Raw genomic sequence first — 230,686 nt, 5'->3', positions numbered from 1 at the left:
TTAAATAATTTACGGACTGATAGTGTGAATTTGTTTTTTTGTAATTCGCCTGTAAATGTTCTGAAATCACAATTTTATTAGCAATAACAGCTTTGGCATTTTTAAAAACAAGACTGTTTAACTTTTGAATGATAAACTTCTCATCATTTTGTTGGGTGACCAAATATGTATCATTTATATGTCCAGATTGTAGCGTTTCAATTGACTTCAAAGGAGTTTCTATTCCAAAAGCCTCACAGATGTTATCTAATTTATGCATGGTCTACCAGAGTTTTTTTGGATAGAAATTGTTGTCTATATGTGTTTTAATATTTTCACGTGCTGAAGTTTCATCAGCTAAATAGGTCATGCCAAACCATGAGCTGTCGGTTGCTAATACTTGAATACTATTTGGACTATTTTCAATAAGATGCTTAATAATATATGTGATGTAAAATTCGTCTTTTTCAAAATCAGTTATAGTATGTAAGAATTTCAAAAATAAATCATTTGCAACATTAAAAACTGATTGTTTAAAGCCCCAGAAATTCATTGACACCAAGGTGTTTGGATTTAGCGTTTCAGAAATTATATTAGTTTGAGCTGAAATTTCACCAGCATCATTCCTCATAATAGCCGTAAGTTCTTCAATGTTAATTAAATTTTGGTTTTTATCTACATGACAAATGCCACGAGAAACCGATCCATTATCGGACAACGTGTTTTTTAATGCATAACCAACCAAATAATGATTCAAATTAGTATCCTTAAACAACGCGTCATGCATGAGCTGAAAGGCTTTTCTACCGTAAAAATCATCGGCATTTATTAGGGTGAAGCCAGTGGTAACAGTTTCCTTTAAAGCTAGTAAAGCATGTCCAGTTCCCCAAGGTTTGATACGCGTTCGGGAATCTGATAATTCATTTTTTTGAATGACAAAATCCACTGAAATATGTTTAGGTAATTTGTTGACATAGCGGTCTTTAAAATGATGTATAATTTCATCCCGAACTATAAAAACAATATGGTTATAGCCAACATGCATCGCGTCATAAATGCTAAAATCCATGATTGAGAATGTGCCATAAACGGGTTGTAATTGCTTGAGACTACCAAATCGGGAGCCCATGCCTGCAGCCATAATTGCCAACGTTTTTTTTGCCATAAAACAAATGTAAAAAAAAGCACGTCAATCAAGGACGTGCTTTTTTTTATTGTTGTAATAAGCTATTAAAATTGGTATCTCACACCAAGTCCAATGTCAAAGTCTAAATCGTTATTGTCATAATCACTATTTCCAAAACCTAATTCAGGTCTGAAATCTAAAGATAACAATAATGGGAAGTCAAAACTGTATTCAATACCAACTACACCTGCTAAAAATAAAAAAGCGTCAGAGTCATCCTTTCTATAGTAATCCTTTCCTCTGTAATAATCATTATCAATTTTAAAAGTTCCAAAACCTAAACCAGGTCCTGCGTACCAGTTAAATCCACCTTCAATATTCCAAACCCACTGATATAGTCCAGCCAATTTAAAACCATCATAATACTTACCATCACGCCAACCTAAATCAAATTCTAAACGGTTGTTATCACCAATAGCACGTTGATACGAAATTTCTGCTCCAAAACCATCGCTGTCTCCTAATCTTAAACCAATGGCATTTTTAGAAATTTCTTGTGCAAAACCTGTTGCAATAAAACCTAAACCGACTAAAATAGCCATACATGTATTCTTCATAAATTTTTCTAATTGTTTAATTACTATATCTACGTTTAATATAAAGTATTAGCCCATATTATTTGTAAAAATAACGTTAAAACTGCTATTATATTGAAATTCTTGTTAGCTTTAAAGTGCCGTAAATAACTAACACATTGAAGCAGCATTTATTAGAATTAAAACAAACTTTAAAAGGTGAATTATTTTTTGATGATTTAATGAAATCATTATATGCAACCGATGCATCGGTTTATAGAATGTTGCCGCTTGCTGTGGCGTATCCGAAAGATAATGAAGACCTTAAAACGCTTATTCAGTTTGCTAAAAAACATCAAACATCTTTAATCCCCAGAACTGCTGGAACGTCTTTAGCAGGACAATGTGTGGGAACGGGCATTGTAGTTGATGTGTCCAAACATTTTAATCAGATTTTAAGTTTTAACGAAACTGAAAAAACCATAACGGTTCAACCTGGCGTTGTTCGTGATGTGTTAAATAATTATCTAAAACCTTACGGCTTGTTTTTCGGACCAAATACGTCCACATCAAATCGGTGTATGATTGGTGGCATGGTTGGCAATAATTCATCAGGAACTACGTCCATTCAATATGGTGTTACACGAGATAAGGTTAAAAATCTTCACGTTATTTTAAGTGATGGGAGTGATGCTGTTTTTTCAGAAATTTCAAAGGAAGAATTTCATATAAAAGCACTTCAGCCAACATTGGAAGGACACATTTATAAAACAATTTATCGGGAACTTGCTCCGGAAACTGTTCAAACTGAAATTATAAAAGAATTTCCAAAACCAGAAATTCATCGTAGAAATACAGGTTATGCTATTGATAAATTAATTGAATCTGATGTTTTTTCATTTTCAGATAAGCGCTTCAATATGTGTCAACTGTTATCTGGAAGCGAAGGAACTTTAGCATTCACGACTGAAATAACATTGTATTTAGACGAATTACCACCAAAAGAATCTGCCTTAATATGTTTACATTTTGAGTCTATTGAATCCTGTTTACAATCCGTTGAAACCGTTATGCACCATGATTTGCATACTTGCGAAATGATGGATAAAACCATTCTAGATTTAACCAAACACAATAAAACCCAACAGGAAAACAGACAATTTGTTGAAGGTGATCCAGAAGCTATTTTAATGTGTGAAGTGAGAGCCCATTCAGAGCCTGACTTAAAACAGCAAATCCAAAATCTCCAAGAAGCTATTACTAATTTGCAATTATGTTATGCACAAGTGGTGCTTCAAGGTGATGCTATTAACCAAGCCATGGAATTACGAAAAGCTGGATTGGGACTATTGGGAAACATGATTGGTGATAAAAAATCGGCAGCCTGTATTGAAGACACCGCCGTGGCCATACCTGATTTAGCACATTATATTTCAGATTTTACCAAGCTCATGACCAGCTATAACCAAAAGGCGATTTATTATGCCCATGCTGGGGCAGGTGAGTTGCATTTGCGACCTATTTTAAATTTAAAGCAAAAGGAAGACGTTGTTTTATTCCGAAAAATAACCACAGATGTAGCCAAGCTTGTTAAGTCATATCAAGGCTCCATGAGTGGCGAACATGGTGATGGTATTGTGAGAGCTGAATTTATCCCTCTCATGATTGGTGACAAAAATTATGAAATTTTAAAACGTATTAAATCTGCTTTTGACCCAGAAAATATATTAAATCCTGGTAAAATAGTCGATGCGTTTCCCATGGATGAAAACTTACGCTATCAACCTGAAAGAGTAGAACCTGAAATTGAAACCATTTTAGATTTTTCAGCATCATTAGGAATCTTACGGGAAGCCGAAAAGTGCAATGGATCAGGCGATTGTAGAAAACTACCTGAATTTGGCGGAACCATGTGTCCGAGTTATCGTGCTACCAGGAATGAAAAAGATACCACCCGAGCACGAGCCAATGCTTTACGTGAGTTTTTAACGACTTCCAATAAAGCGAACAGGTTTAATCATGATGAATTAAAGGATGTTTTCGATTTATGTGTGAGTTGTAAAGCATGCGCAAGTGAATGTCCAAGCAGTGTAGATGTGGCGAGTTTAAAAGCGGAATTTGAGTATCAATATCAGAAGGAAAATGGAAGTAGTTTACGGACTAAACTATTCGCGTATAACAATAAATTGAATGCCTATGGAAGTCGTTTTCCGGGTGTTACTAATTTTATGTTTTCAAATGAAGTAACAAGTACTATTATTAAAAAAGCAGTAGGCATAGCACCTAAAAGAAGTCTGCCCTTAATTTCAAGTATTAGTTTAAATAAATATATTCAAAATACTTTAAAAGAAGGAAATGAGCTTCATAAAATAAAAACCATTTATTTCTTTATTGATGAGTTTACTAACCATCTGGATTCCGAAATTGGTCAAGACGCATTGCATCTTTTACACGCTTTAAATTACGATGTGAAGTTTATAAAACACGACGAATCAGGTCGTGCATTTTTATCTAAAGGATTTTTAGAACAAGCAAAAAAAGTCGCTAATAAAAACGTGTCTATTTTTTCTGAAGTTATTTCAGAAACAACACCTTTAATCGGCATTGAGCCATCGGCTATTTTAACTTTTCGCGATGAATATATCAAATTAGTAGATAATAAAGGTGCAGCCAAAAAACTCGCTAAAAATTGCTTTTTAATTGAAGAGTTTCTTCAAAATGAAATCATATTAGGAAACATCAAACCTGGCCAATTTACTACCGATTCTAAAATAATTAAGTTTCATGGACATTGCCATCAAAAGGCTTTAAGTAATCAAAAAACAAGTTTTGATATGTTGAATTTGCCTAAAAACTATCGTGTGACAATCATTCCTAGTGGATGTTGCGGCATGGCAGGAAGTTTTGGTTATGAAACCGAACATTATGAAGTGAGTATGCAAATAGGTGAGCAGACACTTTTTCCGGCTGTTAGAAAAGCTACAGAAAAAACTATTATTTCAGCCAATGGCACCAGTTGCAGACATCAAATCAAAGATGGTACGAATCGCGTGGCATTACATCCAGTTACAATATTGAAACAGGCTTTGCTGTAAGTTGTTTATTTTTAAAGAGTTGATTGTATTTTCTTTATAAAAAAGAAAATAAATTTGGAAGCTAATTAAAAATCCATTTTTGTTTCTGTGATAATACAATTACATTAGCTACAAAAATTGGTTGTATGGCAGGAAATTCCTTCGGAAATTTATTTAAATTAACAACATTTGGCGAGTCGCATGGCATAGCCATCGGTGGAATTATTGATGGTTGTCCTCCTGGATTGGAAGTCGATTTTGACGCCATTCAGCTAGAATTAAACAGGCGAAAACCCGGCCAATCTGAAATTGTCACCCAACGTAAAGAACCCGATACGGTTGAATTTCTATCTGGGATTTTTGAAGGTAAAACAACAGGAACGCCAATTGGTTTCAACATTCAAAACGCAAATCAGAAATCTAAAGATTACTCACATATCAAAGATGTGTACCGCCCAAGTCATGCCGATTATACGTATGATAAAAAATATGGTATACGTGATTATCGTGGTGGTGGAAGGAGTTCAGCGCGTGAAACCGCTTCTCGAGTAGTGGCTGGAGCTTTGGCTAAACAAGTTTTGAAATCGGTTAAAATTCATGCTTATACATCATCTGTAGGAAATATATTTTTAGAAAAACCATATCAGGATTTAGATTTTTCGAAAATTGAATCCAATGTCATTCGTTGTCCAGATGCAGAAACGGCAGAACGTATGATTAATAAAATTAAAGCCATCCGAAAAGAAGGTAATACCATAGGAGGAACCGTGACGTGTGTATTACAAAATGTGCCGATTGGCCTGGGAGAACCTGTTTTTGACAAACTTCATGCCGAACTAGGAAAAGCCATGTTGTCCATAAATGCCGTTAAAGGTTTTGAATATGGTAGTGGATTTTGTGGTGCTAAAATGACAGGTACCGAACATAACGATTTATTTAATGCGGATGGTTCTACAAAAACGAACTTATCTGGTGGCATTCAAGGTGGTATTAGCAATGGCATGGATATTTATTTCCGTGTGGCATTCAAACCAGTAGCAACGGTTATTCAGAAGCAAGAAGCTTTAAATTCAAATGGTGAATTGGTAGATATGCAGGGAAAAGGACGCCATGACCCCTGTGTTGTTCCAAGAGCTGTACCTATTGTTGAAGCTATGGCAGCATTGGTGTTAGCCGATTATTTCTTATTAAATAAAGTATATTAATACAGTAAACTATAACGATTTAGATTAACGATTTATGAAACGAGCATGCTAAAAGCGTTATTACTCAAATCAATGACTAATAGCGAACAGCATGTGACCATAAAAAAATAATATAAAGAAACACATGAAGAAACTCGCATTACATTGGCAAATTATACTCGGAATGGTTTTAGGTGTTGCTTTCGCCTTAATTATGTCCAAATTCGAATTTGGAAGCCAAATAATAACGGATTGGGTAAAACCTTTCGGAACAATTTTTATCAATTTATTGAAACTTATTGCGGTTCCTTTAATATTGGCATCTTTAATAAAAGGTGTTTCTGATTTAAAGGATATTTCCAAGTTATCAAAAATGGGAGGTAGAACCATTGGGATTTATATTGTTACGACGCTAATTGCCGTATCAATAGGTTTAGCTGTGGTGAACATCATTCAACCTGGTAAATCTATTTCTGAAGAAACCCGAACCGAACTCGTAGAAAGTTATAAGTCTGATGCTGAAGGTAAAATTGCGGATGCTCAAAAGCAAAAAAATGCAGGACCTTTGCAAGCTTTGGAGGATTTAGTGCCCAGCAATATTTTTCTAGCTGCTAGTGATAATGGCAATATGCTACAAGTTATTTTCTTTGCTATTCTATTTGGACTCGGATTGATATTAATTCCTGAAGAAAAATCAGCACCTGTAAAACAATTTTTTGATAGTTTTAACGAGGTGATTCTCAAGCTCATTGATTTAATAATGCTCGCAGCGCCTTATGGTGTTTTTGCATTATTAGCAGCTTTAGTTGTAGAGGCGCCGAGTGCCGATTTGTTTAAAGCCCTTGGCTGGTATGCATTTTGCGTGGTTTTAGGTTTAGCGCTTATGATGGCGGTTTATGCCGTTTTAGTTTATGTTATAACCAAAAGAACACCGAAATTTTTCTTTAATGGAATAGCGCCTGCACAATTATTAGGTTTTTCAACCAGTAGTAGTGCAGCTACCTTACCTGTAACGATGGAGCGTGTGGAAGAACACTTGGGTGTTGATGAAGAAGTTACCAGTTTTGTGTTGCCTATTGGCGCAACCATCAACATGGATGGTACTAGTTTATATCAGGCCGTTGCAGCCGTTTTTATTGCACAAGCCTTTGGTATGGATTTAAGTTTTGGTGTGCAATTAGGGATTATTGCAACAGCAACCTTAGCCTCAATTGGTAGTGCTGCTGTACCTGGAGCAGGAATGGTAATGCTTGTAATTGTTTTAGCACAAGCTGGAATTCCAGAGGCAGGATTGGCCCTAATTTTCGCAGTAGATAGACCACTTGATATGTGCCGAACCACAGTAAATATTACTGGTGATGCAGCTGTTTCTATGATAGTTGCTAAATCTGTCGGGAAACTTGGTGATCCAAAAGTTAAAAATTGGGATGATAATTATGCTAAAAAAAATAAGGAAGTAAAATAAATTTACTTCCTTATTTTTAATAATTAATTCAGAGTATCGCTCATGAATGATTGTTTTTTTATGTATCCATGGGAAAATATAGACCCAGAAAATGATACCAGTCTCGCCTTGATTTAAGAATGTGTAAAGGGTGGTCATGGTGTTGCACTATGTTCACCTGTAAATTTAACAATTCGTAATAGCGTTACGAATGCTTTTTGTACAGTTATTAACCGAATGGAAAAAGTGCCTGCTTACTTAAAAGCTTTTTGTGAAAAAGCAGTATTACGTGAAGAAATGCTTCCACTTGCTGGTTTTGACACTCTTTTCTTTCGCGCAAATCTACCTTTAGATACTATTTATGCTTAATTTTTTAGACTCGGTTAAGGATGATGTCTTTATTACATAATGTAGCTGTTTTAGATGGTGGATTACCATGAAACGTTTAAAAAAATTGGCTTATCGTGTTATTGCAGCCGATTCGTAGGCAAAAGGCTACAGTTTTGCTAATACATTTGATTTGCTTCATAACCAATATAAAGTGCAACGCGATATTGCATTCACCATTACATTGCACGTTTTCAGAGGTGGTGGTTTTACTAAAGATCATTTGTATTTGTCTGGATTAAAAAAGGTCTATCAATACACTCAAAATGATGGTGATTGAGATGTGTCATTAACAGGAAAGGTAATAATGGAATATTCAGATGCTATTTACAGATTGTAAAAATTAGGATTAGCTGTTACCTCCAACCATTATACGGATTCCTTTAAAACAAATAAAAACACGAACACAACGATTGATTTTATTCTAAATAGCTTAAAATAAAAACCTTAAAGAATTTTCAGTCTGTTAACTTTTTGCCAACACTTAAAAATGCGTAGACTCTCACATTTTTAAGAATTTGATTCGTTCCTAATTAACAGAAATTAGGCTCAAACTAACTAAATTCTTTAAGGTTTCTTGATACACAACAAGTTATTTGTTATTTCAGACGTATTCTAATGAGAATGCGTGATTGGGACGTTTCAATGCGTAAAACAACGCTTTAGATTAGAATTCCAAAACATTTTGTATCTTTTTAAAAAAACTATTTAGTATGAAAAAATCAGATTTCAAGGGTTTAAAAGCCTTATTTATTAATTGCACTTTGAAAAAGTTTCCTCAAAAAAGCCATACAGAAACACTGATCAATGTTTCTAAAACCATCATGGATAAAGAAGGCGTGAAAACGGAAGTTATTCGTTTTATTGATGAAAATGTTGCTGTTGGTATTTATCCCGATATGACAGAGCATGGGTGGGAAACCGATGTTTGGCCAGAATTATTTAAAAAAGTGATGGATGCTGATATTCTTATTATTGGAACGCCAATTTGGTTGGGAGAAAAATCATCAGAAGCGCAAAAACTCATTGAGCGATTATATGCCATGAGTAGTAAAACCAACGACAAAGGTCAATATATTTTTTACGGAAAGGTTGGTGGTTGCATGATTACAGGTAATGAAGATGGCGTAAAACATTGTGCTATGGGTATTTTATACGCCATGCAACATGTGGGATATTCCATTCCGCCACAAGCAGATTGTGGCTGGATAGGCGAAGTAGGACCAGGTCCAAGTTATGGAGATACAAAATGGAAAGATAAAAAAATAAATCCACCAGTTGGTTTTGATAGCGATTTCACCAATAGAAATACGACATTTATGACCTATAATTTGTTGCATTTAGCCACTATGTTGAAAGCACAAAATGGATATCCTAATTATGGAAACTCTCGCGAAGATTGGGATGATGGAACACGTTGGGATTTTGAAAATCCAGAATATCGCTAGTTACTCTAATTTATTTGTCTAAAATTATTTGACTGTAGAAACCATCTTCAAGATGCTCGGTTCGCAACTGTGGTTCAACTGAAAAGTTGTTCTTAAAATAGTTTAATTGTGGGTTGCTAACAGCTGGTATTGGCGTACTACCTGTTTCCCAGAAAAAACTCGTATTTTTTGGCGTATTAATAGTTGTGTTCCCCATCACTTTAAGGTCATATTCAACTGGAAATTTACTGTTATTATGTGGCATTAGAACATAATCTATTTTAAATATAGAAGTTTGTTGGTGTTGTGTAGTATCTGTTAAAACTTGTTTGTTTATCGGAATAAAAACAGCAATAAAAACCAAAATAGTACTGAAAATAAATATGGTTTTAATAGCATTCTTCTTTAAATTAAAAACACTTAAAATCATCAAACCTGATATCAATATAAATGGTAAAAAGAAGCGGTATTGTGGTGATGTGTTCCATAAAATTATCATTGTAGCAACAAGCATGATATAGAAAACCCAATAGCCTTTTTGGTGAAACCATTTTTTAATGATAAATGGTAAGGCAACTAAAAGAATTACTAGTGCTTTATTAAATATGCCATGAATTCCAGGGGCAAATAGCCAGTGCTTCATGCGCTCTATAAAAGATGTTTCGGCAAAAATTTCAGGTGTCATTTGATAACCATAGGCCAAACCATAATCTTTAAAATAGATTGCAATAGTTTCAGGAAGATGCCAGTCTAATTTAAGGCTATCAAGCCCTAAAAAAGGATGCAATGGATTTCCGGTAATGATTGCATTTTTAATGATTAACAAGCAGCCTGAAATTCCTAGTATCGAAAATATACTGAAGTTTAATAATCGTGTTTGCTTATAAAATTTCGCATAAATAGTAAGCGGGAATAGTATAAATGGTAAAGCTGTGAGTTTAATACACACCATAAATCCTGTTAATAGGATGAGGGATAGAAACACATCTTTTTGGTATTCGCCATACGTAGTAATAAATTGATAAAAAACAATTACCGAAAGCACATAAATGGCCAAATCTGGCGATGGTGCACTAATAAATTGAAAGAGTAGGAGGTTTGCAATAGGTAATAATCCTATAAACAAATATATCTTGTTGAGATTGTCCGATTTATAATAGATGTTTATTTTAAGGATGGCGTAAACATTTGTTATGAGTAAGGCCAATCCGCTTAAATCGTTGAGAGAATCAGTTAAAAAGTTGAAGCTATAAGCACTTTGTAAAATATGCCAACCGGAAGTTTGTCCTAAAAATAAATGTAAATTCACCAACCCTTTTACAAAACCGTAGTCATTGAGCCATGCAATGGTTTGAATATAATACGTTTCATTATCAACTAAAAATGGAGCAGAAGCACATTGTGCTAATATGAGGATTGTAATTACTGCTAATAAACTCTTAAAAAAAACGGATAGGCTTTTAAATTCAAAAACGAAATTCGGTAAAAAGGACTTTATAAATTTACGGATCAGACCGAATAACATGCAGGTTATTAATAGTAAAACAACATGGAAATAAGCATTGACAGGAAATCCAATGGCCCAAAAACCAGTAAAAAGCATGATGCCAAATAAACCATGAAAAATGGTAATGATTGCATTACAAGATGTTATTTTTAAAACTCGATTCAAACTTATACCAAAAACCATACTGGTGAAAATGATGTAAATCCACGAAAGGAGTATTAATAGCATGTTTAAGAGAAACGGTTTAGTACATTATAAACTTATTATAAAAATGGCATTTTGGCAAGTTGTATTTATTAAAATGACAGATACATTTTTAATGACCACTCACAATCCGTCCATCAATCATGGTTAATTTACGGTCTGCCATGTTAGCCAATTCTTCATTATGTGTAACAATAACGAAGGTTTGTCCAAATTCGTCGCGTAATTTAAAAAACAAATTATGTAAGTTTTCAGCCGATTCGCTATCTAAGTTTCCTGATGGTTCATCAGCAAAAATTATTTTTGGATTATTAATTAATGCACGAGCTACTGCTACACGTTGCTGCTCACCGCCAGAAAGCTCATTGGGTTTATGTTGCGCACGATCTTTTAGTCCTAAAAAGTCTAATAATTCGGTTGCGCGTTTTTCGGCAGCTGCTTTATTAGTTTTTTTAATGTAAGCCGGAATGCATACATTTTCAATGGCAGTAAATTCTGGTAATAATTGGTGAAATTGAAAGATGAATCCAATTTCTTCATTTCGAAATTTTGCTAATCCTTTTTCAGATAAACTACTGATATCTGTGTTGTTAATAGCAAAGGTGAAATCTTCTTTTTTTGACGGTTTATCCAGTGTGCCTAAAATTTGGAGAAGCGTTGTTTTTCCTGCACCTGACGCACCAACAATAGAAACTATTTCTCCTGCTTTAATATGTAAATCAACACCTTTTAAAACGTGTAAATCTTCGTAGTATTTATGAATATTTTTTGCTGAAATCATTGCTATATAATGAACAAGCAATGTAATACTTTAAATAACGCTTTACAATTATGAATTTGATTTCTTGTTGAATATTTTCTTCACATTATTGTAATCAATAAAGTATTGAATTTTTAGTGAAAATGAATTTTGAATAGGCTGTTTTAGAAGTCTATCAAAATTGTTTGTAAAGTTAAGTGCTGCTTCTGAATCGTAATTAAATAATTGATTTCTATATAAAGCTGTTAAAAAGCTTCCAGGAGCAAATTGCCATGAATAACTTAGATCTAAATTCCAAGTACTAAAATTAATATTAGGATCATCTAATCCTGTGTCTTCAAAGGAAACGTCTGTTTCCAATAAACGGCCATTCTCTTCTAGTACATAGATGTTATCATCATAAAGAACGGTACTCCAATAATTTCTAAATGTTAGATTTAGTGAATGAAAAGGATTAAAACTATAAGAACCCGCAATACTATTTACCATTGTTTTTTGATCCCGATTTCCGAAAATAATAGCATCCGCTGTACTATCTGCATAACCACGATCGCCATTAATTTTATCATAATCAATAGAATAAATAAGTAATAATTTATCGTTTAATTTTACGCGCGGACTAATGCCAAACCAAATATTGTTGGTTTCTCTGCCATCTTCAAAAAACGTAGCACCTCCAATATTAGCATCAATAGCAAACTTTTTATTGTAATTTGAAGAAATCCAAACATTACCATTTATCCGGTTTTCATATATAAAATAGCGTCCTTCTGCTCGAGGCTCAAAATAATCGTATTGTTTTCCTGGTTGTAAATTTACATTACCACCAAAACCGTGTAGACTTTTTAATTGAGCAGAAAAGGAAACACCCACAGTACTTCCTGTATACGTACTCGGGTTTGATAAACGGTTATAATCTATCCATGTATTAAAATTATACCTGAGGAAATTACTTGTAGGTTCAAAAGTGCGATAAGACGCTTCAACACCAAAATTGCTAAAATTATTTCTAAATTGAAGTCCTAAATCGTTTATATCATAAGTGTCATCAGCAAATTCATGTCCAATCCAATACTGCCAATTCCCAAAAACTTTGGCTAATTCTAACTTATAACTATACCCTGTTTCAGTACCGGACTCCAAATTAACATTACTCATTTTTAATTCGGCTTCCATGTTATAGGTGTTCTTCTTGGTGGTTAAATCAGCTAAAAGCCCAGTAACATTTGCATCTCGAAAATGACCATTTCTAGTAACGTTGGTATTTATTAAACTGACAGATGAGTTTTGATTAAATTGCTGATCTACCACTAAAATATTATAATTAGCAAGTGGTTCCACTAATTCATCACGTCTAGTATAGGTGTCTAAATTGTTGATTTTAGCATATGTTTTTTCAGTAATAGCATTAAAAATTCCAACTCCCAAGCCATTTTTTGTTCTTCCTGATACTTTTAGTGCATTTAAAACCTTTGTTTGACTTGGATAATCTTGAACTTCCTCATTTGGTCCTAATGATACCGAACCTGAAGGCTCATTTCCAACACGACGAGAGAAAAATAAATCGCCTTTGGTAAAAAGATCCACACCTTCCGTGAAAAATTGACGTTGTTCAGAAAATGTTTGTTCAAAAGGGCCTAGATTTAATTCCACGCGATCAAAACCAGCTTGACTGAAATCTGGTATTAATGTGGCATCCAACGTAAAGTTTTCGGTGATACCATATTTTAAATCCATTCCGGCGTTGAACTGTGTCTCTGTGTCACCATCATAGGTGTTAACTATGCCTGATATAAACGGATAGAATGTAAGTCTTGTTGGCGGATCTAAATTGGTTAAACCTTTTAATTGACCATTATAGATCCCAACATTTCCTTTAGTAACATCAATTGGGTTCCATGTGAACTGCGAACGATTTCTTCGATAATGTCTATGGATTTGTAAACCCCAAGTTGGGACTTCTTGATTTGAAAAACGCAAGGTTCTGTAAGGTATTTTCATTTCAACAATCCAGCCATCGTCTACAATTTCTACAGCACTTTCCCAAACGGCATTCCATCCAAAATCCTCGCCAATTCCTGGCGATTCAATAGCATCTGCTTGAACTCCAGAGCTGAAAACAAAAAATTCAGTATTGTTTTGTCCGTCGTTATTTGGGTTTAAAATAAATCCGAAAAAATCAGATTGACCAAAATCATCACGACGGGTTAATTGGCGCATAATATCTTTTGGATTATCATATAAATAAGCACCTACATAAATGGCATCATCGTCATAGGTTATTTTAACAACTGTACGGGTTTCATGTGTTTCTTGGATGCCCATTTCTGGGTCAAACTGAATGAAATCTTTTGCTTCTTCTACATTTTTCCATGATTCATCATCCAGATTACCATCAATTTTTGGTGCTGCGGTTGTTCGCGTTATATTTAAGGTTTTCTTCTCTTGAGCTAACGAGATTACATAGCAAAATGAGAATACTAGAAGAAACAGCCTATTTTTCATGTGGTTTTTTTGGTTGGTTTTAAAGTTTTATAGACTATAAAAAAATAAAGTTGTTACACTTTGGCTGCAAATCTAAAGGGCTTAATTAAAAAAGAATCATAATTAAACGTTAAAAACAAGGTTTTAATTATGACTTATTTATGTTTCTAGTCTTTATTTTACTGCTTTTTTAATAAAACAAATGAATCAGAAGGATTCGTTAAAAGGCTGATATTTTATGTGTACTATTTTTTGGAATACTATTTGCATTTATAAAAATAGAATTAGTAAATAATATATGAGTTTAGAAAAATTAAGTAAATCAAAAAAACTGCTAGTCGGTTTGTTTTTTGATGCCATGGGATATGTGTCTTACATATTTCCGCCTTTTGATTTTGTTTGGGCACCATTATCAGCTTATTTAATGAGTAAAATGTATGCTGGTAGAAAAGGTAAAATTGCAGCGGCTTTCTCTTTTGTTGAAGAAGCCCTGCCTTTTGTTGATATTATTCCATCATTTTCAATTATGTGGTTTTACACCTTTTATTTGTCTAAAGACGAAAAATCAATAGAATTAATAGAAGAAGAAAAAAAAAGAGTGATTAAATAATCACTCTTTTTTTTTAGTTTATAAAGAATAGGTGAGACCTATACTGAAATTTCTGCCCATATTATAAATACCATCTGGTTTCAGACGGGATAGATGATTTATATAGGTTTTATCCGTTAGATTTGTTCCTGAAATGGTAATAGATAAATCATTGTTAAATAATTGAACGTTACCACCAAAGCCAGCACTTAACAAATTATAACCGTCAGTAGTTGTTTCAAAAGTACTTACATTTCCTTGATTGAAAACCGATCTAAGTTTCACAAAAACATATGAATTAGTGATCGGTTTTAAATCGAGTTCCACGCGAATCGTATTACTCAAACTATTAGCAGGAATTAATGGTAAATAACTGCCAGAATCTAGCTTTCCAGTTACCGTTTCAAAACTACTTTCATAATGCAACCAATGTATTGGATGTGGATGAAAATGCATACCTATTTCTCCACCATAAAGCGCGGCATTATCTTGATCATAGTTATAAACTGGCTCATTATTTATAATAGTACCATCGGGAGATAAATAGATATAATCATTGATGTGATTATAAAAACCATTAACAAAAAACTCAATATGTTTGTTTTTAAACTCTAAAGCTAAATCTGTTTGAAAATTTTGTTCAGTATTTAAATCAATATTACCAATTTCATACCTATTGGTTCCGTGGTGAACACCATCTGAAGTTAATTCAGCTAAATTGGGAGCTCTAAAACCTGTTGCTAAATTTAAACGCGCGGTAATATTTTTAGTAAGATTCGTTTTTACACCAAAAGCTCCATTAAAACTATTGAAAGTTTTATTGATGCTGTTATTAATTTGAAGCCAACGGTTGTCATATCGAGCACCTAATTGTAAATCGAATTTTTCAAAATGAATATGTGACATGGCCAAAATGCCAAAATCATTAGTAACGGCATCTGGAATTAATATTTCCTCACCATAATTGGTGTTTATCTGGTTCATACCTTGGATACCAACAATAGTTTCAAATTTACCCATAATAGGTAAATGGTATTTAACATCATAATTGGCTGTTTTTAATTTCATTTGAAGCGCAGGAAATAATGCTTCGTGTTCATCGTGATGTTCCTCTTCATAGTCATCATGTTCATCATGATCATCATGTTCTTCATGCTCTTCATGTTCATCATCATGAATTTCATCTTCATGGTCATGTTCATCTTCAAACTCTTTACGATCATTATAGATGTATCCTAAATTGAATTCTAATTTGGAATTATTAAAAAATACGGTGGAACGCGAACTAAATATATGATTGGTTAATTCCTGATATGGCAATAAAGGGGTTTTATTAGTCGATTGTTCGCCAATTTCTTCTGGAATTCCTATTTTGGAATGATTGATATTATAACGAAAATCTGTTTTAAAATTAGTGGATTGATAGCCAACTCCAGCCTTGAAGTCCTGTTCTTTGAAACGCGTATTTGTAACCCGATAATCAGCGGTATTGTAATCTGCATGTTCTGTAACACTTCCTCTGAATAAAACCTTAAACGCTTCCCCTGATGCTTTATAACCAGCACTTGTACTATAACCTTGAGTATTGGCGAAATAGGTTCCGCCAAAATCTGCATTATTTGAATTTTCTTGCGCGAATTTTTCAGGATTAATATATAAAACACCACCAAGCGCATCACTACCATAGAGTAGGGAAGCAGGGCCTTTAATGACTTCAATACTTTCCACACCAGCATCGCTCAATCCAAGTCCGTGTTCATCACCAAATTGCTGGTTTTCTAAACGCACTCCTTGCGTATAAACTAAAACACGGTTTGAGCTCAAACCTCGAATTACAGGTTTTGTAATGCCTAATCCTGTGCTAACACCTTCAACACCTGCAATGTTGGATATGCCTTCACCGAGCGTTACCGCTCCTGAAGCTTTCAATTCTTTAATCGTTTGGCGTTCCACTTTCATTACATTATCACTTTGAAGCTTATGGAAAGGTGTGGATATAATTACAGCTTCCATTTCAATAGCTGAACTGGATAGTGTTAATGAAATAGTTTCAGTTGTAGGAATTACTAAATTCATAGATTTTGTTCCATATCCTACAAAGGAATAGACTAATGAATATGTTCCCGCTGGTAAATTTTCAAGATTGAAATTACCATCAAAGTCCGTGGTTGTTCCTTTTTCTAATTGTGGAAAATATATATTTACGAATGGTAGACCTTCGTCTGTTTCAGCATCTGTAACGATGCCATTAATGCTGTTTTGACCGATAGCTAATGAGGCCATGGACAAAAACAACAGATTTAAAATTGTTTTCATGTGTTATGTATAAATAGTTAATAATAAAAAAAATTAGATATTAACTAAATACAGGAGGTCCACGAAGTGAAAAATGAAGTTGTTGGTAAGGGCTTAAAAAAAAGTATTGTGAAGTAGAGATCTCATGATTCTCGATGACCTCTAAAACATTGAAGTTTTCAGGAATATGAAAAAAATGATTGGTTAATTTAAATTTGTAAAATTCACATTCTAAATCTAGCGCATGGAAATGAGTTGTTGACTTATCAATACAGGTTTCATGTTTATGGTTTTCAAAAACATGAGCAACTTTTACAGCAGCAGGTAAGAGGATAGCCAATACTAAAAGTACTGTAAATCCTTTAAAAATGATATGTTTCTTTAGTTCTTGCACTAATCTAAAAAGCGTTTTAAACCGAATCGTTTGAGCATTTTCTTTTCAAATTCCCAGAAAAATTTAAACTGTCCGAATAGCCAACCAAATGTAACTAACAGGATTTGATAGAAAATAAGCCCAATAATAATGAATAAAATCCAGTAGAGCAATGGGTTTAAGTTTTCTTTAGTAATTCCCAAGAAAGCAATTATTGGTCGCCCGACTAATAATGATGAGCTTCCAGTTACTGCAAATACAATGAATATGCGAATAATTTCCCATCTGTATGTAACTTCCCAACGATTTTCAAGTTTTGTAAAAAGCCATAATGTTATTTTCAAGAGAAGGACAAACAAGATAATGGAATAGACGAATTGTATCAGTAGAATTTCAGATAAAGGCAAAATATTAGCAAGTCTGAAACAAGAATATAGAAGTCCAATAATTCCTAAAGCAGGAAATAAAAGCTGCCAGTTATGTTGAATTTCCCAAGTTTCTTTGAATTTTTTCATACCTCAAATTTGGCTGCAAAGATACTTTAAAATTGAGGATTATGCGAGGATAATTTCTGTTTATACTTCTCTTGAAAAAAAACAAAATAGTGGTAGAGTAAATAATTAAGTTCAAGGCCATAATCAGTACCCTGTTGATAATTGATGCTCATTCCGTATAAATTGTTGTTATAACGCGAGGATACAACGCGATTATTCCATTCTGTAACATACTGTATGTTTTTTGCCTCTAAAAAAGACTGCGTATAAAAACTTCTAGGTTTAGCACGTCTAGCCATCCAAGAATCAAATCCAGCCTCTATGATAATGACTTCATACTCCAATTCCTCATTAACAAGCTTTATGGTGTCTTGAGTTTCTGTTATTGCCGTTTCTGAAACATTACCAACTGTTTCAGGCGTTTTACAACTAGCAAATAAACAGAGTGTTATAAGGATGCTACATAGCGATTTCATAAATCTTCTTTTCTTAAAAATACAAAATTTAAAGAACTTACAGGCGGTTCAATTGCATTTTAAAAAAAAAGTCAGACCGTTATGGCCTGACTTCTTATTGAATAATATGTTTGATTTTTTATTTTCCAAAAAGGCCACCTAGCAGTCCGCCAAGTCCACCTTTCTTTTTACCACTATTTAAAACCATTCCGGCAACATCATCAATAATACTTCCGTCACCATCAGCATCTAAAATAGATTCTAAAAAGCTTTGTTCATTATCTTTAGAGTTTCCGCTTAACAAGCCTCCTAATAAACCTTCAATACCAGAGGAGTTATTTACATTTTGCTCTCTAGTTTGTTTGCCTAAAACACCCATCAGAATTGGTGCAGCTACTTTAAGGATTTGGGCTACAGATCCTGCGTCAATTCCAGCTCTGGCGCCTATAGCATTTTCTACATTGGCTTTTTTACTACCTAAAACGTGATTTAATATTTTATCGCCTTCATTAGTCACAGAATCATCAACACCACCAGAGAAAAGACCACCAAGATTATCTAGAATACTACCATCATGTTTGCTATTATTTAATGCACCTAATAATCCTTCAGCACCTTGAGGCGTAGCAGCATTGCGTTTCATAGCTTGCATAAGTACTGGTAAAGCCATGGTTAAAACATCTTGTGTTTTACTTTCCGATTGTTTGGATTGTCCGGCAACACCACTTATTATGGTTTTACCCATATCACTATTTAATAAATCTAATATTCCTGCCATGCTTTTTATATTTTAAAATGTTAGGGCTTCAAGGTAGTAAAAACTTTAAATATTTATTGTTTTTCTGTCTTTAATATGCTGATAATCTGCGAAGCAAGTTCGGTTCCAATTCTATCTTGTGCTTCATTAGTTGCAGCCCCAATATGAGGTGTTAATGATATTCTTCCATTCATCAAAACTTGAATTGCAGGTGATGGTTCTTCCTCAAAGGTATCTAAACCAGCAAAGGCTACCTTGCCAGACTCTAAAGCCTTGACTAAAGCTACTTCATCTACAACACCACCTCGAGCGGCATTAATAATTCCAACACCATCTTTCATGATGTTAAATTCTTTCTCACTGATAACATATTCTTTTTGAGCGGGAACATGTAGCGAAATAAAATCGGCTTGTTTTAAAATTTCTTCCGTCGGTTTCGTTTTAATTTCTACATTTATAAATTGACCATTATAAAACTGCACTTTTATAGTTGCTTTGCCAACATATTTATCGCTAGCAATGACTTTCATACCAATACCAAGTGCTATTTTAGCAACTTGACGACCAATACGACCAAAACCAATAATACCTAATGTTTTGCCACGAAGTTCCACGCCTTTAGCGTAGTTTTTCTTTAAAGATTTAAACTGGGAATCACCATCCAATGGCATATTCCTGTTGGAGTCATGTAAAAAACGGACGCCTCCAAATAAGTGAGCAAAAACAAGTTCTGCAACCGAGTGCGATGAAGCATCTGGTGTGTTAATGACATGGATATTTTTACTACGTGCATATTCCACATCAATATTATCCATTCCAACACCACCACGACCAATAATTTTTAATGATGGACAGCTATCTATTAAATCCTGGCGTACCGTTGTAGCACTACGAACTAATAACACAGCTATGTTATTTTGGTTGATATAATTTGCTAATTGTTCTTGGGCAACTGTTGTTGTTAACACTTCATAACCCGCTTCCTCTAATGCTTCTATACCAGTTTGTGAAACACCATCGTTTGCTAATACTTTCATTTAAAAACTTGATTTTTGCTCCCAAAAACAAGAGAGCTTTTAATTAAATACAATTTGTTATTTTATTTGACTGTTACGCCTTACGTTCCAGCTCGCTCATAATATCCACTAAAACACCAACACTATCTAATGGCATGGCATTGTACATAGATGCGCGATATCCACCAACACTTCTGTGACCATTAAGACCGTTAATACCTTCTTCGTCCAACATGGTTTCAAAAGTTTCTTTTAAATCTTCGTTGGTTAAATTGAAAGTTGCATTCATTTTTGAACGATCTTCCTTCATGGCATAACCTTTAAACAATGGGTTTAAGTCGATTTCACTATAAATTAATTGTGCTTTTTTGTTGTTTTCTTTTTCAATAGCTGGAATACCACCTAAATTTTTAAGCCATTCCATAGTTAACATGGATGTGTAGACGGCAAAAACGGGAGGTGTGTTAAACATGCTACTTTTACCAATGTGAACTTTATAATCCATAATAGATGGAATTTTACGAGATACTTTTCCTAATATATCTTCACGAACCACTACTAATGTCGTTCCAGCAGGACCCATATTTTTTTGAGCACCAGCATAAATTAAATCGAATTTGGTAAAATCTAATTTGCGTGAAAAAATATCACTACTCATATCACAAACCATCGGAATATCACAATCTGGAAAGGATTTCATTTGCGTTCCAAAAATGGTGTTGTTGGATGTGCAATGGAAATAATCATAATCTGTTGGAATATCGTAACCTTTTGGAATAAAGTTGAAGTTGGCATCCTTGGATGAAGCAACTTCATAAACATCATCATAAATACGTGCTTCTTGAATAGCTTTATCCGCCCAAGTTCCTGTATTTAAATAGCCTGCACGTTTTTCAAGTAGATTTAAAGCTACCATTAAAAACTGTGTACTAGCGCCTCCTTGAAGAAACAAAGCTTTGTAACCTTTACCTTCTAAACCGAGTAATTCCAAAGCCAAAGCACGTGCTTTTTCCATAACATCCACAAAGGGTTTACTTCTGTGGGAAATTTCGATTAATGATAAACCATTATCAAAATCTAAAATAGCTTCTGATGCTTTTAGCATCACTTCTTTCGGTAATATGCAAGGTCCTGCACTAAAATTATGTCTTTTCATGGAAAAATATAGTTTGTTATCTCCGTTTACTACCTTCAGTGTTTCCAAAGGAAGTCGGAAATTAATATAATCTGTGATTGCTACAAAGGTGCTAAATTCTCATAAAAAAGCAGGCAATAAATCAATAACTTATCAACTAATTTTTAACAAAAATGAAATAGTATCTACGTTGTCTGCATAATCCCAAAGTTGCGGATTTTGCGTTTGCCCGAAGGGAATTTCTGAATCCAATAAACCGTTAGCAACCACACATTGAATTTTATCAGAATCGGCTTGTAGCTTGTCTTTTAAGGTTTGTGAGTCTGTATAATACTCATAGAAAACCGTAGCAATAGGCGATGCGTAACTGCTATCTTCCTTAATCATTAAGAAGCCATTTTCTAACATATCAAATTCGCTCATTAAATAAACAGCCTTATTATAATCGTAGTTATTAGCGTATTTATTTTGGTGAATTATAGGGTGCCATTTGTACATAGCCTTAAAGAATTTTTGAAAATCGTAATCTTTAGGAACTAATAATTTGGATACATTTCTGCAACCCAAACCATAATATCTAAAAATATCTTCGGAAAGCGCTTCTAGTTGGTCTTCCGTTTCTTCACCTGAAAGAACAGCTAAAGAATTTCTGTTTTTACGAATAATAGACGGTTTTCCTTTAAAATAATATTCAAAATAACGCGCTGTGTTGTTGCTTCCCGTGGCGATTACTGCTTCAAATGCATCGAGTTTATCTGTAGTAAACGTAATTTTCCCTTTAAATTCAGGCGCTACAGTTTCTAAATATTTTGCTAAAAAAGGTAAGAGGTGTTTGTCATTGCTGGACTGTTTTACAACCACATGATGTCCAGATATTAAAACCGATAGAAAATCGTGAAAACCGACTAGCGGAATATTTCCAGCCATGATAATGGCTACCTTTTTAGGATTAATACCCTTAAAGTTATAGTTATTAAGCCATTGTTTAATATTGCTTTCAGTCAGTAATTTAGACCAGCCATCAAAAGAAAAAATAAGATTCTCTTTTGTAAACCACGCATTGTGTTCTTGAGCAATTTTTATTTGGTGTTTAAAACCATCAAAAAACAAATCGTTATGTAAAATAGCGTTGTTTTCTTCAAAGGGATCTGCCGAAAATTGTTCAAGAAATTTCCCTAATTCAACAAACGCGTTAATTCTTTGTCGTAAATCCATGTATGATTTGGTTATGAATGGTTTTGGCTTTATTTTTGCAACTGCAAATTTACATAAAGCAAGTGAGCAACAAAAGGTTTTAATTCTGATAATGGTGATTAATTATTTGAAATTCAAAAGAAACCTTTATTAGAAATTATATCGAAAGATTAATAAATATAGAAAACAATGGCAATTATAATAACAGACGAATGTATTAATTGTGGTGCCTGCGAGCCAGAATGTCCAAACACGGCTATTTATGAAGGTGCTGACGATTGGCGCTATAAAGATGGTACCAGTTTAAACGGAAAAGTGGTTTTGCCAAATGGTAAAGAAGTAGATGCTGATGAAGCCCAAGAGCCAATTAGTGATGAAATTTACTACATAGTTCCTGATAAATGTACAGAATGCGTTGGTTTTCATGAAGAACCGCAATGTGCTGCTGTTTGTCCTGTAGACTGTTGTGTGCCTGATGATTCGCATGTGGAAACGAATGAGGAATTAGATGGTAAACAACGTTTTATGCACCCGGATTCTTAATAATTATTTTAATATTATTTTATATGAAACCTCAAGTTTATGCTTGAGGTTTTTTGTTTTATTGATTTTTTATGATGTAATTATTCATAATTATTAAGGTCTTTAACAATTTCCAAAAAGGGTATTCAAACTATTCAAGTAATTAGTTACCTTTGCGCCTTCGTGCCGAAAAGGCATGGCTAAAAATTAAGTACAACCTTAAAAAGAGATTTCTGCATGAGCAGGAATGTAGTTTATGAAAGCAGGCATCGTAGGATTACCAAACGTAGGAAAATCAACCTTATTTAATTGTTTATCAAACGCTAAAGCGCAAAGTGCCAACTTTCCGTTTTGTACCATAGAACCCAATATTGGGATTGTAAACGTTCCAGATCCAAGATTGGAAAAACTAGAGGAATTAGTAAATCCCGTACGTGTGCAACCAGCAACCGTGGAGATTGTGGATATTGCAGGCTTGGTAAAAGGCGCGAGTAAAGGTGAAGGTCTAGGAAATCAATTCCTTGCTAATATTCGTGAAACAGATGCCATTCTTCACGTATTGCGTTGTTTTGATAACGATAATATCATTCATGTGGATGGAAATATCAATCCCATTCGTGATAAGGAAACCATTGATATGGAATTGCAGTTAAAAGACTTGGAAACAGCCGATAAAAAGTTGGAAAAAGTTAAGCGTGCTGCTAAAACTGGTAACAAAGAAGCGCAGAAAGAAGAAGCTGTTTTATTGAAAATTAAAGCAGGTTTGGAAGCAGGTATTTCTGTTAGAGCTTTAGAATTTTCAGTTGAAGATGATATCGAATTCGTAAAACCAAGTCAATTTATTACGGATAAACCCGTTATGTATGTGTGTAATGTGGACGAAGATTCGGCAAATACAGGAAACGCGTATGTTGATAAAGTTCGCGAAGCTGTAAAAGATGAAAACGCTGAAGTTTTAGTTTTAGCAGTGGGTACAGAAGCTGATATTAATGAATTAGACGATTACGAAGAGCGTCAGATGTTTTTGGCTGATATTGGTTTGGAAGAGCCAGGTTCCGCTAAATTAATTCGTTCGGCATATAAATTATTAAACCTACAAACCTATTTCACAGCAGGTGTTAAAGAGGTGCGTGCGTGGACAATAGACGTTGGTGCATCCGCTCCTCAAGCAGCAGGAGTGATTCATACCGATTTTGAAAAAGGCTTTATTCGTGCCGAAGTTATTGCTTATGCGGATTATGTGCAATTTGGTAGCGAAGCAAAAGTAAAAGAAGCTGGGAAAATGCGTGTGGAAGGAAAAAATTATATCGTTAAAGATGGCGATGTGATGCACTTTCTGTTTAACGTTTAATTTTTGGTTCTTTTACGTTAAAGGTTAACTATTCAGTAAATTTTTCAGAGTTTTGCATTTATCTTACCTTTCTCGAATGTTAAACCAACTAAAAAAAATAAGCTACTTGCAGGTCTTTAATGTGGCCTGCTGTTTTCTAATTATTTCCACGGTACTTTTTCGAGATTTACCTTTCTTTTGGGATGCTATTAGTAAATCCGCACGTGCAAACTGGATTTATGAAAATGGTTTGAAGCAATTCATTGTTCCAACCGATTTTAATTCGGGGCATCCACCTTTATGGGTTTCATTGTTGGCAATTTCTTGGACAGTTTTAGGGAAGTCTATACTCAGCGCCAGAATATTATTACTTATAGTCAATATAGGCGTGTTTTGGCAAATTAGTAGGTTATGCAAAAACAACTTTATAAAAGGTGTTTCTGCAGTCGCTATGCTTTTGGTTTGTTTAGAGCCCACGTTAATGGCGCAAACCACAAGTTTGAATAATGATATGTTGTTGCTGTTTTTTACACTTTTTTCTTTAAATAGCTTAATAAACCAAAAACCATTTCTATTTACCCTAGCCTTAATTGGGTTGTTGTTTACTAATTTACGTGGTATTTATTTGTTTACAGCTATTCTAATTATTCATGCTCTTTATCTTCGTTACCGACTTATTTCTAACAATAAAACATTGTTTATTGCCTATTTTATCTCGGCAATTAGCTTTGGTATATTCTGTATTTTGCAGTATAAAGAGCTGGGTTGGTTTTTAATTACTCAAAACACCAATTACAATCAGCATCGCCAATCTACAGGGATTAAAAGTGTCTTAATTAATAGTATTGTATATGCTAAAAGTTATTTGGAATACGGCCGTTTTATTGTTTTTATAGTTCTCATTCCGCTATTATTAAAATACGTTAAAGAGAAATCGCTTAAAAACACGCGTATTGACAGAATTGGAATTGCGTTCCTTGTTATAGCTGGTGTGCTGTTTCTTGGCATGGTGCCTTTTTCAAATCCAATTGGCGATAGATATTTTATGATATGTTATATTCTGGCCATAATTTTGTTGATTAATTTAATCGTTTTGCTTCATTTAAAATATAAAAATTTAATTCTGTCCACTGTGGTAATTTGCTTTTTATCTGGACATTTTTGGGTTTATCCAGCCACTATTTCACAATCCTGGGATAGCACTTTAGCTTATTTGCGCTATTTTCCTTTAGAAGAAAAAATGGAGAATTACATTAAAGATTCGGGGCTGGTAAATAGCAGTATCGGAACCCGTATCCGATTAAATGAACGGGATTTCTCAACTTTAAAGGGGGTGCCAGAAATACGGAAATATGCCCATTTTGACATCCAATCCAACAGGTATATACTCCTGTCTAATATTGAGAATTACACCAAAGATGATGAGCTATTAGAGGTTCAGAATAATTGGGAATTACTAAAGACTTTTAGCGATTGTGGTGTATTTATTTCACTTTATAAAAGATCTAAATACTAAACCAAAAAGCTCTTAACAGTATTTTAAATTTATTGTTAATTACTTTACAAATTAGGGGTTTCATTTTTTCGCGCGAAACCTTATATTAGCAACATATCCAAAATTACCTCATTTATGTCTCAAGAAACCAAATATACCGAAGATAATATCCGTTCGCTGGACTGGAAAGAGCATATTCGTATGCGTCCTGGAATGTATATTGGTAAATTGGGTGATGGGTCTTCAGCAGATGATGGTATTTACATTCTGATTAAAGAGGTTTTAGATAACTCCATTGACGAGTATGTTATGGGAGCCGGAAAAACCATTGAAATTTCTATTCATGGCAATAAGGTAACGGTTCGCGATTATGGCCGTGGTATTCCACTAGGTAAAGTGGTTGATGTCGTGTCTAAAATGAATACAGGTGGAAAATACGACAGTAAAGCCTTTAAAAAATCTGTAGGATTAAACGGTGTTGGTACCAAAGCGGTTAATGCACTTTCTAGCTTTTTTAGAGTAGAATCTACTCGAGATAACAAATCAGCTTCAGCCGAATTTGAACAAGGAAACTTGATCAATCAAGATTTACTTGATGATACATCTCGCCGAAAAGGAACTAAAGTATCTTTTGTTCCAGATGAAGCCATTTTCAAAAATTACAAGTATCGTAATGAGTACATTATTAAAATGCTCAAAAATTATGTGTATTTGAATATTGGTTTAACCATCGTTTTTAATGGCGAAAAATATTTTAGTGAAAATGGATTAAAGGATTTGCTTATGGAAAATTCCAATGCAAACGATTTACTTTATCCAATAATTCACTTAAAAGGGAATGATATTGAAGTCGCATTAACACACAGTAAAACACAGTACAGCGAAGAATACTATTCCTTCGTTAACGGACAAAATACCACGCAAGGAGGAACACACTTATCGGCTTTTCGTGAAGCATTAGTTAAAACCTTTCGTGAATTTTACAATAAGAATTTTGATGCGTCTGATGTTCGGAAATCAGTGGTTTCTGCTATCTCCATCAAAGTAATGGAGCCCATTTTTGAGAGTCAAACCAAAACCAAATTAGGATCTACGGATATGGGTGGCGATTTGCCAACCGTGAGAACCTATATCAACGATTTCGTAAAAACCAATTTAGATAACTTTCTGCATAAAAACCCTGAAACAGCTGATAAGATTCAGCGTAAAATTCTTCAGGCCGAGCGTGAGCGTAAGGAATTATCCGGAATCCGAAAGTTAGCAAAAGATCGTGCTAAAAAAGCGAGTCTTCACAATAAAAAACTCCGTGATTGCCGTGTGCACTTTGGCGACATTAAAAATGAGCGAAATTTAGAATCCACTTTGTTTATTACAGAGGGAGATTCAGCTTCGGGAAGTATCACCAAGTCGCGTGATGTAAACACACAAGCCGTTTTTAGCTTAAAAGGTAAGCCGCTAAACTGTTATGGATTAACAAAGAAAATTGTTTACGAGAATGAAGAATTCAATTTGCTCCAAGCTGCTTTAAATATTGAAGAGTCTCTGGAAGATTTGCGTTATAATAACGTGGTAATTGCTACCGATGCTGACGTGGATGGGATGCATATTCGGTTGTTATTAATTACATTCTTCCTTCAGTTTTTCCCAGAATTAATAAAAGATGGGCATTTATATATTTTGCAAACACCTTTATTCCGAGTTCGTAATAAGAAAAAAACCATTTATTGTTATACCGAAGAGGAACGTAGAGATGCACTGGAAGAATTGAAGCCTAAACCAGAAATTACCCGATTTAAAGGTCTTGGTGAAATTTCACCAGACGAATTTCAGCATTTTATTGGCGATAATATTCGTTTGGATCCTGTTATGTTAGATGATAACATGTCTATTGAAGATTTGTTAAGTTTCTATATGGGGAAAAACACGCCAGACCGTCAGGAATTCATTATTAATAATCTTAAAGTGGAACTCGACATCGTGGAGGAAATTAAATGAGAACGAGTAATGAAAAAGTAAAAAACGTAATTATTTCGGTATATTTTATACTGATAGTTCTTGCTGTGCTTTGGTTAACTATATTTAGAGCTTTCAGTGAAATTGATAATAACCCAATAGTGGCATTTTTTGTAATTTCACTAATTTTCATAGCTTTATTTTTAACCGTACATTTTATATCTAAATATTTTGAATATGATAGTGATGGTTTAAAAGTCACCGTTACTAACAAAGGTTTGTTGCTGTCTGATTATTTAAATTATCGCGAGCATACCGTAGAGTTTGATAAGCCCAGACTATCAGGATTTAAAATTAATAATTATATCATTTACAAAGAATTGGTTTTGTTTATCGACAGTAAAAATGGTCAACATGTTAAAAAAGAACGTTTTAATATTACGTTAGTGGCCAAAAAGAAGCGAAAATACATGAAGCAGTCATTAAGGAAAATGGTGAAACAAAATAGAAAAGAGCAGAGTTAATGAGCGACGACATCAACGATAACCTACCTGAACCAGAAGAAACTAAAGAAACTATTACCAGAATTACTGGTATGTATAAAGATTGGTTTTTAGATTATGCATCCTACGTGATTCTAGAACGAGCTGTTCCAGCAATTGAGGATGGTTTTAAGCCAGTTCAAAGACGAATCATGCATTCCATGAAGGATTTAGATGATGGTCGTTATAATAAAGTAGCCAACATTGTGGGTCATACCATGCAGTATCATCCACACGGTGATGCTAGTATTGCTGATGCTATGGTGCAAATTGGTCAGAAAGATTTACTGATTGATACACAAGGAAACTGGGGAAATATTCTAACAGGTGATAGTGCTGCTGCATCTCGATATATTGAAGCGCGTATTTCTAAATTTGGATTGGACGTTGTTTTCAACCCTAAAATTACCGAATGGCAAGCTAGTTATGATGGTCGTCGGAAAGAACCTGTAAATCTTCCAGTAATGTTCCCGCTTTTATTAGCACAAGGAGGTGAAGGGATTGCAGTAGGTTTATCTACAAAAATATTACCGCATAACTTTATCGAATTAATTGATGCCTCTGTTAAACATTTAAACGGTAAACGTTTTACTATTTATCCAGATTTTCCAACTGCTGGAATTGCTGATGTTTCTGACTATAAAGATGGACTTCGAGGTGGAAAAGTACGTGTACGTGCCAGAATTTCTCAATACGATAAGAATACGTTGGTAATTACAGAAATCCCGTTTGGAACAAATACATCGTCATTAATCGATTCTATTTTGAAGGCCAATGATAAAGGTAAAATCAAAATCAAAAAAATTGAAGATAACACAGCTGCTAATGTAGAGATTCTAGTCCATTTGCCAGGTGGTATTTCACCAGATAAAACTATTGATGCTTTATATGCATTTACCAATTGTGAGTCGTCCATTTCACCTTTAGGATGTGTAATTGAAGATAATAAACCCTTGTTTGTAGGTGTTTCTGAAATGTTGCGTCGTTCAACTGATAATACTGTTCAGCTTTTAAAAAGTGAATTAGAAATTCGCCTAGGTGAATTTGAAGAACAGTGGCATTTTGCATCATTAGAGCGCATTTTTATTGAAAATCGTATCTATCGTGATATTGAAGAAGAAGAAACATGGGAAGGTGTTATACAAGCCATTGATAAAGGATTACAACCTCATATAAAACATTTAAAACGAGCAATCACAGAAGAAGATATTGTACGTTTAACGGAAATTCGAATTAAGCGTATTTCTAAATTTGATATTGATAAAGCCCAACAAAAAATTGATGCTTTAGAAGATCAGATAGCAGAAGTGAAGCATCATTTAGCAAATTTAATTGTCTATGCTATTGCCTACTTTGAGCGTCTTAAAAAGGAGTATGGTGCGGGCAAAGAACGTAAAACGGAAATTCGTGCCTTTGAAGATGTTGATGCTACAAAAGTCGTTATCAGAAACACGAAACTATACGTAAATAGGGAAGAAGGCTTTATTGGAACGTCTCTTAAAAAAGACGAGTATGTTGGCGATTGCAGTGACATTGATGACATTATTGTTTTTACTAATGAAGGTAAAATGATGGTGACCAAAGTGGATACGAAAACCTTTATTGGTAAGGACATTATTCATGTAGCTGTTTTTAAGAAAAAAGACAAGCGTACTATTTACAATATGATGTATCGCGATGGTAAAACAGGGCCTACTTATGTGAAACGTTTTGCGGTAACTAGCATGACGCGTGATAAGGAATACGATATGACCAATGGTTCAAAAAACTCGAAACTATGGTATTTTTCAGCGAATCCAAATGGTGAAGCCGAAGTGGTAACCGTTTCTTTACGACAAGTAGGAAGTATTAAAAAGCTGAAATGGGATGTTGATTTTGCTGATATTATTATAAAAGGTCGCAGTTCCAAAGGGAATATGGTGACAAAGCACGCCATTAAAAAAGTGGAACTCAAAGAAAAAGGTGTTTCTACTTTAAAACCACGAAAAATCTGGTTTGATGATACGGTTAGACGCTTAAACGTGGATGGTCGTGGTGATTTAGTTGGTGAATTTAGAGGTGAAGACCGGATTTTAATAATCAGACAATCTGGATTTATAAAAACCATTGTTCCCGAAGTAACAACTCGTTTTGATGATGATATGATTGTCATGGAAAAATGGCTTCCTAAAAAACCAATATCAGCTATTTATTTTGATGGTGAGAAAGAACGCTATTATGTAAAGCGCTTTTTAGTTGAAAATGAAAGTCGCGAGGAATTATTTATTTCTGAACATGAAAATTCACAATTAGAGATTGTTTCAACGGATTGGAAACCCATGGTAGAAGTGGAATTTACCAAAGAACGTGGTAAAGATCGTAAAGATAACTTGGAAGTGAATTTGGATGAATTTATTTCTGTTAAAGGAATATCCGCTTTAGGAAATCAATTAACCAAAGATAAGGTGAAGCAAATTGATTTATTAGAATCGTTGCCTTATGAAGCTCCAGAGGATATTCCAGCTGAAGAATTAGATGTTATTGATGAAACGGAAGTAAAATCAGAAAATTCAGATAAAGAATCAAAGCCAGATATAGCTGAAGAAACTAATGACTCCAAAAATGATGACGATGATACGGATTCAAATTTAGGAAACATGGATGATAAAGGCCAAGCGACGCTATTTTAGGATAATTAGTTTCTAAAATAAGAAGCTGCAGCAATAAGAAAAGCTAAAACACCTCCAATTATACATGTATAGTAAAGTATGGGGGTGTTTTCTTTAAAGAATATTGACGTTAAAATTAAACCTGTTGATATAAGGTATAAAACTTTTGGACTTACTTTTTTCATATCGTTATATTTTACTATCAAATGGTTTTAAACAGCAATTCAATTTCATTAGTTTAAATTGTCTTTGTTCTTTCGCTTTTTAGCAATTCTAAAGTTTAAAAACTCGACAAAGATAGAGAAGGCTATAGCAAAATACAGATAGCCTTTTGGAATTGCTCCAACCGTATTTCCAAATAATTCAGTGTGCGATAAATGCGCAGCTTCTGTAATTAACATAAACCCTATTAGGATTAAAAACGCCAGGCCAAGTAATTGAACACTTGGATGTGTATCAATAAACTTACGGATAGGATTAGCAAAGCCTATCATAATTCCAATGGATATAACTACAGCTATAATCATTAAAACTAAATTGTAATTATGGTTTTCGTGCAAACCGTTAGTCATACCAACTGCAGTTAGAATGGAATCGATAGAGAAAATAAAATCTATGATCATTATCTGAATAATAGCTTGGCTTAAAGACGTGATTTTTTTGCCTTTTACGTTTGCTTCATCATGGCCCGGATCTTCTACCTTTTCACGAATTTCAGAGGTGCTTTTATATATTAAAAATAAACCACCAACGAACAGAATTATAGCTTGCCAGCTTATACCTACATGCAGCCAATCCGTATCTATTATATAAAAAGGTTTTGAAAGGCCTATTAAAAAACTCACAAAAAATAAGAGAATAATCCGTTGAACCATAGCTAATAATAAACCAATGTTTGTGGCTTTTGCACGCTGATCTTCTGGAAGCTTATTAGCTGCAATGGATATAAAAACAATATTATCTATTCCTAGAATAATTTCTAGAAACGTTAAGGTTAGTAATGCCATGATAGCATCTGAAGTAAGTAGGAAATCTAACATATTAATCTATGCGTTTTGCGGTTCCTTTTTGTTTTGTTTTTTCACCAACATACGAGTATTCAAAGTTGTAGGTTGAATCCGTAGTCGTTAATATTTTTAAATGAATATCCTTGCGCTCTTGCATGTTTTTAGGGTTTATAGTTCTAAAAACAACTTCACAATCGTTAATCCAACGAACCGTTGTAGAGTCTACGTGACCTTTATAAGTTTCCACTTGCAAATCTTTAGTCCTCGTGAATACCGAGTGATAAGTGGAGTCATTGATAGTTATACTACTCGTATATGTCCCAGTTTGATAATCTGCACATTGTCTTTCCACTTGATAACAGCTCATAAAGAGCACTAAAAAAAGACATAAAAGGAGTTTCATAGTTTATATTTTAAACAAAATTAAGAAACATTATGGTATTGCCATAGGTCTTAAGAATGATTTATTTCAAAATAGACAAATACTTCTCTTAATTATTGAAATTTTGAAATGTGCCGTCCTTATAGAAAATAACAATCCGATCTATTTCTTTACTACTATTTGAAGGAAGGGTCTTGAGGTCTTCTAAAATTTGGTTAGCTGTTTTTTCTGAATTTTTATTTGAAACTAAACTTGGCGATGGAGTTGGAGTCTCCATTATTTTTGTTTCCGATTTTGGAAATGTGCCTTTACCATTTAATAACCAATACAATTCTACATCGGGAAAAGCTTCTAAAACTTTCATAACAAAATCTAGACTTGGCTTATTTCGGCCAGATAAAATATGAGAAATACTTGAACGCTGCACACCTATTTTTTCAGCAAAAGAGGAGGCTGTTTCGTCATGAAATTTGATGACTTTTTCTAGGCGTTTTGAAAATTCGGGGCTGTTTATCATTGTAAACCGTTACTAAAGTGAATTGCTTTTACAAATGTAAATATTATTAGTAATAATCACACTATAATTCTAGTAATATTAACTTTTATGGTGATTTAAAACTTTAAATAAAGTCATGTAATTAACTGAAATATAGCAAAATATGCTAACTATTTTAAATAGCAAAATTTAAGTATTAATGATAGCTTGTTTTAGGTGCATATTTGTATACATTTCTAAACAATCCTGACGGCTTTCTTGTTTACAAATGTAAATTAGTATTTGTTTACCTTTGTAACATATCAAATTTACATATGTATCATAGCGCTTTAGAAATGACATTAAATCCTTTTCAAGAACTTCAATTATCGGGTCGGTATATTACCAATTCCATGATTGAGCCCTTATTGAAAAAGCTACCTAAAAATGCTGCAGTTTCAGTTGAAGGATTGTCAGTTGAAAAACGATCTATCTATTCTATTAAATTAGGAACTGGAAAAAAACGTATTATGCTTTGGTCGCAAATGCACGGAAATGAATCCACAACTACCAAAGCGATTTTTGATATTTTAAATACGATCAAAGCAAAAAATTCTATTTTAGACGCCTGCACCATATTGATTATTCCTATTCTAAATCCTGATGGCGCAGAAGCCTATACGCGATTAAATGCTAATGATGTGGATTTAAATCGTGATGCGCAGAATTTATCCCAACCGGAAAGTAGGCTTTTACGTGATTGTTTTAATAGTTTTAAACCAGACTTCTGTTTCAATTTACATGGTCAACGAACTATTTTTAGTGTGGATAATACATCAAGATCAGCTACTGTGTCATTCCTATCTCCAGCTGAAGATGCGGAACGTACAATTACTAAAACTCGTAAAATTGCCATGGAGCTAATTGCGGTAATGCATGCTAATTTGCAAAAATACATTCCAAATCAGGTCGCATTGTATGATGATGGATTTAATCATAACTGTGTTGGTGATACCTTTCAAAGTTTAGGTGTGCCAACGGTTTTGTTTGAAGCCGGTCATTATTCCAACGATTATAATCGGGAGATAACACGCTCTTTCATTTATCACTCCTTGATGGTTGCTTTAAATACTATTTCTAAACGCCAACTAACAGGAGAAGGCTATCAGGATTACTTAAAAATTCCTCAAAATAGAAAATATTTTTTAGATATTATTATTAGAAATGTTTTGCATGAAGATAAACGTGTAGATATTGGTATTCAGTATCAAGAATTATTAATAAATAACACGATACAGTTTGTTCCTAAAATTGAGAAAATTGAGACGTTAGAGGGCTTTTTTGGTCATAGAGAGTTGGACGCTAAAGGTGTTAAAGTTTTAGATTTCAATCATTCACCGTTGCAAGTTGGAAACGAAATTGATAGCGTGTTGATAAATAATGAAAATTATTCATTATTAGTGCCTAAAACTTGAAATTTGGTAGATATAATTTAAAATTATTGTCTTATTTTTGTTTTTTATTTAAAGAAATTAAAAAATGGCAAAATTTAAATTAGACGATATAGATCATCAAATCCTTGAAATGTTAATTGATAACACACGTGTTCCTTTCACAGATATAGCAAAAAAATTAGTTATTTCTGCAGGAACAGTACATGTTCGTGTTAAGAAAATGGAAGAAGCTGGAATTATTAAGGGTTCTTCACTTACCTTGGATTATAAAAAATTAGGTTATGCATTTATTGCATATGTTGGTGTCTTTCTTCAAAAAACGTCACAAACCAAATTTGTTTTAGAACGTATAAATGAAATTCCTTATGTAACGGTTGCTCATATTACTACAGGTAAGTTTAATGTTTTTTGTAAAATACGTGCTAAAAACACCGAACATGCCAAAGAGGTTATTTTTATGATTGACGATATTGAAGGGGTTTACAGAACAGAAACGATGATATCACTTGAAGAAAGCTTAAACGATAAAAAACGCTTAATGCATTCTATTTTTAATAATATGTAGGCTTCTTGTAGAAAATTAAAAACTCATAGCGCTTCTTAATAGAAGCGCTTTTTTTTCAGTACTTTTAAATAAAAATTTATGTTTGTAAAAGAAATACCAGATACAGAATACGCATCATTTTATGCCAATTATATTAAAAAAGGAGGTGAATTAAGTTTGTTAGTTGGCTTAGAGCATGGCATGGCAGCTACCAAAGCGTTTTTCGAATCTATTCCGGAGAATAAGCTTGAATATCGTTATGCTGAAGGTAAATGGACTGTTAAGGAAATTTTACAACACCTAATAGATACCGAACATGTTTTTGTGTACCGCGCTTTGCGTTTTGCGCGCCAAGATAAAACACCTTTACCAGGATTTGAACAAGATGATTATGTGCTGGCAAGCGTGGCAAATAGAAGAACACGAACTCAACTACTAAACGATTATTTAGATTTGCGCGAATCAACTATTGCGCTGTTTAGTAGTTTTTCAAAAAAAATGTTAGAGCAAATAGGCGTTGCTAGCAATGCTGAAATGTCTGTTAGAGCTATAGGATTTGTGCTAATCGGTCATGAAAAGCATCATATAGAGATTATTAAAGAGCGTTATTTATAGCTGGTTAGGCTTTATAATATTCAAAAGCCTTAACGATAACATCGTTACTAACTAAACAATTAATTTTTGTTTTTCCCATATCCTCAAGGAGCACAAAATTAATGTTGCCATGTTCGTTTTTCTTGTCGTATTTAAGAAGTTCTATGATGGCGTCATAGTCGGAGGGAAGCACCGTAACTTCTCCAAAAATAGTTTTGATTACCGTTTTAATTTCATCATTCTCTACTTTAGATAAACCTGTTAATTCCGTAGAAATATAATTGGCTAATATCATACCTATTGCAACGGCTTCACCATGTAAAAGCGCTTCTTTTTCTGGATGACTTAAAAAGTAAGATTCGATGGCATGACCTAGCGTATGTCCATAATTTAAGGTTTTACGTAAGTTTTCTTCTAAAGGATCTTGGGTAACTATGCTATTTTTAATGATGACGGATTCGTAAATTAAATCGTCATAATTTAAGGTTTCCGTTGTTGTAAATTTATTCCAATAATCGCGACTATAAATTAAACCGTGCTTTAACATTTCTGCTAAACCTGAACGCATTTGATTTTCTGGTAAGGTTTCTAAAAAGCTGGTATCAATCAACACCATCTCACCAGAATTAATAACGCCAATTTGATTTTTTAAATGTCCTAAATCCACACCAGTTTTGCCACCAACAGAGGCGTCTACCATGGCTAATAAAGATGTTGGCACGTTTATGTAGTTAATGCCACGCTTAAACGTAGAAGCTACAAAGCCGCCTAAATCGGTAACAACACCACCACCTAAATTAATAATAAGACTTTTACGGTCGGCGCCTAATTCTGAAAGAACATTCCAAACGCCAACACAAGTTTCAATAGTTTTGTGTTCTTCACCAGATTCAATCTCTATAATTTCTATAGTACATGTCGTTTCTACCTGTTGTAAAAACTTGGTTAAACACAAATTGTGGGTGTTTTCATCAACTAAAATGAAAATCAGCGAATAATTAGTTTGCTTTAAGTGGGTGTTTAAAGCTGTGTAACTATTTGAATTAAAGTGAATTGGGTATGTTTCGGTTTGTATAGATTTCATAAGAACTAATGGGAATAATAAAAGGTAAAATAAGGTGTTTTTTTTATAAAAAAGTAGCTGAATGATAATTATCTTTGTATAATTTTCAACAGATATGGAGTACTTAAAAATATTTGACAATACTGAAATTGCTTTTCAATTAAAGAGTAATAGAGAGTTAAATCGCGCTCATTTTTTATTCAATATGATATCAAATGAGACATTGGTAAAGATTGGCACAACACTTACGCATTTTGCTTTAAAAGCACATCTGCCTGTTGAGGGTATTATTCGTGCTACGGTTTTTGACCATTTTTGTGGCGGTGTCAATGAGGAAAATTGCTTACCAGTAATTGATGATATGTTTACCAATGGCGTAAGTTCGGTTTTAGATTATTCAGTAGAAGGGAAGGAAACGGAAGCACATTTTGATGGAGCCATGGAAAAAACCTTAAAAATTATTCGTTTTTCTGACGATAGAAAAGCCATGCCTATTGCTGTATTTAAACCTTCTGGTTTTGGAAGATTTGCACTGTATCAAAAGAAAAGTGAAGGAAAAACTCTAACAGAAACAGAGCAAGAGGAATGGAATCGAGTCGTTGCGCGCTATGATGCTGTTTGCAAGTTGGGGAAAGAAAAGGATGTTGAAATTTTAATTGATGCCGAAGAAAGCTGGATCCAAGATGCAGTAGATCATTTGGTAACCGATATGATGCGCAAGTATAATAAAGATGTCACCATTGTTTATAATACCTTACAAATGTATCGTCATGACCGCATGGATTTTTTAAAATCCCAACATGAACTCGCCAAAAAAGAAGGGTTTTATTTAGGTTATAAAATTGTTCGTGGTGCTTATATGGAAAAAGAGCATGAACGTGCTTTAGAGCATGATTATCCGACACCTATTTGTGAAAGTAAATTAGCAACCGATGAAAATTTTAATGATTCTGCACAATATATTTTAGATAACATATCTGACATTTCTATTTTTGTTGGAACGCACAACGAATTGAGTAGCTATATGGTTATGCAATTAATGCATAATAAAGGGATTGCTATAGATGATAATCGTGTGTGGTTTGGCCAACTGTTTGGTATGAGTGATAACATCAGCTTTAATTTAGCCAATAACGGCTATAACGTAGCTAAATATGTTCCTTTTGGGCCCGTTAAAGATGTAATGCCGTATTTAATTAGACGTGCAGAAGAAAACACATCAGTTGCTGGGCAAACAGGACGCGAACTCATGTTAATTAAAAAAGAGAAAGAAAGACGCAAAGCTGCTAAATAATACTATTTAGAACGTTGCCACCATTTCTTTTTATTCGGGTTTTTACCATATCCGTAACCATAGCCATTTGATTTTTTATGATCAACACTATTTAATAGAATTGTCATATTTGGTAAGCGTTTTTCTTGGTACATGGTATCTGCAATTTGCAAACGTCTCTTATCAAGATAATTAGCGCGAACTACATAAATAAATAAATCAGCGTGGTGACTTATTAATAGGGTATCCGTAACCAAACCAACAGCAGCCGTGTCTACTACAATATAATCATATTGATTATCTACTGTATCAAATAATTCTTGCATCCGATTACTCATCAATAATTCTGCTGGATTAGGTGGTATAACACCGGAAGGAATGACATCTAAAAATTCATTGTCTTTCATGGACGTGGTTACATCTGAAAGCGTTAAACTCGGATCGCTAATATAATTAGTTAACCCTATATCATTTTTAACATTCAGGTAATTCGTTGCTTTTGGCACGCGTATATCTGTTTCAATAAGGAGCACTTTTTTATTAGAATAAGAGAGTGATAAAGCCAAATTTATGGACGTATGCGATTTCCCTTCCTTACTAGTTGTAGAGGTAACAAATATAACTTTGGAATGCTTGTCAATCCCTTTAAGCATAAACTCAATATTGGTACGCACCATTCTAAACGCTTCCGCTTTAGGTGAATAATCAATTTGTTTAATTAATTGAGTACGCTTGCTAGATTTAGGAATATCCCCAATAAACGGTATGTCTATGGTTTTCTTAATATCTTGAACCGAATGTACTTTATTATCTATAAGTGTTAGCAGGTAAATAAGGCCAATTGGAAAACTAATTCCTAAAATTAAAGCTGCCAAAATAATAATAGCAGATTTTGGTGCTACGGGTCTTCCTGAAGCATACGCTTTGTCAACAATTTTTGCATTAGGTGAAGAAACGCCATGTGTAATAGCCGATTCCTCACGTTTTTGTAGCAGATATAAGTAGAGTGATTCCTTAATATCCTGTTGGCGCTTAATATCCTTAAATTGACGTTCCTTTTGAGGAGCTGAATAAATTTGTGAATTAATTCGGGAGTTTTCCGAGACTAAACTATTATAAGTAATTTGACTTGTAGATTTTTTACTGCTTAAGCTTTGCGAAAGATCTGCTTTTAATTGATTAATTTGATTCGTTAAATTAACAACGGTCGGATTTATTTCACTTGAATTTTTTAAAATGCGATCGCGTTCTTGAACCAAGCTATTGTGGCGTTTAGCAACCTGACCAATATTTCCATCTTCAATACCAATGTTAAGTGGCATTAAATCGCTTGGGTTTTGATTGTTAGCTAAATGATTTTTCATATAATCAATTAGCTGAATCTCTCTACCAGTTTCCGTGATTTTAGCTTCGTTTTCCTTTTCGGTTTGAAGAAAAATATTAGACTGCGTCGCTAAATTAGTTAGTTTGTTTTCTTGTTGAATATCTTCAGCTGTTAAGTCTACTATACCAAGTTCACGTGACACACCTTCTAAACGCTCATTTATAAAGCTTGAAGTTGCTTCAACAACCATTTGTTTGTCGTTGATAACGTCTTCATTGTATTTTTCAATAAGCTTATTTAAAAATAAGACCCCTTTTTCGCGGACATTATCGTTAATAGTCAGTTTTATAACGCTAGACAACTCGTTGGTTTGAATTTGAAGTCTAGACTTATAATCACTAGTAACATTATTTACAGGTTGAATTCTGATGGTAATATCAGCACCAATTTTTGTGGCATATTGCCCAATATTAGGTGTAATGATTATATCGCCAAATCCGGTTTCTACATTTTTTCCAAAATCATATAAAACACCTTCTATATCATCATATTGTGTAGTGCTTCCTTTTAATATTTTTTCGTCTTGTGGAACACCTTTAAAAATAAAATCTTTTGATGAATTGATTCGGATATTAAACGTGGTGTCAACCACATGTAAAAGCGAGTCGGTTGTACTAAAATTAATGTTTAATGGTGGATTTGTATAGACTTCATGTGCTTGAATGCGACCTTCTACAAAGAATTGAATATTAAATTTTAAATCTTTTATAACACTTTCAATAAGGTTACGTGATTTAAGAATTTCAATTTCATCCAACACATTATTTTGGTCATTACTAAAGAGGCCGTAATTTTGAAGGCTTGATATTTCAGGTAATTTACCTTGAGATTTATCGTCCTTAATTTTAATGGTAGCTTTAGCTTGATACTCATTACTAGCATAGCGTAAATACACAAATGCTAATGTTAAGGCAGCAATAACGCATAGAAGAATAAACTTCCATCGGTTTAAATAAGGCTCAATTAAATCTCTAAAATGCGCATTCTGTTTCATGAAAGAATTCGTGTAAATAATTTTATTTGACTAAAAATATGGCTAAAATTGTTGCTAAAGTTCCAATAGCTGAAATGATTACGCCATTATTTTGATTATAAGAAGCGGAACGGATTCTAGCAGAATTAGGCTCAATTACCAAAACATCATTTTGTTCTAAATAATAATTTGGAGATGTAATTGTGCTAATTTTTGTTAAATCGAATTTCGTGAAAACCTTTTTGCCATCACTTTCACGAATTAAGAATACATTTTCGCGTTTTCCGTATATGGTTAAATCTCCAGCTAAACCTAATGCTTCAATTAATGAAATACGTTCATCTTCAACCGTAAAAGTTCCAGGATTTCTAACTTCACCTAAAACGGTTATAGTAAAATTTATTAATCTTATATTGATAATGGGATCTCTTACGTATGCAGAAATTTTGTTTTTTAGAAAGCTTGTTGCATCCTCTCGTGATAGACCGCCAAGCTTAATAGTTCCTAAAACGGGATATTCAATATTACCATTTTTATCAATTAAATAGGTAGGCATTTTAAGATCTGCATTGGCATTTACGGATGAAACACTGTAAGAAACAGCTGGTAAATTAAAAGGCGCAACTGCATCAGCATCACCACCAATACTTATAAAAATTAAATCGTTTGGTTTATAGACGATATCAGAATTCATGGGAATATCATTGTATTCGCTCACAGGTTCGTCTTGAAAATAAATAATTTCCTTGCTTGTAACACAGGACGAAACTACAGCCAATAGGAGTAGAAGACTGGTTTTTTTAATAATGCTTTTAAGGTTGATCATAGTTGGTTGGTTTAGTTTAAAACATCATAAGTTGAATTATTCGGATTGTACTCTGCTACAATATCTTTGATTTTTGATACAATTTCAATATTTTGAGAATTAGAACCTAATAAACAGAGTTCTTTTATAAGGTTTTGAGTAATTTCTATGCTAACCGGTTTACATTTAGCAATCATAATTTTCTCATTGTAGGTTGGTTTGGTGTTTTCGCCTTCAATTAATAATTCTTCAAAGATCTTTTCACCAGGTCTTAATCCTGTTATTTTAATATCTATATCAGACGGATATTTTAAGCCAGATAAAGCAATCATATTCATGGCTAAATCATAAATTTTAATGGGTTTACCCATATCAAAAACAAAAATTTCGTGACCCAATCCCATAGCTGCAGCTTCCAAAACTAATAGGCTTGCTTCTGGAATGGTCATAAAATATCTAATAATATCTTTATGTGTTACTGTTAAAGGTCCCCCAGCTTCAATTTGTTTTTTAAATAAAGGAATTACAGAACCATTGGAGCCTAAAACATTCCCAAAACGCGTGATAATAAATTTGGTTGTTGATTGTGTGTTTTGCTGACAACAAATAATCATTTCCGCAATACGTTTCGTGGCTCCCATAACATTTGTTGGGTTTACCGCTTTATCTGTTGAAATTAAAATGAATTTTTTAGCACCATATTTTTTTGATAAATACACCACGTTTTTAGTTCCACGAACATTTACGCTAACCGCTTCATACGGGTTTTGTTCCATTAAAGGTACGTGTTTGTATGCGGCTGCATGAAAAACTATTTCGGGTTTGTGTAAATTAAAAATAGTATCTAATCGAACGTTGTTTCTAATATCAGCAATAATTGGCATAACATTATTAATGCCATTACGAATTAATTCCTGTTGCAAATCATACAAAGGTGATTCTGCATTGTCAACAAGTATCAGGCTTTTAAAGTTGAAAGCGGATAATTTTCTTACCAATTCGCTACCAATAGATCCTGCGGCTCCTGTCACTAAAATGACGCGATTACTATACTCATCATTTAGGATGGGGTTGTCAATATTAATCGGCTCTCTTCCTAATAAATCTTCAATATTAATATCCTTAATCTGCCCAATGCTTAAATCACCATCAATCCACGTTTGGACAGCTGGAACAATTTTTACGTTTAAGTTTAAAGCAAATAACTTACTGGTTATTTGAAGGAGTCGGTTAGAATTAATATTCTGAATCGATATAATTACCGAATCTATTTGGTGTTTTTCAATAAACTCTTTTGTAATGTTATTTGGATGGTAAACATTCAATAGGTTTATTTTCTTACCAACTTTTCGTTCATTATCATCAATAAATCCGAAAACATCAATATCGCTTTTTGCATCATTAGCAATGGCGTTGTAGGTGATAATTCCTGAATCTCCAGCGCCATAAATTAATACAATACTTTTGGGATTGTCTTCATTTTCAGCAATTAAACTTCTGTAAATGGATTTTATAAAGAACTTGGCGCCAATAAGAAAAAACATATTGAGCAACAAGTGAATGTATATGATAGAACCAGGAATATCAAAAATATTATTGTAGTTGTATTTCCGACTCATAAATGTGGATATTATGAGTATGGTTGCTAAAATATTGACGCCAATTATAATGTTAACAACATCTTTAAAGCCCGTGAAACGAACAACACCTTTATGAGAACTTACTAATAAAAAACTAATTATACCAGCAAACACTACAAATGGGATTTGCTTAAGAAACATGGAAAAATCGAAATCAATTTGAAAATTAAATCGAATTAAATAGGCAATAAAGAATGTAAAAGCAATAATAGTTGAGTCAAATAGGAGTACCAACCATTTGGACGCATAGCGATTAGATAATTTTCGTAATAAATTATAAATTTTATCCAAAATAGTTTTTAATTACTTGATTAACACGGTCTAATTCAACAGGGGTTAAGCTGGAACCGCTTGGTAAACATAATCCACGCTCAAACAAATTATCTGACACACCATTTAAATAACTCGGGTGATTTTTAAATATGTCTTGTTGGTGCATCGGTTTCCAGGATGGTCTTGATTCAATATTTTCTTCTAAAAGCGCATTTAAAACACCATCTCTAATTGCTTTTGTTTTAAATAAAACCGCTGTTAACCAACGATTTGAGAAATAATGTTCAGGCTCTTCTAAAAATTCTATATCTGTAATATGCTGTAATGTATTTTTGTAATATTCAAAATGGGATCGTCTGGCTTGAATTCTATTTTCTAAAACCTGCATTTGTCCGCGACCAATACCCGCTAATATATTAGACATTCGGTAATTATAGCCAACTTCTGAATGTGAATAATTAATGCCAGAATCCTTTGCTTGGGTAGCCAAAAATATAGCGCGTTTTTTAGATTCAGGATTTCTAGAAACCAAAGCACCACCTCCAGATGTTGTTATTATTTTATTTCCATTAAAGGATAAAATAGACAAATCACCAAACGTTCCACAAGGCTGGTTGTTATAACGGCTACCTAAAGCTTCAGCACTGTCTTCAATTACAGGAATCTGATGCTTTTTAGCAATTGCGTGTATGTGTGTTACGTTGTATGGCATTCCATATAAATTTATGGCAATAATGGCTTTAGGTTTCTTTCCTTTCGTTATTCTATCCAGTATTGCTTTTTCTAATAACTCGGGACACATGTTCCAAGTTTTAGTTTCACTATCAATAAAAACAGGTGTTGCACCCACATAAATCACAGGATTTACAGATGCTACAAAAGTTTTTGTTTGACAAAGCACTTCATCTCCAACTGAAACATTCAACAGTTTTAAAGCTAAATGTATAGCCGCTGTTCCAGAGGTTAGAGCCGCAATGTGCGACTGTTCTCCAAGATAGGCTTCTAGATCACCTTCAAAACCATCAACATTCGGTCCTAATGGTGCTATCCAATTGGTTTTAAAAGCCTGATTAATATAATTTTCTTCATCACCACTCATGTGTGGTGCTGATAACCATATTTTAGATTTCACTCCTGAAACATTTTTTGTCATCGTAAATATCTATGTTTAAATAGTTTCCATCAAATAAATACGATAAATAACTAATTTTCACGTTTTTTGATTTTAATTGAAACCTTACTGTTGTTTTAATCTTGCTTTTTAAACCCTTTGTCGTAATAGCGTTGCTGTTGACTTCAAAAATGATTACAAGTTCAAGTGTTCTTTATTCATTTCTTTTGATGATAAAATGGATTTATAAGCAAACTGGTTTAACATGGTAAATATTGTAATAAATACCGAAATCAACCTATAAAAAATGCCGTTTATATCGTTTTTTTTCAAATACATCTAAAAAATGAGTTTATACTGATGTTTATTCATTTAAAAAACTAATTTTAAACTTGATAACGAAACTTTTATCATGATTAATAATCCATTTTCTTCGCAAACTTTTAAAGATGTTTGGCTGAAACATTTTAATGCAAATAAACCTGAAATAACAACTGATGTTATAAAACCCGTTTCGTTTTATAAACATGCTGTTGTGCCTTGTTATATAAACGTAGGTAATAAACTGACTAATGGTTTAACGTATCAATGCAATTCAAAAGCAACTGATTATAAAAATCAGGTGTTTTTAGTTCGAGATATTCCTTCATATCAAGAAATTATAGCTCCAGAAGTATCCGCTGCTTTAAAGCTCAAAAAGGTTTTCCAGTATGAAGGTTATATCACGCGAGTAGGTAATTATGAGTCGTTGGACGCGTATTTAAATACCATATACAAATCTAATACACGATCCAAATTGCGTAGAAATGTGACGCGTTTAGAAGCTAATTTCACAGTAGATTATACCATGTATCATGGTGCAATTTCTAAAACAGATTTCGACCTTGTTTTTGATAGTTTTTATAAACTTTTTGAAAAGCGTTATTCAAATAAAGGTGAGCCTTGTGGCGAGTTGGAACCAACTTTATGGGCTTTCTATACCGAGTTAGCATTTAAAATGGTTAACGAAGGAGCCGCATCGCTGTTTGTTATTTATGGTGATGGCAAACCTATTGGTATCACATTTAGTTATCATTTTGATTCTATTTTAGTGGAAGCATTAACTGTTTTTGATATTGATTTCTATCGTTATAATATTGGTCATACAACCATTATGAAAATGCTAGAATGGAGTTTTGACAATGGCATTGAGATTTTTGATTATACGCAGGGTGATTTCGACTATAAGAAGCGTTGGAGTGACGATCGTTACCAGACTTCTTATCATATTTTATACGATTCTAAATCTTTAAAAAGCAGATTAACGGCTAGCCTTTTAGAGAAATACTTCAATTTTAAACGCGAGTTTAGAGACCGCAAGTATAGTGCTAAAGTTCACAATTTGAAGCATCAATTATTTGGCGGTAATAAAAACAAAGCGGTTATGTTGGATGCTTATAAAGTAGAGTTTTTAAATGATGCGTTTACCATGGAACCTAGTACGATTCAAATTGATTTGGACGCAGAATTATACGTGTCCCAACGAAAAGCACTTTACGATTATTTATATATGAATCCAGAACCAGCAAAGGATTTAACGGTTTATCAATATGAAAACGATTCTCTTTTAGTAAAAGCGAAAAACGGCTTCTTAAAAATTGTTAGAGATGAAGCATAATCCGTTTACCTCCAATACATATCAGGAAACTTGGTTGAAGTATTTTGCAAAACAAAAAGAAGGCAAACAGTTTCAATTTATTAAAAATCTGTCTTTTATAAGGCATAAATTTCTCCCTTATTATATAAATGCTGGTAGAAATATGACTAATGGCGTTACTTATAAAGTTGATACTTCTGCATCAGATTATAAAAACAAATCAGTGGTTATTTATGATGTCCCAGATTATTGTGATGTGTCTAATACAATAGAAAACGCCAATTTAAAAATTCATAAAGTCCGACAATACAAAGGGTTTCTGGCAGATTTATCAAAAGTAACGTCGTTTGAAGCGTATTTGCAAAACACCTTAAATGCCAAATCCAGAAATAAGTTTAGGAGTACCTTAAAAAAGTTTGAGAGCTGCTTTGATGTATCCTACAACTATTATTATGGTGATATAGCTCCAGACGAGTATAAAACCATGATGGCTAATTTTAAAAACTTGGTTGAAACGCGCTATGGTGATTTAAAAATTAATACCAGTTTAATTAGTGAATGGCCATTTTATGAAGAATTAGTGTATAAGATGCTTCATGAAAAAAAGGCTATGATTATCAGCATTGATGTTGCTGGCAAACCTATTTCTATGTCGCTAGCATTTTTAGGAGAAAACTCGCTTGTTGGCGCTGTTAAGGCATTTAATACTAATTATTATAAGTTTAATGTAGGTCATATTGAGATTAGCAAGTTTATTGGTTGGTGCATTGAAAACAACAAAGAGATTCTAGATTTTTCAAAAGGAGAATATGAATACAAAACAAAATGGACAAACACTAACTACCTGTATAATTGCCATGTATTGTATGATGACTCAAGTGTTACTTCAAAGGTAACTGGACTTTTATTAGTCAAGTATTTTGAATTAAAGCAATATTTGCGCGATAAAAATTTCAACTTATTTGTTGCTAAAACGCGTTTTGCGCTTAAGAATTTAGGCGCTTCAAAAGAACAGAAATTACCGTTCAAAATTCAACCAATAACGGAAGATATTGATTTTAATGCCTATCAATTAGTTGACTTAAATGAGGAAGCTGAGCGTTTTCCATTTTTAAACAGACTTGTATTTGATGGATTATATCAAAAACCAGAATGTTTTTCAGGTATTAAAATCTATAGGTCAGTTAAAATAATAGAAGGTAAGCCGAATTATGTAGTAATCGGAACTAAAAATAAATATCTTATTGAGATTCTTTAGAAAGGTATATTTCTGCTAATTGAGCCATAGAAACACTTTGGAAACCATGATTTTTTTGTAAATCTCTAAAGAGTTTAAAGATGTCTTCTAAATTTTTGAAATTGGCATCCATATTCTTGCCAAAATTATGAGGATGCCACCAAAGATGGTAGATTTCGTTATTTTCTGCAGCCTTTTTTAATCCTTTTTTAATTCTAGAAATACGTAGCGGCTCTAGTAATTTGAAACTGTTGCTGTATGGTCTAAAAAACTTGCTTGATGGGATGTTAATTATACCATGACAGTTTTTTAGCTCATTAATAGAGTAGGTGTTATAGCCGGAAACATTGCAGTAAGCATCAGTGAGCCTGAATGCCTTATGAGTTGCGTTATCTAGTTTTTTGGTGTCATGTGTATCAAACATCCAGTGTTCTTCAATACCACGATAGCAAATAATACCATGCTTAGCACATGTTTTTAAATAGGCTTCATTAATCTGATTCCTAGGAAATACAATACTTTTTATGCTAATATTTTTTTGTTTTGCAATTTTGACTGCAGCTATAATATCTGCTTCAAATTGTTCAGGAGTTTGTCCGTCTTCATTGGCATAATAATGGCTAAAGGTGTGGCTAGCAATTTCATGATTACCGTTATTTTTTATAAATTCAATTAAAGATTCAGCATAATGAAATGGATCATCTGTTTCATTTTCACCAATATTTTCTATTAAGTTGTAAGGATTAAATCGGGAATTTAAATAGGTTGGTTTTTCAGAAGGCAAGGCGCCTAATAATTCCTGTTTATTTTTAGCAAATAAGAAACCAACAGTCGCAAAAGTTAATGTAATATTGTATTGATCAGCTAATGCCACTAGTCGCGGTATCACTTCCCTAACATTTTTCAGGTTAGTTTGATAGTCTGATGTTGTCTTCACGTCAAATAAGCCCCAAAAGAGCTCAAAATCCAAAGAAATTAATAAATAGCCGTTCTGTGTTTTCATTAACCCAAAATAGTTTGAATGGTTTTAATAATAATCTTAAAATCTACTAATAAGCTTGCGCTATTAATATACTTCTTATTCAGTGCTATTTTTTGAGGTAAAATGGTATTTATATAAAAACTTTCCATGTTTTCAGCAGTTTTTAATAATTCTGCTTCATCACGAAAAAGAATAGAGGCATAGTCCGTAATTCCTGGTTTTACAGATAATATTTCCATATCATCAACCGAATAGTAATTAACATAATGTCTTACTTCGGGTCTAGGTCCAACAAAACTCATGCTTCCTAAAAATACATTTATTAATTGGGGGAGTTCATCAAGCTTATATTTTCTTAAAAAAAAACCGGTTTTTGTAACCCTTGGATCTCTATCTCCAACTGTTAACAAGCCTTTTTTGTCCGAGCCGATAAACATGGTTCTAAATTTAAAAATTTTAAAATCTGAATTCCCTTTTCCTACACGTGTTTGTTTGTAAAAAACGGGGCCTTTAGACTCTAACTTTAAAATTAGTGCTATTACCAAAAGTAAAGGTAATGATAATATTATACCTAATAAAGAAAAAACGATATCAAAAAGACGCTTTAGCATAGGCATGATTCTACGGCGTTTTCAACCGTGTTTACAATATATTTAAGCTCTTCTTCAGTCAGTTGCGGATAAATTGGCAACGAGATTTCCGATTTAAAATTGGTGTATGCTATTGGATAATCTGCAATATCATAACCCATATTTTTAAACAAAGTTAACAATGGTAATGGCTGAAAATGAACGTTAACAGCTACACCTTCTTTTGAAATGGCCTCAATAATTGTATCACGTTGTTCTTCGGTTGCATCTTTTATTCTTAAAGCATACAGGTGACAAGATGAAAGTTTATCTTCATTTTTATAAGGAGGAATGATAGCCCAAGGCTTGGTTTTAAAATGTTCCTGGTAATACGTATATATCGTTTCGCGCTTTTCTAAAATATGCGAAAAATATTCTGGAAGCTGAGCAACACCAATGGCAGCAAGGATATCAGGCATATTTATCTTCATGCCTGGATAAATAATATCGTATTTCCAGCCACCTGCTTTAGATTTTGTAAAAGCATCTTTAGTTTGTCCGTTTAAAGAAAAACATCTTAAATAATTATATTCCTCTTGATTGCTAAATGGTTCGGGAAGGTTTAAGCAAACGGCTCCACCTTCGGCTGTAGTAATGTTTTTTACGGCATGAAATGAAAATACGGTTATATCTGATGTTAATCCAACAAACCTATTTTTGTATTTAGCACCAATAGCATGAGCAGCATCTGCAATGGTTACAATTCTATTTAATTGCTGTTGCTTTTCTGAATTAGCCTTGAAAATATGTTTCTTATTTTCAACAAGCTCCTGAATTTCATCATAATCGCAAGGCCATCCAGCAATATCAACTGGCATGATTGCTTTTGTTTTTTCGGTTATTGCTTTTTCAATAGCTGAGATAGAAATATTAAAGTCTTCATTGACATCTACCATTACAGGTGTAGCGCCAACGTGAATTACAGCTAGAGCAGTGGCAGCATATGTATAAGCCGGAATAATAACTTCGTCACCAGCACCAATGCCATACCATTTTAAAGCTAGCATTAATCCAGAAGTTGCCGAGTTAACACATAACGTATTTGGAACGCCAATATGCTCGCAAACAAGATCTTCTAGCTTTTTAACTTTAGGTCCAGTGGTAATCCAGCCAGATTCTAATGCGTCCGTAACTTCGTCAATTACGGCTTGGTTTATGTAAGGTGGTGAAAATGGAATTTTCATATTTTAATGTTGATTAATAGCGTCCTCAAATATAGTTATATATTGTTTAGATACGTTTTCAAGACTAAACGTTTCAACTCTTTTTAAGGCGCTTTCAGCTAATTTATTTGCTAAATTTTTATTTGCTGCTAAATCTATAATGGCATCAACTAGAGCTTCGGTATTTTTTGAAGGCACTAAAATAGCTTCTTGATTATTTTTGGCAAATTCGCGAACTCCTGTTACATCTGTTGAAATAATAGGTAGTCCTACGGCTGCAGCTTCCAGAAGAACTCTGGCAAAACCTTCACGAAACGTTGGTAATATCATAGCGTCTGCGCTTAATAATAATTCACTAACATCTTTTCGTTCGCCTAAAAATTCCACATAAGATTTATATTGTTTTAATATTTCTGAATTTAGTCGCTTGGAATTCTCTTCTAACGGTCCCACAATTATAAACTTAAAGTCATAGCCTCTTTCGTGGCATATTTTAGCAGCTTCTAATAAGAATGTGATGCCTTTTTCATAAACTAAACGCGCCACAAATATAAATGTGAATGTCTTGTTCTTACGCTCTGCTAAAGAGTTGTATTGTTTTAGTTCGATGCCACTACTGTATATTAACCCGAAATTATGTGGATTAATAAGATTGTATTTTAGAAATAAATTTTTGTCATCATCATTTTGAAAAATCGTTTTATATACTCGGTTTTTGACTTTTCTATGCAATGTTTTGTAAACGAATTGTAAAATTAAATTCCGAAAGGATTTCGACATAAAAATAGTGCCTAAACCGGTAATTGTTCGGGTGATAGGTGTGTTCGTCTTAAGTAATGCTAGTGGTACTAAAAAGGCAGGTTTCGTGTCAAACGTATGAATTACGTCAAATCTGTTTTCGGTAAAAAATGACCGATACCATTTTATGGTTTTATTATCTGATGTTATGGAAAGGCTTCTATTTAATGGGTAATCAAAATAGGTTATGTTTTCAGGGAACGTCAAGTTGCTTGTCCCAATAATAGTCACCTCAAAACCGGCAGCAATTAAATACTGCGAAAGATTGATGCGTTTGTGCACATCTTCACCACCAACTAAACATATTTTTTTTGACATTAATTTTAAACTATAATTAGCTAATCGTTTCTTGATTTATAAATGTGAGTTGTAAAGTGAAAAATACCACTTTTGAAATGTGTAAAATGTCCAAACTTTATAGCTATTGTCTTCCTTGCCAGAAATATGATTCATGACTAGTGGTTTGATGTAGTTGCTGTTAAACAACCCTTGTTTATCTATTAGTTTAGAGTCAGTGTAACTTTCTAATTCCTTTTTTAAGCCAGCACGAAGCCAGTCTCCAACAGGAACGGCAAAGCCTTTTTTAGATTTATCTAGAAATCCATCAGGAAACTCATGCTTAAAAGCTTCTTTTAAAATATGCTTTTTGCTCCAACCTTTAAGTAAGTAATTTTCTGGTAAACTATTAGAAAAATCCCAAAGGGCTTTGTTTAAAAATGGCGCACGGCATTCTAGTGAATTCATCATGCTGGTTCTATCTACTTTAACTAGCATGTCGCCTTCAAGGCTTATTAAACGGTCAACTTCTCGATAATCATGAAGCGATTTCGGTTTGTTAATATGTTCTTTATAATATGCAAACGGATTTGCTAACGTATGTTCAGGATTTAGTAATTGTTGGGTATCATTTTCAAAACCTAATGAAATAATATTCCAATAGTTTTCACCTGTATAATCAATAGCTTGGACCAGTTTTTTTAGTTTAAAACGTTTTCCGCGATTATCATCTTTAGTTGAAAGTAGACTCGTTAGCAATGGTTTTGTACTATTATGAAGAAACTCGGGAACCATATTGGTATAACGGTTGTTTAAATTTCCCATGTAATATTTATTGTAACCACCAAAAACCTCATCACCACCATCTCCGGTTAAGGCAACTTTTACATAATCGCTTGTTTTTTTGGATACTAAATAGGTTGGTAGTGCGGATGAATCTGCAAACGGTTCATCAAAATTCAATAAAATAGCATCAATATGTGCTTTAATATCGTTTTCAGAAATTATAAACTCGTGATGATTACTGTTGATTTGCTTGGCTACCAGTTTAGATTTATCGGTTTCATCAAATGATGTTTTATCAAAACCAATAGAAAAGGTGTCTATTTTGTTGTTAGATAATTGTGATAATCCCAGACTAACAATAGAAGAATCCACACCACCAGATAGAAACGTGCCAATTGGAACATCACTAACTGTGCGACTTTCAATACTGGTTATCATAAGGTCGTGCAACTTTAATTTAGCATCATCAAAAGACAGGTTGCTTCTATCTCTCTCAATTTTATTGATTGCGGAAATAGTATGTGTGTGATTTTCTAAATCATATGTGATATAATGATTGGCTTCTAATTTCTGAATACCATCATAAATAGAAAAAGGAGCAGGAATGTATGTGAGTTTAAAAAATAAATTTAATCCTGTTTTTGAAATTTCAGGTTTATTGGGAAGCACCTTAATAATAGATTTAAGTTCAGATGCATAATAAAAACCACTTTCTGTTTGTGTGTAATACAATGGTTTTTCGCCAAAGAAATCACGCGCAACAATGAGCTTTTTTTTGTTCTTGTCATGAATACTAAATGCAAACATACCATCTAGTTTTTCAAAAGATTTTTCGCCTTCCGTTTCATACAGTTTTAGAATAACTTCTGTATCACTTTGTGTTTTAAAAGTCAAGCCTTTTGTTTCTAAATCTGCACGTAGTTTTCGGTAATTATATATTTCACCATTAAAAACAATAGTTATACTATTATCTTCATTTGAAATAGGTTGCTTGCCTGTATTTAAATCTATAATTGAAAGTCTGCGCATAGCCATTGCTACAGAATATGTGTCACTGCTATTGTGATAAAAACCGGAATCATCAGGACCACGATGTATGATGGCATGATTCATTTTTTTAAGCGTGCTTAAGGCGTCTTCCGAAGCTGTAAATGTTGGTTTTATAAATCCGTTTATTCCACACATAGATTAAATACTATCAATTAAGTTTTTAACATGAATTCCAATATTCTTGATATCATAAGTTTTAGCGCGTTCGAAACTTAAATCGCTATACTTTTGACGTGCTTCTGGGTTTTTTTGTAAATATTTAATGGCTTGAGAAAGCCCCACAGCATCATCAACATTTACTAATATGCCATATTTAGCTTTAGCGAATGATCCTTTTAAAATAGAAATATCTTCATTGTTATTAAGTAATTCCAAAGGACCAGACATGCAGTTGGTGCAAATTACTGGCAAACCTACAGACATGGCTTCCAAAACCACATTAGGGAATCCTTCGGTTAAGGAGCATAATACAAAACAGTGTCCTTTTACAATGTATGATTTAACATCATCTACGTTTCCATTAAAATGAACGCGTCCAGCAAGATTCAATTTTATTGATAATTCATCTAATTGTTGGTGTAAATAGCCATCACCATAAATTTCCATATAAAAATTACTGGATAACATACTTATAGCTTCAATAATGCTTTTTTGGTTTTTCACAGGAATCATGCGTCCAACTGTGACTACTTTAAATATATCTTCAAAATCAGAGTAGGTAGCTAATTCAGGCTTAACTGTTTTAGTTAGTATGGGATTATAAATAACGGACCTGTCTATTTTTAGTCTGTAATTTGTTTTTAAATCCGCATTGATATAAATGGAATTTGAAAATAGTTTGTCGTTTTTGTTATAAAAGTAGGGGATTAATAGTTTGGTTAAAAATGCAGTTAACTTATCATCTTTGTACATGATGGATGGAAAACAACGCTCGCTAATTATAGTTTTTAGTTTAGGGTTAAACATTTTCGCAATGCTGGTCATAATATTTTGACGAACTAAAAAGGAAACGACCACATCAATTTTCTCTTCTTTTAAAACCTTTTGATATGTAAATATGAATTTGATGTTGTCTTTAATTCGACCAAATATGGAAGTTTTAAAAGTTTCATCAGGTTTTGATAAAATCACCAGTTTCGTATCTTCTGGTATGGGTAGTTTAATTTCATTATATAACAAAATTAACGTGACATCGTAATATTTAGGAAGCTCATATAATAATAAGCTAACAACTTTTTCGGCACCACCATAACCTATGGCAGAAATAAATAATGCTATTTTTCTTTTTTCAGACATGCTGATTCTTAGGGGATAATTTTAAAAACAAGTTTGTGTATTCACTAATAATTTTATTGCTACTAAATTTATTTATCACCACATTACTAACGGTTTCAGGGTTAAAAGGAAATGCTTCATGAATTTGGTTTAAATAGTTTAAATAATCTCCCTTGGTATCGGCTACAAAACCATTTTTACCAGACTCAATAATTTCATCCAATCCACCAGGTGCATTAAAAGCTAAAATAGGAGTACCTACAACGCAGCTTTCTATTAGTACATTAGGAAATCCTTCCACAAAGGATCCTTGTAAGAACACATCGCTTTCAGCTAAATAGGTTTCTACATTTTTTGTGAAGCTAATATACGTTATGTTTTTTGTTAGACCCTTATTATCAAGCATTTCAAAAATACTATCTTTTTCATTACCAGCACCAATTATTGTATAATGAAATGGAAAATTTAATTGTGAAAGCACATTAATAATGCGTTCATGACCTTTCTCCTTGCTTAAACGACCAATCGTGATAAAGTTAATTGGTTTTGACGTATCACGAGCCGTAGCTTTAAGTTTAAATACTTTAGTAATGGGATTGTTAATTAAAACGGTTTTTGATTCGGGTACATTATAATTTGCAATCATATCCTTTTGCATGTCTTTAGATTGACAAATAATGCAGTCTACTAACTTATATGCAAATACAATCATAGCTTTGGGAAAAGCAGACTTGGTGTACGGATTATGTTCATTTAAAACGGTTAATACATTCGCCTCACGAGAAACAAATTTAGTCTTTCTAAAATAAGGAGACATAAAAGCAATCATAGTATTCAAATGCACAATGGAACTAACTACAATATCTGGTTTGTGTTTTCTGAAGTATTGAAACAAACTTCCAAAAGCTTTTAAAACACGCGGTTTGTTTAAGTAAACGATGTTTAAATTTTCTAGTTCGTACACGGTATCTTTTTCATAGCCTGTAATAAGTAAGGTGACTTTAAATTGGTTTTCGTCCAAGTTTTGAGCCACGTACGATAGGATACGTTCGGCGCCGCCAGCAGCTAATGACGGTAGGACAAATATAATATTGGTTTTAGAGTTGTTCATTTATTTAATAGTGTATCCTTTTCCATTTGTTTTAAGCCATTGTTTTAAAACGAGCAATTTCCAAATTAAAGGATAGCGATTCCAGCTTCCATTCATATGTTGTTGAATCATTTTATGGACCTCATCAGCATCAATATTCGGGATTTCTCGCAAACTGGCCATATCTAGTTCTGATAATACATAATCTTTCAGTTCATGTTTAAACCATTCCGCAAATGGCATGGTAAAACCAGCTTTTGGTCTGTCAAATATTTTTTCAGGAACATATTGATACAGCACATCTTTTAAAATACGCTTTTGAATTTTCCCATTGTATTTAAAATCTGTTGGTAATGACTGCGCAAATTCCACAATACTGTGATCCATAAGTGGCGCACGTGCTTCCAGAGAATATGCCATGGTGGCGCGATCTACTTTGGTATTAATATCCCAATTAAGGTAGGTTTTAATATCAAAATCGGTTAGGCGTTCATATAAATTTTTAGTGTTGTGAAATAAGTATTTCTTTTCGGGAACATCGGTATAATCAAAATCGGATTTCAACCAAGACATATTAACACCAGTAACCGATGCAATATATAGCGAATTGATATCGTCATATTGTAATCCTTTACCAATCATTTTTAATTTATAATAAGGCGCTAAACTAGCTGTTTTTGCAACCGTATGCCTTAAAAAATTTGGCAAATTGTATAAGTGATTTACCTGTTTCATCCATTTGTAGCGTTCATAACCTATGAAACTTTCGTCTCCACCATCACCAGATAAAGCAACCGTAACTTTTTTACGTGTATGCTTCGCTAAAAGCATGGATGGGATGGCTGAAGAATCAGCAAATGGTTCATCATAAAAATGTGTAAAATTATCAATGAGATCTAATCCTTCATTATAATTACATTCTATAATATGATGATCTGTTTGTAAGTGATCCGCTACCTGTTGGGCATAAACACTTTCGTCAAAACCTTTCTCGTTAAATTTTACTGAAAAGGTTTTCACTTTACTATCGGTTGTTTTTGTAGCTAAAGCAGCAACGACCGAGGAATCAACACCACCTGAAAGGAAAACACCCACAGGAACATCGGCAAATAAACGTGTGGAAACGGCATTGCTTATCAAGCCATCTAATTCGGTAATAGCATCTTTGTAAGAACCTTGATACGGGTTTTTAACGTCTGTATCAATATCCCAATATTTTCGTTCTTTAAAGTCGTAAGATGTTAAATCTAAAGAAAAACAATGTCCAGCTTGTAGTTTTTTAATTTCATTAAAAATGGAATGCGGATCGGGAACGGCTCCCCAAGCTAAATAGTAACTGATAGCTTTATTAGAAATTGTTAAATTAGAATGATGCATTTGAATGGATGAAAGCTGACTTGCAAATTCAAATTGCTTATCATTCAAGTAATAGTAAAATGGTTTTTTACCCAAACGATCCCGGGCGCCAAAAAGTTTTTGTTTCGTTTCATCATAGATAACAAAGGCAAACATACCACCAAGATAATCTACGCAATCTTCGCCATATTCTAAATACGCTGCACAAATTACTTCCGTATCACTGGTTGTGTTGAATTTATAGCCTTTTGCTTCTAACTGTTTTTTTAGCACTTTAAAATTGTAAACCTCACCATTAAAAACAATATGAATGGTATTGTTATAGGTAAACGGTTGGTTGGAGCGCTCGTCAATATCTATAATAGCCAAGCGGTTATGTCCAAAGATTACTGGTTTGGATACGTCTCCAAAAAATTTAAAATCTAATTTATCGGGACCTCTAAATTTTGCGCGTTCCAACTTGTCTTGAACCTGTTTTTTAGAGTATTCTATAGTTGATCCGTAAATTCCACACATAATTAATTTGCTTTAATTTCAGCCTCTAAAGGCAATTGTTGATTTACTCTATGATATAGCCAAATGGAAACAAAAAGCACATCGTATTTTTCAAAAAAGTTATGAGCTACCATTAAGTATCCAATGATTGCAACGGCTAAATAGGTGTATTCTTGATGCACGCGAAAAAACCGAAGACTTCGTATGGTTATGGCCAAATAAATAATAATAATTAGTAAAAATGCTAAAATACCAGCTTCACCCAACACCATTAGGAAAGTATTGTGAACACCATATTCCACAGCTACTAAACTGGATTCACCTCTCATGGACTTGTAACCAGCACCTGTAACGATATTGTTGGTTATTAGATCCGAGAAAAACGACCAAGTTTCATTTCTGGAACCTTCCGTTATGGTTTGTGTTTGTACATTTTCGCTATCGCCGAATAAACTGTGTAAAGCTGAAAACCGCGCTTTATTTAGTTGAAGGGCTGAAGAAGCTGCAAAAATAATAACCAAAGCAACGGCGCCAACAGCGAAGGTTTGTATATTTTTTTTATTCGCAAAAACGGATATCACATTAATAATTACTAAAAACATAATAAACGACCTAGATAGTGTGAAAATACCACATAATATTAGCACAAATTGCACCGATAATTTAAGCTTGTAATTTGGAATGATATAGGTTAGCGCAAAAGCAAATAAGCAGATAAAACCAGCTTTATTAGGGTTTAGATAAAACCCACCATATCTGCCAAAAATATCCGGAAACACTAATGCGTTTACGGCAATACTTAAAGCGCCAATTACAAGAAAAATAAGCAGTTCTTTATCCGTTGTATCTTTAGTAATTTCATTTACGCACACTATAAATATAAAATAACGAATAGCTTCTTTTATAAACAATTCCGTAACACCTGTATATTGGAGTCCTGAAAATGTAAAAAAGCAAATCCCTAAAACAATAAAGGGCCAAAGTGGTTTAGATTTTTTCGCAATAAAGAAATATATAATTACAGAAATAGTTAATAGCAAATTAGTAATAGAACCCATACCTGCACCAAGATACTCCAAACTAAATGTGGGAACATTTAGGAGTATTAGAATTAGCGCTACGTATTTTAATAGTTTCATGAATTCACCTTACTTTATTAAGATTTTTTTTTGCTTGTTGGTATAATTATAGAAAACAAATATTTTTATAATTTGAATGATGGTCGTACAAAGGGCAATGCCAATTAGACCAATCCAATTCATTAAAATAAAATCTAATATAATATTTAATAGCATGCTACCTAGCGAGACATAAGCCATAAATGCATTTTTGTTAATACTGGTAAGAAATTTCACAAATAAATTACCACAGATAATAAATGGGACACCTATTAAGTATATAATTTGAATTTGGGAAACGATAGCGGTATCATCAGCTGTAAAACTATCTCTTTCAAACAGAAGTGCAATAATTTCAGATGAAAATATGCTTGCAACAACCATGACACTCATAATAACTACGAAAATCCATTTATTTAGCAGATATAGCGTTTTAAAGGATTTTTCAGGGTCATCAATTGTCAACTTTGAAAAGTAAGGTAATAACACATTTCCTAAAGCAATGATAAAAATGGTTGTGAAAAATGCTGGTATTTTCATCCCATAGCTTAAAGCGGTAATTGAGCCGACCACCAGTTGCGCTGCAAAATATAAATCCGTAACAGGAATTAATCCTGTTAAAAATCCTGATGAAACTTTTGCTGGCACTTGTTTAAACATTAAAACAGCATTGGAGCTTTTAAAATCAGGTATGGCAAATTTTAAAATTCGTTTTTGCAAAGCAATAAGTGTCAGAAATACAAGTTGCAACACACTCCCGATTAGCATACCGATAGCTAGAACGGCAGTCCCTAAATCTTCACGATAAAAAACGACACAAACAATCATAGCAAGAGATGTTATAATCGGGTAGAGGGACGAATACGTGAATTCACCATATATATTGAGTAATCCACTAATTAAAGATGTTAATCCCCAAATAAGAATACAGGGTAATAAATAATGGAATTGCAGAATAATTAATTCATAATAACTAGACGTATGTCCAGCGAAAAAGAGTTCTAAAAGGACATCGGTAAACAAATAGGCAATTCCCATAAAGACTAATGAAGTCAATATGGTAACCATAAAACTCGTAGACTGAAAAGCGCCAATATTTTTATTTGTTTTTTCTTCTGCTATATAATTAGGAATAAAGACCGAGTTGAAAGCACTTAAGAAAACCTCATTAATAAATCCAGGAAGTAATAGGGCTATTAAAAAGGTGTCTAGTAATTCCGACAGTCCAAATTCACCGGCTATTATAACTTCCTTGTAAAAACCAAAAAACTTAACCAATACCGTAATGGCTCCAACAATAATAATATTGATAGCAGTCGGGTTGTTTTTTACCTTATAAAATAAGGTTTTGATTAAGGTTGTTATTTTCACAATGACTAGGTGTTTTTTAAGAGTTTTTTAAATGGCCATCCTAAAATAAATAGTGTTTTCAAAAGCGTTGAGTTTATAGCATTTGTATAGGATTTCAAACTGAGGTCTAAAAAAATGGCAGCTCTTAAAAGTGTCAAAATTCGTTTTATAAATAGTGTGGGATACTTCATGAAATAATCCGAATAAAACCAGTTTAAAATACATAAGGAATAGATAGCCATACCAAACGCATCTTTTTTATGATTCTGAATAGAAATGGCATTTTCCGTATCTAGATAGTAAATACGTAAAATATGATTCACATATTTGGTTTTAAATCCTTGATTAGCAAGTAATTCCCAAATAATGCCTTCTGGAATATAACCTTTGGCGAAAATAGCTTCATTAATATGAATACTTTTTAAAACATCTGTTTTTGTAAACCCCCATTTTTCAGTGGCTTCTAAATGTTCGCGTTGAGACATAAACGTATTGCTATAATAGGGTTGCTTTTCAAAAGCTTTACCAACTAAATTTCCGTTTTGATCTTCGCATAAACATGTTACACCACTTATTCTCGGTTTTAAATCGGCTGGAATTTCTTCGTATTCTTTATTTAGTAATTCTAAAGCTTCTGGAACACAAGCATCATCAGAATCGAATGGTAATATAAACTCACCTTGAGCTAAATTGATAGCCTGAAAAAAGCAGGCCATTTTATGTTTGTTTATAGCGTTATTAACATAATTAACTGGAAACGTTGCTGTTTTTAAAAGGGTTTCAATAGTCTCATGCGAGTTATCAGTAGAACCGTCATTAATAATTACCAGTTCAAAATCTTTGAATGTTTGATTTTCTAGTGATTCAAATACACGTTTTAAAGTATTCGCTCTGTTATAAACAGGTGTAAATATGGTAAAGCGATAGGCGTAATTGCCTTTAGGTTGTTCGGAGTAGGATGGCAGTAGTGTTTGTAAATTCATATTAACGTTGTAATGCTTCCGTTATTAAATGTTTCCATTGTTCCGAAATATGTTTTGTTTCAAATTTTGCAGTGCTTGCTTTAGCAGAAGCCCCAAATCGTTCTCCTAATTCAGGTTGAGATATTAATACCTCCAATTTGAGTTTCAGCATGTTTTTATCACCTACAGGAATCAAAAATCCATTTTCGCCATCATCAATAACTTCATTAGGTCCTGAAGGGCAATTAGTGGAAATGCAAGGTAAGCCAAAAGCCATAGCTTCTATTAATGCGTTTGGAAAACCTTCAAAATTAGATGTGAAAGCAAAAATTCGTGCTTTATTATAATAGTCATGGACACAATCCACGCTGCCGATTAATTCTACAGAATCCTCCAAATTTAAGTCATTAATGAGAGCTTGCAATTCAGAACGTAATTCACCTTCGCCTACAATTTGAATTTTCCAATTATCTATTTCCATTTCTGAAAAAGCTTCAATCAGTAAGCGTTGATTTTTAACAGGATCGAGTCTGCCAACGCTTAAAATTATGTTTTCTTTTTTTAAGGATTCATCTCTAAATGCTATTAAGCTGTCTGCCAACGGGTTTTTAATAATGGCCAATTTATCCGGATTTAAAAATTTGGTAAAGTAGGATTTAATACCAGCCGTTTGAACAATCAGTTTTGTGCAATATGGATATGTTTTTTTTCTAATTTTTATCCAAAAGTCGGATAAGGGATCATAATCTGGATGCGTGCGTTCACTAATTAAACATGGGATTCTCGCAAGTTTACTCGCAATTATGGTATAAATATTAGTTGTGGTCATAAAACCTATAGCAACTGAAATCTGTTCCTTTTTTAAAATGCGATATAAACTACCAATCATATAGATGTTGTTGGTAAGTGAATCTATAAAACGCATATTTTTATTGTAAGACTCCTTGCAAGAAATGCGTTTAATACGACTATCCAATTCATAAAATGGCATCACATTATATAAAGTGATTATGGTTACTTGATAATCAGCAACAAAGGAATTTGAAAGCGTGCTTAAAACGCGTTCGGCACCACCTGAGGTTAAACTGGTTATTATAAAGGCTATTTTCGGTTTATTTGTAACCGAAAACTGACCTTCAGAATGAAGATTGGACATATATATTTATTAATAGCGCAATAAAAGTATATATTTTTTTAGTCTTTATGTTGCTGTAAGACATTAATTAGATTAACGACCGATTTTAGATATGAATAACAATACTTGAGTAATGGCGCGTTTATTTTTGTTTGTTGATAACATGTTGATATCTAGTAATAAAGAAAAACATCTAAATCTCTTTAACAAACGTATATTTGTCGTCATTCCATTTCTTGCCAGAACAATCTACCCGAAATTTTATCGACAAAAAGTACAAAAAGTACTACAAAATGCATTTTGAGTAGTGTATTTCTGACAAAAATATTGTATTTCATCGAATATTTAGGAAGAAGTTGTTTTGGTTATAAGTTGAATACATAGTTTTACGCAGATTAATAGCAAATCGCCTCAAATGAAGAAAAAAATTAGAGGGAAATTTCTTTTAAAAGGAATTTCCATAAGCATGTTACTTTTATTTTTTACCCCAAATAAAATGACTGGTCAGTCTTATCCTGACCAAGTACAATTACCAAATGTTAATTACGAAACGTATCAGCAACCCGGAATATCGCTTCCTGGATATTTAGAAACGTTTACGGAATCACTTTCTGGAAGTTCGGTTACAAGAATTTCTGATAGAAATATATTTAATGTTACAGGACAACGATTAAGGCATAACTATAGTCGTGATCAAACTTGGAATAGCGATGAAACATTAATAAAAATGGCGGGCTATCCTGCTGCTATTTTAGATGCAGAAACATACGAGTTTTTGTATTGGAGTGATATTCCTAGTTATGGACGTTGGAGTCACACACAACCAAACATTATGTACGGAACAGATGGTAATACATTTGTTTCTCATAATGTTAATAGTAATCAAAGAACCGTTTTACATCGCTTTTCAAATTATGCCTCTGTAGATTTTGGTTTTGGAGAAGGTAATCAAGATAAATTTGACAGATATGTTGGCCTTATTGGTAAGAACGGAAATAATAGTACGTTAATAGTATATGATATTCAGAATAATGTTGTTACTGGTACTAAAGATATTGGTAGCAATGGAAATGAATTGGATTGGTTTTCTGTATCTCAATTAGGTGGCTTTGCTGTTGCTCAATATAAGGACAACGGAACAGGTGCTACGGCAGGAATTAAATCTTACAATATTAATATGACTAATGAACAGCATATTTATCACAATACGGAGCATGGAGATTTAGGCGTAGATGCTTATGGAAATGAGGTTATTGTTGAATATGGTGGTGAAAGTGAATGGAATTCTAATTTTAGTCTTTACATGGCACGATTGGATGGTCAAGGGGTTACCAAGCTATTTCCATATATTAATGGAAAAGGTATTTGGGGTGGACATATTTCTACTCAAAACGTAGACAGACCAGGTTGGGCATATATTAGTGAACAATGTTGTCCAAATAACCCGGTGGCACCTGCTGAAATTTTTGCTATAAAATTAGATGGTTCAGGAACTATTGAGCGTTATGGAAAACACAATGCAGCACCTTCATCATATTTACACGAAACACAAGTAGTACCAAATAGAAATGGTACAAAAATGATTTTTGCTAGTAACTGGAATGATTCAGCAGTTATGAGTCAAAGTGGTTCCCCATCTTTTGTTTTGGAGTATCCACAAGTTTCACAAGGAATGACTGTTAATGCCGGAAATGATGTTTCTGTTTGTGAAGGTCAATCGACAAACTTAACGGCTTATGGAACGGGAGGAACTAATTTTACTTGGAGTACAGGTGAAACAACTCAAAACATAGAAGTAACCCCAAGTCAAACAACGACTTATACGGTAACATTAACAGATAATTCTGGAAATAGCGTTACAGATGAAGTGGTTGTTACTGTAAAGTCTTTACCGGTTGCTAATGCGGGAGAGGATGTTACTATAAATGAAGGCGAGTCAGTAACCTTAACGGCTACAGGTGGTGATACCTTTTTATGGAATACCTCGGAAACGTCAGCAAGTATTACGGTAAATCCAACCGTAACAACTACCTATACAGTGCAAGTAATAAGGCAGGGTTGCTCATCAGAAGATACGGTTGTCGTATCAGTGACACCAACTCCCATAACAGCCGATGCTGGTGACGATACAACTATTTGCGAAGGCGAAAGTGTCACTTTAACGGCATCGGGAGGATCAGATTATGAGTGGAGCACAGGTGAAACTTCACAAAGCATAACGGTTAATCCAACAACAACTACAAACTATACAGTAACGGTTTCAAATGGTCAGACATCTGCGTCCGATTCAGTTTTGGTAACTGTAAATCCCTTACCAACAGCAAATGCTGGTTCAGACATAACAATTACGGACGGTGAGAGTACAACTCTAACTGCCACAGGAGGAACATTATATGTATGGAGTACAGGCGAAACAACGTCTAGTATTTTAGTGAGTCCTACACAAACAACAACATATTCAGTTCAGGTTACTGAAAACAATTGTTCAAGTGAAGCAATTGTTACTGTTACCGTTGAAGGTACAGGTCCAACTGTTACAGCTGATGCCGGTGAAGATGTTACAATATGCGAAAATGCTTCAACTACATTAACAGCTTCTGGCGGAACTTCCTATGAATGGAGTACTGGCGAAACAACGCAAAGTATTGAGGTTACCCCGTCAACAACTACAACCTACACTGTTTTAGTATCCGATGGTAATTCATCTGATTCTGATACGGTTCTTGTAACCGTAAATCCACTACCTAGTGCAAGTGCAGGGTATGATATAACGATAACAGCGGGTGCAAGCACGACGCTTAATGCATCAGGAGGAACAGAGTTTTTATGGAGTACAGGTGCTACATCACAAAATTTAACCGTTTGGCCTACGGAAACGACAACCTATTCCGTAACGGTAACCGAGAATAATTGTTCTAGCCAAGATAGCGTTACTGTTTTTGTAATGCCAGAAGAACCTGTTGTGGAGGCAAACGCAGGTGACGATGTTACTATTTGTGAAAATGCAACAACTACATTATCCGCATCGGGTGGATCTATATACGAATGGAGTACAGGTGAAACCACACAAAGTATTACTGTTAATCCGGTAACTACAACAACATACACAGTTCATGTTTCCGAAGGAAATGTTACGGATTCAGATACAGTACAAGTTACAGTTAGCCCATTGCCAAATGTTGTAACTAGTGATGACCCAACTATTGAATATGGTCAATATACAACGTTATCAGCTTCTGGTGGAACGGACTATATTTGGAGTACAGGCGAAACCACGCAACAAATTTCTGTTAGTCCAACATATACTTCAATTTACACCGTAACTGTTTCAAACAATGGCTGCGCCAGAACTGAAAATATTCAGGTGAATGTTGTTGATTTAGTAAGTGCTGATGCTGGTGAAGATGTTGAAATTTGTGCGGACGGCGACGATAATACAAGCGCAACATTACGTGCAACTGGTGGATTATATTACCAATGGAGTACAGGCGAAACAACGCAAAGTATTACCGTTAGCCCAGAAGAGTCAACAGAATATGAAGTGATGGTGTCCAACGGATTTAATTATGAAACAGATCGGGTAAATGTTTATGTAAACCCGTGTCTTTCAACCGTGGAGCCTGAAGTGGTGAATACTGAAATGTTGGTGTTTCCTAATCCAGCAACAAGCGAGATAAACGTAAAGGTTTCTGGATTTGATAATGACACTAAAATTAATATCTATGATATGCTAGGTCGTTTAATCCAAACCAATTCCATTGGAACGACATCTCATGGTGCTGTTACCAAGAAAATTAATGTTTCTAATTTGCCTAGAGGTATGGTGTTGGTAACTTTAAATCAAAATGGAAAAGTTCATACTAAAAAAATTGTATTGAACTAAACAGTCCATTTAGATTATATAAAATGGCTGTTTGAAAAGTGATTACTCTTTGTCAAACTGAGCGCAGTCGAGGTTTTAGTGTTTTAAAAACCAGAACATTTCGACTACGCTCAATGTGACATTTAGAATAAAAATTTACTTTTCAGACAGCCATTTTTTTATTTCCATAAAACCTCGATAATAGTAGCAATACTATCGCAGTTTTCAATTTTCAAATCTAAATCAGCTTCTTTTGTTCTACTCTCTAAAAAGTAAATACCACAAGGTTCTTTTCTTGTATCGCTTTTAGAAAACTGTATATCGCCAAATTTAATTACGGATCTTATAGTTGCGCTATCAATAGATCTGGCTTGCAGTTCTTTTTCAGCTTCAGGACTTATATGCAATGTTTTGGAGTTGATATTCTTTAAAACGCGTGCTTCAGGACCGTAATCACAGGACGCTTTTTTACCATTTAAAAAAAAGGCTAGTAACACTAAACCAATTGAGAATCCACCTAGGTAATACCCAATACGTTGAATTAATTTCACAGTTATTATTTTGAATTTAAAAATAAAATCGACTAAAATATCAATAAATTAATATCGCTATGTTTTAAGTCGAACCATTCACCAACGGATTTGCTGGTTAAAATGCCGTGGTAAAAATACAACCCATTTTTCAAACCTTTGTCAAAACGCAAAGAATTTTCTAAACCACCATCTTCGGCAATTTTTAATAGGTAAGGTGTACAAATATTACTAATAGAAATAGAAGCAGAGCGTGAGTAGCGTGCTGGAATATTGGGTACACAATAATGTGTAACGCCATGTTTAATAAAGGTAGGTTGTTTATGTGAAGTGACTTCGCTGGTTTCAAAGCAGCCACCCATATCAATGCTAACATCAATAATTACCGAGCCGTTTTTCATGTTTGCTACCATAGAATCGCTAACAAGAATAGGCGCTCTATTTTTACCACGAACGGCTCCAATAACCACATCGCAACGTTTTAAAGCTTTCGATAAGTTTTTTGGTTGTAGTGTTGAGGTGAAAATAGTACGACCCAAATTAGTTTGTATGCAGCGCAACTTGGTTATGGAATTATCAAAAACTTTCACATTGGCACCAAGTCCAATGGCACTTCTTGCGGCAAACTCACCAACGGTTCCAGCACCTAAAATTACAACTTCAATGGGAGGAACACCACTAATGTTACCAAATAATAGTCCGTTGCCATTATTCACATTGCTTAAGAGCTCGGAAGCAATTAAAACGGAAGCTGTTCCGGCAATTTCACTTAAACTTCGCACGGCAGGATAAGCGCCATCTTCATCGCGAATAAACTCGAAAGCCAAAGCAGTTATGCGTTTACTGGCTAGTGTTTCAAAATATTTTTTGTGCTGGGTTTTGAGTTGTAATGCTGAAATAAGAATGGTTTGTGGATTAATCAGTTTTATTTGATCAAGTGTAGGTGGCTCCACTTTTAAAATCATGGGACATGCATATACCTTGGCAGTATCTTTCGTGATTTCGGCACCAGCTTCACTATAATCCTTGTCACTAAAATTAGCGCCTTTTCCAGCGCCAGATTCCATAAGTATTCGATGGCCATTACTCGTTAAAGCGGAAACAGCATCAGGTGTTAAACACACGCGTTTTTCTTGAAAAGCGGTTTCTTTTGGGATGCCAATAAATAATTCACCTTTTTTCTTGTAAACCTCTAGGGTTTCTTCCTGTGGGAGTAATTGTTGTTTTGTAAAAGGGGATAAGGCTTTGGACATAATTTGACAGCATATTATTGGTACCTCAAATTACGAATTAATTTTTGAAAGAATGATGTGTTTTTTAAAAATACTGCTTAATCTTACCCCAAAGCGAGGTTGGTTTTATCATAAATTCATCTTCTAGTTCTTGTAATGATTTATTTGCGGTATTTAGTTTATCAAACATTTTAGCACGAATAAGGTATATTGACGGCACTACAATAGCCATAACTGGCACTAAATAAATTAGTTGAAGTTCATCTATATAAGATAAATCCTCATTGAATAGACCAAAAACTTGATAAATGTACATCGCAATTGGAACCAATATTGTATGATACCACCAATGACGACAAGTTAAAAACCATATCAATAAAAATATAAGTGGAATTAATTTCCCAGTTAATAGCCACATAACAATATTAGCGTTGCCATAACCAGCGCTTTCATAAGTAAACAGAAATGTTGACCAAACTTTTCCATCTGGAATACTTTCATATAAATAAAACAAATATGGAGACGTTGCTATAAAGGTGGCTATAATACTACCGACTATAATAGTACTCTTGTCAGTTGCTTTTATTTTTGATTTAAGATTTTTAAATTTTGGTTGCATAATCCTCATAAAAGTCGATTAATTTAGTTTCTGAAAACTGCTTTCAGAAGTAAACAAAAAAGTGTTCCAAGTTTTTTTACTTGAAACACTTTCGTATAATAAAAATGAATAGTAAGAAGTTCCAATTAAAGTTGCAACAATACTTCCCACTATAGTAAAAAGATTATCCGTGTTTTGGAATTGTAATATCTTTTTTCTTGACTTTTGTTGTTTGTTGGTCATTTAAATCAATTATGTGGGCTGCTTGAGCTGTAAATAACATTCCACCAAAAATTGCAATTGCTAATAAATACTTTTTTGTTCTCATAATATTAAGGGATTTAATTAATTAATAATCCAAATGTATATGAGTAGTATGTATCAAAATAGCTCGAAATGTTAAAATTATGTTAAAATCAACGTTTTTCTAAATTTCGATTACGGTTTTCCCGTAAAATGCCTCAGTTTGAGAATTATGTCATTTTGTCAGTCTTGTAAAATCACCTTATTTAAGCGTTAATTGTCTTTTTTCAGTTCCGAGATGCTCCAATGAAATGATATGATAATCATCTGATAAAAGCTCTTTAATAATCTCTGGCCATTCTATAAATAACCAATTCGTACTTTCTAAATAATCTTCGATCCCAAAATCATAAGCCTCTTCAATGGAATTTAATCGGTATAAATCAAAATGATAGATATCCGAATTAGTAGCTTGATAAGTGTTGACCAAAGAAAACGTAGGACTGCTAACATCATCTGTGCTTCCTAGCCGTTTTACTAAAGCTTTGATTAAAGTTGTTTTTCCAGTACCCATGGCACCATCAAATAAAACAACCTTGTGTTTTAGAGCTTTTATAACAGCTTGAGCCACACTATCTATACTTTCTAAATTATAATCTACAATCAAAGTATTACTTATTAAAGGGCAATTATAAGAATTAAAAATCACAAAAACTAATAAAAAGTGTATTTCATCGGATTTTTATGTATTTCAAAGATGAATCTATTTGGGGTCCAACACAATAAAGGGTATAATCATTTCCTCTAAAGATACACCGCCATGTTGATAGGTATTTCTGTAATAACTAACATAATGATTGTAATTATTAGGATAGGCAAAAAACAAATCGTTTTTAGCAAAAATAAAGGAGCTGCTCATGGTTAAGGCAGGTAAGTGAATAGACTTTGGATCTTTTGCCACCAATACATCTTTATCTTCATACGTTAAGCTTCTACCAGTTTTGTAACGTAAGTTTAAAGAAGTATCCTTGTCGCCAACCACTTTAGACGGGTTTTTCACATTTATAGTACCGTGATCTGTGGTTAGTATTAATTTAAACCCTAATTGTTGCGCTTGCTGAATAATTTCTAATAACGGTGAATTTTTAAACCAACTCTGCGTTAATGAGCGATATGCTTTATCGTTAGATGCTAATTCTTTTACCACATCCATCTCCGTTTTAGAGTGAGACAGCATATCTACAAAATTGTAAACAACGACGGTTAAGTCATTATCTTTTAAGGTTTTAAAATTATCTACTAATTGTTTGCCGTTTCTTAAATTGGTAATCTTGAAATATTTTGTAGATAAGTTTTGTAATCCTAATCGTTTTAATTGGGCTTCTAAAAACTCTTCTTCATGTAGGTTTTTACCACCTTCATCGGTATCGTTTCGCCATAAATTAGGATGCATTTTTTCCATGTCAGAAGGCATCAATCCTGAAAAAATAGCATTTCTAGCATATTGCGTGGCTGTTGGTAAAATGCTGAAAAAGGCTTCTTCTTTTCGCTTTTTGTAATAATTACTAACCACAGGTTCAAAAGCTTTCCATTGATCGTATCGTAAATTATCAATTACAACCAACAGTGTAGGTTGTTCTTTACTGATTTCAGGAGCTACTTTATCTTTAAATAAATTATGAGACATGGTTGGCGCATCTGTATTAGGCTCAAACCACTTCGGATAATTTTTATCAATAAATTTCCCAAACTGTGTATTGGCTTCAGATTTTTGAGATTCTAAAATTTCAAACATTCCAGAATCTTCAATATCTTCCAATTGCATTTCCCAATAAATTAGTTTTTGGTATAAGGAAACCCATTCTTCATAACTGTTAACCATAGATAAATCCATAGCTATTTTACGAAATTCCTGTTGGTAATTAGAGGTTGTTTTTTCTGAAACTAATCGTGAATGATCTAAATTTTTCTTCAAACTCAGCAGAATCTGATTCGGATTTACAGGTTTTATTAAGTAATCGGCTATTTTATTACCAATAGCTTCCTCCATAATATACTCTTCTTCACTTTTGGTAATCATCACAACAGGAAGTGTGTCGCGTTTTTCTTTAATTTCATTTAAAGTTTCTAAACCGGTTAATCCTGGCATGTTTTCATCTAGAAAAACAATATCAAAATTTTTATCATCTAAAACCTCCAAAGCTTCAGTTCCACTTTTACAGGTAGTAACTTTATAGTTTTTTTGTTCTAAAAAGATAATATGTGGTTTCAATAAATCAATTTCATCGTCAACCCAAAGAATATTTATATGGTTCATGTATATTTGTTTATATATTAATAATATGATAGCAAGCTTGCAGACAAAAAACAAACTCAAGATATTTAACGATCCAATTTACGGATTTATTACCATTCCTAATGCGCTGATTTTCGATTTAATCAATCATAAATATTTTCAACGCCTTCGCCGAATATCCCAAATGGGCTTATCATATTTAGTATATCCAGGTGCGCATCATACGCGCTTTCATCATGCTTTGGGTTGTATGCATTTGATGCAGAAAGCGGTTCAAGTACTTCGTTTTAAAGGGGTTGAAATATATGAAGACGAAGAAAACGCCTTATATATTGCCATACTTTTACATGATATTGGTCATGGTCCTTTTTCCCATGCTATGGAGCATAGTATTGTAAATGGTGTGAGTCATGAGCATATTTCGCTTCAATTTATGGAGGTTTTAAATACCGAATTTAACGGAAGTTTAACGCTTGCCATCCAAATATTTAAGGGCGAATACAACAGACCGTTTATGTGTGCTTTAATTTCGAGCCAATTTGATATGGATCGAGCTGATTATTTAAAGCGTGATAGTTTTTATACAGGTGTTGCCGAAGGTAATATTAATAGTGACCGTTTAATTACCATGCTAAATGTAGTGGATGATGAATTAGTAGTGGAAGAAAAAGGCATTTACAGCATTGAGAAGTTTTTAGTTGCCAGACGCCTTATGTATTGGCAAGTGTATTTGCATAAAACAGGTTTGGTTGCTGAACAGTTATTAATGCGTGTTTTACATCGCGCTAAAGAACTTACGCAGCAAGGTGTTATTTTAGAAGCCAGTAAACCATTGCAGTTTTTTTTACAAAATGATATTCAAATTGCTAATTTTAATAACGAGACATTAGATACCTTTTCTAAATTAGATGATTATGATATTATTATGGCCATGAAAGCTTGGCAATATCATGAGGATTTTGTTTTAAAAAATTTATGCGAAATGATCATTAACAGGCAATTACTGAAAGTGAAGCTAAAAAAGAACCCTGTTCAGCCGGAAAAACTCCAAAAACATATTAATAAATTAATGAAACAATATAAGGTTTCAGAGCATGAAGCAGCCTATTTTGTTTTTACTGGCGCTATTTCTAATCAGGCTTATGAACAAGATAGTCAGCCGATAAACGTCTTATTTCAATCGGGAAAAATTCAAAATATCGTGAAAGCGTCAGACCAATTGAACCTAAAAGCATTGTCAAAACCAGTCACAAAATATTATATATGTTATCCTAAAGATAAAATGTAATACATTTTTTCTATTTTTGCTTTCAATGAATTTTACAGCAGAACAAATAGCAGGTATATTAGAAGGTGAAATTGTTGGCGACTCTACTATTGAAGTTTCCAGGTTATCTAAAATTGAAGAAGGAGCGGCAGGAACCTTAACCTTTCTCTCTAATCCTAAATACACACCTTATATATATACAACTAAAGCATCTATAACCATTGTTAATAAAAGCTTTAGTCCAGAGAAAGAAATACATACTACTTTAATAAAAGTAGATGATGCCTATAAAGCATTTTCAAAATTACTGGAATATTATAATCAGGTTAAGCTCAATAAATCGGGAATAGAACAACCAACATTTATTTCAGAATCCGCTAAATTAGGTACTGATCTTTACATTGGTGCTTTTTCATACGTTGGTAATAATGTGGTAATTGGAAACAATGTTAAAATATTTCCTAATAGTTATATTGGCGATAATGTGGTAATAAAGGATAATACAGTTGTGTTTGCAGGTGTAAAGATTTATTCTGATTGTGTAATTGGTTCGCATTGTTTTATAAATTCGGGCGCTATAATTGGTGCTGATGGCTTTGGATTTTTACCAAATGAAAAAGGCGAATACAGCAAAGTACCACAAATAGGGAATGTTATTTTGGAGGATTTTGTTGATGTTGGCGCAGCGACAACTATAGATCGTGCCACATTAGGTTCTACAATTATAAGAAAAGGTGTGAAACTGGATAATCAAATTCAAATAGCCCATAATGTTGAAATTGGAAAAAATACCGTGATTGCTGCACAAACTGGAATTGCTGGCTCTACCAAAATTGGCGAAAACTGCCAAATAGGAGGACAAGTTGGTATTGCTGGACACCTAACAATTGGTAATAATGTTAAAATTCAAGCACAATCAGGAATTGGAAAAAATATTAAGGATAACGAAGTTTTACAAGGATCGCCTTCATTTAACTTTAACGATTGGAATAAATCGTATGTACATTTTAAAAATTTACCAAAATTATTTAAATCAGTAAACGAGATAGAAAAAAAATTAGATGGGAATAATTAATACGGATATCAAACAGAAAACCATAGCTAGTGATGTTTCGCTTAAAGGCGTTGGTTTACACACAGGTAATAATGTAACCTTAACATTTAAACCTGCTCCTGAAAATTTTGGCTTTGCGTTTAAACGCATTGATTTGGAAGGTAGCCCAATTATTGAAGCTGATGCTGTTTACGTGACTAATACGCAACGTGGCACATGTCTTGAAAAAAATGGCGTCATTATCCAAACCTGCGAACATGTTTTGGCAGCGCTTGTTGGTATGGGTATTGATAATGCTATTTTGGAGCTTGATGCAGCCGAACCACCAATTATGGATGGTTCCTCTAAATTTTTTGTTGAAGCTATTGAAAAAGCTGGTATAGTTGAACAAGAAGCCTTTCGGGAAGCTTATGAAGTAACCGATGTAATTTCTTATACAGACGAAGAAACCGGAAGTGAAATTCTAGTTATGCCTGCTAAAGAGTACCAAGTGACTACTATGGTAGATTTTGGGACTAAAGTTTTAGGAACGCAGAATGCGTCCATTAAAAACATGTCTGAATTTAAAGCTGAAATATCAGATTCTAGAACTTTCAGCTTTCTACATGAAATTGAAACACTTTTAGAACACGGACTTATTAAAGGTGGCGATTTAAATAATGCCATTGTTTACGTGGATAAAGAATTGTCTCCTGAAACCATGGAGAAATTGAAAATTGCTTTCAATAAAGATTCCATATCCGTAAAACCTAATGGTATTCTGGATAATTTAACTTTGCATCATCCTAATGAAGCTGCAAGACATAAATTATTAGATGTTATTGGCGATTTAGCGTTAGTAAAAACACATATAAAAGGTAAGATTATTGCTAATAAACCTGGTCATTTTGTCAATACACAATTTGCAAAAAAAATGTGTAAGATTATAAAAAATGAGCGTCGTAATAATGTGCCAAATGTGGATTTAAATAAAGAGCCATTAATGGATGTGAATCAAATAATGAATATGTTGCCACACAGACAACCATTTTTATTAATTGATAAAATATTCGAATTAACAGATTCTGGCGTTATTGGTATGAAAAACGTAACCATGAACGAACCATTTTTTGCAGGACATTTCCCTGGAGCACCGGTTATGCCAGGTGTTCTCATTGTTGAAGCTATGGCACAAACAGGTGGCATTTTAGTGTTAAGTACGGTTCCTGACCCAGAAAATTATTTGACATTCTTTATGAAAATAGATAATGTGAAATTCAAACAAAAAGTGGTGCCAGGTGACACATTGATATTTAAATGCGATTTAATTTCACCTATACGTCGTGGTATTTGCCACATGCAAGGTTATGCTTATGCCAATGGAAAACTATGTGCAGAAGCCGAATTAATGGCGCAAATTTCAAAAGTTAAATAATAGTATAACATGCAGTTTTTTAAATAGAACTTGCTACATAATTTCACCAATTAATTAATTCTAGTATAAAATGAATCAACCACTAGCATACGTACATCCAGGAGCTAAAATAGCTAAAAATGTCGTTATTGATCCCTTTACAACTATTCATAATAATGTTATTATTGGTGAAGGTACTTGGATAGGAAGTAACGTAACCATTATGGAAGGCGCTCGTATTGGTAAGAATTGTAATATTTTTCCAGGAGCCGTTATTTCAGCAACACCTCAAGATTTAAAATATAAAGATGAAGATACCACAGTAGAAATAGGTGATAACGTGACTATTCGAGAGTGTGTTACTATAAACCGTGGAACAACGGATAGAATGAAAACCGTTATTGGTGATAATTGCCTAATTATGGCATATTGCCACATTGCTCATGACTGCATTGTTGGTAAAAACTGTATCTTTTCAAATAATAGTACACTCGCAGGTCATATTAATGTTGGCGATTATGTCGTTTTAGCAGGTATGACAGCTGTTCATCAATTTTGTTCCATTGGAAACCATGCATTTGTAACAGGTGGTTCTTTAGTAAGGAAAGATGTACCACCATTTGTAAAAGCAGCACGTGAGCCTTTATCCTATGTTGGAATTAATTCCGTAGGTTTAAGACGTCGTGGTTTTACAACAGAAAAAATTACAGAAATTCAAGATATTTACAGAATACTATATCAAAAAAATTATAATAATACCCAAGCAGCTGAAATAATTGAAGCTGAAATGGAAGCAACCCATGAGCGTGATGAAATTTTGCAATTCATAAAAGATTCGCAACGTGGTATTATGAAGGGTTACTTCAAATCTAATTAAAAACAAACAAGTAAAATGGCAACAACATCAGATATTCGCAACGGATTATGTATTCGTTATAATCATGATATTTATAAAATAATCGAATTTTTACACGTAAAACCTGGAAAAGGTCCTGCGTTTGTAAGGACTAAAATGAAGAGTGTAACATCGGGAAAAGTATTAGATAATACCTTTTCTGCTGGACACAAAATTGAAGATGTTCGTGTTGAAACACATAAATTTCAGTTTTTATATCAAGATGGCGAGTTTTACCATTTTATGAATCAAGAAGATTATACGCAAATTCGTTTATTAGAAGCCGCTTTAGATAGAGCGGATTTAATGAAAGAAGGTGAAGTTGTTACCGTATTAATAAATACGGAAGATAATTTGCCTTTGTCTGTTGAAATGCCAGCTAGTGTTGTTTTAGAAGTGACACATACCGAACCAGGTGTAAAAGGAAATACGGCAACCAACGCTACCAAGCCTGCAACGGTGGAGACAGGAGCAGAGGTTAATGTACCACTTTTTATAAATGAAGGTGATAAAATTAAAATTGAAACAGATAAAGGAACTTACAAAGAACGCGTAAAAGAATAAAAATTAGTAAACAGTTATTTTGAAACACTGATTACTGAACACTGATTACTAAAAAATGAAGTTTCCAAAATTACATACTTTAAAAGAAATTGCCGCATTAATTGATGTTGAATATATTGGTGACGCTAATTTTCCAATTCTTGGTATGAATGAAATTCATGTCGTAGAATCAGGAGATATTGTTTTTGTAGATCATCCAAAATATTACGATAAAGCACTAGAATCCGCTGCAACTATTGTTCTAATTAACAAAGAAGTTGCTTGTCCAGAAGGTAAAGCACTTCTAATTAGTGATGATCCATTCCGCGATTTCAACAAGCTTACCAAACATTTTAAACCGTTTCAACCTGCAACATCTGCTATTACAGATTCGGCTAAAATTGGAAAAAACACCATCATTCAACCCAATTGCTTTATTGGAAATAATGTCGTTATTGGCGACAATTGTGTTATACATTCCAATGTTACTATTTATGATGATACCATCATTGGAAATAATGTTACTATTCATGCTGGAACTATTTTAGGAGCCAGTGCATTTTACTATAAAAAGCGTCCTGAAGGATTTGATCCGTTAATTTCTGGTGGCCGAGTGGTTATTAAAGATAACGTAGATATTGGTGCACTTTGTACTATAGATAAAGGTGTGACAGGAGATACGACCATTGGAGAAGGCTCTAAATTGGATAATCAAATTCAAATAGGTCATGATACCATTGTTGGGAAAAAATGCTTAATTGCGTCACAAACTGGTATTGCTGGTTGTGTGATTATTGAAGATGAAGTTACCATTTGGGGACAAGTAGGTTGTGCAAGTGGAATAACCATTGGAGAAAAAGCAGTTGTTCATGCGCAATCAGGAATTAGTAAATCTTTGCCAGGACATATAACATATTGGGGAACACCAGCTCAAGAAGCACGAGCAGTTATGAAAGAAATGGCTAATATTAAGCAGTTACCAAAGATAATTGAGCAATTAAAAAATAAATAAATGACTTCAAAAGCGCTTATTAAATCGTACTACGAATCAGATTTAGCAAATGATGAAACGTTAATAGATAAATTTTATCATAAAGATTGCATCATTCACTGGAATAGTAGCAGAGGTTATACTGAAATGGATTTCCGCGGTATTACTGTTTTTTTTAAAGGTGTCAGAGAATCGTATAATAATTTAAGATTTGAAATAACGCACTTATTGGAAGAAGATAATGTGGTAACATCCCGACATACATTATATGCAAATACAATTGAGTCGCAAGGCGAAGAAATACCAATTGCACATTATATCTGTATTCATCACATAAAAGACAGTCAAATTCATCGTTCTTTTGAGATCAGCCAACCTGCTGATGCCGATAGTTTAGATTCAGAAGCATATTCCAAAATAAATATATAAAAATTCTTTACAAATAGGTGGTAAAACATTACTTTTGTCACGTTTTAAAAACATAAAAAATTAAACTTAAATGAGCGTTTTAGTTAATAAAGATTCAAAGATAATAGTTCAAGGATTTACAGGTAGTGAAGGAACATTTCACGCTGGCCAAATGATTGAATACGGAACCAATGTTGTTGGTGGTGTTACACCAGGAAAAGGTGGACAATCCCATTTAGATAGACCTGTTTTTAACACAGTTCAAGAAGCTGTAGAAAAAGTTGGAGCTGATACCTCTATTATTTTTGTGCCACCCGCTTTTGCTGCTGATGCCATTATGGAAGCTGCTAATGCTGGAATAAAAGTGATTATTACCATTACGGAAGGAATTCCTGTAGCTGATATGATTAAAGCGGCTCATTATATAAAAGATAAAAATTGCCGATTAATTGGCCCTAACTGTCCAGGTGTTATTACACCGGGTGAAGCGAAAGTAGGTATTATGCCAGGTTTTGTTTTCAAAAAGGGAACGATAGGTATTGTTTCTAAATCAGGAACTTTAACCTATGAAGCTGCAGACCAAGTGGTAAAACAAGGTTTAGGTATTACAACAGCAATTGGTATTGGTGGTGATCCAATTATTGGAACAACAACCAAAGAAGCTATTGAGTTGCTAATTAACGATCCAGAAACTGAAGCGGTTGTTATGATTGGTGAAATTGGAGGTCAATTAGAAGCGGATGCTGCACATTGGTACAAGGCAAGTGGAAGTAAAAAACCAGTTATCGGGTTTATTGCTGGCGAAACTGCACCTGCAGGACGTACTATGGGTCATGCTGGAGCCATTGTTGGTGGTAGTGATGATACAGCACAAGCTAAAAAGAAAATTATGAGAGAATGTGGTATTCACGTAGTAGATTCTCCAGCAGAAATCGGAAAAAAAGTAAAAGAAGTCATGGGTTAATCTAACCCAATAAAACTGTTAAAAACCTTACAAAATCTTGTAAGGTTTTTTTATTTCATGCAACTTGTATTTATTATATTTGACAAACAACTAATCACATCCGCGAATTATGAAATTATTAGAAGGAAAAACAGCCATAATAACAGGAGCAAGTAGAGGTATTGGTCGTGGTATTGCCGAAGTTTTCGCAAAACATGGTGCAAATGTCGCATTTACTTATAGCTCGTCAGTTGAAGCTGCAAACGAACTTGAAAATGAACTGAATGCCCTTGGTGTTAAAGCAAAAGGTTATAAAAGTAATGCAGCTAGTTTTGCCGAAGCGCAACAATTAGCAGAAGATGTTGTCAATGAGTTTGGTAGTATTGATATTTTAGTTAATAATGCTGGAATAACCAAGGATAATCTACTCATGCGATTAAGTGAAGATGATTTTGATAAAGTTATTGAAGTCAATTTAAAATCCGTTTTTAATATGACTAAAGCGGTTCAGCGTACCATGCTGAAACAGCGTAAAGGATCTATTATTAATATGAGTTCTGTTGTTGGTGTTAAAGGCAATGCAGGCCAAACAAACTATGCCGCTTCTAAAGCAGGAATGATTGGTTTTTCAAAATCAGTAGCTTTGGAACTCGGTTCTAGAAATATTAGAAGCAACGTAATTGCACCTGGATTTATTGAAACTGAAATGACGGCTAAATTAGATGAAGAAACGGTAAAAGGATGGCGTAGTACTATTCCATTAAAACGTGGCGGAACACCTGAAGATATTGCCAATGCCTGTGTGTTTTTTGCTAGTGATATGTCTGCCTACATTACAGGACAAACACTAAATGTGGATGGTGGCATGCTAACATAATCCATGACAAATTTAACCATAATATACATTATCCTATCTGGAATTATAGCGCTATTATTAGCGCTTTTTCAGTATGTGTATAAGTCAAAACGGACGCGAGCCAATAGCATTCTGGCTGGTCTGCGTTTTATAACTATTTTTTCAATATTAGTATTAATAGTTAATCCGAAGTTAGATTCGGAAACCTTTTATAATGAAAAGCCAAATTTGGTTATTGCTACAGATAATTCTAATTCTATTGAGTTTTTGAATCAATCGGATAGCGTTCAACAAATTATTCAAACACTAAAGAATAATACAGATTTAAACGAAAAATTTAATATCGATTTCTATACGTTTAGTGATGATATTTCTCGAAAGGATTCATTAGAGTTTAACACCAAACAGACCAACATTTCTAAAGCAATCAAAGGACTTGAAGCTATTTATAAAAACACGGTTGCGCCAACAATTCTAATTACAGATGGAAACCAAACGTTTGGTGCAGATTACGAATACACGACCAAAAGTTACAAGCAGCCAATTTATCCAATTGTTATAGGTGATACGACCAAGCACGTGGATTTAAAAATCACACAACTGAATGTGAATAAATACGCGTTTTATAAAAATAAATTTCCCATAGAAGTTATTCTGGTTTATAATGGTAATGAACCTATAACATCCGAATTTAAAATCACCACAGGAAATACAACACTTTATTCAGAAAACATTTCATTTAGTAAAACCAATAACTCCAAAATTGTTCAAACAACATTAACTGCCAATCAGATTGGTGTTTTTGCGTATCAAGCATCTATTCAGCCAATTTCTAATGAAAAAAATACGGTAAATAATAGTAAGAATTTTGCGATTGAAGTTATTGACGAGCAAACCAATATCGCTATTGTAAGCGATATCTTGCATCCAGATTTAGGTGCTCTTAAAAAAAGTATTGAAAGCAATGAACAACGAACGGTTAGTATTCTAAAACCAGATGCGTACTTATCAAAAATTGATGAATTTCAATTAGCCATTTTATACCAACCAAATGTGCGATTTAAAGCCGTTTTCAATAAGTTGAATTCTGATAATCGGAATCGGTTTATTATTTCGGGATCACAAACCAATTGGCAATTTTTAAATAGTGTTAGTTCAGATTATCAACATGATATGGTTTCACAATCTGAAAACTATCTGGCTATAATAAATACGAACTATTCAGAGTTTATAATACCTGATGTTGCTTTTGAATCGTTTCCACCCTTAAAAGGTTTTTTTGGAAATCTCAATATGAAGGTGCCTTTTCAAGCATTGCTATATAAACAAATAGGAAATATTTCCACTGACAAGCCTTTATTGGTGAGTTTTGAAAACCAAAATAGGCGAGAGGCTATTCTTTTAGGTGAAAACATTTGGAAATGGCGTGCTCAAAGCTATTTAAACAATAATGACTTCAAGAATTTTGACGATTTCACAGGTAAAATGGTGCAATATTTAGCATCTAAAAAACGTAGAGAGCGATTGAGTCTGACCTATGAATCGTTTTATGATGGTAATACCAATGTCGTATTTCAAGCACAATATTTTAATAAAAATTATGAGTTTGATAATCGCGAAACACTTTTAATAAAAGTAACAGATGAAACTTCAAATGAAAGTAAATCAATTCCTTTGGTGCTTAAAAATAATAATTATGAAGCAGATTTAAGTAGTCTGCCAGCAGCAAATTATAAATTTACGGTTACTGCAAATACCAGTAATATGTCTAAATCTGGAACATTCAAGATATTAGATTATAACATAGAGCAGCAGTTTACAAATGCTGATGTAGCTAAATTGATGCAAGTTGCTAAAGCTAAAGATGGTAGAGTTTATTTTCAAGATCAATTAGCAGATTTAACCACTAATTTATTGACGGATAAACGCTATGCTACAATTGAGAGAAGTACTAAAAAAACCGTATCTTTGATCGACTGGAAATACGTGTTAGGACTAGTAATTTTAGCCCTTTCGGCTGAATGGTTTTATCGAAAGTATAAAGGTTTAATTTAAATAAAAAACTATGGAAAAATTACCAAAAATTGGATTACCTATTATTGTAGTACTCGTTATTTTAATCGTTTTAGTTGCCAAATCGGCTGTCACTATTGGTTCTGGTGAAGCAGGTGTGCTTTATAAAACGTTTGATGATGGTGTTGTTACAAACGAACCACCTTTAGGAGAAGGGTTTCACATTGTAGCACCTTGGAATAAGGTTTTTGTATATGAAGTACGTCAACAAGAACTTGTAGAGCGTATGAATGTACTATCTTCAAACGGTTTAGATATTAAATTGGAAGCTTCTATTTGGTTTCAACCAGCTTATGAAAGTTTAGGTAAATTGCACCAAGAAAAAAGTGAAATGTATAAAGAGCGTGTGCTTTTACCAGCTATTCGTTCTGCGGCAAGATCTGTTGTAGGTCGTTATACGCCAGAACAATTATATTCTAGTAAGCGTGATGCCATTCAACAAGAAATTTTTGAAGAAACTCAAAAAATTGTTAAGGATCAATACATTCAACTAAACGAAGTTTTAGTGCGTGACGTAACGTTACCAGGAACTATTAAAGATGCTATTGAACGTAAATTAAAACAAGAACAAGAATCTTTAGAATATGAATTTAGATTAGTAACTGCAGCTAAAGAAGCTGAAAAACGTATTATTGATGCGCAAGGTAAAGCAGATGCTAACAGAATTTTAAGTGCCTCTCTAAATGATCAAATTCTAAGAGATAAAGGTATTGAAGCAACGGTTAAACTTTCAGAATCGTCCAACAGTAAGGTTATTGTAATAGGTTCAGGAGATTCTGGATTACCAATTATTTTAGGGAATCAATAATTAATTTAAAATAAAAACGAATTTTGTTTGGTTATATAAAATAATTTTACAAACCTTTGTTCAGACAAAAAAAGACATGAGTTTTATTCAATTTCATCATCATCATTTTCATACGTGCACTCAAGCAGGCTGAAAATGTATTGAATAAAATCAACATATTAAAAAACCCGTTTGAGTATCTCAAGCGGGTTTTTGCATTTCAATCCTTTCGGATTTCTTCTCGCTCTGGTTTACTCAAACATCATTCAAGTTTAACTTAAAAGAAGCTCACATTGGTGAGAGATGTTATGAGAAAATTAAAAATTGCCGTTCAAAAATCGGGTCGCTTACATGACGATTCCATGAAAATACTGAAAGAAGTCGGTATTTCAATTGATAATGGTCGCGATCAATTAAAAGCATCCGCCAAAAATTTCCCTTTGGAAGTATTCTACCTTCGAAATGGTGATATTCCACAATACCTTATGGATGGTGTGGTTGATGCTGCTATTATTGGCGAAAATGTACTGATTGAAAATGGAAATAGTATTCCCATTGTTGAAAAATTAGGGTTTTCATCCTGTCGGGTATCATTAGCCATTCCTAAATCAGAAACCTATTCTGGAATTCAAGATTTAAATGGCAAACGTATTGCCACGTCCTACCCAAATACGGTGACTGCTTTTCTTAAAAACAATAATTTGGAAGCACAACTTCACATTATTAATGGTTCTGTTGAAATTGCGCCTAATATTGGATTAGCAGATGCTATTGTGGATATAGTTTCTAGTGGTAGTACGTTGTTTAAAAACAATTTACAAGAAGTAGAAGTGTTACTTCAATCAGAAGCCGTTTTAGCCGTTTCTCCAGAAATTAGTCAGGAAGAACAGGATATTTTGAATAAATTACAATTCCGATTGCAATCAGTTTTAAAAGCTAGAAAATCGCGCTATGTTTTACTGAATGCGCCAAATGAAAAGCTAGAGAAGATTATTCAAATTTTACCAGGTGTAAAGAGTCCAACGGTATTGCCATTAGCTGAATCAGGATGGAGTTCCCTACATTCCGTGATTGATAAAAATGATTTTTGGGAAATAATAGATGAATTAAAAAAAGCAGGAGCCGAAGGAATTCTGGTATGTCCAATTGAAAACATGGTATTATGATAGTAGTAGAAAACCCACAAAATAACATTTGGAATAACTTGTTAAAACGTCCAACAGCCACTGTTGATGATATTGAAACAACCGTAACTAAAATCTTTAAAGATATCCAACAACAAGGTGATGCAGCTGTTTTAAAATACACAGATATTTTTGATGGTGTGAAAATTTCCAATATGTTGGTTTCATCTGAAGAAATTGAGTCAGCTAAAAGAAACGTAAGCACTGAATTAAAAGAAGCCATTTTATTAGCAAAACGAAATATTTTTAGATTTCACGATGCACAGAAAACAGAACGGATAGAAGTTGAAACTGAAACTGGCGTTTTGTGTTGGCAAGAAAAACGGGCTATTCAAAAAATAGGCTTATATATTCCAGGCGGTACAGCTCCCTTATTTTCAACGGTTTTAATGCTGGCTGTTCCTGCTAAAATTGCTGGATGTGAAGAAATTATTTTGTGTTCGCCTCCCAATAAATTGGGGCAAATTGCTGATGAAATTCTCTATGCAGCCGATTTATGTGGTGTTACCAAAATATATAAAGTTGGCGGTATTCAAGCTATTGCAGCTATGACCTTTGGTACGGAAACTATACAGCCTGTTTATAAAATTTTCGGACCTGGAAATCAGTTTGTAACCGTTGCCAAACAATTAGCAACAAAATTTGGTGTGGCCATAGATATGCCAGCTGGACCAAGTGAATTATTGGTTGTTGCTGACGATTCAGCTGTTTCAAAATATGTAGCTGCAGATTTGTTAAGTCAAGCTGAACATGGTGCAGATAGTCAAGTGGTTTTAGTCTCAACATCTAAAAAGCTTATTGATGAAGTCATGAAAGAAATTGCGATACAAATGGCACAATTACCAAGAAAGTCTATAGCGGAAAAAGCAATTAAGAACTCCAAAGCTATTTTATTTTCTAATAATCAGGAAGCACTGAATTTCATTAATGCGTATGCTCCAGAACACTTTATTATTTGCGCCGAAAACGATCCGTTTTTTGTGAATGGAATTCAAAATGCAGGTTCTGTATTTATTGGGAATTATACACCCGAGAGTGCTGGCGATTATGCTTCTGGAACCAATCACACCTTACCTACAAACGGTTTTAGTAAATCCTATTCGGGTGTAAATTTAGACAGTTTCAGTAAAGCTATCACGTTTCAAAAAATAACGAAAACTGGTATAAAAAATATAGGAAAAGCTATTGAAATTATGGCAGAAGCCGAAGGTTTACAAGCACACAAAAATGCAGTTTCAATCCGGTTAAAAGATTTGCAATCATGAACATTCAAAATTTAATAAGACCCAATATTCTCAAACTGAAACCGTATGCATCAGCTCGCGATGAATTTAAGGATTTTGAAAAAAGCATGACCTTTTTAGATGCGAATGAAAACCCCTTTGAAACAGGGTTAAATCGCTATCCAGATCCGCAACAGTCTGCTTTAAAATTGCGATTGTCAACTATTAAAAATTGTAATCCCAATCAATTATTGTTAGGAAATGGAAGCGATGAAGTTTTAGATTTAATTTTTAGAACCTTTTGTGAACCGGGCAAAGATAATGTGATCTTGTTGCCACCAACATACGGAATGTATGAAGTTTTGGCGAATTTAAATAATATAGAAACGATTAAAATCCAGTTAAATACGGATTTTCAACCTAACGTTTCGGATATTCTAAAAGCTGCTAATTCAAATAGTAAAATACTATTTCTTTGTTCGCCAAACAATCCAACGGCCAACAGTTTTGAAGCAGAATCCATGGAAGCATTACTTCAAAAATTTAAAGGCATCGTCGTAATTGATGAAGCGTATACAGATTTTTCAGATTCTGAAAGTTGGAGTAGTAGGTTAGCAGAATTTCCAAATCTCATTGTGATACATACCCTTTCAAAAGCCTATGGTTTAGCAGGTATTCGTTTAGGAATGGGAATGGCTTCACCTGAAATTGTAAGTGTTTTAAGCAGCATCAAACCACCATATAATATCAATCAGTTAACGCAACAAACGGCCTTAAATAAATTAGAAAATTTAGAACTTGTAACCAATCAAATTCAACTGATTAAAAATGAACGTATCCGGGTGCTTTCAGCGTTACAAAACATAGATTTCGTTAAAAAAAGGTATCCAAGTGATGCTAATTTTATTTTAGTTCAAGTAGATGATGCTAACAAACGTTACAAACAATTAATAGAAAAAGAGATTGTTGTTCGCAACAGAACGAAAGAGCCACTTTGCGAAAACTGCCTGCGTTTTACCATTGGAACACCTGATGAAAACACCAAATTATTAACCGTTTTAAAATCACTAATATGAAACGAGCATGCTATAAGCGTTATCATCTTTGAAATGATTAATTGCGAACAGCATGTGACAAAAAAAAATAGTCTGCGGCAAGCAGGCAATAAAAACATACACATGAAAAGAGTTTTATTTATAGATCGCGATGGCACCTTAATTAAAGAACCACAAGATGAGCAAATTGATGGTTTTGATAAACTGGAATTTTATCCACAGGTGTTTCAATATTTAGGCAGAATTGCGAAAGAATTAGATTTTGAATTGGTTTTAATAACCAATCAGGATGGTCTTGGAACCGATGCGTTTCCCGAAAATACATTTTGGCCAGTTCATAATATGATTATGGAAACGTTTAAAAATGAAAATATTATTTTCAAAGAAGAATATATTGATAGAACCTTTGCCAAGGACAATGCACCAACTCGTAAACCAAATACTGGCTTGCTTACTGGCTATTTTTCGGAAGATTATGATTTGGCAAATTCCTATGTTATTGGTGATCGTTTAACTGATATGGAATTGGCTAAAAACCTAAACGCAAAAGGGATTTTAATCAATGGTCAAGCCAATTTAGGATCGAATGAAATTTCACTAATGGCGGAAGCATTACAGCCTTTTATTGCATTAGAAACAGACAGTTGGGACGCTATTTATAATCTATTGAAAGCCAAAGAACGTTCAGGTTCTATTGAACGCAATACCAATGAAACGGCTATTAAAATCGATTTAAATTTAGATGGTACTGGGAAAAGCACTATTCAAACTGGAATTGCTTTTTTCGATCACATGTTAGAGCAAATAGCCAGACATGGTCAATTGGATTTAAATATTCAAGTGAATGGAGATTTAGAAGTAGATGAACACCACACAATTGAAGATACTGCCATTGCTTTGGGTGAGTTATTTCATACCGTTTTAGGTAGTAAATTAGGAATAGAACGTTATGGTTTTTGTATTCCAATGGACGATTGTTTAGCACAAGTTGCTATTGATTTTGGAGGACGAAATTGGCTAGTTTGGGAAGCTGATTTTAAACGTGAAATGATTGGTAAAATGCCAACCGAAATGTTTATGCATTTCTTTAAATCCTTTACTGATGGGGCAAAATGCAACTTAAATATAAAAGCCGAAGGAACCAATGAACACCATAAAATTGAGGCTATTTTTAAAGCGTTTGCAAAAGCAATTAAAATGGCAGTAAAACGGGATGTTACAAAAATGATTTTACCAACCACAAAAGGTCTTTTATAATGAACGTTGTAATTATTGATTATGGAGTAGGAAACATTAAAAGCATTCAATTTGCTTTTGAACGCCTAGGAATAACAGCTGTTTTAAGTCAAGATGTAAAAACCATTTTGGCAGCGGACAAAGTTATTTTACCTGGTGTTGGAGAAGCGAGTTCGGCTATGAAAAAACTGAAAGACAAACGGTTAGATGTACTTATTCCCAAGCTTCAGCAACCTGTTTTAGGAATATGTTTGGGCATGCAATTGATGTGTAATTATTCAGAAGAAGGAGATACGAAAGGATTGCAAATATTTGATACACAGGTAAAACGCTTTTCAAATGCTGTAAAAGTCCCACAAATGGGATGGAATACCATAACAAACTTGAAATCAAAGTTATTTGAGACCATAAAAGCGAATGAATACATGTACCTTGTTCATAGTTATTATGCCGAAAATTGCAGGGAAGCTATTGCATTAACGGAATACAATATAACATATGCATCAGCATTACAAAAAGATAATTTTTACGGTGTTCAATTTCATCCAGAAAAAAGTAGTTTAGCAGGAGAGCAGGTATTGAAAAACTTTCTGGCTTTGTAAATTGATTGTCCCTTCAAAGAATAAAATAAATGGCTTTTAAAGTCACATTGAAAAAATAAAATTATGAGAATTATACCAGCAATAGACATTATTGGCGGAAAATGCGTCCGACTCACCAAAGGTGATTATGACACAAAAAAAATATATAACGAAAACCCATTAGAAGTTGCCAAACAGTTTGAAGATTCTGGGATCGAGTATTTACACTTGGTAGATTTAGATGGCGCCAAAGCGAGTCACGTTGTAAATTATAGAGTTTTAGAATTATTAGCGTCAAAAACAAGTTTGAAAATCGACTTTGGAGGTGGATTAAAAACAGACAACGACTTACATGTCGCTTTTAATTCTGGCGCACGACAAATTACAGGTGGTAGTATTGCCGTAAAGGATTCTGATACATTTAAAGGATGGTTAGAAACTTATGGCTCCGAAAAAATAATATTAGGAGCCGATTGTTATCCAAATGAAACAGGCGGAACCATAGCTGTTAGTGGATGGCAGGAGCGCAGTAATCAAGAGGTTATACCATTTGTAAAAAGCTATCAGAAAAAAGGAATTAAGTATGTAATATGTACAGATATTTCAAAAGATGGCATGTTAGAAGGTCCAGCTTTAACCCTTTATAAAAACATATTGGAGGCTTGCACTAATAGCAGCGCGCGACAATCTATCAAACTGATTGCTTCTGGAGGTGTTTCCAATATTGATGATGTAATCGCCTTAAAAGAATTGGGTTGTGAAGGTATCATCATTGGAAAAGCACTTTATGAAAACAGAATTCAACTCAAAGATTTAGCACGTTATATTTAGAAATTATGCTTACAAAACGAATCATTCCATGCTTGGATATTAAAAATGGACGCACTGTAAAAGGCATTAATTTTGTCGATTTAAAGGATGCCGGCGATCCAGTAGTGCTGGCAAAAAAATATGCTTTAACTGGTGCTGATGAACTCGTGTTTTTAGATATTTCAGCTACATTAGAAGGTCGGAAAACACTAATCGATATGGTACTGCAAGTAGCGAAAGAAGTGAACATACCCTTCACAGTGGGAGGTGGTGTAAGTTCAGTTGCCGATGTGGATCTGCTATTACAATCTGGAGCTGATAAGGTAGCCGTTAATTCGGCAGCTATTAAACAACCTGAATTAATTAAAGAATTATCTGATAAATTTGGGAGTCAATGTGTCGTAGTTGCAATTGATGCCAAACAAATAGAAGGTCAGTGGAAAGTCCATTTAGCAGGCGGAACCATTCCAACCAATTTGGATTTATTCACATGGGCCAAAACAGTGGAAAGTCTTGGAGCTGGAGAAATTCTATTCACATCCATGGATCATGATGGTACCAAAAACGGATTTGCAAATACCGCATTAGCACGTTTATCTTCAGAATTAAACATTCCTATTATTGCGTCTGGTGGTGCCGGAACTACAGAACATTTTGTAGACACCTTTCAAAAAGGACATGCTGATGCAGCTTTAGCAGCTAGTGTGTTTCATTTTGGAACTTTAGATATTTTAGAATTAAAAAAAGAATTACAACAAAATAATATACCCATTCGCTTATCATGACAATCAATTTTAATAAATACGAAAACGGATTAGTGCCAGCCATAATTCAAGATTATAGTACCAGAGCAGTATTAATGCTGGGTTATATGAATCAGGAAGCATTCAATAAAACACAAGAAACAAAACGCGTTACATTTTTTAGTCGTTCAAAAAATCGTTTATGGACCAAAGGTGAAAGCAGTGGGAATTTTCTTGAACTTCAAGATATTCAGGTGGACTGTGATCAAGATGCTTTATTAATTTCCGTAAAACCAGAAGGGCCAACGTGCCATACAGGATCTGATACGTGCTGGAATGAAAACAATGTGTCTAATTTTGGTTTTCTTTCAGAATTGGAGCGTGTTATTACAGATAGGAAAACTAATCAAGAGGAAGACACGTCCTATGTGGCTTCGCTATTTAAAGGTGGTATTAATAAAATTGCACAAAAAGTAGGTGAGGAGGCTATTGAAGTTGTAATAGAAGCTAAAGATGAAAACGACTCTTTGTTTCTCAACGAAAGTGCCGATTTATTATTTCATTATCTCATTCTGCTGCAAGCAAAAGGATTTAGGTTGAAGGATGTTGAGACTATTTTAAAAGCACGTCAAAAATAAAACAGTATATTTTTAAGATGCTTATAATATCAAGAAATCCAACCTTTAGCTATGGCTGATTTGGAAAACATAATTAAGTAAACACCAATAACTAAAACCATAATAGGCATAATTACGGCTCCAGGCCCATAAACATCTATGTTATTGCTAATAAAGAAGCTATGTGCCATTTGTACAATAATGCCTATCAATGAAAATAAAAATATGAGTCTTGCCCATTTTTTTCGAAGTAGTAATCCAACTGCACCCAGAGTCCCACCAAATACAGCAATTGCAAAAGCAGCGGTAACCCAGGCAGGTAAATCTGTGTATAGGGCTTGTTCAGCTTCTGGTAGTTTTTGAAGGGCATCTTCAGTCATGAATGCTTGCATTAAATAAGCTAAAACACCCATTAAATTCCAAATTAATGCTACTATGCTAATAATCCAAAATAATTTTGGTGGCTTTTGTGTCGTGGACATAATCAAGGTTTGATTGGTTAATATGTTAAACAAGGTAAGAATTATTTGTAAACCATTATTAAAATGGTAATTTTCGGAACTCTAAAAAACTCCGAAGTGTTCGAAAAACGCCACTATTACTTAATTACATGTCAATATTTAGGTTACCGATTTCATGGTTGGCAAAAGCAACCACAATTAAAAACGGTACATCTTATGATTGATAAAACGTTGAATTTTATTCTGGAAGGGAAACGTTTTAAAACATTGGGATCCGGTAGAACAGATGCTATGGTTTCAGCCAACGAAGCTGCCTTTGAGTTGTTTATTTATCATGAAATAGAAGATTTGGATGCTTTTCTAAAACTGTTCAACCAGAATTTACCACAAGATATTCGGGCTTTAACTATTACTAAAGTGGATGCAGATTTTAATGTGATTCAAGATTCCAAGGTTAAGGAATACCTTTATGTTTTTGCACATGGCAATAAGTTTCATCCGTTTTGTGCGCCTGTAATTACTACTATTTTAGATTCATTAGATATAGAACAGATGAAAGCTGGTGCCAAACTATTTGAAGGTCAGCATTATTTTAAATCCTATTGTTATAAACCAACTGATAACGGTATATATAATCGGGAAATTTTGACTTGTGAAATAGTCGAAAATACGGTGTTTACGGCAAACTTTTTTCCAGAAGAATCTTTTATTCTCCGTGTAAAAGGAAAAGGTTTCATGCGCAATCAAATCCGACTTATGATGGGCGTTTTAATTGAGTTGGGTAAAGGTGAAAAATCACTGGAAGATATTTCGGAAAGCTTAAAACCAGATAATCAAATTGCCATTCATTATATAGCGCCAGCTTCTGGGTTAATCCTGAATAAAATAGAGTTTGAAGCATTAAAAGATGCCACAAACATCTAAAGTGTCTACATCTCAATATTTGTTCATTTCATTTATACGGAGTATTGGACCAAGATATGTAAAAACAATCCGTTAATACTCAATAAATACGTTTGACATAAACCTTTAAAATACTGCAGGACGTTATTAATTAATGATTTGTGTCATTGATTGAGCTAATAATATTTTTGATAACGCCAAGATATATTTTCATTGAAGTGTACTTTTGAAAGTATAGAATGGAAGTTGATGTGAAGAGTTTAATGCTTGAAAAATTCATGAACATAGCTGTTTAGAAATAATTGCAAAATCTAATAAGAAGTCCATTTAAAAATTAAGAATACGTAACAAATGGATGAACAATTTTCAGAAGCTTTAGATAATTTATATGACAAATTAGGAGGATGGTTCAATGCCATAATCGAAAACATACCCAATTTAGGACTAGCTGTACTTGTTATTGTTGGGTCTTATTTTTTGGCTAAATACATAAACAAGTTTACGTACCGTTTGGTTTCAAAGCATGTAAGTCAAGATTCTGTGAGCAGAATGGTTGCTAAAATGTCTGCGGTAGTAATTGTACTATTTGGATTATTCCTATCATTAGGAATTTTAAATTTAAGTAAAGCATTAACATCCGTATTGGCAACTGCAGGAGTTGCTGGTTTGGCCATAGGTTTAGCCTTACAAAACACGTTATCTAATACTGTTGCAGGTATTGTATTATCCTTTAGAGAGAAAATTCAAATTGGTAATTGGATAGAAACCAATGGTTTTTCTGGTGAAGTTTTAGATATTAATTTGAAAAATTTTGTTATGAAGGGAGCTGATAATAATGTCGTTATTTTGCCTAATAAGTTAATTCTTGAAAACCCATTAAAAAACTATTCATTAACAGATAAAATGCGAATTTTTATCAATTGTGGTGTTGGTTATGAGTCTGATTTAGAACAGGTAATGCAATTAACAAAAGAAACCATTGCCAATGCTTTTGATCAAGTTGAAAAAGCGGATGATGTAGAATTCTTTTATACTGAATTTGGCGACAGTTCCATAAACTATTTATGTCGTTTTTGGGTAGATGCTGCAAACAAAAAACAGGAATTAGAAGCGCAAACTATTGCTATGATAGCTATTAAGAAGGCTTATGATGCGGATGGTATTAATATTCCATTCCCAATTAGGACTTTGGAGTTTAATAATAAATTAGGATTGCAAAAAGAAAGTAAAGAAACATCAAAACAAGAATCTTCAAAAGATCAATCAACTGAATAGTTGAATGATTCAAGAAGTAACATAAAAATATTTAAAATTTTAAAATGAGTATTAATTTAAAATCAAACAAAATGAAAAAGCTAGTTTACATAGGATTATTCCTTATTTCGGGAATCGTATTTGCTCAAGAAAAATCAAGAGATAAAATGACGAAAACAGAAACAAAAACGATAACTGTTGATGATGGTCAGAACGTTACGCAAAAGAAGGTAAAGGTAACCACAACGGAAGAAGGCGAAGTAAAACTGTCTGATGATGATGCCAATAAGGTTAATCAAGAACGTATTGTAAATGGAACTGATAAAAAAGTAACACAAACAATTGAAATTGATAATGATATGGATCCTTTTTACGAATCTAAAATGGAAACCGTAAACTATCAAAAAGACGGGAAAGATTATAAATTTGTAAAAACGTCAAATGGATTTGATGTTTCTGCCATAAAGCCGAATATGGAATATGGACGTGCCATAAAAAATGTAGAGTCCAGAAAATATGAATTTAAAACATCTGATTTTTCAGGCGTTGGATATTTTGATAGTGACGGAAACTTTGTCCTTGAATATTATGATAAGGAAACGAAGGAATACGTAACCAAAAAATTTATGAGTTTAAAATAATAGTAATCTCATAAAATAAGTTAAAGACTGTCAGTTTATGACAGTCTTTTTTTTTAATTTTAAAACAAAAAAAATATGTTACCAATTGATAAGCGCGTATTTCCCTTTTTAAAAAAATTAGAAAAGAATAATAACAGGGAATGGTTTGCAGAAAATAAAACGGAATTTAAGACCATAGAAAGCACCGTGAAAATGTCTGTCAAATCTTTATTTGAAGCAATGAAGGTACATGATGATATAGATCAGTTTAAAATATTCCGTATTTATCGCGATGTGCGCTTTTCTAAAAACAAATTACCATATAAAACACATTTTGCTGGATCGTTTCAGCGTCGTAAGCCTGAATTACGAGGTGGTTATTATTTGCATATTTCTCCCAATAACGAATCGTTTATTGCTGCTGGTTTCTGGGACCCGAACAAGGAAGATTTACTCCGAATACGAAAAGAATTTGAAATGGATGCTTCTGAAATGCGTGATATCATCAACGCCAATTCCTTCAAATCCGTTTGGGGAGATTTGGAAGGTGATGAATTAATTTCAGCACCTCGAAATTTTGATAAGGAGCATCAAAATATTGATTTAATTAGAAAAAAACAATACATCTTCACAAGAAAATTTGGTGATATGGAAGTGTTAGAACCCGATTTTTTGGAGGTCGTAAACGCTTCTTTTAAAGAGGTAAAACCTTTTTTTAATTATATGAGTGATGTGCTCACCACCAATTTAAATGGTGAGCGTATTATTTAATTTCTAAAATTTTATGAGTATTATTATTGAACGTAATAGTGTCGCCAATCACTTTGCCTTTTAATAATTGACCAATAGGAGAAAGTAGTGAAATACCAAAATAGGACTGGTTTTCAGTTACTATAACACCAATACTAATACTTATAAAAAAAGTGTTTTGTGTCGTTTTTACAACACTTCCTAGTGAAACACTATCAAAATTCTTTTTAGGATTAATCAATTTTAAGGTGTCCAAAGTTTTGGTTGCATCAGTTAAATGTTGGGCATTCTTTTCCAAATCATTGAATAATTTACCATTTCCGGAATCATCATCCATATCATTACTTTTGTCATTGGCTTCAATAGATTCTTTTATGGTTTCTATTTCATCTTTATAACTAGCAATACGTTTATTTACATAGCTAAAACAAGCTTGTAAAAGTGCTTCTTTTTCATTCATAGTTAAGCCAACTGTGTTTCAAATAGTTGAATGTTGCTTATTAATCGTTCTTTAACAATGTTCATCATACGTTTGTTTAAAGCAGATGAATTGGTAATGTAAAATTGGTATTCATCAACTGTAAATTGACCAATAATAATACCTTTTAAGGCGTTTCTAAACTTAATATCCTTTTGAATAGCATTTTCAATATAGTCCATTTGCTTTTCTATTGATAAATCATAAAAAACACCTTTGTGTTTATTGGCGTAATTTTTAAAAACTTCAATTAACAAATCGTTTTGAAGTTTAATAACGGGTCTTAGCGTGGTATTTTGAAAACGCTCATCAGGACTCATGGCATCATGGAATTTCGCTGATGGAATTTCTGGTCTACTGGCTAAAAGTTGTTCCGATCTATTCATGATATAAGTTTTAATAAATTTAAGAATTCTATGAGTCTTAAATTCTATTACGACAACGGAATATCAACAGCTTTATTAACAAATAAGAAAAGACTATAGCGCAATAACATGTTTGTTCACTTTTTATAAACTTAAAATTTGAATTACTTGTATCTTTGATTATAGAAATAATTTAGAAAGAAAAATATGAGATTTCATTCACGAAAATGGGTTAAACCAGAAGATTTAAATCCAAACGGCACCTTATTTGGAGGTCGTTTATTAGCTTGGATAGATGAAGAAGCCGCTTTATACACGGTTGTGCAGTTGGAAAACCCTAAAATAGTTACCAAATATATCTCGGAAATTAATTTTATGAGTTCAGCCAAACAAGGTGATATTGTAGAAGTAGGTATGCAGGTAACCAAATTTGGAACCAGCTCGATTACTTTAAAATGTGAAGCTCGAAATAAAATGACACGCGAAACCATTTTGACCGTTGAGAATATTATTATGGTTAATCTTGGTGATGATGGAAAGCCTAAACCACATGGTAAGACGCGAATAGAGTTTGTTAAGGATAGAATAAGTAATTCTTAAATTCCTTGACTTGTAACAGGCTCAATTTCAATTGTCATGGCGTTTTTACAGGTGTCATTTACCGATAAAATTGTACGTTAATAAGAAACAAAACCCATTCAACGTAAATATTTTACGTTCATAAGATTTTTTATATGCAAAGCAATATAGTTACTTAATTTTGAAGTAATTATCAATTGTTATCTTATGAAAAATCTACTAACATGCCTACTTTTTATAGGTGTTATCGGAATAATTTCTGCCCAAAATTCGGTGCAAAAAACAAAGTATTGCGATCATGTATCTAAACTTATAAAAAATCAAAATCCATTTTATGCTTTTGATGAAACGTCTTTAAAAAGTGAAGAAACGATGGTGGATTACAATACACACGCTCAAAAACTTAAAATTTCTGGAACGGTTTTTCAATCTGATGGCGTAACACCTGCTACAGATGTTATTATATTCATTCAGCAAGCTGATGAAAATGGCGAATATTCCGTCGTGTCAAATTCGGAAACCAACTATGTTAAAAATAGGCTATGGGTTAAAACGGATAAAAACGGACAATACACAATTAATACGTTTATTCCAGGCTCTACAACGAAACCGTTAATATATCCGCATGAATTGCAACCAATGCATATCCATGCCATGATTAAAGAACCTGGTAAACAGGAATATGCCATGCATAGAATGTTGTTTGATAATGATCCATTAGTAACGAAGTCCTGTAGAAAGCGCCTAAAACGAAAAAATATTGATAGTATTTTAGAGTTGAAAGCAGAAGACGATTTGCAAATGGTGACCAAAAATATTGTTTTGGAATCCACATCTACTAATGAGAACATATAGGTTTCTGTTCTTTAATTCATTTTATTTAATGAACATATCAGTAGCATTAAAACTATTCTTACTTCTGTTTTAAACTTTAGTTTTAGACTAAAATATTTGTTGGTTGATAGGTTATTAGAGCGCTCAATGTTCAGAATTTTTTAGGATTAAATTTGCATACGTAATACTTTAACAAATACTTGTAGCACCTTCAATTTAGATAGTTTACTTTTACCTTATAAATTATTTAGACTGTCTTCTTTTTTAAGATCCCTCTTTATCTTAATCAATCCTTTACTTTCTTCAATTCTTTACAGAACCAAAAAGGCACATGGCGTGTTCTTTTAAGAATAATAGTGCACCAAATCATAATATAAGTTTCATGGAAAACCCAAAGTTTTCACGAGTTGCTGATAACGATTTTTCAAAAACGTTACGTCGTAGAGTCAATCTATATTTCAAAACAAACAATTTAAGTAAAAAAGCGAATACAACTATGGTGGTTAAAACCGTTGTTATGCTATCCTTATTTTTTATACCCTTAATTTTACTTTCTACTGGCCTCGTTACACAAACGTGGATGCTTTTTACACTCTATATTATTTGTGGTTTTGGTATGTCTGGAATAGGCATGGGAGTTATGCATGATGCCATACATGGTGCATATTCCAAAAACAAAACCATTAATAGATTGTTAGGTTATACATTCAACATGATAGGTGCCAATGCAACTGTTTGGAAAATCCAGCATAATGTTCTTCATCATACGTACACTAATATAGATCATGCGGATGACGATATTAATACACCTTTTTTCTTGCGCTTTTCTCCCAATGGCGAACATCATAAATCTCAAAGGTTTCAACATATATACATCTGGTTCTTTTATGGAATTTCAACTATATTTTGGATAACAGCTAAAGACTTTGTGCGTTTAACGCGTTACAAAAACTTGGGGCTTTTAAATAATGATCAAAATTATCAGAAAGAAATAACGAAAGTAATAGCTTGGAAAATTTTTTACTATTCATACGCTTTGGTACTACCCATGATTATAGTACCTTTGTCATGGTGGGTCATTTTACTAGGCTTTTTAAGTATGCATCTCGTAACAGGGATCATGGTGAGTATCGTTTTTCAAATAGCTCATATAATGCCAGAAACGGATTTTCCATTACCTAATGAGGACGGAATGATGACAAACGAGTGGTATCGTCATCAGTTTGCAACAACAAGTAACTTTGCTCCAAAAAGCAAGTTATTATTCTGGCTTATAGGTGGTTTAAATTATCAGGTAGAACACCATGTGCTTCCAGACGTATGTCATGTACATTATAAGGAGTTAAGCCCGATAGTTGCTCAAACAGCCAAGGAATTTGGAATGACTTATCACGTTAAAAAGAGTATCTTTCAAGCGATTGTAGATCATACTAAAATGCTTCGGTCACTTGGTAGAAATGAACCAGAATATAAAGCCGCTTAAAAACAGTATATAACGAAATTAAAATTACGATTACGCATGTTTAAAAAATGGATTAATAAATTATTTAATACGAGTTCGGCAGGAACAACAAAAGCTGGAAGTACTAAATCAGGATCAACAAAAGAAGGTACTGTCAAGTTTTTCAATAGAACTAAAGGATTTGGTTTTATAAATGTAAATGAGACAGACGAAGAAATTTTCGTTCACAAATCAAACCTTATTGATAAAATAAAAAAGTCAGATAAAGTGACTTTTAAAATTGAAAAAGGAGATCGAGGATTAACGGCTACAAACGTTAAACGCGTTAAAAAATAATACGATACTAATATTAAAAACCATCCTAATCGGATGGTTTTTTTATGCTATTAATTGTTTTAATATCTACAATAAGTCCTTTAGAATTTAGCTTACTTTTTAACAGGAATAGGTTTTAGTTCAATAATTCCAACTGCATCTAAAACACGAATTATAAGATAAGTCATATCAATCTCATACCATTTTACGCCAAAATTAGCACGACTTGCATACTTATGGTGATTGTTATGGTATCCTTCACCCATCATAAGAAAATCAAAACGGAAAAGGTTTTTACTAGTGTTTTTCATTTTGAAATTTACATAGCCGTAAATGTGCCCAAACCAGTTGATAATGACACCATGAATAGGCGCCATTAAGAATGTTATTGGTAATAGCAACCATTGCCACCAAGCGGTTGCAAAAAACACAAAGAATAAGGTGTATAAACTAATCCATAGCAATCTAGAAAATCGTGAACTGGCAAAAACATCAAAAGCCTTCCACTGTGGTACATTTTTAGTAAAGCGCGGGTCCACGGCAATTCGTTCTTGATTAATATCTTGATATATAGTTTTGGTTTTCCACATCATGGCAAACATATTATCATCATAAGATGGCGAATGTGGGTCTTGCTCTGTATCCGTATAGGCATGATGCATACGATGCATAATACCATAACCATACGCGCTTAAGTAACTAGAACCTTGGAATATCCAAGTTAAAATAAAGGTGATGCGTTCCATGGTTTTAGACATGGTGAAAACTTGGTGTGCTGCATAACGATGTAAGAAGAAAGACTGAAAAAATAAGCCACCATACCAAAGCACTAAAACGAAAATAACGACTGCCATATCTTTTTTTGCAAAGATAATTTGTGGTTAGGTGTTAAACAATGAACCTAAATTAAGAAACCCATGTTTTTGGCACATCAATAAAAGGAAATAAGCCCTGTTATTCAATTAAAACGCCTTCATTAATTAAGATTAAATACGTTTCCGAATGCGACTTAAAGCTTGAGGCGTTACACCAATGTAAGAACTTATATATTTTAAAGGAACTTCTTTTAGTAATTCTGGCCGTTCCTTAAATAATTTCAAATAGCGCTCCTCGGCTGTTAGATTTAACAAGTGTTGCTCTCGCCTGGATTTGATTAAGAACAAACGTTCAGCAGTTAGCCTACCAATTAAATTGCCAATTTGGGTGTTTTTATACACGTCTTGTAAATCCGCATAGCTCATACTTAAAAGCGTGGTGTCTGTTAAAGCTTGAAGCTCATAAGCTGAAGGGGATTGTGTTAAAAACGAATCGTATGCACTTACAAATTGATCCGTAAAACTAAAACCAAAGGTAATTTCTTTTTCAGGGTTTTCCTTCGGAATAAATAAACGTACTACCCCAGACTCTATAAAGGAAATATGATCTTCAATGTCATGTAACTTTAAAAAAATATTCTTTTTGGGAATTACTCGACGTTTCAATTTAGATGTGAAAAATGCCCAATCCGCATCTGATATGGTTGCTATTTGTTCTAAATACGTTTTTATTTGTTGCAAGAGGCGGTATGCTTGTTATTATGACTGTAAAGATATTGTTCTTTTGTTTTAAAATCAAATCAATTGGGAGTCTGTTTTACACGACTAAACCTTTATTTGAAATATTATTAACGCACATGAAAGCTAGAATATAAAATGAACATCTAAACCGTTGAATAATTTTAAAATAAATACCTATTTTAACGCTTTCAGTTTACCTTTAACATTTACTTTAACTTAAAAAGTTGCATTGTCCTAGTCTCCAATTATGATATTTCACTAATACACAAGAACCTATGGAATACCTCCTACTAATTATTATTATAATTATACTAATCCTTCAGAATACTAAATATAGTAAGGAAAAGAATTATTTAAGGAACGAGATTCATGAACTTAATGAAAAGCTAAATAGGCTTTTAGTTTTATACAGAAAAGACACCAAGTATATTGAAAAAGAAGTGATTAAGGAGAACAGCAAAGAAACTATTATTTCTCCAGAAGAAACGCCAATTAAAAAACCACCTATTACAGTTACACCACCAATTCCAGAAGTTAAAAAACAAGAGCTTCCACTAGAGCCAGTAAAAGTTACAGACTCTGTACAAAACGTTATGGCTGCTGCACCTAACAAAAAAGTTGAACAGTTATCAAAACCAGGTTTCTGGGAGGGATTTAAGCAAAGAAATCCAGATTTAGAGAAGTTTATTGGTGAAAACTTAATCAATAAAATTGGTATTTTCATTTTGGTTTTAGGTGTTAGTTATTTTGTAAAATTTGCTATTGACAAAAACTGGATTAATGAACCTGCCAGAGTAGGGATTGGTATTTTAGCAGGAAGTTTAGTTTTATTTATTGCTCATAAGTTGCGAAAAAAATATGCGCCATTCAGTTCTGTTTTAGTGGCAGGTGCTCTTGCTATATTTTATTTTTCAATTGCCATAGCATATCATGAATACCAATTATTTGGGCAACAAGTAGCCTTTGCTATTATGGTATTGATAACAGCTTTTAGTTGTTTAATTTCAATATCATATAACCGAATGGAGCTAGCAATACTATCATTAATAGGAGGTTTTCTAGTTCCTTTTATGGTAAGTAGTGGTAGTGGAAATTATGTGGTATTGTTTACATACATTGCCATTTTGGATATTGGTATTTTAACGTTAGCATATTTTAAAAAATGGCATTTGTTAAATATTCTTGCCTTTATATTTACGTCATTATTGTTTGGGGTCTGGGTATTAGATGATGTAAATAATGATCCGCCACATTATATGGGAGCCTTAATTTTCGGATTTGTCTTTTATCTTATTTTCATGATTACCAACATCATTAATAATTTGCGAACAAAGGCGCGTTTATCCAAATTGCAATTGGTTATGCTTACCCTAAATAATTTTGTATTTTATGGTATTGGTATGTTGGTTTTATCTGAATTTAAACCACAATTTTCAGGACTTTTTACAGCATTTTTAGCATTGTTAAATTTGGGTTATGCGGTATTGCTCTATAAGAAATTTGGCTTGGATAAAATAGCCATTTATTTATTGATTGGATTGACATTAACCTTTATTACTTTGGCAATTCCTGTTCAATTTTCAGGAAATAATATCACGATATTCTGGGCTGTAGAAGCGGTACTACTCATGTGGCTCGCGCAAAAATCGAAAATAAAAAGTTACCGTTTTGCCGCTGTTTTAGTACAAGCATTAATGGTGGTTAGTTTAATAATGGATTGGCCGAGCTATTTGATTAAAAATACCAACTTGACTATTATATTGAATCCTATATTTATTGGTGGTATTTTTGTGGTGGCATCATTTGTGGGTGTACTTTATCTGTTGCGAACGGATACCGAAAAATTATTAAAATTCGGTTTGACATTTAATCCGAAAATCTATAAGAAAGTAGCAAAACTACTGGCCATTTTAACAGGATATTTTGTAGGGCTTTTTGAAGTTGGATATCAAAGCTTTACACATGTTATATTTTATGACTTTTTGGCGGTCATAGTTTTATATCATTTATTGTTTTCTGCAGTTTTCTGCTTTATACTTTATAGAAATAAACGTCTGCTAACAGATAAAATTATTAATGTTCTAGCCCTTGTAAACATAGTCGTATTTACATTTATTTTTTCTAAAATTCCGTTTGCGCAACAAGAAGAAAATTTGTTGAGTAACTCCGAAAGTTATCTTGCTTATTACTTACATATCATATCCTTAATCCTGACTATTTATTTTTGTTCTCTACTTTATTATAGTAATAAAAAACAAAAAGTATTTTCACTTTTCAATACTAAATTATCCCTTTGGACAGCTGCATTTATTATCGTGTTCATGGCGAGTACAGAAGTGATTTTACAAGGGCTTTATGCCATGAATATTTCTGTAGATATAAACGAAATTAGTGATCCGTATGGGTCAAATTTAGACCTAATTTTAATGGCTAAAAATAAGATTATAAAAACAGGTCTTCCTATTTTATGGGGTGTATTGGCATTTGTTTTACTTATTATCGGTATTAAAAAGCAGATAAAACAATTGCGAATTATAGCCCTTTCATTATTAGGAATCACCATTGTTAAACTATTTGTATATGATATTAGTAATGTATCTGAAACAGGAAAAATTATAGCATTTATATTATTAGGTGTCCTCATTTTAATAATTTCATTTGTATATCAAAAACTTAAGTTTTTGGTTGTTGATGAAAACAAAACTCTAGAAGATGATAAAATCGATTAAAATTTTCATACTACTTGCGGGCGGTATCACCTTTGCTCAAAATGCATCCGTAACGGGGACTATAAATTCTGTACAAACAGATGGTTTGCATCGTATTCAAATTCCCCAGAAGATGCGCGCTTATGCAACACAAGATTTAAAGGATTTAAGAATTTGGGATGCACAAGGAAATCAAGTTTCATACTTTTTACAACCCCTATCTGATTATATTCAAACTCAAATTTCAGATTTTACAGAATTCTCAATCGTTAAAAAAACACGTCTAGCAGATTCAAGTTCAACCTATATTTTTGAAAATCCTTACAAAACCATCGATAAAGCCGTTCTATTGATTGCCAATTATCAAGGCTCAAAAAATTACCGACTCGAAGGTAGTAATGACCAAGTAGAATGGTTTGGTATTGTAAATCGTGGCCAACTAAATCAACTTAATCACGAAACAAAAACAGAAAAATATCAAGCTATTTATTTTCCGGTAGGCAGTTATCAATTTCTAAAAATAGTTTTTGATGATCGACTGTCATTACCCATCAATCTTTTGAAAATTGGAAATGCGAAAACCGAGACCGTCAATATTGTACCGTTAATTATGGAGAAAATTCCAGTTAAAAGTATGGATATTCTAGAAACCGATAAAAAAACGCAAATCCATATTGATTTTGATAAGGCAGAAGTTATTCAACAAATTCGAATGACTATTAACGCTCCCGAGTTTTATAATAGAAATGCCCGATTGGTTATTTTAAAGGAACGCGAAGTTAAAAGAAATACGGAAACCTATAAGCAGACTTTAGCAAATTTTGTAATTCGTTCAGATGAAGAGTTGATTTTTAATATTCCAAATATTTATGAACGTCGTTTTTATTTAGAAATTGATAATAAAGATAATCCTCAATTAGATATAGGTGAAATTTATTTTATGCAACAACCTGTATATTTAGTGGCGTCTCTAAAAAATAATGAACAGTATCAAATTACTGCGGGTAATGATTCATTATCCTTTCCAGATTATGATATTGCGGAAGTAACCAACTGGACCAAGCAGGAATTACCTGTGGTGCACATATCAGAAATCGTTTATGATTCTTCTGAGAAAACGGTCGAAGAAACCACTACATTTTGGCAGAAACCATGGTTTATGTGGGCATGTATCGGAATCGCAGCTATCTTGATTCTATACTTTGTATTCCAATTAATTAAGGATCTTAATAATGATAAAAAGCCCAACTAGCTTAAAGTTCCACTATATTTAAGCTTTTTATTAGTGTAATTTGGTGTTATGTTTATAAACATAAAGAGGTCGTCCAAATCGGACGACCTCTTTACTAATCACTAAAATAAAATAAACTTACTTTAAACTTTCCAGTATTTTTTCTGCTACTAATTCAGATGATGCTGGATTTTGACCTGTAATTAAATTACCATCTTGAATGGCATAGGCAGCCCAATCATCCTTTTTTGAGTAGATTCCACCATTATTATTGAGCATATCTTCAACTAAAAATGGTACCACATCAGTCAGACCAACAGCAGCTTCTTCTGTGTTGGTAAAACCAGTTACTTTTTTCCCTTTTACTAACGGGTTCCCATCTGTACCTTTTACACTTTTTAAAGCAGCAGGTGCGTGACATACAAATCCTATTGGTTTGGCTTGACTATTAAATTTTTCGATTAATGCAATAGATGTTTCATCATTTGCTAAATCCCATAAAGGACCATGTCCGCCTGGATAAAATACAGCGTCAAAATCATCTGGATTCATATCCGATAATTTCTGTGTGTTCGCAATTCGTGCCTTGGCTTCCCCATCTTTTTCAAAACGTTTGGTAGCCTCGGTAGCAGCATCTGGCGTGTCACTACTTGGATCAATAGGGGCAGCACCACCTTTTGGTGTTGCAATAGTTATGGTTGCACCTTTATCTAATAACGTGTAGTAAGGGCTTGCAAATTCTTCAACCCAAAACCCTGTTTTCTTTCCGGTATCTCCTAATTTATCGTGAGATGTTAATACAAATAATATATTCATAGTTTTTTCTTTTTTACTGTTTAATGATTCTTCTAAAACGCTTTCAGAAGTTTTTTTCATTTTGCTGTCTTTACAGCTTGAAACTGCAAGAATGGTTAGCACAAATGCGACGGTTTGAATAATCTTCATCTGTAAAACTAGTAAGCCATTTTTACAATTTTTTCCACCTTGTCTGGAGATAAGGATTGGTGTTCTCCTAATCCCAACCAACCACGATCCGTGAATCGTTGCGATATGGTTTCTGCAGTACCCTCAAAGTCTTTGGTATAATCTGATAGTTTGGTATTAATTCCCAAAGCATGGAAAAATGCGACAGTTTTTTCAATAGCTAAATATGCAATGTCATCTGTGTTGCCTTCTGTAATATTCCAAACACGTTCGCCATATTGTGCTAATTTGTCTTTTTTCGCTTCAAAATTATACTTGTAATGACTTGGTGCAATAACAGCTAGAGTTCGTGCATGGTCTATTCCAAATAAGGCCGTTAACTCGTGACCAATGGCGTGAACTGCCCAATCTGTAGGAACACCTTTTTGAATGAGTCCGTTTAAGGCCATCGTGCAACTCCACATGAAATTTGAAGCCGCTTGATAATCCGTTGGATCTTTCAATACCTTTGGCGCTACCTCTATAATGGTTTGCATAATACTTTCAGCAAAACGATCTTGTAATAAGGCACCACTAGGGTAGGTCATATATTGTTCTAAAACGTGTGTGAAGGCATCTGCTAAACCATTAGCCAATTGGCGCTCTGGAATAGACGTTATTACCTGTGGATCCAAAATGGAAAACTCTGGAAATAAGCCAGGACCGCCCATACTTAATTTTTCTTTAGTTTCAGCTCGGGTAATTACGGCACCTGAATTCATTTCAGAACCGGTTGCCGGCAAGGTTAAAACCGTACCAAATGGCAAACCTTTTTCGGTTCTAATATTATCAGCTAAAATATCCCAAGGCGTAAGACCTTCATATAAGGCCGCAGCTGATAAAAATTTAGTACCATCAATTACGGAACCACCACCAACGGCTAGTAAAAAGTTGATGTTTTCTGTTTTAATAATTTCCAAAGCTTCCAATAAAACAGCATATTCTGGATTGGCAGGGATGCCACCAAATTCAATAACCGTTGCAGTGCCTAATGCTGCTTTTACTTGATTATAAATACCGTTTTTCTTAATACTTCCGCCGCCATACAAGAGTAGGATTTTAGCGTTTTCAGGTATTTCATTTTCTAATTTTTTGATACTATCCTTTCCAAATATAATTTTGGTCGGGTTTTTAAATTCAAAATTGTTCATAATATTTTTTTTTCTAAAATTTAGATTTTAACAATCATTTTACCTTTATTCTTACCTTCAAATAAATCGATAAAAGCTTTCGGAATGTTGTCGAAACCATCTACTATTGTTTCTGTATAGGTAAGTTTTCCTTCGGCTAACCATTCTGATAATTGCTTCATTGCTTCTGGAAATTTTTCTACATAATTCGAAACGATAAAGCCTTGCATGAGTGCGCTATTTTTAACTAGAAATGGTTGTACACTTAAGCCTTTTGGCAATTCGGTGTTATTGTATACCGATATTGCGCCACAATTAATAATGCGTGCAAATTTGTTAATACTAAAGAATATAGCATCCGAAATTGGACCTCCTACATTATCAAAATAAATATCCACGCCATCTGGAGCAGCTTCGGCTATTGCCGTTTTCATATTGTCTGTCGTGTTATAATTGATACCTGCATCAAAACCAAATTTGGATTTTAACATGTCAATCTTTTCATCTGTACCAGCTATACCAATAACGCGTAATCCAAGGATTTTCCCTATCTGACCAACAATAGATCCTACGGCTCCTGCCGCCCCCGAAACGACTAATGTTTCGCCAGCTTGTGGTTTACCAATTTGTGTTAATCCACAATAAGCTGTTAAGCCAGTCATGCCTAAAATTCCTAAATAAGCACTTAATGGTGCTTTACTAGCATCGACCTTTAAAAGATCTTCAACTTTTGATATTTGTTGAGTTTTCCAATCCAACATACCTGAAACATAATCACCTTCCGAAAATTTGTCGTTTTTAGAGTCGATAACTTTAGCAACAACACCGGAGTGTATAGGTTTGTTCAATTCAAATGGTGGGACATAAGACTTGGCGTCACTCATGCGACCACGTAAATAGGGATCTACGGAAACATAAGCAGTTTCTAATAACATCTCGCCGGAACTGATAGTTTCGATTGAATCTTCCGTTGTAAATTCGAAATCGGAAAGCTTTGGTTTGCCTTCAGGTCTATTTTTTAATAATATTGTTTGTGTTTTCATATTCTATAGTTTTTATTCAATTACAGTTACTAAATCTGTCATAGGTTTTCTAACCTTGACCAAATTTACTAACCAGTCTTCAGTTTCTAGTCTGTATCCTACTGGTAATAAAACCGTACTGCGTAGTCCTTTTTCACGAAGACCTAAAATAGCATCCACAGCATCAGGATCAAAACCCTCTAATGGTGTAGTATCCACGCCTTCAAAAGCAGCTGATGTAATGGCTTGTGAAAAGGCAATATATGCTTGTTTAGCAGCATGATTAAAGTTTTCTTCAGCATCTTTCTGCGGATAAGAACTTAATAACATTTCTCGGTAATTTTCCCAGCCTTCATTTTTAAAACCTCGGATATCATTAGTTAAGTCAAACATATAATTTATGCGATCAGCTGTATATGTATCCCAAGCCGCAAAAACGAGTAGGTGTGAACAATCGGTAATAACCGACTGATTCCAAGCAACAGGTTTAATTTGTTCCTTAATATCTTGGTTTTTGATAACAAAAATTTCGAAAGGTTGTAAGCCACTTGACGTTGGAGCTAATCGAGCCGCTTCTAATATGCGTTCTATTTTTTTGTCTGCTACTTTTTCTCCATTCATGGCCTTTGCAGCATATCTCCAATTTAATTTATCTAATAATTCCATAGGTTTTATTTTTTGTTTTTAATAATGTTAGTTTTCAATTGTTTTTATACTGCTCCAAGCCGATTGAAAGGCTGCATCTATTTGATTTTGATCTAATTCAAAATTGCCACGCTTTTGTGCCATCATTAAAAATGATAATGGATTAATAGCATAGGCATATAATATATAGTTGGATAGAGGCTTTATAACACCTTCCTGTTTTCCACGCTCCCAAAGGTCGAGTAGGGGTTGTAAATGTTTAATTCCTTGTTGCACGCTTGGTTCGTCAATCATGGGTGTGTTATCACATTGCGCTAAAAACGTGGCTTTTTCAAGTTCGGTTTGTTTAAAATCAGCTATGCGTTTCCAAATTGTTTCAAATCCGGCCTCAACAGAAAGTTCATCACTATAAGTAGCAAAGGCATAATCTGTATAAGCGCCTTTCACTTCTAAATAGGTTTTATTTACCAAGTCCTGTTTGTTTTCAAAGTAGATGTATATAGTTGCGGGCGATACGTTGGCCATCTTCGCTATTTTACTCATAGGCGTGGCGTGAAATCCATTATTATTTACCAACTCAATGGTAGCTTTAATAAGGGCGTTGCGTTTATCGATACTTTTCTGAAGTTTTGCCATGTTTTATAATTCTGGTACAAAGATACATTAAAAAATGAATGTTCATTCTTTTTTAACAAATGTTTAGGTTTAAAGATTTAGGCTTGGGACAGGAATAAAAGGCGTATAACGATTAGGTAAAACAACATTTAGCCGTAAACTCTAAAACAATTGATTCTAAAAAAGGTCAATTCTATAAGAGTTGACCTTTTAGTATGAGTATATATTACAATCTATTCAACCACACGTTCCACACGATTAACACTATCTGTTTTGGATAAAGATAAGCGCACAATACAATCAGTGGTACATAACAAATCATGAGGGACATTGGCTTCTAAAGCAATTAAATCGCCTTTTTTAAGCTGTAATTTCTCACCATTTACACCAAATTCTATCGTGCCTTCAAAAATGGATATTACAATAGGAGCAGGTGCTTTATGTTCTTTCATAATTTGGCCTTTGCGCATGATAATTCTGATTTCTTTGGAGTGATCGCTATCAAGAAGCACACTAATAGCTGGTTTATCTGTATTATAAACTAAATTTTCTGTTATAGATGCTGTTTTCATAAATGTATTTTTAAAGATGGATGTTTGTTAATAAATTGTTGGCTATGGTTTTATTGTATTTGTTTCACAAAGGTAAAGCATATTTAATAGCGGACAAAAATATCCGAAATAAAATATGCTTTTATGGTAATCCTGGATTATATAGCTACAAATTTACTATTCGCTAATTAATATAGACTTAACGTTTACAAATTCTTTCATACCAAATCCACCGTGCTCACGACCATAACCAGAATCTTTTACACCACCAAATGGCATTGTAGGATCGGCCAAACCAAAGGAATTGATAAAAACCATTCCCGTATCAAAATGCATTTCAGCTAACTTGGTAGCGCGATCTACATCTTTGGAAAAAATTCCACCACCTAATCCAAAACGGCTGTCATTGGCAATTCGCATGGCGTCTTCTTCATCTTTAGCTTTGATAAGTGATGCAACGGGTCCAAAAAGTTCATCATCGTAAGCTGGTTGTCCTGGTTTTACGTTTTCTAAAACTGTAGCGGGATAGTAATAACCGTCACCTTCCTGCAGTTTTCCTCCACATAGAATTTTTGCTCCTTTTTCAACACTTTCCGTTACTTGTTTATGGATTTTTTCACGTAAATCTTTTCGTGCCATAGGACCTAAGTCTGTCTCTTTTTCATTGGGATTTCCCAATTTAATTTCGCTCATAGCCTTTACAAAAGCGTCTTTGAATTTATCGTAAATGGCATCCACAGCAATAAATCGTTTAGCAGCAATACAGGTTTCACCGTTATTATAAATACGACCCATAACAGATTGTTTTACGGCATTTTCCAAATCAGCATCCTTTAAAATTAGATAAGCATCATTACTTCCTAATTCTAAAACGGTTTTCTTTAAATTTTCACTAGCCAATTTACCAATAGTTTTTCCAGCATCTGGACTACCTGTAAGCGTTACACCTCTCACTAATTTATGTTTTATAACGGTATCTGATTGGTCATGATCTATTACTAAAACGCTAAATAAACCATCTGGTAAACCTGCATTTTTAAATATAGATTCTAAACGTTTGGCCGTTCCAGTAACATTGGCTGCGTGCTTTAATAATACACTATTTCCAGCCATTAAATTGGTAATAGCATAACGTATGACTTGGTAACTTGGGTAATTCCAAGGCTGAATGCCGTAAATAATTCCAATAGGTGCGTAGGTAATAATGCCTTTTCCACCGTTGGATAATTCGCGGGTTTCGTTTTTTAAATTATCGGCTGCAATAGATGCGGAATAATCGCAAATACCAGCACACAATTTTACTTCCTGATGACTTTGTTTAATGAGTTTCCCCATTTCATCGGTCATAAGCTGTGCTAATTCGGACTTTTGATTTATTAATTCTTTTCCTATCGCTTGAATTATTTTACCGCGTGCTTCAATGGATTTTGAACGCCATGCTGTAAATGCTTTGTGAGATTTTTCTATTATTGACTCCACTTCGGAATCGGTCATATAGTTATAGGTTTCCAAAGTTTTTCCGGTGGTTGGATTGCTTGTTGTAAACGTTTTAGTTTTCATAGTTTTTTAAAATTATTTGCTTTCTGGAATATCCAATATTTTTACAGTTTCGCTTTGCTCGTACAAATTCATTTTTAACGCAATTGCATAAAATCGTAAAAAGCAATGAAGCTCTTAACTAGCTGTTGCTTTATAAATTAGGTCTGATTTTCATTTTTATATAAAGGTGTAGAAATCTTAATTTTTGAATCTGCGTAATAAAGAAAATTGGTATATTACATTCAAAATCAATACGATGCCATTATTTTTAGACTTACACGAGCTTCCTGAAGGTATTACAGCTGCACATGTAGCAGAAATGCACCAAGCCGATTTAGATACGGAACACAAGTACAATTGTAGAGGTTTAACCTATTGGTGTGATGAAAAACGGAAAACAGCCTTTTGTTTAATAGAAGCACCAAGCAAACAAGCATTAATTGACTTACATGAAGATGCGCATGGCGCTATTCCCACACGTATTATTGAGGTTAATGACACTATTGTGGAATCTTTTTTAGGTAGAATTGAAGATCCTGAAAAGTCAAAAAATGTGAGCTTAAACATTATTAATGATCCAGCATTTAGAACCATTATGGTTGTTAAAATACAGAACAAAACATTAAGGAATTCTGATATCAGCATCTTAAAGGCAGCGATTAGAGGATATATTACTTCCATAAAATCATGGACAGCTCATTATAATGGTCGACTTGTAAAGCAGGACGGAAACACCTTTCTTATATCTTTTGAGTCGGTAACAGATGCTATAAACTGTGGTATACATGTTCAAGATTCGCATAATAGTATTGTCACGCCAGATTTAGAATTTAAAATAGGCATTAGCGCTGGAATCCCAGTAACGGATAAGGAAGGTATTTTTGAAGATACTATAAAAACATCAGATTATTTATCAGATATAGTCAAAGGAAATTTTTCCATTACAACAGCTATTAAAGATCTTTATGAAGGGGAAAATCAAAATAAGCCAATCCCTAAAAATACAGCTATTCTTGTTCTAACTAGTAATGACGAAGTGTTTATGACACAATTAATGGTTTACACCGAAAAAATTTGGTCACATACAGCCACAAGCGTAAACGATTTTGAAGAAAATTTAGGTTACAGCAAGTCGCAGTTATTCCGAACTATGAAGAAATTGATAGGCAAATCACCCAATACCTTTTTACGTGATTACCGTTTACAAAAAGCTTTAGAATTATTGAATAAACAAGGTTGTAATATTTCGGAAGTAGCTTATCAAACAGGTTTTAGTAGCCCAGCTTATTTTTCTAAATGTTTTAATAAAAAATACGGTATTCTACCTTCAACCTTTATAAATTATAAATAAAATACTGTTTTTCAAGTTGTTAGCTGTTAGTGTGCTCTTGGTCTAAAATTGCTTTTAATTGGTCCAAATGTAGAATGATAGAAAGTTTTTCTATTCTACTTTTGATGAAAACCAATTAAATATAAAATGATGAAAACAAAATTGACATGCGTATTGATTATGATTTTTGCAATTATAATCACAGGTTCTGAACTGCAAGCACAACAAGCAGATGCAAAAATTGATTTAATACAGGACGAGTTTCCAAAAGCGAAACAAGAAGTTATGGAAACCTTTGGAGCTCTTGCACAGAGCATTAAAGATGGTGATATGGATAAGTTAATTTCCTTCCATGCTTATGGACCAAAATTCACTGAATTTAAAAATGGCGAACCAAGAAATGGTAGTGTTGCAAATGAAGCTCATGAACGGAATGTTTTTGGTGCTGTAACCGAAGTGGTGAAATTTGAGGCAAATGATTTAAAAATTGCTGTTTATGGTGATGTTGCTAATCTAACATTTCACTCCGATTTTGAATTAAAATTTGGAAACGACCTCGTGGTTGTTAATGATCAAATAACCCTGTTATTCGTAAAAACAGATGATGGTTGGAAAATGGTACACGAACACCATTCGCCATTAGCAAAATAGGAAGTTAAAAACACCAACACGCAATTTAATATCTAGATAGATGAAAAACTCAATAAAATCAGTCGATTCAGGAATCATAAAAAACTTCAAATCAAAATTAAAGGATAAAGTAATCTTTCCTTCAGATGACAATTATAACAATACTCGCAAAGTGTATAATGCCATGATAGATAAACATCCAGGATTATTTGCCATGTGTGAAAATGTGGAGGACGTTCAAGCGTGTGTAAATTTTGGAAGAGATAACAATGTGTTGGTCGCTATTAGAGGAGGTGGTCACAATGGAGGTGGTTTGGGATTATGTAATGACGGTTTAGTTATTGATTTGTCAGGTATCAAATTTGTAGAAGTAAATACTTCAAACAATACCGTAAAAGTTGGAGGTGGCAATATTTGGAATGAAGTTGATGCAGCCACTCATGAATTTGGATTGGCAATCCCTTCTGGAATGGTATCCTCAACAGGTGTTGGAGGTTTAACCCTTGGTGGTGGTGTTGGCTATTTATCTCGAAAATATGGATTGACCATTGATAATTTATTGGAAGCCGATATGGTTTTAGCTGATGGCTCTTTTGTTACGGTAAACGCCAAGCAAAACACTGATTTATTTTGGGCTATTCGTGGAGGTGGTGGAAACTTTGGCGTGGTAACATCGTTTACTTTTCAAGCTCATCTATTAAAAACAGTTATGGGAGGACCCACTTTCTGGCCAATAGAACGCGTTGAGGAAATTATGAGCTGGTATGATAGTTTTATCCAAAATGCAACCGAGGATTTAAGTGGATTTATTGCAACAATGATAGTCCCAGAATCACCATTTCCAACCGAACTGCATAACAAACAATTTTGCGCCATTGTTTGGTGTTATACTGGTGATGCGGATAAATTTGATGCTTTATTTAAACCTGTGTTAGATTTAAATCCGGTGTTTGCACATGTTGGTGAAATGCCTTACCCCGCTGTACAGAGCATGTTCGACGGATTCTTCCCAACAGGCATGCAGTGGTATTGGAGAGCCGATTTTTTTAATTCATTAACAGCTGAAATATGTGAACAGCATTTAAAATTTGGATCCAATATTCCAACACCATTGTCTCAAATGCATTTATATAATATTAGTGGAGCTGCAAGTAGAGTAGGAGCTGAAGATACCCCTTGGGCTTATAGAAATGCTAAATATGCAGGTGTATATGTTGGTGTGGATCCCGACCCTAAAAATGCAGATAAAATTAGCAAATGGTGCAAATCCTATCAAGAAGCCTTACATCCATATTCTGCAGGTGGTGCCTATTCTAATTTCATGATGGACGAAGGTCAGGATCGTGTAAAAGCGAGCTATAAACACAATTACGACAGATTAGTTAAGATTAAAAGAACCTATGATCCCGAGAATTTATTTCAGGTGAATCAGAATATTAAGCCCTGATGAAAATAGCACGTGGTATCAAGCAATCCATTCCATTCTAGGATACTAAACCAACCAAATTAATAATTTCAGCATTTTATAGTTGCTCATCTCGAATTTACACGTACTTTTGCGCCCTCAAATAAATTTGGTATGAAGCGCATAAACGAATACAAGAAACTCTTTGGAGTTGAAAAGGAATTGGAATTAAAGTCTTTAAAAAAGAGTTACCGTGATTTAGTTAAAGAATGGCATCCAGACAAATTCCAAAATGGTGACGCGCGTCAAGAAGAAGCTGAAATTAATAGTCGAAAGATTATTGATGGCTACCATTTTTTGGTCAGTATTGCACCAGAAACTATTGCTGCAAATTTAGAGGATTACACAGAAACTATTACCAATTCTGGTATTACAGATTATACCCATAAAGGATTATTATTGGAAATTTTCTTTCAAGACGGCTCATCTTATGAGTACTTTGGTGTTACCAAACAAGTGTATATTAAAATGATTAATAGTGATAAGCTAAATCGTTTTGCTAAACGTAGCATTTATCCAAATTACACCTACAGAAGAACCAAGCGAATACTAGAAAACGCATAACATCTGTTACCGATTACTTTTATTTAAAACGTATATATTTAAGCCTTAATTTACTTAAGGCTTACTGGTTTTTAAGGTTGTTAAAAATGGTTAAAAACGTTAATACTACTATAAATAAAAGTTTTATAACTATAAAATTATCTTTTTTTGTTTCGAATAATTAAAAACTTGAAACAATGAAAAAAACTTTACTTTTATCAGCAATTGCCGTTTTAGGATTCTCCCAATTACAGGCTCAAGATATTCATTTTGGTGCTAAAGTGGGCATAAATTTCTCCGATATTTATGGTGATAATACGGGTGCAACAGGTCCAATAACTACCATTATTAATTTTGGAGTTATGGCTGAAAAGTCATTAACTGAAAAATTTTCTATTCAACCAGAAATTATGTATTCCATTCAAGGTTATAGTTTTAATGATGATGTGGTGACACTTAATTATTTGAATCTACCTTTAATGGGGAAATACTATGTAACCAAGGGTTTTAGTATTGAAGCTGGACCACAAATTGGGTTTTTGCTATCTGCCAAGAATGAAGATATAAAGGTGAAAGATAATTTTAATGCTGTAGATTTTGGTATCAATTTTGGTCTCGGTTATAAACTAAATAACGGATTAAACTTTGGAGCTAGATACAATCTTGGATTATCGAATGTTAATGACGTTTCAGGTTCTTCAGATAAAATCAGAAATGGTGTGGTGCAGGTATCCGTGGGATACTTCTTTTTCTAAAACTAGTTTTATTTTTATTATTAGCAAAAGCAAATGAACTCGTATTCAGGATGTTGAAAATGAATCGTTTATTTGCTTTTTTTGTAGAATCAATCCTGATAATTTATGTTTATAAATAACCTTGATTTTCACTAGTAATACTTCAAATGATTTGTATTTTTAAGAAAATAATTTAAAATGAGTAAAGAACAATTTATGAAAGAAGCTGTAAACGCAGCTTTAAAAGGAATGAATAATAACGAAGGTGGACCATTTGGTTGCGTTATTGTTAAAGATGGAAAAATAGTAGGACGTGGAAATAATAAAGTCACTTCTAGTAATGACCCAACGGCACATGCTGAAGTTACGGCTATTAGAGATGCCTGTAAAAATTTAGGCTCATTTCAATTAGATGGTTGTGAAATTTACACGTCTTGTGAACCGTGTCCTATGTGTTTAGGCGCTATTTATTGGGCAAGACCTGATAAAGTTTATTACGGAAGTAGCCAAAGTGATGCTGCTAATATAGGCTTTGATGATGAGTTTATATATAAGGAAATTCCATTACCATATGCAGAGCGAAGCATTCCATTTGAGCAATTTGCACGCGATATTGCTATTGAACCTTTTCAGGAATGGACGAAAAAAATTGATAAAACGGCGTATTAGATTATAGTTAACGTTAGTTCGAGTGTTTCGAGTTTACGAGAAATGTATCGAGAACCTTTGTTACAATAAACCTTCTCGACACAAAATTTCTAAATTGAAATTTCACTCGAACTGACGATATAGTGAAGATTCAATTTTCCTTTCGAAAGGAATTTCTAAAACAAATTGAAATTAAAACATGATCACCTTCATACTAAATAACAAAACCATTAAAACACCAGAACATTCTGGAATGACTTTATTGGATTTTGTGCGATACCAACAACGACTCACAGGCACCAAAATAGGTTGTCGTGAAGGCGATTGTGGTGCATGCACCGTTTTAGTCGGCACTTTAAATGCGAATGGCGTTATAGAGTATCAAACTATTACATCCTGTATTTCACCTTTAGGAAACGCCCATGGTAAGCATATTGTAACGGTTGAAGGCACCAATCTAAAAGACAAATTAACCACGTCTCAAGAGGCCATGAAAGCAAATTACGCCACACAATGCGGTTTTTGCACACCTGGTTTTGTCGTGTCGCTAACAGGTTTTGCATTATCAAATTCGGAAAAAAACTATAGTAATGCTTTAGATGCTATTAGCGGAAACATCTGTAGATGTACAGGTTACAAAGCCATAGAGAAAGCAGCACTTCAAGTGGTTGAAAAATTAGAAAACCACGAAGTTCATTCCTTAGGTTGGTTAATTGATCATGGCTTTATTCCTGAATACTTTAAAAGCATTCCACAACGTTTACTAGATATTGAAGCAAAAAATTTAAATCAGCCCAAAGGAAAATTTGTTTCTGGAGGAACCGATTTATACGTGCAACAGGCAGATCATTTAGCTGATAACGATGTACATTTAATTGCTGAAAAAGATTATTTAAAAGGAATTACGATTAATGACACCATTTGCTCAATTGGAACCAATGCAACGGTTACTGATTTATGGAATCATACGGAACTAAATAACTTGTTACCCAACTTACGAAAACACCTGAAGTTGGTGTCTTCAGAACAAATTAGAAATATGGCTTCCTTTGGTGGAAACCTTGTTAATGCCTCACCAATTGGCGATATGACCATTTTCTTTTTAGCTTTAAATAGTGATGTTACTATTATTGACGAAAATGAAAATGAGCGAACCGTTGCACTTAAAAATTTCTATCAAGACTATAAAAAATTTGATTTAAACGACCGTGAATTGTTAAAGGAAATCCGTTTCAATTTACCAACAAAACAATCCTATTTTAATTTTGAAAAAGTCTGCAAACGTACACATTTAGATATTGCAAGCGTTAATTCGGCTATTCATATTGCAGTAAATGACGATCATATTTCAGAAGTTCATGTGTCTATTGGAGGCGTTGCAGCCATTCCAAAATATTTGCACGAAACCTCTAAATTTTTAAGGGGAAAAGATTTGACTGTTGAAATCATAATGCAAGCGAACAAAATCCTTCAATCTGAAATCTCCCCAATTAGTGATGTTCGTGGCACAAGTGATTATAAGCGATTGTTGGCAAGACAATTATTTTTCGCACATTTTACCACGTTATTTCCAAAGCAATTCACTTTAAACGATTTTGTTCAACATGCATAAAAACAAACCACATACCAACTTAGATTCTAAACTTGATGCCGTTACAAAATCATTAAAAAACAGCGTTAAAAATAGAGATTCGTACACGCATGTTCGTGGTGAATCACTCTATGTGGACGATGTCAATATCAGACAAGGTACCTTTCATGCTGTTGTTTATGATTCGCCAAAAGCGCATGGAAAAATTATAAGTATCGATTATTCTAAAGCAGAAGCATTGGAAGGTGTCGAACGTATTTTTACCTATAAAGATATTCCTGGTGTCAATGAAATTGGAGGTATCATTGCAGATGAACCACTTTTTGCTGAAAACGAGGTCCATTTTTGGGGTATGCCAATTGCTTTAATTGTTGCTGAAACTGAATTTATTGCCAGACAAGCCAGACAATTAATTGCCATTGAAATTGAAGAATTACCAGTGATTACAACGGCTAAAGAAGCCAAAGCAAAAGGGAGTTTTATAAATGCGCCTAGATCATTCAGTTTAGGAGACACTGAAAAAACATTTGCCAATTGTGAGTATGTGTTTGAAGGCGAAACTTTTTCAAACGGACAAGAACATTTATATATTGAAACACAAGGTGCCTATGCCGAACCATTGGAAAATGGGAATATAAAAATCACATCCTCTACGCAAGGCCCAACTGCTGTACAAGCCACAACAGCGCGCGTTTTAGGTATTGCCATGCATAAAATTGAAATTGATGTAACCAGACTTGGTGGTGGTTTTGGTGGTAAAGAAGACCAAGCAACTCCTTGGGCTGTTATGGCAGCTTTAGCAACGTATCATTTAAATCAATCGGTTAAATTGGTGTTGAATCGTCATGATGATTTACGCATGACAGGCAAACGACATCCGTATGAAAGTTCTTATAAAATAGGTTTATCTAAAGACTTAAAAATTTTAGCTTACCAAGCGGAGTTTCTTCAGAATTCTGGTGCTGCAGCCGATTTATCGCCAGCCATAGCTGAACGCACCCTATTTCACGCGACGAATAGTTATTATGTGCCAAACGTGAGTACAACCGTTTTAAGTTGTAAAACCAATTTACCTCCAAACACGGCGTTTCGAGGTTTTGGTGGACCACAAGGTATGTTCGTCATTGAATCTGCTATTGCAAAAGCGGCTCATGAAATTGGTGTGTCTTCTAAAACTATTCAAGAAGCAAATCTATTAGATGAAAACGATATGTTTTCTTATGGACAAATTGCCAAACAAGTAGAAGCGAAAAATTCATGGAATTCGGCAAAATCAGTATTTAATAGTGACGCATTGGAGCTGGAGGTGGCTGATTTTAATAAATTGAATTCTGACTTTAAAAAAGGCATCGCTTTTATGCCAATAACTTTTGGTATTTCATTTACGAATACACCAATGAATCATGCGCGCGCTTTGGTTCATATTTATTTGGATGGAAGTGTTGGCATCAGCACGGCCGCTGTAGAAATGGGACAAGGTGTTAATACGAAGATGATGCAAATTGCAGCTGATATATTTTCCGTTCCTATTGAAAAAATCAAGATAGAAACGACCAATACAACCCGAGTTGCTAATACGTCGCCATCAGCTGCTAGTTCTACTGCAGATTTAAATGGAAAAGCAACGCAAATGGCATGTAACGCTTTGGTTGAGCGACTGAAAATAGTAGCTTCAGAAGCATTGGATGTTTCAGAAATAGACATCACCTTACAAGATGAATTTATTTATGTCAACCATAAAAAATCTGATTTATCATGGACTGAACTTATCAGTAAAGCCATGTTAAAACGTGTAGCTTTAACGGAAAATGCCCATTATGCCACACCAGAAATTCACTTTGATAAAACCAAGGAAAAAGGCCATCCGTTTGCATATCATGTGTATGGAACAGCTATTATTACCACAACAGTAGATTGCACACGTGGTACATATGAATTTGATAGCGTGAAAATGGTTCACGATTACGGAAAAAGTATGAGTGAAGGGATTGATTTAGGTCAAGTGGAAGGTGCTTTAATTCAAGGTATTGGTTGGATGACGATGGAAGAAATTGCGTATAATGAAGACGGAAAATTACTTTCGAACGCCTTATCAACTTATAAAATTCCAGATTTGTTTTCGGTGCCTAAAATTGTTGAAACCATTCCTTTAGAAACTGAAGGTCATGAGCAAGCTATTTTAAAATCGAAAGCCGTTGGTGAACCCCCTTTAATGTATGGTATTGGTGCTTATTTTGCACTTCAAAATGCAATTAAAGCCTTTAATCCGAATTATAATTTAAAGTTTCATGCACCAATGACACCAGAAAAAGTATTGATGAGTCTTTATCAAAAATAATCACTTTCTAAATCTTCAGTCTTTATAAGGGAATATTCAGAAATAGTATAATGTTCTAAAACAGCTTCTAATAAATAATCTCGAACCACTAGAATTACATGGTGTTCCTCGTCCAATTGAAATTTTGAAATCAATTGTTCAGCAGATTCATGCAACCCATCATTTTTCAATTCTAATTTTCCAATTTCATCAATAATGATATGCGTTTTAGGGTTTTCAGAAGCAATCGACATTAAATACGTATTGGCCTTATCAAAAGCGGATTTTAAAAACCGAAAGTTTCCAATTTGAATAATTTTTTCAGTTTCAACTTCAGTTCCTATTTCAAGCTCAAATTCTACTTCAGATTGTATCTTAAAAAAATACCGTTTGCCAACCGAATTATCGGGACATAGCAAGCCATCTACATCTTGTCTGTTTTTAAACCAATTGACGAGAGCTGTTGTTTTTCCTGATCTGATGGCTCCTGTTAAGATGTATATCATTCCGTTGGAGTTTTAAAATGAATACAATTAGAAATACTATTCGCCATAAAATATTTAAACCGCGTATAGCCTTTTAAATGTTTGGTTTCTTTCCAGGTATAGGACATAATTTGTCTGAAATATGGAAACAAATCCATCGCATTGGTGATATCTTCTTGATATTTTGATTCTTTATGATTGAGGTACTTTCGAATTAACTTCAAAACAAAAGGTCCTAAAACTAGATACCAAATCATTAAAATAAAGAAACTACGTAGAATAATATAAATCGCTTTTTGCCAGCCAAATAAAGTACCGCCAAAAAGGGTGAAAGCTAAAACAATAATAGCAATGGTTATGAGCCAAACCCAAATGATTTTTGATGAATAATTGCGTTTTGGTTTTTTAGTATTATTAGCTTGAGTTACTGGTTCTAAATAAAAATCTGTGTTTGCTTTGGTTGCAATAATTCCAATCATACGATTGATAAAAAGTCCAGCTAGCAAGCCACAAACACCATAAATAAACAAATACAATCCAATCAAAACGGATGTCGTAGATGTTTCGGTTAGGAGATTCATTTTGTTCTGAATCCATGACCCATAGATGTTGATGGCTTCCCAAAATTCGGTTCCATAAATAATAGTCAAGGTTAATAGTTTTTGCAGTGCCGACTGTAAAAAGGTAACCATTCCTAAAACAATCAACGTAAAACTATGCCATGAGAAATTGGAAAATAAGAATGCTGCTAGAACCGCTTGAAAACTTACGGATATATAGGCTGTAAAAGGCGAGTAGGGACTAACCGCCATTTTGATAATTAACACAATAACCAAAGCTTTTAGAATGGATTGCCATTTATTTTCGGCATAAAAGGCAATCAAACTAATTAATAAAATAGCGATTCCACCAACAATCAATCCTGTAAATGGCGAATTGAATACATGTAAAAAACCACCTAAACCAGATTCGTTTAAAGCCCAAAGTGCCGTTAGTCTGTCTATAATGAGTTTATTGTTTTTCATGTGTACCTCCTGCGAAAGCAGGAATCTCTTTAAGATTTTTGCTTTAACTTATAGTGCACTTGAAGCAGTTGAGCAACCACACTTATAGCAATTTCTTTTGGTGTATCGCCTCCAATATCTAATCCAATAGGACAAACGACATGGGTCATACCATCAGGAATATTCATCTCTTTAATAAGCATATTGTTAAAGCGTACCTTTTTGGTTTTACTTCCAATTAACCCCAAAAACTTGGTTTCTTTTAATAAAGCCATACTTATGATATCAAAATCAACCGCATGATTATGAGTTAGCACTAAAACATAACAATTTTTTCCCCACCTTACCGCATCTGCAAAAGTTTTGAAATCGGTTTCAGATACCTGGCGTGTTGAAATACGTGTATCCAATTCCAAATTAGAAAACCAATCAGCGCGCGAATCGATAAGCGTAACGTTAAACGGCGTGCCAATTAGTAATTTGGCAATCTCAACACCAATATGGCCTGCGCCAAACAAAAATAAGTTGGGTGATTGGTTCATAGGTTCTATAATAAATTCAACTTTTCCGCCACAGCATTGTTCAAACTCGGGTCCTAAAGTATAGCTGGATTCTATAATTCTATTTTCATTGAGTGCGGTCATGGCTTCTTTCATAGCCAAAAATTCCAATTTTCCACCACCAATTGTTCCATGCAAATCTTGGTTGTTCGTTATAATCATTCTGGAACCCACCACACAAGGTGTTGACCCTAAACACTTGGTTACAGTTACAAGCGCAACAGGTTGTTGCTTTTTTTTAAATTCTGATAATAGGTCAATCCAATTAGTCATAGCTCATTAAATGAGACTTTAAATGTAAGGTTTTTTGATATAAATTTTATCATGATATATGGATGTTTGGAAGTGTTTTAGAATTAAATGGTATAATTTAAAACTGCCATTCTTTATTTTTATAGGTAAACTTCTCAATGACTAGAATTATGTAATTTATGAATTTAACTCGTAAAGTATCTAGATATTCAAAATTCAATTGGATAAGAGTCGCGAACTCGAAAATTGTTAATATTTTAATGTATGTAATGTTCAATTTTTTTGTAAATTTCATGGTATGAAGTTAATAGCATAAATTATAAGGTTGACGCACTCATAGTTTTCTAATTAGTTTCTAGTAATTTTTCTCCCCAAATCTTCCGATTGTTATATTCCCATTCCTTTTTTGAGAATCAGGGAAAGTTTTTATTTAAATATCAATATTAAATATATGATCAATATGAAATCCGCTCTAAAAACTTTTAATTCAGCAATTTATATAAAATATATATTTTATATATTATTTCTATTTTTTTCTATATCAATTTATTCGCAGGAAATAATGTTTTCTGAAAGCAGAGGTTTTTATGAATCTCCATTTAATTTAGAACTTACTACTAATATGATAGATGGTTCTATTAGATATACTATAGACGGCTCTATTCCTTCTACAACTGCAGGGATACCTTATAATGGCATGCCTATTCCTATAAATTCTACCGTAGTAATAAGAGCTATTGCCTATTCCACAACAGAACAATCAAATATACCAACACATACCTTTTTATTTCTTAATGATGTGCTTCAGCAACCTGCCACAATTGTGGGTTGGCCAAATAATAGTTACAATATAGGCGCTAATGGTCAGCAGGCGACCCATGATTATGAAATGGATCCCAATGTTGTAAATGATCCTGCTTATACGGATGAAATAATTCCGGGACTTCTGTCTATTCCAACAATGTCTATTGTTATGGATCAAGGTGATTTTTGGTCAATGTATGATGGTGAAGCCGGTTTTGATGGATCCGTAGAAATATTGTACCCAAATAGCGGCTATCCAAATGAACAATTTGATACCGAACTGGAATCACATAGTCACCTACGTCTTAAGCGTTCAATGAAATTAGATATTAATAATAGTATAACGTCTAATCTTTTAAGAGCAAATCCTGTTATTGGAAATTCTGCCACTACAAATTTCACGGACACAAAATTTGTCCTTCGAGCAGGAAATAATCGCGCATGGTCAAGAAACTGGAATCCTGATAGAACAGCTTTTGCAAGAGATGAATGGTATCGGGCTTCGCAGATAGCATCCTCTGGAATAGGCATGCGTGGTACGTTTGTACACCTCTATGTAAATGGATTATATTGGGGGCTTTATAACCCTGTGCAAAGGCAAGATGCCGGTTTTATGACCTCATATTTTGGGGGTGAAATAGCCGACTGGATGACGCTTAATCAGAATGGTGTTAAAAGTGGAGATCCAACAAGATTTGAATACCTCACAACAACATTAGTCAATCAAGATATGACCATTGAAACTAATTATACGGAAGCAAAGGAATATATAGATGTTGAGAAATTTATAGATTACTTAATAATTACTTGGTGTATGGGCGTTAATGATTGGCCATCCAATAACTTTTATGGTGGAAATCGGAATACTCCTGCCGAACCTTTTAACTATTATGCTTGGGATGGCGAGTGGTCTTTTGACACGAGCGGCAATTCCAATGATGGCGCTTGGGTTCATCCATACTTTAGAAATAATGTTGCAGGCGTTGAACCTATATCCAAAATATGGCACAGTTTGCGCATGAATTCAGATTTTATGGCACTTTTTGTAGATCGCGTAAATTCTCAATTTTTTAACAATGGGCCACTTTCAGATAACGCATCAAGAGAAAGATGGGCAGCTATAACCTCATTCATAGCGTCAGCTGTTATTGGCGAGTCGGCACGCTGGGGCGACGGATTAGAAGATGGTATTACTCGGACGAGAGATGATGATTGGCTGCCAGAAGTACGCCGTATAGATGCGCTTATGGATGGGAATGCGGATCGTTTTCTAAATGCACTAAGGAATGAAGGCTATTATCCTGATTTAAATCCAGTAATATTTAATAGGCCTGGCGGATCAGTCAGCGCTAGTTTTGAGTTGGAAATGATCAATCCAAATGCTTCAGGCACTATTTATTATACGACAGATGAATCAGATCCCAGATTGCCAAATGGTGATATTTCCGCTTCGGCAATATCCTATTCCTCCGCGATTGCTATACCGCAAATAGACATGCTAACTGTTATTGCACGAGTTAAGGATGGTAATGAATGGAGTGGAAGTACCATAGGGTCCTATGCCGTTCTAGAAATGTATATTAATGAGTTTATGGCAAGTAATGCTACGGGAATCACCGATGAATCTGGAGCATATGAAGATTGGATTGAGTTTTATAACGCGGGCATTTTACCTGTTGATATAGGCGGTATGTATATAACCGATGATCTAATTGATTTAACAAAATGGCAAATTCCTCAAAATGCACCCGCAGCGACCACTATTCTCGCAGGAGGATTTCTTCAAGTTTGGGCAGATAACCAACCAGAAGAAGGTCCTTTACACATGAATATAAAATTGAGTGGGAGCGGAGAATCCATAGCTATTTCAATACAAGGAAATTCAGTGCTGGAGACGATTGATTCCTATGTTTTTGGTATTCAAAATACAGATGTTTCAACAGGAAGGTACACGGATGGCCAAGATAACTATGTTACGTTTAATAATCCAACCCCTGGGGCATCTAATGAATTAGGGTTTATATCTGGAATTTATATAAATGAATTTATGGCTAGCAACATCAATGGAATAACAGATGAAATAGGTGAATATGAAGATTGGATCGAAATATATAATAGTAATAGTTTACCAGTGGATATTGGCGGTATGTATATAACGGATAATCTTAGTAATCCATTGTTACATCAAATCCCCTCTGACAATCCTGGCGCAACTACTATTCCCGCTGGAGGTTTTTTGATTCTCTGGGCAGATAATGAGCCGTTAGAAGGAACATTGCATGTAGGCTTTGAACTTTCTAGTAGTGGCGAGTCTATTGGCCTTAGTCAGGTTATCGGAAGCAGTCAGCAATTTATTGACTCATTGACATATACGGCTCAAACAGATGATATTTCTACAGGTAGGGAACCTGATGGTGGAGCCATTATAAGAACCTATTTTCTACCAACACCAGGCGCATCTAATATTGTTCCGTTTATTACAGGCCTTTCTATAAATGAGGTTTTAGCTAGTAACAGCACGTCTATAGTTGATAATTATGGCGAGAACGACCCGTGGATAGAAATTTACAATTTAAATAGCAACCCCGTTAATATTGGAGGTTTATATGTGAGTAATTCGGAAGCAAATTTAACACTTTGGCAGATACCAACAACCAATTCATCCGTAACCACTATTCCAGCTGGCGGTTTTATTACGCTTTGGGCAGATAACCAAACATCGCAAGGTGAATTACACCTTCCTTTTATTTTAAATGTTAATGGCGGAACCGTTTTAATTTCAGATAATATAGGTGGGGAAGTTTCAATTATTAATTCCATGATATACCAATCGCAAATCGCTAATGTTTCAGTTGGTCGATATCCCGATGCATCACAACAGTATAAATCATTTAATGTCCCGACTCCTAATGATAATAACGTACTGCCATTAGTAACCAATATTTTTATTAATGAATTTCTTGCAGGAAACGCCATAACGAATGTTGATGATTTTGGCGAATTTGAAGATTGGGTTGAATTATATAATGCAGGCACCACAGCAGTAGATGTAGGAGGATTGTTTTTAGTAGATGATTTGAATGATGTTTCACCATTTCAAATCCCTACTACTTCGCCATCTGAAACGACAATTGCTGCTGGAGAATTTTTGTTGCTATGGTGTGACAACCAGCCGTCTCAAGGTGTTTTGCATATGAATATAAAATTAAGCGGCGGCGGTGAGCAAATTGGTTTACTACAAATAAATGCGAATGACAGACACTTTGTGGATTCTCTTACGTATTTGGAACAGGTAGATGATGTTTCGGAAGGTCGAGAAACCGATGGCGAAGAACCTTTTGTTTTCTTTTCAACACCTACGCCTAATGCCTCTAACAATGGTGGCACGTTATCTGTTTTAAATTTGGAATTAGATGGCGCTATCTCCTTGTATCCAAACCCAACAACAGGTTTATTGTATATTAAAGGTGATTTAAAAAATGTTAAACAACTAGAAATTTATACCATTCTAGGAAAACAGGTCATGCAGATAAAAGAAAATTTCCAAGAGATAAATATAGACACATTGCCCGCGGCTATTTATTTTTTAAGATTACATTCAGAAAACGGAATTATGACCTTCAGATTGATTAAGGAATGAAATTAGTCTAGTACTTTTCATACCATTCATTCTGCAATCATTATAGATAATAATAAAAATAAGGGATTGAACCATTTCAATTCCAAAACATCCTTCACTTTATAAGCGTTTTAGGAATATTGAATTCCTGAATATTTTACAAAACTAGAGGTATTAGCTAGGCGATAGATTATTTTGTTATTGAATTTTGATTTGAGGTTAACTTTAAAAGTAAACTCTATCTTCATGTAAATAACCTCTTACCGTCTTATTTTTTCTTATTAATTTTCAGTGTTATATGGATTTTTAATGTCCACTTTTCACAAAACATTAAGCTAACTAATTTGCCACATTTCATAACAAAGGACTACTTTTGCCCTTTGTTATCAGTAGGTCATTTCATGGCGACTTATAACAATATTTTCGAGATTTCGAAAACAAGTGACTGCATTTTAAAAACTATGGGAAAACTAGACGAAAACGGATTGAATAAAGCCTCACGAATATGGTTGCTGGTAGGAATTTTATTCATTGCAGTAAATTTAAGGCCTGCACTTTCAAGCATTGGACCATTAATCGATATGATTCGACAAGATGTTGGACTTTCAGAAACCTTACTAGGTTTACTTACTACGTTACCACTTATTGCTTTTGGTGTTGTTTCTACAATCACACCATTATTTACAAAGCGTTTTGGAATTGGAAATACACTACTAGGCTCATTAATTTTATTGGCTGTTGGAATTATAATTCGTTCCATAGGTGGCGTTTTCGAATTGTATTTGGGAACTATCTTTTTAGGAATTGCCATTGCTTTTGGAAACGTGTTAATTCCTGCCATGATAAAAAGAAATTTTCCCCACAAAGCTGGATTAGTAACAAGTTTATACTCTGGAATCATGTCACTTGGTGCTGCCTTTGCTGCAGGATTAAGTGTTCCTTTAGCTATGGAAATGAATTTAGGCTGGCGAGGCTCCTTGGGAGTTTGGGCCGTTTTAGCGGTTATAGCTGTAATCATTTGGATTCCTAATCTGAAACGGATTAATCGAACAGTTCCTAACCGAAGTTTTAAGGAAGCCATGAAGAAATTAAGTGGTTCCAAGTTGGTTTGGAAATTGGCTCTATATATGGGATTTCAATCTTTCGCCTTTTATGTTATTTTAGCCTGGTTACCCGCCATACTTATGGATCGTGGTTATGATGCTTCCTATGCGGGATGGATGCTTTCTTTATCTCAAGCTACAGGAATTATTGGTGCTATTTTTATTCCTATTTGGGCTGGTTCACGAAAAGATCAACGTTTGGTTATTGTATCATTAGTTATTGTTGAAGTCATTGCTTTATTAGGACTCCTATTTCCTGAAATCGGTTTTACAGAAGTATGGGTTGGACTTATAGGAATGGTTTTAGGGGGTACATTTGGATTAGCACTGTTGCTAATTGTTTTGCGCTCTGATGATGCCGAAACAGCTGCCGAATTGTCTGGAATTGTACAATCTATTGGCTATTTTATAGCTGCAACAGGTCCTTTTATAGTGGGTGTTATTTATGATTTAACGGATGCGTGGCATTATGCATTAATATTATTAGTAGTGATTTCATTCATTAAATTGACTATGGGCATTGGCGTTGGAAAGGATAGTAAAGTTTAAATAAATCTTGGTGTTTGTCTACATTCCATGATTTTATTGGCCTTTACGTCACAAACAGTTCGGAAATCGGCCAAAAGCAGCAAATAGTACCATACGAATGTGCCATAAAGGCGTTAATTATTGGTGGTATGTTATTTGATGTTTTCTAATTGAACCCGGCATAACGAATTAAATTCCTATGAAAACAAAACAAACAGCATATTCTATTTTAGACCTTGCTTTAGTATCTAAAGATCATACACTCAAACAAACGTACAATAATGCTTTACAATTAGCTCAAAACGCAGAAACCTTTGGCTATACACGCTATTGGTTGGCAGAACACCACAATGCACCTAATATTGGAAGTAGCGCAACGGCTGTATTAATTGGCTATGTTGCTGAAGGAACCAAAACACTGCGTATAGGTTCTGGAGGAATTATGCTACCCAATCATTCCCCATTAATTATAGCCGAACAATTTGGAACTTTAGGGTCTCTTTATCCAAACCGAATTGATTTAGGTTTGGGAAGAGCGCCAGGAACCGATAGAGAAACAGCACAAGCCATCCGTTCCGATTTTATGCAAGCAGCGCATTCATTTCCAGATGAATTAGAGAAATTAGAACAGTACTTTTCTTCTGGAAATTCAAAATCTAAAGTTCGCGCTACAGTAGCTGAAGGTGTGGATGTACCTCTTTATATTTTAGGTTCTAGTACAGATAGCGCTCATTTAGCGTCCAAAAAAGGATTGCCTTATGCGTTTGCCAGTCACTTTGCAACAACACATTTGTGGGATGCTATTGCTATTTACAGAAAAGAATTTCAACCATCTAAAGCGTTGCAAGAGCCTTATGTAATGGCAGGAATCAATATTATTGTAGCGGATACAGATGAAGAAGCACAGCGCCTTTCAACCTCATTAATCCGTATGATTTTGGGTATATTTACAGGTAAACGCGATTTTGTACCACCACCAACAGATATGACTGCTGAATATGAAGAGATATTACAGCATCCGCAAATCCATCAAATGTTGAAATATTCTTTTATTGGAAGTAAAGCGACTGTAAAAGCGCAGGTGAAAGAATTTATGGAAAAAACCCAAGCAGACGAACTGATTGCTGTGACCAATATTTATGATGGGAAAGACAGAATCCGATCCTATGAATTGTTTGCGGAAATTATGAAGGAGTTGAACGCGTAATTATTAGCGCTTTCATTGAAATGAATTCATGAATTTTGAAACTTTATACTTCTTTGGAAGGTTTAGAACTAGGATTTTGGTTAATTCTGGATGCGGATTATAAAATACAACTCAAATAGAGGGTATTCCTCTCAAAACTCTAATTATCTTTGCCCAAAAATAGTGTCATGTTAAAACAGTTTTCAGATTTAGGATTAAATACCCAATTGCAACAGAGTTTACTTGCTTTAAAAATTTCCGAACCTACGGATATTCAAAAAAAGGCGATTCCTGTAATTCTCAATCAGAAGGACGATGTGGTTGTTTTAGCAAAAACAGGAACTGGAAAAACAGCGGCTTTTGGCTTGCCTTTACTACAACTAATAGACACTGAAAACGAAACGGTTCAGGCATTAATTTTAGCACCAACACGCGAATTAGGGCAACAAATTTTTGCGAATTTAGAATCCTTTGCGGCAAACAGTCCAGATATTTCTATGGCATCCGTATGTGGTGGTATTCCTATAAAACCGCAAATAGAACGTTTAAAAACACCAACGCATATTGTGGTGGCAACACCCGGTCGTTTGGTTGATTTAATCAAACGTGGTGCTATTTCCATTAAAAACGTTTCCTATTTGGTGTTAGACGAAGCGGATGAAATGGTGAGTGCATTAAAAGACGAAGTAGACACCATTGTAAAAGACATTCCAAAAACAAGAAGAACCTTATTGTTTACGGCTACAATGCCAGGAACCATCAAGCAATTGGTTCAAAATTATATGTCCAAAAAAGTGGTGCATATAGAAGCTGATATGGCAACGGTTGGTCATCAAGGAATCGATCATCAATATGTGGTGGTAGAACCGATTGAAAAATTGGAAGTTTTATTACATTTTTTGAATTCAAAAGAAGGTGAACGTGGTATTATATTTTGCAAAACCAAAGCTGCTGTAAATAAACTGGCCAAAAAACTAGCCATTAATAAATTTTCATCAGGCGCTATTCATGGGAGTTTAACCCAAGGAATTCGTGACCGCATTATGGGGCAATTTAGAGAAGGCCATATTGATGTTTTAGTGGCAACCGATTTGGCTGCTCGTGGTATTGACGTGAAAGAAATATCCTTTGTGGTGAATTATCATTTACCAGACACCTATGATGCTTATGTGCATAGAAGTGGACGGACGGCTAGGGCAGGAGCCACAGGACTTTCATTAAGTGTGATACAAAAAGATGAATTAGAAGACATTCCGGAGTTCGAAAATGAATTAGGGATCACCTTTCATGAATTTAAAAAAGCAGATGCCCAAAGTATGGAAGAAAATAACGGGTTAATTTGGGCAAAGAAAATATTTAAAACCAAACCGAATCGGGATGTGTCGGAAGATTTTAAAGCGAAGATTAAAACCATCTTTCATCATCTAACCAAAGAAGAATTAGTTGATAAAATATTAGCAAATTATTTGTCGGAATCGGGTGCAGAAAATATGAAAGTAGAAACACCAAAAAAGTCGAAAAAAAAATAGTTATTTGATTGTATAGCTATGTCAAAATATAATTTACAATACACTATTTAACTTGTTTTTTCAACTCAAATATTCCATTTTTTGATATTTTAAAACATAGATAATATAACAATGTTTATATAAATGCAAAATCGGCCTACCGAAAATTTATTGTAAAATTTGAAATGAAAACACCGTGAAATTTTAGGCTGTTTGAGCAAGAAATATTTTTGAACCGAGGAATGTTTTTTAATGCGAATTCCTAAAATTTAGGTGTCGAATGATAAATTTAGATATAGATTCGTAAGCCTAGACTTTTTTGTTTCTTTTTTTGTCAATGAAAAAAAGAATAAAAGATTAGGGAAGCTTAATGATAAGTATTTATCTAATTGACAATTAGAGGTTCCAACGTTTCCCAAACCGTATTCGCAACAATCTTATGTCCAGCAATATTCGGGTGAATCCCATCATTCTGATTTAGTGACGCAATACCACCAACATCTTTCAAAATAAAAGGAATAAATTCTATTTTATTTTGTTGGGCAACATCAATAAAAAGCTGTCTAAATTCCGTCGTATAGTCTTGTCCCATATTGGGTGGTAACTGCATACCAGCCAAAATAATAGTGGTTTCTGGACTTTGTTCTTTAACCACATCTATAATGGCTTGTAAATTAGATTTCGTTTCGGTCAATGCCACACCTCGTAACCCATCATTTGCGCCTAATTCTAATAGAAAAATAGATGGCTTTTGTTTAATAACCCAATCAATTCGGCCTTTTCCACCTGCAGTTGTTTCACCACTTACACCAGAATTAATGACGGTATAATCTAAATTTAAAGAGTCAATACGTTGTTGTAATACAGCTGTGTACCCATCATTTACGTCATCCAAACCGTAACCTGCCGTAATACTATCGCCAAAACACAGAATCGTTTTGGTTTTACTTCTAGGTTCTGAAGTGGTTTCTGACTGTTCAACCGTTTGTTGAATTTCAGGCGTGTTTTCAGTTTTAGAGTCACCACAGGAAACTACCAAAAGCGCCAAAATAAAATAACAAAACTTTATGAGTTTATAAGTGCTTGAGGTTGGTAGAACTGAATTCAATTGAGTATTTTGGGCATCGGACATGAGTCGCTATTTAAATTAAAAATTTATATGTCAAAGATATTAAAGATTACTGGTTTAGAAAAGACATATACCAGTGGTAACAAACAATTAACGGTCTTACATGATATTTCTTTTGAAGTTGAAAAAGGACAAACCTTTTCAATCGTTGGACCTTCAGGAAGTGGAAAAACCACCTTGCTTGGTATTTGTGCTGGTTTAGACCAACCAAATGCTGGAACCGTGGAATTATGTGGACAGGATTTAAGTAGCCTAAATGAAGATGAACGCGCCCAATTACGAAATAAAGAGGTTGGGTTTATTTTTCAGAATTTCCAATTACTACCAACACTTACAGCTCTTGAAAATGTGAGTGTACCTTTGGAATTGCAAGGATCAAAAGAAGCAACTACAAAAAGTATGACTTTATTGGAAAAAGTAGGTTTAGGAGATCGTGTTCATCATTATCCTTCGCAATTGTCTGGAGGCGAACAACAACGTGTTGCTTTAGCACGCGCTTTTGCAAATTCTCCAACTATTTTGTTTGCTGATGAACCCACAGGGAATTTAGATGACGAAACAGGAGAAAAAGTCATTCAGTTGTTGCTCGATTTAAACAAAGAAAACGGTACGACTTTGGTTATTATTTCGCATGACTTGGAATTAGCCAATCGAACGCAACAAATACTGCGACTTAAAGGCGGAAAAATAGTAACCAATCAATTGACTACGGCATAGTGAATAACTCCAAATCAAACTCAAAATTACAAGTAGCATGGCTTTTTAAAATGGCTTGGCGTGATGCTAAAGCTAGCAAAGTACGCTTGCTATTATTTATGGCATCCATTATTTTAGGTATTGCTGCCGTTGTGTCCATTCAATTATTTAGCACCAACTTAAAGGATAATATCCAAAGCCAGTCTAAAACCTTAATGGGAGCCGATTTTATTATCGATTCTAGACAAGTGCCTACGGAACGCGCTAAAACCATTATCGATTCCTTAAAACCAGATGCATCAGAGGTTAATTTTGTCTCTATGATTGCATTTCCAAAAAATGGCGGTTCCAAATTAGTGAAGGTTCGCGGCATGCAAGGCGATTTCCCTTTTTATGGTAAAATAAAATCAGAACCAGCTACGGCTGCCAGTGTGTATCAAGAATCAGGTGGTGCTTTGGTAGATGCTACCCTGTTATTACAATTCAATATAAAGCCAGGTGATTCTATTAAGATTGGTGAGTTAACACTGCCCATTGCTGGCGCATTAAAATCCATTCCAGGAGGTTCAGCTATTGCCAGTTCGGTAGCGCCACCTGTGGTGATTCCGTATCGTTTTGTTGAAGCTACGCAATTACTGCAGTTTGGAAGTCGCAAGGAATATCAATATTATTATAAAGCATCAGATACGCTCAATTTAAAACGACTTGAAAATAAATTAGAACCTATTTTAGATTTAGAAAATGCGGATATCAAATCGCATACAAGTAGCACAGAACGCTTGGGTAGGCGCTATGATAATGTTGGTAAATTCTTGAATTTAGCCGCTTTTATTGCCTTACTTTTAGGTTGTATAGGAATTGCAAGTTCGGTACATATTTATATAAAGGAGAAATTAAAAGCCATTGCCATTTTAAAATGTATGGGTGCTTCTAGGCTTCAAAGTTTTCTTATTTTTCTTATTCAAATTGCTGGGATTGGAATTATCGGCGGATTAATTGGCTCCATGATTGGTGCGGCACTGCAAACCGTTTTTCCATATCTTTTAAAAGACTTTTTACCCTTTACATTGGAAATAACCATTTCGGCACAGCCTATTTTAATTGGTGTGTTTCTTGGTTTGTTTATGTCTGTATTATTTGCATTATTGCCATTATTGCGTACTTGGTATGTGTCTCCCTTGGACGTACTCCGTGTGGATGAAAATGCATCACAAGAACCACGAAAAATTCGTTTTTTAGTATTTGGAGCTATTCTAGTATTCTTGTTTTTATTTTCACTTTGGTTGATTAAAGATGCACTTTATGCAGCCGGTTTTGTAGTTGCAACCGTTTTTACGTTTACCATGTTAGCCTTGGTAGCATTAGGTTTTATTAAAACTATTAAACGGTTTTTTCCAAAACATTGGAGTTTTACGGCACGCCAAAGCTTACTTAATTTATTCAGACCCAATAATCAAACCGTGGTATTGGTGGTGGCTATTGGTTTGGGTACGTTTTTAATTAGCACCTTATATTTTACCAAGGATATTCTGTTGGCAAAAACAGAAGTCGGACAGTCCTCTGAAAATGCCAATATCATCATTTTGGATGTGCAGCGCGATCAGCGTGAAGCCGTTTCACAAAACATTACGGACAAAAATTTGACAGTACTAAATAATTTAGCGTTGGTAACTATGCGCATGCATAGTATTAAGGGCCGATTGGTAAATGACATTCGCCAGGACAGTACGCGGCAAATGCGGGGTTGGATTTTAAACCATGAATTTAGAACCACCTATCGCGATTCCCTAATAGCATCAGAAGAATTGTTGGAAGGCGAGTGGACACCACAACTAAAATCGGGTGATCCTATAATCATGTCCATTTCTGATAATCTGGCGTCCGATGCCAAACTAACCGTTGGTGATGCCGTTGTATTTAACGTTCAAGGTGTTTTAATGGAAACAACCGTAGGTAGTATCCGAAAGGTCGATTGGTCTCAAATGCAACTCAATTTTTCCATCGTATTTCCGGCAGGTGTTTTAGAAGAGGCGCCACAGTTTAATGTGTTTACAACCAACGTTCCAGACGAAACGAGTTCTGCAGCATTACAGCAGGATTTAGTGGCCAAATTTCCAAATGTATCCATTATTGATTTACGCCAGATTTATACAGTAATTGAAGATATTTTGGATAAGGTTTCATGGATCATCAACTTCATGGCATTTTTCAGTATTCTTACGGGAATCATTGTTTTGATTGGCTCGGTCCGAACCAGTAAATACCAGCGCATTAAAGAAAGTGTCTTACTCCGAACCCTAGGCGCTAAAAACAAACAGATTCTGCAAATAACGGCATTCGAATATGTGTTTCTAGGACTTCTAGGAAGTTTGGTAGGAATTATTTTGGCACTAGTCAGCAGTTTGTGTTTAGCCGTTTTTGTTTTTAAAGAACCCTTTGTTCCATCACTAATTCCGTTTTTGGTGTTTTTGCCTGGAATAACACTATTGGTTTTAGCCATTGGCTTAAGCAATATTCAAACGGTTTTACGAAGTTCCCCTTTAGAAGTCTTACGACGGGAAGGGTAGACTTCATAATTTGCTATTAATTTTGTAACTTATCATAATAATTCAATTTCAGAAAAAATGCTAAATATATTGTTATTACTTCCCCAAATACCATCACAATCTCAAAACCCAGGAGAGAGTGGTACTATTGATTTATCACAACCATTTGATTTAATCGTGTATATCATTTTACCTATCTTTTTCATTATCATTTATTTTTTATGGAAACGGATGAAAAAACGGGATGAGAATAAGCATTAAAGAATAGCATATAAAGTGATACGTATTTAAGCTGGTTTTAATTCCAATCAACCTATCTACAAGTCAAGCCATTCCTGCAACCGTTTAAGAAATAGTAAGCGACTACATAAATTAAGCCATCCAAGTCAAGGGCCTTATTCTAAACTATAATTATTTTACACCAATCCCGATAAAAATTTATGTAATTCAGTCAAAACAAATCAACAGCAATCCATACATTATTGTAAATAAATAAAAATATAAAACAATGATAAAACCAAGAGAAAAAACACCGGATTTGCAAATTAGTTTAGTCAATAATACCACATGGAAATTAAGCGATCAAGCACCTGAAAATTTCACCATGATATTATTTTATAGAGGTAAACATTGCCCTGTGTGTAAATCACAATTGGAAGAACTCCAAAAAAAACGAAGTAAATTCACAGACCGAGGTGTTAACTTCATAGCCATTAGTTCAGATACACAAGAAGTTGCAAAAGAAACCTACAACGATTGGGATATAGCCGATATACCATTGGGTTACGGACTCCCTATAGAAGAAGCCAGAAAATGGGGATTATTTATATCAAAAGGCATCAAAAAAGAGCCCGAACACTTTACAGAACCGGGAATCTTTATAATAACACCAGAGCAAACCCTGTATTGGGTGTCCATCCAATCTATGCCATTTGGCAGACCAAGTTTTAACGAGGTATTAGGAGGAATAGACTATATTTTAAAAGAAGGCTATCCAGCAAGAGGAGAAGCCTAATACACAGTTAATGTTTGTCTCAAAAATGAAAGACAAAACGAATACTAAATATAAAACCCATAAAAGCAGCAAAACTGTTTTTATGGGTTTAAAAATATATATGATATAGTTTTGATTAATAGGTGATTCCTTACAGACAGTTTTATTTTTTTAGGAAAACCGGTCATTCACAGCACCAGCGCAGATAATATCAAGAAAAACACCAACGTCACGCAGTGAACCGAGCAGCACATCATGAGTTCCAATAAAAATAAAATATTTCGAATAAAATAAATAGCGATAAACACACGAAAACAAATAACAAAAAGTCACCAAAAATCCCCTATCTTTATCATTAACTAAACAAGCCCAAAACCCTTTAAAACATGAAGTATCTCCAATTCCTATCTTGCCTATTTGTCTTATTCGCATGTAGTTGCAATGAGGTTAACCCAAAAGGAGAAAAAGAGATTCGTGCGTTTGTTAAGCAATGGAATGAGGCGCATACACAATTAAAGTCGCCTTATCTTGATAAGTACTATATGGCAGTCGTAACCTATTATGGAAATGAGCGCACCAGAACTCAAGTACAAGAAAGTAAAAATAGCTTATTTCAACAATTTCCAGATTATACACAGCGTGCCTTAAATAACGAATTGGTCATTACAAAAGAGGCAGCAAACTATTTAGTAACATTCACCAAACAAGTTTCCTACAGCGGAATTGAAGCCGATTACACCTCGTTTTTATCTGTGATGTATATAAATGGTGAGTTCAAAATATTACGCGAAAATATTGCTGAAAACACCCAGGATTTAGATACGCGCATTTTCCCAAGTTCCTTTGATAATAAAGTAATCGAATCTAAAACAAGAAAGCTGTATGGTGATTTTAACGGCGATGGCCTTTCAGATTTTGCAACGGTTATTTCGCCAGAAATAAACACCTCAAGTAATCCAGTAGAATGTGAAGGCGGTTGTAATAGTGTCATTATGTTTAGCAATAAGGATTTAGCGCCAATTACCATCCAAGGTGCTTACAAATCGCAATTAGAAAATCTTAAGGACTTGAATAATGATGAAGCCGACGAAATTGGTTTCTGGGACATCAAACCAACCTCCAAAACCCTGTATGTTTATGATGCCACCAATGGCAAGTTACTTACCAAACCACTTGTAATTAATACTACCGTACACAAAAACCTGAAATTGATTGATGTTTTTAAGAAAACGGGACCCAATAAAATTACCGTAACACATAGTGAACAGGATAATGAGAAATGGATTTTAAAAACGGAAGTAATTATATTGGATTAAGTAATTAAGTTGGTTTTGAATCTGTGTTGGAGCCAAAGGTATGGCGTTGTTCTGCTGTTGATGATGCCGCAAGTAACTCATGAAACAGTTTTATACAATTAAAATCGGCGGTAATAGCACCAGAAACGGCAATTCCAGAAATTCCGGTTTCTAATATATCCGTAACGTCATTTGTTGTTATACCACCAACACCAATAATAGGTGTTTCGGTGTTCAAGCTTTTTAGTATTTCGGCGTAACCAGCTAATCCTAAAACAGACGGTAAATCTGTTTTAGTTTTTGTGAATCTAAAAGGTCCTAAACTAATATAATCAACTTCTTTGTTAATTAAAGTTTCACAATCTTCCAAGGTATGTGCCGTTCCGCCAATCAGTTGCCACGTATATAAATGTTTTCTAACAACAGTAGGGCAGTGGTCGGTTTGTCCTAAATGCACACCATCGGCTTTCACGTCTTTGGCTATTTTATAATGATCGTTGATGATCAAGCGCGTTTGAAAACGAGACGTAATCTCCCGAGCTTCTTGAGCTATTTTTAAATATTTCTTTTCAGATAAATTCTTTAACCGCAATTGCACCAATTCAGCACCAGACGTACAGGCTTTTTGGATATTTTCTAAATGTTCTGCTGGTGAATTCCCTTGAGATATATAATGGAGTTTGGGTATGATCATGTGAGTGTTGTTTTTGGAATATGTTTGCAAGGTAAATACTTTGTCTGAAAATTGGGCATAATTAAAGCCTTTTAGGATTGTTGCTTTCAATTCAATGTAACGTTTCATAAAAAATGGATACTAATTAGCTATACCAAACCAAATTATTTAATAAAATGATAAAGAAACTGATTCTAGTACTGGTTGTTATGAGTTGTTTTTCTTGTAAACATGAAAAGAACGGATTTAAAGGAAAATGGGTAAGCATCCAAAATGATGAGAAAATTATAGTGATTTCAACCGATGGTGATAATTACACAGTGAACATAAACGATACCGTAAAACACCCAGCAATCGAAAATAACGGAATTCTAAAAATTATTATTGAAAATGATACCATTCACAGTATAATTGATAACGATAATTTTTTAAATTTTGAGAATGAAAAATTCAAAAAAATAAATAAGAAGTATAGAAATCCAGGCGCAGGTATTTATTAAAATTTTAATGTTTACTTTTCGGGTAAGGCACTAAACTAATAGTATTCATGTCCTTGCTAATTAAGGTTTCAAAATCTTCCAACTCGTTATGGATGCCTTTGTTAGCTATATTAGTTTAAACCCATTTAGTGAAACTTGCCTTAGTCTCCATAGCAAACAGGTTTCATTTCATTTCAACTAAATAATGTTTTAAGTGCAGATCTTGTTAATCAATTAAAACAAATGCAGCCCATTTATCTGGGTTATCTGGATGTAATTCATACATAGACCGCTGGGTATTTATAAAAGAGTCGTGTTTGTTTTTTGTGATTGCGAGGTCCTTGTAAAACAGTGTCATGAACTCTGAAGTCTCTAAATCTGGCACTTCCCATAAACTCATTAAAATAGACTGAACACCTGCCATTTTAACAGCACGCTGAAGACCGTAAACACCTTCTGAACCTTCAATATCACCTAAACCTGTTTCACAGGCACTCATTACCATAAGGTCTGTTGCAGAAAGATTCATGGTTGAAAGCTCTAAAGATGTTAATATGCCATCTTGATTGGTGGTAAATTTAGCTGTATCCCAATATGTATTTGCTCCAGCAAAGACTAAACCTGAACGCATCATAGGGTCTGGATCTTTTTCAAATATGGAAGCTTCTGTATTCTCTGTCTTTTTATTAAAAAAACCGTGACTAGCAATATGAATAATATTATGCTTATTATGATTTGTCGTTACAAAGTTAACTTCAGTTGCTTGGTCTGCAACCACTGTAGTCGAACTTTCAAAAATACCCTCAAGGTTATTAATTTCTGTTTTGGTTCCCGGAAGATAGGGCCAAGGACTGTTAGCGCCTACAGTTGATTGAGAATCGTAATTAATACCGCCTATTAAAAGTCCGCTCATCTCTGAAATTTCAGTAGGTATATTATTTATTTCTGATGCGTTTGTAAGCTGATAAAGTTTTGTTGATTGAATAAGTGGTATGTTTTCTTCTACGGGTAATGCGGCAAATGATATTGTTTTAAGTAGACCAGATGGTATATAGTATATGTTTTTTTGTAACAACCCAGTTTTTTCAAGTGGTTTCCAGATCATATTATATAATTCAGCTCCATATTTAGGCCTAAGAGATTCTCCAGTAGAACCGTCTCTACTTAAATACCTAATGTTTTCCGATACACTTTTGGCCAAAACATCTGCCAATGCCTTTTCAGTAAATAAAGGAATAATTTTAGGTACGGCTTTATTCGCATTAATTATAAAGCACACATAGTTGGTCTCATTATTAGTGTTTAAATATTGCGCAAAGGAAAGCAAGGTCTCGTTACTAGCCAATGTTATTTCACTATACAGATTAGAAGGTTTTTTTTCTGTCGGAAATTTTATATAATACAACTCGTTGAGCTTACTTTCAAACTCGCGAAGACTTGTTGTTATCTGAGCAATTTCGTCTTTAGGCGCGTTAGCTGCGATTTTTTCGACTCTTTTAAGTTTAAGTTCTGCAACATAATCAATGCTATTATTTACAACATCCTCTTCAAGTGTTTGTAATTTATTAAGAATGTTTTTACTTCTAGATAAAATGATCCCATTATAGAATTGTGTAATTTCAAAAGCAATGGTATTAATACTATATGCACTATCAATTAATATAACGGCACTTTCTATGAGGATATTTTTAATAGGGTTTATGGTGTTTTCAATTAAGAGTTTTTTTTCTTCTTCAGACTTGAATTCAAAAATGGTGTTTGTAAATATTAGTAAAGCATCTTTTAAAACCCTAGCATTCGTTTGCATTAATGCCCTATTGTTATTTGCAAAAGCAATTTGTTGGGAGAGCAACAACGTATTCATAACATCTAATGAATTTTCGTCGAGCTGTTTTTTTTGTAATGCCTTTATATCGGTTATTATTTGCTGAGCTGTATCAAATTGTAATTGCAAACTAGCAACTTTAGCGCTTATCATAAGGTTTGGCACAAACTCTAAATGGTCTTCACTGTGTGATTTTTTCTTAAAAATTAAAGCGCTGTCATTAGCTACAACGGCTTGATCTCGTTCACTATTTTTAAGGTAGCTCTCTGCCAATTTGGTAAACAATCTGCCTTGCATAAAATTTTTACCTTTATAAAAGTGATTGTGTGGAATAGTTGATTTTCTGTAAACCCACGTATTAAGTATAGCTATCGCTTTATCATAGTGTTTTTCGTGTAGATAAATATCAGCAAGACCAATAGCTGCAGTTTTCTTTTCATATTCAAAATCATAACCCAGATTGTTGTATGAACTTTCAATAACTGTTTCATAATATTTTTTAGACTTATTGTAATTGCCTAATTTCATATATATTTCACCCAAACCATTAAGCGCATCAACCGTACTGACCATATCATATTCTAAATCTTTAGAGTTTTCAATGATGTCTAAAAAGAAAACTTCAGCATTTTTTAAACGTTCAAGTTTAAGCGCAATCATACCCATTATATGGTATATCTTCGTTGATTTGGTTTCCTCTAACTGATTATATTTTGGATGATTAGACAGGTCCTTAAGAACGTTCAATGCAGCTCTATATTCTTGTAGGTCTATATGAATTTGAGCAACATCTAAATACATTTCTAGAGTTTCAATTTTTGTTGAATCTAAACGTTCTATTTTGGTATTCAGTTCCTTTAGTTCTAGCTGTAACGCACCACGAAAATCACCTGCAAGACTCATGTTAATACGTAACTGCATAGTTATTTGTTCCTTTATAGCTATATCTTCTGGTTGATGCAAGGCTAAAAGATCAAGCACTTTATTATAATAAATAACCGATTGATCAGGTTCATAATAATCACCGTGCACCAAAGCCAATAATCTATAAATACCTAGTAGTCTGGAATCTGTTTCAGAATAATAGTGTTTTACATAGTCAGCAGCAAGGCCCAGATCATATATAGCGCTCCAATAATTACCGAGTTTACGATCCATTTCTGCCGTAAGAAATTTGGCTAAATTATAATGTATAAAATCGTTACCAGGTTTTTTGCCCCTTCCAATATCGGCTAATTCATCATAAAATTGTTTTGCTAACTCATAATCTTTTTGCGCTTTGGCAAAATTCCCAAACTCGTAAAGTGTCATCGAAATATCAGGTCTTGAATATAAACTTTCATCTACATACACATAATACGCTCTCATGGTTTCAAGTGCCATGTCCTTATTGTCAAGCACTAAATAACTATTAATAAGGTTACTCATAGCCATAAGCGCATTTCTTCTACTCATATATCCAGCTGTTTTTAAATAGGGGATGGCTAGTTTATAATAGGATATGGCTTTTTCTTCGTGTTGTCTTCTAGCGTTAAACACGCCAAGATGGTTATAAATACTACCTAATAGCAATGGAACATCATCAGGTATTCCCAAAGCAATTTCTAAAGCATAATCATAATTTTTTTCTTCTTCAATACTATTATCTAATTGTCCATAACATGCCCCAATATCTAAATATAACCAAGCATGGTCTTCTGAATTTTTATAGTCGTTTGGAACATGGGATAATGAGGCAGTGTAGAGTTCAAGAGCACTTTCATAATTTTCGTCTTCTACAGCAGCACGTGCATCATTTACAAAAGAAACCCAATCATTTTGAGCCATAGCCACTGAAGAACATAACATGAATGCAACTAAAAGGAAACCTAAATACGTACTCCTATATCTCTGTAAAATCATATATGCGTTACATTAATTTCAATACAGCTTTCAATATACATATCTTTTTTAAACCAAATTATAATAAATGGAGGTAGTAAATGGAGTATAGACGCTATGTACTTGAAAGGATATTACAAACTAAAACATTAGTTCAAACTAAATAATTAGTTATATTTGTTTTCATCTTATTTCTAATTCTATGAAACATATTCTCTTAACGCTTGTTTTTTTATCCTGTGGTTTAGGTGCAATAGCGCAAAGCACAACCTATTTTAAACACCTTATTTTTCGTGAAACACCATTTTCCAAAACCGAAGGAAGAATCCCATTAACAGAAACGGAAGCCCAAAAAGTCAATCATTTTAAGCTAGACTATGATTCTCTAAATAGATTAGTCGCCGTTGAATATAAATACGCCCAAAATCTAATCGACTTAAACAGAAGCGGTATTCTGGATGGTAAAAGAGCCTTGGCTCCAAAAACGCAAATAGGATATTCTGAAAACACAGAAACACGCTTGTTTTTTGATGCTGATAATCAACCAACAACCAATGGCATGGGTGTATTTAAAGAAGTATATGCCTATAATAAAAATGGAAAACGAATAGGTTTAACGTATTACAACAAAAATGAGGAACCTATAAATAACAGCTGGAATATTTTTGAATATACCTGGAAACACATAAACAACAATGCAGTATTAGAAACCAGAAAAGATGTAACTGGCGTACAGGTTACTATGCGTCCGTATTATAAATTCTATAACGTACTATACAAATTCAATGATAATGGCCTATTACAATCCATGAACAACGTCAATGAAAATATGGAGCTCGTAAATGATGAAACAGGAATCGCCATCGATCAAGCCATATATGATAAAAATAAGAACCTCATACGTTTTAAGTTTTTCAATGCCGAAAACCAACCAGCAGTTGGTTCATTTTTAGGAACAGCTGGCGGTTTCGCAACCTATGATACCAATGGAAATTGTCTAAAATACGCCACCGTTGGTTTAAACGGAAACTACAAAGTGGATATAAGGAGTAATGATGCCTACTCAAAATATAAATTTGACAGCATAGGGAATCTAATCGCGTATAGTAGTTATGATATCGATAACAAAATACAGAGTAGGAGAGGCGTTACAAGCATAAAATATATCTACGACCAAGATAATCCAGTACAACTTTTAAAAACCGAATTATACCATATAACACCAATTGAAACCGTTACGGACACTATTCTGAACAAGTTCAATACCAAGATTGAAAAAGAAAAGCTAGTCGAAGATTTTAATCAAGTATTAGAAACCTTAAAAGACCATCCCTCACAATTTCAATTCACGGATAAAGCATCCTATGAAAACCTGGTAAACACGCAACGCCGTAAATTAAAAGATTCCATGACGGTTACAGAATTTTATCAAGTAATAGCGCCAATAGTAACAAGTTTAGGCTGTTTACATACGCGTATGGTTGATACGCGCTTTTTCAGAACACCTCAAAAGTATTGGTTACCACTAATCGTATGGTTTAAAGATGAAAAAATGTATGCCCTAAACAATTGTGTCGAAAATACAGAAATGAACGCAGGTTCTGAAATTTTAGAAATTAACGGAATCGCATCCAGTAACATATATCAAATACTAAAAACAACCATCTCGGCAGATGCCTTCAATCAAAATTTTTATAGAGGCGATTTAAATGTGAACTTTTTATACTATTACCACAGTTATTTTGGTTTTGCTTCAGAATACAACATAAAATTTAAGCCGTATAATGCCGAAAATGACATTAAAACAACCTTTCTAATTGACGAACCGGCTCCTAATTATAAAGTAGACATCACCAATACGCCAAGATTAGGCATAGTGATGAATAATGAAAAGAAAACCGCTATCATCAAGATTAAGAATTTCAATTATTTCCCAACAGGCAGGGAAAATATTGATTTTTTTAAGGAGACCATAGATACCTATATGAAACAAATACAAGATGAAAACATAACAAAGGTGGTCTTTGATTTAAGAGGAAATAGAGGTGGAAACCCAAAATGCACAAAATATATACTCACCTATATGATTGATAAAGAAATTAATTTTTATGAAGATAATCAGCTCAACAAAAGCAGAAACAGACCCATAACCGTAAAACCCCAAACCACCAATAACAGTAGTAATCGTAAAATATATATGCTTACAGATGGTCGTTCGGCCTCGGCAACCGCACAAATGTTAGCCGTTGTAAAACACAATCAATTAGCCACTATACTAGGCGAAGAAACAGGAGGCACCTACAGCACACATCCTGGTAGAGCTGTCCCATCACTAAAAAACACAAAACTAGCTTTACAAATAGGCACAGAACGGGAATCTGTTCATGTTCCAAAATTGCCGCTAAACAAAGGGATTGTTCCAGATAAAATCATACCGATGACATTAGATAACGGATTAGAAAAAAATGATTTGTTGTTAGACTATATTTTTGAAGATTAAATTCTATTTTATTTAAATACTACCAATTTCAAGATACTGTCATTTCAGTAGAATATAAAATAGAATCTACAAATGATTCTATTTGGTAATTTATGCAAATCCTTGTTTATCTTTAAAGCTCTGTTGCCGAACTCCCTTACATTATATATTGGAGTTTCGGTATAATCATGGATATCTGTAAATGGTTTAGGTGGGAAATGGGAATAAAATATGGCCTTTTGGATGTTAATGAACTCGAGTCATTTCTATTGAAATTTTATTCTAAATAGCTCCTTTTGCAAAGTTAATTGAACATGCTTATTACGAAGCGACGATAGGGGGGAGAGAATTGGAATGGGATATTTTGTTAATTACTTGTAAAACATTCTAATAATTTAGAGTTTCAAATCGTTATAAATAAAGTTATATTTGAATACAAATTACCTATTAAATTATGATTCGAATAATACAGCTTTCCGATTTCCATATAAATCCAAAAAATTTAAAAGATTGGAATAATTATATTAAAAAGGCATTGCTGAAAAAGTTAGAAGGTCTTAATGAGCAACACGGAATTACTTTTATCGCCTTCACTGGAGACCTAATCAATATAGGAGGGGCTGAATTTAGCTCTGTAAATGAAGCATTCGAAAAATTTAAAGAACAAATTATATCACCAATAATAACCTCTTTAGATTTACCAATAAATAAATTTTTAATTATCCCAGGTAATCATGATATCGTAAGAGGTGAAGATTCAGAAAGAGATGAATTGGGTAGTAAAAGTTATTTTAATAAGCCTGACAACATTTCTGATTTTATGCAAAGTGCTGTCAAGAATGAAAATTATGACGGTATGAAGAGAATGATACCTTATAAGAATTTTGAAAAGGAATTATATAAAGATATTGAATCACCCCATAAAATAACCATGTTTGGTTCTTCTTTTATAATTGATAGCATTAATGATAAAAAAATTGGTATTGCATGTTTAAATTCAGCATGGAGATGTTATGATAAAAATGATAAGGGAAATCTTTTAATAGGTGAAGATCAATTAATTGAACACACTAACTTTATTGATTCTACCGATTTTAAAGTGGCATTAGTTCATCATCCAATAGATTTATTATCGCCAGTCGAAGCTAAATTGATTTTAGATCATCTTCATAAAGATTATGATATCTTACTTTTTGGTGATTCTCATGAAACAATTTCTTCAATGAGTACAGGATTTACTGGAACGTTGTTTATGAATCTAGCACCTTCAGGTATTAGTGATATTAGAGATGATAGTAGAAAATACTCCAATGGATTTACGGTAATAGATATAGAATTGAATGAGAAAGAAATATGTGCACAATATTTTAGATATAACCATAATAAAAAGGATTATGTTATTAATACAGATTCTGGAAACACAGACGACGGTAAGTTTTGTCAAGAAATTCCAGATAAACAGAAGAAAAAAAATTTAAGTCTAATAAATAAAGGCCTTGAAAATATTAAAGACAATCATTATAAATTTATGAATGATTGTATGATAGGGGTTAAAGTAGATATAAATGTTTCAGATATTAAAGATGCATTCATTTTGCCACCAATTACTCTTGGTAAATCTCTTTCTGAAGAGGATAAAACTCCTGAAGTTAATATAAACCAGATAGTAAAGGCTAATTATCATCAAATGTTTTTCGGAAACAAAGAAAGTGGAAAAACAGTTCTTCTTTTTAGATTGGTAAGAGAATTTGTTGATGAATATCAATATACAAGAAAACTTCCGATATATTTCAATTTAGAAGAAATTGGGAATAAAGAAATTGAAACTGTACTAAAAGATTACTTATCTTTTAGTACACTAGAATTAAATCAGCTAATAATAGATAACAATATTGTCTTACTAGTTGATAATTTGAATTATAAGGACAATGGTAATAACATAGATAAAATTAAAAAACTAGAAGCTTTTCTAGATAAGAATTCAAATGTACAAATTATTGCATCAGGTGATGGAGATATTTCCTCGGGAGTTCCTCCAATTGATTATGTAGAATATTGCAAAATTCCATTTAAAAGTCTTTTTATTCAAAATTTAAGATCAAAAGAAATAAAATCAATTATTAAACTTTGGATTCCAAATGAAGATAATATTCAAATGGAGAGTAGGTTAGATAAAATAGTTAGTGATTTCAGTTCTTTTTCTCTACCAAGCAATGCAATGTCAGTTTCTCTTTTTCTATGGAGTACAGAACATTCGGACAGAAAGCCAATAAATAATGCTGTCCTTTTAGATATATATATAGAAATTATACTTGAAAAATTAAATCAAGATAATATTTATAGAGGCTCTTTTGACTTTACAAATAAACTACAATTGCTGGCAAATATAGCTCAAGAAATGTTAGTTGTTGGGGAAGAAAATTACTCTTTGCTTTATAGTGACTATATTAAAGTAATTGAAACTTATTTAGCTAAAGTGGGTTTTGATTATGAAACTGATAAAATTGCTGATTATTTCATAAGAAGAAAACTTTTTACTAAATATCATGGGAATAGAATAAAATTTTCGCAATCGTGTTTTTTTCACTTTTTCTTGGCCAAAAGAATGGAATTTAATAATGATTTTAAAGACTATGTTATTGCAGAAGAAAACTATTGTAAATATATTCCAGAGATTGATTATTATACAGGATTAGTGAGAAGCGATAAAGAATTATTAAATACTATTTTTAATAGGTTTAAAATAGAATTTAGTAAAACGGATCATGTTTTCCCACAAATTGAAAATAAATGGGATAGATTTTTTATTGTTAAATTTAAAAAAGACGATAGTCAAGACATTAAGTTTATTTCAGCTGCAAAAACTACTGAAATTTCTAAAATTAAAGAGAATAGGCCATCTGAAGAAATGATTGAGGAATTTCAAAATCGGAGATTATCAAAAATTACTGAACCTGGAAAAATACTCAAAAAAAATGGAAACATTAATCTAGAGTCACTTATAATTTTGATGTCAGTAGTTTTAAGAAATTCTGAAGGAGTAGAAGATTTTAAATTGAAGAAAGAGATTTATTCTTCATTAATTAAATACACTTTAATTTGGACTGTTTTATATCGTGAACACATTATAGATTATATTTTAAAGCATAAAAAATTACCCCCAACATTATCAACAAATATTAGTGTCCAAAGAACACTCGTAAATTTACCATTACATGTGCAATCAGGCATGTCCAAATGGGTAGGTACACCTAAATTGGCAAAGGTTATTCTTTCTAAAATTGAATCAGATTTAAAAGGTAAATCATTTACGAATAGTGATCTAGAATTATTTTTTTCTGTAGCTTTATATGGAGATATTCAAGGTAATAACTATCCCGATTATTATAAAAAATTAATAAAACAATTAAAGAATAATCCTGTAAGAGATTACACTCTATATAAATTAATTTTTTATTACTATAGACGATCAAGAGATGGAAGTCCAAATGAGGATTTATATTTAGACATGATTTCTGATTTAAAAATGAAGGAATTAAATATGCCTAATAAAATGAAGCAAAAGGTGATTAATTCTTATATAACTGCAAAAAAGAATATGTTTGGGTAAATTTAATTACATTATAAAATTTGATAAATCAATATTATAACATTCGCTAAAAGTCAGGAACAAAACACCTCAAAATCGAAAAGAGGCTTTAACCAGTAACCGCAACCTTCATGGTATTGCTTTGCGCAAACTCATAAAGTTCCGTGTTAATTTCCTGGTAAAACAAAAACCACCACAATCATAATTCCCCAAATTAAATTACTCAAACAAAACATCAAGCACTTTCCCCAATCATTTTCAGAAATATTGAGCTTCAAAACAATCTAAGCCTTCCATCACAAGGGAGTTACGAACGAAAGTAATTTAACAATCCAAAATAACGTAAAGAAAAAAGCGAGCGTTACACAGTAATTTCCTTTAAAGGGTTTTGATTTTTTGGTTCGTTTTGCATCAAGGCAAAATGAACATAGTATAATAAACAATCCAAAATCAAAAGAGTCACGATAGAAAAGTCATTAATATTCCTAAATAGTATTAAGAAAAAACTCAAACGCTACGCCATACTATAAATTAAAACAAACAAAAAACCCACTCCAGAACATCCAGAGCAGGTTTTTCATAACCATCCCACCAAAGGCAGGAACAAAAAAAAAAGGCTTTATCCAGTAACCGCAACCTTCATGGTATTGCTTTGCGCAAACTCATAAAGGTCCGTGTTAATTTCCTGGTAAAATACAATACCAATACTCACAAATAGTGCAGAAGTAACAGGAATAGCACCCAAGGCAGTCAAATCAACAGTAAGCGTGGTATCACCACCAACCATGCCTCCAATGGGTATAGCCGCACTGGTATCAGTACCACCAAGCCCATTAACAGTTTCATCAACCGGTTCGTAGGTATTGGTTGCAGCCTCATAGCTGTAATTACTCACATAACCAGCAGCCAGTACCAATTTAAAATGCGTAGCACCTTCAGGAGCCGTAATAAAAGCATCCGTATTAAAGTCCAATACTTTCCATTTCGCCAAATCACGAGCGGGATCAATCTCCGGCAACGTATAAGGCGCATAAAACACACTTTTAAAAGGAAGCTGTTTATTAAATTCAAAGCCGCGAAACATATCTCGCATAGCAACCACATCAATATCACGCTCGCCACGTTTCCCGGCACCAGTGCTATTAATGCGTTTCATTAGGCCACTCACACGCGCACTCAAATACGAGTCGCCCATCAGTTTCACCATATTGGCAAACCCATCCCTAAAAGCCTTACCAGCTCGGGCGGCACCTCCAAATTCCATCATGTTTTCCCGCGTTCGTTTATACGCAGGATCACGCATAATACGGTTTTTACTCACTTGGCTCTTGGTTTTTACCAAACTCTCGCCATTCTGTCTGTAAAACGTCAACCCATCCAGGGTGCCGTCCAGTTTAATAAATGATTTATTTCTTGCCATAATTAAAAGTTTTAGAACTGTGTGCACAGGCAATAGAGTGCAACACAATTTGGTTAATAAAAAGGAACAGACAAACCATCTAATTCCCACATAGTAATGAGGGCTAAAAATTAATTAAGAGAGAGAATAATAACATATCGATATCCCAAAACAGTAATAAGCAACCTCGCGAATCGCTACACACTACCAGTCTGGAAATCAAACATATAAAAAATATTTTTAAATCACTATAACTTTTAATTATCTGATTATCAATAAAATACCTAAAAATTATACAATTCGTCAAAAAACACCCAAAATTCAACCAGAATTTTATAATATTCTCATCTACAGCCGATTACAAAATATATATCTCATAAAAATCATAATATCTCAAATGCCACAAATCTGTCAGAAATACCAAACAAAAACCAACAACCACCAAACCAACAAACCAAAAATAGAGGAGGAGCCAACCATGTAAAAATTAATGAAAAGCATTCACGAATTCCCATCAACCTAACAAAACATCAATCACTTTCCCCAACCATTTTCAGAAATAGTGAGCTACCAAGCTCAAGTAAACCATCCAAAACAAGGGAGTTATGAACAAAAACTGGTGAACAATCCAAAATAATCTAAAGAAAAAAGCGAGCGTTACGCAGTAATTTCCTTAAAATTGGTTTTGATTTTTTGGTTCGTTTTGCATCAAGGCAAAATGAACGAAATAAAGTTAACTATCCATATCCAAAGAGTTATGCACCAAAGTAATTTAACATTCCAAAGTAGCGAAAATAAAAAAGCGAACGTCACGCAGTGAACTGCGAAGCACATCATGAGTTCAAATAAAAAATATTAACGCACGAATAACTGCGAAGCACATCATGAGTTCAAATAAAAAATATTAACGCACGAATATTTCCTTAAAACGGTTTTGATCTTTTGGTTCGTTTTGCATCAAGGCAACTGCGCAGCACATCATGAATACCAATAGATAATAATAACGTATGAATAAAATGAACGAAACAAAATAAACCATCCAAATTAATAGTGAGCTGCCAAGCTTTAGTAAACCAGACAATACAAGGGAGTTAAGAACTAACGTAATTTAACAATCCATATTAACCTCAAAAAAAAGGCAAGCGTCACGCAGTGAACTACGAAGCACATTACGAATACCAATAGAAAAACAGCATGTATAAATAGAAATGGACGAATTGAAATAGCAAAATAGTTTCCGTAAGGTTTCCTTCGTGTCTAATTCGGGTTTCCTTCGGGTTTAATTCGGGTTTAATTCGGGTCCAATTCGGGTCATCAAATAAAACCACTACAAAACACCCTAAAAACCCATCGCATGAGAATCGCGTATATAGAAAATTACGGACAAGTATGCAGAATACAGCAATTATAAGAATCTATTATAAATCAATAAATCAGTGAGTACTTAAATAATAAGAATAGTGCAAAATAGCTGTTACATAATTACTACCGATATAAGTCTAAAGACGTTATATCTGTAACTATGTAAAATAGAACCTGAAAAAGGTTCTATTCGCTATTTTACTCATAATAACATTTGCCCTATAATTTATATTATGTAAAATAGAATATTCTGGAATGAAGGGATGTGGTTAAACATCCCTTTATTCTTATTCTATTTCAAACTCGCCATGTCAATTACAAAACGGTATTTCACGTCGTTTTTAGTAACACGTTCAAAAGCATCGTTAATATCTTGCATGTTAATCATTTCAATATCCGAAACAATATTATGCTCACCACAGAAATCTAACATCTCTTGGGTTTCTTTTATCCCACCAATTAAGGATCCAGCAACACGTTTACGTCCCATAACCAAACTTCCGCCATTAAATTCCTTCATCGGTTCAATAGCACCAACTAAAACCATAGTCGCATCTATTTTCAATAAACTCAAATACGGATCCATAGCGTGGCCAACTGGAATGGTATTCAAAATAAAGTCGAAACTATTCGCATGAGCTTTCATCGCGTCTTCATCTTTGGAAATCAACACCTCATGAGCACCTAATCGTTCAGCATCATCCGCTTTTTCTGGCGAAGTTGTTATCATCACCACATGAGCACCCAAAGCATTGGCGAATTTCACACCCATATGTCCAAGGCCTCCTAAACCAATCACACCTACTTTATCACCTTTCTTTACCTTCCAATGACGCAATGGCGACCACGTGGTTATACCTGCACATAACAATGGTGCTGCACCTTTTGGGTCAATATTTTCTGGAACACGCAATACAAATTCTTGATCGCAAACCACAGATGTTGAATAACCTCCGTAAGTTTGTCCACCCATATGAGGGTCTGGACTATTATAGGTAAATGTCGCACCATTTTCGCAAAACTGCTCCAAATCATGCTCGCAGCTGTGGCACGTTTGGCAGGAATTTACCATACAACCAACACCAACTAATTCACCAACTTTAAAATTTTCCACGTCACTCCCAACGGCTGTAACGCGACCTACAATTTCATGACCAGGAACAACCGGGTAATTGGAACCTTTCCAATCGTTTCTTACGGTATGAATATCCGAATGGCAAACACCACTATATAATATATCAATCTTGACATCGGCAGCTTGTAAGTCGCGACGTTCAATGGTCATTGGTTCTAAATTGGCTGTGGCACTCGTGGCACCATAGGCTTTTACAGTATCTTTCATAGCTTTTATATGTGTTTTGTATTATTTTTTTGTGAATAGACAAGGTACTATTCAACAGACGAACTTTTAAATTTCGCGTATTAAACTTATGTTATTTTTTCATAATCGGTATAGCCCTTTTTACCGGTTGTATAAAATGTATCGGCATCCCATTTGGCTAATTCCAAGTTTTGCTCAAAACGCTCCACCAAATCCGGGTTTGAAACAAAAGGTTTTCCAATGGCGACTAAATCAGCATCACCACGTTCTAAAACCGCGTTACCACTCGCCTGCTTAAAATTCGTGTTAATCATGAGTGTACCTTTGTAAATCGGTCTGTATCGTTTGGCAATTTCTGTTTCCGCATAAGGCACGTCTGAAACATCATTAAACGGTTCGGATAAATGCACGTATGCTAAATCGTAGTCATTTAATTTAGTAATAATATAATCGAATGTCGGTATGGTATCTTCATTAACCGTTACACCAAACAGATTATGGGCAGATGGATTAAAGCGAACTCCTATTCTATTTTCAGGCATAACCGATTTGATAGCGTCCAGAACTTCAAAGAAAAAACGCGCCCGATTTTCAATACTGCCACCATAGGTATCGGTTCTAATATTGGACGTAGTACTAAAAAACTGATGGAATAAATACCCATTAGACGAATGAATCTCAACACCATCAAACCCAGCATCCATGGCATTTTTTGCTGCATTTTTAAAGTCTAAAATGGTCTGATCAATATCGGCTTGTGTCATAGCTTTGGGCGTAACCGTATCTTTAAAACCCGTTGGTGTAAAGGATTGCACCTTCGGATTAATAGCGGAAGGTGCTATAGGTAAATTCCCATTATGAAAATCAGGATGCGACATCCGACCCACATGCCACAGCTGTATAAATATGTTACCATCTTGATCATGAACCGCTTTAGTAACCAGCTTCCACCCTGCTACTTGCTTTTGGGAATGGATTCCAGGCGTATGGATATAACCAACCGCTTGCTCTGAAACTTGTGAGCCTTCTGTAATAATCAATCCAGCCGAAGCACGTTGCGCATAATAGGTTGCTTCTAATTCTTGAGTAGGAACTTTATCTGGATTATCAGCACGACTCCGCGTCATGGGTGCCATAACCACGCGATTTTTTAAGGTAATACTATTGTTCAGTTTATAAGGTTCTAATAAGGCTTGTTTCATGGTCATAAATGTCTTGTGAAGTTAGATATGTATTGTTTTACAAAAATACAAAGCAATTCACACAAACACTGACTATAAACAGATGAAGCCTGTTAAACTTTCCTTAAGATTTATGGAATAATATTACAAGATAGTAATCCGCACTTTCTTCTTTTTCAAACGTGAATTATTAGTCTTTTCAACAACCGCATTAGCTTTCTTTTTTGGAACGGCTACAAAAGCACAGTCTTGTTTTAATTCTATAACACCCAATTCATGTTTTTCTAAATGGCCTTGTTTAAAGAGCAAACCCGCAATATCACCTTTCGAAATTTTATCCTTTCGTCCTCCTGAAACAAAGAGTGTTACCCAGCCGGATTCCAGCTTTTTAGGATTCCCTTTCAGTTTTACAATGTGGTTGGTGTCAATAAACTCTGGTAAATATTCATCTTCCCATTGCAACACATACGCGGTTCCTTCAGCATTCATTCTAGCGGTTCGTCCATTTCTATGGGTAAATTCTTCAGCCTTTAGTGGTAATTGATAATGAATAATATAGTTCAACTCTGGAATGTCTAATCCACGAGCTGCCAAATCTGTAGCGATGATAATTTGATGCGTTCCATTTCGGAATTTAATTAAAGCACGCTCCCGATCTATTTGTTCTAAACCACCATAAAAGCAACCATGTGCAATATTCTGACTGTTTAAAAAGTCGCTGACATATTGAATGGTATCCTTATAATTACAAAATATGATCCCTGGTTTATTGCCTATATCATAGAGTAAATCTAATAAGGTATTGCGTTTGTCTTTTTGAGGTGAAATCACCTTCTTTATTTGAATATTGGAGGATTCCGAATCTGAATAATCAATCACCAATTCATTGGTGAGCCCAACGAAAATCGGGATTTTTAATCCTTGTGTAGCAGAGGTTAGCACGCGTTTTTCTATATACGGAAGGCTTTCAATAATCTCGCTCATTTCGCCTTCAAAACCAATTTCTAACGATTTATCAAACTCATCTAGAACCAAGGTTTTAATATCTTTTACAGAAAAGGTTTCTCTCCGTAAATGATCAGCCACACGACCAGGTGTTCCAATAACGATGGCTGGTGTGTGAGCCAGTTCAATTTTATCTTTTGAAAAGTGCCTGCCACCATAAACGGCATTGGCTTTAAATCCGGTTCCCATTTCACGGATTACTTGTTCTATTTGAATAGCAAGTTCACGCGATGGTACCAAAATTAGTAATTGCACGTTGGGACAATCCGCATCCAATTCCGCCAACGTAGGTAATAAAAAAGCCACTGTTTTACCAGTTCCTGTTGGCGATAAAAGCACGGTATTTTCAGCATTGGCAATGGCTAATAAGGCTTCTTCTTGCATATCATTAAGTGTGGTAATATGCAATTTTGCTAATATGTCTTGTTGTGCTTTTATGGAATTGGCCATGGTAATCATTTATTTAGAGCGCCAAAGATAACGACTGTTATATTGGATATGGAATTTAATAGTAAAGAATTAATATTCCTTTATTCATACACCTAAATTTATAGTGCTTTCATTTCGTTTTATTCCCTTTGATTTTCAGTAAGATAGGGATTTGAATAAAAATATATCAGCAACCCGAAACTCTAACAAAATTTTATGATTTTATATCGATTTATTTTTTATTTTCGGACGTTGCAAAATAATAATATGCAAATTTAAACGTTAACAGGTTTTTAATAGCACAAAGTAACCTATGAAATCATTTTTTGCCCTTATTTGTTTGTGCCTAGCTTCCAATAGCTTTGGTCAAATTATTAATCCTGGAGATGCGTCTCCAAACCTTCTTAATTTCGTGGCCAGTAGTCACGATTTATTAGAAACCTATGAAGTTAAAGAAGCTGAAGACGCTGTTGATATTACAACGGATTATTGGGATACTAGTAAAATTCGTGTAGATTATGGCAAGGACATCAAATTCCCTATTCACTTACAATTTAACGATTCTAATTACGTCTCACCTATTTCCAAAAATAAAGTGATTACTTCTCGCTATGGTTGGAGAAAAGGTCGTGCACATAGAGGTATTGATATTGATTTAGTAACAGGCGATAGTCTTTTTGCTATGTTTGATGGTGTGGTTCGTTTTGCAAATTATAGTTCAGGTCATGGTCGTTCAGTTGTCGTTCGTCATTTTAATGGTTTAGAAACAGCTTATGCACATTTATCGAGTTATGGTGTAAAAGAAAATGATTCTGTTATTGCTGGTAGTTATTTAGGAAAAGGTGGTACTTCTGGTAATGCACGTGGCAGTCATTTACATTTAGAAGTGAGCTATCAAGGAATTCAAATTAATCCAGAATATTTACTTCAATTTAATGATTCAAACGAAGTTCTTAATAATGAAATTTGGATTACGCGAGATATGACGCGTCCAGAATTACATAATAGCAAGCGTAAAGGTACTATAGATGTGCCAACTACTGAATCTGAAGCAATAGCAATAGCCAACAAACCAAAAACCGTTTATATTGTTAAACGAGGTGATACCTTATCACGTATTTCTTCCAGAAACCACATGAGTCTTGCGGCTTTGTGTAAATTAAATGGGATTAATAAAAATGCGACTTTAAAAATTGGTCAAAAAGTAATTGTAAATTAAAGTAAAAAATAAGAGGCAAACTTATTTAATAAGGGAGTTCACCTCAAATTTATTACCTGCTAAAAGCTTTATTTACAAATCCAAAATAACAGTTTTTGTCTTTTTGCCATTTTTAAGAACAACGCGGTATTTTATATCCGTTTCATGATCTTTTGTATATTCTATATTACAATACACCTCATTTAAGGAATAACCAGGATTGGCTTTAATAACTTCAGAACTCAATACATATGGTAATTTGATGTTTTGATACTGTTCATGACACTTTAATAGGTTTCCATTTTTATCATATATAGCAGACAGACTGTTCTCCCCTTCTTTAAAATTTACGGTGTATGTTGTTGAACTTTTCGGGTTATAAACTTTATGAGTTTTGATATTATAATGAGCTACAATATCCTGAAGCTTTAATACCTTTTTAGATATATCCAATTTGGATACGGTTGATAAATAATCTAGATTCTTAACCGATTTAGTGGTTTTGGAATAGACTGTTGGATTAGGCGTTGATAGAACGGCTAAATCATTTTGAGCAATCATTAGGTTGGTAAAGCCTAGAAATAGTAAACCAATTACATACGTTTTCATAATACTAAAGTTTTATAAGGTTATACAAATGTTGCTACTAATTAGGAACCTTTTTTTTACTGGAACTAAAGTATAAGTTTAAAACGCATAGACATAAATATGCATATAGACAGGTAATGAACAAGCAATAGACTTTTAATAGACAGAAGAGAAATTGACATCTAAAACATGCTTAATGTATTGTTTTTGAGGAAGTTATAGATTTTGAATAAAAGTATCTAAATCTTCGTTTTCTGAAAGATTTAATTTTTTTCGTAACCGATACCGGCTGGTATTTAAGGATGCTAAAGTTATATTTTGAAGTGTTGCAATACTTCGGCTATCCATTTTTAGACGAATTAAGGAGCACATTCTAATTTCGTTTTTACTCAAATTTGTAAATAGTCCGTTTAGTTTACTATAAAAAGCATCACTTAATTTATCCAACCGGTCATAAAATTCGTGAGTGTTGGTATCAAAGGTAATCCTGTTTTGTATATCCTGCTCTAAATGAGCTAATAACACTTTTTTACCTTCGGAAGGCGCTTCCTTAATTGTTTCTAATTTATTCGCTAAATCTTGAGCCCATTCTTGATTTTGGGTTAGATTAATTGCAAAATCAGATAAATCCCGTTGTTTAGATTCAATTTCAGATTGTAAGTTTTCATTCTTTACACTTGAAATTTCTAGTTTGTGTTCGGCTAAAAGTTGTTTGTTTTTTGCATTGATGATATGTTGGCGCCTACGCAAGAATAAGGAGAGTAATAAAATTAAAATTATGGATGATGATAAGGTTATGATCCATAGTTTAGACCGTTGACTTTGAATTTTGTTTTCCTTTTCTATTCTATCAATTTTAGCGTTTAAAGCAAAACGGTCAAGTGATATAGCATTTAATTCATCTTGCCACTTTTTATCGGCAAGTTTTGATAGAGCATTGAAACTGTCTAATAATTCTAGTCTTTTATCAGCAATAACGAGTGCCGCTTTATAGTTTCCTTGCGATTGATATAAGGACTTTTCAGCTTGAAGAATTTCTAATTGGGATTGTTGCCTAATGTTACCCTTAAATTCTGGCATCTCAAGCGTTTTCTGTAAATCATTAAATGTTTCCTGTGCCTGACTGATATTATCTAATTTTAACTCTGTTTCTATTAATTGAATTCCTGCGCTAATAAATCGTGTAACATCAAATGCGTTAGAACTTTCGTTTTTAGTGCCTTGGTATAGTTTGAAATTCTCGTGGTATAGCGGTAGGGCTTTTTCATATTGATTCCGATTGGTGTAAATGTCAGCAATGTTATCCCGAATACTGCCTAATAAGGTATGATTTGGGAATTTTTCTTTAGTTAATAAATACGCTTTATTGAAATAAACTAAAGCGGAATCTAGATCCTTTTTGTTCCAATAAAAGAACAGCCCATAATTATTAAATGCCGACGGATTAGTTATAATATCATAATCTTTAATAAAAGCTATGTTTTTTTTATGTTGTAATGCTGCGTTATCTAATTGACCAATTCGAGCATAATTATCGGCTTGTATACCATAAGAATACGTAATTATTTCAACTAAATTATACTTTTCGTCAGGAGATAACTTTTTGAAATTCGCATCGTAATATTCGAAAAACGCCTTATACCATTTTATGGATTCTTCAGGAAATCCAATTTCACGAAACCAATTCCCGGAATGCAAATAGCTCTGCATTTTAAAAAGATAATGGTCTTCAATAAATGGTAATAAGTCCAACCGTTGATAATGCTGAAATAAATAGGTTTGAAGTTGTTGTTCCGTAAAGGATTCACGTCTGTATGTTTTGAATTCATTTTCAGGAAATGATTCAGACATGGTAGCTGTTATACTCTCGTATTTTTTTAAAGCTTCAGTACTAGTCAAGTTTACTTGAGCACTGCATTTTAAAGATAAAGCTATACTTACTATAAAAAACAATAGTCTTAAACGTATCACTAGATAAAAAGTAATGGGTTAGTTTACTCAAATATACAGATTTATAAGAACTAATGTTTTTAAAGTATTGAAAATGTGATGTTAATAGTATTTTTTACGCAACCAAAATGCAACCCGAACGAGCAAAATTAATGCAGGAACTTCTATCAGTGGTCCAACCACACCTGCGAAAGCTTGTCCAGAATTTATTCCAAAAACGGCAATGGCAACGGCTATGGCCAATTCAAAATTATTTCCAGCTGCGGTAAAAGATATAGCCGCATTTGTATTATAGGATGCGCCAATTGCTTTGCTAACAAAAAAGCTTATAACAAACATGATAACGAAGTAGATTATTAGAGGAATACCTATGATTATAATGTCAAAAGGAATGCTCATAATCATTTCTCCTTTTAAAGAAAACATGACGACAATAGTAAATAACAAGGCCATTAAAGTAATAGGTGAAATTCTAGGAATAAAAGTTTCATTATACCATTTTGAACTTTTTATTGGGACTAATATCACGCGACTTAAAACACCTAGCGCAAAGGGTATTCCTAAATATATAAGAACACTTTCGGCAATAGTTGCAATAGAAATATCTACAATAGCACCTTCAAAACCAAAGTAAGGTGGTAAAACGGTAATAAATAACCAAGCATAAAAACTATAGGCAAATATCTGAAAGATACTATTTAAGGCTACCAAACCTGCACCATATTCGCTGCTACCTTCAGCAAGGTCATTCCAAACTAAAACCATGGCAATGCAACGTGCAAGACCAATAAGAATAAGGCCTACCATATATTCAGGATAATCTTGTAGAAAGGAAATGGCCAAAATAAACATTAATATCGGACCAATAATCCAATTAAGAAAGAGGGAAATTGATAATACCTTGACATCTTTAAAAACGGTTGGTAAAAGCTTATAATTAACTTTTGCCAATGGTGGATACATCATTAAAATTAACCCGATGGCAATTGGATAATTGGTAGCGCCATGACTTAATTGATTTATGGAATCTGGGATAGCTGGAATAAGGTTACCAATAGCTACACCTAACAGCATGGCTAAAAATATCCAAAGTGTTAAATATCCATCTAAAAAAGATAATTTTTTAGTCATTGGTTCTTATTTGAGAAAACACATAAAATAATTCAGAAGCAATTTGGAGGCTTCGATCCAGGTATTTTTCTTTTTGTAATGGAGAGCTATCAAAAGCCTTCGGGTCTTCATAGGTAATTGGAATACGTTGTTCTGCGCCGGCAATAAAAGGGCAACCAACGTCCGCTTGGGAACACGTTAAAATAGCTGCAAATTCAGATTCCGGATTAAATGTATCATCATACGTTTTAGAGAACCCTATTATAGCTGGTTCATTTATGGCATATTTAATACTGTAAATGGGATTGTCACTTTGAGCTAATTGATGGATTTCAAACCCATGATTAATTAGAGTATCAATTACTACAGGAAAAACAGTGGTTGCTTCTGTTCCACCCGAATAACAAGCTATATTTTTTATTCCAAAATAATGGGCCAATGCCTGTGCCCATATTTGGGATAAATGACTCCTACGGGAATTATGAGTACAAATAAAATTTAACCTAATATACTGATTATTAATTACTTTATGCTGTATGTAGTCAATCAAAGGTTTAATTATATCCTGTCGTTCACGACTAATAGAATTCCCTTGAAAACTAGTAATTGTAGCTTTTAACTTCGTGTTCATCATTACTATTTAAATACAGATTTAACAACAACCAGAACCTGGAGCACAGCTTTCCGTTTTTTCTAATTCAGATACCTTAAGGTTGGGTTTTTCAGAAGGAATACCGCATTGATCTTTAGCCAGACAATCCGTTTGTTTATTGGTCAGCAAAAAGTTCTTGCCATCAAAATCCAAACCGTATTTCCCAATGGTATTGCCTTGATATTCCACCTCTATTTCTAAATCTTCTAAGTTTAATACCTTTTCAGATAATTCGATAATGGAAACTAGTTTTTCAGGGTGTAACCTATGGTCATAATCATTGGCTTCCCATAATTGAAAATTAATTACATTCTCCGTTCTTACAGTTCCACCGCAATCAATAAAATTTTTATTAATTTTTCCGACTTCCGTTACATGAAAATGATTTGGCACTAATTGCCCATTGGGTAATTGAAATGCAATAGTTTCTAATTGACTTAAATGTTGTTTGATTTCTGATAGTTTCATATGTGTATTTTAATTTTTTTTAATTGTCACATGCTATTCGCAATTTATAATTCTCATAAAGACTAGATACATTTAGCGTGCTCGGTTCATATCTGTATTTTTTACGTTTATAGTTTTAGCAGCAGTCGCCTACGCCTTCAATTTTCTGACTTAAAAATTGGCTTAATAATTGGGTTATTTTTTGCCATTCATCTTGATCAATGCAATAGCAAACACTTGTTCCAGAGATATTTCCTTTAATAATGCCCAAGTTTTTCAACTCTTTCAAGTGCTGTGAAATGGTTGGCTGTGCCAATCCAATTTCGGTAACCAAATCACCACAAATACAACTATCAATTTTAAATAAATGTTGAAGTATGGCTACACGAGCTGGATGACCTAAAGCTTTAGCTATGGTTGCTAACCTGTTTTGCTCATCTGTAAACTTGTCTGTTTTGGTAATTCCCATAGTTCTGTATTTGTATATTGCAATATTACGATTAATTATTTAAACTGATTTGTTTTTTTTAATTTTTGTTCAAAAAAAGGTATTCTATCACTATTAAAGACTATCATGTTTTCATAAATTTCTGTACTTTGCGTCTTCCTAAAAAATCAACGAATTGTGAAAGTTTGTATTGCCGAAAAACCCAGTGTTGCCAGAGAAATAGCATCTGTATTAGGTGCTAATACCAGGCATGATGGCTATTTTGAAGGTAATGGTTATCAAGTAACCTTTACCTTTGGGCATTTATGTACTTTAATGGAGCCTAATGATTACAAACCCTATTGGAAAAGCTGGGATTTGAACAATTTACCCATGCTTCCCGAAAAGTTCAAAACGAAAGTGGTTTCTAATTCGGGAATTCAGAAGCAGTTTAAAATTGTAAAAAGCCTATTTGATAAAGCAGATTTAGTCATAAACTGTGGTGATGCTGGTCAAGAAGGTGAACTTATTCAGCGTTGGGTTATGGATCAGGCTAACTACAAAGGACCTATTCAGCGCTTGTGGATTTCGTCTTTAACAACCGAAGCCATTAAAGAAGGTTTTGAAAACTTAAAACCATCTGAAGATTATGATAACCTGTATTATGCTGGATTTTCCAGAGCCATTGGCGATTGGCTTTTAGGAATGAATGCCACCCGTTTATATACTCTAAAACACGGTGGATACAAGCAAGTTTTATCGGTTGGACGTGTGCAAACACCCACTTTAGCCATGGTTGTTAATCGGTTTAAGGAAATTGAAAATTTCAAACCACAACCCTATTGGGAGCTGCAAACCTTATATCGTGATACACTTTTCAGTTATGAAGAAGGGCGTTTTTTAAAAATGGAAGATGGTGAAGTTTTAGCGAATAAAGTTAAAGAATCTGAATTCGAAATTATTTCAACTACCAAAAAGAAAGGAAAAGAATACGCACCAAAATTATTCGATTTAACGGGGTTACAAGTGCATTGTAACAAACGTTTTGGTTTTACAGCCGATGAAACGTTAAAACTCGTGCAAAGTTTATACGAACAGAAAGTAGTAACCTACCCAAGAGTTGATACCACGTTTCTACCAAATGATGTTTATCCGAAAATAGCAGGTATTTTAAAGAATCTAACGAATTATGCTACGTTAACGCAGACACTTTTAGGGAAGAAAATTAAAAAATCATCTAAAGTTTTTAATGACAAAAAAGTAACCGATCACCATGCTATTATTCCAACAGGTGTGGAAATTAGGCTGCAATACAACCAACAACAGGTCTATAATAGTATTGTAAAACGGTTTATTGCTGTTTTTTATGATGATTGTGATGTGTCCAACACAACTGTAATCGGGCAAGCTGCTGAAGTAAATTTTAAAACAACGGGAAAAGAAATTTTGAAAAAAGGTTGGCGTGTTGTATTTGAAAATCCAGAAAAAGAATCAAAAACGTCCGATATGTTGCCCACTTTTGTAGAAGGCGAAAAAGGACCACATGAACCCTCTTTTTTAGAGAAACAAACCAAACCACCCAATCAATTTACGGAAGCTTCCCTCCTACGTGCCATGGAAACAGCAGGCAAACAGGTGGATGATGATGAATTACGTGAATTAATGAAAGATAATGGTATTGGAAGACCATCTACACGGGCTAATATTATTGAAACGCTTTTTAAGCGTAAATATATTATTCGAAATAAAAAGCAAGTTTTACCAACTACAACAGGAATTCAATTGATTGACACCATTCAGAATGATATTTTAAAATCGGCTGAATTGACAGGAACCTGGGAAAAGCAATTGAAGGATATTGAAAAAGGTACATTTAAAGCCAGTACGTTTATTAATAATATGAAACGTATGGTGGATGAATTGGTTTATGAAGTTCGAAGTGAAACCAGGCGTGCTAACATATCTCATGCTGTTACATCACAACAAAAAGCAGCAAAGCCGAAGGTGAAAAAATCGAGTACTAGTAAAGGAATTACATCTGAAACCTGCCCTAAATGTAAACAAGGAACGCTAATAAAAGGTAAGTCAGCTTTTGGTTGTTCGGAATACAAATCTGGATGTAAATTGGTTTTACCCTTCAAAGTACACGATAAGAAAATTTCTGAAAAGCAATATATACGATTACTTCAAAAAGGATCAACCGTTAGTTTGAAAGGGTTCAAAACGGATTCTGGCGCTGTTGAAGGCTTATTGCGTTTTGACGAAAACTTTAAACTAGTTATAGAACCTAAAAAGAAAAAACAAACGTTAGTTCCCGAAACAATAACCTGCCCTAAATGTCAACAAGGTACTATTGCTAAAGGTCAAACAGCCTATGGTTGCACCAAGTATAATAAGGGGTGCGATTTTTTATTAACTTTTAATGACTTAAGAGAAAAGGCTCAAGGTAAAAAAATGACCAAAGAATTGGTATTTGAAATTATTCAAAATCATGGTATATAGCATATAATTTCATAAATTGTGATAAATATCATGTTTAGAAACAGTTATAACCTATATTTTTACCAATTGAAAACCAAAACTTACAATTATGATTTCTCAATCCCTTGCACTGTATAACTGGAATAATGGCGTTATAATGATAGGCATATTTGCCCTCGTTTGTGTTGTTCTAGTAGGAATTTTAATCAATTTCATGATGAGTGGTAAACCTAAAGAAGATGTAGAAGAAACGGACGATACGGCCGGTAATTTATAAATTTTAAACAATTCATTTTCGCAATGAATTGTTTTTTGTACATTTGTTAACCAAGTGGTTAAACTATAAAGTTAATGACAGCAAAGAAGAAAGACGAAAACACGGAGGAGCAAATTTTAGATGCTGCTAAAAAAATATTTCAAACTAAAGGAATGGATGGCGCCCGAATGCAAGAAATTGCAGATGCCGCAAGTATAAACAAAGCCATGCTTCATTATTACTATCGCAGTAAGCAATTGCTTTTTGAAGCTGTTTTTAAGAATGCATTTTCCCTGTTAGCGCCCCAGTTAAATACAATTTTAAATGACGAATCGTCTATTGAAGCCAAAGTAAAAAACTTCACGTCCAACTATATAACATTTATAATTAAACATCCTTATTTACCGAATTTCATTATTCAAGAGTTAAATAGAAATCCAGATTTCCTTCATAAAATTCAAGAGAATTCAACACTTTTAAATATTGAGAAATTCAAAAAACGAGTAGATTTTGAAGTAAGCGAGGGTATTTTGAAGCCCATTTCTGGTGAGCAGCTATTTATTAATATTCTGGCTTTAAACATCTTTCCTTTTGTAGCAAAACCATTGGTTAAGGCTTTTACAAAAGAAGATGATAAAGGTTTTAAGCAGCTTATGGAAAACCGAAAGACAGAAGTTTCTGATTTTATTATCAATGCCATAAAAAAATAGTACTATGAAAACACGCGTTAGTATATTGTTTCTTCTCTTTATTGGCTTGCAAAGTTGGTCGCAAGACCGTGTAACCTTGGAAAAATGCTACCAATTGGTGTCGGAAAATTACCCACTGGTCAAACAACATGCCTTATTAGAAACTCGAAACGCTTTAGAATTAGATCTTATAGATACTCAAAAAATGCCGCAATTGGACTTTGATGCACAAGCGGCTTATTTATCTGATGTTACACAAATACCACTTCCAGACACTGGCATTGAACCACCTAATAATGATCAATATCGTGCTACACTTTATGTGAATCAATTAATTTATAATGGTGGTGCTATTAATGCATCATCTAAAGTAAAATTAGCACAATTAAAAACGCAGCAAAAACAGTTGGAAGTTTCGCTGTATCAGTTAAAACAACGTGTTAACCAACTGTACTTCTCTATTTTGTTACACAATGAATCCTTGGATTTATTAGTAGCAAAAAAAGAGCAATTAGAAAGTAAGTTACGTGAAGTAACATCAGGTATTGAATACGGAACCATGTTGCCAGCTTCTGATAAAGTTCTTGTAGCTGAATTATTAAAAATAAAACAACAGGTTACCGAAATTACTAATAATAAGAAGGTACTTACCGAAACATTATCGGCCTTAATAGGTGTGTCTTTAAATGAATTAACCACATTTCAGAAACCTGCAATTGTTACAAGCCTCTCTCCTACACTTCAACGACCAGAACTAGAATTGTTTCAGTTAAAAAAGGATGAAATTGAGAGTCAGCAGCAATTGATGCAAAAAGACAATATTCCAAAATTATTCGGGTTTGCATCTGGAGGTGTTGGAAACCCTGGTTTAAATATGTTAGACAATTCATTTCAATCATTTTATACGGTTGGCGTCAAATTAAACTGGACCGTTTTTGATTGGAATGCCAATAAAAAGAAACGTGAATCTTTAATGATTAATAAAGATATTGTAGAAAATGAAACGGAAATTTTTGAATTAAACACCAACATAGAACTTAATAAGTACGAATCGGAAATAGCTAAAATTTCTGAAACGATACTGATAGATACAGAAATCATCAATCTTCGAAAAGCCGTGTTATTAGCAACCGAATCGCAATTGCGAAATGGTGTTATTACAGCCTCCACTTATATTACGGAATTAACAAATCTATATGAAGCCGAAAACAGTTTCGCAAACCATAACATTCAATTACAATTAGCAAAAGCAAATTATAACATAACGCAAGGACAGTAAAAATGAAACGACAATATATATATTATTTAGGAATTAGTTTCGGACTATTAACGTTGAATTCTTGTAGCAATTCTAATGGTAAAGCCGATGGATATGGTAATTTTGAAGCAACAGAAATCACCGTATCTGCTGAAAATAATGGAAAGATTATGGCATTTCATGTACAGGAAGGCGATGCGCTTAAGAAAGATGCCTTTATTGGTTATATAGACACGATTCCTTTAGCATTAAAGCGGGAGCAATTACTGGTTTCTAAAGATGTTATTAGTAGTAAATCGCAAGGTGTTTTATCCCAAATAGCCGTTTTAAATGCGAAATTAAAAACAGCAAACATCCATAAAATTAGAACAGAAAATTTAATTCGAGATAAAGCTGGAACACAAAAACAATTGGACGATGTTCAAGGAGAAATAGATGTTCTCAAACAGCAAGTACGCAGTGTAGAAATCCAAAACGCACCTGTAGTTAACGAATTGAAAAATTTAGATGTTCAACTCAAACAAATTGATAATCAAATTGATAAATGCAAGATTATAAATCCAATAAACGGAACGGTATTAACGAAATACGCAGAACCTAGTGAAATAACAGCTTTTGGAAAACCACTTTACAAAATTGCCGCTTTAGAAAACATGGAATTGCGTGTTTTTATTAGTGAAACCCAATTAGCAAATTTAAAAATTGGTGAATCCGTAACCGTTAAAATCGATTCAAATGATACCATGAAGGATTATGAAGGAACCGTAATATGGATTGCATCTGAAGCCGAATTTACACCTAAAATTATTCAAACTAAAGAAGAGCGTATTGCGCTTGTTTATGCCGTAAAAATAACCGTTAAAAATGATGGTAGTTTAAAAATAGGCATGCCTGCAGAAATGTGGTTAAATAACTCAAATAATAATCAATAAAAACTATAAACAATGAAACATGTAATTTTCACCTTAAGCCTATTGGCTTTAGTAAGCTGTAAAGACAGCAAAAATCAAGACGTAAAAACGGAAACTGTTGAACATCCTGCGGACACCCATAACAATCATGATACCCACGAAGCCTCTGGGGTTTATGCCAATGCATGGGTAAGTGAAATACAAATTGATAATGGTGATAAGTGGCAAGCCGATGCGACAACCAATGAAGGTGTTCAAAAACTTCAAAACACAATCAATACACAAACAGCTAGCACATTAGATGACTATCATAAACTAGCAGAACAACTGAATGACGAGAAAAATTTTGTTGTAAAAAATTGTACAATGAAAGGCCCTTCACATGACAATTTACACATTTGGCTTCACCCATTAATTGAAAAAATTGATGCGCTTTTAAAAACAGAGGATGTTGATGATTCTGCAAAAATTACGGTTAGCATCAAAGAAAACATCAATGCGTACAACACTTATTTTCAATAATAACTTAAAAGTTTTTCACCATGGAAAAGCACACATATAACGTGAATATTAATTGGACACAAGACCGAAAGGGAATGATGTGTTCACCAGAGTTACACAATAATGAAACCAATGAAACCAACTGTTTGGAAGTTGCAACACCACCAGAGTTCCCTGGAGGAATGCCAAATATTTGGTCGCCAGAACATTTATTTACTGCCGCTGTAAGCAGTTGTTTAATGACTACTTTTTTGGCGATTGCAGAGTTTTCGAAATTAGAATACGTGAGTTTTAGGTGTGATTCCAAAGGTATTTTAGAAAAAGTAGATGGCAAATTTGTAATGAGCGAGGTGTTATTATTTCCTGAAGTTGTTATTACAGACGAATCCAAACGTGATCGTACAGAACGAGTTGTTGAAAAAGCTGAAAAAGCTTGTCTAATTTCAAATTCTATTACATCAAAAGTTACTATGGAAATTAAAATCATCGTTCAAAATTAAAGTGTCATGGGCATTTCAATCAACCATATCAGCAAATCCTATAAAAATGTAAAAGCCTTACAGGATATTTCTTTTGAAGTAAAACCAAATGAGCTTTTTGGTTTAATTGGTCCTGATGGAGCAGGAAAAACAACACTTTTCAGAATTTTAACAACCTTGTTAATTGCCAATGAAGGTAATGCAACTGTTGCAGGTTATGATGTGCTGAAAGACTTTAAAGAAATTAGAAAGCACGTGGGTTATATGCCAGGGAAATTCTCATTATATCAAGATCTAACGGTTGAAGAAAATTTGAAGTTTTTTGCAACTATTTTCGGAACCACTATTGCCGAAAACTATGATTTAATAAAAGATATTTATGTTCAAATTGAGCCTTTTAAAGATCGTCGTGCAGGTAAATTATCTGGAGGTATGAAGCAAAAACTGGCTTTGTGTTGTGCGTTGATTCACAAACCCAAAGTGTTGTTTCTAGACGAACCCACAACAGGAGTCGATCCCGTTTCAAGGAAAGAATTTTGGGACATGCTAAAACGCTTACAACAAAAAAATATAACCATTTTAGTTTCTACGCCTTATATGGACGAAGCCGCATTGTGTGATAGAATAGCATTAATTCAAGATGGTAAAATTTTACAGATTGATACACCGGAAGCCATAGTAAATCAGTACCCTAAAACTATTTATGACGTTAGTGCAAACAATATGTATCAATTAATAATGAGCTTAAAGGCTTACCCACATCAGCATAGTGTATATCCGTTTGGTGAGTTTGTACATTATACGGATAAACGCGACAGATTTAATCCAGACGATTTAAAACAGTATTTACAAGCCCAAAACCTATCAAATATTACCATTGAAAAAACCCAAGCAACTATAGAAGATAGTTTTATGGAGTTAGCAAAATAAAAATAAACTACAAACCTAACAGGTTTCAAAAAACGTGATAGGTCTCAATTCTGAAATTTCTGGAATTGATAATAATGAGACTCCCACTTCCGTGGGAGATAAATATGAATAATAACAAAGTCATACAAGCTGAAGGTTTAACTAAAATGTTTGGCGATTTCACTGCTGTAAATGCCATTACATTCGCCGTTGAAAAAGGTGAGATTTTTGGATTTCTTGGTGCTAATGGTGCGGGAAAAACAACCGCGATGAAAATGCTGATTGGAATTTCAAATCCAACATCAGGTTCAGCCCAGGTAGCCGGTTTTGATGTCTTTACTCAAGCGGAAGACATCAAAAAAAACATTGGCTATATGAGTCAAAAATTTGCATTATATGATGACTTAACAGTTAAAGAAAATATTACATTTTTTGGAGGTATCTATGGTTTGTCGAAATTAAAAATCAAAGAGAAAACAAAAGAAATGATAGACGATTTAGGCCTAGAGGATGTTGCCAAACAATTAGTTGGTTCGTTACCCTTGGGCTGGAAACAAAAAATTTCATTTTCGGTAGCATTATTGCACGAGCCAAAAATTGTTTTTTTAGATGAGCCTACTGGTGGTGTAGATCCCATTACTAGGCGTCAGTTTTGGGAAATGATTTATAGAGCAGCACATCAAGGCACAACTATTTTTGTTACGACGCATTATATGGATGAAGCCGAGTATTGTGATCGCGTTTCTATTATGGTAAATGGAAAGATAGAAGCTTTGGATACGCCAAAAAAATTAAAGGAACAGTTTCAAGTTACTAGTATGAATGATGTGTTTTTAAAACTAGCCAGAGGATGAAACGATTTATAGGTTTTGTTACCAAAGAATTTTATCACATTTTTAGAGATAGACGCTCATTGTTTATTCTTTTTGGAATGCCTATTGTCCAAATTTTACTATTTGGTTTTGCCATTACCAATGAAATTAACAATGTGGATATTGCTATTTTAGATCACTCAAATGATGCCACCACAAAGGAAATCATTAACAAAATATCAGCATCAAAATACTTTAGTATTAAGCAACTTATTGAACGTGAAGATGATATTGAGGCTGTTTTTAAAAAGGGAAAAGTGAAAGCTGTTTTAAACTTTGAAAAAGATTTTAGTAAAAATCTTATAAAAGATAGCCAAGCTACTGTTCAAATAATTACAGATGCAACAGACCCAAACACGGCTAACACCATTAGTAATTATGTAAATTCTATTTTAAAAAAATACCAGCAAGAACAAAACAAAGCTATAACTATTAATTATGTTATTGTTTCAGAACCAAGAATGGTCTATAATCCAGAACTAAAAAGCGTGTATATGTTTGTTCCCGGTGTAATGACTATTATATTAATGCTGGTTTCTGCTATGATGACGTCCATTTCCATCACACGCGAAAAAGAATTGGGAACTATGGAGATTTTATTAGTGTCACCTATAAAACCTTTTCAAGTAATTGTAGGTAAGGTGTTTCCGTATATTTTCTTGTCGGTAATTAATGCTATCGTAATCGTTTTGTTGAGTATTTTCATCTTTAAAATGCCTGTTCAAGGGAGTTTAATTTTATTGGCTTTTGAGAGTATTTTATTTATTGTATCAGCTTTAGCTTTAGGAATTTTAATCTCAACCATTTCAGCAACACAACAAACCGCGATGATGATTTCATTAATGGGTTTAATGCTTCCAGTAATTCTATTATCAGGTTTTATTTTTCCTATTTCAAGTATGCCAATCCCTTTACAATATATCAGTCATGCCATTCCTGCAAAATGGTTTATTATCATATTAAAGGGTATTATGCTAAAAGGTGTTGGGCTAGAGTTTATATGGAAAGAAACACTGATTTTAATAGGGATGACTGTTTTCTTTATGGGAGTAAGTGTGAAGAAATATAAAATTAGATTAGAGTGAAAAACAGAAAATAGAAGAAAGAGAAAAGAAGTAAGACCAAGCCATATCGTCTTTATTCTCTACTCTTTTCTCTTTATTCTTTTAAAAATATGAAAACAATACAATATATCATCCAAAAAGAATTCAAGCAAATCTTTAGAAATAAAGGTATGCTACCAATCATTTTTGTGCTACCACTACTCCAATTAATTATTTTATCTAATGCAGCTACTTTTGAAGTCAAGAATATCAAATTCGCATATATAGATAATGACCACAGTACTTCTTCACGAGCGTTAATAGAAAAATTTGAGGCTTCTACATATTTTAATGTTTTAACAGCCTTTCCAACTCAAAAATTGGCAAGTTCAGCTATGCTAAAAGGAGAAGTAGATGTTGTTTTAGAGATTCCCTCTCATTTTGAACGTGATTTGCTAAAGGAAAAAAAAGGTGCTTTAGGAGTTACTATTAATGCTATTGATGGTGCTGCTGCTGGTGTTGAAAACGTATATGTTTCTCAAATAATTCAGAATTATAATAGGCATATTAAAACGGATTTGATGCAATTTTCAGAATCTCAAATTCAACCTGTTGACATTGCTACCATCCCACTTTTTTGGTACAATGAAACGTTAAACTACAAAACGTTTATGGTACCAGGTATATTAGTACTATTAGTTACCATGATCACGTTATTTCTTTCAGGAATGAATATTGTGAGAGAAAAAGAAATTGGAACTTTAGAGCAAATCAATGTTACGCCTATAAAGAAAAGTCAATTTATTATTGGTAAGCTTTTTCCGTTTTGGGTTATTGGAATGGGCTTGTTAACTATTGGATTAATTCTTGCAAGGCTCATTTTTAATGTGCCTATGGTAGGAAGTTTATTACTTATGTACCTCTATACTTCTATTTTTATTTTGGTGATACTCGGTATGGGATTATTTATTTCCAATTTTACCGATACCCAGCAACAAGCCATGTTTATCGCTTGGTTTTTTGTAGTGATTTTTATTCTAATGAGCGGACTGTTTACACCTATTGAGAGTATGCCAGAATGGGCTCAAATACTTACCGAATTTAATCCTATCAAATACTTTGTTGAAGTCATGCGCATGGTGATGCTTAAAGGATCTGGTTTTATCGATATCCTGCCACAACTAGTAAAAACACTTATTTACGCATTACTAATGAATGGATTAGCGGTTTGGAGTTATAAGAAAACGACTTAATTCCCTTTAACACGTGTCCAAAGTTCAGACATTAATTTCTTGGCATCGCGACTACCTTTGGGCTGTTCAATAAAACTAATGTTTCCAGTTTCATCATCTTTATCGATCAAGAATTGAAAAACAAAACTTTCGGAGCCAGGTTCTAAACTCAATAATCCAAAACGTAAATCATTGTAGTATAATTTTCCGTCTTCTTGTGTTATGGTGTACCATCCTTTCGAAATGTGAATCATGCGTTGCATTTTGTCATTGGAAAGTAAATCTGATATCAATTCATGATTTTTAGGATATGAGACAAATGAAATAGGCTGTGTATCGAAATAGGAATAGTTTCCAAGTAAGTAAGCATGCTCTGTTTCTACATTAGCACTCCATAAAATGGTATTCAAAGGCGAAGGTCTTGTGTCAATCTGTAGATAGCTTAAATTTTGTTCTTCCAAAGCATTTTCAAACTTCGTGAAAGCTGACCACTTTAATATAAATGTAAGTGCCAGATAAGCGGTACTTATTAATAATCCCGTACGATTGTAAAATTGACGTTTTTCTGAAGTTCGTTTTTGAAACATGGTCAAAATCAAAAATGCCAAAAATGGTAAAGTGTATAATGGGTCAACCACAAATATGGTTTTAAAAGCCAAGCGCAAATCTAAAGGCCAGAACAACTGTGTTCCCCACGTGGTGTGTGCATCTAAAATAGGATGTGTTACAAACGCCCAAAAGAAAAGCCAAGACCAACCTTTTATACTTTTATATTTTTCATATCGTGATACCAACCAACCAAGAATTGGCGCAAAAATGATAGAGAATAAAATGGAATGTGTAAAACCTCTGTGAATTTCTAAAGCGGTAACGGTATCTGTAAAATAGGAAGAAAAAATATCTAAATCAGGAATTGTACCTGCAATAGCACCATAAAGCATGGCTCTATTACCAACTTTTCTGCCTAAAACGGCCTCACCAACAGCAGCGCCTAAAACTATTTGCGTTAAAGAATCCATGGGCTTATAAGAAAGTTAGAATTAGGTAAAATATAGTTAGAATGATATATCCCATTGAATCCGGAAACGCCATTCTTTCTGCTCAACTCTTTCTGGACTTTCGTAGTCAAAATGGGTAAACTCCATAGTTAATTTATTTCTATGCTCTTTAAAGAACCAGTTAAAAGCCATGCCCATTTCTTGCTCCTGGCTGTAACCAATGTCTCTATTGGGCGTGTAATGCGAGTATATTCCGGCAACCTCTAAAGGTTTAGGAACAAAGTCTAAAATATTTGAGAAAAAGTAACCTGCTTGAAGATAATAACCAGTTAATGTTCGGTCTGTATTCGTTTCGTAATCCGTAATTTTTTTGATGTGATTTTCATTCTGCCACGAAAACCCACGATATTTCAAAGCAGTTTCAACTAATGCTTGATTTACGCGATATTGACCAGGTTCATTACTATCATATCCTACTAAATTGCCACCACCTGCTGAAGAAAATCGTGTGTACTGGCTTCTGTTGGTTGCTGCGGCAATAGCTAATAAAGCAGTAGGTTTTTCATGAAACTTAATATCCGATCCGGTCATTTCTAATTCGCGACCAAATAAATTATATTGTAGTCTACCAACATATAATAAATGGTTATCGTCATTTATTGTGGAGCCTCTTCCGGTTCCTGTCAATACCGAAACATGATATGTGAAATCCGCTGCAGTTTCAGGAAAAATGCGACCTGAAAATTCTATTCCTTGTTGTCTATCTAATGTAAAAGGCCTGTTAATGATAGAGCGATCCACCATTTGTTGTTTACCAGATGATATGATTCTTTCCCGACTATAATAGGTTTTCCATTGACCAACTTTAATTTTAAAAAAGTCCCAACGCTCAATCATAATACGGAAATCTAATAAATTACCTTGAGCCATATCATATTCAAAATAATATTTCAACCAAGGTTTATAGGCATTTCCACCAATTTTTAAACGGGCTCTATTAATTTTGAATGCTGTTTTGCTATCCTCAAAAAAGTCATCAAAATTAACCGGACTTTGATCGTTTGGAGTTGCAAAACGAAATTGTAAACGTGCTGCTAGATGAAGTGAGTAATTTTTATCAGGTGTGCTAAATTGAAAACCTTTATTTGTGTATTCAACATTAATTTTTTCTGAAGAAAGCGAATCAGTTTGTGCTATAAGTGTATTAATAGCAACAAACTGAAATAAAATTATTGATAAAAATGTAATCGATTTAATGGACATAGCTATTAAAACCTAAAATCTTTTAAAGAGTTTAAGCGATTTATGTGATCAAAATTTAAATACGGGTTACTTTAACAGCGTTCATACCTTTCATACCTTTTTCTAATTCAAAAGATACGGCATCGTTTTCCGCTATTTCATCAATTAAGCCACTTACGTGACAGAAGTATTTTTCTTGATTTTCAGAATCAATAATAAAACCAAAACCTTTGGAGTTATCGTAAAAAGAAACTTTTCCTTTTCTTACTGGATCAAATTCCTCAATATCGCTATCATCACGTTTTGGAATACTCACTTCAATACTTTCTGCATCCACTTTAACACGCATATTTGGATCTGGTGGTGTATCAGTTAAATTTCCATTAAAGTCAACATAAGCAAATTGGATACCATCACCTCCGCCATCTTCTTTTTCAAGTTTTCTAGCTTCCATTTTTTTACGTTTGTCTTCACGTTTCTTTAAACGCTTCTTTTCCTTTTCACTTTTGTTAAATGTCTGTTGCGATTTTGCCATTGTTATTTTATAGTAATTTTTTTAGGGTTAAATTGAAGAAATAAAATAATAATTACATGGTTTAAAAAGAACTATGGTCGTATTATAAGCCTAAATTCAGATTTTAGGTTACTCCTGCAATGCGTACAAATATAAGATATTAATTTCCTATTTGAAAGTTACACATGGAATTCTGCAAATTCTATGCCTAAAGTGTTCTCAATTTCACGAATAAGTTTGCGTTCATCATCTAAAATTAATGCTATAGATCGTCCCTTTTTTCCAGCTCTAGCAGTTCTTCCACTTCGGTGTGTATAGTATTCCATTTGCTCTGGTAACTGATGGTGGATAACAAACGCCAAGTCGTTAACATCTATTCCTCGTGCCGAAACATCGGTAGATACTAATATTTGAACAGATTCATTTTTGAAAGCACGCATAACTTTATCCCGTTCTTTTTGTTGCATATCGCCTTCCAAAGCACCAACTGAAAATCCTTCATTCAATAAAACATCTGTTAAGTTTTGGGTTCCAGCTTTCGTTTTGCAAAAAATAATTCCACGTTGTTTTTTAAAGCCTTCTAATAAATTAATTAAAACAGAAACTTTACCTTTTATAGATGTTCTAATAAATTGATGTGTAATATTGGCATTTACCAAACTATTTCTATTTACCTCTATTTTAATCGCTTTTGGCGACATATAGGTTTTTATCATTTTCTGAATTTCTTCAGGCATTGTAGCCGAAAACAACCACGTAGAACGCTTTCCAGATGTAAATGTTAATATGCGATTTAAATCCTGTTTAAAACCCATACTTAACATTTCATCAGCTTCATCTAACACCAATGTTTTAATGTTTTTAATATCAATATCACCACGATCAATTAAATCTAATAAACGTCCTGGTGTTGCTACAATAATATGAGTAGTTCGTTTTAAAGCTTTAATTTGCTTGTCAATTTTTTCGCCACCATATACACCTTCTGTAAAAATCTTATAATCGCAATATTTGGTAAATTTGAAAAGTTGCTTTTGTATTTGTTGCACCAACTCGCGTGTTGGAGCTAAAATAAGCGCTTGAATTTCCGATTTATTAGGATCTATTTGATGTAAAATAGGTAGTCCATAAGCAGCCGTTTTCCCAGTTCCTGTTTGCGCTAAACCAATTAAATCAGTTTGTTTTTGCAATAAAACAGGAATTGCTTGGGCCTGAATTTCAGTTGGCTTTTCAATGTGGAGTTCTTTTAAGGCTTTTATATATTCTTTACGAATGCCTAAATCGGAAAATGAAGTCATAATAATTTTATTAAGCTGCAAAGGTAGATTTATTTCAGCACTATTGTATAATTAAAAAAGGGAAACTGTTAAGCCACACATTAAGCTTATATTTGTGGCATAATTCCAGTACAAATTATCATGCATCCTAATAATAAGCACAATATACCTTATGATTTTGAAAGGTTAATTCAGGCGAATTCTGAATTAAAACCATTTGTTTTTACGAATAATTTTGAAACCAAAACTATCAATTTTTCCTTGGCAGAAGCTGTTTATCAATTGAACAAAGCCATTCTTATTTCGGATTATGGATTAACGGATTATCAATTACCTAAAGGTTATTTGTGTCCACCTATTCCTGGCCGTGCGGATTACTTACATCACCTAAACGATTTAATTATACCTGAAACTAAACCCATTAAAGGCTTGGATATTGGCGTTGGAGCGAATGCTATATATCCAATTTTAGGAGTAAAATTGTATCAATGGAACATGGTTGGTGCAGATATTAATAAGCAATCTGTTGAAATTGCTCAAAACAACATCAATTTAAACTCGAGTTTGGACGGTTTGGTTGAAATTCGATTTCAGGAAAATCCTGCACATATTTTTTCTAATATTATAAAACCGGAAGAAAATTATCATTTTACCATGTGTAATCCACCGTTCCATGCTTCCGAACAAGAAGCTTTAAAAGGAACACAACGTAAACTGAAAAACCTGAACTTGGATAAAAAAGCAGCTCTCAATTTTGGAGGTCAATCTCATGAATTATGGTGTAATGGTGGTGAAGCTTTATTTATAAAACGCCTGATTAAGGAAAGTAAAACGTTTAGTAACCAAGTCGGTTGGTTTACAACACTAGTTTCTAAAGCTGCCAATATACCCAAGCTAATCAAGCAATTGGACAAATTAGGTGCAACACACCAAATTATTGATATGGCTCAAGGTCAGAAAGTATCACGGATTTTGGCTTGGCAATTCACCAATTAATCCAATTGGTAGTATCCACATTTTAAGTAAGCACCTTCTGGAAAACCTATTGGATGATCTGAATCATGTTGTGTTTTTAAAACCAATTTATAATGCCTTTTGGCCTGGGACAACGTTGCTTTATTCACATCAAAAAAAGCATCTGCAATAATTCGAGACGAACAGGATGCTAAAACCAACATACCACCTTTTGCTGTGAGCTTCTCACCTAATTGCGCTAATTGCGCATATTTCTTTTTGGCTAACTGTATTTCGGACTGTTGCTTGGCAAAACTAGGTGGATCAATAACCACCACATCAAAGGTTTTATTAGATTGGATGAGTTGTTCCATTTCATCAAAAGCATCACCTGCAATAATGTGATGTTTCCCTGAATAACTATTTAATCTGCCGTTTTCTAAAGCTATTTCAAGCGCTTGTTTACTAATATCTAAACTCGTGACTTCTTTTGCGTGATTGGCCAAAGCATGAACTGAAAATCCGCCAGCATACGAAAACACATCTAACACGGTTTTTCCTTGACTCAATTCGCCCACGCGACGTCTATTATCTCTGTGATCTAAAAAGTAACCTGTTTTATGACCTTTTATGACATTGGCGGAAAAATGAACACCATGTTCTATAAATTTTACGACTTCATTTTCTAAAATGCCATAAATTACGGAACCATCAACCAAACCGAAATCTGCTTGTTGCAAATTTCGACTTAAACGCATAACAACTGTTTCTACATTAGAAACATTTATAAGCATTTCCGTTATATCCTGGATATACCCTAGCCAAATTTCAGAATATACTTTAATTACCAAAACATTGGCATATACATCAGCAATCAATCCTGGAAAGCCATCATTTTCACCAAATAACAAACGATAACTTGTAGTATTCGTTTTTAAGAGTGAAGCTCGTTTTTTAAAAGCAGCATCTATTTTACTTTGGAAGAATGCTGAATTAATCGTTTGTGGTTCACCATGATGTAACATTTTAATTCTAATTGGCGAAGACGCATCATACAAACCAACGCCAATAAACGCATTATCGCGTTTTCTAAAAATTACGGCAACATCACCAGATTTCCCTTCTTTATTAATTTTTTCAATACTATTTTCAAAAACCCAAGGATGACCTTGAAGCACAGAGCGTTCACCATTTGCGTTTAACTTGACCGCCAATCGTGTGGTTGATTTTTCAAATTCAGGAATAGTAATAGAAGACATGTTGATTTCGATTTGTGCAAAAATAGAAAATGCATAGCAGCTAACAGCTTACTATGCATTTAAAATTAATCGTTGAAGGGTTTTATAAAATTACTTGGGATTTCCAAAAATATCCAATTCCACAACCGGTTTTCCTAGTTTTTTAACTTCAGACCATTGTGTGGCTTTATCACCAACTATGACATAAATCATTTCAGGTTCCTGTAAATATTTATTGATGATGTTTTTATAATCATCCAAAGTCATGGCAATTAATTCTGCTTGATTCTTTTCAATATAATCATTGGAATACCCATATTTACTAATGTTACGAAGGATAGCCAATTTAGCACCTAAACTTTCATATGCACGTGTGTTAGCTTTTAAAAGCTTGTTTTTGGTTAATTCAACTTCAGCTTCTGTAAAATTATCAGCATAATTAGCAACCATATCTTTTATGATTTCCAATGATTTTAAAGTCGCATTTGCACGAACGCTAGAACGAACGGTAAAAGGAGCCACTTCCAAACTATTTCCAGTTCCAGAATAGGCGCCATAGGTGTAGCCTTTTTCTATACGTAATGTTTGGAATAAACGACCGCTAGAGCCACCACCTAAAATTTCATTTGCAAAGTCTAAACTTTGAGCATCTTCATTGGTTGCAGATAATGCTAGTTTTCCTATATTAAAAACCGATTGTTTAGAATCTGGAACATCAATAAAATAAATGGTGTTTTTATTATTTTCCGAAGGTAATTGAAACGTTGGAATCTGTGGCGCTTGACCTTTCCAAGTATTTAAGGTTTCTAAAACGCCTAATGTTTCAGATTTTGACATAGCACCTGCAATATGAAAATTCGCGTTTTCAGGAACTAAATTGCTGTAATATGCTTTCAAATCGTCTAAACTAATGTTTTTAAACGTTTCTAACGTTCCGCTTCCAGGAATAGCAGATGGATGGTTTTTTCCATATAACAATTGGTTATAAGCCAAACTAGCTATGGCATTTGGATTGGATTCTCTGTCTTTCAAACCAGTTTCCAAGCCTTGCATAAGTCGCTTGTATTCTGCCCCATCCCAACGTGGCTCTAAAATAATTTCCTTGACAAGCGCTATGGTTTCTTCAAAGTTTTTAGCCAAGCAGGAACCTGTAATATGAAAATCCTCATTTGTGCTATACATGTTAATATTGGCCCCTAATAAACCAATAGCTTCCTCTAATTCTGCTGGCGTTTTATTGGCTGTACCTTCAAGCATTAAATTACTAAACATACTGGCAACACCTGCTTTATTTTCAGGATCTAATAGTTGTCCACCAGGAATAGTAATGTCAAACTGTACTAATGGTGTTTCGTTGTTTTCTATACCAAAAACGCTCATACCATTTTCTAAATTTCCAGTCCAAATGGCTGGCATTTTAAATTTCGGTAATTCGCCAAAAGCAGGTTCGCTCCTATCATATTTGCTAACTGTTTTTTGGTATTCAGCTTCTTCACCTTGACCAACTTCTTCGCTAGCTACGTCTTGTTTCACTTCTTCAATCCAAACAGTTGCTTCTTTAGCATCTAATACCACTAAATCAAGTTGCCCTTTTGGTACAACACTGGTCATTACGTGATTTTTGTCTTTGATATATTGCTTGTAAACGCGCATAACATCATCTGGAGAAACAGCATTTGTTAGTTTAGCTGTTTTGGTAATATAACTAGGATCGCCTGCAAATTCATTATCCTGACCTAATTGGAACGCTTTATTTAAAACCGTACTTACGCCTTGGTATAAATTGGTTTCCAATTCCGCTTTTATGCGTTTTAAATCGCGTTCATTTACACCGTTTTTCTCAAAACGTATTAAACCAGAATCGATTGCTTTTTTAACAGCATCTAAATTAGTTTGCTCATTTGCTCTGACGCGAAACACAAATTCCCCAGCCAATTCACTATTAGATTGGTAAGTGCCAATATTAGGTGCTAATTTTTGCTCTTCAACAACAACTTGATATAAAGGAGCATTTTTACTCCCACTTAATAATAGTCCTAAAATTTGGAGTGCATACGAATCTTTGTGATATTCCTCAACGGATGGAAATACCATGCGTAATTCAGGAAGTTTAGCGAAATTATCTTCGAAATATAAAGATTTTGTTTCAGCTAAAGTTACAGGTTGTGGTTGTAGTGATTCTACTTCGGGACCACTTGGAATTTCGCCAAACCATTTTTCGACTAACGTTTTGGTTTCTTCAAAATCAATATCACCTGCAATTACTAAAGTGGCATTGCTGGCTCCATAATATTGGTGGTAAAATTCTTTGACATCATCTATGGTTGCAGCTTGTAAATCTGGTAAAGATCCTATAACAGTCCAATTATACGGATGGCCTTCTGGATAGAGATTGGAGCGGATAATTTCATCTGTATAACCATAAGCAGCATTATCAACACGTTGGCGTTTTTCATTTTTAACCACTTGTTTTTCACGCTCTAAAGCCGATTTGGTAACGGTATTAATCATATAACCAAAGCGATCCGAATCTATCCATAGGATTTTTTCGAAAGCGTCTTTTGGGACCACTTCATAATAAACCGTATAATCGTTGGAAGTTCCGCCATTACGACTTCCACCCCATTCTGGAATCATTTTTCTGTTAGCACCAACTGGTACATTTTCAGAATCATTAAAACTCATATGTTCAAAGAAATGAGCAAAACCTGTTTTACCTGGTTTTTCACGGTTAGAACCTACATGCATTATCGTTGCTACGGCAACAATTGGATCACTATTATCTTGATGAAGTATCACCTCTAGACCATTGTCTAATGTGAATTTTTCGTAATCAATAGCGAAATCTTTTTCAATTTCTTGAACGGGTTCTTTGGGTTTTTCTTCGCATGACATACAAAGTACTAGTAAAGCTATTAAGCTGTAAATTTTTGGTTGCATAGTGTTTAGTTTAGAGTTTAAAGATACTTAAACTCTATAAATGCAAATTGTAAGAAAGCGTTAAAATTATCTATGGCTTTGTAGTGACCTAAATAGAATATAGTTAACTATGATTCTAATTTATGAGGATTTTTTTGGTAATTGATTGATTTAAGTAAGATACCTTAACAAGATATAAACCAGAACTTAACGATGAAACATTTATACTATTTCCTTGAGGCGTCGTGGTTTGATGTTTCACCAATTGACCGTTTACTGAATAGATATCAATATTGGCATTTGAATTTAAATTTTTGAAATGTAAATAATCCGTTGCTGGATTTGGATACATTACAAACTCTAAATTTTGAGCAACCACTTCCCTACTTAATGAGTTGCAATCGGATTCAGTAGCAACAAAATGTGAAGCACTATCAATTTCCCAACTTGTTAGGTAGCTAGCTTGAACATCATCTACAAAAATGCAAGATAAATTAGCATTGCCTTCTGCATTGAAGCTGGAAATTCTATAATTTCTAGTGTTTCGGATATCTAACGTATTTAAGTTGTTATTACCCAAACGTACAAATCGTAAATTATTGTTTGTAGATATATCAATATCTTCTAATAAGTTGTTGCTAGCATGTAATAATAATAATTGCGGTGCGTTAAAAAGCTCCAATTCTGTAATGTTATTGTTTTCACATATCAAGCGTTTCAAACCGCTATTAGCACTTAAATCTAATTCTGTAAATTGATTATTGCTAATATCGACATATGAAATATCAGAACATTGACTGAAAGAAATAGTATTTAAGTTATTTCCTGAACATGATAAGGTGCGCAAATCATGATTGTTTGAAATGTTTAAAACATTTAAATAATTATTTCCACAATTTAGAGATTCTAAATCCTGATTATTAGTAACATTTAATGTGTTTAAATTATTTGAATAACATGAAAGAACTTCAAGTTCTAAATTATTTGAAACATTAAGCGCCGATAAATTATTTAAACTACAGGCTAATAACTCCAAATTAGGAAGGTGTGAAACCGTTAAGGTTTGCAGCAAATTATTACTCACATAAATTTCATTAAGAAGTATGTTTTGTGAAATATTAAGTGTTTCTATACTGTTATTATCAATATCTAAAACTTCTAAAAATACATTATTAGATAAATCTAAAGTTGACAGATTATTAGAATAGGCATACAAATATTTCAAGTGAATAAAAGCCTCTATACCTGTTAAATCCGTAATATTTTTATCATTAACATTTAAATTATTTACCAACTCAGCATCAGCATTTAAAATATTCCCATTAAGGCCATTGGAATCAATCCCTTGGTTAATGAGTGCTTGTTCAAAATTAGGATCTGGAATAGCAGTGGTAGTTTGCGCATTGGAGAAACTGCAATACAGGCACATCATGCAAAAACACATGATAATCTTAATTTGAGATGTAGGTTTAATTGATGACAAAATTTTAATAATTAATAGCGTTTGGTGCGTTAAATGTATTATTTAATTGTAGCTGAGTCTATTATATTCGTTATGTTAAACATAAAAATCGGTAATCGGCTAATTCGTTGTTGTTTAACCGGGAAATTGACCGATAATTAATTGTTAAATCCATAAGCAGATCGTTTAAGTAATTGTACTTTTGCACCTAATTTTACAAACTGCTTATATGTTACAATTATTTCGCATTATTGCTTTTTTGGAGGGTGTTTCTTATATCTTATTACTATTTATTGCTACGCCAATAAAGTATTTGTCAGACGATCCACAATATGTTAAAATGTTAGGTATGCCTCATGGTATATTATTTATTGCCTACATCATTTTAGCTATTATAATTAGTAAAAAAATGCAATGGTGTAATAGTACTCTTGCTAAAGTATTACTAGCCTCAATTATTCCATTTGGCACATTTTACGTTGAATATAAATACCTTAAGAAAGCTTAATATTAATGCAAGATTTACAATGTTTAATTTATGATTATAGTTTAGCAGCAGGTTTATCTGAATCCTATTCCAAGGCTTTAAATATGTTAGCCTTGTTAGTGGGTTTACTTATTATAATTGTAATTGCTGATTTTATTGCTCGTAAACTTTTAATAAATGTATTTAATAGTCTAGCCGCAAAATCTAAAACCAATTTTGACGATTTATTAGTCAACCACAAAGCACCGAGAAACATTGCACATATTGTACCTTTAATTATTACCTTAAAACTCTTCCCTTTTGTTTTTTATGATTATCCCGAATTTGAAAGTCATATTATAGTATTAATAAAAGTATATGGAATAATTTTAACCGTTTGGATTATTAGAAGTGTTTTAAAAACGTTTGAATCTTATTTTAAAACCTTACCACGATTACGTGACAAGCCTATTGATAGTTATATTCAAGTAGGCATGTTGTTTATTTGGATTATTGGTTTTGCATCCATATTAGCCGTTGTAATTAATTTATCTTTTCTTAAGTTTTTCACCACTTTAGGTGCTGCATCAGCCATTCTTTTGTTGATTTTCAAGGATACAATTATGGGTTTTGTTGCCAGTATTCAAGTAGCTATTAATGACTCTGTTCGGATTGGCGATTGGATTACCATGGAAAAATATGGTGCTGATGGCGATGTTATAGAGATTAATCTATCCACAGTTCAAGTTCAAAATTTCGATTTAACCATTACCCATATTCCAACATTTGCACTTATTACGGATTCGTTTAAAAATTGGCGTGGCATGCAATCTTCAGGAGGAAGACGAATAAAACGATCTGTTCTTTTAAAGGCGAAAAGCATTCAATATTTAACAGATGATAAAATTGAAAAACTAAAGGATATTCAGTTAATTACAGCTTATTTGAACCAAAGGCAAAATGATATTGTTAATTTCAATACATCTAACGCCATTGATAAATCGACTTTAATAAATGGAAGGAATTTAACAAACCTAGGCGTATTTCGTAAATACATGCAAAGTTATATTGAAAACCATTCAGGCATCAATAAAGATATGATGATTATGGTGCGTCAATTAGCACCAACGCCTCAAGGGTTGCCATTGGAGATTTATGCCTTTAGTGCTGACAAACGTTGGGCTAATTATGAATATATCATGTCAGATATTTTTGATCATGCCTTGGCTGCTGTGCCCTATTTTGATTTGGAGGTTTTTGAATTGTCCACAGTAATCGACCCTTCCAATGATTAGAAATTATGTTAAATAAATCAAAAAATAGAGATTGAAACATCTATAATCTTCATCTAGTCGTAATTATAATAGAACTAAAAACTTAACTATAATTATGATTAAAAAAATTTCAATTCTTGTATTTACAAGTGTCGTAGTCATGTCCTGTGTTTCTAAAAAGAAATATGTTGCTTTACAACAGGAAAATGGCGAAATAACAAGTGAACTTCAAAAAACACGTGTTGCTAAAGAAGATTTAGAAAATAAATTCGCAGAAATTCAAGGGCGAATAGACACGTACAATTCTAAATTAAATAAATTAACAGAAGAAAATGATGCCAAGTTTGTATCCGTTGGTGATGATATGATTATCTCTAATGATACACGTAAGCAAATGAACGAAACTTTGAAACATGTGGATCCTGTGGCTTTGCAAAATGCCGAAACTTTAAAAGATTCCATGAATTTAGCAGTTGGTTACAATTTGCGTAAATCAATGGATACAAGTAGTTTAAATGAGGATGATGATATTGCCATTAATATTGATGAGACGGTGGTTATGATTTCTATTTCAGATAAATTACTATTTAACACAGCTAGTTATAAAGTGAGTAGTAAGGCTAACAATATTTTACAGAAATTAGCCGATGTTATCAATTCAGAACCAAGTATTGAAGTTATGGTTGAAGGTCATACAGACGCTAGAAGTATTAATACAGGTGCGGTTAAAGACAACTGGGACTTGAGTGTGTTGCGTGCAACATCAGTAGTAAGAAAATTACAAAAAGATTATAATGTTGCTCCTGAAAAACTAATTGCCTCTGGTAGAAGTTTCTACTTACCAGTTGCTGATAATGATTCAGCCGATAATCGCTCAAAAAACAGACGTACACGTATTATTATTTTACCAAACATCAATAAGTTTTTTGCTTTAATGGCTTCAAACAACGAATAATTAGCTAATATTTTTTATTAGTCCATATTAAAGGCTGCCTACTTTGGCAGTCTTTTTTATTTTGTTTCTTTGTATTTATATGCATTCAGAATTAGACCACATTGAACAACAATACCAAGGCTATAAGCAGACACAAGCTTTGTGGCTACAATCAGCCATCATGGGAATTTCACAATTAGCCATACCCAACAACACATCAGATTCTTATATTAAAACATTACCCAACAATCTGCGTTTAGGAAAGCGTGTGGAACAATTTGTTTTTAACGAACTGGAACAAAATGAAGCAGTTTCTATATTAGTTGAAAACATTCAAATACAAGAACAAAAGCAAACCATTGGAGAATTGGATGCCATTATTACTTTAAATGAAAAACCTATTCATTTAGAAATTGTCTATAAATTTTATGTGTTTGATGATTCTGTAGGAATTTCGGAAACAGATCATTTTATTGGTCCTAACAGAAAAGATAGCTTAATTGAAAAACTTACTAAGTTAAAAAACAAGCAACTTCCACTACTCTATAAACCGCAAACCCAAGCATTACTAGCAAGTTTAAAATTAGATGTGAATGAGATTCAACAAAAGGTTTGTTTTAAAGCACAATTATTTTTGCCTTATAAAAAAGAGATTGTTCTAAAAGAATTAAATCCGGATTGTATTGCGGGCATTTATTTAAGAAAAGAGCAATTACGCGAATTTGAAACCTGTAATTTCTATTTCCCGATTAAACCGGATTGGCTAATACAACCACACCATTCAGTGAATTGGTTGGACTATACAGCTTCCCAAGATGCTTTAAACCGCATACATATTGAAAAAAATTCAGCCTGTTGTTGGATACAGCAGGCTGATAATTCTATTATAAAAAGCTTTATTGTTTGGTGGTAATCGCGCTATTCTTCAGGTGGTTTTCCATGAACGTCAAGATACACTTCATCAAAATTACTACGCAAATAGGCACGTAATTTTTTACGATAATCATCCTTTAACCATTCCACAAAATTAAAGGTACTTTTACTAATACATTTTGTGTAGCGGTGAATGCGGTAATCAATATCATCACCTAATTGTTTCGCTAAATCTAATGCATCCCATAAATCCTCACTGTTTTCTACGCAAATTTTTGCATGATGTTCAATGGAACGTTCAAGAACTACTTTAGATGATTCACCAGCTCTTACAGCTGCTATATATGTTTTTTTAATATCGAAATAAACGTCTTCTGATTTAGAAAATGATTCGCGCAAATCATCAGGCATCTCATATCTGAAGTTTTCTTCAATTTCATCATCCGCTAAAATACCATCTAAATAAAAATTTGGCGATCTAAAAATACGATGCCAATCTAAATCTGCTCCCCAAGGACCAAAACGATGTAAGTTATTTCCTAAATCTAGAACCGTAAACTTGCTCTTATTTTTTAATATACGCGAGCCTCTACCAATCATCTGGTAATATAAGGTCAGCGATTTGGTGGCGCGATTTAATATAATAGCATCCACTGTTGGCTCATCAAAACCTGTAGTTAAAATACTAACAGACGTTAAAATAGCATCTGGTGTTTCCTTAAACCATTTTAATATTTTTTTACGTTCTTTCTTGGTATTCGTATTATCCAAGTGTGCTACTGGATAACCCGCTATTCTAAAGGTGTCATATACATGCAACGATGTATTAATACCATTATTAAATATCAACGTTTTCCTTCCTTTTGCACGCTCTTCATAAGCTTGAAGTAACTTGGAAAGCATATCATTATTGGTGTATAAATCTTCGGAAGATTTTACCGTATAATCTCCATTGGCACCAACTACTAATGACGTTAATCCTACGTTATAGCTATAGACTTCCGCTTTTGCTAAAAACTCATTTTCAATAAGCGATTCAATACTTTCACCTACAATTAATTCATTGTAATTGTCCTTCATTGGTAATTTAATGTTGGAACTTAATGGTGTAGCGGTTACGCCTAAAATAAAAGATTTTTCAAAAAACTTAAATAGTTTTGTAAACGAGTTGTAGTGGGCTTCATCAATAATAACCAAGCCAATATCTGAAATATCCAGTTTGTCTTCGTTTAAACGGTTATTTAATGTTTCAACCATGGCAACAAAACAACTGTATTGCGCTTGGTCGTCCAAGTTTGCCTTACTGTTAACCACTTTATTCTCCACACCAAATTCGGTAAGCATACCAGAAGTTTGTCGGCATAACTCAATACGGTGAGTCATTACCAAAACCTTCTTTTTGTGGTGCTTTAAATATTGTCTTACTATTTCGGAGAAAATAACGGTTTTACCACCACCTGTTGGTAGCTGATATAGTAAATGGTAATCTTCAGGTGCTTCTTCAAAACTCTTAAAAATCTTGTTGATAGCCCCTTTTTGATAACTATATAGGTTTTTACCTTCTTTTCTGTCTGCTAATTCTGATAATGAAATACTCGTGCTCATAAATTTTTCCAATGCGCAAAAATACGTTCTTTTCAAGGTTATTCAAGAATTTTTTAGAAATAATTACAGAATCTTTTTCAACAACCATGGTTTAAAACTTATTTTTGCAACCTTATAGCTTTTTCCTATTTTATATGCTTATGTCAAATTCGTTAACCCAACATTTTAAACTTTTTAAACCCTATGGTTTTATTAGTCAGTTTGTTATTAATGGGAAACAAAAACGTAACAAACGTTTATTAGGCGAATTGTACAATTTTCCTGAAGGCACTATGGCTATTGGACGATTAGATGAAACCTCTGAAGGTTTATTATTGCTCACCACAGAAGGTCAAACAAGCAGCTTTATTACCAGTAATAAAATAGAAAAGGAATATTATGTGCAAGTGGATGGTTTAATAACTCCCGAAGCTATAGAAACCTTACAAAAAGGCGTTGCTATTACCGTAAATAGCAAATCCTATATAACCAAACCAGGAAAGGCTTTTATTTTAAAAACAGCTCCAGATTTTCCAGAACGCGGAAAAAAAATTAGGGATGCACGTCATGGTCCAACCACGTGGATTTCTATAACGATTACCGAAGGTAAATTTAGACAAGTCCGAAAAATGACGTCTGCCGTTGGTTTTCCAACCTTACGATTGGTTCGCGTTCGCATTGGAACAATAATGTTAGGAGATTTAAAAATGGGAAGCGTTGAATGGTTAGAAACTATTCAATAAAATTATTCTTTAACGATAATAAGGGTTGCTTTTACTCCTTTTGCTAACCACCAGCCAGAAGAAGCAATAATCTCATCATTTTCATCCATGATAACCACTTGAGCGGTGTTTGCGCCAACTGCCCCTCCTGTTAAAGCTAAAAAATCAATGACGTTAAAGCCTGTTTTTAGCTGCAAAACAAAACCTCTATAATCTGAAGTTAAAAGTGCATAAGGCATCATAATGTCTTTATCAACAAAAACCCGAATATCATCACCATCAATAGAGCCATGATCACGATAAAGCACGCGAACTTTTGAAGACTTTGTTTTATAGTCACCTAAATATTGATCTGTTTTAGAACCTATTTCATCTGTTTCAAAAATATTATCGAAATTTTTTTCTTGCTTTTTAAAGCGCTCTTCATAAAGTTCTCCTGGATTCCCAAACTTTTCACCAAACATGGAAAATTGTTTTTTGTCTGTATTCAATGGCTTGTTATTTGGAACAGATAATCCATTTACCTTTCCAGGATTAGGATTTGAAAAGCCGTTATTTTCAATAGGAGAAATACTAATACCACTAGTACCTGAATCAGTTTTTATGGCAGGTATGGAAGTGGAAGTATTTGGATTGCTATCAATTTGCGCATGTATAGGCATACAAATCAACAGTATAATTCCAACAAGCATGATGTAACGGACTATATTCATTTTATAGATTCATGAAAATTTATTAGAGCTTATAATTCAAAAACTATACCTAAATGTTTTAAACACGATAAATATATAGCAAATATGAGAAATATATAAATCATAAGGTACAATTTAGGATAACATTAGTAATGGTAGTTGTTTTCAGATGTTTACTCAAGCTGTATATCCTGTGCTTAAATGTTAAAATATGTTAAATAACTACTTTGTAATGCATAGTACTGTAACAAAATAATTTATGTGTCGTCTATTAAGTATACCAATCCAATAAATATAAACATTATGAGAACTTTAGACAGCAATCAATTATCAAAAAGAACAAACACTACAAATGGCTTTACTTGGAATAGCAAAAGACGCTTTAGATAGTCATTACGTAAACAATTCATCAATCAATCAATAAAATCAAAATATCATGAGAACTTTAGACACCAATCAATTATCAAAAAGAACGAACAGTACAAAAGGTTTTACTTGGAATAGTAAAAGACGTTTTAGATAGTACTATTAAAAAATTAACCAACAATCAATCCTGCCTATCGCAGGCAAGCAAAAAACACCATGTCATGCAAGCATTAATCAAGGTTTCCAGAGATTCAAATGAGTTAATAACGTATTCTCAAAAAAGAATAACAATACGGAAAAGGTGCATTCAGCATGACACGTTATGGACAGGAATTAAACGTTATATACATTAGTTTGAATTAGTTAAAGACGGAAGAGACCAGCATTAGTTGCTGGTTTTTTTTTGTAATTATTTTAATGGTATTGTTTTTGTATTTGTAAAAATCTAATTCTTAAAACGTTATGATTATGAGACATCACAGAAATTCCGAAAAAGTAAATGCAGGTTCCATGGCAGATATTGCTTTCTTATTGCTCATTTTCTTTTTAGTAACAACCACAATATCAACAGATGCTGGCATCAATAGAAATTTACCTGCATTCTGCCCTACTAATGATTGTGCAACGCCCACTGCTGAAAACAATGTATTGCGCATTGTTTTAAATAATTCGAATGAAATATTAATGAATAATGAATTAGTCGATTTTAATGAGGTTAGTGAACTAGTTTCAAATTTCGTAAATAATAATGGTGATAAATCCTGTAATTACTGTTCAGGTGAGCAACTTTTAACGGCTTCAGATAATCCTAAAAAAGCTATTATTTCCTTGCAACATGACAGGCAAACATCTTATGAATTGTTTGTTCTGGTTCAAAATGAAATTAGCAAAGCTTATACTGATTTACGTGAAGACTATTCTGAAAAAACATATCAGAAATCAATCCAAGATTTATCTGCATCACAAATGCTGGAAGTCAAACATGCTTTTCCTATGAATATTTCTGAACCTCAATAAGGACAAACTATTTTTCGAGACCTTCCAAATCCATAATAAATGCATAATACAAAGCTGTACGCTTATAACGTTCAAAACGTCCAGAAGCACCACCATGACCTGTTTCCATGTTACAATCCATAACTAATAGGTTATTATCCGTTTTAAGAGCTCGTAATTTAGCTATCCATTTGGCAGGTTCCCAATATTGAACTTGGCTATCCCAATATCCTGTTGTAATTAACATGTTGGGATAGTTTTTAGCTTCCACATTATCATAAGGCGAATAGGATTTCATATAATTATAATAGGTGGCATCTTTTGGATTTCCCCATTCATCAAATTCAAAAGTCGTAAGCGGAATGGTTTCGTCTAACATAGTAGAAACGATATCTACAAATGGAACTGCTGCAACAACACCGTTCCATAATTCCGGTTTCATATTAATAATGGCACCCATTAATAAACCACCTGCACTACCACCTAAAGCATATAAATGTTTCGGACTTGTGTAGCCTTGAGCAACCAAATGTTCGCCAACATTTATAAAATCTGAAAAGGTGTTTTTCTTGTTAAGAAGTTTACCGTTTTCGTACCATTCACGACCCATTTCTTGACCACCTCGCACATGCGCAATGGCATAAACAAATCCACGATCTAATAAACTTAATCTATCAGAACTAAAAGTTGGCTCTGTGCTACTTCCATAAGAACCATACGCATATAATAATAATGGCGTTTCGGCTCCTAAAGAAATTCCTTTCTTATAGACCAAAGAAACTGGAATTTTAGTACCATCAGTTGCGGTAGCTTCTAGACGTTCAGACACATAATCATTAGGTGAAAAGCCTCCAAGAACATCTTGCTGCTTTAAAAGCTCCTGTTCTTTTGTGTCCATATTATATTCAAACGTACTATTTGGTGTAGTAAGTGATGTATAATTATAGCGTAATTTATCCGTATCAAAATCTATATTAGACGTTGGATATGCTAGGTAAGCTGGATCTTTAAACGCAATATAATAATCTGTTGATTCATCCCATTTTTTAATCCGAATAGTTGCTAATCCATTTAACCGTTCGCTTAAAACTAAAAAGTTGTTAAATAAATCAAAGTCTTGAAGCAATACATCGCTTCTATGAGCAATAACATCTTGCCAATTATCTTTCGAGCTAGCTTTAATAGGTGTTTTAACTAATTTAAAATTCGTAGCATCTAAATTTGTTCGGATGTAAAAATCATCTTTGTAGTGATCTGGATGGTAAATTAAATCCCGTTCTCGTGGTTGAATAATCTGCCATGTGCCATTTGGCGTGTTGGCATTTAAAAAACGATATTCAGTAGAAAGTGTTTGGTTGCTTCCAATCAATAAATAATCGTTCGATTTAGTTTTAGACACATAACAACTAAATGTTTCATCTATTTCTTCAAAAACCAATTCATCTTGAGTTTGATCTGTACCTAAAACATGCTTAAAAATTTTATTCTGACGCAGTGTTTCTGAATCTTTAGTCGTATAAAAAACTGTTTTGTTATCGTTTGCCCAGACGGCGCTACCACCAGTGTTGCTTAATGTATCTGAAAGTAATTTATCAGTTTCTAAATTTTTAATATAAATAGTATATTGCCTTCTTGAAACGGTATCAATGGAAAAAGTCATAAGTTGATTATTTGGACTCACATTTTGACCACCTATTCCATAATATGAAAAACCTTCAGCCATTTTGGGACCATTAAAAATAATTTGTTCTTCTGCGTTATCTTCTAATTTCTTTCTACAATATAAAGCATATTCAGAACCTTCCTCATAACGTGTATAATAGGAAAACCCGTTATCATTGACAGGAACAGATTGATCATCTTTTTTAATACGTCCAATTATTTCATTATATAATTCATCCTGAAATGTTTCAGTATGAGACATGGCTTCATTTAAATATTCATTTTCTGCATTTAAATAATCTAAAACATCTTGTATTTGCGCATCTGGGTTTTCAGATTTTTTTTGATCATCACTCAAACGCATCCAGAAGTAATCATCAATTCGCGTATCATCATGTATGGTTAATTCCTTGGGTGCTTTTTTTGCAATTGGTGCATCATCATTAATGTTTTTAACGTCGTTTTGCTTTTCTTTCGTTCCACATGCTGAAACTAAAATTAAAAGCAACAAGAAATACATGTTTTTCATAAGTTGTATAATTGATAATTAGATTGATGTTATAAGTCTTAAAATTAGACAATTAATTCAATTGTTTAATGTCTATTTCTTTGTTTTTAATTCCGTAAGCAATATTTACTTTTTTCCTTCCCCATTCCTTTGCCGCTTTAATATTTAAACCCATGTAAATATCAATTTGATTTCTCTTTCGTGAGTGCATTTTGTCTTTAACCAAATATAAACCTTCCAAACCTTCAATAGCAACAGGCGTATTGTGCTTTAAACCAAGTTTAAGCAAATCTCGAGAAACAGCAATATATTTAAGTCCTGGTTTTAAACTATCACCAAACGCTGTAATATGTGGGTTAGAATTGGTTTGATAGGCAACAGAATTATAAGCAGTTGCAGTAACTTTAAGTGTATTCCATGAGTATTCAGGAGGTTTATCAGTTTTACAACTAAAAACCAACAGAAGTAGAATTCCGATTATCGTCTTTGTTTTCATAGTGCTTGGTTTATTAAAGATACTATTTTTTAAAGAATCTTAATCACATCTAAACTTTTTTGTAACTTGACAAATAGATACTAAAACAAACTAAATATGAAATCTATTAAACTATTATGTCTATTCTTTTTGCTAATTATGAGTTGTAAAGACAAGCCTAAACAAGAAGAGACACTGGAAATTGTTAACGAAGAAGTTGTTGTAACTCCTGAAATGATGGAGCGTGCTAAAGGCATTCACGAACGTGTTATAACACTAGATACACACGATGATTTTAATGTAAATAATTTTACAGACTCTATTAATTACACACAAGATTTAAAGTCGCAAGTCACACTTCCTAAAATGAAAGCTGGCGGATTAGATGTTGCTTGGTTTATTGTTTATACCGGTCAGGACACTTTAACTTCTGAAGGTTACACCAAAGCATATGAAACGGCCATGGGTAAATTTGATGCTATTCATAAATTAGTAACAGATATTGCTCCAGATCAAATTGAATTGGCTCTAACATCTGATGATGTTAGACGCATTAACACCTCTGGAAAGAAAATAGCCATGATTGGTATTGAAAACGGCTATCCTGTTGGAACAGACATAAAAAACGTGGAGAAATTTTATAATTTAGGTGGTCGTTATATGTCGCTTGCGCATAATGGTCATAGTCAATTAAGTGATAGTAATACGGGTGAAAAAGATAATGTTTGGCTTCATAATGGTTTAAGTCCATTAGGAAAAGAGGTAATCGTTGAAATGAACCGTTTGGGAATGATGATTGATGTTTCGCATCCTTCAAAAGAAGCTATGCGTCAAATGATTGAATTGACTAAAGCACCAATAATAGCGTCGCATTCATCTGCAAGAGCTCTTTGTGATCATAGTCGAAATTTAGATGACGAACAATTACAATGGATGAAAGATAATAATGGTGTTGTGCAAACAGTTGCACTTGATGCTTATGTTAACGCTGAAAAAGTAGAGACTCGTGATGAAGCTTTAAAAAGCATTCAAAAAGAAGCAGCCGATTCGTTAGGTGTCAAATGGTACACGTCACGTGAAGAGGTCATGGCTTTAAGTAATGAAGACCAAGGTAAATTTTTTGAATATTATGGCGATGTTGTTCGTTTAGCAAATGAAAAGGCTGAAACTATTGAAGGCTTTCCTCCTGCTGTAAATGTTGCTGATTTTGTAGATCACATAGATTATATGGTTGATAAAATAGGTATAAACCATGTCGGAATTAGTAGTGATTTTGATGGTGGTGGCGGAATTGAAGGCTGGCGCGATGCATCAGAAACTTTCAATGTAACATTAGAATTGGTAAAACGTGGCTACACAGAAGCAGAAATCAGCAAGCTTTGGAGTGAGAATCTATTACGAGTTTTAGATGACGTCCAAGCTGTTGCTAAAGATATGCAAGCACAGAGTAATTCATAAAAAAGTAATAGTTATTTAATGAAAAAACAGCATTGAATTATAAATTCTCAATGCTGTTTTTTTTATTTCGTTTTTTAATAAGCCAACAATTCCTTCAAGGCCGTTTCAAATTTCCCTTTTCCTAAATACTGTACTTCCAATTGATTTATAAATGGAATAGGTGTTTCCATACTAGCTACACGCTTTACAGGCGCATCTAGGTGTTCAAAACAAGTTTCCATAATCATGGATGAAATATCTGAAGCAATACCACCAAACAACGAATCTTCTTGTAAAATAATGGCACGACCCGTTTTTCTAACCGATTTAAAAATAGCTTCGGTATCCAAGGGTTGCAAACTTCGTAAGTCAATTAAGTCTGCTTGAATATCTGGATTGTTATCTAAAGTTTCTAAAGCCCAATGCACAGCTGCTCCATAGGAAATAATGGTAACATCAGCTCCTTCACGTAAACGTGCTGCTTTTCCAAAAGGAATTGTAAAATAATCTGTTGGCACATCCTGACGAATACTTCTATATAACGCTTTGTGTTCAAAGAAAAGAACGGGATTTGGATCGTTTATAGCAGTTGCTAATAACCCTTTGGCATCATACGGAAACGCTGGATATACCACTTTTAAACCTGGTGTTTTTGTAAACCAAGCTTCATTAGTTTGCGAATGAAAAGGACCAGCAGCAACACCGCCACCACAAGGCATTCTCACTACCACATCAGCCTGTTGATTCCAACGGTAATGCGATTTAGCCAAATAATTTACAATCGGGTTAAAACCAGAAGTCGCAAAATCAGCAAACTGCATTTCCATAACAGCTTTCATTCCAGATATAGAAAGTCCCATAGCAGCTTCCACAATAGCAGATTCGCAAATAGGTGTATTTCTAACACGCTCTTTTCCAAACGCTTCTACAAACCCATCGGTTATTTTAAAAACACCGCCATATTCAGCGACATCTTGACCCATGATAATCAAATCATCATGGCGTTCCATGGACTGTTTTAAACCTTCAGAAATAGCATCAATTAGGCGTATTTCTTCTGTGTTTGTGTTTGGTTTAATTTCTTGATAGTCAAATGCTTTATAAACATCATTTAATTCAGTGCTTTCATTGGGAACTATAACGTCTTCATCAAAAGCCATTTGTAAATGTTCATTAATTTCAGACACAATTGCCGCTTTCATTTCAACGTCTTCAGCTTCTGTTAGAATATTTTCATCTTTCAAAAATGTCTGAAAATTTTCTAACGGATCTTTCTTCGCCCACATATCCATCAAATCTTGTGGTACATATTTGGTACCACTCGCCTCTTCATGCCCACGCATTCTAAAGGTTTTAAATTCAATTAAAATTGGACGTGGATTTTGACGAACGCTTTCCGCTAAATCACGCATCTTCGTATAGACTTCTATAATATTATTTCCGTCTATAATATGTGACTCCATGCCATAACCAATACCACGATCCGCAATATTTTCACAATTATATTGTTCGCTAGTTGGCGTAGATAAACCGTATCCATTATTTTCAACACAAAATAAAACTGGTAATTGCCAGACTGAAGCCACGTTTAATGCTTCGTGAAAATCACCTTCACTCGTACCACCTTCACCTGTAAAAACAGCTGTAACCTCCTTTGTGTTTTTTAATTTACTTGCTAATGCAATCCCATCTGCAACGCCTAATTGTGGACCTAAATGCGAAATCATACCAACAATTTTAAACTCTTGTGTTCCAAAATGAAAGGACCGATCACGACCTTTGGTAAAACCATTTGCTTTTCCTTGCCATTGGCTAAATAAGCGATATAAAGGAATATCACGTGTGGTGAAAACGCCTAAATTTCGATGCATGGGCAAAATATATTCATCAGAATTCAAAGCCATAGTTACGCCTACAGAAATAGCTTCTTGGCCAATTCCTGAAAACCATTTAGAAATCCTGCCTTGGCGTAATAGAATTAACATTTTTTCTTCTATTAAACGTGGCTTTAGCATACGCTTATAAAGTTCTAATAACTCACTACTATCAAGACCCGTTTTGTTATAGGCTATATTACTCATAGATGATACTGTATTGATCATAAAATTCGTTTGTCAAATATACTATAAATTGATAATTACAAATAACAATCTAACAATAAATAGTATTCCAAACTTTATAATGTTTTCGTACATTTGTAATACATACCTATTAAAAACAATATCCTTATGAATACAATACCAAGTGTTAATTTAAAAGATTTTACATCCGAAGACCCAAAATGCAAACAACAATTTGTAGATGCTATTGGAAAGGCCTACGAAGAAATTGGTTTTGTTGCTTTAAAAGGGCACTTTTTAGATGATAAGCTAGTCGATAATTTATATGGAGAAGTGAAAAACTTCTTTGAGCTGCCATTAGAAACCAAGCAGAAATATGAAATTGAAGGTATTGGTGGTCAGCGTGGTTATATTTCTTTTGGAAAAGAAAGCGCTAAAGGCAAGAAGGAAGGCGATTTAAAAGAGTTCTGGCACTTTGGACAGTTTGTAGAAAACAATCCGAAATTAGAAGCAGAATATCCTAAAAATGTAGAAGTTAAAGAATTACCTGAATTTAATAAAGCAGGTAAAGAAACGTATCGCATGTTGGAAAAAACAGCTAAATATGTGTTACGTGCTTTAGCATTGCATTTAAAATTAGAAGAAACATATTTTGATGATTACATCCATAATGGGAATAGTATTTTACGTCCAATTCACTATCCACCAATTATAGATGAACCAAAAAATGCCGTTCGTGCAGCTGCTCATGGTGATATTAATTTAATCACGCTATTAATGGGTGCGCAAGGTCGTGGTTTACAAGTTCAAAACCATAAAGGCGAATGGTTAGATGCTATTGCAGAACCAGATGAATTAATGATAAATGTGGGTGATATGTTATCAAGACACACTAATAATAAATTAAAATCAACCATCCATCGTGTAATTAATCCGCCAAGAGAACTTTGGGGAACATCACGTTACTCAATTCCGTTTTTTATGCATCCGATAAGTGATATGAAATTAGACGTTTTAGATAGTTGTATTGACGACGAAAACCCAAAACAATTTGATGATATTTCAGCAGGCGATTTTTTAAATGAACGCCTTATTGAGTTAGGGTTAATTAAAAAGTAAGTATGGATTTACAAGATCAATTAAAGAATCTTTTTCCAGAACATATTGAGGAAGAATCTGAAGCTACAGCAGATGCAAGCAAAGGTTTATGGATTCAAGATGACCCTATATTATGCAAATATGAAAAACGCAAAGGTAAGCCTATTACCATTATTGATGGCTATACTGGCGCGACCGAAGATTTTAAAGCCTTAGCAAAAGAACTGAAAACAACCTTGAGTGTTGGTGGCAGTTTTAAAGATGATAAAATTATTATTCAAGGCGATTATCGCGATAAAATAATGGCCATTTTAAAAGAAAAAGGATTTCAAGTTAAACGCGTTGGAGGCTAATGGATAAAGGCATTCTTCATATTACTAATGGTACGCATTTAACAAACTATTTACAAGAATTAGATGTTGAAGGCTCTTTTTTAACATGGCAAGAAATGTTATGTGATGGTCCTACTCCTGTTCAAATAGATTCGCAACGATTTATAGATACCCGAAAAGCGTTTTTAAAAAACGTGTATGCCATTGAGATTAATGAAGAAGAAATAAAAAACGAATTAAGAATTTTAGACAATACAGAAGCGTTTTATGAAATTGTTCTTTGGTTTGAATATGATTTGTTTTGCCATATTAATTTATTGGGTGTTATAAAATTACTTCAAGAAAGAAAAGTAAATTTACCGCTCTATTTAGTCTGTAGCGGACGTGTTGAAGGCGAAAAAAACTTAAAAGGATCGTCAGAATTAACAGCGGACCAACTTTTAGATCATTATGATAATAAAGTATTATTACTAGATTCAGATATAGAAATAGCACGATCCATTTGGCATATTTACTGTGGTAAAGATCATAATTTGCTAAAACCTTATATTGTTAAAAAATCATCTTTTATATATTTGAATAGTTGTCTTAAAGCCCATTTAAAACGTTTTCCAAATTTAAAAAGTGGTTTAAGTGTTATTGAAAAAAACATACTAACTATTGTTCGTGATAAAGACGTTAAATCAAAAGGGCATTTAGTGGGTTATGCTTTAAATTTTCAAGGTTATTATGGCTATGGTGATATTCAAATTCATCATATAATTAATACCTTATCCCTGTTTTTTGAGGAAACAGAAAACAGTATTAAATTAAATCGAAAAGGTCATGAAGCCCTTATTGGATTGCGAAACTTTGCTGCTGAAATTAATAACAATACAGTTTTTGGTGGTGTTAACCGATTAGATTTTTATTACAGCACCAAACATAACGAACTTATAAAAAAATAAAAACATGCCAATAAAAGAATCCGAACTGATATTAAATCCAGATGGAAGTGTTTATCATCTAAATTTAAAACCAGAGAATATTTCAAACACCATAATTTTTGTTGGTGATCAGGATCGTGTTGAAAAAATAACCAAATATTTCGATTCTATTGAATTCACCACTCAAAAACGTGAATTTAAAACACAAACAGGTATTTATAAAGGGAAACGGTTAACGGTTATATCTACCGGAATTGGTCCTGATAACATTGACATTGTCATGAATGAATTGGATGCCTTGGTAAATATTGATTTACAAACACGTCAACCAAAAAAGAATCTTACATCTTTAAACATTGTTAGAGTTGGTACGTCAGGATCATTACAACATGATATACCTGTTGATAGTTTTGTCCTTAGTTCCCATGGGTTGGATTTAACTGGTTTACTTCATTTTTATCAAATAGATCCGTATACAAATCCTAAAATTGAATCGGCTTTTATCAATCATACCAATTGGCATAGTAATAAATCGAGACCTCTTTTTATTGCCAATAGTTCCACATTACAAAATCATTTTTCTTCTGAAAAAACGACCACAGGCATTACAGCAACTGCTGTTGGTTTCTATGGCCCACAAGGTCGGGTGTTGCGATTACCTGTTCAGGATGCTGATTTAAACACTAAAATGGATTCATTTGATTTTGAGAACAATCGGATTTCAAATTTAGAAATGGAAACATCTGCTATATATGGATTATCAAAATTATTAGGCCATCATGCGTTATCCCTTAATGCCATAATTGCTAATCGTGCCAATGGAACTTTTAGCAAAGACCCAAAAAAGGTTGTTGAGAATTTGATTATTTACACCTTGGATAAAATGATAACATTATGAAAACGGTAAAAATAGGTGGTGTTCCAGAACATTTCAATTTGGCTTGGTATTTAACGTTGAAAAATGGCGATTATAAACAAGAAAACATCAATTTACGCTGGCATGATTATCCAGGCGGAACTGGAGCTATGAGTAAAGCCTTGCGCAAAGGCGATATTGATATTGCTGTTATTCTAACGGAAGGTATTATTAAAGATATTATTGAAGGAAATCCTTCCAAAATTGTTCAAACATTTGTGGAAACCCCTTTAATTTGGGGAATTCATGTAGGCGCAAATTCGCCGTACCAGTCCCTGAAAGATATAAAAGGAACCAAAGCAGCTATTAGTCGCTATGGTTCTGGATCGCATTTAATGGCTTATATAAATGCTCAAAATAATAATTGGGATACAACAAAAGACTTACAGTTTGAAGTCGTCAAAGATTTAGATGGTGCTGTGGATGCGCTTTCAAATAATTCGGCAGATTATTTTATGTGGGAAAAATTTATGACCAAACCCATAGTAGATAAAGGTGTTTTTAGACGATTGGGTAACTGCCCTACCCCTTGGCCTTGTTTTGTAATTGCTGTTAGTGATCATTTTATTGAAAATCATTCCGAAGAATTACAAACTATTTTGAATATCATAAATAAGTCGACTAAAGACTTCAAAACAATTCCGAATATCGATCAAGTAATTGCGTCACGATATGATCAGAAATTAGAAGATGTTCAGGAGTGGTTATCATTAACGGAATGGTCGCAAAGTGCCATTGATGAAGATACTATCAACAATATCCAAGAGCAATTATTAGCGTTGGATATTATTTCAAAAACGGTTCCTTATGATACACTAGTTCATAATTTACCATAAAACCCATTCACAAAATATACATGAGATTTTTTATAATTATATTTATTTTAAGCTTCGGCTTTATGGGTTGTAAAGCTCATGACACGCAATATTTTAAAAGTGGCATTGAAATACATCATCAAGTATCAATTACAGAAACCGATTCCAGTACCAATAATGAACTACGAATAGTAAATAGAAATCCACAATATACAGTTAGAATATTATATGATAATTTTGGTCTTTGGAACAAAACTAAAGCACCAACAGAGACGTATGGTCGTTATTATATTTGGGAAAACTTACAATTATTCAAAAACAGTTCAGAACGTTATACAATTGTTTCTAGTACTAGTGGAACCGATTTATACTCATCAGCATGGGTTTTTGATTCCGAAACAAAAGATTGTTTATCAAATTCTTCACCTATAAAACGATACATTATTGATTTTTTTGCTTCAGGTATGAAAAACGTTAATAAACAAAACAACGATGCTTTTTATACAGCTACAAGATCTGCAAATTAAAATACGGTAAGAATGTGATTATTTAGAGATTTTCTTTAATTCTGAATGTGGTAATAAAAGTGTTAAAATAGCATTCATGATGTGTTTTATTTTACCTATAATTTAACAAATAGTTGAATTACTCATCCAAATCACCTAGTAATCACGTCTTTAAAAACACACCTTATATCGATAAATGTTAAAATTATTATAATTTTTAAGTAAATTGCAGTATATTTGACTCCTTGAGATCAATTAAATTCATCGCTTATGCTATTAACGATTACTTTTTTACTCACTTTTTTGGTTGTAGTTAATTTTTTATTACTAATCTTTAGTTGTAACAAAACCACAAAACGTGTTAACCAAAAAATTGAAAACCGACCAACATTTGTTGTTACTAAAAACAGAGTTATTTCTACTAAATCAGTTCAACTAGCGCCTACTGGGAGTTAATTAATTGTTTTTCTTTTTTCACGCAACCTTTTCTTTAAATGTGCATCTACTCATAAATTGAATTATGAAAATTGCATCTTTCACAATACTGACAGGAATTTCTTTATGCGCTTCTATTTGCTGTCCTGGTGAGGATGATTATATATATTCCAACACGAACGTAAGGAATGATACGATTATACAGATAGAAAACAATACAAACAATTTTCAGGTTGATGACACCATCTATATTTCAACGACCCTCAATAATGAACAAGTATCCATAAATGATACGACGGTTTTTTTAACCGATTTTATTATTCCAGATTCTTCAGATAACTTCTACTATTACTATTTAAATTTATATAAGGAAACGGCTTATGGCACGTACGCTTTAATTGAACTAAATGAAAATGCATTAGAAGTTATTGAAGGTGAGACAACGGTAGATTATCAAAGTTTATTTGTTCGTTGCGATTTTGACAATACTATTTTCAACAATAAATTTGGCATTAAACTTTTGGAATCTGGTAGGTATTACCTGTCAGGCTCACAGAGTTATTATAATGAGGATGAAGAATTGGTTAGTATTTCAACTGTTTCTTATAATAATGAACACATTTCTATCAACTCAAAAATTATGGAGTCTGACACAATTGGACGCTATTATTTTACCGTAAATTAACTACCATTTTATAGGTAAATAGCCTTTACTTTCTAGAATAGCATTCGTTTTACTAAAATGGTTATTTCCATACCAATAACCTCTATTTGCACTTAATGGAGATGGATGTCCACTAGTAAGAATGGTATGTTTATTTGTGTCAATTAATTTAGATTTCTTTTTAGCAAACCCACCCCAAAGTAAAAACACTACATCATTCTGTTTGTCACTAATAGTTTTGATTACGTTATCCGTAAAGGTTTCCCAACCCATTTTTTGATGACTAGCAGCTTCATGAGCTCTAACGGTTAATGTGGCGTTTAATAATAAAACACCTTGTTTTGCCCAATGTAATAAACTGCCACTTTCTGGATACGGCTTTTTGATATCAGACTCCAATTCTTTAAAAATATTTCTTAAAGACGGTGGATGTGGCGTGTTTTCATATACACTAAAGCATAAACCATTAGCTTGACCTACGCCATGATACGGGTCTTGGCCAATAATAACTACTTTGGTTTCTTTAAAAGGGCAAGCTAAAAATGCTTGAAAAATTTCTGATGCTGGCGGATAGCAGGTGTGTTTTTGATATTCAGATGCTACAAAAGCCATTAATGCCTTAAAATAATCCGTTTCAAACTCCTCTTGTAAATACGGCATCCAACTTTCATGAATTTTCACTTCCATTTGTATAACATTTTTTATGTCAGCACTAAATTAATATTATCTTTAGCATCATAAAACAATATGTCTTGAAAAATTTAAAATTTCCAACAGCACAAACAATTTTACTTATTATTGCTGGACTCGTTGCCTTGTTAACATGGATTATTCCTGCGGGGAAATACGATACGTTAGCTTATAATAAAGCAGGTAATAGTTTTTCTAAAACACATTTAGAAACGACAGAAACATTACCAGCAACTCAAGAGACATTACAAAATTTAAATATAAATATCCCTTTAGAAAAGTTTACAGAAGGTGATATTTGGAAACCTATTTCTATTCCAAATACGTATCAAGTTGTAGAAGCCAAACCGCAAAGTTTAGTAGAATTTTTTCAATCTCCAATCAAAGGAATAATTGAAGCTTCTGATATTATTTTTCTCGTATTAATTATAGGTGGATTAATTGGTATTATGAACTATACTGGCGCTTTCGATGCTGGAATATCCTGGTTAGCCATCGCGCTTAAAGGTCATGAATATATCTTAATTATACTGGTTACAACGCTTATTGCATTAGGAGGAACCACATTTGGATTAGCTGAAGAAACCATTGCCTTCTACCCTATTTTAATACCCATGTTTTTAGCTGCGAAATATGATGCTATGGTACCATTAGCTACGATTTATTTAGGTTCATCCATCGGAACTATGTTTTCAACGGTTAACCCGTTTAGTACAATTATAGCTTCAGATGCTGCCGGAATTAATTGGACAACCGGTTTAACAGGTCGTGTTATCACATTAATAATAGGTGTTGTAATCTGTATTGTTTATATTTTACGATATGCCAATAAGGTGAAAAAAGATCCTACTAAATCCATAATTTATAGTCAAAAAGAAGAAATTGAAGCACATTTCGGAACTAAAAGTGATAACATTTTAAAATTAACGACTAGGCTACGTTTAACACTCATTGTATTTACACTTTGTTTTGTGGTCATGATATATGGTGTATCGCAATTAGAATGGTGGTTTGTAGAAATGACAACGGTATTTTTTGTTGGTGCCATTTTAATTGGAATTATTGGAAAAATTCAAGAAACAGTTTTTGTTGAAACCTTTGTTAGAGGAGCTTCAGATTTACTAGGTGTGGCTTTAATTATAGGAATTGCACGAGGCGTTTCCGTTTTAATGAATGATGGGTTAATTAGCGATACCATGCTATATCATGCAAGTACAGCAACGGAAGGGATGAATAAAGGTTTTTTTGCAAATGCCATGCTATTTATTTATAGCGGACTTTCCTTTTTCATTCCTAGTTCTTCTGGAATGGCTGTTTTAACCATGCCAATTATGTCTCCTTTAGCTGATACCGTTGGTTTTGGTCGTGAAATTATTGTTAACTGTTACCAATATGGTATGGGTTTATTTGCTTTTATTAATCCAACTGGATTAATTCTAGCATCATTAGCCATTGTAAAAGTGGGTTATAACAAATGGCTGAAGTTTGTTTTACCACTTCTACTGATACTAACCATTTTCACTATGATTATTATAACCCTTCAAGTGTACTTATAATCTTGAAAAACGTTATTTAGTATTGTCAGCTTTTAAAAAATCAAGAATTTTTATGTTTACTACATCCGCTTGGTCAACTGTTAAAAAATGTCCTGCGTTTTCAATTATTTCACCTTCACCTTTAGGAATTAAGGTTTTGGCCATTTGAATGGTTTTTGAGTTATTAATAACGTCATCATCACCAATTAAAACTAATACAGGCATTTTCAACGACTGAAAATCTCGCTTGGAAAACGGACGCATATCCAAGACAAATTTATTGATAGAATCATTACTCTCCGATTTATAGTATTGCTTTAAATATGTTTTATCAATATTAGCAACATTACTAGACATGGACTTTAAGCCTTGTTCTATTTGTTTTTCTTCGGAAGAAAAAAGGGTTATTAAATTTTTCAATAAATCAGCACTTGGTCTAATCCAAATAAAGGTTTGCGCAGGACTTAATAATACCATCTTTTTGATACGTTTTTGATTATACAAGGCTATTTTCATAGAAATCCATCCACCTCTCGAAGCACCAACAAGCGTAAACTCTTTAAGCTTCAGTTGATCAAAAATTTCATTATACCAAGTAACAATTTGCTCAACATCATCAAAAGTTCCTGTTTTAAGAGATTTCCCAGGTTCCAAAATAAAATCGATTGCGAACAATCTATAGTCCTTTGAAAGTGCTTTAGCATTTGGATACCAACTCGTTGAAGTCGCATTCATACCATGCAATAAAACCAATGGTTCGCCATTATCAGGACCACTAACTACAACATGGGCCGTTCCAAAACTAGTCGGAATATATAATTCTTCAACTGGAATATCCCATAGTTTTAAAGATGCATCATAAGCATCAAAATATGGTTTTAATTTAGCATTTGGTTCTGCTACATAATTCGGTTTTTCAGTATATTTTAAATAGTCCTTTTTACAAGATGTTAACGTGATGACTATTGTAAGAAGAATTAGGGCTTTTAATATTTTCATAAATTTATTTCTAAAAAGCCAAAGCTACATAAATATAAAATGAACTTATACTTTTTAACTTTAGATTAGTTTTAAAACATAATCCGTATTTTTGTTATCCTAAAAAAAGCTATTCCTTTCCATAAGGACAATTTATGATACATATTCACGAAAAAACACTCCAAGATCTTGAATTTTCAACAGTTTTACAACAAGTAAGTGAGTTGTGTGTTACGGCTTTAGGTCATGAAGCTGCATTACAAATTACGCCTTTAAATAATAAAGAGTCTGCTATAAAAGCCTTGGTATTAACTAATGAATATCTAGCGTCATTACTAAATGATAACCGTATTCCCAATCATGGTTTTGAAACCATTGCTAAAGAATTAAAGCTTTTAAAAATTGAAAACACCTATTTAGAAGCGCATAGTTTAAAAAAAATAGTGTCTATTTCTGTTACAGCTAATGATATTATTCTATTCCTTAAGAAATTTCAAGAGTATTATACCAATTTATATGAATTTGCTTCAGAAATAGAAGTTACCAAAGCTTTAATTGAAGAAATTGATACTATTATAGATCGCTTTGGTGATGTAAAGGACAACGCATCGTCATTATTATATGAGTTACGACAAGATATTAACAAGGTAAAAGGGAAAATTAATCAGAGTTTTTCTTCGGCACTTCATTCGTATCACCAATTAGAATATTTAGATGATATCCGTGAATCTGTTGTGGACAACAAGCGTGTTTTAGCGGTTAAAGCAATGTACAGACGCAAAGTGAAGGGTTCCATAATGGGAGGCAGTAAAACGGGAAGCATTGTTTATATTGAGCCTGAAACCACGTTGCAATACACGCGTGAGCTGAACAATTTGGAATATGAAGAAAATGAAGAGGTTGTTCGGATTTTAAAATCGCTTACCGATTTCATCCGGCCATTTTTACCGCTTTTAAAGCAGTATCAAGAATTTTTAACGCAAGTTGATGTTATTTCTGCCAAAGCAAAATACGCCAAATCTATGGATGCTATTTTACCAGAAATTAGTGATAATCGCGAGCTATATTTACGAGACGCTTTTCATCCATTATTATATTTAAGTAATAAAAAGAAAAACGAAAAAACATATTCCCAATCTATTAAATTAACCCAAGAAAATCGGATTATTGTTATTTCAGGTCCAAATGCTGGTGGAAAAAGTATCACTTTAAAAACAGTTGGGTTATTACAAATTATGCTCCAATCGGGATTTTTAATTCCGGTTCATGAGCGTAGCAATGTATTTTTATTTGATAGAATCATAACTGATATTGGTGATAATCAATCTATTGAAAACCATTTAAGCACCTATAGTTATCGCTTAAAGCAGATGAATTATTTTCTGAAGAAATGTAATAAAAACACCTTATTTCTTATTGATGAGTTTGGAACAGGATCAGATCCAGAACTTGGAGGTGCTTTAGCTGAAACGTTTTTAGAAGAATTTTATCATCGTGAGGCATTTGGAATTATAACTACGCACTACTCCAATCTTAAAATATTAGCCAACGAGCTACCGTATATGCAAAATGCTAATATGATGTTCGATGAGAAAACATTGGAACCTATTTACAAACTAGCATTAGGCCAAGCTGGAAGTTCGTTTACGTTTGAAGTAGCTCAAAAAAATGGCATTCCATATAGTTTAATAAATCGTGCTAAAAAGAAAATTGAAAGCGGGAAAGTTCGTTTTGATAGAACGATAGCTAAACTGCAAAAGGAACGTTCAAAATTAGAAAAAACAGAACAATCCTTAAAGGAAAATGAACGCAAGAAGCTAACTGAAGCTGAAAAGCTGGAAGAAATAAACATAAAAATCCAGAAGAAACTGGAAAGCTATCAAGAATTATATGATAGCAATCAACGACTAATTTATTTGGGTCAGAAAATTGATGATTTATCAGAGAAATATTTCAATAATAAACAAAAACGCGAACTGATGGGTGAGTTATTCAAACTCGTTCAAATTGAAAATTCTAAACGTAAAAAAACGACGGTTAAAAAACAAAAGGCCGAAAAAGCTAAAGTTCATAAAGTAAAACAAGAAGCCGAGAAAACTGTTGCTGTCATACGTGAAAAGAAAAAAGTAGCAAAGGAAAAAGAAAAGAACAAGCCAGCCGCTCCAAGACCTGTTTTAAAAATTGGTGATCGCGTTCGCATGCAAGATGGTCGTGCTGTAGGAAGTATTGATAGTATTGAAAAAAACAAAGCCATTGTTAATTATGGCATGTTTACAACTAACGTTAGCATGGATCAGTTGGAATTGGTGGAAGCTGTTAAGAAATAAGGTTTTAAATTATGTTATGTTATCTTTTTAGCCACTCATAATTAATTCTTGCGTATTTTTGTAATATGATAGATGGATTACCAGATAATAAGCAATTAATTCTCTTTGATGGTGTTTGCAACTTATGCAATAATGCCATTAATTATGTTATAAAACACGATACACATAATGTATTTATGTTTGCAACTTTGCAAGGTAAAACGGGTAAACAAATAATTAAAAAATTTAAAATTGACACAAGTAAAATGGATTCTATTTTGCTTTATTCTTCAGAAAATAAATTGTCCTACAAATCTACTGCTGCACTCAAAATAGCTTGGAAACTTGGATTTCCACGTAATTTATTAGCCGTTTTTTTTATAATTCCAACTTTCTTAAGAAACTGGGTTTATGAATATATTGCAAAAAACAGGTATAAATGGTTTGGTAAAAAAGATGCGTGTATGCTACCTACAAAAGAATTGCAAGCAAAGTTTCTGAATTAACTGATTTATTTTTTTTTAACTGTTCTAAAATGTAAGCTAATTGCCAATTCGAAATTTATTATTTAATAAATAACAATTATAAAATCAAAAACAATGAAAAACACGCTTAAATTAACAGCCATTTTATTAATGGTAATTACCACTAGTTGTTCTGGTATTAAAGTATTAGATGCTTGGAAATCAGATTCATCAGCTAATATTATGAATAACAACATTCTTGTTATTTCAAGAACAGAAAACAAACAAGCACGTATAGCTTTTGAGCAAGAAATAGCAAAACAACTACGAGCAAAAGGTATGAAAGCTACTGAAAGCTTTAAGGAAATGCCAAACTTTAATCATGATACAGAATTAACAGAAACACAACAAAAAAACTTCAAAGAATTTTTAAGCAATGAAGGTTATGATGCCGTTATTGTTACTGTTGTAAAAGATTATCAAGAGCGGACTGAAACGTCTCAAGATGGTGGTTATTATGCTGGTGCTAGCTACTACCCATCATACTTCCCCGGTTATTATGGTGGTTTCTATGGTTATTATGGAAACAGAATGTCATACTCAACTTATGGAAGTTATGTACCTATGAGTTCTACAACTCAAGTTGTTAAAACGTACATCGTGGAAACTGTGGCTTACGATTTAACACAGGAAGATGGTAAGCAACTTGCTGCTGTGGTAACGACTAAAATAGACGACCCACAAAATGTCACTAAAAATGCTGTTGAATACACTGAAAAAATTACAAAAGCATTAACTGATAAATAATTTATATTTTTATTTAAAATTTATAAAGCCTTGAATTTCTCAAGGCTTTTTTCTGTTCTAAAATGAAAATAATAACACTAATTAACAACTATTCTAGTCTAATTAAAAGTACATTTGCCGATTAATTATTAGAGCACATGAATACAACAAAACACTATATTGCTGCTACCCTAGCTTTTACTATTTGGGGTTTTTTTAGTTTGGTTTTAAAACCCTTATCCGACTTTTCTGCTTTTGATATTTTGAGCTACCGTTCTATCGTTTCTGTAGCAATTATGTTGGTCGTAACCTTGTTTTTCAGACCAAAGGTTTTAAAAAAGAACGTATTACTATTTAAATCATTGAAAAAAAAGGAACGGATTCGAATTCTATTTATAAATATGTTTAGTGGTTTCTTTTTAGCTTTTAATTGGTATATTTTTATTTATGTTATGAATAATGTTAGTGTGAAAGCAACATCATTAGCCTATTTAATTTGTCCAATTCTAACCATGGTTTTAGCCTTCATTATTTTAAAGGAAAAACTCTTTAAACTTCAATGGTTTTCGGTAGTTTTAAGCTTCACAGCCTGTATTCTTCTGTCTTTAGGAAACTTTACAGATTTACTTTACAGTATGGTAATTGCTTTAACGTATGCTATTTATTTAGTCTTACAACGTAGAAATCAGGAATTGGATCGGTTTTTAATTCTAACGGTTCAAATTGTTTTTGCCGTCATTATTTTAAGTCCATTTTTTCTGACTTATGAGTATCAAACGCCTAAAACAAGCTTTTTTTATAGTATGATTGCTCTAATAGCAATAGGATTTACCATTATACCCATGTTTTTAAATATCTACGCGTTACGAGGTTTAAATTCATCAGTGGTTGGTATTTTTATTTATTTGAATCCTTTGATTAATTTTTTCCTAGCAGTCTTTTATTTCAAAGAAACAATTACGGTCATGCAAGGTGTTAGTTATGGACTTATTATAATATCCATTATCATATTTAATATACCAGCTTTAAAACATCGTATAAACAGAAGACGTGCTGCACATATTCAATAAAAAAAGGTCCAGAAGTATATCAAGACCTTTTTTTAAAACTAACCTAAAATTAAACTTAAAATAAAAAAACTAAACTAAACTAAACTATCGTTAAAGTGTTTAGCACCACTGTTTTAATTATTCAAATGTACTATTCTAAAAAGGAAAGGGCTTTATATAATCGATAAACTGAATTTATATTTGTTAAGTCAAATGTTTTTGTAAAAAATATCTGTGAAATACCGTTATAAGTTTCTCTTTAATCAATTGTATCGTAATTAAACTTTAAAATTTCCCGACGTCTTTTCATTTTATCAAACAAACTAAAAATGGTAATTTAGATTTTCATTTTATATTAAAAACTCTAAAATTCAAACGTGTCAAAAAAGTTAAATAAAATAGAACTGAAAACGTTTTTGGATGAAAAAGTCGCACAATACAATACACGTGATTTTCTTGAAACGGATCCTATTAAAATACCGCATACCTTCTCCATAAAAGAAGATGTAGAAATTTCAGCATTCTTAACGGCAACCATTGCTTGGGGAAATAGAAAAAGCATTATTAATAATGCGCAACGCATGATGCAGATGTTGGATCAAGAACCGTATCAGTTTATCATGAATCATCAAGAATCGGATTTAAAAGCTCTGGAGCCGTTTGTTCATAGAACTTTTAATGGTTTAGATTTTATCACTTTTATAAGCGGTTTACAGCATATTTATACCAATCACAACGGATTAGAAGCTGTTTTTGAAAAGTATGCAGAGGCTTCAAGTCTTCAACCTGCCATTCACCATTTTAAAAAAGCATTTTTTGAAATTGAGCATTTACCTAGAACACAGAAACATGTTTCAGATCCTTTAAAAAATTCAGCAGCTAAACGCATAAATATGTTTTTACGTTGGATGGTACGACCTGAAAACACAGGTGTGGACTTTGGAATTTGGAAATCTATGAGCACGAAACAATTATCCTGTCCGTTGGATGTTCACTCTGGAAACGTAGCTAGAAAACTAGGTTTATTAACCAGAAAACAAAACGATGGCAAGGCCTTGTTAGAATTAGATACCAATCTCCGAAAGCTAGATGCCAATGATCCTGTGAAATATGATTTTGCCCTTTTTGGATTAGGCGTTTTTGAAAGCTTCTAACTAAATTCAGTATCTTTAAATTTTCAATTAAACCAATTCATTTTTATGAAAAAATTACTTTTTATTTTCAGTGTTTTATCGTTTATCCAAGTTCATTCTCAAAACAGAAAAATTCCGGTAGACACCATGGTGGTTACTAACCATAGTACAACTATTAATGGTGTTGGTATGAATTATTCGGCAACAACAGGAACACAACCCGTTTGGAATTCAGATGGAGAACCTATGGCGACTTTATTTTACACGTATTACCAACGCAGTAGTGTGAAGGATAAAGCAAACCGACCTTTGGTAATTTCATTTAATGGTGGACCTGGTTCGGCTTCTGTTTGGATGCATGTAGCTTATACCGGACCACAAATTTTGAAAATTGATGATGAAGGTTATCCTGTTCAGCCTTATGGCGTAAAAACTAACCCATACTCTATTTTAGATGTGGCCGATATTGTTTTTGTAAATCCAGTAAATACAGGTTATTCACGAATGGTAGAAGATAAAGATGGGAAATTACCAGACCGGAAAAACTTTTTCGGCATTAACGCCGACATTAGTTATTTAGCCGAATGGATAAATACATTTGTTACGCGACATAATCGTTGGGAATCTCCTAAATATTTAATAGGTGAGAGTTATGGTGGACCTCGAGTTATGGGTTTAGCTGAAGAATTACAAAACAACCAATGGATGTATTTAAATGGTGTTATTTTGGTATCTCCAGCCGATTATAAAATCTACTCTACCGATCAACCCATTTATTCCGCTTTAAATTTACCATACTTTACAGCTGCTGCATGGCATCAAAAAGCGTTGGCTCCTGCCCTTCAACAAAAAGATTTATCTGAAATATTACCAGAAGTTGAAGCTTATGCTATAGATAAACTCATGCCAGCCATTGCAAAAGGTGGATTTATTTCTGAAGCAGAACGAAATGCCGTAGCTGAAAAAATGAGCTTGTATTCAGGTTTAAGTCAATCATCGATTTTAGATCATAATTTAAATATTCCGACTAGTTTTTTCTGGAAAGAATTATTACGCGATCGTGGTTATACTATTGGAAGATTAGATTCACGCTATTTAGGCATTGATAAAATGGCTGCTGGAAATTCACCAGACTATAATGCGGAATTATCGTCTTGGTTGCATTCCTTTACGCCAGCAATTAATTATTATTTGCGCGAACATTTAGATTTCAAAACAGACGTAAAATATAATATGTTTGGTGATGTGCATCCTTGGGATAGGCAAAATGATAATACTAGAGATCGTTTACGCCAGGCTATGGCTCAAAACCCGTATTTAAAGGTATTGGTGCAATCTGGTTATTATGATGGTGCTACAACCTATTTTGCTGCTAAATATACAGTTGGACAATTGGATCCTTCTGGCACTATGAAAGATCGTTTTACATTTAAGGCTTACAGAAGTGGACACATGATGTATTTACGTAAAGAAGATTTAAAATCGTCTAATGATGATATTCGTGACTTTATTAAAAACTCATTACCGAATGGTAAATCTGCTAAATACTAGATTTTACCAAATTTCTTAAAACAAAAAACACCTGATGAAGCGAATCATCAGGTGTTTTTTTATATTTTTAAATATTCAGTTTACCCTTTCAACCACGCATTTCGCAATTCTTTTTGCGCTGCTGTAGCATCTGCTTTATTGTGTAAACTATTTCCTGTAGTATACGCTGGAGTTAAAGCTGTTTTAATAGCAACATCTTTTCCATCACGACTTAAAACCACATTAACTTCTTGTCCTTCTTCCCAAGAAAATACATCTTGGAAAACCTTGTTCGCATTTTGTAACGAAACTGGAGTTCCATCAATAGATTTAATCACATCCTTTGGCATAGCACCTTGTTCTTTCCAAAAGCTATTTCCTAAAACATTATCTGTAAAAAAGATAGTCCCTTCGCCTTGATTTGCTGTAACAATTAAAGCCCCATTTCCTTGAATGTAGTTTGTTTTAACTTGACCTTCGCCAATTTCAATACCTACTTTTTCAAAAAATACATTATAATCAATTGGAACATCACCAATCACGTGATCGTCAAAAAAGGTACGTAAAGTTGGGTATGTCATAGCAACGATTTCATCCATAATTTTATCATCATCAAATGGTTTGTTTTTACCGTATTTCATTGATAATTCTTTCATAAGTGATAATATTCCACGATTACCATCGCTTCCTTCACGAATTAAAATATCCAAACACATACCAATTAAAGCACCTTTTTGATATACGTTATAATACTGACTTGCATATGGCTCATCTAATACGTTTTCACTCATTACCGTAAAACTCATAGCATCATTCATGCCTTTTGCAGCACCAATTTTATCCATAATTTTCTTGTAAAACTCATCTTCAGGAACTAAACCTTGATTTAATTGAAACAGTGTTGCAAAGTATTCTGTTACACCTTCATACATCCATAAATGCTTCGAAAATGTTGGATTGTTATAATCGAAATAATGAACATCATCAGAATGCACGCTTAAAGGCGTTACAATATGAAAAAACTCATGAGATACAATATCAATCATACTTTTATCCAATGCACTTTGTGGCATAGATTCTGGCATCACAACAACTGTAGATGTATGGTGTTCTAAAGCGCCAAAACCTTTTGGTGAATCTGCTTCGCCATCTGATAAATACACATAAATATCATAACGAGGTGTACTATCCACATCACCTAAATATGTTTTTTGCCCTTCCATCATAGTCTGCATGGCATCTTTCATGGATTTAGCACTGTGCTTTTTGTTTGGTGAATATACACTCAAAACAATTTTAATTCCACCTACTTCAAATTCTTCTACATCTAACTTTCCATACATCATTGGATTATCAGTAATATCAAAATAACGAGGCGCAAAATAAGATGATGTCATAGCTGTACCATCAGCACTTGTATTAGATTCTGACATTTGTAAAGCTGAAGTTCTAACAAAATCAGCTGGAGCAATGACATCCAATTTATATTGGTTGTTTTTAAGCGAATCAAAATAACCAATAAATCCATGTAAATTTAACACATAGTTATTAGGCTCAATATTTGTTCCTGCAGGAGAAAATGGCACATCACCACCAATACCGCCAACCACTTCTTGGTCAAATGTATCATTTACATAATAGGTAATGTAATCTAATTGTGAAGCATTAGCAATGGTCCAAGAATTAGTATCTACCTTATTTGCAGGCATAGGATTTCCGTTATAATCAAACGCTAGAAAGGTATCAATATACTTTCCAAAATCACTAACAGAATAGGTTCCTTGAACAACTTTTGGAAGTCTATATGTAACTGTTTCAACAGTAAAACGTCCTGGATTAATGGTTACAGGCACTTTATCATCAGAAACTTTAGTGATATCTATTACGGTTTCAATTGGATTGCTAGTGGCTAAATCGTCACTACTTGTTTTGGTTGAAGATCCACAAGCTACAAGCAATGCAGAAAAACCAATAATGGCTAGAGTTTTTTTCATTATTAAAAAATTAAGTTTTTTTACTTGACGCCCAAATGTACAATGTGTTACACATTTTTGCTATAACTTTTTGTTAAAATGAAGTTTAACTATATTCGCAATATGTCCAAATCCTTAATTAGTATTGTAACACCATTTAAAAACACGGAAAAATTTCTTCCCGACTGTTTGCAGTCTATTTTAAATCAAACATATACCAATTGGGAGTTAGTGATTATTGATGATGCATCAACCGATAACAGTTTCAGTATTGTAGAGCAATTTGCTAATCACGATAAACGTATAAAACTTTATAAAAATCCAGGTTCTAGTATTATTCAAGCTTTGCAATTTGCTTTTTCTAAAACTTCAGGTGATTTTATTACGCGAATGGATAGTGATGATATCATGACTCCTAATAAACTTGAAGTTTTGCATGCCAATTTAATGGAATATGGCCAAGGACATGTAGCCGTTGGACAGGTAAAATATTTCCGAGAAGATGGTATAAGTGATGGTTTTGCCAAGTATGAAATCTGGCTGAACCATTTAACAGAATCGGGGACCAATTTTAAAGAGATTTATAAGGAGTGCGTCATTCCATCGCCTTGCTGGATGGTTCATCGCGCCGATTTTATAGCTTGTGATGCATTTAATCCTAACACCTATCCGGAAGATTATGATTTAGCATTTCGCTTTTACAAATACAGTTTAAAATGTATTCCATGTTCTGAAACCATTCATTTATGGCGAGATTACAGCAGTAGAACATCGAGAACACATGAAAACTATGCGCAGAACAATTTTTTAGAATTGAAAGTTAACTACTTTATAGAACTAGATTACCAGGCATCTAGACCATTGGTAATTTGGGGCGCCGGAAAAAAAGGTAAAACGGTTGCTCGATTATTACAAGAGCAAAATATTCCGTTTTATTGGATTTGCGATAATCCTAAAAAAATAGGAAAAGAGATATACAATGTGACTTTGCACCACACAAATCACCTTAAAACATTGGTAAATCCACACTGTTTAATAACGGTTGCCAATAAAATAGAACAAAAAAACATTAAAAAGCAGTTGGAGGAATTAGCGTTAAAACCGGCTTCAGATTATTTCTTTTATTGCTAATCCTTTAATTTGTTGTTAAAAGGTTTTCTATTTCGTTGTAAACACTATTTTTGTAGGAAACAAACCAAGGAATGCAGTTTAAACATCCAGAAATACTTTACGCTTTATTTTTGCTTCTCATTCCTATTATTGTTCATTTATTTCAATTGCGTAAATTTCAAAAAGAATCCTTTACCAACGTAGCTTTCCTCAAAAAAGTAACGCTCCAAACACGTAAAAGTTCTCAAATAAAAAAATGGGTAACCTTACTGACACGTATGTTACTATTGGCGTGTGTTATTGTTGCATTCGCGCAGCCTTTCACCTCTAAAAATAATACCTTCAACACGACACCAGAAACCGTTATTTATTTAGATAATAGTTTTAGTATGCAAGCCAAAGGTGAAAATGGTGAGCTTTTAAAACGTGCCGTTCAGGAATTAATTGAGAATTTAGATCCAAACGAACCAATATCTTTAGTCACAAATACGGAAGTATATAAAAACACGACGCTTAAAAGTATTCAGAACGATTTATTGCAAATGGAATATGCTCCAAATCAACTACCATATGATGCCGCTATATTAAAAAGCTCCAAATTATTTAGCAATACAACTAATTTGAATCGGAACTTGGTGTTTATTTCAGATTTTCAAGAACAAGACAAGGCATTTAGCGTCCAATTGGATTCACTTTATAATATTCATCCTGTTCAATTAAAGCCCGTAAACACGCAAAATATTGCGATTGATAGTTTAAGTATTAAGAATACAACTGCTAGTAATACAACGCTTCAAGTCTTTTTAAAGTCTAATGAAAGCTCGTCTCGAAATGTACCTATTTCCTTATTTGATGGCGAAAAATTATTAGCTAAAACAACAACCAATCTAACAGATAATGCGGTTGCCGAGTTTACGCTAACAGAAAAAAGCATCACAAATGGCCAAATTGTTATTGATGATACCAGCTTGCAATTTGATAATACACTGTATTTTAATATTGATGAGCCTTCTGCAATTAACGTGTTAACGATTCAAGAAGCCACTTCAAGCAATTATTTAGAGCGCTTATTTGCTTCCGATGAATTTCAGTTAACTACCACAAGTCTGAATCAATTAAATTATAGTGCTATTGAAAAGCAGCAACTCATTGTTTTAAACGAATTAGGAACAATTCCTGGGTCTTTGGCAAACTCATTAACTGCCTTTATGAAACAAGGTGGATATGTGGTTATTATTCCAAATTCAACCTCGGAAATAGCCAATTATAATGCCCTTTTAGGCTTATTTGGTATGCAATTACAAGATGCTGTAACTACCGAAAAACGTGTTACCCAGATCAATTATTCGCATCCTATTTATAAAAATGTATTTGAAAAACAGGAATCTAATTTTCAATATCCGAAAGTAAACACCTTTTTTCCTGCACAATCGGCATCAGGCTCCAATGTATTATCTTTTGAAGATGGAAAACCATTTTTAGTTACCAATAATCAATTAGCCCTTTTTACAGCAGCTTTAAATACAGTCAATTCTAATTTTAGTGAATATGATTTAATTGTACCCACTTTCTACAATTTAGCACGACAAAGTTTACAGAAAGCCCAACTCTACTATACAATTGGTATTGAAAATAGTTTTGATGTTCCGGTTAATTTGGAACAGGATGGTGTATTATCATTAGAAAATGAAAACGGAAATATGATTCCTATGCAGCAGTATTTTAATGATAAAGTGACAATTACCACCACTGATTTACCAGAAACTGCAGGTGTTTACAGCATAAAAAATAAAACAACCACGATTACCAATGTCAGTTTTAATTATAACAGACACGAAAGCGATTTAAACTATCAGGATTTAAGTCTATTAAAGAACGTTAATATTAGTAATTCTGTTAGTGATATTTTTGAAACTATAAAAAGTGATACGAAAATCAATGCCTTATGGAAATGGTTTATTATTTTTGCATTAGCTTTTATAATTATTGAAATGCTCATCTTAAAATATTTTAAATGAACGTACTCATAAAATCTGCCACAATAATTGATTCTAAAAGCGATTTTCATAATCAAACGGTCGATATTTTAATTGAAAAAGGAACTATTTCTCAAATAGCTTCAACTATTAAAAACACAAACGATTACAAAGAAATTAAGTTAGATAACCTCCATGTCTCACAAGGATGGTTTGATAGTAGCGTGAGCTTTGGTGAACCAGGTTATGAAGAACGCGAAACCATTACTAATGGACTTAAAACAGCCGCATTTTCTGGATTTACAGCAGTTGCATTAAATCCAAATAGCAATCCTGTAATTGATAGTTTTGCTGATATTTCATTGGTAAAAGCCAAAGCGCAAAACCATGCCGTTTCCCTCTATCCTATTGGTACATTAACCAAAGGTGCTTTAGGGGAAAACATGGCCGAATTGTTTGATATGAGTCAGGCTGGAGCTGTTGCTTTCTATGATTATCAGAAACCGATTGAGAATCCAAACCTGATGAAAATTGCGCTACAATATGCCAGTAATTTTGATGGTTTAATTATGTCCTTTCCGCAGGAATCTCGTATTTCTCGTTCAGGTGTTATGAATGAACATGTTTCAAGTACACGTTTAGGATTAAATGGAAATCCAGCTTTAGCCGAAGAATTACAAATAGCAAGAGACTTATTTTTGTTAGAATATACAGGAGGCAAATTACATGTTCCAACCATTTCAACGGCCAAATCGGTTGAATTAATTCGCGACGCTAAAAAGAAGAAATTAGATGTCACTTGTAGTGTTGCCATTCATAACTTATATTTTACCGATGATGCACTTGAAACATTCAACACGAACTTTAAGGTATTACCTCCAATTAGAACACAATCAGATGTTAATGAATTAATAGAAGGTTTAAAAGATGGTACTATTGATATGGTAACTTCCGACCATAACCCGATAGATATCGAGCATAAAAAAATAGAATTTGATCATGCCAAATATGGCACAATTGGATTAGAATCTGCTTTTGGCGCACTACAAACACTATTCACTATTAAGAAAACAATTGCACTTTTAACCAATGGAAAAGAACGATTTGGAATAGAGCCAAGTTCCATTTCAATTGGAGAAAAAGCAAATATAAGTTTGTTTAATCCTGATGAAACATACACATTTCATAAAACAAATATCACGTCCACTTCTAAAAACGCCATTTTTGAAAATACAGAATTAAAAGGACTGGTTTACGGCGTAATTTCTAATAATAAAATGATTATAAAATAATGACAGATCAAACGATACAAGAAGGCAGAACCATGGCTATTGTAGCTTATTTTACGTTCGTAGGGTTAATAATAGCTATCGTCCTGAATATTGATAAAAAGAATCCCTTCACATCATTTCATATTAGGCAAATGTTAGGACTTGTAATTATGTTATTAGTTTCTAACATTACCGAGGAATACTTAAGTTCTTGGTTAGGAACCATTTTTTGGGCCATAACTTTTGTTAGTTGGCTGTTTGGATTGGTTTACGCCATTAAGTCTGAAATGAAACCCATTCCCGTTATTGGTGAAAAATTTCAGGAATGGTTTAGAAATATTAATTAAAAAAAAAGTCACATTGAATTTACACTATATCACAAGACCGTCATCGTTAAAAGAAAATGCACCTTTATTAATTCTATGTCATGGTTATGGCAGTGATGAAAACGATTTGTTTTCATTTGCTTCTGAACTTCCTGAAGAATTATTTATTATTTCCCTTCGTGCGCCTCAAGCCATGCAACCCTATGGAAATGCTTGGTATGCTATAAACTTTGATGCCGAGAAAGGAAAATGGAGCGATGATGAACAAGCAAAAGAATCTCGTGATCAAATATCTGTATTTATCGATTATGCGTGTGAAACCTATCCTGTTAATAAAGACAGCGTGAATTTATTGGGCTTTAGTCAAGGAACCATTTTAAGTTATGCGGTTGCATTAACCTATCCCGAAAAGGTAAAAAATGTGATTGCTTTAAGCGGATATATTAACCCAAATATTATTCCAGAAAACCCCCAAGAAAAAGATTACTCTAATCTAGATTTTTACTGCTCACATGGTAGCGCTGATCAAGTAATACCGGTAGATTGGGCCAGACAAGCACCTAAATTTTTAAACAGTTTGAATATTAAAAACCAATATGCTGAATTTCCAGTTGGTCATGGTGTAGCACCTCAAAATTTTTACGATTTTAAAAAGTGGTTAATTGAAAGGATATAAGAAGGCTTCCTCAACTTTAAACGTTAGTTGTTCATCTTCAGACAAATCATAGGTGATTAATAATTCGCCCCAATATTTTCCATCGGTAAAATTGGCTATAATCCATTTATGATTTAAAACGCGTATTTGGTCAATCATCATTTTACCACCATTTAGTGCTGGATAAGGAATTAAAGGGTGCTCTTCACCTTTTACTAAATTAAGTTCGTATAATTCATCTTTTATAAACGGAATCAACTCACTAACACGGTAACCTCTATCTTCAAAATAACTTAAAGCAGATTCTGTATTCATCACAGAAAATTCAGATAAGTTTAAAACATGATCACGTAACCCTGAAATGGTATCACTATACTTTTGAACATCGCGTTCATAATGTGCTACTTTTTTATCTATGATGCCTTCATAAGAATCTAGAATCCGCTTGGAGTTTACATATTGAAACACCACTATTAGTAAGGTGAATATAAACAGATACATAAAAATTTTGGTCTTCATTATATAGTGATTTGTAAGTTATCGTAAGCTAAAAAAACGTTTTCTGGCAAGGTTTGTTGTACGGCGTCATGAAAACCTAATAAATGACTAATATGCGTTAAATAAGCTCGCTTGGGTTTTAAATACGCTATAATTTCCAATGCCTGTTCTAAATTTAAATGCGATGGATGTTCGGTTTCACGCAAAGCATTAATCACCAAAACATCTAAACCTTTTAATTTCTGTAATTCAGCATCTTCAATTGCTTTAATATCCGTTAAATAGGCGAAATTCCGAAAACGATATCCAAACACTTGAATATTATAATGCATGGCGTTAATAGGAACAACCTGTATATTCCCTAAAGGAAATGCTTCGTTTTTCACTTCGTGTTGTACCACGCTTGGTGCACCTGGATATTTATTTTCGGTTGTAAAAATATAATCAAACCGTCGCGTTAATTCGCCTAAAACACGTTTATGAGCATAAATTGGAATAGCACCTTGTTTAAAAAAATACGGTCTAATATCATCCAATCCTGCTGTATGATCCGCATGTTCGTGTGTAAATATTACAGCGTCAATTTTTGTACATTTGGAGCGCAACATTTGCTGTCTAAAATCCGGCCCACAATCAATGACATACGTGAAATTATCCCATTCTACAAGAACAGAAACACGTAAGCGTTTATCTTTCGGGTTAGGACTTAAACAGACTGGATTTGCACTTCCAATAACAGGAATTCCTTGAGATGTACCAGTGCCTAAAAATGTAATTTTCAATCGTATTTATTTTGAAACAAAAATAGGGTTAATTTTTTGTTTGACCACCCGTTTTAATACCTTTGTCTCCTATTAATAATTGAAATTTGCAATGGAAATTAGCTTAAAAGGTGATAAAGAGTTTGATGAAATACCATCATTAAACACGAAAGCACTCCGTATAAATTTGAATGAGAATATTTACGGAACATTTGCTGAAATTGGTGCTGGTCAAGAAACGGTTCGTCAGTTTTTTAGAGCTGGTGGAGCTTCTGGAACGATTGCTAAAGCCATGTCTGCTTATGATAAGGATTTTAGTGATGCCATTTATGGTATTGAAGCAGATGGGCGTTATGTTACCGAAGCGCGTTTATTAAAAATGTTATACCATGAAATTGATTTAATGGAAAAGCGTTTGCCACGAGATAAACACCCTAATAAATTATTCTTTTCTTATGCTAATACGGTTGCTACAATTGACTTTGCTAAAAAATATAAAGGTCATGGTTGGGTAGGTATTCGTTATCAAATTGATGCCGATGAGCATGAGTATAATGAAATTTCATTGCATTTACGCTTTAAAGAAAACGATGCGCGTTTACAGCAGGAAACACTAGGTATTTTAGGCACCAATTTAATTTATGGCGCATTTTATAAACACAATGAACCTAAAAAATTGTTGCGTTATTTATACGATCATTTAGATAAAGATCAATTAGAAATTGATACCATTAACTTTTCAGGGCCTGCTTTTAAGGATGTTGATAACCGATTAATGAGTTTGCAATTAGTTAAAAATGGCATGACGGATGCCGTTATGTTTGCTCCAGATGGAAATAATGTATTACCAGCACGTGTACTTTATAAGAAGAATATTTTAGCATTGCGTGGCAGCTTCAGACCTGTTACAAAAGTAAATATTGACATGTTTGAGAAGTCTCATGCCATGTTTTTAAAAGAAAATAAAGTAGATCCCGATAAAACGCAAGTGGTTTTTGAAATCACTTTGTCCAATTTACGTGCAGAAGGTGAAATTGATGAGCAAGATTTTATGGATCGTGCCAAATTACTATGTTCATTAGGACACACAGTTTTAATTTCCAATTTCCAGGAATATTATAAATTAGTAGAATATTTTTCACAATACACCAAGAGCCGGATGGGATTAGCCATGGGCGTCAATAACTTGGTTGATATTTTTGACGAGAAATATTACCGTCATTTAAGTGGTGGTATTTTAGAAGCATTTGGAAAACTGTTTTTCAAAGATTTACGCGTTTACCTCTATCCTATGCAAGATGAAAATGGCGAACTAACAACCAGCGAAAACTTGAAAGTACATCCACGTATGAAAGAACTTTATAAGTTTTTCAAGTATAACGGTAAGGTGGTTGATATTACAGATTATGATAGTTCTATACTAACTGTTTTTTCTAGAAATGTCCTTAAAAAAATATCAGATGGTGAAGAAGGTTGGGAAACCATGCTACCAGAAGGTGTTTCGAAATTAATTAAAGAAAAAAGCCTGTTTGGTTGTGAAACAGAGGAAATGATTCACCCAGATGATATATAGAAATCCATTTATATGAACCAAAAATTAATAGTAACTCTGTTTTTCTGTTTCGGTCTTTTTTTTACGTGTAAAGCGCAAGATATGTCATCTGAATCTGAAACAACTCCAAAAGATTTAGTCGGAGAAATTTCAAGACAAGAATTAGTTAGTAATTCCGTGTTTAACCTTTGGTTTTCTGATAATTTCGAAAATTATCAATTAGATAGCCAAACTATAGAAACGCTAAAGGATATTCCAACGAAAAATTTAAGCTTTAAAATAATTATGGGAACTTGGTGTAGCGATAGTCAACGTGATGTTCCGCGATTTGCTAGAATATTGGATGAACTACATATATCTGAAAACGCCATTAATTACTATGCTTTAGATGCTGATAAACTATCACCTTCCAAAATTGAAGATACGTATCAAGTAAGTCACGTTCCTACTTTTATTATTTATAAAAACGGTGAAGAACTGAATCGTATTGTTGAAATGTCTATTCGGACTTTAGAAGAAGACTTACTTATTATTCTTACAACTAATGACTATCAGCATATTTATGCGGATTAGTCCGTTTTAGTTTACTATTGAGAACAAAAATTAATGCTTAAACAATTAAGAAAGCGCCCCAATTGGGGCGCTTTCTTTTTTGAACATAGATTTCATAGTAAATATGGACAAATATGACCAAAAACCACCAAAATTAAAGTCAGATATTTTGTCAAAGCACTCAAGCTGAGTCATTTTACGCGAAAACCGTAACGGTTTTTTGGCTTTTCGATGAACGACACATATTTCATTAAAAACACTTGTTTATTTCTATTTTTTTTTTCTAAATTGGAAATGTTAAGGCATATTTTGTTTATTTACAGTATTCAAAATTATGTTTTAACGTAAAGATTAATCTTATGCAAGCGCTTGCTTTTTTTTATTAAATTCTTAATACTGTAAAATATGAAAGAGAAAATATTTTCAATAAAAGTTTTAAGATTTGTTCCAATTATATTAGTAATTTTGGGTTATATCTTAACTAAACAACTGGATATCTTTACGTCAGAACAAGATATATATGTATTGATTTTGGTCAATGCAATAGCATTTATTTCTTTATTTTTTTTATATAAGAATAAGGTAAATAAGATTTCAGCTCAAAGAATAGCAGTATTAGGAATTGCTATTGTGGCAAGTATTATATTGTATTTTATGTATTTGCCCTAGACTATATTTGGTTGGAGTAAAAAGCGACCGAATCAGGTCGCTTTTTACTTTTTAACCCAAAATCTGATCCGTATGTGCTTTCGTTTTTACTTTGGTAATAACCTCCTCAATTAGTCCATTTTCATCAATAACAAAAGTGGTTCTGTGAATACCGTCATACTCCTTACCCATAAATTTTTTCGGTCCCCAAATGCCATAAGCTTCAATAACCGTTTTATCTTCATCGGCTAATAATGGAAATTTAAAATCGTATTTATTTTTAAAAGTACTTTGTCTTTTTTCGCTATCTGCACTAACGCCTAAAATATCATAACCTGCTTTTTGAAAACGGCCGTAATTATCACTTAAATTACAAGCTTCCGCTGTACAACCTGGCGTGCTGGCTTTTGGATAGAAAAACAACACGAGTTTCTTTCCTTTATAATCGCTTAAAGAAATGCTATTTCCATCTTGGTCTTTTGCTGTAAAATTAGGTGCTTTATCTCCTGGTTTTAAATTTGTCATAGTATCTTTGTTTAAAATCAATTTCTGTAAAAATACAATTTATGACCAAACAAGAAAAGGTAGAATTCGTTATAAAAACGTTAAAGGAACTGTATCCAACTATTCCAGTGCCTTTAGATCATAAAGATCCATATACCTTGCTGATTGCCGTTTTAATGTCGGCCCAAAGCACCGATGTTCGGGTTAATAAAATTACACCACTACTTTTTGCTAAAGCAGATAATCCGTATGATATGATAAAACTATCGGTTGAAGAAATCAGAGAAATTATCAAGCCTGTCGGCTTATCGCCTATGAAAAGCAAAGGGATTCATGGCTTATCACACATTTTAATTGATAAACATAATGGTGAAGTTCCAAGAACGTATGAAGATCTTGAGGAACTTCCTGCTGTTGGTCATAAAACGGCTGCTGTGGTATTATCGCAAGCTTTTGGTATTCCAGCTTTTCCAGTGGATACACATATTCATAGACTCATGTATCGTTGGGGATTTACCAATGGAAAGAATGTGGTCCAAACAGAGAAAGATGCCAAACGCTTATTTCCTGAAGAACTTTGGAATGATTTGCATTTGCAGGTTATTTGGTATGGTAGAGAATATTCGCCTGCTCGAGGTTGGGATATGGAAAAAGATATTATTACGAAGACAGTTGGTAGAAAAACGGTGTTGAATGATTATTATTCTAGAAACAAAAAATAAATATAGAAAAAAGAGATTCCTGCATTTGCAGGAATGAAAAAAAAAAAGTCCTGAGACTAATCAGGACTTTTTCAAAGTTTAGTTGAGAAGCGCTTCAAACTTCATCTTATTACAATTTATAACACTTAAAGCCTTCGAATAATCAAGAAGAAATTTTACAGTTTCCTCTTTTGGGTTTAAATTAACTTGATTTTGGGGTTTCTTTTGAGAGTAAAGTTTTGCCATTAAAATTCAAATATTTTGGTTTATACTTTACTTAACGCAACAAGTTAAATTATATTGTATCAATTAGTTAAAACTATATTATGTTTATCTATTATCTTTCTCATATTAATTAATGCATAACGCATTCTTCCTAAAGCTGTATTGATGCTAACACCTGTTTTTTCTGATATTTCTTTAAAACTCATGTCATTATACATACGCATCATTAACACTTCTTTTTGATCTTCAGGTAATTCTTCAATCACACGACGCACATCATGTTCAACTTGTTCTTTAATTAAACTTCTTTCAGCATCCAGCGTACTATCACTTAAAACAGAAAAAATATTAAAGTCGCCCGTATTACTAAATTTAGGCATACGGTTGTTTTTTCGGAAATGGTCTATTACCAAATTATGAGAAATACGCATAACCCAAGGTAAAAACTTTCCTTCTTCATTGTATTTACCCATTTTTAAGGTTTTAATAACCTTAATGAAGGTATCTTGAAAAATATCATCGGCAATATCCCGATCATAAACTTTAGAATAAATGAAACTGAAAATACGTTGTTTATGCCTATTGATTAAGACCTCAATGGCTTGCTCATTTCCTTGTATGTAACTGGTAACCAAGGTAGCATCCGTGATAAGATTGTTTTGCATAATCATTACTTTTATACCAGAATAAATCTGGTTTGGGGTTAAAAAGATATTATAAAGTAATGTTAAACGTATAGGCTACTCTTGTGATTTTTAGGTTTATAGAATCCAAATATAACAACATATCTTTTAAAAAAACAAACTTATTTTCATATTTCCCTAAAATAATTTGCAATACATTCTATTTTTTAATGGTATTTTGTTGTAGTATCTTTGCACAATTAATTCTGCCAATAGCTTATGAATACTAATATTTCCGAAGTCAATCCTAAAGAAAACATCATCATTAAAGGTGCTAAATTGCACAATTTAAAAAATATTGATGTTGTTATTCCTCGGAATAAATTGGTGGTAATTACAGGATTATCAGGATCCGGAAAATCAAGTTTAGCTTTTGATACCCTTTATGCCGAAGGGCAAAGGCGTTATGTAGAAAGCTTATCCAGTTACGCCAGACAGTTTTTAGGTCGTTTAAATAAACCTAAAGTAGATTACATAAAAGGTATTGCGCCAGCTATTGCCATCGAGCAGAAAGTGAACTCTACCAATCCACGGTCTACAGTTGGAACATCAACTGAAATTTATGATTATTTAAAATTACTGTTTGCTAGAATTGGTAAAACCTATTCGCCTAAATCTGATAAAGAGGTTAAAAAAGATACCGTTGCTGATGTTTTAAAACATATTAAAGCATTTCCTGAAGGTGAAAAACTCCTCCTCCTCGCTCCTGTTTTTTTAGAAAAAGATAGAAAATTAGCTGATAAATTAAAAGTACTTAATCAACAAGGTTACGCTAGAATTAAAGTGAATGACTCTGTGGTGCGAATTGATGAGGCTTTTGATATAAAAGAAAAGCCGGAAAACATCTATTTGGTTGTAGATCGTGTTATTACCAAAGACGAAGAAGATTTTTATAACCGATTAGCAGATGCTATTGAAACGGCCTTTTTTGAAGGAAAAGGTAATTGTTATATTGAATCACTTTCCACAAATAAGCAAGAACATTTCAGTAATAAATTTGAATTAGATGGCATTGATTTTTTAGAACCAAATGTCCATTTATTTAGTTTCAATAATCCATATGGTGCTTGTCCAACCTGTGAAGGTTATGGTGATGTAATTGGTATTGATGAAGATTTAGTAATTCCAAATACGGGATTATCCATCTATGATAGCGCTGTATTTGCATGGCGTGGTGATAGTATGAGTTGGTATAAAGATCAGCTAGTTAATAATTCGCATAAATTCAATTTCCCGATACATAAACCTTATTATGATTTAACGCCAGCCCAAAAACAATTAGTTTGGGATGGTAATCAATATTTTGAAGGCTTAAATAGCTTTTTTGCCGAATTAGAATCCAAAGCATATAAAATTCAGAATCGCGTTATGCTTTCTAGATATCGTGGAAAAACAAAGTGTAAAACCTGTAAAGGAAAACGTTTACGTCCGGAAGCAGATTTTGTAAAAATTAGCAATGCCACCATTACGGATCTGGTAGACATGCCTTTGGACACGTTAGCTGAATTCTTTAAAAACCTAAAGTTAAATGCGCACGATACTCAAATAGCAAAGCGTTTATTAAAAGAAATAAACAACCGATTAAGCTTTTTGGATAATGTGGGTTTAAGTTATTTAACCCTCAATAGAAAATCGAACACGCTTTCTGGTGGTGAAAGTCAGCGTATTAATTTAGCGACCAGTTTAGGAAGTAGTTTGGTTGGTTCCATGTACATTTTAGATGAGCCGAGTATTGGTTTACACCCAAAAGATACCGAACGTCTAATTGATGTTTTAAAAGCTTTACGCGATTTAGGTAATACCGTAATTGTAGTAGAACATGATGAAGATATCATGCAAGCTGCAGATGAAATTATAGATATTGGTCCTGAAGCTGGCACATTTGGTGGTCATGTGGTTGCTACTGGAACGTTTCAAGATATTTTAAAATCTTCTTCTCTAACGGCGCAATATTTAAATGGTGATTTGGAAATTAAAGTTCCTGAAAAAAGACGCACGTCTAAATATGCGGTTGAAATTATTGGCGCCAAAGAAAACAATTTAAAAAACATAGATGTCACACTCCCGCTTGGTATGCTAACCGTTGTAACAGGCGTTTCTGGAAGTGGAAAAAGTACACTGATTAAAAAAATTGTTTATCCTGCTTTACAAAAGAAAATAACGGACTTTGGTGATAAACCAGGGCAATTTTCGGAATTAAAAGGAAATTTTAGCAATGTTAAACATATTGAATTTGTAGATCAAAATCCTATAGGAAGATCATCACGTTCCAATCCAGTAACCTATATCAAGGCTTATGATGATATTCGCGCGCTTTTTGCGAGTCAGAAATTAAGTAAAATACGGAATTACCAACCCAAGCATTTTAGTTTTAATGTAGATGGTGGGCGTTGTGAAACTTGTAAAGGTGAAGGTGAAGTGACTATTGAAATGCAATTTATGGCAGATGTGCATTTAACCTGTGAAACCTGTAACGGAAAACGCTTTAAGAAAGAAGTATTAGAAGTTCAATTTGAAGGCAAATCTATTGACGATATTTTAAACTTAACCATTGATGATGCCATTGATTTTTTCACGAAGACCGAACAGAAAAAAATTCAAACTAAACTACAACCTTTACAAGATGTTGGTTTGGGTTATGTAACATTAGGGCAAAGCTCCTCTACCCTTTCTGGTGGTGAAGCACAGCGTATTAAACTAGCTACATTTTTAGGAAAAGGTAGCAAAAGTGATCAAGCTTTATTCATTTTTGATGAACCAACAACCGGTTTGCACTTTCATGATATTCAAAAACTACTAAAATCCTTTTATGCGTTGATTGAAAAAGGACATTCTATTATTGTTATTGAACACAATTTGGAATTGATAAAATGTGCTGACTATATTATCGATTTAGGTCCAGAAGGCGGTGAACGTGGTGGACAACTCATTGCAGAAGGTACTCCTGAAGAACTTGTTAAAAACAAGAAATCTATCACTGGACACTACCTAAAAGAGAAACTTTAATAAAACATAAAAGCAAAAACTAGCACAACAACACCTGTAATCACCACAACAGGTGAGAATAGTATAGTAGTAAAACATGCTTTAAAGAAACTTTTAACCATACTCTGATTATAAAATCGTTTCATAGCCAAAACCAAGTAGATGAAAGTCGATAAAATTATAATCCAGTCAATCCAATCTGGAATATCGACCATGAAATTAACAATAATAATTAAGCTAAATACTGTAAATAGGTAGGAGAAATAGTAAAAGCTAAATATTAAATGATGCGTATAACTTCCACTCTTTCTATAGAACAAGAATAAGATTAATGCGAAAATTGGTAATACAAAGAACATGGCAATAGGAATGGTGTCAAAAAACGTTTGAAATAATCCACCAGCTTTTTTTAATTTATAGAACTTCAATCCTTGCTTATATATTCTAGTTTTAATGGTTCCTGCATCATCGGGACGTCCCATTTCTTTGTAAATAACTTCCTCTGGAGCATCCAATGCAATTAAAGAATCTAGTGTTTTTTCAATGGGTCCTAACGAAAATTCAACAGCCCTAAAATCCTTGTCTTGAACGATAGAATCTATTTCCTTATCTGTCATCCCTGTTATAAACTGATTATTTTTTAATGCCTTTCTAACTTCAACTCTATCAACAGAATCAAGTTTTAGTTTTGTTAGCCTTTTTTCTAAATTCATGGCATCTTTAATGGAATCGCCTGTAGTGCTATCATATATCACATCTTTTTCAAAGCCTTTAGTCAAATTAGCATCTAATTTTTCCGTCCAATTAGTTACTTTAAAGGAATTCAAAAAGAAAAACACAATGGCAATAAACAAATACATTTGAGCTGGATGCAAGTACAACAAGCGTTTTCCTAAAACAAATTGCTTCGCTAGATAACCTGGTTTTAATAGAAGTGGTAAAAAGCTTTTAAAGAAACGTGCATCAAAAGAAAAATAGTTGCTAATCGTATTATAAAACAAAACTTTCAGCGTCAAATCATCATTTCGTTTTTGACCACAATGCGGACAAAATTCAAAGTTTTCATTGAATAACGATTCGCAATTCTTACAAATATGATTATTATGAGCCATACAATTTTATTGAAGTTATAAAACTATAAAAAAGAAATCACATTTTAGAAACAATAAAAATCTACATATCAATGACTTATGTTTTTGGCACGACAATTGGATACTACTTTGAACATAGCGAAAGCCGAAAAGCTCATGAGTAGGCATAATCAAAATCCTAATAAGATGAAAAAACAAGTACTTTTATTTACAGCTTTGTTAATAGGATTAACAACTGTAACAGCAAACGAAAATCGGTCTGTATCTACAGCTGATGATTTAACAATTTTGAACAATAGCTATGCGCAGCCAATTATTTTTATGGAACGTGGTATTGAATTCATGATTTTTCCAAATGGTAGTTTTGACTTTAATACAAATGCGAGTCCACAAGCAAGTCACTTTGAAAGTAATTATTACTACAGAAGCTCAACACAAACAAGACGTGGTTCTGTAAATGTCACCTTTGGCGCTCCTGCAGCCACTAAAGGCGTACGTTATGCAGCTCCAAGAAATCGAGGTGTCATTATAACTCATGATGCCAACGGACAAGTAAGACGGATTGGGAATGTATTTATTAATTACGACCGAAACGGGAAAATTAAACGTGCTGGATCTATATATATGAACTATAATCGAAATGGCTTGTTAAAACAAGTTGGTGGATTACATATTAATTATAACAGTTGGGGCGAAATTATTAGCCAATATGGTTTTGTGAGTCCATTTAGTAATATGTGTCACGTTTGTGGTATTTATAGCTGTACTACAAGTCATGGTTCTATAAATACACATTCTGATTATAATAATAATGATTATAATTCAGAAGATTTCTATTACTATAAAAAGGGTAAATCAGATGACCCTAAAATCAAAGCGCAACCAATAAAGCGTAAAAGATAAGTTTTAGTTAGTTAGTTAGTTAGTGAAAAATCCCAAGTAATCTGAAAATGATTATTTGGGATTTTAGTTTTTGTTAGGTTGTTGAGTTTATAATAATAACAAATAATTCAATAACAGTTTCTCAATTTTATGGCTCTAATAAATTTTTAATTAATTGAAATTCAATTATATACTTAAATTTTAATTTTTTTGGCACGTTGTTTGTTTTACAATAAATGAGTTTAATTAATACACAACAATTATGAAACAGTTAGTATATATATTTTCGATACTATTAGTGTCAAGTACAGCCGTCATGGCTAGCACGAATGACATACCAGATCAAAAACCTTATGAAATAAATAATAGCGGATTTGGTAATGGGAATAATTTCATTTTTGTTGAAGGTGGCATAGAGTTCTCCTTATTTCCGGATGGCCAATTTGATTTTCATATGGCTAATTATACGAATAATGTGAATGTTTCCGTCAATACACCTAATGTGAGCATTAGTTTTAACACAGGTTATGATTATAATGGTTTTGTCCAATACGATGAGTTTGGAGCCATTATTCAAATTGAACACATACCTGTTTTTTATGATTATTACGGTCGTGTAACTCGTGTTGGCGATGTATCCATGCGCTACAATAGTTTTGGTTATTTGGTAAGTGTTGGTGGCATGTATGTTCATTATAACCGTTATAACCAATTCACGTATTGTACAGGATTTATAAATCCTTATAACCGCATTTATGTGTATAGACCATGGCACAGGTATTACCGCGTTCCTGCTTACGATTATTGCGTAGTTTATAAAAGACCATACAGACAACATTACACACCGGTTCGATATAGTTATTCAACCCCTTATGCCAATAATTACAGACGTACAAGTGCAGTTGCTAGCCGAAGAGGAAATACTATAACTAGACGTTCAGATTTGGCAACTAGTTCACCAAACAGACGTGGGAATTCGGTTTCACAACAAGCGCCTAGAAGTAGAAACAATGCGGTTCAACAAACGCCAAGAAGTAGAACTAATGAGAATTCAGTTAGAGGAAATACAAACCCAAGACGTTCTAATACCATGCAAACAAACGGTAGCGTACGTAGTAATACTGAAACTAAATCAAAACCTAGTACGCGTGGTAATAGTAAGGCAAGTTCAAGAAATAGCAATAGAAAAGTTTCTGCTTACAGTTCAAGAGATAACAG

The 230,686-nt window shown here is 33.5% G+C and carries 202 protein-coding genes and 1 pseudogene (2 of these 203 running past the window's edge); 114 read left to right on the top strand and 89 right to left on the bottom strand.

What is annotated here, in order from left to right:
* From ES675_RS08585 to ES675_RS08575, 3 genes are all read right to left on the bottom strand, one after another.
* A protein-coding gene (locus ES675_RS08585) for a phosphotransferase enzyme family protein (protein WP_066254654.1) crosses the window boundary here: on the bottom strand, nucleotides 1-259 show its start. Its footprint begins 818 nt before the window's first position; the window shows 259 of its 1,077 coding nt (coding positions 1-259); the start codon lies at nucleotides 257-259; the stop codon falls past the left edge of the window.
* 3 nt (nucleotides 260-262) lie between these two features.
* The gene (locus ES675_RS08580; protein WP_066254785.1) at nucleotides 263-1,144 is read right to left on the bottom strand and encodes a sugar phosphate nucleotidyltransferase; all 882 of its coding nucleotides are present in this window, start codon (nucleotides 1,142-1,144) and stop codon (nucleotides 263-265) included.
* Between the two features lie 65 nt (nucleotides 1,145-1,209).
* Nucleotides 1,210-1,722, bottom strand: coding sequence for a hypothetical protein (locus ES675_RS08575; RefSeq protein WP_066257153.1), 513 nt, complete (start codon nucleotides 1,720-1,722; stop codon nucleotides 1,210-1,212).
* 200 nt (nucleotides 1,723-1,922) lie between these two features.
* On the opposite strand from ES675_RS08575, the gene ES675_RS08570 reads away from it, so the two are divergent.
* The 6 genes and pseudogenes from ES675_RS08570 (at nucleotide 1,923) to ES675_RS08545 (ending at nucleotide 9,217) form a co-directional block, all read left to right on the top strand.
* Nucleotides 1,923-4,775, top strand: a complete 2,853-nt coding sequence (locus ES675_RS08570; RefSeq protein ID WP_082986021.1) for an FAD-binding and (Fe-S)-binding domain-containing protein — start codon at nucleotides 1,923-1,925, stop codon at nucleotides 4,773-4,775.
* Nucleotides 4,776-4,900: 125 nt separating this feature from the next.
* Nucleotides 4,901-5,959, top strand: coding sequence for a chorismate synthase (aroC, locus tag ES675_RS08565; protein WP_066257144.1), 1,059 nt, complete (start codon nucleotides 4,901-4,903; stop codon nucleotides 5,957-5,959).
* 124 nt (nucleotides 5,960-6,083) lie between these two features.
* Nucleotides 6,084-7,403, top strand: coding sequence for a dicarboxylate/amino acid:cation symporter (locus ES675_RS08560; protein WP_148367372.1), 1,320 nt, complete (start codon nucleotides 6,084-6,086; stop codon nucleotides 7,401-7,403).
* A gap of 171 nt (nucleotides 7,404-7,574) precedes the next feature.
* Nucleotides 7,575-7,751 carry a hypothetical protein gene (locus tag ES675_RS16745; RefSeq protein ID WP_449374886.1) on the top strand — a complete coding sequence of 59 codons (177 nt, stop codon included), beginning with the start codon at nucleotides 7,575-7,577 and terminating at the stop codon, nucleotides 7,749-7,751.
* A 133-nt stretch (nucleotides 7,752-7,884) separates the two neighbouring features.
* Nucleotides 7,885-8,049: pseudogene (locus ES675_RS16615) on the top strand (tyrosine/phenylalanine carboxypeptidase domain-containing protein); the annotation flags it as partial.
* A 433-nt stretch (nucleotides 8,050-8,482) separates the two neighbouring features.
* Nucleotides 8,483-9,217, top strand: coding sequence for a flavodoxin family protein (locus tag ES675_RS08545; RefSeq protein WP_066257125.1), 735 nt, complete (start codon nucleotides 8,483-8,485; stop codon nucleotides 9,215-9,217).
* Nucleotides 9,218-9,227: 10 nt separating this feature from the next.
* On the opposite strand, the gene ES675_RS08540 is transcribed toward ES675_RS08545, so the two are convergent.
* The 3 genes from ES675_RS08540 to ES675_RS08530 all read right to left on the bottom strand — a co-directional run bounded on the left by ES675_RS08540 (nucleotide 9,228) and on the right by ES675_RS08530 (nucleotide 14,172).
* Nucleotides 9,228-10,931, bottom strand: coding sequence for an LIC_10190 family membrane protein (locus ES675_RS08540; protein ID WP_148367370.1), 1,704 nt, complete (start codon nucleotides 10,929-10,931; stop codon nucleotides 9,228-9,230).
* Nucleotides 10,932-11,019: 88 nt separating this feature from the next.
* Nucleotides 11,020-11,688: an ABC transporter ATP-binding protein gene (locus tag ES675_RS08535; protein WP_066257120.1), complete on the bottom strand. Its 669-nt coding sequence runs from the start codon at nucleotides 11,686-11,688 to the stop codon at nucleotides 11,020-11,022.
* A gap of 48 nt (nucleotides 11,689-11,736) precedes the next feature.
* The gene (locus ES675_RS08530) at nucleotides 11,737-14,172 is read right to left on the bottom strand and encodes a DUF5916 domain-containing protein (RefSeq protein WP_066257116.1); all 2,436 of its coding nucleotides are present in this window, start codon (nucleotides 14,170-14,172) and stop codon (nucleotides 11,737-11,739) included.
* A 277-nt stretch (nucleotides 14,173-14,449) separates the two neighbouring features.
* Here ES675_RS08530 and ES675_RS08525 point away from each other — a divergent pair, with 277 nt between their 5' ends.
* A complete protein-coding gene (locus ES675_RS08525) occupies nucleotides 14,450-14,761 on the top strand; it encodes a hypothetical protein (protein ID WP_148367369.1) in 312 nt (103 codons plus the stop codon).
* Nucleotides 14,762-14,779: 18 nt separating this feature from the next.
* Here the strand turns inward: ES675_RS08525 and ES675_RS08520 are convergent, their stop codons facing one another.
* The 8 genes from ES675_RS08520 to ES675_RS08485 form a co-directional block, all read right to left on the bottom strand.
* Nucleotides 14,780-17,056, bottom strand: a complete 2,277-nt coding sequence (locus ES675_RS08520; RefSeq protein WP_066248097.1) for a TonB-dependent receptor — start codon at nucleotides 17,054-17,056, stop codon at nucleotides 14,780-14,782.
* A gap of 40 nt (nucleotides 17,057-17,096) precedes the next feature.
* The gene (locus tag ES675_RS08515) at nucleotides 17,097-17,429 is read right to left on the bottom strand and encodes a hypothetical protein (RefSeq protein WP_066248095.1); all 333 of its coding nucleotides are present in this window, start codon (nucleotides 17,427-17,429) and stop codon (nucleotides 17,097-17,099) included.
* Nucleotides 17,429-17,923 (bottom strand): DUF6787 family protein, encoded by a 495-nt coding sequence (locus ES675_RS08510; RefSeq protein WP_066248093.1) that lies wholly within the window; start codon nucleotides 17,921-17,923, stop codon nucleotides 17,429-17,431. The genes ES675_RS08515 and ES675_RS08510 overlap by 1 nt, the downstream gene beginning before the upstream one ends.
* Before the next feature lie 26 nt (nucleotides 17,924-17,949).
* Nucleotides 17,950-18,378 carry a DUF6146 family protein gene (locus tag ES675_RS08505; protein WP_066248091.1) on the bottom strand — a complete coding sequence of 143 codons (429 nt, stop codon included), beginning with the start codon at nucleotides 18,376-18,378 and terminating at the stop codon, nucleotides 17,950-17,952.
* 118 nt (nucleotides 18,379-18,496) lie between these two features.
* Nucleotides 18,497-19,135, bottom strand: coding sequence for a DUF937 domain-containing protein (locus tag ES675_RS08500; protein ID WP_066248089.1), 639 nt, complete (start codon nucleotides 19,133-19,135; stop codon nucleotides 18,497-18,499).
* A gap of 53 nt (nucleotides 19,136-19,188) precedes the next feature.
* The gene (locus tag ES675_RS08495) at nucleotides 19,189-20,151 is read right to left on the bottom strand and encodes a D-2-hydroxyacid dehydrogenase (RefSeq protein ID WP_066248087.1); all 963 of its coding nucleotides are present in this window, start codon (nucleotides 20,149-20,151) and stop codon (nucleotides 19,189-19,191) included.
* 73 nt (nucleotides 20,152-20,224) lie between these two features.
* On the bottom strand, nucleotides 20,225-21,286 hold the full coding sequence (serC, locus tag ES675_RS08490; protein ID WP_066248134.1) for a 3-phosphoserine/phosphohydroxythreonine transaminase: 1,062 nt from the start codon (nucleotides 21,284-21,286) through the stop codon (nucleotides 20,225-20,227).
* A gap of 132 nt (nucleotides 21,287-21,418) precedes the next feature.
* The gene (locus tag ES675_RS08485) at nucleotides 21,419-22,480 is read right to left on the bottom strand and encodes an acyl-CoA reductase (protein WP_066248085.1); all 1,062 of its coding nucleotides are present in this window, start codon (nucleotides 22,478-22,480) and stop codon (nucleotides 21,419-21,421) included.
* A gap of 168 nt (nucleotides 22,481-22,648) precedes the next feature.
* On the opposite strand from ES675_RS08485, the gene ES675_RS08480 reads away from it, so the two are divergent.
* The 6 genes from ES675_RS08480 to ES675_RS08455 all read left to right on the top strand — a co-directional run bounded on the left by ES675_RS08480 (nucleotide 22,649) and on the right by ES675_RS08455 (nucleotide 30,970).
* Nucleotides 22,649-23,002 (top strand): 4Fe-4S dicluster domain-containing protein, encoded by a 354-nt coding sequence (locus ES675_RS08480; RefSeq protein WP_066248082.1) that lies wholly within the window; start codon nucleotides 22,649-22,651, stop codon nucleotides 23,000-23,002.
* 235 nt (nucleotides 23,003-23,237) lie between these two features.
* Nucleotides 23,238-24,332: a redox-regulated ATPase YchF gene (gene ychF / locus ES675_RS08475; RefSeq protein WP_066248080.1), complete on the top strand. Its 1,095-nt coding sequence runs from the start codon at nucleotides 23,238-23,240 to the stop codon at nucleotides 24,330-24,332.
* 76 nt (nucleotides 24,333-24,408) lie between these two features.
* Nucleotides 24,409-25,827: a hypothetical protein gene (locus ES675_RS08470; RefSeq protein WP_066248078.1), complete on the top strand. Its 1,419-nt coding sequence runs from the start codon at nucleotides 24,409-24,411 to the stop codon at nucleotides 25,825-25,827.
* Between the two features lie 114 nt (nucleotides 25,828-25,941).
* Entirely contained in the window at nucleotides 25,942-27,801 is a 1,860-nt protein-coding gene (locus tag ES675_RS08465; RefSeq protein WP_066248076.1) for a DNA topoisomerase IV subunit B, read from the top strand.
* Nucleotides 27,798-28,283, top strand: coding sequence for a hypothetical protein (locus ES675_RS08460; RefSeq protein WP_066248074.1), 486 nt, complete (start codon nucleotides 27,798-27,800; stop codon nucleotides 28,281-28,283). Before ES675_RS08465 ends, ES675_RS08460 begins: the two co-directional genes overlap by 4 nt.
* Nucleotides 28,283-30,970, top strand: a complete 2,688-nt coding sequence (locus ES675_RS08455; protein WP_066248072.1) for a DNA gyrase/topoisomerase IV subunit A — start codon at nucleotides 28,283-28,285, stop codon at nucleotides 30,968-30,970. The genes ES675_RS08460 and ES675_RS08455 overlap by 1 nt, the downstream gene beginning before the upstream one ends.
* A 5-nt stretch (nucleotides 30,971-30,975) precedes the next feature.
* Here the strand turns inward: ES675_RS08455 and ES675_RS16430 are convergent, their stop codons facing one another.
* The 4 genes from ES675_RS16430 to ES675_RS08440 all read right to left on the bottom strand — a co-directional run bounded on the left by ES675_RS16430 (nucleotide 30,976) and on the right by ES675_RS08440 (nucleotide 32,855).
* Nucleotides 30,976-31,134 (bottom strand): hypothetical protein, encoded by a 159-nt coding sequence (locus ES675_RS16430; protein WP_157448671.1) that lies wholly within the window; start codon nucleotides 31,132-31,134, stop codon nucleotides 30,976-30,978.
* A 48-nt stretch (nucleotides 31,135-31,182) separates the two neighbouring features.
* Nucleotides 31,183-31,989 carry a TerC family protein gene (locus ES675_RS08450; protein ID WP_066248070.1) on the bottom strand — a complete coding sequence of 269 codons (807 nt, stop codon included), beginning with the start codon at nucleotides 31,987-31,989 and terminating at the stop codon, nucleotides 31,183-31,185.
* A 1-nt stretch (nucleotide 31,990) separates the two neighbouring features.
* Nucleotides 31,991-32,359 (bottom strand): DNA topoisomerase IV, encoded by a 369-nt coding sequence (locus ES675_RS08445; RefSeq protein ID WP_066248069.1) that lies wholly within the window; start codon nucleotides 32,357-32,359, stop codon nucleotides 31,991-31,993.
* Nucleotides 32,360-32,447: 88 nt separating this feature from the next.
* Entirely contained in the window at nucleotides 32,448-32,855 is a 408-nt protein-coding gene (locus ES675_RS08440; protein ID WP_066248065.1) for a helix-turn-helix domain-containing protein, read from the bottom strand.
* A gap of 293 nt (nucleotides 32,856-33,148) precedes the next feature.
* On the opposite strand from ES675_RS08440, the gene ES675_RS08435 reads away from it, so the two are divergent.
* From ES675_RS08435 to ES675_RS08425, 3 genes are all read left to right on the top strand, one after another.
* A complete protein-coding gene (locus ES675_RS08435) occupies nucleotides 33,149-34,288 on the top strand; it encodes a M14 family metallopeptidase (protein WP_066248064.1) in 1,140 nt (379 codons plus the stop codon).
* A gap of 64 nt (nucleotides 34,289-34,352) precedes the next feature.
* The gene (locus tag ES675_RS08430; protein ID WP_066248062.1) at nucleotides 34,353-34,832 is read left to right on the top strand and encodes an Lrp/AsnC family transcriptional regulator; all 480 of its coding nucleotides are present in this window, start codon (nucleotides 34,353-34,355) and stop codon (nucleotides 34,830-34,832) included.
* Between the two features lie 78 nt (nucleotides 34,833-34,910).
* Nucleotides 34,911-35,426 (top strand): DinB family protein, encoded by a 516-nt coding sequence (locus ES675_RS08425; protein ID WP_066248058.1) that lies wholly within the window; start codon nucleotides 34,911-34,913, stop codon nucleotides 35,424-35,426.
* A gap of 4 nt (nucleotides 35,427-35,430) precedes the next feature.
* Here the strand turns inward: ES675_RS08425 and aroB are convergent, their stop codons facing one another.
* Complete coding sequence (gene aroB, locus ES675_RS08420; protein ID WP_066248130.1) at nucleotides 35,431-36,489, bottom strand: 3-dehydroquinate synthase; 1,059 nt, start codon at nucleotides 36,487-36,489, stop codon at nucleotides 35,431-35,433.
* Between the two features lie 94 nt (nucleotides 36,490-36,583).
* Here aroB and ES675_RS08415 point away from each other — a divergent pair, with 94 nt between their 5' ends.
* Nucleotides 36,584-37,762, top strand: a complete 1,179-nt coding sequence (locus tag ES675_RS08415; protein WP_066248056.1) for a proline dehydrogenase family protein — start codon at nucleotides 36,584-36,586, stop codon at nucleotides 37,760-37,762.
* A gap of 2 nt (nucleotides 37,763-37,764) precedes the next feature.
* On the opposite strand, the gene ES675_RS08410 is transcribed toward ES675_RS08415, so the two are convergent.
* Genes ES675_RS08410 through ES675_RS08395 form a run of 4 tightly spaced genes read right to left on the bottom strand, consistent with a single transcriptional unit; the run spans nucleotide 37,765 to nucleotide 43,969 of the window.
* Nucleotides 37,765-40,119 (bottom strand): GumC family protein, encoded by a 2,355-nt coding sequence (locus ES675_RS08410; RefSeq protein WP_066248052.1) that lies wholly within the window; start codon nucleotides 40,117-40,119, stop codon nucleotides 37,765-37,767.
* A gap of 22 nt (nucleotides 40,120-40,141) precedes the next feature.
* The gene (locus tag ES675_RS08405; protein WP_082985848.1) at nucleotides 40,142-40,924 is read right to left on the bottom strand and encodes a polysaccharide biosynthesis/export family protein; all 783 of its coding nucleotides are present in this window, start codon (nucleotides 40,922-40,924) and stop codon (nucleotides 40,142-40,144) included.
* A gap of 11 nt (nucleotides 40,925-40,935) precedes the next feature.
* Nucleotides 40,936-42,834: a polysaccharide biosynthesis protein gene (locus ES675_RS08400; RefSeq protein WP_082985847.1), complete on the bottom strand. Its 1,899-nt coding sequence runs from the start codon at nucleotides 42,832-42,834 to the stop codon at nucleotides 40,936-40,938.
* Nucleotides 42,827-43,969, bottom strand: coding sequence for a DegT/DnrJ/EryC1/StrS family aminotransferase (locus tag ES675_RS08395; RefSeq protein ID WP_066248047.1), 1,143 nt, complete (start codon nucleotides 43,967-43,969; stop codon nucleotides 42,827-42,829). Before ES675_RS08395 ends, ES675_RS08400 begins: the two co-directional genes overlap by 8 nt.
* A 370-nt stretch (nucleotides 43,970-44,339) precedes the next feature.
* On the opposite strand from ES675_RS08395, the gene ES675_RS08390 reads away from it, so the two are divergent.
* Both ES675_RS08390 and ES675_RS08385 read left to right on the top strand, forming a co-directional pair.
* Nucleotides 44,340-45,584 carry a GNAT family N-acetyltransferase gene (locus ES675_RS08390; protein WP_066248046.1) on the top strand — a complete coding sequence of 415 codons (1,245 nt, stop codon included), beginning with the start codon at nucleotides 44,340-44,342 and terminating at the stop codon, nucleotides 45,582-45,584.
* Nucleotides 45,574-46,821 (top strand): GNAT family N-acetyltransferase, encoded by a 1,248-nt coding sequence (locus ES675_RS08385; RefSeq protein WP_066248042.1) that lies wholly within the window; start codon nucleotides 45,574-45,576, stop codon nucleotides 46,819-46,821. The genes ES675_RS08390 and ES675_RS08385 overlap by 11 nt, the downstream gene beginning before the upstream one ends.
* On the opposite strand, the gene ES675_RS08380 is transcribed toward ES675_RS08385, so the two are convergent.
* Genes ES675_RS08380 through ES675_RS08325 form a run of 12 tightly spaced genes read right to left on the bottom strand, consistent with a single transcriptional unit; the run spans nucleotide 46,805 to nucleotide 61,286 of the window.
* Complete coding sequence (locus ES675_RS08380) at nucleotides 46,805-47,803, bottom strand: polysaccharide deacetylase family protein (protein ID WP_066248039.1); 999 nt, start codon at nucleotides 47,801-47,803, stop codon at nucleotides 46,805-46,807. The genes ES675_RS08385 and ES675_RS08380 overlap by 17 nt on opposite strands.
* Nucleotides 47,803-48,393: a sugar transferase gene (locus ES675_RS08375; protein ID WP_082985851.1), complete on the bottom strand. Its 591-nt coding sequence runs from the start codon at nucleotides 48,391-48,393 to the stop codon at nucleotides 47,803-47,805. Before ES675_RS08375 ends, ES675_RS08380 begins: the two co-directional genes overlap by 1 nt.
* Nucleotides 48,387-49,595, bottom strand: a complete 1,209-nt coding sequence (locus ES675_RS08370; RefSeq protein WP_066248033.1) for a DegT/DnrJ/EryC1/StrS family aminotransferase — start codon at nucleotides 49,593-49,595, stop codon at nucleotides 48,387-48,389. The genes ES675_RS08375 and ES675_RS08370 overlap by 7 nt, the downstream gene beginning before the upstream one ends.
* Nucleotides 49,596-49,598: 3 nt before the next feature.
* A complete protein-coding gene (locus ES675_RS08365; protein WP_066248031.1) occupies nucleotides 49,599-50,690 on the bottom strand; it encodes a glycosyltransferase family 4 protein in 1,092 nt (363 codons plus the stop codon).
* Nucleotides 50,691-50,726: 36 nt separating this feature from the next.
* Nucleotides 50,727-52,619: an asparagine synthase (glutamine-hydrolyzing) gene (gene asnB / locus ES675_RS08360; protein ID WP_066248029.1), complete on the bottom strand. Its 1,893-nt coding sequence runs from the start codon at nucleotides 52,617-52,619 to the stop codon at nucleotides 50,727-50,729.
* Between the two features lie 3 nt (nucleotides 52,620-52,622).
* Nucleotides 52,623-53,780 (bottom strand): glycosyltransferase, encoded by a 1,158-nt coding sequence (locus ES675_RS08355; protein WP_066248028.1) that lies wholly within the window; start codon nucleotides 53,778-53,780, stop codon nucleotides 52,623-52,625.
* Nucleotides 53,773-54,870 carry a glycosyltransferase gene (locus ES675_RS08350; RefSeq protein WP_066248026.1) on the bottom strand — a complete coding sequence of 366 codons (1,098 nt, stop codon included), beginning with the start codon at nucleotides 54,868-54,870 and terminating at the stop codon, nucleotides 53,773-53,775. The genes ES675_RS08355 and ES675_RS08350 overlap by 8 nt, the downstream gene beginning before the upstream one ends.
* Nucleotides 54,871-56,721 (bottom strand): asparagine synthase (glutamine-hydrolyzing), encoded by a 1,851-nt coding sequence (asnB, locus tag ES675_RS08345; RefSeq protein WP_066248023.1) that lies wholly within the window; start codon nucleotides 56,719-56,721, stop codon nucleotides 54,871-54,873. It abuts the gene before it with no gap.
* A 2-nt stretch (nucleotides 56,722-56,723) separates the two neighbouring features.
* Nucleotides 56,724-57,839 (bottom strand): O-antigen ligase family protein, encoded by a 1,116-nt coding sequence (locus tag ES675_RS08340; protein ID WP_082985846.1) that lies wholly within the window; start codon nucleotides 57,837-57,839, stop codon nucleotides 56,724-56,726.
* Nucleotides 57,840-57,848: 9 nt separating this feature from the next.
* Complete coding sequence (gene murJ, locus ES675_RS08335; protein WP_066248019.1) at nucleotides 57,849-59,189, bottom strand: murein biosynthesis integral membrane protein MurJ; 1,341 nt, start codon at nucleotides 59,187-59,189, stop codon at nucleotides 57,849-57,851.
* Between the two features lie 5 nt (nucleotides 59,190-59,194).
* Nucleotides 59,195-60,151 (bottom strand): glycosyltransferase family 2 protein, encoded by a 957-nt coding sequence (locus ES675_RS08330; RefSeq protein WP_066248017.1) that lies wholly within the window; start codon nucleotides 60,149-60,151, stop codon nucleotides 59,195-59,197.
* A gap of 1 nt (nucleotide 60,152) precedes the next feature.
* Nucleotides 60,153-61,286, bottom strand: coding sequence for a glycosyltransferase family 4 protein (locus tag ES675_RS08325; protein WP_066248013.1), 1,134 nt, complete (start codon nucleotides 61,284-61,286; stop codon nucleotides 60,153-60,155).
* Between the two features lie 394 nt (nucleotides 61,287-61,680).
* On the opposite strand from ES675_RS08325, the gene ES675_RS08320 reads away from it, so the two are divergent.
* Nucleotides 61,681-65,148 (top strand): T9SS type A sorting domain-containing protein, encoded by a 3,468-nt coding sequence (locus tag ES675_RS08320; protein ID WP_066248011.1) that lies wholly within the window; start codon nucleotides 61,681-61,683, stop codon nucleotides 65,146-65,148.
* A gap of 158 nt (nucleotides 65,149-65,306) precedes the next feature.
* Here ES675_RS08320 and ES675_RS08315 read toward each other — a convergent pair whose 3' ends face one another.
* The 6 genes from ES675_RS08315 to porX form a co-directional block, all read right to left on the bottom strand.
* A complete protein-coding gene (locus tag ES675_RS08315; RefSeq protein WP_066248008.1) occupies nucleotides 65,307-65,678 on the bottom strand; it encodes a DUF4258 domain-containing protein in 372 nt (123 codons plus the stop codon).
* A 32-nt stretch (nucleotides 65,679-65,710) separates the two neighbouring features.
* Nucleotides 65,711-66,910 (bottom strand): alanine dehydrogenase, encoded by a 1,200-nt coding sequence (locus ES675_RS08310; RefSeq protein ID WP_066248006.1) that lies wholly within the window; start codon nucleotides 66,908-66,910, stop codon nucleotides 65,711-65,713.
* 64 nt (nucleotides 66,911-66,974) lie between these two features.
* Nucleotides 66,975-67,517, bottom strand: a complete 543-nt coding sequence (locus tag ES675_RS08305) for a hypothetical protein (protein WP_231931250.1) — start codon at nucleotides 67,515-67,517, stop codon at nucleotides 66,975-66,977.
* A 154-nt stretch (nucleotides 67,518-67,671) separates the two neighbouring features.
* Entirely contained in the window at nucleotides 67,672-67,815 is a 144-nt protein-coding gene (locus ES675_RS16425) for a hypothetical protein (RefSeq protein ID WP_170244081.1), read from the bottom strand.
* Between the two features lie 177 nt (nucleotides 67,816-67,992).
* Nucleotides 67,993-68,397, bottom strand: coding sequence for a tRNA (adenosine(37)-N6)-threonylcarbamoyltransferase complex ATPase subunit type 1 TsaE (gene tsaE / locus ES675_RS08300; RefSeq protein ID WP_066248003.1), 405 nt, complete (start codon nucleotides 68,395-68,397; stop codon nucleotides 67,993-67,995).
* Nucleotides 68,398-68,493: 96 nt separating this feature from the next.
* Nucleotides 68,494-70,047, bottom strand: a complete 1,554-nt coding sequence (gene porX, locus ES675_RS08295; RefSeq protein WP_066248001.1) for a T9SS response regulator signal transducer PorX — start codon at nucleotides 70,045-70,047, stop codon at nucleotides 68,494-68,496.
* 37 nt (nucleotides 70,048-70,084) lie between these two features.
* Here porX and ES675_RS08290 point away from each other — a divergent pair, with 37 nt between their 5' ends.
* The 19 genes from ES675_RS08290 to hisIE all read left to right on the top strand — a co-directional run bounded on the left by ES675_RS08290 (nucleotide 70,085) and on the right by hisIE (nucleotide 88,706).
* Nucleotides 70,085-71,314 carry an HD domain-containing protein gene (locus ES675_RS08290; RefSeq protein ID WP_066248120.1) on the top strand — a complete coding sequence of 410 codons (1,230 nt, stop codon included), beginning with the start codon at nucleotides 70,085-70,087 and terminating at the stop codon, nucleotides 71,312-71,314.
* 25 nt (nucleotides 71,315-71,339) lie between these two features.
* On the top strand, nucleotides 71,340-72,368 hold the full coding sequence (gene lpxD / locus ES675_RS08285) for a UDP-3-O-(3-hydroxymyristoyl)glucosamine N-acyltransferase (RefSeq protein WP_066247999.1): 1,029 nt from the start codon (nucleotides 71,340-71,342) through the stop codon (nucleotides 72,366-72,368).
* Nucleotides 72,355-73,761 carry a bifunctional UDP-3-O-[3-hydroxymyristoyl] N-acetylglucosamine deacetylase/3-hydroxyacyl-ACP dehydratase gene (locus ES675_RS08280; RefSeq protein WP_066247997.1) on the top strand — a complete coding sequence of 469 codons (1,407 nt, stop codon included), beginning with the start codon at nucleotides 72,355-72,357 and terminating at the stop codon, nucleotides 73,759-73,761. The genes lpxD and ES675_RS08280 overlap by 14 nt, the downstream gene beginning before the upstream one ends.
* A 70-nt stretch (nucleotides 73,762-73,831) precedes the next feature.
* Nucleotides 73,832-74,617, top strand: a complete 786-nt coding sequence (lpxA, locus tag ES675_RS08275) for an acyl-ACP--UDP-N-acetylglucosamine O-acyltransferase (protein ID WP_066247995.1) — start codon at nucleotides 73,832-73,834, stop codon at nucleotides 74,615-74,617.
* Nucleotides 74,618-74,632: 15 nt separating this feature from the next.
* Complete coding sequence (efp, locus tag ES675_RS08270) at nucleotides 74,633-75,199, top strand: elongation factor P (protein ID WP_066247993.1); 567 nt, start codon at nucleotides 74,633-74,635, stop codon at nucleotides 75,197-75,199.
* Nucleotides 75,200-75,254: 55 nt separating this feature from the next.
* Nucleotides 75,255-76,190 (top strand): UDP-3-O-(3-hydroxymyristoyl)glucosamine N-acyltransferase, encoded by a 936-nt coding sequence (locus tag ES675_RS08265; protein WP_066247991.1) that lies wholly within the window; start codon nucleotides 75,255-75,257, stop codon nucleotides 76,188-76,190.
* Nucleotides 76,191-76,598 carry a nuclear transport factor 2 family protein gene (locus tag ES675_RS08260; protein WP_066247989.1) on the top strand — a complete coding sequence of 136 codons (408 nt, stop codon included), beginning with the start codon at nucleotides 76,191-76,193 and terminating at the stop codon, nucleotides 76,596-76,598.
* Nucleotides 76,599-76,668: 70 nt separating this feature from the next.
* On the top strand, nucleotides 76,669-77,541 hold the full coding sequence (gene sucD / locus ES675_RS08255; protein WP_066247987.1) for a succinate--CoA ligase subunit alpha: 873 nt from the start codon (nucleotides 76,669-76,671) through the stop codon (nucleotides 77,539-77,541).
* Nucleotides 77,542-77,650: 109 nt separating this feature from the next.
* Nucleotides 77,651-78,397 (top strand): 3-oxoacyl-[acyl-carrier-protein] reductase, encoded by a 747-nt coding sequence (gene fabG / locus ES675_RS08250; RefSeq protein ID WP_066247985.1) that lies wholly within the window; start codon nucleotides 77,651-77,653, stop codon nucleotides 78,395-78,397.
* A 3-nt stretch (nucleotides 78,398-78,400) separates the two neighbouring features.
* Entirely contained in the window at nucleotides 78,401-80,431 is a 2,031-nt protein-coding gene (locus ES675_RS08245) for a vWA domain-containing protein (protein ID WP_066247983.1), read from the top strand.
* A 10-nt stretch (nucleotides 80,432-80,441) separates the two neighbouring features.
* Complete coding sequence (locus ES675_RS08240) at nucleotides 80,442-81,257, top strand: prohibitin family protein (RefSeq protein ID WP_066247981.1); 816 nt, start codon at nucleotides 80,442-80,444, stop codon at nucleotides 81,255-81,257.
* 287 nt (nucleotides 81,258-81,544) lie between these two features.
* Complete coding sequence (gene hisG, locus ES675_RS08235) at nucleotides 81,545-82,402, top strand: ATP phosphoribosyltransferase (RefSeq protein WP_066247979.1); 858 nt, start codon at nucleotides 81,545-81,547, stop codon at nucleotides 82,400-82,402.
* Nucleotides 82,399-83,685 (top strand): histidinol dehydrogenase, encoded by a 1,287-nt coding sequence (gene hisD, locus ES675_RS08230; RefSeq protein WP_066247976.1) that lies wholly within the window; start codon nucleotides 82,399-82,401, stop codon nucleotides 83,683-83,685. The genes hisG and hisD overlap by 4 nt, the downstream gene beginning before the upstream one ends.
* A complete protein-coding gene (gene hisC / locus ES675_RS08225; RefSeq protein WP_066247973.1) occupies nucleotides 83,682-84,719 on the top strand; it encodes a histidinol-phosphate transaminase in 1,038 nt (345 codons plus the stop codon). Before hisD ends, hisC begins: the two co-directional genes overlap by 4 nt.
* Nucleotides 84,720-84,821: 102 nt before the next feature.
* The gene (gene hisB / locus ES675_RS08220) at nucleotides 84,822-85,955 is read left to right on the top strand and encodes a bifunctional histidinol-phosphatase/imidazoleglycerol-phosphate dehydratase HisB (RefSeq protein WP_066248119.1); all 1,134 of its coding nucleotides are present in this window, start codon (nucleotides 84,822-84,824) and stop codon (nucleotides 85,953-85,955) included.
* Nucleotides 85,955-86,536: an imidazole glycerol phosphate synthase subunit HisH gene (gene hisH, locus ES675_RS08215; protein ID WP_066247972.1), complete on the top strand. Its 582-nt coding sequence runs from the start codon at nucleotides 85,955-85,957 to the stop codon at nucleotides 86,534-86,536. The genes hisB and hisH overlap by 1 nt, the downstream gene beginning before the upstream one ends.
* Nucleotides 86,537-86,599: 63 nt before the next feature.
* Entirely contained in the window at nucleotides 86,600-87,346 is a 747-nt protein-coding gene (gene hisA, locus ES675_RS08210; protein ID WP_066247969.1) for a 1-(5-phosphoribosyl)-5-[(5-phosphoribosylamino)methylideneamino]imidazole-4-carboxamide isomerase, read from the top strand.
* 5 nt (nucleotides 87,347-87,351) lie between these two features.
* A complete protein-coding gene (hisF, locus tag ES675_RS08205) occupies nucleotides 87,352-88,110 on the top strand; it encodes an imidazole glycerol phosphate synthase subunit HisF (RefSeq protein WP_066247966.1) in 759 nt (252 codons plus the stop codon).
* Nucleotides 88,107-88,706 (top strand): bifunctional phosphoribosyl-AMP cyclohydrolase/phosphoribosyl-ATP diphosphatase HisIE, encoded by a 600-nt coding sequence (gene hisIE, locus ES675_RS08200; protein ID WP_066247964.1) that lies wholly within the window; start codon nucleotides 88,107-88,109, stop codon nucleotides 88,704-88,706. The genes hisF and hisIE overlap by 4 nt, the downstream gene beginning before the upstream one ends.
* 29 nt (nucleotides 88,707-88,735) lie before the next feature.
* Here hisIE and ES675_RS08195 read toward each other — a convergent pair whose 3' ends face one another.
* Nucleotides 88,736-89,167, bottom strand: a complete 432-nt coding sequence (locus ES675_RS08195; protein WP_066248117.1) for a hypothetical protein — start codon at nucleotides 89,165-89,167, stop codon at nucleotides 88,736-88,738.
* A 63-nt stretch (nucleotides 89,168-89,230) separates the two neighbouring features.
* On the opposite strand from ES675_RS08195, the gene ES675_RS08190 reads away from it, so the two are divergent.
* The 4 genes from ES675_RS08190 (at nucleotide 89,231) to ES675_RS08175 (ending at nucleotide 92,694) form a co-directional block, all read left to right on the top strand.
* Nucleotides 89,231-90,070 carry a tRNA pseudouridine synthase A gene (locus tag ES675_RS08190; RefSeq protein WP_066247961.1) on the top strand — a complete coding sequence of 280 codons (840 nt, stop codon included), beginning with the start codon at nucleotides 89,231-89,233 and terminating at the stop codon, nucleotides 90,068-90,070.
* Nucleotides 90,071-90,400: 330 nt separating this feature from the next.
* Nucleotides 90,401-91,324, top strand: coding sequence for a mechanosensitive ion channel family protein (locus ES675_RS08185; protein ID WP_066247959.1), 924 nt, complete (start codon nucleotides 90,401-90,403; stop codon nucleotides 91,322-91,324).
* 71 nt (nucleotides 91,325-91,395) lie between these two features.
* Nucleotides 91,396-91,944 (top strand): hypothetical protein, encoded by a 549-nt coding sequence (locus tag ES675_RS08180; RefSeq protein WP_148367364.1) that lies wholly within the window; start codon nucleotides 91,396-91,398, stop codon nucleotides 91,942-91,944.
* Between the two features lie 75 nt (nucleotides 91,945-92,019).
* Nucleotides 92,020-92,694 (top strand): DUF2461 domain-containing protein, encoded by a 675-nt coding sequence (locus ES675_RS08175; RefSeq protein ID WP_066247955.1) that lies wholly within the window; start codon nucleotides 92,020-92,022, stop codon nucleotides 92,692-92,694.
* On the opposite strand, the gene ES675_RS08170 is transcribed toward ES675_RS08175, so the two are convergent.
* Together ES675_RS08170 and ES675_RS08165 are read right to left on the bottom strand one after the other, a co-directional pair.
* Nucleotides 92,687-93,133, bottom strand: a complete 447-nt coding sequence (locus ES675_RS08170; RefSeq protein ID WP_066247953.1) for a hypothetical protein — start codon at nucleotides 93,131-93,133, stop codon at nucleotides 92,687-92,689. The genes ES675_RS08175 and ES675_RS08170 overlap by 8 nt on opposite strands.
* Nucleotides 93,134-93,135: 2 nt before the next feature.
* Nucleotides 93,136-93,537, bottom strand: a complete 402-nt coding sequence (locus ES675_RS08165; RefSeq protein ID WP_066247949.1) for a glyoxalase — start codon at nucleotides 93,535-93,537, stop codon at nucleotides 93,136-93,138.
* Nucleotides 93,538-93,723: 186 nt separating this feature from the next.
* On the opposite strand from ES675_RS08165, the gene ES675_RS08160 reads away from it, so the two are divergent.
* From ES675_RS08160 to ES675_RS16610, 4 genes are all read left to right on the top strand, one after another.
* Nucleotides 93,724-94,116, top strand: coding sequence for an acyl-CoA thioesterase (locus tag ES675_RS08160; RefSeq protein ID WP_066247947.1), 393 nt, complete (start codon nucleotides 93,724-93,726; stop codon nucleotides 94,114-94,116).
* 186 nt (nucleotides 94,117-94,302) lie between these two features.
* Complete coding sequence (locus tag ES675_RS08155) at nucleotides 94,303-94,950, top strand: dioxygenase family protein (protein WP_066247945.1); 648 nt, start codon at nucleotides 94,303-94,305, stop codon at nucleotides 94,948-94,950.
* A gap of 361 nt (nucleotides 94,951-95,311) precedes the next feature.
* Nucleotides 95,312-96,412 carry a fatty acid desaturase family protein gene (locus ES675_RS08150; protein ID WP_066248116.1) on the top strand — a complete coding sequence of 367 codons (1,101 nt, stop codon included), beginning with the start codon at nucleotides 95,312-95,314 and terminating at the stop codon, nucleotides 96,410-96,412.
* A gap of 36 nt (nucleotides 96,413-96,448) precedes the next feature.
* Nucleotides 96,449-96,727 (top strand): cold-shock protein, encoded by a 279-nt coding sequence (locus tag ES675_RS16610; RefSeq protein ID WP_066247943.1) that lies wholly within the window; start codon nucleotides 96,449-96,451, stop codon nucleotides 96,725-96,727.
* Between the two features lie 92 nt (nucleotides 96,728-96,819).
* Here the strand turns inward: ES675_RS16610 and ES675_RS08140 are convergent, their stop codons facing one another.
* Together ES675_RS08140 and ES675_RS08135 are read right to left on the bottom strand one after the other, a co-directional pair.
* Nucleotides 96,820-97,560 carry an acyl-CoA desaturase gene (locus ES675_RS08140; RefSeq protein WP_066247940.1) on the bottom strand — a complete coding sequence of 247 codons (741 nt, stop codon included), beginning with the start codon at nucleotides 97,558-97,560 and terminating at the stop codon, nucleotides 96,820-96,822.
* A gap of 132 nt (nucleotides 97,561-97,692) precedes the next feature.
* Complete coding sequence (locus ES675_RS08135; protein WP_066247938.1) at nucleotides 97,693-98,262, bottom strand: Crp/Fnr family transcriptional regulator; 570 nt, start codon at nucleotides 98,260-98,262, stop codon at nucleotides 97,693-97,695.
* Between the two features lie 275 nt (nucleotides 98,263-98,537).
* Here ES675_RS08135 and ES675_RS08130 point away from each other — a divergent pair, with 275 nt between their 5' ends.
* Together ES675_RS08130 and ES675_RS08125 are read left to right on the top strand one after the other, a co-directional pair.
* On the top strand, nucleotides 98,538-100,991 hold the full coding sequence (locus tag ES675_RS08130) for a DUF2339 domain-containing protein (protein WP_066247937.1): 2,454 nt from the start codon (nucleotides 98,538-98,540) through the stop codon (nucleotides 100,989-100,991).
* Nucleotides 100,975-102,222 (top strand): hypothetical protein, encoded by a 1,248-nt coding sequence (locus ES675_RS08125; protein WP_066247935.1) that lies wholly within the window; start codon nucleotides 100,975-100,977, stop codon nucleotides 102,220-102,222. Before ES675_RS08130 ends, ES675_RS08125 begins: the two co-directional genes overlap by 17 nt.
* Nucleotides 102,223-102,339: 117 nt before the next feature.
* Here ES675_RS08125 and ES675_RS08120 read toward each other — a convergent pair whose 3' ends face one another.
* From ES675_RS08120 to ES675_RS08090, 7 genes are all read right to left on the bottom strand, one after another.
* Complete coding sequence (locus tag ES675_RS08120; protein WP_197503460.1) at nucleotides 102,340-103,146, bottom strand: type 1 glutamine amidotransferase domain-containing protein; 807 nt, start codon at nucleotides 103,144-103,146, stop codon at nucleotides 102,340-102,342.
* A gap of 8 nt (nucleotides 103,147-103,154) precedes the next feature.
* Nucleotides 103,155-104,315 carry an iron-containing alcohol dehydrogenase gene (locus tag ES675_RS08115; protein WP_066247933.1) on the bottom strand — a complete coding sequence of 387 codons (1,161 nt, stop codon included), beginning with the start codon at nucleotides 104,313-104,315 and terminating at the stop codon, nucleotides 103,155-103,157.
* A gap of 20 nt (nucleotides 104,316-104,335) precedes the next feature.
* Nucleotides 104,336-105,337 carry an NADP-dependent oxidoreductase gene (locus ES675_RS08110; protein WP_066247931.1) on the bottom strand — a complete coding sequence of 334 codons (1,002 nt, stop codon included), beginning with the start codon at nucleotides 105,335-105,337 and terminating at the stop codon, nucleotides 104,336-104,338.
* A gap of 12 nt (nucleotides 105,338-105,349) precedes the next feature.
* Nucleotides 105,350-105,982 carry an NAD(P)H-dependent oxidoreductase gene (locus tag ES675_RS08105; RefSeq protein WP_066247929.1) on the bottom strand — a complete coding sequence of 211 codons (633 nt, stop codon included), beginning with the start codon at nucleotides 105,980-105,982 and terminating at the stop codon, nucleotides 105,350-105,352.
* A gap of 27 nt (nucleotides 105,983-106,009) precedes the next feature.
* Nucleotides 106,010-106,597, bottom strand: coding sequence for a TetR/AcrR family transcriptional regulator (locus tag ES675_RS08100; RefSeq protein ID WP_066247927.1), 588 nt, complete (start codon nucleotides 106,595-106,597; stop codon nucleotides 106,010-106,012).
* A gap of 212 nt (nucleotides 106,598-106,809) precedes the next feature.
* Nucleotides 106,810-107,148 (bottom strand): cupin domain-containing protein, encoded by a 339-nt coding sequence (locus ES675_RS08095; RefSeq protein ID WP_066247925.1) that lies wholly within the window; start codon nucleotides 107,146-107,148, stop codon nucleotides 106,810-106,812.
* Nucleotides 107,149-107,304: 156 nt separating this feature from the next.
* Nucleotides 107,305-108,687 carry an NAD-dependent succinate-semialdehyde dehydrogenase gene (locus ES675_RS08090; RefSeq protein WP_066247923.1) on the bottom strand — a complete coding sequence of 461 codons (1,383 nt, stop codon included), beginning with the start codon at nucleotides 108,685-108,687 and terminating at the stop codon, nucleotides 107,305-107,307.
* A 235-nt stretch (nucleotides 108,688-108,922) separates the two neighbouring features.
* Between ES675_RS08090 and ES675_RS08085 the strand changes: the two genes are divergently transcribed.
* The 8 genes from ES675_RS08085 (at nucleotide 108,923) to ES675_RS08050 (ending at nucleotide 117,945) form a co-directional block, all read left to right on the top strand.
* Entirely contained in the window at nucleotides 108,923-110,017 is a 1,095-nt protein-coding gene (locus tag ES675_RS08085; protein WP_066248113.1) for a nickel-binding protein, read from the top strand.
* A gap of 126 nt (nucleotides 110,018-110,143) precedes the next feature.
* Nucleotides 110,144-110,647, top strand: coding sequence for a YybH family protein (locus ES675_RS08080; RefSeq protein ID WP_246126232.1), 504 nt, complete (start codon nucleotides 110,144-110,146; stop codon nucleotides 110,645-110,647).
* 40 nt (nucleotides 110,648-110,687) lie between these two features.
* The gene (locus ES675_RS08075; RefSeq protein WP_066247919.1) at nucleotides 110,688-112,073 is read left to right on the top strand and encodes an FAD-binding oxidoreductase; all 1,386 of its coding nucleotides are present in this window, start codon (nucleotides 110,688-110,690) and stop codon (nucleotides 112,071-112,073) included.
* Nucleotides 112,074-112,205: 132 nt separating this feature from the next.
* Nucleotides 112,206-112,655: a KTSC domain-containing protein gene (locus ES675_RS08070; protein ID WP_066247917.1), complete on the top strand. Its 450-nt coding sequence runs from the start codon at nucleotides 112,206-112,208 to the stop codon at nucleotides 112,653-112,655.
* Between the two features lie 176 nt (nucleotides 112,656-112,831).
* Complete coding sequence (locus ES675_RS08065) at nucleotides 112,832-113,389, top strand: porin family protein (RefSeq protein WP_066247915.1); 558 nt, start codon at nucleotides 112,832-112,834, stop codon at nucleotides 113,387-113,389.
* Between the two features lie 177 nt (nucleotides 113,390-113,566).
* The gene (locus tag ES675_RS08060) at nucleotides 113,567-114,037 is read left to right on the top strand and encodes a nucleoside deaminase (RefSeq protein WP_066247913.1); all 471 of its coding nucleotides are present in this window, start codon (nucleotides 113,567-113,569) and stop codon (nucleotides 114,035-114,037) included.
* 178 nt (nucleotides 114,038-114,215) lie between these two features.
* Nucleotides 114,216-115,628: an FAD binding domain-containing protein gene (locus tag ES675_RS08055; RefSeq protein WP_066247911.1), complete on the top strand. Its 1,413-nt coding sequence runs from the start codon at nucleotides 114,216-114,218 to the stop codon at nucleotides 115,626-115,628.
* Entirely contained in the window at nucleotides 115,621-117,945 is a 2,325-nt protein-coding gene (locus tag ES675_RS08050) for a xanthine dehydrogenase molybdopterin binding subunit (RefSeq protein ID WP_066247908.1), read from the top strand. Before ES675_RS08055 ends, ES675_RS08050 begins: the two co-directional genes overlap by 8 nt.
* Here the strand turns inward: ES675_RS08050 and ES675_RS08045 are convergent.
* Genes ES675_RS08045 through xdhC form a run of 3 tightly spaced genes read right to left on the bottom strand, consistent with a single transcriptional unit; the run spans nucleotide 117,936 to nucleotide 120,246 of the window.
* Nucleotides 117,936-118,430, bottom strand: coding sequence for a nucleoside-triphosphatase (locus ES675_RS08045; RefSeq protein ID WP_066247906.1), 495 nt, complete (start codon nucleotides 118,428-118,430; stop codon nucleotides 117,936-117,938). The genes ES675_RS08050 and ES675_RS08045 overlap by 10 nt on opposite strands.
* Nucleotides 118,427-119,434 carry a hypothetical protein gene (locus ES675_RS08040; protein ID WP_066247905.1) on the bottom strand — a complete coding sequence of 336 codons (1,008 nt, stop codon included), beginning with the start codon at nucleotides 119,432-119,434 and terminating at the stop codon, nucleotides 118,427-118,429. Before ES675_RS08040 ends, ES675_RS08045 begins: the two co-directional genes overlap by 4 nt.
* 29 nt (nucleotides 119,435-119,463) lie before the next feature.
* A complete protein-coding gene (gene xdhC / locus ES675_RS08035) occupies nucleotides 119,464-120,246 on the bottom strand; it encodes a xanthine dehydrogenase accessory protein XdhC (RefSeq protein WP_066247903.1) in 783 nt (260 codons plus the stop codon).
* Between the two features lie 541 nt (nucleotides 120,247-120,787).
* Between xdhC and ES675_RS08030 the strand changes: the two genes are divergently transcribed.
* The 4 genes from ES675_RS08030 to ES675_RS08015 all read left to right on the top strand — a co-directional run bounded on the left by ES675_RS08030 (nucleotide 120,788) and on the right by ES675_RS08015 (nucleotide 128,994).
* Complete coding sequence (locus tag ES675_RS08030; protein WP_066247901.1) at nucleotides 120,788-124,669, top strand: lamin tail domain-containing protein; 3,882 nt, start codon at nucleotides 120,788-120,790, stop codon at nucleotides 124,667-124,669.
* A 440-nt stretch (nucleotides 124,670-125,109) separates the two neighbouring features.
* Complete coding sequence (locus ES675_RS08025) at nucleotides 125,110-126,300, top strand: CynX/NimT family MFS transporter (RefSeq protein WP_066248111.1); 1,191 nt, start codon at nucleotides 125,110-125,112, stop codon at nucleotides 126,298-126,300.
* A gap of 178 nt (nucleotides 126,301-126,478) precedes the next feature.
* Nucleotides 126,479-127,486: an LLM class flavin-dependent oxidoreductase gene (locus tag ES675_RS08020; RefSeq protein WP_066247899.1), complete on the top strand. Its 1,008-nt coding sequence runs from the start codon at nucleotides 126,479-126,481 to the stop codon at nucleotides 127,484-127,486.
* 167 nt (nucleotides 127,487-127,653) lie between these two features.
* Nucleotides 127,654-128,994 (top strand): DEAD/DEAH box helicase, encoded by a 1,341-nt coding sequence (locus ES675_RS08015; protein ID WP_066247897.1) that lies wholly within the window; start codon nucleotides 127,654-127,656, stop codon nucleotides 128,992-128,994.
* Nucleotides 128,995-129,358: 364 nt separating this feature from the next.
* On the opposite strand, the gene ES675_RS08010 is transcribed toward ES675_RS08015, so the two are convergent.
* Complete coding sequence (locus ES675_RS08010) at nucleotides 129,359-130,105, bottom strand: arylesterase (RefSeq protein WP_066247895.1); 747 nt, start codon at nucleotides 130,103-130,105, stop codon at nucleotides 129,359-129,361.
* A 27-nt stretch (nucleotides 130,106-130,132) separates the two neighbouring features.
* Here ES675_RS08010 and ES675_RS08005 point away from each other — a divergent pair, with 27 nt between their 5' ends.
* The 4 genes from ES675_RS08005 to ES675_RS07985 all read left to right on the top strand — a co-directional run bounded on the left by ES675_RS08005 (nucleotide 130,133) and on the right by ES675_RS07985 (nucleotide 135,654).
* Entirely contained in the window at nucleotides 130,133-130,819 is a 687-nt protein-coding gene (locus tag ES675_RS08005; protein WP_066247893.1) for an ABC transporter ATP-binding protein, read from the top strand.
* Nucleotides 130,820-130,869: 50 nt separating this feature from the next.
* Complete coding sequence (locus ES675_RS08000) at nucleotides 130,870-133,365, top strand: ABC transporter permease (protein WP_066247890.1); 2,496 nt, start codon at nucleotides 130,870-130,872, stop codon at nucleotides 133,363-133,365.
* 487 nt (nucleotides 133,366-133,852) lie between these two features.
* Nucleotides 133,853-134,359, top strand: a complete 507-nt coding sequence (locus ES675_RS07990) for a redoxin domain-containing protein (RefSeq protein ID WP_066247884.1) — start codon at nucleotides 133,853-133,855, stop codon at nucleotides 134,357-134,359.
* Nucleotides 134,360-134,724: 365 nt separating this feature from the next.
* A complete protein-coding gene (locus tag ES675_RS07985) occupies nucleotides 134,725-135,654 on the top strand; it encodes a hypothetical protein (RefSeq protein ID WP_148367362.1) in 930 nt (309 codons plus the stop codon).
* Between the two features lie 4 nt (nucleotides 135,655-135,658).
* On the opposite strand, the gene thiE is transcribed toward ES675_RS07985, so the two are convergent.
* Entirely contained in the window at nucleotides 135,659-136,327 is a 669-nt protein-coding gene (gene thiE / locus ES675_RS07980; RefSeq protein WP_066248108.1) for a thiamine phosphate synthase, read from the bottom strand.
* A gap of 155 nt (nucleotides 136,328-136,482) precedes the next feature.
* On the opposite strand from thiE, the gene ES675_RS07975 reads away from it, so the two are divergent.
* A complete protein-coding gene (locus ES675_RS07975) occupies nucleotides 136,483-136,806 on the top strand; it encodes a hypothetical protein (protein WP_066247877.1) in 324 nt (107 codons plus the stop codon).
* A 205-nt stretch (nucleotides 136,807-137,011) separates the two neighbouring features.
* Here the strand turns inward: ES675_RS07975 and ES675_RS07970 are convergent, their stop codons facing one another.
* A complete protein-coding gene (locus tag ES675_RS07970) occupies nucleotides 137,012-140,512 on the bottom strand; it encodes a CHAT domain-containing protein (protein ID WP_082985843.1) in 3,501 nt (1,166 codons plus the stop codon).
* A gap of 181 nt (nucleotides 140,513-140,693) precedes the next feature.
* Between ES675_RS07970 and ES675_RS07965 the strand changes: the two genes are divergently transcribed.
* Together ES675_RS07965 and ES675_RS07960 are read left to right on the top strand one after the other, a co-directional pair.
* Nucleotides 140,694-142,991 carry a S41 family peptidase gene (locus tag ES675_RS07965; protein ID WP_066247872.1) on the top strand — a complete coding sequence of 766 codons (2,298 nt, stop codon included), beginning with the start codon at nucleotides 140,694-140,696 and terminating at the stop codon, nucleotides 142,989-142,991.
* A 433-nt stretch (nucleotides 142,992-143,424) separates the two neighbouring features.
* Nucleotides 143,425-146,580, top strand: coding sequence for a metallophosphoesterase (locus ES675_RS07960; RefSeq protein ID WP_148367360.1), 3,156 nt, complete (start codon nucleotides 143,425-143,427; stop codon nucleotides 146,578-146,580).
* A 598-nt stretch (nucleotides 146,581-147,178) separates the two neighbouring features.
* Here the strand turns inward: ES675_RS07960 and ES675_RS07955 are convergent.
* The 4 genes from ES675_RS07955 to ES675_RS07940 all read right to left on the bottom strand — a co-directional run bounded on the left by ES675_RS07955 (nucleotide 147,179) and on the right by ES675_RS07940 (nucleotide 153,277).
* On the bottom strand, nucleotides 147,179-147,979 hold the full coding sequence (locus ES675_RS07955; RefSeq protein WP_066247865.1) for a hypothetical protein: 801 nt from the start codon (nucleotides 147,977-147,979) through the stop codon (nucleotides 147,179-147,181).
* A 1,633-nt stretch (nucleotides 147,980-149,612) separates the two neighbouring features.
* Entirely contained in the window at nucleotides 149,613-150,662 is a 1,050-nt protein-coding gene (locus tag ES675_RS07950; RefSeq protein ID WP_066247860.1) for an NAD(P)-dependent alcohol dehydrogenase, read from the bottom strand.
* A gap of 86 nt (nucleotides 150,663-150,748) precedes the next feature.
* A complete protein-coding gene (locus tag ES675_RS07945; RefSeq protein ID WP_066247856.1) occupies nucleotides 150,749-151,849 on the bottom strand; it encodes an alkene reductase in 1,101 nt (366 codons plus the stop codon).
* A 117-nt stretch (nucleotides 151,850-151,966) separates the two neighbouring features.
* Nucleotides 151,967-153,277, bottom strand: a complete 1,311-nt coding sequence (locus tag ES675_RS07940) for a DEAD/DEAH box helicase (protein ID WP_066248106.1) — start codon at nucleotides 153,275-153,277, stop codon at nucleotides 151,967-151,969.
* 292 nt (nucleotides 153,278-153,569) lie between these two features.
* On the opposite strand from ES675_RS07940, the gene ES675_RS07935 reads away from it, so the two are divergent.
* A complete protein-coding gene (locus ES675_RS07935; RefSeq protein ID WP_066247854.1) occupies nucleotides 153,570-154,475 on the top strand; it encodes a M23 family metallopeptidase in 906 nt (301 codons plus the stop codon).
* A gap of 72 nt (nucleotides 154,476-154,547) precedes the next feature.
* On the opposite strand, the gene ES675_RS07930 is transcribed toward ES675_RS07935, so the two are convergent.
* The 6 genes from ES675_RS07930 to ES675_RS07905 form a co-directional block, all read right to left on the bottom strand.
* Entirely contained in the window at nucleotides 154,548-155,063 is a 516-nt protein-coding gene (locus tag ES675_RS07930) for a hypothetical protein (RefSeq protein ID WP_066247852.1), read from the bottom strand.
* A gap of 195 nt (nucleotides 155,064-155,258) precedes the next feature.
* On the bottom strand, nucleotides 155,259-156,941 hold the full coding sequence (locus ES675_RS07925) for a hypothetical protein (protein ID WP_066247850.1): 1,683 nt from the start codon (nucleotides 156,939-156,941) through the stop codon (nucleotides 155,259-155,261).
* A gap of 153 nt (nucleotides 156,942-157,094) precedes the next feature.
* Nucleotides 157,095-158,123 (bottom strand): ACR3 family arsenite efflux transporter, encoded by a 1,029-nt coding sequence (gene arsB / locus ES675_RS07920; protein WP_066247846.1) that lies wholly within the window; start codon nucleotides 158,121-158,123, stop codon nucleotides 157,095-157,097.
* On the bottom strand, nucleotides 158,116-158,736 hold the full coding sequence (locus ES675_RS07915; RefSeq protein ID WP_066247843.1) for a low molecular weight phosphatase family protein: 621 nt from the start codon (nucleotides 158,734-158,736) through the stop codon (nucleotides 158,116-158,118). The genes arsB and ES675_RS07915 overlap by 8 nt, the downstream gene beginning before the upstream one ends.
* A gap of 18 nt (nucleotides 158,737-158,754) precedes the next feature.
* Nucleotides 158,755-159,222 carry a DUF6428 family protein gene (locus ES675_RS07910; protein WP_066247838.1) on the bottom strand — a complete coding sequence of 156 codons (468 nt, stop codon included), beginning with the start codon at nucleotides 159,220-159,222 and terminating at the stop codon, nucleotides 158,755-158,757.
* A gap of 115 nt (nucleotides 159,223-159,337) precedes the next feature.
* On the bottom strand, nucleotides 159,338-159,670 hold the full coding sequence (locus tag ES675_RS07905; RefSeq protein WP_066247836.1) for an ArsR/SmtB family transcription factor: 333 nt from the start codon (nucleotides 159,668-159,670) through the stop codon (nucleotides 159,338-159,340).
* Nucleotides 159,671-159,826: 156 nt separating this feature from the next.
* On the opposite strand from ES675_RS07905, the gene ES675_RS07900 reads away from it, so the two are divergent.
* The 11 genes from ES675_RS07900 to ES675_RS07855 all read left to right on the top strand — a co-directional run bounded on the left by ES675_RS07900 (nucleotide 159,827) and on the right by ES675_RS07855 (nucleotide 170,280).
* Nucleotides 159,827-162,130 carry a type IA DNA topoisomerase gene (locus ES675_RS07900; RefSeq protein WP_066247833.1) on the top strand — a complete coding sequence of 768 codons (2,304 nt, stop codon included), beginning with the start codon at nucleotides 159,827-159,829 and terminating at the stop codon, nucleotides 162,128-162,130.
* Between the two features lie 88 nt (nucleotides 162,131-162,218).
* Nucleotides 162,219-162,386, top strand: a complete 168-nt coding sequence (locus ES675_RS16420; protein ID WP_170244080.1) for a hypothetical protein — start codon at nucleotides 162,219-162,221, stop codon at nucleotides 162,384-162,386.
* A 74-nt stretch (nucleotides 162,387-162,460) separates the two neighbouring features.
* The gene (locus tag ES675_RS07895) at nucleotides 162,461-163,075 is read left to right on the top strand and encodes a TetR/AcrR family transcriptional regulator (protein WP_066247831.1); all 615 of its coding nucleotides are present in this window, start codon (nucleotides 162,461-162,463) and stop codon (nucleotides 163,073-163,075) included.
* Between the two features lie 4 nt (nucleotides 163,076-163,079).
* The gene (locus ES675_RS07890; RefSeq protein WP_066247827.1) at nucleotides 163,080-164,333 is read left to right on the top strand and encodes a TolC family protein; all 1,254 of its coding nucleotides are present in this window, start codon (nucleotides 163,080-163,082) and stop codon (nucleotides 164,331-164,333) included.
* A 2-nt stretch (nucleotides 164,334-164,335) separates the two neighbouring features.
* The gene (locus ES675_RS07885) at nucleotides 164,336-165,244 is read left to right on the top strand and encodes an HlyD family secretion protein (RefSeq protein WP_066247826.1); all 909 of its coding nucleotides are present in this window, start codon (nucleotides 164,336-164,338) and stop codon (nucleotides 165,242-165,244) included.
* A gap of 12 nt (nucleotides 165,245-165,256) precedes the next feature.
* A complete protein-coding gene (locus tag ES675_RS07880) occupies nucleotides 165,257-165,745 on the top strand; it encodes a hypothetical protein (protein WP_066247824.1) in 489 nt (162 codons plus the stop codon).
* 20 nt (nucleotides 165,746-165,765) lie between these two features.
* Nucleotides 165,766-166,224, top strand: coding sequence for an OsmC family protein (locus ES675_RS07875; protein WP_066247822.1), 459 nt, complete (start codon nucleotides 165,766-165,768; stop codon nucleotides 166,222-166,224).
* 6 nt (nucleotides 166,225-166,230) lie between these two features.
* Nucleotides 166,231-167,133 carry an ABC transporter ATP-binding protein gene (locus tag ES675_RS07870; RefSeq protein WP_066247818.1) on the top strand — a complete coding sequence of 301 codons (903 nt, stop codon included), beginning with the start codon at nucleotides 166,231-166,233 and terminating at the stop codon, nucleotides 167,131-167,133.
* Between the two features lie 104 nt (nucleotides 167,134-167,237).
* Nucleotides 167,238-167,966: an ABC transporter ATP-binding protein gene (locus ES675_RS07865; RefSeq protein WP_066247814.1), complete on the top strand. Its 729-nt coding sequence runs from the start codon at nucleotides 167,238-167,240 to the stop codon at nucleotides 167,964-167,966.
* A complete protein-coding gene (locus tag ES675_RS07860; RefSeq protein ID WP_066247810.1) occupies nucleotides 167,963-169,069 on the top strand; it encodes an ABC transporter permease in 1,107 nt (368 codons plus the stop codon). Before ES675_RS07865 ends, ES675_RS07860 begins: the two co-directional genes overlap by 4 nt.
* Before the next feature lie 89 nt (nucleotides 169,070-169,158).
* Complete coding sequence (locus ES675_RS07855; protein ID WP_066247807.1) at nucleotides 169,159-170,280, top strand: ABC transporter permease; 1,122 nt, start codon at nucleotides 169,159-169,161, stop codon at nucleotides 170,278-170,280.
* On the opposite strand, the gene ES675_RS07850 is transcribed toward ES675_RS07855, so the two are convergent.
* The 4 genes from ES675_RS07850 to ES675_RS07835 form a co-directional block, all read right to left on the bottom strand.
* Nucleotides 170,277-171,278, bottom strand: a complete 1,002-nt coding sequence (locus ES675_RS07850; RefSeq protein ID WP_066247806.1) for a metal-dependent hydrolase — start codon at nucleotides 171,276-171,278, stop codon at nucleotides 170,277-170,279. The genes ES675_RS07855 and ES675_RS07850 overlap by 4 nt on opposite strands.
* 36 nt (nucleotides 171,279-171,314) lie before the next feature.
* Nucleotides 171,315-172,520: a porin gene (locus tag ES675_RS07845; RefSeq protein WP_066247804.1), complete on the bottom strand. Its 1,206-nt coding sequence runs from the start codon at nucleotides 172,518-172,520 to the stop codon at nucleotides 171,315-171,317.
* A gap of 55 nt (nucleotides 172,521-172,575) precedes the next feature.
* On the bottom strand, nucleotides 172,576-173,034 hold the full coding sequence (locus tag ES675_RS07840; protein ID WP_066247802.1) for a cold-shock protein: 459 nt from the start codon (nucleotides 173,032-173,034) through the stop codon (nucleotides 172,576-172,578).
* A 158-nt stretch (nucleotides 173,035-173,192) separates the two neighbouring features.
* Nucleotides 173,193-174,311, bottom strand: a complete 1,119-nt coding sequence (locus tag ES675_RS07835) for a DEAD/DEAH box helicase (protein WP_066247799.1) — start codon at nucleotides 174,309-174,311, stop codon at nucleotides 173,193-173,195.
* Nucleotides 174,312-174,431: 120 nt separating this feature from the next.
* Here ES675_RS07835 and rlmF point away from each other — a divergent pair, with 120 nt between their 5' ends.
* A complete protein-coding gene (rlmF, locus tag ES675_RS07830) occupies nucleotides 174,432-175,286 on the top strand; it encodes a 23S rRNA (adenine(1618)-N(6))-methyltransferase RlmF (protein WP_066247798.1) in 855 nt (284 codons plus the stop codon).
* On the opposite strand, the gene ES675_RS07825 is transcribed toward rlmF, so the two are convergent.
* The 3 genes from ES675_RS07825 to ES675_RS07815 form a co-directional block, all read right to left on the bottom strand.
* Nucleotides 175,283-176,503 carry a class I SAM-dependent rRNA methyltransferase gene (locus ES675_RS07825; protein ID WP_066247796.1) on the bottom strand — a complete coding sequence of 407 codons (1,221 nt, stop codon included), beginning with the start codon at nucleotides 176,501-176,503 and terminating at the stop codon, nucleotides 175,283-175,285. The two genes, rlmF and ES675_RS07825, sit on opposite strands and share 4 nt — an antisense overlap.
* Before the next feature lie 90 nt (nucleotides 176,504-176,593).
* Nucleotides 176,594-179,422, bottom strand: a complete 2,829-nt coding sequence (locus ES675_RS07820) for a M16 family metallopeptidase (protein WP_066247794.1) — start codon at nucleotides 179,420-179,422, stop codon at nucleotides 176,594-176,596.
* Nucleotides 179,423-179,537: 115 nt separating this feature from the next.
* Nucleotides 179,538-180,884 carry a T9SS type A sorting domain-containing protein gene (locus tag ES675_RS07815; RefSeq protein WP_148367358.1) on the bottom strand — a complete coding sequence of 449 codons (1,347 nt, stop codon included), beginning with the start codon at nucleotides 180,882-180,884 and terminating at the stop codon, nucleotides 179,538-179,540.
* A gap of 208 nt (nucleotides 180,885-181,092) precedes the next feature.
* Here ES675_RS07815 and ES675_RS07810 point away from each other — a divergent pair, with 208 nt between their 5' ends.
* The 4 genes from ES675_RS07810 to ES675_RS07795 all read left to right on the top strand — a co-directional run bounded on the left by ES675_RS07810 (nucleotide 181,093) and on the right by ES675_RS07795 (nucleotide 184,450).
* A complete protein-coding gene (locus ES675_RS07810) occupies nucleotides 181,093-181,371 on the top strand; it encodes a DUF3817 domain-containing protein (protein WP_066247790.1) in 279 nt (92 codons plus the stop codon).
* Nucleotides 181,372-181,376: 5 nt separating this feature from the next.
* Nucleotides 181,377-182,624 (top strand): mechanosensitive ion channel family protein, encoded by a 1,248-nt coding sequence (locus ES675_RS07805; RefSeq protein ID WP_066247787.1) that lies wholly within the window; start codon nucleotides 181,377-181,379, stop codon nucleotides 182,622-182,624.
* 97 nt (nucleotides 182,625-182,721) lie between these two features.
* Nucleotides 182,722-183,558 carry an OmpA/MotB family protein gene (locus tag ES675_RS07800; RefSeq protein ID WP_066248105.1) on the top strand — a complete coding sequence of 279 codons (837 nt, stop codon included), beginning with the start codon at nucleotides 182,722-182,724 and terminating at the stop codon, nucleotides 183,556-183,558.
* Nucleotides 183,559-183,637: 79 nt separating this feature from the next.
* On the top strand, nucleotides 183,638-184,450 hold the full coding sequence (locus ES675_RS07795; protein ID WP_066247784.1) for a DUF1853 family protein: 813 nt from the start codon (nucleotides 183,638-183,640) through the stop codon (nucleotides 184,448-184,450).
* A gap of 5 nt (nucleotides 184,451-184,455) precedes the next feature.
* Here the strand turns inward: ES675_RS07795 and ES675_RS07790 are convergent, their stop codons facing one another.
* Entirely contained in the window at nucleotides 184,456-186,015 is a 1,560-nt protein-coding gene (locus ES675_RS07790) for a DEAD/DEAH box helicase (protein WP_066247782.1), read from the bottom strand.
* Between the two features lie 140 nt (nucleotides 186,016-186,155).
* Between ES675_RS07790 and ES675_RS07785 the strand changes: the two genes are divergently transcribed.
* A complete protein-coding gene (locus ES675_RS07785; protein ID WP_066247780.1) occupies nucleotides 186,156-186,737 on the top strand; it encodes a pseudouridine synthase in 582 nt (193 codons plus the stop codon).
* Between the two features lie 2 nt (nucleotides 186,738-186,739).
* Here ES675_RS07785 and ES675_RS07780 read toward each other — a convergent pair whose 3' ends face one another.
* Nucleotides 186,740-187,429 (bottom strand): hypothetical protein, encoded by a 690-nt coding sequence (locus tag ES675_RS07780; protein ID WP_066247778.1) that lies wholly within the window; start codon nucleotides 187,427-187,429, stop codon nucleotides 186,740-186,742.
* Nucleotides 187,430-188,242: 813 nt separating this feature from the next.
* Between ES675_RS07780 and ES675_RS07775 the strand changes: the two genes are divergently transcribed.
* Nucleotides 188,243-188,791, top strand: coding sequence for an ExbD/TolR family protein (locus ES675_RS07775; RefSeq protein ID WP_066248104.1), 549 nt, complete (start codon nucleotides 188,243-188,245; stop codon nucleotides 188,789-188,791).
* A gap of 7 nt (nucleotides 188,792-188,798) precedes the next feature.
* On the opposite strand, the gene ES675_RS07770 is transcribed toward ES675_RS07775, so the two are convergent.
* Both ES675_RS07770 and ES675_RS07765 read right to left on the bottom strand, forming a co-directional pair.
* Nucleotides 188,799-190,961 carry a S9 family peptidase gene (locus ES675_RS07770; RefSeq protein WP_066247776.1) on the bottom strand — a complete coding sequence of 721 codons (2,163 nt, stop codon included), beginning with the start codon at nucleotides 190,959-190,961 and terminating at the stop codon, nucleotides 188,799-188,801.
* A 52-nt stretch (nucleotides 190,962-191,013) separates the two neighbouring features.
* Nucleotides 191,014-191,436 (bottom strand): 3D domain-containing protein, encoded by a 423-nt coding sequence (locus ES675_RS07765; RefSeq protein WP_066247774.1) that lies wholly within the window; start codon nucleotides 191,434-191,436, stop codon nucleotides 191,014-191,016.
* 96 nt (nucleotides 191,437-191,532) lie between these two features.
* Here ES675_RS07765 and ES675_RS07760 point away from each other — a divergent pair, with 96 nt between their 5' ends.
* On the top strand, nucleotides 191,533-192,873 hold the full coding sequence (locus tag ES675_RS07760; protein ID WP_066247772.1) for a dipeptidase: 1,341 nt from the start codon (nucleotides 191,533-191,535) through the stop codon (nucleotides 192,871-192,873).
* Between the two features lie 74 nt (nucleotides 192,874-192,947).
* Here ES675_RS07760 and ES675_RS07755 read toward each other — a convergent pair whose 3' ends face one another.
* Complete coding sequence (locus tag ES675_RS07755; protein ID WP_066247771.1) at nucleotides 192,948-194,954, bottom strand: alpha-ketoacid dehydrogenase subunit alpha/beta; 2,007 nt, start codon at nucleotides 194,952-194,954, stop codon at nucleotides 192,948-192,950.
* 126 nt (nucleotides 194,955-195,080) lie between these two features.
* Between ES675_RS07755 and ES675_RS07750 the strand changes: the two genes are divergently transcribed.
* The 7 genes from ES675_RS07750 (at nucleotide 195,081) to ES675_RS07720 (ending at nucleotide 200,625) form a co-directional block, all read left to right on the top strand.
* Nucleotides 195,081-196,031, top strand: coding sequence for an isopenicillin N synthase family dioxygenase (locus tag ES675_RS07750; protein ID WP_066247770.1), 951 nt, complete (start codon nucleotides 195,081-195,083; stop codon nucleotides 196,029-196,031).
* 2 nt (nucleotides 196,032-196,033) lie between these two features.
* Nucleotides 196,034-196,363 (top strand): translation initiation factor, encoded by a 330-nt coding sequence (locus ES675_RS07745; RefSeq protein ID WP_066247767.1) that lies wholly within the window; start codon nucleotides 196,034-196,036, stop codon nucleotides 196,361-196,363.
* Nucleotides 196,363-197,289, top strand: coding sequence for a DUF1835 domain-containing protein (locus ES675_RS07740; RefSeq protein WP_066247763.1), 927 nt, complete (start codon nucleotides 196,363-196,365; stop codon nucleotides 197,287-197,289). Before ES675_RS07745 ends, ES675_RS07740 begins: the two co-directional genes overlap by 1 nt.
* A 4-nt stretch (nucleotides 197,290-197,293) precedes the next feature.
* A complete protein-coding gene (locus tag ES675_RS07735) occupies nucleotides 197,294-198,166 on the top strand; it encodes a nucleoside phosphorylase (protein ID WP_066247760.1) in 873 nt (290 codons plus the stop codon).
* Nucleotides 198,163-199,020: a substrate-binding domain-containing protein gene (locus tag ES675_RS07730; protein WP_066247758.1), complete on the top strand. Its 858-nt coding sequence runs from the start codon at nucleotides 198,163-198,165 to the stop codon at nucleotides 199,018-199,020. The genes ES675_RS07735 and ES675_RS07730 overlap by 4 nt, the downstream gene beginning before the upstream one ends.
* Before the next feature lie 20 nt (nucleotides 199,021-199,040).
* The gene (locus tag ES675_RS07725) at nucleotides 199,041-199,526 is read left to right on the top strand and encodes a hypothetical protein (RefSeq protein ID WP_148367356.1); all 486 of its coding nucleotides are present in this window, start codon (nucleotides 199,041-199,043) and stop codon (nucleotides 199,524-199,526) included.
* Between the two features lie 499 nt (nucleotides 199,527-200,025).
* Nucleotides 200,026-200,625: a hypothetical protein gene (locus ES675_RS07720; RefSeq protein WP_066247752.1), complete on the top strand. Its 600-nt coding sequence runs from the start codon at nucleotides 200,026-200,028 to the stop codon at nucleotides 200,623-200,625.
* Here ES675_RS07720 and ES675_RS07715 read toward each other — a convergent pair whose 3' ends face one another.
* Nucleotides 200,626-201,291: a uracil-DNA glycosylase gene (locus ES675_RS07715; RefSeq protein ID WP_066247751.1), complete on the bottom strand. Its 666-nt coding sequence runs from the start codon at nucleotides 201,289-201,291 to the stop codon at nucleotides 200,626-200,628.
* Nucleotides 201,292-201,356: 65 nt separating this feature from the next.
* Here ES675_RS07715 and ES675_RS07710 point away from each other — a divergent pair, with 65 nt between their 5' ends.
* Nucleotides 201,357-202,850, top strand: a complete 1,494-nt coding sequence (locus ES675_RS07710; RefSeq protein ID WP_066247749.1) for a YfcC family protein — start codon at nucleotides 201,357-201,359, stop codon at nucleotides 202,848-202,850.
* A gap of 12 nt (nucleotides 202,851-202,862) precedes the next feature.
* On the opposite strand, the gene ES675_RS07705 is transcribed toward ES675_RS07710, so the two are convergent.
* Nucleotides 202,863-203,828, bottom strand: a complete 966-nt coding sequence (locus tag ES675_RS07705) for an alpha/beta fold hydrolase (protein ID WP_066247747.1) — start codon at nucleotides 203,826-203,828, stop codon at nucleotides 202,863-202,865.
* Nucleotides 203,829-203,962: 134 nt separating this feature from the next.
* Between ES675_RS07705 and ES675_RS07700 the strand changes: the two genes are divergently transcribed.
* From ES675_RS07700 to ES675_RS07675, 6 genes are all read left to right on the top strand, one after another.
* Nucleotides 203,963-206,134: an endonuclease MutS2 gene (locus ES675_RS07700; protein ID WP_066247745.1), complete on the top strand. Its 2,172-nt coding sequence runs from the start codon at nucleotides 203,963-203,965 to the stop codon at nucleotides 206,132-206,134.
* Between the two features lie 65 nt (nucleotides 206,135-206,199).
* A complete protein-coding gene (locus ES675_RS07695) occupies nucleotides 206,200-206,619 on the top strand; it encodes a thiol-disulfide oxidoreductase DCC family protein (RefSeq protein WP_066247742.1) in 420 nt (139 codons plus the stop codon).
* Between the two features lie 93 nt (nucleotides 206,620-206,712).
* Nucleotides 206,713-207,384 carry a hypothetical protein gene (locus ES675_RS07690; RefSeq protein ID WP_066247739.1) on the top strand — a complete coding sequence of 224 codons (672 nt, stop codon included), beginning with the start codon at nucleotides 206,713-206,715 and terminating at the stop codon, nucleotides 207,382-207,384.
* 137 nt (nucleotides 207,385-207,521) lie between these two features.
* The gene (locus tag ES675_RS07685; RefSeq protein WP_148367354.1) at nucleotides 207,522-208,433 is read left to right on the top strand and encodes an EamA family transporter; all 912 of its coding nucleotides are present in this window, start codon (nucleotides 207,522-207,524) and stop codon (nucleotides 208,431-208,433) included.
* A gap of 356 nt (nucleotides 208,434-208,789) precedes the next feature.
* On the top strand, nucleotides 208,790-209,566 hold the full coding sequence (locus ES675_RS07680) for a TIGR02757 family protein (RefSeq protein ID WP_148367352.1): 777 nt from the start codon (nucleotides 208,790-208,792) through the stop codon (nucleotides 209,564-209,566).
* 45 nt (nucleotides 209,567-209,611) lie between these two features.
* A complete protein-coding gene (locus tag ES675_RS07675; protein WP_066247734.1) occupies nucleotides 209,612-211,096 on the top strand; it encodes a S10 family peptidase in 1,485 nt (494 codons plus the stop codon).
* Between the two features lie 80 nt (nucleotides 211,097-211,176).
* On the opposite strand, the gene ES675_RS07670 is transcribed toward ES675_RS07675, so the two are convergent.
* Nucleotides 211,177-213,069, bottom strand: a complete 1,893-nt coding sequence (locus tag ES675_RS07670) for a M61 family metallopeptidase (protein ID WP_066247731.1) — start codon at nucleotides 213,067-213,069, stop codon at nucleotides 211,177-211,179.
* Between the two features lie 102 nt (nucleotides 213,070-213,171).
* On the opposite strand from ES675_RS07670, the gene ES675_RS07665 reads away from it, so the two are divergent.
* The 5 genes from ES675_RS07665 to ES675_RS07645 all read left to right on the top strand — a co-directional run bounded on the left by ES675_RS07665 (nucleotide 213,172) and on the right by ES675_RS07645 (nucleotide 218,407).
* Complete coding sequence (locus tag ES675_RS07665; protein ID WP_066248102.1) at nucleotides 213,172-214,179, top strand: glycosyltransferase family 2 protein; 1,008 nt, start codon at nucleotides 213,172-213,174, stop codon at nucleotides 214,177-214,179.
* A gap of 71 nt (nucleotides 214,180-214,250) precedes the next feature.
* The gene (locus ES675_RS07660; protein ID WP_066247729.1) at nucleotides 214,251-216,176 is read left to right on the top strand and encodes a vWA domain-containing protein; all 1,926 of its coding nucleotides are present in this window, start codon (nucleotides 214,251-214,253) and stop codon (nucleotides 216,174-216,176) included.
* The gene (locus ES675_RS07655) at nucleotides 216,173-217,426 is read left to right on the top strand and encodes a dihydroorotase (protein WP_066247728.1); all 1,254 of its coding nucleotides are present in this window, start codon (nucleotides 216,173-216,175) and stop codon (nucleotides 217,424-217,426) included. Before ES675_RS07660 ends, ES675_RS07655 begins: the two co-directional genes overlap by 4 nt.
* Nucleotides 217,426-217,752 carry a DUF4870 domain-containing protein gene (locus ES675_RS07650; RefSeq protein WP_066247726.1) on the top strand — a complete coding sequence of 109 codons (327 nt, stop codon included), beginning with the start codon at nucleotides 217,426-217,428 and terminating at the stop codon, nucleotides 217,750-217,752. Before ES675_RS07655 ends, ES675_RS07650 begins: the two co-directional genes overlap by 1 nt.
* 13 nt (nucleotides 217,753-217,765) lie before the next feature.
* On the top strand, nucleotides 217,766-218,407 hold the full coding sequence (locus ES675_RS07645) for an alpha/beta hydrolase (protein WP_066247724.1): 642 nt from the start codon (nucleotides 217,766-217,768) through the stop codon (nucleotides 218,405-218,407).
* Here ES675_RS07645 and ES675_RS07640 read toward each other — a convergent pair.
* Together ES675_RS07640 and ES675_RS07635 are read right to left on the bottom strand one after the other, a co-directional pair.
* Nucleotides 218,390-218,905, bottom strand: a complete 516-nt coding sequence (locus tag ES675_RS07640) for a hydrolase (protein WP_066247722.1) — start codon at nucleotides 218,903-218,905, stop codon at nucleotides 218,390-218,392. The two genes, ES675_RS07645 and ES675_RS07640, sit on opposite strands and share 18 nt — an antisense overlap.
* Nucleotides 218,905-219,666: an MBL fold metallo-hydrolase gene (locus tag ES675_RS07635; RefSeq protein WP_066247721.1), complete on the bottom strand. Its 762-nt coding sequence runs from the start codon at nucleotides 219,664-219,666 to the stop codon at nucleotides 218,905-218,907. Before ES675_RS07635 ends, ES675_RS07640 begins: the two co-directional genes overlap by 1 nt.
* 91 nt (nucleotides 219,667-219,757) lie before the next feature.
* On the opposite strand from ES675_RS07635, the gene ES675_RS07630 reads away from it, so the two are divergent.
* The 3 genes from ES675_RS07630 to ES675_RS07620 all read left to right on the top strand — a co-directional run bounded on the left by ES675_RS07630 (nucleotide 219,758) and on the right by ES675_RS07620 (nucleotide 222,418).
* The gene (locus tag ES675_RS07630; RefSeq protein ID WP_066247719.1) at nucleotides 219,758-221,218 is read left to right on the top strand and encodes a nicotinate-nucleotide adenylyltransferase; all 1,461 of its coding nucleotides are present in this window, start codon (nucleotides 219,758-219,760) and stop codon (nucleotides 221,216-221,218) included.
* Between the two features lie 12 nt (nucleotides 221,219-221,230).
* Nucleotides 221,231-221,770, top strand: a complete 540-nt coding sequence (locus tag ES675_RS07625; RefSeq protein ID WP_148367350.1) for a thioredoxin family protein — start codon at nucleotides 221,231-221,233, stop codon at nucleotides 221,768-221,770.
* A 384-nt stretch (nucleotides 221,771-222,154) separates the two neighbouring features.
* Nucleotides 222,155-222,418 carry a hypothetical protein gene (locus ES675_RS07620; protein WP_066247715.1) on the top strand — a complete coding sequence of 88 codons (264 nt, stop codon included), beginning with the start codon at nucleotides 222,155-222,157 and terminating at the stop codon, nucleotides 222,416-222,418.
* 51 nt (nucleotides 222,419-222,469) lie between these two features.
* Here ES675_RS07620 and bcp read toward each other — a convergent pair whose 3' ends face one another.
* Complete coding sequence (bcp, locus tag ES675_RS07615; protein ID WP_066247713.1) at nucleotides 222,470-222,922, bottom strand: thioredoxin-dependent thiol peroxidase; 453 nt, start codon at nucleotides 222,920-222,922, stop codon at nucleotides 222,470-222,472.
* Between the two features lie 41 nt (nucleotides 222,923-222,963).
* Between bcp and ES675_RS07610 the strand changes: the two genes are divergently transcribed.
* Nucleotides 222,964-223,623, top strand: coding sequence for an endonuclease III domain-containing protein (locus ES675_RS07610; RefSeq protein WP_066247711.1), 660 nt, complete (start codon nucleotides 222,964-222,966; stop codon nucleotides 223,621-223,623).
* A 284-nt stretch (nucleotides 223,624-223,907) separates the two neighbouring features.
* Here ES675_RS07610 and ES675_RS07605 read toward each other — a convergent pair whose 3' ends face one another.
* On the bottom strand, nucleotides 223,908-224,492 hold the full coding sequence (locus ES675_RS07605; protein ID WP_066248099.1) for an RNA polymerase sigma factor: 585 nt from the start codon (nucleotides 224,490-224,492) through the stop codon (nucleotides 223,908-223,910).
* 237 nt (nucleotides 224,493-224,729) lie between these two features.
* Here ES675_RS07605 and uvrA point away from each other — a divergent pair, with 237 nt between their 5' ends.
* A complete protein-coding gene (uvrA, locus tag ES675_RS07600) occupies nucleotides 224,730-227,516 on the top strand; it encodes an excinuclease ABC subunit UvrA (RefSeq protein ID WP_066247709.1) in 2,787 nt (928 codons plus the stop codon).
* On the opposite strand, the gene ES675_RS07595 is transcribed toward uvrA, so the two are convergent.
* Entirely contained in the window at nucleotides 227,513-228,607 is a 1,095-nt protein-coding gene (locus tag ES675_RS07595; protein ID WP_066247707.1) for a DUF3667 domain-containing protein, read from the bottom strand. The genes uvrA and ES675_RS07595 overlap by 4 nt on opposite strands.
* 165 nt (nucleotides 228,608-228,772) lie before the next feature.
* Here ES675_RS07595 and ES675_RS07590 point away from each other — a divergent pair, with 165 nt between their 5' ends.
* On the top strand, nucleotides 228,773-229,489 hold the full coding sequence (locus tag ES675_RS07590; RefSeq protein ID WP_148367349.1) for a hypothetical protein: 717 nt from the start codon (nucleotides 228,773-228,775) through the stop codon (nucleotides 229,487-229,489).
* 241 nt (nucleotides 229,490-229,730) lie between these two features.
* On the top strand, nucleotides 229,731-230,686 hold the 5' portion of the coding sequence (locus tag ES675_RS07585; protein WP_148367347.1) for a hypothetical protein. It continues 157 nt past the right edge of the window; 956 of the gene's 1,113 nt are visible here — the first part of the coding sequence; it begins with the start codon at nucleotides 229,731-229,733; the stop codon falls past the right edge of the window.

Origin of the sequence: Algorimicrobium algoritergicola, assembly GCF_008086165.1 — a bacterium.
In the GTDB taxonomy this organism is placed as follows: domain Bacteria; phylum Bacteroidota; class Bacteroidia; order Flavobacteriales; family Flavobacteriaceae; genus Algorimicrobium; species Algorimicrobium algoritergicola.
Note: the sequence above shows the minus strand (reverse complement) of the source record. Positions and strands in the feature narration are given on the sequence as shown.

Excerpts from the sequence above, each read along its gene's own strand:
- ES675_RS08580 (WP_066254785.1), bottom strand. The coding sequence starts at position 1,144 with ATGGCAAAAAAAACGTTGGCAATTATGGCTGCAGGCATGGGCTCCCGA.
- ES675_RS08575 (WP_066257153.1), bottom strand. The coding sequence starts at position 1,722 with ATGAAGAATACATGTATGGCTATTTTAGTCGGTTTAGGTTTTATTGCA.
- ES675_RS08570 (WP_082986021.1), top strand. The coding sequence starts at position 1,923 with ATGAAATCATTATATGCAACCGATGCATCGGTTTATAGAATGTTGCCG.
- aroC (WP_066257144.1), top strand. The coding sequence starts at position 4,901 with ATGGCAGGAAATTCCTTCGGAAATTTATTTAAATTAACAACATTTGGC.
- ES675_RS08560 (WP_148367372.1), top strand. The coding sequence starts at position 6,084 with ATGAAGAAACTCGCATTACATTGGCAAATTATACTCGGAATGGTTTTA.
- ES675_RS08545 (WP_066257125.1), top strand. The coding sequence starts at position 8,483 with ATGAAAAAATCAGATTTCAAGGGTTTAAAAGCCTTATTTATTAATTGC.
- ES675_RS08540 (WP_148367370.1), bottom strand. The coding sequence starts at position 10,931 with ATGCTATTAATACTCCTTTCGTGGATTTACATCATTTTCACCAGTATG.
- ES675_RS08535 (WP_066257120.1), bottom strand. The coding sequence starts at position 11,688 with ATGATTTCAGCAAAAAATATTCATAAATACTACGAAGATTTACACGTT.
- ES675_RS08530 (WP_066257116.1), bottom strand. The coding sequence starts at position 14,172 with ATGAAAAATAGGCTGTTTCTTCTAGTATTCTCATTTTGCTATGTAATC.
- ES675_RS08525 (WP_148367369.1), top strand. The coding sequence starts at position 14,450 with ATGAGTTTAGAAAAATTAAGTAAATCAAAAAAACTGCTAGTCGGTTTG.
- ES675_RS08520 (WP_066248097.1), bottom strand. The coding sequence starts at position 17,056 with ATGAAAACAATTTTAAATCTGTTGTTTTTGTCCATGGCCTCATTAGCT.
- ES675_RS08510 (WP_066248093.1), bottom strand. The coding sequence starts at position 17,923 with ATGAAAAAATTCAAAGAAACTTGGGAAATTCAACATAACTGGCAGCTT.
- ES675_RS08505 (WP_066248091.1), bottom strand. The coding sequence starts at position 18,378 with ATGAAATCGCTATGTAGCATCCTTATAACACTCTGTTTATTTGCTAGT.
- ES675_RS08500 (WP_066248089.1), bottom strand. The coding sequence starts at position 19,135 with ATGGCAGGAATATTAGATTTATTAAATAGTGATATGGGTAAAACCATA.
- ES675_RS08495 (WP_066248087.1), bottom strand. The coding sequence starts at position 20,151 with ATGAAAGTATTAGCAAACGATGGTGTTTCACAAACTGGTATAGAAGCA.
- serC (WP_066248134.1), bottom strand. The coding sequence starts at position 21,286 with ATGAAAAGACATAATTTTAGTGCAGGACCTTGCATATTACCGAAAGAA.
- ES675_RS08485 (WP_066248085.1), bottom strand. The coding sequence starts at position 22,480 with ATGGATTTACGACAAAGAATTAACGCGTTTGTTGAATTAGGGAAATTT.
- ES675_RS08480 (WP_066248082.1), top strand. The coding sequence starts at position 22,649 with ATGGCAATTATAATAACAGACGAATGTATTAATTGTGGTGCCTGCGAG.
- ychF (WP_066248080.1), top strand. The coding sequence starts at position 23,238 with ATGAAAGCAGGCATCGTAGGATTACCAAACGTAGGAAAATCAACCTTA.
- ES675_RS08470 (WP_066248078.1), top strand. The coding sequence starts at position 24,409 with ATGTTAAACCAACTAAAAAAAATAAGCTACTTGCAGGTCTTTAATGTG.
- ES675_RS08465 (WP_066248076.1), top strand. The coding sequence starts at position 25,942 with ATGTCTCAAGAAACCAAATATACCGAAGATAATATCCGTTCGCTGGAC.
- ES675_RS08460 (WP_066248074.1), top strand. The coding sequence starts at position 27,798 with ATGAGAACGAGTAATGAAAAAGTAAAAAACGTAATTATTTCGGTATAT.
- ES675_RS08455 (WP_066248072.1), top strand. The coding sequence starts at position 28,283 with ATGAGCGACGACATCAACGATAACCTACCTGAACCAGAAGAAACTAAA.
- ES675_RS16430 (WP_157448671.1), bottom strand. The coding sequence starts at position 31,134 with ATGAAAAAAGTAAGTCCAAAAGTTTTATACCTTATATCAACAGGTTTA.
- ES675_RS08450 (WP_066248070.1), bottom strand. The coding sequence starts at position 31,989 with ATGTTAGATTTCCTACTTACTTCAGATGCTATCATGGCATTACTAACC.
- ES675_RS08445 (WP_066248069.1), bottom strand. The coding sequence starts at position 32,359 with ATGAAACTCCTTTTATGTCTTTTTTTAGTGCTCTTTATGAGCTGTTAT.
- ES675_RS08440 (WP_066248065.1), bottom strand. The coding sequence starts at position 32,855 with ATGATAAACAGCCCCGAATTTTCAAAACGCCTAGAAAAAGTCATCAAA.
- ES675_RS08435 (WP_066248064.1), top strand. The coding sequence starts at position 33,149 with ATGTATCATAGCGCTTTAGAAATGACATTAAATCCTTTTCAAGAACTT.
- ES675_RS08430 (WP_066248062.1), top strand. The coding sequence starts at position 34,353 with ATGGCAAAATTTAAATTAGACGATATAGATCATCAAATCCTTGAAATG.
- ES675_RS08425 (WP_066248058.1), top strand. The coding sequence starts at position 34,911 with ATGTTTGTAAAAGAAATACCAGATACAGAATACGCATCATTTTATGCC.
- aroB (WP_066248130.1), bottom strand. The coding sequence starts at position 36,489 with ATGAAATCTATACAAACCGAAACATACCCAATTCACTTTAATTCAAAT.
- ES675_RS08415 (WP_066248056.1), top strand. The coding sequence starts at position 36,584 with ATGGAGTACTTAAAAATATTTGACAATACTGAAATTGCTTTTCAATTA.
- ES675_RS08410 (WP_066248052.1), bottom strand. The coding sequence starts at position 40,119 with ATGAAACAGAATGCGCATTTTAGAGATTTAATTGAGCCTTATTTAAAC.
- ES675_RS08405 (WP_082985848.1), bottom strand. The coding sequence starts at position 40,924 with ATGATCAACCTTAAAAGCATTATTAAAAAAACCAGTCTTCTACTCCTA.
- ES675_RS08395 (WP_066248047.1), bottom strand. The coding sequence starts at position 43,969 with ATGACAAAAAATGTTTCAGGAGTGAAATCTAAAATATGGTTATCAGCA.
- ES675_RS08390 (WP_066248046.1), top strand. The coding sequence starts at position 44,340 with ATGATTAATAATCCATTTTCTTCGCAAACTTTTAAAGATGTTTGGCTG.
- ES675_RS08385 (WP_066248042.1), top strand. The coding sequence starts at position 45,574 with ATGAAGCATAATCCGTTTACCTCCAATACATATCAGGAAACTTGGTTG.
- ES675_RS08380 (WP_066248039.1), bottom strand. The coding sequence starts at position 47,803 with ATGAAAACACAGAACGGCTATTTATTAATTTCTTTGGATTTTGAGCTC.
- ES675_RS08375 (WP_082985851.1), bottom strand. The coding sequence starts at position 48,393 with ATGCTAAAGCGTCTTTTTGATATCGTTTTTTCTTTATTAGGTATAATA.
- ES675_RS08370 (WP_066248033.1), bottom strand. The coding sequence starts at position 49,595 with ATGAAAATTCCATTTTCACCACCTTACATAAACCAAGCCGTAATTGAC.
- ES675_RS08365 (WP_066248031.1), bottom strand. The coding sequence starts at position 50,690 with ATGTCAAAAAAAATATGTTTAGTTGGTGGTGAAGATGTGCACAAACGC.
- asnB (WP_066248029.1), bottom strand. The coding sequence starts at position 52,619 with ATGTGTGGAATAAACGGATTTATAAAACCAACATTTACAGCTTCGGAA.
- ES675_RS08355 (WP_066248028.1), bottom strand. The coding sequence starts at position 53,780 with ATGTCTGAAAAAAGAAAAATAGCATTATTTATTTCTGCCATAGGTTAT.
- ES675_RS08350 (WP_066248026.1), bottom strand. The coding sequence starts at position 54,870 with ATGAACAACTCTAAAACCAATATTATATTTGTCCTACCGTCATTAGCT.
- asnB (WP_066248023.1), bottom strand. The coding sequence starts at position 56,721 with ATGTGTGGAATTTACGGATCAACTATAGAATACTCTAAAAAACAGGTT.
- ES675_RS08340 (WP_082985846.1), bottom strand. The coding sequence starts at position 57,839 with ATGAAACTATTAAAATACGTAGCGCTAATTCTAATACTCCTAAATGTT.
- ES675_RS08330 (WP_066248017.1), bottom strand. The coding sequence starts at position 60,151 with ATGAATTTACAAACACTACTGCCATCCTACTCCGAACAACCTAAAGGC.
- ES675_RS08325 (WP_066248013.1), bottom strand. The coding sequence starts at position 61,286 with ATGTCCAATCTTCATTCTGAAGGTCAGTTTTCGGTTACAAATAAACCG.
- ES675_RS08320 (WP_066248011.1), top strand. The coding sequence starts at position 61,681 with ATGAAGAAAAAAATTAGAGGGAAATTTCTTTTAAAAGGAATTTCCATA.
- ES675_RS08310 (WP_066248006.1), bottom strand. The coding sequence starts at position 66,910 with ATGTCCAAAGCCTTATCCCCTTTTACAAAACAACAATTACTCCCACAG.
- ES675_RS08305 (WP_231931250.1), bottom strand. The coding sequence starts at position 67,517 with ATGAGGATTATGCAACCAAAATTTAAAAATCTTAAATCAAAAATAAAA.
- ES675_RS16425 (WP_170244081.1), bottom strand. The coding sequence starts at position 67,815 with ATGAGAACAAAAAAGTATTTATTAGCAATTGCAATTTTTGGTGGAATG.
- porX (WP_066248001.1), bottom strand. The coding sequence starts at position 70,047 with ATGAACCATATAAATATTCTTTGGGTTGACGATGAAATTGATTTATTG.
- lpxD (WP_066247999.1), top strand. The coding sequence starts at position 71,340 with ATGAATTTTACAGCAGAACAAATAGCAGGTATATTAGAAGGTGAAATT.
- ES675_RS08280 (WP_066247997.1), top strand. The coding sequence starts at position 72,355 with ATGGGAATAATTAATACGGATATCAAACAGAAAACCATAGCTAGTGAT.
- lpxA (WP_066247995.1), top strand. The coding sequence starts at position 73,832 with ATGAATCAACCACTAGCATACGTACATCCAGGAGCTAAAATAGCTAAA.
- efp (WP_066247993.1), top strand. The coding sequence starts at position 74,633 with ATGGCAACAACATCAGATATTCGCAACGGATTATGTATTCGTTATAAT.
- ES675_RS08265 (WP_066247991.1), top strand. The coding sequence starts at position 75,255 with ATGAAGTTTCCAAAATTACATACTTTAAAAGAAATTGCCGCATTAATT.
- ES675_RS08260 (WP_066247989.1), top strand. The coding sequence starts at position 76,191 with ATGACTTCAAAAGCGCTTATTAAATCGTACTACGAATCAGATTTAGCA.
- sucD (WP_066247987.1), top strand. The coding sequence starts at position 76,669 with ATGAGCGTTTTAGTTAATAAAGATTCAAAGATAATAGTTCAAGGATTT.
- fabG (WP_066247985.1), top strand. The coding sequence starts at position 77,651 with ATGAAATTATTAGAAGGAAAAACAGCCATAATAACAGGAGCAAGTAGA.
- ES675_RS08245 (WP_066247983.1), top strand. The coding sequence starts at position 78,401 with ATGACAAATTTAACCATAATATACATTATCCTATCTGGAATTATAGCG.
- ES675_RS08240 (WP_066247981.1), top strand. The coding sequence starts at position 80,442 with ATGGAAAAATTACCAAAAATTGGATTACCTATTATTGTAGTACTCGTT.
- hisG (WP_066247979.1), top strand. The coding sequence starts at position 81,545 with ATGAGAAAATTAAAAATTGCCGTTCAAAAATCGGGTCGCTTACATGAC.
- hisD (WP_066247976.1), top strand. The coding sequence starts at position 82,399 with ATGATAGTAGTAGAAAACCCACAAAATAACATTTGGAATAACTTGTTA.
- hisC (WP_066247973.1), top strand. The coding sequence starts at position 83,682 with ATGAACATTCAAAATTTAATAAGACCCAATATTCTCAAACTGAAACCG.
- hisB (WP_066248119.1), top strand. The coding sequence starts at position 84,822 with ATGAAAAGAGTTTTATTTATAGATCGCGATGGCACCTTAATTAAAGAA.
- hisH (WP_066247972.1), top strand. The coding sequence starts at position 85,955 with ATGAACGTTGTAATTATTGATTATGGAGTAGGAAACATTAAAAGCATT.
- hisA (WP_066247969.1), top strand. The coding sequence starts at position 86,600 with ATGAGAATTATACCAGCAATAGACATTATTGGCGGAAAATGCGTCCGA.
- hisF (WP_066247966.1), top strand. The coding sequence starts at position 87,352 with ATGCTTACAAAACGAATCATTCCATGCTTGGATATTAAAAATGGACGC.
- hisIE (WP_066247964.1), top strand. The coding sequence starts at position 88,107 with ATGACAATCAATTTTAATAAATACGAAAACGGATTAGTGCCAGCCATA.
- ES675_RS08195 (WP_066248117.1), bottom strand. The coding sequence starts at position 89,167 with ATGTCCACGACACAAAAGCCACCAAAATTATTTTGGATTATTAGCATA.
- ES675_RS08190 (WP_066247961.1), top strand. The coding sequence starts at position 89,231 with ATGGTAATTTTCGGAACTCTAAAAAACTCCGAAGTGTTCGAAAAACGC.
- ES675_RS08185 (WP_066247959.1), top strand. The coding sequence starts at position 90,401 with ATGGATGAACAATTTTCAGAAGCTTTAGATAATTTATATGACAAATTA.
- ES675_RS08180 (WP_148367364.1), top strand. The coding sequence starts at position 91,396 with ATGAAAAAGCTAGTTTACATAGGATTATTCCTTATTTCGGGAATCGTA.
- ES675_RS08175 (WP_066247955.1), top strand. The coding sequence starts at position 92,020 with ATGTTACCAATTGATAAGCGCGTATTTCCCTTTTTAAAAAAATTAGAA.
- ES675_RS08170 (WP_066247953.1), bottom strand. The coding sequence starts at position 93,133 with ATGAATGAAAAAGAAGCACTTTTACAAGCTTGTTTTAGCTATGTAAAT.
- ES675_RS08165 (WP_066247949.1), bottom strand. The coding sequence starts at position 93,537 with ATGAATAGATCGGAACAACTTTTAGCCAGTAGACCAGAAATTCCATCA.
- ES675_RS08160 (WP_066247947.1), top strand. The coding sequence starts at position 93,724 with ATGAGATTTCATTCACGAAAATGGGTTAAACCAGAAGATTTAAATCCA.
- ES675_RS08155 (WP_066247945.1), top strand. The coding sequence starts at position 94,303 with ATGAAAAATCTACTAACATGCCTACTTTTTATAGGTGTTATCGGAATA.
- ES675_RS08150 (WP_066248116.1), top strand. The coding sequence starts at position 95,312 with ATGGAAAACCCAAAGTTTTCACGAGTTGCTGATAACGATTTTTCAAAA.
- ES675_RS16610 (WP_066247943.1), top strand. The coding sequence starts at position 96,449 with ATGTTTAAAAAATGGATTAATAAATTATTTAATACGAGTTCGGCAGGA.
- ES675_RS08140 (WP_066247940.1), bottom strand. The coding sequence starts at position 97,560 with ATGGCAGTCGTTATTTTCGTTTTAGTGCTTTGGTATGGTGGCTTATTT.
- ES675_RS08130 (WP_066247937.1), top strand. The coding sequence starts at position 98,538 with ATGGAATACCTCCTACTAATTATTATTATAATTATACTAATCCTTCAG.
- ES675_RS08125 (WP_066247935.1), top strand. The coding sequence starts at position 100,975 with ATGATAAAATCGATTAAAATTTTCATACTACTTGCGGGCGGTATCACC.
- ES675_RS08120 (WP_197503460.1), bottom strand. The coding sequence starts at position 103,146 with ATGAAGATTATTCAAACCGTCGCATTTGTGCTAACCATTCTTGCAGTT.
- ES675_RS08115 (WP_066247933.1), bottom strand. The coding sequence starts at position 104,315 with ATGAACAATTTTGAATTTAAAAACCCGACCAAAATTATATTTGGAAAG.
- ES675_RS08110 (WP_066247931.1), bottom strand. The coding sequence starts at position 105,337 with ATGAAAACACAAACAATATTATTAAAAAATAGACCTGAAGGCAAACCA.
- ES675_RS08105 (WP_066247929.1), bottom strand. The coding sequence starts at position 105,982 with ATGGAATTATTAGATAAATTAAATTGGAGATATGCTGCAAAGGCCATG.
- ES675_RS08100 (WP_066247927.1), bottom strand. The coding sequence starts at position 106,597 with ATGGCAAAACTTCAGAAAAGTATCGATAAACGCAACGCCCTTATTAAA.
- ES675_RS08095 (WP_066247925.1), bottom strand. The coding sequence starts at position 107,148 with ATGAAAACAGCATCTATAACAGAAAATTTAGTTTATAATACAGATAAA.
- ES675_RS08090 (WP_066247923.1), bottom strand. The coding sequence starts at position 108,687 with ATGAAAACTAAAACGTTTACAACAAGCAATCCAACCACCGGAAAAACT.
- ES675_RS08085 (WP_066248113.1), top strand. The coding sequence starts at position 108,923 with ATGCCATTATTTTTAGACTTACACGAGCTTCCTGAAGGTATTACAGCT.
- ES675_RS08080 (WP_246126232.1), top strand. The coding sequence starts at position 110,144 with ATGATGAAAACAAAATTGACATGCGTATTGATTATGATTTTTGCAATT.
- ES675_RS08075 (WP_066247919.1), top strand. The coding sequence starts at position 110,688 with ATGAAAAACTCAATAAAATCAGTCGATTCAGGAATCATAAAAAACTTC.
- ES675_RS08070 (WP_066247917.1), top strand. The coding sequence starts at position 112,206 with ATGAAGCGCATAAACGAATACAAGAAACTCTTTGGAGTTGAAAAGGAA.
- ES675_RS08065 (WP_066247915.1), top strand. The coding sequence starts at position 112,832 with ATGAAAAAAACTTTACTTTTATCAGCAATTGCCGTTTTAGGATTCTCC.
- ES675_RS08060 (WP_066247913.1), top strand. The coding sequence starts at position 113,567 with ATGAGTAAAGAACAATTTATGAAAGAAGCTGTAAACGCAGCTTTAAAA.
- ES675_RS08055 (WP_066247911.1), top strand. The coding sequence starts at position 114,216 with ATGATCACCTTCATACTAAATAACAAAACCATTAAAACACCAGAACAT.
- ES675_RS08050 (WP_066247908.1), top strand. The coding sequence starts at position 115,621 with ATGCATAAAAACAAACCACATACCAACTTAGATTCTAAACTTGATGCC.
- ES675_RS08045 (WP_066247906.1), bottom strand. The coding sequence starts at position 118,430 with ATGATATACATCTTAACAGGAGCCATCAGATCAGGAAAAACAACAGCT.
- ES675_RS08040 (WP_066247905.1), bottom strand. The coding sequence starts at position 119,434 with ATGAAAAACAATAAACTCATTATAGACAGACTAACGGCACTTTGGGCT.
- xdhC (WP_066247903.1), bottom strand. The coding sequence starts at position 120,246 with ATGACTAATTGGATTGACCTATTATCAGAATTTAAAAAAAAGCAACAA.
- ES675_RS08030 (WP_066247901.1), top strand. The coding sequence starts at position 120,788 with ATGTTTTCTGAAAGCAGAGGTTTTTATGAATCTCCATTTAATTTAGAA.
- ES675_RS08025 (WP_066248111.1), top strand. The coding sequence starts at position 125,110 with ATGGGAAAACTAGACGAAAACGGATTGAATAAAGCCTCACGAATATGG.
- ES675_RS08020 (WP_066247899.1), top strand. The coding sequence starts at position 126,479 with ATGAAAACAAAACAAACAGCATATTCTATTTTAGACCTTGCTTTAGTA.
- ES675_RS08015 (WP_066247897.1), top strand. The coding sequence starts at position 127,654 with ATGTTAAAACAGTTTTCAGATTTAGGATTAAATACCCAATTGCAACAG.
- ES675_RS08010 (WP_066247895.1), bottom strand. The coding sequence starts at position 130,105 with ATGTCCGATGCCCAAAATACTCAATTGAATTCAGTTCTACCAACCTCA.
- ES675_RS08005 (WP_066247893.1), top strand. The coding sequence starts at position 130,133 with ATGTCAAAGATATTAAAGATTACTGGTTTAGAAAAGACATATACCAGT.
- ES675_RS08000 (WP_066247890.1), top strand. The coding sequence starts at position 130,870 with ATGGCTTGGCGTGATGCTAAAGCTAGCAAAGTACGCTTGCTATTATTT.
- ES675_RS07990 (WP_066247884.1), top strand. The coding sequence starts at position 133,853 with ATGATAAAACCAAGAGAAAAAACACCGGATTTGCAAATTAGTTTAGTC.
- ES675_RS07985 (WP_148367362.1), top strand. The coding sequence starts at position 134,725 with ATGAAGTATCTCCAATTCCTATCTTGCCTATTTGTCTTATTCGCATGT.
- thiE (WP_066248108.1), bottom strand. The coding sequence starts at position 136,327 with ATGATCATACCCAAACTCCATTATATATCTCAAGGGAATTCACCAGCA.
- ES675_RS07975 (WP_066247877.1), top strand. The coding sequence starts at position 136,483 with ATGATAAAGAAACTGATTCTAGTACTGGTTGTTATGAGTTGTTTTTCT.
- ES675_RS07970 (WP_082985843.1), bottom strand. The coding sequence starts at position 140,512 with ATGATTTTACAGAGATATAGGAGTACGTATTTAGGTTTCCTTTTAGTT.
- ES675_RS07965 (WP_066247872.1), top strand. The coding sequence starts at position 140,694 with ATGAAACATATTCTCTTAACGCTTGTTTTTTTATCCTGTGGTTTAGGT.
- ES675_RS07960 (WP_148367360.1), top strand. The coding sequence starts at position 143,425 with ATGATTCGAATAATACAGCTTTCCGATTTCCATATAAATCCAAAAAAT.
- ES675_RS07955 (WP_066247865.1), bottom strand. The coding sequence starts at position 147,979 with ATGGCAAGAAATAAATCATTTATTAAACTGGACGGCACCCTGGATGGG.
- ES675_RS07950 (WP_066247860.1), bottom strand. The coding sequence starts at position 150,662 with ATGAAAGATACTGTAAAAGCCTATGGTGCCACGAGTGCCACAGCCAAT.
- ES675_RS07945 (WP_066247856.1), bottom strand. The coding sequence starts at position 151,849 with ATGACCATGAAACAAGCCTTATTAGAACCTTATAAACTGAACAATAGT.
- ES675_RS07940 (WP_066248106.1), bottom strand. The coding sequence starts at position 153,277 with ATGGCCAATTCCATAAAAGCACAACAAGACATATTAGCAAAATTGCAT.
- ES675_RS07935 (WP_066247854.1), top strand. The coding sequence starts at position 153,570 with ATGAAATCATTTTTTGCCCTTATTTGTTTGTGCCTAGCTTCCAATAGC.
- ES675_RS07930 (WP_066247852.1), bottom strand. The coding sequence starts at position 155,063 with ATGAAAACGTATGTAATTGGTTTACTATTTCTAGGCTTTACCAACCTA.
- arsB (WP_066247846.1), bottom strand. The coding sequence starts at position 158,123 with ATGACTAAAAAATTATCTTTTTTAGATGGATATTTAACACTTTGGATA.
- ES675_RS07915 (WP_066247843.1), bottom strand. The coding sequence starts at position 158,736 with ATGATGAACACGAAGTTAAAAGCTACAATTACTAGTTTTCAAGGGAAT.
- ES675_RS07910 (WP_066247838.1), bottom strand. The coding sequence starts at position 159,222 with ATGAAACTATCAGAAATCAAACAACATTTAAGTCAATTAGAAACTATT.
- ES675_RS07905 (WP_066247836.1), bottom strand. The coding sequence starts at position 159,670 with ATGGGAATTACCAAAACAGACAAGTTTACAGATGAGCAAAACAGGTTA.
- ES675_RS16420 (WP_170244080.1), top strand. The coding sequence starts at position 162,219 with ATGATTTCTCAATCCCTTGCACTGTATAACTGGAATAATGGCGTTATA.
- ES675_RS07895 (WP_066247831.1), top strand. The coding sequence starts at position 162,461 with ATGACAGCAAAGAAGAAAGACGAAAACACGGAGGAGCAAATTTTAGAT.
- ES675_RS07890 (WP_066247827.1), top strand. The coding sequence starts at position 163,080 with ATGAAAACACGCGTTAGTATATTGTTTCTTCTCTTTATTGGCTTGCAA.
- ES675_RS07885 (WP_066247826.1), top strand. The coding sequence starts at position 164,336 with ATGAAACGACAATATATATATTATTTAGGAATTAGTTTCGGACTATTA.
- ES675_RS07880 (WP_066247824.1), top strand. The coding sequence starts at position 165,257 with ATGAAACATGTAATTTTCACCTTAAGCCTATTGGCTTTAGTAAGCTGT.
- ES675_RS07875 (WP_066247822.1), top strand. The coding sequence starts at position 165,766 with ATGGAAAAGCACACATATAACGTGAATATTAATTGGACACAAGACCGA.
- ES675_RS07870 (WP_066247818.1), top strand. The coding sequence starts at position 166,231 with ATGGGCATTTCAATCAACCATATCAGCAAATCCTATAAAAATGTAAAA.
- ES675_RS07865 (WP_066247814.1), top strand. The coding sequence starts at position 167,238 with ATGAATAATAACAAAGTCATACAAGCTGAAGGTTTAACTAAAATGTTT.
- ES675_RS07860 (WP_066247810.1), top strand. The coding sequence starts at position 167,963 with ATGAAACGATTTATAGGTTTTGTTACCAAAGAATTTTATCACATTTTT.
- ES675_RS07855 (WP_066247807.1), top strand. The coding sequence starts at position 169,159 with ATGAAAACAATACAATATATCATCCAAAAAGAATTCAAGCAAATCTTT.
- ES675_RS07850 (WP_066247806.1), bottom strand. The coding sequence starts at position 171,278 with ATGGATTCTTTAACGCAAATAGTTTTAGGCGCTGCTGTTGGTGAGGCC.
- ES675_RS07845 (WP_066247804.1), bottom strand. The coding sequence starts at position 172,520 with ATGTCCATTAAATCGATTACATTTTTATCAATAATTTTATTTCAGTTT.
- ES675_RS07840 (WP_066247802.1), bottom strand. The coding sequence starts at position 173,034 with ATGGCAAAATCGCAACAGACATTTAACAAAAGTGAAAAGGAAAAGAAG.
- ES675_RS07835 (WP_066247799.1), bottom strand. The coding sequence starts at position 174,311 with ATGACTTCATTTTCCGATTTAGGCATTCGTAAAGAATATATAAAAGCC.
- rlmF (WP_066247798.1), top strand. The coding sequence starts at position 174,432 with ATGCATCCTAATAATAAGCACAATATACCTTATGATTTTGAAAGGTTA.
- ES675_RS07825 (WP_066247796.1), bottom strand. The coding sequence starts at position 176,503 with ATGTCTTCTATTACTATTCCTGAATTTGAAAAATCAACCACACGATTG.
- ES675_RS07820 (WP_066247794.1), bottom strand. The coding sequence starts at position 179,422 with ATGCAACCAAAAATTTACAGCTTAATAGCTTTACTAGTACTTTGTATG.
- ES675_RS07810 (WP_066247790.1), top strand. The coding sequence starts at position 181,093 with ATGTTACAATTATTTCGCATTATTGCTTTTTTGGAGGGTGTTTCTTAT.
- ES675_RS07805 (WP_066247787.1), top strand. The coding sequence starts at position 181,377 with ATGCAAGATTTACAATGTTTAATTTATGATTATAGTTTAGCAGCAGGT.
- ES675_RS07795 (WP_066247784.1), top strand. The coding sequence starts at position 183,638 with ATGCATTCAGAATTAGACCACATTGAACAACAATACCAAGGCTATAAG.
- ES675_RS07790 (WP_066247782.1), bottom strand. The coding sequence starts at position 186,015 with ATGAGCACGAGTATTTCATTATCAGAATTAGCAGACAGAAAAGAAGGT.
- ES675_RS07785 (WP_066247780.1), top strand. The coding sequence starts at position 186,156 with ATGTCAAATTCGTTAACCCAACATTTTAAACTTTTTAAACCCTATGGT.
- ES675_RS07780 (WP_066247778.1), bottom strand. The coding sequence starts at position 187,429 with ATGAATATAGTCCGTTACATCATGCTTGTTGGAATTATACTGTTGATT.
- ES675_RS07775 (WP_066248104.1), top strand. The coding sequence starts at position 188,243 with ATGAGACATCACAGAAATTCCGAAAAAGTAAATGCAGGTTCCATGGCA.
- ES675_RS07770 (WP_066247776.1), bottom strand. The coding sequence starts at position 190,961 with ATGAAAAACATGTATTTCTTGTTGCTTTTAATTTTAGTTTCAGCATGT.
- ES675_RS07765 (WP_066247774.1), bottom strand. The coding sequence starts at position 191,436 with ATGAAAACAAAGACGATAATCGGAATTCTACTTCTGTTGGTTTTTAGT.
- ES675_RS07760 (WP_066247772.1), top strand. The coding sequence starts at position 191,533 with ATGAAATCTATTAAACTATTATGTCTATTCTTTTTGCTAATTATGAGT.
- ES675_RS07755 (WP_066247771.1), bottom strand. The coding sequence starts at position 194,954 with ATGATCAATACAGTATCATCTATGAGTAATATAGCCTATAACAAAACG.
- ES675_RS07750 (WP_066247770.1), top strand. The coding sequence starts at position 195,081 with ATGAATACAATACCAAGTGTTAATTTAAAAGATTTTACATCCGAAGAC.
- ES675_RS07745 (WP_066247767.1), top strand. The coding sequence starts at position 196,034 with ATGGATTTACAAGATCAATTAAAGAATCTTTTTCCAGAACATATTGAG.
- ES675_RS07740 (WP_066247763.1), top strand. The coding sequence starts at position 196,363 with ATGGATAAAGGCATTCTTCATATTACTAATGGTACGCATTTAACAAAC.
- ES675_RS07735 (WP_066247760.1), top strand. The coding sequence starts at position 197,294 with ATGCCAATAAAAGAATCCGAACTGATATTAAATCCAGATGGAAGTGTT.
- ES675_RS07730 (WP_066247758.1), top strand. The coding sequence starts at position 198,163 with ATGAAAACGGTAAAAATAGGTGGTGTTCCAGAACATTTCAATTTGGCT.
- ES675_RS07725 (WP_148367356.1), top strand. The coding sequence starts at position 199,041 with ATGAGATTTTTTATAATTATATTTATTTTAAGCTTCGGCTTTATGGGT.
- ES675_RS07720 (WP_066247752.1), top strand. The coding sequence starts at position 200,026 with ATGAAAATTGCATCTTTCACAATACTGACAGGAATTTCTTTATGCGCT.
- ES675_RS07715 (WP_066247751.1), bottom strand. The coding sequence starts at position 201,291 with ATGGAAGTGAAAATTCATGAAAGTTGGATGCCGTATTTACAAGAGGAG.
- ES675_RS07705 (WP_066247747.1), bottom strand. The coding sequence starts at position 203,828 with ATGAAAATATTAAAAGCCCTAATTCTTCTTACAATAGTCATCACGTTA.
- ES675_RS07700 (WP_066247745.1), top strand. The coding sequence starts at position 203,963 with ATGATACATATTCACGAAAAAACACTCCAAGATCTTGAATTTTCAACA.
- ES675_RS07695 (WP_066247742.1), top strand. The coding sequence starts at position 206,200 with ATGATAGATGGATTACCAGATAATAAGCAATTAATTCTCTTTGATGGT.
- ES675_RS07690 (WP_066247739.1), top strand. The coding sequence starts at position 206,713 with ATGAAAAACACGCTTAAATTAACAGCCATTTTATTAATGGTAATTACC.
- ES675_RS07685 (WP_148367354.1), top strand. The coding sequence starts at position 207,522 with ATGAATACAACAAAACACTATATTGCTGCTACCCTAGCTTTTACTATT.
- ES675_RS07675 (WP_066247734.1), top strand. The coding sequence starts at position 209,612 with ATGAAAAAATTACTTTTTATTTTCAGTGTTTTATCGTTTATCCAAGTT.
- ES675_RS07670 (WP_066247731.1), bottom strand. The coding sequence starts at position 213,069 with ATGAAAAAAACTCTAGCCATTATTGGTTTTTCTGCATTGCTTGTAGCT.
- ES675_RS07665 (WP_066248102.1), top strand. The coding sequence starts at position 213,172 with ATGTCCAAATCCTTAATTAGTATTGTAACACCATTTAAAAACACGGAA.
- ES675_RS07660 (WP_066247729.1), top strand. The coding sequence starts at position 214,251 with ATGCAGTTTAAACATCCAGAAATACTTTACGCTTTATTTTTGCTTCTC.
- ES675_RS07655 (WP_066247728.1), top strand. The coding sequence starts at position 216,173 with ATGAACGTACTCATAAAATCTGCCACAATAATTGATTCTAAAAGCGAT.
- ES675_RS07650 (WP_066247726.1), top strand. The coding sequence starts at position 217,426 with ATGACAGATCAAACGATACAAGAAGGCAGAACCATGGCTATTGTAGCT.
- ES675_RS07640 (WP_066247722.1), bottom strand. The coding sequence starts at position 218,905 with ATGAAGACCAAAATTTTTATGTATCTGTTTATATTCACCTTACTAATA.
- ES675_RS07630 (WP_066247719.1), top strand. The coding sequence starts at position 219,758 with ATGGAAATTAGCTTAAAAGGTGATAAAGAGTTTGATGAAATACCATCA.
- ES675_RS07625 (WP_148367350.1), top strand. The coding sequence starts at position 221,231 with ATGAACCAAAAATTAATAGTAACTCTGTTTTTCTGTTTCGGTCTTTTT.
- ES675_RS07620 (WP_066247715.1), top strand. The coding sequence starts at position 222,155 with ATGAAAGAGAAAATATTTTCAATAAAAGTTTTAAGATTTGTTCCAATT.
- bcp (WP_066247713.1), bottom strand. The coding sequence starts at position 222,922 with ATGACAAATTTAAAACCAGGAGATAAAGCACCTAATTTTACAGCAAAA.
- ES675_RS07610 (WP_066247711.1), top strand. The coding sequence starts at position 222,964 with ATGACCAAACAAGAAAAGGTAGAATTCGTTATAAAAACGTTAAAGGAA.
- ES675_RS07605 (WP_066248099.1), bottom strand. The coding sequence starts at position 224,492 with ATGCAAAACAATCTTATCACGGATGCTACCTTGGTTACCAGTTACATA.
- uvrA (WP_066247709.1), top strand. The coding sequence starts at position 224,730 with ATGAATACTAATATTTCCGAAGTCAATCCTAAAGAAAACATCATCATT.
- ES675_RS07595 (WP_066247707.1), bottom strand. The coding sequence starts at position 228,607 with ATGGCTCATAATAATCATATTTGTAAGAATTGCGAATCGTTATTCAAT.
- ES675_RS07590 (WP_148367349.1), top strand. The coding sequence starts at position 228,773 with ATGAAAAAACAAGTACTTTTATTTACAGCTTTGTTAATAGGATTAACA.